This window comes from Pseudoalteromonas sp. GB56 (genome assembly GCF_054923835.1).
The window spans coordinates 1-205,000 of sequence record NZ_JBPCHK010000001.1; the positions used below are offsets into that span (position 1 = coordinate 1).

The following is a 205,000-nucleotide window of genomic DNA, read 5'->3' on the forward strand; positions in this document are numbered from 1 at the left end:
TTCTCCTTTTGAAAAGCGATTAATTTTTAGTACTGGCAGGCAGCTTTTTACTTTGTCGTACGATGGCATTGTAGAGCAAATTAATATTCCACTTGATGAGCCTATGGGAACCCCTGTTTTTCACCCTGATGGAAAGCAGATGCTGTCAATAAAGGGCTATTATGATAGTGATATAGCAACCTTGCCATTGGCACAGTTCAAGCTAAATGAGCGACCTCTAGGCCCTGAACAACTTGTATTCACTGTTGTGGAACGCTCGATCGCAAGCGAAGACGACGCCAAGCTGCAACCCAATGGTGACAAAGTTGCTCTGGTGTCTAACCGCTCAGACACTGAACAAATATGGATATCTCAAAATAACAAAGCACGCCAATTAAGCCACTTTCCCTTACAGACACCCTAATCTATGGATTTTCATGGGCAGCGGATGGAGAAAGCCTTCTTGTAAACGCTTCTATGGAGCTCAAACGTATTTATTTAGATGGTCGCGTAGAGGCTATTCATTATACGCCCCCTGTTACCCAACTCTTTGGCTGGGACAGTCAAAACCAAATAGCTTTTGCTACAGTGCGCCTTCAGGGTGTTTCGACCTTAGTGAAAATTGACTTAGCAGCGAATGAAACTCATGTTGTACATAACCAATCAATTCGATGGGCGCAGCAAAACAGCGATAGCACTGTGGTTTACATGGATAAACTAGACAGGTTTTGGCACCCCAATGGTCACGAAGATGAGCTCATCGCGTCTTTGAATGACCAAGGAAGCAACAAACGCTTTGTTATTCACCATGGGATTATTTACGGTATTAATGAGCAGACTCAACTGTGGTCTTATGATATTGCACGCAAACACTTTAGTGTACTTGCCCAATTACCTGACAAGGTCGACCACATCGCTGACATCAATGACAATCAGCTGCTATTAGCCTTGCGAATAACTGCAAGAAAGCAAGTTATTGAACTGTCGTTAAAGTAAAGCCATAAAAAAACCCAGCCGAAGCTGGGTTTTTGGAAGCTAGATAGCTTGGGGATGATTACATCATGCCTTCCAAATCTAACTGAACACCCTGTATACACTGGTTTTAAAGGGTTTGTGTTACCATTTGTCTCTACATCAGTGTCTACAAACGGATATACCCACCAATGGCAGAAGCCAGTAGTAACAAGTACCTCAAGAAACGTAAGAACCGTGATGTCTGGATGTTCCAGATTAGAATACCTAAGGAGATTAGATACTTATATGACGGTAAAGAGATTTACGTTCAGTCATTACAAACGAGTTGCGTAAAGACCGCCAGACTACGCAGAGACAGCCTGTTAGGGAAGATAGCAATCCAAAAGGAACAAGCTATTGATGGTGGTCGTAGTACCTTCCTCAGCTTTTATAACAACTTGAATCAGGCAAAGCGTGAAGCCAGAGGTAACAGACGAGAAGCCTACTATCAGCTTGAACACTCGCTTCTAGTCGGTACGGAAGAGCATCCAGAGATACGTCAGGAAGCAGCTAAAGCAGTTGAATCAGGAATTGTGCCCATTAAGTACACCTATTCCATGAGAGAAGCTCTCAATGACTGGTTAAATAAGAATAGACAGAGAAACCAAGACACCATAGTCAAGATGAAGTCCACAGCTGAGCGCTTTCTGAGGCATTTAAACATGCATGATACTCCGTTAATGAGTATTGAAAGAAAGCAAGTCATCAGCTTCACAGACCAGCTCATACAGGAAGTTTCAGTAAGCACAATCAAAGGCCACTTGAGCAGACTAAAGAGTATCTACGACCACGCTTGGAGAATTGCTGAGATAGACCAACGTGAGAACCCTTTTGACTCCCACATACTCACCCACTATGAACAAGATAAGGTTGTAGAGAAGAAACAACTATTTAGTCATGAGGAAATCAATACGATCATAAACTGGGCTGACTCAGAAAGTGACAGCATTAAAGCGCTCGTCTACTTAGGTCTTTATACGGGATGTCGTATCTCTGAGATTTGCGCTGTGACTCCTGCAGATGTATATATCGAAGGCAATCTAATGGCTTTGTACATAAGGAAAGGTAAGACGACAGCAGCTACCAGAACCGTACCTCTACCAACGGCTGTACATGAGATCGTTAGAAAACGCTTAGAGTCTGTTGATGCTGGGCAAAGCCTTATTGGCATGGATGGTAAAAAGGCCTCTAGAGTCTTCAGTAACTTTAAATCAGCTAAGGTGACCAAAGACAAGAGTCGAACATTTCACTCATTTAGGGTGCATATGAGTACGGCTTATCAACGCGCTAACGTAGATGAAAGTACCGCTGCATTTGCTCTAGGACATAAAGGGGGTAAGACAATGACTTACGGCTACTATTCAAAAGGTGAAGAGCTTAGAAAACTTTGTGAAAACGCTGAGAAAGCAGCTGAAGTAATTGAAAGAGATTGGCTGTGATCAGTAAATTCACACAGAGAGCTGAAACATCATGCAAAAGCTCTCTCTTAGAATACATCAATCACTATTCTTGTTATGGGGTGTCGGAACAACAAACAAAGGAAGTATTGGCTTGTCCAAACCAGCCCTTACAGCCATTCCGTATACGTGTTCTCGTAAATAGGGATAGAGTATTAATGGAGCGTTTTGGGTAGCAAAACTTTCAATATGGTCAACATTGAACTTACTTTCGTCGACTTTAAATAACCCAGCTAATTCAACAATAATCTTGTAATGGTCATCAGAGTCTTTAGGAGAAAACACTTCAGCTTTTACTTTGATACCAAAAAACTTCTCTTCTGAGTCGTAGTCGTTATATGCATGATAAAAATTAAAGCTTTCTAGATCTTCAGTCTCTAACTCTTCTTCACTAACACGCTCAAAAGACATACCAATTACATCCATTGAAGCTAGTTGGATAGGGTGAAAATCAAATCTTCCGTCTTTCATCACAGTAGCATCCATTTTTTGATTTCATTATGCAGCAATAGCATTAAGTTGTGTGTAGTCAGATGGCCCGAGAAGGGCTGCTCTATGAGCAGCTCCAAATTCATAAGCTTTTTTATACGCTTCAGCAAAATACTTTGAAGCTCTAGCCTCATCTTTTTTACTGGAGTAGCTAATCATTATGTTAAAGCTGCTACAGTATCCATCTTGAAGCTTAACTCCACGGTAATCACCAGATATATCCTCTAAAGATATAGCAATTGGTGATTCAGAGTGAGCTCTGACATTTTCTACGTATTCTTGAGGTGATTGAGCTTTAATAGTCTCAATCGCGGCTCTCATAGCTTCCAATAGTGTCAAATCTCTGTCCATTTTACACCTCCTCAATTATTAGGGTAGATAATCCACTCAATGGATTCCACCTATCAAAATCTTGTCTGTTGTTTTAACAACCAAACAAGTTGGGGACTCAACCCCTACAATGTATCTAGCAGGAAAGAACCTCCTGTCTACTACCTTAAATTCCACTCGAAACGCGTCGACGGTCTTCTTCCATTGCTTTTCAATTTCAGCGACAAAATTATCAAAGACACCTGACAGTTCTTTGTGGTCAACCTTTCCACTGTTCTTTGCGAACTTATCTTCAGAAATACGAATAAGCTCGCAAAGTAGTTTATGTTGTTCTGGTTCATGTCGTGTCGCATCGAGTACTACAGTACCCTCTTCGAAAGCGACATCAATAATCGACATGTGCTCATCAGGAGATAGCTCTTTTGAATACGTAGACATCCAGAAAGCTTCCGCCAACTCGAATGCATCCTGCTTAGATCGCTCGCAATTACCATCATAATCCCAGAAATAAGCTCCTGAGCCTCTACGCGACTCATTATCTCCCCGCTGGTATTTAAACCCTTGCTCAGCTATAGACCTAGCATTGTCACGAGTGGTTCCGTGAGTTCCCTTCATAAAAATCCCAAAAACCTGTAAACATCATCAGCTATGGATGGGCGCGCAATTATACACATCAATGATTAAAAATAAAACAAACGACAAGCAACTATTAAATAGTTCTACGATGCTAACTTACATTTAGAACAATAAGACATAGTTAGTTAAACTTCAATAAAAATAGATTCCATAACAATTACATAGAACTACCTATCAAAATTTTTAACCTGATTCTATCTATACCTCTTTGATTATACCCAAACGGGTATGGTCATAACGTGATCAAACAGTACCCATTAGGGTTTACTTTGAATTAAGACCACATTATTATCCGCCACCTCTTAGAATCAAATGAGTACAGGATGTGGCACATATAGCTTATGTTAGGGTTTCGACTACAGACCAAAACACGGAACGACAACTCGCTGAGGTAGAGGCTAGCTTTACTAAGAAGTTTGTTGATCAATGCAGTGGTGGTTCAACCCAACGACCTGCCTTAAGTGAGCTAAAGGAATACATCAGGGAAGGTGATACTGTCCATGTCCATAGTATTGATAGACTCGCTCGTAACCTCTCAGACCTTAAAGACCTCGTTACAGACTGGAACAACAACGGAATCAACGTAAAGTTCCACAAAGAAGGCCTATGCTTCAAAGCTGGTGGTTCTGACCCAATGTCTGAGTTAATGCTGAGTATGCTAGGAGCAGTTGCTCAATTCGAGTTATCCATGATTCAAGAGAGACGTCAGGAAGGCATTGAGAAAGCCAAGGCTGCGGGTAAGTACCGTGGTCGTCCTACCAACAAAGCCAACCACCAGCAAATCAAGCTATTACGCTCTCAGGGCGTGTCTTTACGCAAGATAGCCAAAGAGGTTGGTGTTTCCCTTTCCACAGTACAACGAGCCTTAGAAGCAACAGAGAAGCCTTAATGAAACAATACATGTCTGATAGCAGTTTTATAGACATAAGCCCAAGAGAAGTGATTCTAGACCCTGCTATGCAAGCAAGGGACACTGATTTAATCAAAAACAAGAACACTAGACGCGCACAAGAAGTCAAGCAAGAAAGTCAATCTAAGGAAATCCTTGATGACCTTCTTAATGGTGTAGGTATAAAACAACCTATCACCCTGTTTGAGGTTGAAGGAAAGAAGCTAGTCGTTGATGGATTCCACCGTGTGGGTGCATCCCTTGAATACATGAAGGAATCTAAACGTGATGATTTCAAGGTCAGAGCTATTCTAATCAAGAACAGGTCATACACTGACGCTTTCTTAGAAGCTCAAGAAGCTAATCAAAGTCATGGTGTGGGCGTTACCAAAGACGAAGTAAACCAGTCTAAGTTCAGAGGCCTATTGGTTTCTGGGGTATACGATTACAGCGTAAGTGAAATAGAAAAGCGTATGAGCTGTAGCCGTGGGCAGGCTAACCATGTGGCAAGAGCGCTTAAAGCATGCGGTGAGCTTATCAAAGGAAAGCTAGAAGACTATGAGTCACTAGATAGTTTCACTAGTAGGCTACAGCAGCAATTGGAACGCAAGTATCCTGAAGCAGCGACAAAATCCACTTGGGATTCCAAGGGTTTCCCCAAGATAAGAAGGCTCTCTGATATTGTTTCAGGCAAAGGCTACATGCCTAAAGATATGGACAATGAAGAATACAGGCAGCACCTGATAGAAGAAGCTTACGCAAAGATTGATAGCTTAATTGAGTCTGTTGGTGAGGATAACTTCAGGGAAGCCCTACGTAAAACAGCTAGGGGCTCTACCCTTGGTATCTCTATCACCAGAAGGGATAAATGGTTGGAGCAAGCAGGAACACTAGCGAGTGATGAAGTACCTGATAACTGGGATGGTTCTTCTGTCCCTGAAAGCTCATACGATGCCTTTTAGAGGCCATTGAATTAACCGCAAAGGCAAGCCACACGTAGTCTTTATGAACCTTCATAGGCTGGGTGTACACATGTGTACAGTGTGGCTTTCCTTGGTGTACACAACAGGTTTACAGTGACCATCATCAGGAAGTAACTTTAACTCTAAATTACTTTTTATCAGCGCTCCTCGCTAGCTGATTAAGTTTAGCTTCGAGTATCACTTCTTGTGCAGCCCAGACCTTAGGGGCTGCATAACCAGCAACTATCGACAAAGCTACTATCTTAGCTACTGTTGCTATATTAGGTTGAATCGACCCTAAGAAGTAAAGTGAAACAACTATCCCTAAAATGAATCCAAGTATACATCTTAACCCTAGCCAAATACTTCTTGTTTCCTGTAGTTGAGCAGATGCAATAACCGCTTTAGTTTCATCTTTAGGGGAGTTACTTGGGTCAATTGAATCCATGATTGCAAACGCAAAGCTTCCTATAACCCCACCAATTGGACATAAAATTAGTAACGCTAAATCAAAGTAAGTAATGCCTATTTGTTCCACTATACCTCCTTGTGAAAACGCTCAGATATCAAACGCATGAATGAGTAACCCTTGAAACGCAGCAAAATAAATTTCACCTTGGATCACTTAAACTTATATTTACAGTTCATCAACTGACCCATCTGGGAATAAGTACATACCGTCAGCCAAGTATACGGGTTCATCATCATGGACCGCTAAATCAGAATACAAATCCTTCAGATGTCTATCAACCATGTCGTTAGAATAGTGCCTGTACATTCTGTACGCTTCGACATCATAGCCAAGATGAATAAGGTCACTGTCGGTTCGACACTGCAATCTAGCTTTCAATGCCTCTAAATTATGAATCCATATCAATCGCTCTTTGATGTAGTACACACCACCGTACGCATTATCATCTTCAACAGCTCGATAACCCAGAGCAATTGCCAGTTCAACGCTTTTATCATAATCCATTTTCATAGCTATTCTCCTTAAAATCACTAAGTCAGAGATTACCCCCAGCACTGAAAAAATCCAACTTCTATAAAACACGTTTTATGTAAAGGTATTGAGTCGATGCAATCGCTAAGGAAGCCTATTACCTCCACCCCTCCCCCCTACGACTCAGTAGGAGCTTATTGAAGGCAGATATTAAGTAATGTGTGAGCAAAGGTATTAAGAGTTAGCTTGAAGAAGTAGTTTTATTTCTGAAAGAAGCTAATGAAAAGCGGGTAAGTGTATTCCTAGATATACAAAAGGGTTTACCCATGTCTCTACAGATGTCTCTACAGAGGATGAATAAACCCTTATAAATCAATAGGTAGGCTATTGGGCAATAATGTCGGGTAGCAGCAGTGCATTACTGCACCGCCGCCCCCTAAGAACCGTACGAGCGAGTTTCCCCGCATACGGCTCAAGCCTTTATAAGTCAGTACCAAAGTACAGACCAGCGACTGTTTGTGCCTATGGTTTACTTTTTGTCCTTTGGGGGACAAGGATCGTTACCATACGAGTCTTTATCTCTGATTTGACCATTAGCCCTGTGAATTACAACTTCACTTTTTTGGTTTTGCGCAATCTCTCGAGCAGCTTGTCGAGCTTGCTCTTGAGTTTTGTGGTGAGAGGTATCCTTAGAATTTCCCGCGCCACGTACCGCCCAACCTTCAGGACGTTTAACTACATGTTGGTTTTTCCCCATAGTGATTTCCTTTTAGCTTGTTTATCTTTCTTGTGGCAAACGCCACATAATAAAGATAGTACAAACCCCAAAAAGCACAATATATAGACAAAAGCAAAAAACATAACACTATATATGCAGTGTTTATTTAGACAGCCTGTCTATACACCCATGAGTTTATCAAACCAAAGTCAAACCTGATGTGTTAGCCGAATTATTTAGCATCTCTGACGGCAGATTCAGACTGCCTCACTTGACTTCGCTTGATAAGTATTAACCCACCAATTAGCGTCACTACAGTCAGTGTTAACATAACTAAACCAAAGATTTGAACATTGTTCATAACACACCTCTATATATAAGATTGCATATGCAATTGCCTATGACAATTAGGGTGCAACAACACCAAGTTATCCAGCTCATCTGAGCCGCCTTTTACCCTTTCCACAATATGATGGATATTCCATCCCGTTTCCTTGGTAATTTTATGGCGGCACATAGCGCAGCATTGCTGCTGCCTGAGCCAAAGCGTTAGCACTTTCCTTTTACCCTGCATTGATTCTTTCCAAGCTCGCTCGAGGCGCTGCTCGAAGTATTCCTCAAATGCCAAGTCATAAGGATTGGCTTCTGCCTTAATCTTGATATGTCGCTTTATCGCTGTATCGTTACATGAGTATAGGCGAAGCATTTTCAACTCTCCCATTCACCGGAAAACACCCAGTTGCGTTTCCCCACTGTTTTAAAGTATTTCGCCTTAACCCAGCGGAATCGACGGTTTTTATGCCGCCGTCTGCACCACTTCCAAAGTATTTTCCAAACCCGATAATCAACGTAATTAAAGGTTTCCTTAGCTACAACATGTCTATGATAGTTTGCCCATCCCCGTAAAACGGGGTTAAGCATCTGTATCAACAAACCAGCTGTCACCGTTTTGTTACCATTAACTAAGTCTCTAACTTTATGCAAGAAAGTCCGCAAACTCTTCCGGCTAGGCTTAATTAAAAGCTTACCTTTGTACTTACGTAAGTTCTGCCCTAAAAAGTCGAATCCTCTATCGATATGGGTTATCACCGTTTTCTCTGGCGATAGCGTCAACCCGCGCGCGGCCATAAAGGCTTCGACGAGTGGTTTTACTTCATTCTCTAGTAGCTCTTGCGAGATACCCGTAATAATGAAGTCATCTGCATATCGCACATAGTTGACCTTGGTCTTGTAGCTGGCTTTAGTGTTTTTCCTCCCGAAGTGGGATTCAAGCACTGCTTCCAAACCATCAAGTGCCATGTTAGCCAACACAGGAGAAATAATTCCCCCTTGTGGTGTTCCCGCATCTGTTGGATTCAGTTTACCAGATTCCATGTAACCAGCTTTCAGCCACTTTTTAAGTACTTGTTTATCCAATGGAACATTGGCAAGCAACCAATCATGACTGATGTTATCAAAGCACCCTTTGATATCTCCCTCTAACACCCATGTGGCAGAATGCTTGCGACTGAGATTCACAAAACATTGTTCAATCGCATCTGCCGTTGAGCGCATCGGGCGAAAGCCATAACTATTTCTGTCTGCGGTAGTTTCCGACACAGGCTCTAGCGCCAGCAGGTATAAAGCCTGCATAGCTCTGTCGAGCATGGTCGGTATTCCCAGCGGGCGGCGTTTGCCGTTCGCTTTAGGAATATACACTCGCCTTAACGGCTTGGGCTTATAGCCCTTACGCGTTAATCGAAACAGCGCAAGCCATTTACTCTCAGGTGTACTCCATAACTCCCCATCGACACCGGCAGTCCTTTTGCCTCGATTTTCAGTTACCCGTTTAACCGCCAATGCTTTGGCAGCAAACGAGCGCACCAACATGCGTTGCAAAGCTTTCACTTTACGCCACTGCTGTTGCTTCGTCGCCTTCGCGATCCGTACCTGTAGCCCTCTCACCTTGCGCTCAGCGAGATACCAATCAATGGTATGCCAACTGTTCGCTTGATGTGAGAAAGCAGGTACTTGGAACTTACATTCCGTACTCATCTTGCTTTTCTCCTTTGTAAACGCGGTTCAGCCCGCACTAAGAGAAAGCAACAATTTCCCACAAGGAGAAAAGTACTTTCTCCCAATGGGATGAACACAACAATTAAAGGCTTTACACGCCTTCACACGATTAAAGACCAGTCTGAATTTGGCACTCTTTCGAGTCGGGGCAAATTTTGAACCCCTATCCGAATCATTACAGTTCGGCCTTCGCTTGGTCAGACATCCTTTACCCGCTTATCCAACAGCGCTCCTTACGGATTGCCTGCCCGTGTCACTGTTGCCAGCAATCAGGCGAATAATCGGGCTTACCGAGTTCCACTTTGATGACACGATTGGGTTAGGTTCTGCCTATCCACCGGCGGCACTTTGTCAGCGTATTCCCAGATGTAAAAGGAATAACCGGCCACATACCTTTTGGTTTAAGCGTAACAATGACATTTCGCTTATTGCGGTTGACGGTGTTTATAGCAGTTCACGTACGTTAACCATACCAACCAGCCTAGCCCTGCTTCGGTTTGTCATTAGCCGAAACCATCTTATCTTCACAGATAAAGATGCTTGTTACAGAGGTACACTGTTAGGAAGCTCCGCACCATGCCGTTACCAGCATCGCACTATCCCTAGGCTACTGTTAGCTGAATAACAGGTCTGATCGCAGACGAAAACGTCAGACAATCATCAAAGCAGCTTACATCGCTGCGCTGTTATTGATAGCCAACACCTTGTGGTGTGACTAATTTTTGAAGTGGGCCAATCGCTACACATGGTGGATTGGCCTATTTTGAAGTTAGGTCTGTTGAGTCAGGTGGACCTGCTCAACTCGAACACCCATACCGGAGTATGTTGACCTTCGGTGTTCTAAGGGTCGCCCAATCCGGAGATTGGGCAAAGGGGGTTAAGAGCTTCGCCAACTCTCAACCAATGGCGTGAAAACTATTAATTATTTTATTAATCAATAATTTACACCAGCGCAAAGCGACTCTCGTCGCATTACATCATGCCGCCCATGCCGCCCATGCCGCTCATATCTGGAGCAGCTTCTTCTTTAGGAATTTCAGCAACCATTGCTTCTGTCGTGATCATAAGACCTGCAACTGATGCGGCAAACTGAAGTGCAGAACGCGTTACCTTAGTTGGGTCAAGGATACCCATTTCGATCATGTCATTGTATTCGCCGTTTGCAGCGTTGTAACCATAGTTACCGTCGCCCGCTTTAACTGCGTTAACAACCACAGACGCTTCATCACCTGCGTTTGAAACGATTTGACGAAGAGGCGCTTCCATCGCACGTAGTGCAACAGTAATACCGTGGTTTTGATCTTCGTTGTCAGCTGTTAGTGATGCAATCTTAGAAGCAACACGCACTAGCGCTACACCACCGCCAGGTACTACACCTTCTTCAACCGCAGCGCGAGTTGCATGCAATGCATCTTCTACGCGGTCTTTCTTCTCTTTCATTTCAACTTCAGTTGCTGCGCCAACTTTGATTACTGCAACACCGCCAGCTAGTTTAGCCATACGCTCTTGTAGTTTCTCTTTATCGTAGTCTGACGTTGCTTCTTCGATTTGTGCTTTGATTTGTGCAACACGGCCGTCGATTGCAGCTTGGTCACCTGCACCACCAATAATCGTCGTGTCGTCTTTAGTGATCACTACACGTTTAGCAGTACCTAGGTCTTCAACTGTCGCTTTTTCAAGCTCTAGACCGATTTCTTCTGAAATCACAGTACCACCTGAAAGGATCGCGATGTCTTGTAGCATTGCCTTACGACGGTCACCAAAACCAGGCGCTTTAACAGCGGCCACTTTCACGATACCGCGCATGTTGTTCACTACCAGTGTTGCCAGAGCTTCACCTTCTAGATCCTCTGCAATGATTAGTAGCGGCTTGCTTGTTTTCGCAACAGCTTCAAGCGTAGGAAGTAGTTCACGGATGTTTGATACTTTTTTATCAACAAGAAGAATGTGCGGATTATCTAGCTCAACAGCACCTTTCTCAGGGTTAGTGATGAAGTAAGGAGATAGGTAACCACGGTCGAACTGCATACCTTCAACAACATCTAGTTCGTTCTGTAGTGATTGACCTTCTTCAACAGTGATAACGCCTGATTCACGGCCTACTTTTTCCATTGCTTCGGCAATGATGTCACCGATTTCAGAATCAGAGTTTGCCGAAATAGTGCCAACCTGAGCGATTGCCTTGGTGTCTGAACATGGTACTGAAAGCGCTTTTAGCTCTTCCACAGCCGCGATAACCGCTTTGTCGATACCGCGCTTAAGATCCATTGGGTTCATACCCGCAGCTACTGCTTTAAGGCCTTCGTTTACGATAGCTTGAGCAAGTACTGTTGCAGTTGTTGTACCGTCACCGGCAGCGTCATTGGCTTTAGAAGCAACTTCTTTCACCATTTGCGCGCCCATGTTTTCAAACTTGTCTTCAAGCTCGATTTCTTTCGCTACAGAAACACCATCTTTAGTGATTGTAGGTGCACCGAATGACTTGTCTAAAACAACATTACGGCCTTTTGGACCTAAAGTAACTTTTACTGCATCAGCTAATACGTTCACACCTTTTAGCATTTTAACGCGAGCATCATTTGCAAAACGAACTTCTTTTGCTGCCATTATTCTTTCCTCTAAATTCTGTTTAATTCGGGTCTTGAGTCAACATCAGGGAGGCAGATTAGCCTACGATACCTAGGATGTTGTCTTCACGCATGATCAGGTACTCTTGACCTTCGATCTTTTCAGTTTTCTCTACATAAGAGCCGAAAAGTACTGTGTCACCTGCTTTAACTTCTAACGCGCGTACTTCGCCGTTATCCAATACACGGCCATTACCTACAGCAACTACTTCACCACGTGAAGATTTTTCTGCCGCAGAGCCAGTAAGCACGATGCCGCCAGCTGACTTAGTTTCTTCTTCAAGACGCTTAACGATCACGCGATCATGTAAAGGACGAATGTTCATGTGTTTAGTTCTCCTAACAGTTTCTGAACAACTACAGAAAAGTCTTTAAATAAGTTTTCTTCTCTTATGGGGGTGCGCTATTTAAAACCCAAGAGTCCCCATTAAAAAAATTTATTCTTTGCGCTCAAACTCACCTTCAATTGTGGCATTCGACTGGTTGCGTTCAGTGTGCACTGATTGCTGCGTTGAGCTGTGATGGTGTGAATGTGAACTTTGATAATGGGCGCTAAAACCACCGCCTTGAGAGACATGCACCTGAGCTTGTGAAGCAAATGCCGCCGCCATTCTCTTGCGCAATGCAGGGGTTAATAATAAAAAGCCGAAAACATCGGTCACGATCCCAGGTGTGAGTAATAAAACTCCCGCGATGATCACGCAAATTCCGGTAAACATTTGCTCCGCTGGCATTTGCCCTTGTGCCATTTGCACCTGGGCATCGCGCATAGCACTTACGCCTTGTTGCTTCACTAATTTTGCACCGATAATCGCCGTAACAATGATCAGAGCGATTGTCGCGAAACCGCCAATAACCTCACTGACTTGAATTAATAACGCGATTTCAATGATCGGGACGATGATAAAAAGTAAAAATAATGCTCTAAACATAGGGGGTCTCGTTTAAGTCGATGAAATAAATGTGCGGCTGACAAGGTCACTTTTCAAGTCTTCTGTCGACACTCTATAGGTTTTAACTTTGCTATCCGCTAGTATGGGGGTTAGAAAAAGGACACATAAAAAGGTTCATTATGACAACTCACTATCGACTGATATTCACGACATGCGCGAATAAAGAAGAAGCTAGAGCAATGGCAGAACAACTGGTGCAGCTAAAACTGGCAGCGTGCGTTAACATCCTTCCAGAAGTGGAGTCTATCTACGTATGGCAAGGGGAAGTAACTAACGCAACAGAAACCAAGTTGCTGATTAAAACTAAATCCGAAAAAATGAACCAAGTGATTCAAACCATTAAAAAGTTACACAGTTACGAAGTCCCTGAGATTCAAGTGATCGACGTAACAACCGGAAACTTGGCCTACTTTAATTGGATGGACGAGGTATTAAATTAATGCGATTGCTAATGCGCGTGCAGCTCTTACTACTTACGTTGGTGTTTAGCTCTGTGAGCTTTGCCAACAATTCCGTGTTAAATAGTTTATTGGAGCCGTCCCAAAAGACGTTTTTGCCGGTAGAAGAGGCATTTAAGCTCGACTTCGACCAACAAAACAATACGCTGTTTGTGGGGTTTGATATTGCCCCTGGCTATTATCTTTATAAGCACAAACTCGAATTTATCGCTAAAGGTGCGCAAATTGAGCCCCCGAAAGACATGCCCACAGGCGAGATTATTGAAGATGAGTTTTTTGGTCGCACCGAGGTCTACTTTGAGTCTTTAAGTACGGTTTCAAAATTAAGCAACATAACCGACGGCGCGATAGTAAAAGTGCGTTATCAAGGCTGCGCCGAAGCAGGGTTATGTTACCCACCGGAAGTGGTTGAAATTCCATTAACCGTATTAGCCAATGCGACTCCTCAGCGTGACAAGGCACCAACCATCAGCGAACAATCGCAGCAACAAGATGAGCCATCGCTAACTGAGCGTCTTGCGAGCCAAAGCCTATTTACCAATCTCGCATTCTTTTTTGTTGTTGGTATCGGTTTAGCATTCACGCCTTGTGTATTTCCAATGTTCCCTATTCTTTCGAGCCTTATTGCGGGGCAAAAGAACTTATCTACCAGCAAGGCGTTTAGCCTATCATTCGTGTACGTGCAAGGTATGGCAATTACCTACGCCATTTTAGGATTAGTGGTGGCGTACTTTGGCGGCCATATTCAGGGGTACTTACAGCACCCTTATGTACTCATCAGTTTTAGCTTGCTGTTTGTATTACTTGCCTTATCTATGTTCGGATTTTATGAAATCCGCCTGCCCGCAGGAATGATGGAGAAACTGACAAACGTCAGTAACAAACAAAAAGGCGGTAATTACGCAGGTGTATTCTTTATGGGTGTGCTATCTGGCCTAATTGCCTCACCGTGCACAACTGCCCCATTATCCGCTGCCCTGCTTTATGTTGCACAAAGCGGTGATTTTGTAGTTGGTGGCTTAACCTTGTACGCGCTCAGTTTAGGTATGGGTATTCCGCTGCTATTACTTGGGACGTCTGGAGGCAAGCTATTACCTAAAGCTGGCGGCTGGATGGAGCAAGTTAAAACCCTGTTCGGTTTCTTAATGTTGTTTGTACCACTCATTCTGCTAGAGCGTATTTTACCATTTGAGATAATCATGCTGTTGGCTGGTCTACTTGCAATCGCTACGGCTATCTACCTTCACTATTGGCAAAGTAGCCAGTCGCAAGGCGCAGGAAAAACGACTCTTTGGAGCATGGCTATGGTGTTGTTTGTCGGTGGCTTGCTGTTAATTCAAAATTACCTGTGGCCAAAACCTTCTATAGAGCAGGCAAACAGTGCAGCGCAAGACATTGCCAAAAAAGTATCGCAATCCACTGCTAGCAAGCTAATTACTGACAATCTCGATGCTTTAAACCAAGGCACAGGTTCTGCGCTTGTGACTAATACCAGTGAAGCGGACTCTCAGTTTATCCGTGTGGCTGATTTAAACGAGCTCAATGCATTACTGATGACCACAGATGGTTTGGTGATGGTCGATTTATACGCGGATTGGTGTGTCGCTTGTAAAGAGTTTGAACATTACACCTTCCCGAAAGAGCAAGTGCAAGAGCAGTTTAAGCACTTTACGTTGGTACAAATTGATCTAACCAAAACCAACGACACGACCATTGAGCTAATGGAAGAGTTTACAGTGTTTGGCTTACCCAGCATTCTGTTCTTTGATAGCAACGATCAAGAGCTATCGTCTCTACGTGTAACAGGCTTCTTGGGCGCAGATGATTTTGCCGCTCACCTACAGAAAGTGAGAGATAAAAGCGAATAAGCACCACAAAAAAGCAGAAAAAGCGCCAACTTTGGCGCTTTTTTTATATTGAGTGAAAGCCATCATCCTACACGTCACTTTTCTTTGACCAAATTGCGTCAAACCTCCTAACCAACCATTAAATTGTGGTTTTTTTAAACTTTCAGCTCACTAACCTGTCTATTGTGAAGACGTTTTTAAGCCCTATATCATTCTTTGTGGTGATATTGTAATTTTTGGGCACAAGGTGATTAGACCAGTATTTTGCTGCTATTTACCGCGAACTCACTATAATAGTTCGCTAAAGTGAGAAAAGTTTGCTATTCGCTACTTTTACCCTTAAGTTTATATCTGATATTCGTATAAACGCTTATAACTCACAAGATAAAGGATTTTAGTCGCATTATGACTGCAAAGTTTAAGATTTTAGTCATCAATGGTCCTAACTTAAACATGTTAGGCCGTCGAGAGCCGGATAAATACGGTTCGAAGACACTAATACAAATTACCGATGAACTAAATGATGCAGCTGCGGCGCTCAATGTTGAACTTGAGCATTTTCAAAGCAACAGTGAAGCTGCACTGATTGAGCGTATCCACGATGCATGGCAACAGGTCGATAGTATTATTATCAACCCTGCCGCATTCACGCACACCAGTGTTGCATTACGTGACGCCCTATTGAGCGTTGCAATTCCATTCTTTGAAGTGCACCTGAGCAACATTCATCAACGGGAGGCCTTCCGTCACCACTCTTATTTTTCAGATGTGGCGCAAGGTGTTATCTGTGGTTTTGGTGCAATGGGCTATCAATTCGCGCTACAAGCAGCGGTGAGCCGGTTGCAAGATTCGAATTAAAAACTAACTAACAGGCGGGTTTTTCATGGACATTCGCAAAATTAAAAAATTAATCGAACTTGTTGAAGAAACAGGTATTGCTGAACTAGAAATCACTGAAGGTGAAGAGTCGGTACGTATCAATCGTCATAGCCCAGCTCCAGTTGCTATGCCACAACAGTACTCGGTTCCTGCACCAGTAGCTGCTCCAGCTCCAGTAGCTGCTCCAGCAGCTGAAGCACCAACGGCAGCACCTGCACAGCCTACTGGCCACCAAGTTAAATCTCCAATGGTAGGTACTTTCTACACTGCATCTTCTCCTGAAGCACCTGCATACGTAGAAGTAGGTTCAAAAGTAAATGTTGGCGACACACTTTGTATCGTTGAAGCGATGAAAATGATGAACCAAATTGAAGCTGACAAAGCTGGTACTGTTAAAGCTATCTTGGTTGAAAATGGCGAGCCAGTTGAGTTCGATCAACCACTTTTCATCATCGAATAATCGCGCAACCCAAACAAGGCATCAACTATGTTAGATAAAGTTGTAATCGCAAACCGAGGTGAAATTGCACTTCGCGTGTTGCGCGCCTGTAAAGAGCTCGGCATTAAAACGGTTGCGGTACACTCTACCGCTGACCGCGACTTAAAACACGTGCTTCTTGCAGATGAGACTATTTGTATTGGTAAACCAGCGGCTTCTGAAAGCTACCTAGATATTCCTCGTATTATCGCAGCGGCTGAAGTAACTGACGCAGTAGCAATTCACCCTGGTTATGGCTTCCTTTCAGAAAACGCAGACTTTGCCGACCAAGTTGAGCAAAGTGGCTTCATCTTTATCGGCCCTAAAGGCGACACGATTCGCGTGATGGGTGATAAAGTGATGGCTATCGAAGCAATGCGTAAAGCTGGCGTACCATGTGTACCTGGTTCTGACGGCCCGCTTACTGAAGATAACGATCGCAACATGCAAATCGCTAAGCGCATCGGTTACCCAGTAATCATCAAAGCAGCTGGCGGCGGCGGTGGCCGTGGTATGCGCGTTGTTCGTAGCGAAAAAGAGCTGGTAGATTCAATCGCTCTTACACAGCAAGAAGCAAAGCAATTCTTCGGTAACGGCATGGTTTACATGGAAAAATTCCTTGAAAACCCACGTCACATCGAAGTGCAAGTACTTGCTGATGGCCAAGGTAATGCAATTCACCTAGGTGAGCGTGACTGTTCAATGCAGCGTCGTCACCAGAAAGTTGTGGAAGAAGCACCAGCGCCAGGTATTACTGCGGAAATGCGTAAGTACATCGGTGAGCGCTGTACGCGTGCTTGTCTTGAAATTGGCTATCGTGGTGCGGGTACGTTTGAATTCCTATATGAAAATGGCGAATTCTACTTCATCGAAATGAATACACGTATTCAGGTAGAGCACCCAGTAACTGAAATGGTTACCGGTATCGACCTTATCAAAGAGCAGCTGAAAATTGCTGCCGGTCAGCCTCTATCAATCACGCAGAACGATGTAGTGATCCGTGGTCATGCGATTGAATGCCGTATCAATGCGGAAGATCCTAAAACGTTTATCCCTTCACCGGGTAAAATTACTCGCTTCCACCCTGCAGGTGGTTTGGGTATTCGTTGGGATAGCCACATTTATGCGGACTACACAGTACCGCCTCACTATGACTCAATGATCGGTAAGTTGATCTGTTACGGTGAAAACCGTGACGTAGCGATCGCTCGTTCACGCAACGCTTTAAATGAACTTGTGATTGACGGTATCAAAACCAACACTGAGTTACACAAAATTATTTTGTCGGACGAGAACTTCCATAATGGTGGTACAAACATCCACTATCTTGAGAAGAAGCTTGGCCTATAAATAAAATGTTAAGCAAAGCCAAAAGCCGACGTTAGTCGGCTTTTTTTGTTTTTAAGCGCAAATTTCTCAGTTTTGGACAGATCGACCAATAAGTAAGCGATTGATTTATACAAACATAAATAATCGCCAGCTAGCTAGTGACAAGGCCTAGAAAACTTTTTATACTGCTCGGCGCTTACTTGAGGATATCTCCTATCCTTATAAATTACAGTAAGCACCAAAGATACAAAATGGCCCTATAGCTCAGTTGGTTAGAGCGCACGACTCATAATCGTTAGGTCCCTGGTTCGAGTCCAGGTGGGGCCACCATTTACTAAACCCTCATTTACCTTAGCATTCATTCGCGCCTATATACCTAACGTTGTTAATACCCTTCCAACAAGTTTAGTGCACCTTACTTTTAATAAACTCCTCGACTTGCAAGTCCAGTTTCGTTTTCCACTGTGTAGGTAGTTCACGTTCAACTTCCGCTAAAAACTGTGTTGCTTGTGCTGTTGGGTTCACATGATGTGCGGCTTTTGCCCATAGGTAGCTTTTTGCCAACAGGGCTGAGCCATCAGTAGCGCTAGATTGCAGCTTTTTCCAATACATCTTCGCTGTTGGTTCATAGGCTTTTTCCATAAAACGAGATGAAGCTAATTCCATCAAGAACAGCGCTCTATTCGCTGCGTCTTCCCCTCCTTGCTGCTGGCCAATAAGCCGCAGATAAATCTTTGCGAGCTTATATGCGGCTTCTCCAGAGTCATTATTTATTGCTTGGGTATACCAAAACTCTGCCTGCTCTATATTGAATACTTCGCTGTAGTTTGCGTATATGTCGCCCAATGTCACTTGCGCTTTAAGTGCACTTCGTCGCGCCGCTTGTACGCACCAATTTATGGCTAGTGGTAGATTTCGCTGTTGCCACTGAGTACCTAAATATAAACGGCCTATGTCACAAGCAGCTTCGTATACACCATCGTCATACGCTTTTTTAAACCATTCTTCAGGCCTGTCATTGTTATCAACACCATGGTTATGCACAATACAATAACCATATTCCTGTTGTGCGACCGGGATGCCATTTTTTGCGGCATACGAAAATAACTCGCACGCTCTTTTAGAGTTTGACTCTACTTGCCCCCAACCGTTTTTATAAAAGAGAGCTAATGAAAAATGAGCCTCTGTGGAGCCTTGATTGACGAGCGCTGAAAAGATTTCAAAAGACTGTTCATAGTTTTCTGCAGCGAGCGCCTCATACCCACTTGCAAGAGAGCCATTTGAACTCTCAGCATAACTTGAAGATAGGGGCATTAAGCTAGAAATGAGCAATAAGCACGCAAAATGACCCCTTGTTGATTTCCACAGCATTGAGTTAGTTTCTCGATGGGTAAATGCCTTGAAGTGCAATAGCCCAAGTTACCGCAACATATGGCATCCGATTCTCATGGGATAACCCGCCTCCCGTATCAGCGACAGCCGTCAAGGCCGTAAGGTTATTCTGTGCAACCAAACTAAATGAAATTGAGTCGGTATTCATCATGACATCCGGAGCATCGGACGCGTATCTCAACCCTCCCAGAGAGTTGCCCGCGGGACTTTTCGAATCTGCTTTACCGCTGAAGGCATACAGATCAACAACACCATCTATGTCTATATCACCTGAGATATCAGTTAGTGCGGTATGAGAGTGCGCTGGTATCTGCGCTGGTGACAGGGTAACTTGCTCAACCCCACCTCTTGCACCGAGTTGATAATTATTTAAACCCGGGCCATTACCCCAACCAATTAGAGCGCGACCACGGGTGTCTGGTAAAGCGAAGGTTGTACGTCCATCACCACCATATGTGGTGCCTACAATAGAAAACAACGCTGTATTCTGAGCAATAGATAATATCTGGCCATGAGCCAAGGCATATCCTCGTGGTGCGAAGTTTCCGGCAAATGCACACATACTTCCGAGGAGCTGTGTACCCTCTCCAGCACAGGCAAACGCGTTAGTACCAAACATGATTGTGGGTATCATACTCGCTGTCACTAGCAATTTTTTAGTGAATTTTTTCATATTCTAACTCCTTTACTAGATAAGTTAAGGAAGCAAAATTGTTGGCTTTACCGCTAGTGCCATGAATAACTTAGAGTTAGTCTTCAACAATGCATTTGTTAATTAATAATTAACTTTGAGAGTATAGGTTAGTTTTGGCCAGGTAAGTCGCAGTGTTTAACAACGATTAATTTGATCAGGATGTGCAGCAGGGTTCACCATGCTAAAAAGCGACTCGTAGTGAGGATATTATCAGTCTATGATTCAGCCCTAACGCTGAATGCGATGCCCAGTACAAACGCTGGACATCGAAATACATTAAAGTGCAATTAATCAAACTGAGTTAATGCACTTGCCAATGTGCCCTCGGGCTTTTCAATAACACGAGCGATCTCTTTGTCACCATCAAGAACGATGAAGGTTGGCGTGTATTTAAGCTCAAATTCTTTCGCAATACCCATATCATCCTCTTTTGAGTAATCCACAGCGACAAGCTTCAATTCAGCAAGGTCCACATTGGCTTTTGCAAGTAACTTTAGCAAACGCGGAACTTCTCGCTGACTATCATGGCACCATGTACCAAAGAGGACGACTATCGATTTCCCTTGTAGATTTTGCATCAGCAGTAGATCTTCATCAGAAGCATCGAAATCTTCATATTCCTCTGAAAAGTCGTCATATTTTTCAAGTAGTGTATGTGTGTCCATTTGGCCAACAAAGGGCTCTTCTGCCCAAGACGAGATAGCCAATGTCAGTGAAAAAATCATCACCAGAGTTTTAATAATTGTGTGCATAGCAGAATGAGCTTTGGTATGTTGAGAAACTTATTTTAGACGTTACAGCTGTTCGAAGCTTCTGTCTAATTAAAAACTACTTAATAGTTTTCATGAGTTTACTGATGCGCGTTTACATAATTGGGCTAAACTTAGCTTACTAACTCGGGGGAGACATGCAACGCATTGATGAGCAGCTGCTTGCACAGCTAGAAGCGGGTTTTAAGCTACCAGTAAAACCAACTGCTTTACATCTGTTACAAGAAGAATTAAACCGCCCTGAACCTTGCTTAGATACGGTAAGCGAGTTGGTTGCGGCAGATGTTGCTATGTCCGCTGCAATATTACGCGTTGTAAACTCACCAGGATTTGGCCAAAACCAAGAAATCGCTGATATTAAGTACGCGGTTATCTTGCTCGGTTTAAACACAATCAGCCACATTGCTTCTCGCTACCTACTCAAGCAGGTTTTTCGCCAAGAAGCATGCTGTATTTCGCTCGCACGCTTTTGGGATACAGCAACAGAAATCTCTCGTCTGTGCTCATACTTAGGCCAAGGCGTTCGCAATAAGAATATTCAAGTCGATAATTTACAAACTCTGGGGTTATTCCACGATATTGGCATTCCGATGATGGCCATGAACTTCCCTGACTATGTGCATGTGTTGAATGAAGCGAACGACAATATCAACGTGTCGCTGACGGAAATAGAAGACAAGCGTTATCCGTGTAACCACGCTATTTTAGGGTTTTACATGGCGCACTCGTGGCACTTACCCAATATTCTGTGCAACACCGTGCTTAGGCATCATGATATTGAGTTCCTCGACGAACAACGCACCGAAGAAGAAAGAATTTATTACAGCGTGCTCAAAGTCGCAGAAAATATTGCTCACTTCCACAAGCGTTTTCGCAACATAAACTACTGGAGCAGCCTGCAACCTAAAGTATTAGAAACACTGGGCTGGGAAGAAAACCAATATCAAAATTATCTTGAAGCGGGCGAATCTTTACTAATTTATGGCTCAAGCTAAGTGCCGGTTAAATTCACATCACACCACTAAAATCTGTAATGAGACATGGTACACTGCTGCACATTATTGAATGTCGATGAGTGATAGTCAGCAGCATGCAAAATAAGCGAATTACCCTTGTTGTTGGGTCTAAAAACCCCGTCAAAATTAACGCCGCAAAAACCACCTTAGCCACCTACTTTCCTGAATGTGAAATTGACTGCAGAGGCGTTGATGCCCCATCAGGCGTTTCCGATCAGCCCTTGGGTGAACATGATACCCTGCTTGGTGCACAAAATCGCGTGAGTCATTGCCAGGCTCATTACGACGCTGATTTTTATATGGCGATGGAAGGGGGAGCTGCAAGTTTTGAATACGGCGCTGCCACCTTTGCCTATGTGGTGATTAGCCACAGGGGTAGCCAAAGTGTGGGCCGCAGCTGCAATTTACCACTACCACAATCACTTTATGCCAAGCTAGAGCAAGGCGAAGAACTCGGTGATGTCATGGATGCCGCATTCAACACCACAAATATTAAACAACAAGGGGGTGCCATTGGCCTGCTCACACAGGGTCATGCCACACGCCAAAGCACCTATCAGCAAGCGCTAACGCTGGCGATGGCTCCTTTCATTCACCCTGACTTATTTAAGAGCTAACAATGCGCTATCCATGGATTTTATTCGACGCTGACGAAACGCTGTTCCACTTTGATGCGTTTGCAGGGCTACAACTACTTTTTTCTAAGCTCAATATCGAATTCACAAAAGAAGATTATCAGGAGTTTGACCGGGTAAATAAACCACTGTGGGTGCAGTATCAGAACAATGAAATCACGGCAAAGCAACTGCAAGAAAGGCGCTTTTCTAGCTGGGCTGAGCGCGTCGATATTGCACCTAGCCAACTCAATTTATTGTTTATGGAAGCCATGGCCAGCATCTGCGAGCCTTTACCCGGCGCGATAGAGTTACTGAATGCCCTCAGGGGCAAAGCCCGACTGGGCATTATTACCAATGGCTTCACTGAGCTGCAAAGTGCACGACTTGAGAAAACAGGCCTAAGAGGCACGTTTGACTGGTTGGTGATCTCTGAGCAAGTAGGCTATGCCAAGCCGCATATGGCCGTGTTCGAGCACGCCTTTGAATTAATGGGTAATCCACCCAAACGTGAAATTCTCATGGTTGGTGACACCTTAGAGTCTGACATCCAAGGTGGCATAAATGCGGGCATTGATACCTGCTGGTTGAACCGACTTGAAAAAATCGCCCCAGAACACCTGCGCCCGACAATAGAGGTAAAGTCTTTGTGCCAGTTGCGTTCACTCTTGCTAGAAGAATGACAAAAAAATGCCAGCTTAGCTGGCATTTACACGGGATTATTTTGAAAAATCTTTAAACTTCTATTGGCTTACTTCCAAGAAGTCATCTTGTGACCTTTCAAAGCATAGAAAAGAATGAACAGATAACAAGGTAACATCACAAGATAAGCACCTTGTTGACCTTGTGCGGTGCCTTCTGAGCCACTCGCAAGGCCCCAGAATACCGGACCAAACGCACCACCAGCAATACCCATAATTAATAGGCCTGAACCGACGCTCGTGAGCTTACCTAAGCCTGACAATGCCAACGGCCATACTGCTGGCCACACAATCGCATTGGCAAAACCTAACACCGCAATCAGTACCAGTGGGTCTGGCAGCGCTACACCGCCGAACGGCACCAAGATGGCATTCGCAATCATAGTCGATTGCGCATCACCAAAGACAATTGCTAGGGTCAGTAAACAACCCAAAACCGCGGAAACAGTCAGCGCCGTTTGTTGTGAGATAACGCGTGGAATAAGCACAATGCCTAGCGCATAACCAATAACCATGCACACCATAGTGTAAGACGTCATCACGCTGTATTTTTCAACGCCCAACGCCAGCGCAAAAGTACCAATGGTGTCGCCGGCAATAACTTCTACCGCAACATAAACAAAAAGCGCTAATACACCTAATGCTAGACTTGGACGCGCCAGCGCCGCTTTAACTTGGCCTTGCTCTTGGCTTTGCTCTTCATCATCAGCCAACTCTGGTAATGGCGAGAATTTCACCGCCAGTGCCAGAACACCAATGAACAACGCCATGCCAATGTATGGCATGATCAGGCTATTGGCCATGTCATTGATTTCTGCTTGTGATAACTCTTTACCCACAGAGCCGGTGAAGTTACTTAAGATAAGCGCAGTAAACACCATAGGTGCTAATACACCCGCGCCTTTATTCAGAATCCCCATCACACTCACGCGCGCAGCGGCTGACTCTTCAGGACCAATGCGAACAACATACGGGTTTACCGCAGTTTGCAGTAACGTTTGGCCAATACCCATGACCAACTGAGCAAACAAGAACAGTGCAAATACTTGCGTTTTCGCCGCAGGCACGTACAAGAAGCCTGCAAGCATCATCACTGCCATGCCCAGCGCCATACCATTTTTATAGCCAATCTTGCGAATGATCATTGCCGAAGGCACTGCGGTGAAAGTCACGGCGATGTAGAAAGAGAATAAAATTAATGACGCTTGAAAAGGCGTCAAATCAAGAATTTGCTTGAGGTACGGCATCAATGAGCCGTTTAACCACGTCGCAAAACCGAGGATAAAAAACAGGGTGGCAACAATGGCCATTGGCACAAAGTTGCTTTGTTTGTTCGTATTAGACACTGTTGCTTCCATAAAATCTTCTCGTTGTCGATTTATATACCATCAAAACGGCGGTATTCATAATCATGAACGTCTCGTTTTGACGAGCACGGCTAAGTTAAGTCGCCTTTTTACCAGACTTTCGCTGGTTAGCTATTATTGTTGTAGTCGCACCACATTCACGCCCCGTTAGATTACAACTAACAGTTAGTTTACAAAAATGACAGCGCTGCCATAAACTTTACGTCAAAAGCGATTACTTTACCAGCAAGAATTCAGAGACTGAAATAACAACTTAATAAACAGTTAGTTGGCATACTTTAATTACTTTTGAAAGGCAAGATTTATAAGGCTGTGAGCCAACATAAAGGGGGATCACAGCCTAATTAAATTACTCGACAACAACGCTCGTTGTGCGACTTGCTTGGCTATTCACGCGTGTTCGCAACGTGATTTTCGCCACGTTATTAACCACGATTGGAGCTGTGTAAATTTGCCACGTTTTGCCACCATCCGTGCTGAATTCTATTGGTAATCCAGCAAACGCGCTGTTGGCATACAGCTTACCATCTTGAATTTTGGCGCCTGGTACAGGTAAGTGGAGGTCAATACCATCACGGTCTAGCTTCTGCAATTCTTTGTAAGCTAAGGCAGCAGCGAAACCCTGCCAATCCAGTGCTTTTTGCTTCTCGTTGACCGTATCACCTTCCCATGGCGCTTTATTCCAAGCCCGCTCAGCAACGGCAAGAATACGCGGAAACACCATTTCTAACATTTGTTCTTCTGTACGAATTGTTTCTGACCACACCTGCCCTTGCATACCAAGGATGTTTTCTGGCTTTTCCAATTTAGGCATAGGTCGACCAACTAACGCCTCTAAGTTGTCGATTTTTTCGCGTGTACGTGTGTAATCAGCGTTGGCATACACATTATCTGGCATGTATCCAAATACCTTTTGAGTATCGGTATAACGTGTCGCCCAGTAGTAACCACGCTCAGCGGGATGCGCCTCATACGGGTGGTCAAAGTATAAGTGTGTGCCGTGTGAAAGCACCACTTGGTAACCATCATTGGCTAAACGATAGGCTCTGTCTGCAACACCCCATTCCCAGATATTATCCCACGCATTAGTGAAGAAGGTTTTGTTGGCATATTCATTACGATTAAAAGAGTTCACCTTGTCGTACATAATGCCATCTTCCCAGATGCCCGGCGCAATACCACGTTTGTGCAGAAGGTCAGCCACGCGCTTGGTGAAATACGGTTTTAAGTCAGCGACGCCCGCTACACCATTGTTCGGCTCTGCAAATAGCGCCTGACACGCTGGCGAGCCCAGCCACGAGCCTGCACCCACCTCATCACCGCCAATGTGCAAGTAATCGAGTTTAGTGCCCGCTTCACGGTACATCTGCTGTAGCTCATAGGTGACTTTGTCGATGAAGGCATAGGTTGAGTCCATACACACGTTCATGGAGTTGTCGGTGTAGTTCTGGACCGTGATATAACTCGAGGTGTCTTTTGGATCAGTGAGTAGGTACTGAGTCGCTTTCGACAAATCCGCCGTGGTGATCTCCTGCGGACCCAACTGCTGATTAGTAAGCGAGTTACGCGCCATACTTTGTGCATCGGCCTTAAGTTTACGGTAACGCGCTTCCATTGCTTTAATAGAGGCACGAGCGTGACCTGGACCTTCTATCTCTGGGATAATCTGCACATGGCGCTCACTAGCAAATTTCAGCAGTTCGATAAAATCATTGCGGCTCATAAAGCCATTGCCCGACCCTGATTTAAAAGGGCCTGTGCCTAGCTGAGTCAACAAACATTCATTTTCTTCTAAATCAAAACAACGATACGCGCCCACTTCGGTGAGTTCCGGTAATCCCGGGATTTCAAGGCGCCAGCCTTCGTCTTCAGAAAAGTGCCAGTGCAGGCGATTCATCTTGTAGCGCGCCATTTGCTCTACAAGTTTAAACATCGCCTCTTTACCGTGGAAGTTACGGCCGCTGTCGTAGTGCATTCCGCGCCATGAATAGCGAGGTGCATCGTTAATTTCAACATTTGCAAGCGTCGGGCTGCCATTTGCTGGTAAGAGTGCCAGCAGACTCTGCATCGCGTAAAACGCACCTGCGTTGTCCGCAGCGATGATGCGAATGCGCTCACCGTCGATGTCCAACTCATACCCTTCGGATTGGTTTATGCCAGAGTCCACTGAGACAGTAATTACTTTGGTTTTAGGCGCGCTAATGTGATCTGGCTGGGCATCAAGGTTAAGTTGATACTTGTTCTTAAGGCTTTGTTGAAACAAGGTCACTTCGGATTTAAGTTGGCCTGCAAAACGGATCTGCCAAGTATTATCTAGCATCGTGATACCACGATTGATGTCCACACTTTGCGGTTTAGGGATAATGCGTTGGTGCGCCGCTTCAGCATCGACCACGGCATTGCTTTGATTACGTTCAAAGCGCACATTAGCATCTATCAACACCGTTTTATCGAGCGGTTGATTGTAACGGCGTAACTGCTGCTCAGTGGTAAAAGGCGCCACAAAGTCGCTGAAATCTTCGGAGTCCGTGTTAGCGAAAATAGCTGGCTTAGTGCCTTTGGCAACCACAAATGCACGCGGCATAAAGTCACTGTAAGCAACAACCCACACGGCGGCTTCAAACGGGATAGTTAACTGTGCACCGCTTGCTAACCCGGGGAACTCAGCAGTTGGCGTTAAACGGTGTAAATCGCCATTAACATGCTCAATTTTAAGTCCTTGGCTGACGCCTTCGGTCATTTTGCGCACATTGTGCAAATAGATTTGCCAATCTTGTTTACCCGCGGGTAAATCAACATCAGAACGATTGGTTAGCGTTATTTCCCCCAAGAAGCTTTTATCTTGGTTATGAAAGTTGGTTTTTACTGAATACATCAACTCAGTATTGGCAGCAAAGGCATCTACTTGCTGTTGTGTTAACTGCGCAGTTGCAGCCAGTGGCATCATCAAGGCCGCAATTAAACTGGGTTTAAACATATTCACTCCTACCCTCGGACAATCGTTATAATTTTTGGTGCGATTGTTTACATCATATAAAATAAAAAATGACAGCGCTATCATTTGCGCTAAATTATGACCAATTGTCGACCTAAGTCCTATAAATAAAGCGGCCAGAAGCCGCCTTATCTGCATCAACAATTGGCTTAGTAACCCGCAGCTTGCCCATCTTTACGTGACTCAGATGCACCGTAATAAACTCCGTTTTGTGGGTCTTTTAAGATAGCTTGATAACCACCGTAAGGTCCTACAGCTTCTTGCAGGGTGTGGCCTTTTTTCATCAATTCACGACGCGTTTCCATACTAAAACCGCTCTCTAGTGAGACGTAACCGCCATCGGTCATGATTTCATCCGTAGGCTGAGTTGAACCTGAGTGCAAGATACGCGGGGCGTCGCCCGCTTCTTGTAAGTTCATACCAAAATCAATCATGTTGATAAGAATTTGCGCGTGCATTTGCGGCTGTGTTGCGCCGCCCATCACGCCATAGCTCATATACGGCTTGTTATCCTTGGTCACGAACGCAGGAATAATGGTGTGGAATGGGCGCTTACCCGGCTCATATTGATTGAAGTGACCTTCGGTTAACGAGAAAAGCTCACCACGGTTTTGCAATACAAAACCCAATTTCTCAGGCGTCATGCCCGAGCCCATGCCACGATAGTTACTTTGGATCAAAGAGACCATATTGCCGTGCTTATCAGCGGTTGTGAGATAAATGGTGTCACCCTCAATCGGCCCTGCGTGGTCACGTTTCGCCGCTTTGTTCGGGTCGATTAATTGACGGCGTTCATTGGCATAGTCTTTGGAAATCAAACGTTCGACGGGAATATCGTTGAACGCAGGGTCGGCGTAATATTTTGCGCGATCAGCGAAGGCGAGCTTTTTCGCTTCAACAAAAGTATGAATATACTCTGGGCTATCAAATCCCATCCCCGCGATATCATAGTCTTCGAGGATATTGAGGATTTGTTGCGCGGCAATACCTTGACCATTAGGTGGCAATTCCCACAATGTGTAACCACGGTACGTTGTTGCCACTGGTTTCACCCACTCACTGGTGTGATTGGCTAAATCTTCATAGGTGATATAGCCGCCGTTTTCTTTCATGTAGCTGTCTATCTCTTCGGCAATCTTGCCTTTGTAGAACGCATCACGGCCGCCCATCGCAAGCTGTTTGTAGGTATTGGCAAGTGCTGGGTTTTTGAAGATTTCACCTTTTTTCGGCATCTCACCATCTGGCATAAAGACTTCTTGGAAACCCGGATATTGACCACGCGCGGAGACACTGCGTTGCATGTAATAAGCAATCAGCTCACTCACAGGAAAGCCTTTCTCTGCGTATTCAATACTTGGCTTTAAGATTTGCGCCATGGGCAGTGAGCCGAACTTTTTATGCAGCTCAAACCAACCATCTACGGCACCAGGAACTGATACTGGAAGAGGGCCATAACTTGGGATCTTGCCTTCTTCTTTGGTAATTTTTTTCAGTTCTTCAAAACTCAACCCCAGAGGTGAACGACCCGAGGCATTTAATCCGTGGAGTTTGCCATCTTCAGCTGAGTAGACAATTGCAAAAAGGTCACCGCCGATACCACATCCTGTTGGCTCAACAAGACCCAACATCGCATTAGCCGCAATGGCTGCATCAATCGCATTACCGCCTTGGCGCAGGATATTAAGGGCTACTTGGGTGGCTAATGGTTGAGAAGTTGCGGCCATGGCTTCAGTGGCAATCACTTCAGAGCGAGTGGCAAACTCTTTGCCTGTGATACGGTCTTGTGCAAACGTCATTCCTGACGACAATAAGCTCAGCGAAATCCCTGCTAGGCATAATCCTTGTTTAATTCGCTTCATTATTATTCTCTACTCTTCGTTAGGGTAAACAATTACGTTAAACAACTAACTTAGTAGATAAATACGCTTGGACGCAATGGGGTTGCGTTAATAAGGGCGGGGAATGAGACAAAATTGTTATAAAACAAAGGCGCGGGCTATTAGTTAGGGTACAAACCCAAGACTAAAAACCTCACGCCTTAGCATCATTAGATGATATCAATTACCAGATTTTCACACGTGCTTCTGGCTTGATGTACATCTCATCACCTTCTTTAACATCAAATGCTTGATAGAATTCTGGCATATTTGGAAGTACACCAATTACACGATAGTGACTTGGTGAATGAGAATCCGTCATTAGGCGATTACGTAGCTCTTCATCACGGTATTTACGACGCCAGATTTGCGCCCACCCCATGAAGAAACGTTGATCACCCGTGTAACCATCGATCACTGGTGCATCTGTACCACCGAGTGATAACTGATACGCTTTGTACGCAACAGTTAAACCACCAAGGTCACCGATGTTTTCACCCAGCGTCAGCTCACCGTTAACGTTTGCATCTTCAAATGGTGCGTACTCATTGTACTGAGATACTAACTTCTGACCGCGCTCCTGGAACTGTGCCAAGTCTTGCTCACTCCACCAGTTACGTAGGTTACCGTCACCATCGTACTTCGCGCCTTGGTCATCAAAACCATGGCCTAGTTCGTGCCCAATAACCGCACCAATCGCACCGTAGTTTACAGCATCATCCGCTTCAAGATTGAAAAACGGAGGCTGTAGAATCGCCGCTGGAAACACGATTTCATTGTTTACTGGGTTGTAGTAAGCATTCACCGTTTGCGGTGTCATGAACCACTCGCTACGATCAACTGGTTGACCTAGCTTGTTACGCATTTCATCGTAAGACCACTCGCTGTGACGAATAAAGTTACCCGCTAAATCATCTGCTTTGATTTCAAGCGCAGAGTAATCTTTCCATTTGTCTGGGTAACCAATTTTTGGTGTGAACTTGTTCAGCTTTTCTTTCGCAGCCACTTTGGTTTCAGCGCTCATCCACTCAAGACCATCGATTGCTTGGTCAAAACCTTTAATTAAGTTAGCAACCAACTCTTCCATACGCGCTTTGGCTTGCGGTGGGAAGTTGTCTTTAACGTAGACCTTACCAAGCAATTCACCCAACACCGAGTTAGCTGAATCTACTGCTTTTTTCCAACGCGGTTGCTGCTCTTCAACACCACGTAACGTTGTACTATAGAATGCGAATTTACGGTCAACGAACTCTTTGCTTAGCTCATCTGAATAATTGCTAACAAAGTGGAACGTCAGGTAGTTTTGCCATGTTGCTAAGTCAGTCTTCGCGTAGATTTCACCCAGCTTTTCAAAGTATGAAGGTTGGCGAACAACCAGCTCTTCGGCATTTACTTTTGACTGTTTCAAGTACTGTGCAAAGTCGAACTCGCCCATTAATTCATTTACTTGTGCAACCGTCATCTTGTTGTACGCTTTAGTCGCATCACGGCTTTCAACGCGGCTCCATTGCGCAGTTGCTAGCTCAGTTTCAAGTGCGAGGATATCTGCAGCAACTTTATCCGCGTTTTCAATACCAGTTTTCGTTAAGATGTCAGTGATGTAGGCTACATACTCAGCACGAATGTTAGTGAATTTCTCATCGTCTTTTAGGTAGTAATCACGATCTGGAAGACCCAAACCTGATTGCGATACATACAAGGCATACTGGCTTGAGTTTTTCGCATCGTTATTTACCCACCAAGCAAATGGTGTTGTACCACCTTGAATACGGATACCTGCCATTAAGTTAACCAACGCACCTTTATCAGCAACCGCCGCGATGCTCTCTATGTATGGCTTTAATGGCGCAATACCTTTTTCTTCTAGCGCTTCAAGATCCATAAAGCTCGTGTAGAAAGCGCCTAACTTTTGCTCATCGCTACCAGCAGGTGCAGCTGTATTTTTAGCTGCTGCTTCAATAACTTCTTTCAACGCTGCTTGTGATTGGTCATAAAGTGCAGTGAATGAACCATAGTTTGATTTATCGCCTGGAATTTCCGTGCGCTCTAGCCATTTGCCATTGATGTGGTAGTAGAAATCATCTTGAGCACGTACCGCGCTATCGATGTTTGCCAACTCAATACCTGAACTTAGTTGTTGCTCTTTTTTTGTTTCTTTTTCTGCAACTTTTTGTGCTGGTTCAGCTTGTGTATTAGCGCTTTGCGGTTGATCGTTACAACCAGCAAGGCCCAAGGCAATGGCTGTTGCAGCCGCTGCTAATGTTACTTTATACATTTTATTATCCCGATTTTGTTTATGAAGGAGTGTTTCCTAGCATCCCCATATTAAACCCAAGGTGAAGATGCGAGAAACGCAGTTTGTAACAAATTATGAACACAATTTTTCTAGGATAGCCTGATTCGCTTCTGGGAAAGCGTACTGCGCTAGTTCATTGATCGCGACCCATTGTCCTTGCTGACCTTCAGCGCCTTTTGGCTCACCTGTAAAGTCACTCACTTTGTGGATATCCAAGCACACTTTTTTATCACCATAATCGTGCTCTATCACCATAAACGGTTCACTACTATGCACATCGATGGCAACTTCTTCTAATAGTTCACGAGCAAGTGCTTGGGTCGTGGTTTCACCCGATTCTATTTTACCGCCTGGGAATTCCCAAAGGCCGCCTTGGTGTTTCTCGTCTGGGCGCTTACAAATAAAGCTTTGCTGACCACGAAGAATGATCCCCACCGCTACATTGACTACTTTTTGACTCATTTTTTACTCCATAAAAAAAGCGGCTACAGCCGCTTTTTTAAATCACTCGAACGTTATTAGCTTAATTTGCCACAACATTGCTTATATTTTTGACCAGAACCACATGGACACGGAGAGTTACGACCTACTTTTGGTTCAGCGCGCGCTGACACAGGAGCAGGTGCTTCACCGCCAACATGCTCAGCTTCAGCATGCTGATATTGGCGAGGAGCCTCTTCCGACTTACGATGTTGCTCTTCAACTTTCTCAACGTCTTCTTCAGCACGTACTTGTACTTTGCTAAGAATATTTACTACGTCGATTTTTAGGTTCTCAAGCATCGCAGAGAATAGCTCGAAAGACTCGCGCTTGTACTCTTGCTTTGGATTCTTCTGAGCGTAACCACGTAAGTGAATACCTTGGCGTAGGTGATCCATTGCTGCAAGGTGGTCTTTCCAATGTTGATCCAAGCTCTGTAGCATAACCGCTTTTTCGAATTGACGAAGCACTTGTGGGCCCACCATTTCTTCTTTCGCTTTGTAGGCATTCATAGCTTCTTCAACGATACGGTCACGCAGCTTTTCTTCAAACAATTTATTGTCATCAGCTAGCCATTGCTGGATTGGTAAATCTAGCAAGTAATCGGCTTTCAAACGATCTTCTAGTGCCGGCACATCCCACATTTCTGCTAGAGATTGCGGTGGAATGTATTGGTCAATAACACCATTGATCACATCGCTGCGAATTGCATCGATGGTTTCTGAAATATCGCCTTCTTCAAGTAGCTCGTTACGCTGTGCGTACACAACACGACGCTGGTCGTTGGCCACGTCATCATACTCAAGTAATTGCTTACGAATATCGAAGTTACGAGCTTCAACTTTACGCTGAGCGTTTTCAATTGCACGGTTTACCCAAGGGTGTTCGATTGCTTCACCGCGTTGCATCCCCAGTTTACGCATCATGTTAGTCATGCGCTCACCTGCGAAAATACGCATTAATGCATCTTCCATAGATAGGTAGAAACGGCTTGAACCTGCATCGCCCTGACGACCAGAACGACCACGAAGCTGGTTATCAATACGGCGTGATTCATGACGCTCTGTACCGATGATATGAAGACCGCCCGCAGCGATTACATCATCATGACGTTTCTGCCATTGCTCTTTGATTTTCGCAATTTGCTCGTCAGTTGGATTTTCAAGCTTTTCAGCTTCGCTTTGCCAGTTACCACCTAGCATGATGTCGGTACCACGACCGGCCATGTTAGTGGCAATGGTTACTTTACCAGGAAGACCTGCATCAGCAACGATGTCAGCTTCCTGAGCATGGAATTTAGCGTTTAGTACGTTGTGTTGAATCTTTTCTTTACGTAAAAACTGAGAAAGGTACTCAGAGCTTTCGATTGAAATAGTACCCACAAGTACTGGCTGGCCGCGTTCTTGGCAATCTTTGATGTCTGCCAAAATCGCTTCGTATTTTTCTTCTTGAGTCAGGTAAACCAAGTCAGCACGGTCGTCACGGATCATTGGCTTATTGGTAGGAATCACTACAGTATCGAGTGCATAGATAGACTGGAATTCGAACGCTTCAGTGTCCGCGGTACCTGTCATACCTGCTAACTTGTCGTAGATACGGAAGTAATTCTGGAAAGTGATTGAAGCCAGAGTTTGGTTTTCGTTTTGAATTTTTACACCTTCTTTTGCTTCAACAGCTTGGTGTAAACCTTCAGACCAACGACGACCTTCCATCGTACGACCTGTGTGTTCATCAACGATGATAATTTCGTTGTCTTTAACAACGTAATCTACGTCTTTTTGATATAGCTTATGTGCACGAAGAGCAGCATAAACATGGCTTAACAGCGTAATGTTGCCAGCTGAATATAAAGAGTCACCCTCTTCTATCAAACCACGCGCCGTTAGCAACTCTTCAACTTTAACTTGGCCACGCTCAGTCAGGTGAACCTGCTTTCCTTTTTCGTCGATAGTGAAATCACCATCGCCTTCAACACCTTCTTCATCTTCTTTTTCTTGAAGCACAAGCTCAGGAACGATGGTGTTAATTTGCGCGTATAGTTGCGATGAATCTTCTGCAGGGCCAGAGATAATAAGCGGCGTACGCGCTTCATCGATAAGGATTGAATCCACCTCATCCACAACTGCAAAGTTCAGTGGGCGCTGCACGCGCTCATCAACACTGAATGCCATGTTGTCGCGCAGGTAGTCAAAGCCAAACTCGTTGTTGGTACCGTATGTGATATCTGCTGCGTATGCATCTTTCTTCTGCATAGGCATCATACCAGGCACGTTACAGCCAACGGTTAAACCAAGGAATTCAAATAATGGACGGTTTGTTTCAGCGTCACGTTTTGCTAGATAGTCATTCACCGTAATTACGTGAACACCTTTTCCTGAAATACCGTTGAGGTAAGCGGGCAGCGTCGCTGTTAGCGTTTTACCTTCACCGGTACGCATCTCTGCGATACGGCCTTGGTGCAATACCATGCCGCCAATTAGCTGTACGTCAAAGTGACGCATGCCGTATACACGTTTTGATGCTTCACGCACCACTGCGAATGCTTCTGGTAACAGATCATCTAAGCTTGTGCCGTTGTTATAACGTTCACGAAACTCAGCTGTTTTTGCTTTTAGTTCTTCGTCGCTGAGAGACTCTAGCTGACCTTCCAGTGCATTTATTAAAGCGACCGTTTTGCGTAAATTTTTAATTGTGCGGTCATTGCGACTACCAAATAACTTGGTAAATATTTTCGTGATCATGATTTAACCGTTACATTCTCATCTGCGTTAAGCGCTCTGGGTTCTTCTAGAAAGACCCTGATTCACTCGCGAACTATCTAATCCATTTTTACCGCGCTCAAATGACATAAGGGCGTTGGTTGTGGACCAATTGAGTGTGACTGCTTGAGCGGTGTACTTTTGAGCGACATCATAACAAACTCAATGAATTGCAGCACCTAATAATACCAATTACATTAGCCCCATCAGCAGCCCCACTGGTAACCTGCGTTTACAGTGTCTAGCCCATAAAAACTAATGGCATTGGTATTATCGCTGGCCTATCATAACGTTCAGAGAAATCTTTGCAAACTTCGAAATGGTAAGCGGGGTCCAAATACACACATTTGGCTCAAGCATCGTAATGAGAAGTGGTGACGATTTGGACAAATTCAAGAGGTAAATGCTGTTTATGGCAAAAGATCGTTATGCGCCAAAACAAATAAACGAAGTCTTAGGGAAGTTAAACCCTAAAATCGGCTCTCGCATAGCTGGCTATAGCGCAAAATCTGAATCATTAGCAGCACAACAAGTAACATTGCATCAGGCTGTGGGGGAAAACCTAGCCAAGAAGTGCAATGTAGCCAACATCCGTGAAGGCACACTCATTATCGAGGCCGCAACAGCCACTGTAGCGCTTAAGTTAAATTACATAAAAATGGATATTCTTTCTGCATTTAGGCAAAGCGGAATGGTCGATTTATGCCAAGTAAAAATCAATACTTCGCCAAACGCGGCACAACGAATACCAAAAACTATTGTCCAGCCCACGGTGGGTGAAGGCCAGAGCAGCAAACGAAAAATGAGCGCGCAAACAGCTGAGTATTTGGAGCACATTGCCGAATCTGCGCCACCGTCTCTGCAAGAGAAGTTAAAACGATTAGCTCAACACGGCAGACAAAAAAAAATGACGCTTTGAAGCGTCATTTTTTATCTAATTTACATCACATTAAGCTCTGTGTAGCTCAAGCGCAGGAGCAGGCATAGACACGGTGTCTTCAAATGTAGCCCATTCCCAAGCTGACTCTGTTGCCATAATCTTACGCAACAACTTGTTGTTCAAATCGTGACCTGACTTATACGCAGTCAGTTTGCCAAGAATATTGTGGCCGGTCATGAACATGTCGCCAACACAATCTAGAATTTTGTGTTTAACGAACTCATCAGCATAACGAAGACCATTTGGGTTCAGAACTTTGAACTCATCCAACACAACCGCGTTATCCATGCTGCCACCTAGTGCAAGGTTGTTGGCATGCATGTACTCGATATCCTTCATGAAGCCAAACGTACGCGCACGGCTGATCTCTTCAATGAAGTTCTGTGGGGTAATATCCAAACCAATACGTTGGCGGCTTTCGTTGATAGCTGGGTGATCAAACGCAATTTCAAAGTCAATGTGGAAGCCGTCGTACGGCTCAATTTCAGCCCACTTGTCGCCTTCTTCAACACGCACTTTTTCTTTGATACGAATGAAGCGCTTTGCAACGTTTTGCTCTTCGATTCCGCCTTTCTGAAGTAGATAGATGAAAGGTAGCGCACTACCATCCATGATCGGTACTTCACCGCTATCAAGTTCAACGATTAGGTTATCAATACCTAACGCCGCAACCGCAGCAATCAAATGCTCGGTTGTTGATAAGCGAACGCCGTCTTTATTAGTTAAACAGGTACACAATTGCGTATCGCCCACCGCTTCCGGGGTCGTTTCGAAATCCACAACCGGATCAAGGTCCACGCGACGAAATACTATCCCAGTATTCGCGCTCGCTGGTCGGAGAGTTAAGGAAACCTTCTCACCCTTGTGGAGACCAACACCCGTGGCTTTGACTACTTCTGCAATCGTACGCTGTTTGATCATAGGCTTTCGCTCACTTAATAACTAAAAATAGACGGCGGATTGTATCACATATCGCACCAGTTAACAAATTAGTTTATTTTTTACACTAATCAGCTTGTTTTCTCAGGAATGCTGGAATGTCGAAATAATCACCACCATCATCCTGCTTTTTGCTGCTTGGAGCCGACTTAGTTTCTTGGCTCGGAGCATTTGTTGCAGTTTGCGCTACAGAACCTGAAGCTGAGCTTACTGACTCTTCTGTCGGTTTTGACTCTTCAAAACTTGAAGAAGTTCCTTGCGTTGCGAAGCTTGGCACAAACATAGATGTATTATGCGTGCTTTGCGTGCTCTGAGCGTTCACATCTGAACCTGCCGCACGTTTAAAGCCGTTATCAACCACACCGAACTGAGGACGACGATCGCCACCTAGGCCTGTCGCAACGACAGTTACACGAAGTTCATCACTCATTTCCATATCAATAGCAGTACCCACGACAACCGTAGCGTTTTCAGACGCTAGCGCTTTTACGTGGTTACCAACGATTTCAAATTCTTCGATTGATAAGTCCATACCCGCTGTAATATTTACAAGGATACCCTTCGCACCGGTTAAATCGACATCTTCAAGCAGTGGGCTTGAGATAGCTGCTTCTGCAGCTTCTTGCGCACGGTCAGGACCTGATGCTGCTGCTGAACCCATCATTGCCGTACCCATTGCTGACATTACTGTACGTACGTCGGCGAAGTCCACGTTGATCAAACCTGCGCGCGTAATTAGCTCTGCAATACCTTGCACCGCGCCGTAAAGTACGTCGTTCGCTTTCGCAAACGCATCTAGAAGTGTTGTGCCTTTACCCAACACTTTTAATAACTTGTTATTTGGGATAGTGATCAATGAGTCAACGATTTCAGCTAATTCGCTGATACCTTGATCCGCTGCAGCAGCACGTTTTTTACCTTCGAAATCGAACGGACGTGTCACTACAGCAACTGTTAAGATACCCATCTCTTTTGCAATGCGCGCAACAACAGGCGCCGCCCCGGTACCTGTTCCGCCACCCATACCAGCAGCGATGAATACCATATCCGCGCCTTCTAATGCGCTTTTAATTGTTTCAGCGTCTTCTTCGGCACTCTTTTTACCGATTTCTGGGTTTGCGCCCGCACCTAGACCAGACGTGATTTGTGTGCCTAGTTGCACCGTGACATCTGCAGATGATTTACGTAGTGCCTGAGCATCAGTGTTAGCCGTGATAAATTTCACGCCTTCAATGTGCTGTTGCACCATGTGTTCAACGGCGTTACCGCCACCACCACCTACACCTATTACTTTGATAACAGCTTCTTCGCTGTGTTCTTCCATCATATCAAACATTTTTTACTCTCCGACTTGAGTACTAAAATTCGCCTTGGAACCATTTGGTAATACGGTTCCACCAGTTACCCTCGTCCGCTTTTGATTTTGTTGCGTTGATCGACTGCATGGTCCGACCATATTGTAACAAACCAACAGCGGTTGCAAACGAAGGATCGCTAACATAATCAGTTAATCCTGTTATCCCTAACGGACTACCGATTCGTACCGGCATTTGGAAAATGTCTTCAGCCACTTCCAACGCACCAGTCATTTTTGAACTACCACCGGTCACAACTAAACCAGCAGCAATTTGATCTTCAAAACCAGAACGGCGTATTTCCTCTAACGCCAATTCAAATAATTCTCTAAAGCGCGGCTCTACAACCTCTGACAGAGTGTGACGAGACATAATGCGCGAAGGGCGTCCGCCTACACTGGGCACTTCGATTTGGTCTTCATTACTTGCCATTTGGCTGCTTGCACACGCATGCTGTACTTTAATTGCCTCAGCGTGAGAAATGGGTGTGCGGAAAATTTTCGCGATATCACCCGTTACCTGATTACCCGCAACAGGGATAACCGCAGAGTGACGCAATGCACCATTTATGTAGATAGTGATATCCATTGTACCGCCACCGATATCGAGCACGGCCACACCGAGCTCTTTTTCATCCTCGGTTAAGACTGAGTAACACGATGCAAGGGCATTAAAGATAAGCTGATCGACTTGCAGACCACAGCGCTCAACACATTTTTCAATGTTTTTCGCCATGTCATTAGAGCAGGTAATGATGTGTGCTTTTGCTTCCATACGCACACCGCTCATGCCTAGAGGATTCTTAATGCCCTCTTGCATATCGATGCTGTATTCTTGCGGCAGCGCATGCAGCATTTTACGTTCTGCAGAAATAGGCACAGAACGAGCAATGTGAATAACATTGTCGATGTCTTCATCGGTGACTTCAGTATTATTAATAGCCACAACGCCCGTTTCATTTTGGCATTGGATGTGTTTGCCGGAAATGCCCAGATACACTGAGCTGATACGGCAATCAGCCATTAGTTCCGCTTCATCAATTGCGCGACGAATAGATTCTGAGACCAAGTTCAGATCATTGACTCCACCTTTATCCATACCATGGGATACTTGGCGGCCAACACCAACGATGCTGAGCTTATTGTCATCGGTGATTTCGCCTACTGTCGCCACTACTTTAGAAGTGCCGACATCTAAGCCGATAACAAGATTACGTTCTACTGACTTGGTCATACCTTACTCTTTTGTTCTTCTTCCGTTACTTCTAGCGGCTTAAACTGCACCGCTAGCCCGGTATCATATCGCAAATCAACAACATCTACCTGCACATCTTGACGTTTTTTCAAGTGCGGATAGACATCAATAAATCTCTGCACACGTTGTGCTTTATCATCACGCCCTAAATTTAAGCGGATGCCATTGTCTAACCATAACTGCCAAGCAAAACGCTCGGACAAGGCTAAACTTTTTAGTGTTAAACCATTAACCGCAAACAACTCATGAAAGCGTGAAAAGGTCTGCCATGCTTCAATTTCACTGCCTTCAGGACCAAACAACTCGGGTAACGCTGTACCTAGTTGCTCTTGTGGTGCTGAAAACACCTCGCCTTTACGGTTCAGCAACTGATCATCGTTCCAAAAAGCCACTGCTTCGTGCTCTACTACGTACACTTGCAGCGTATCTGGCCATTGCTTACGCACAGAAGCGCTCGCTACCCAGGGCAAATCAGTGACGAGTTTTTGTACCTGCTTTACATCTAGGTCAAAAAAGCTGTCTAAATCCGCTTGTTTAATCGCACCAATGATCGCCTGTTCTTGGGTGTATTTTGGCTCGCCCAATACTTGTAACTGTCTCAACTGTGCATCTTTGTCTCGCACCAACCAATCTGAAAAATTCAGTGTCAATTTGATAACTAAAAACAGAACAACCAGAAAAAAACTTACGCCGAATAACAACGACCAATTGGTTCGTTGCTTCACGCCACTTAGTTTTTCCCTTATATCAGCCATTTACAGGGTCTGCTCCAAAATTTTCACCACAAGCTGCGCAAAGCTCACATCGGTTGCCTTTGCTGCCATTGGCACCAAAGACTTTTCCGTCATGCCCGGAACGGTGTTCACTTCTAGCAAATAGAACTCACCATCCGCACCTTGCATCGCATCAACACGTCCCCAGCCTTGAGCGCCTACCAAGTTAAACGCTTTTTCCGCCATATCTTGTAGTTGGCTGGTTTGCTCAGCAGTCAAATCTGCTGGACAATAATATTCTGTCGTGCTGGATTGGTATTTTGCTTGGTAATCGTAAAACCCCGTTGGCGTGCGCATTTCGATAACAGGCAACGCTTTATCCGCCAAAATCGACACGGTAAATTCGCGGCCACTGATCCACTGTTCAACCAATACTTGATCATCAAACTTAAAGGCCGCTTGCAGCGCCGTCTCGAGTTCTTGCGCATTATGTGCTTCAGCCATACCAATACTGGAACCTTCGTGAGATGGCTTCACCATCACATGGCTAAGCTCAGCCATAATCGCGTCGCAGTCATAACCCGCTTTTTTATCCACGACCGCATAAGGTGCAGTGCGCAATCCCGCCACTTGGAATAGATGCTTGCAGCGAATTTTATCCATAGCCAAGGCTGAGCCCAGCACGCTTGAACCCGTGTAAGGCAAGCCCATAAACTCAAGTGCACCTTGTAACGTACCGTCTTCACCGCCACGACCATGCAGAGCGATAAACACGCGATCGTACTTACCTTCAAGTAATTCGTGCAGTGGGCGACTTGCAGGGTCAAATAAATGGGCATCGATACCGGATTCAACTAATGCACTGTGCACTGCTGCACCGGACTTAAGTGACACTTCGCGTTCAGCTGACGATCCACCGAGTAAAACTGCTACTTTGCCAAACTGCTGACTCATGATGACACCTGCTCTAATTTTTCAATTTGTAATTCTGTTGCTGCCAGCATTTTCACCAACTGACCAATATTGCCCGCACCTTGAGTGATGATCAGATCATCTTCACCTAATGTGGTGGCCAGCACATTGGCTAATTCATCATGATCAGCAACATGGATGGGCTCAACACCTCTTTTGCGCAAGCTGCGACACAGGCTCTTTGAGTCTGCTCCGACAATTGGCTCTTCGCCTGCAGCGTACACATCTAACAAAATTAATTGATCGACTTCCGCTAATACTTTGACGAAATCTTCGTATAAATCACGCGTACGGCTATAACGGTGTGGTTGATAAATCATGATCAAACGTTTTTGCGGCCAGCCGTCACGCGCCGCTTTGATAGTGACCGCAACTTCACTTGGGTGGTGACCATAATCATCCACCAACATGGCTTGACCACGCTCGTTGGTAAATTCGCCATAATGTTGGAAACGACGGCCAATGCCTTCAAATTTTTCCAACGCGCTCAAAATAGCGCTATCACTAATGCCTTCATCTTTCGCCACAGCAATGGCTGCAGTTGCGTTGAGCGCGTTATGCTTACCTGGCATGTTGAGCTTCACATCCAAGCGCTCACCTTGTTTTGAGATCACGCTGAACGTACAGGTGCTCGCATCTTGGCTGAAGTTTTCAAGGCGATAATCCGCATCAGCGCTTTCACCATAGGTTGTTACCTGACGAGAAAAACGCGGTACAAGTTCGCGTGCCACGGGCGAGTCAATGCACACCACCGCAAGACCATAGAAAGGCAAGTTGTGGATAAATTCCACGTAGGTGTCTTTCATTTTTTCTAGGCTACCTTCATAGGTATCCATATGATCTTCTTCAACATTGGTGATCACAGAAACCATCGGTTGAAGATGCAAAAACGACGCATCGCTCTCGTCTGCTTCAGCAATCAAGAACCGACTGGAACCCACACGGGCATTACTGCCAGCACTGTTAAGCAAACCACCGATGATAAACGTCGGATTTAAGTTCGCTTCAGCGAAAATACTGGCAACTAAACTTGTTGTTGTGGTTTTTCCATGTGTACCAGCAATAGCAATACCGTGGCGAAAACGCATCAACTCAGCCAGCATTTCTGCGCGGCGAACAATCGGGATACGTGCTTGTCGTGCTGCGATAATTTCAGGGTTTTGTTCGTTAATAGCTGTCGAGACCACGACCACTGACGCATCTTTTACGTTATTTTGGTCATGGCCAATAAACACTTCTGCGCCGGCTTTAATTAAGCGTTCTGTCATCGCGCTTTGAGCAATGTCTGAACCAGTAATGCGGTAACCTTCGTAGGCTAACACTTCTGCGATGCCGCCCATACCAGCGCCGCCAATACCGACAAAATGGATCGTTTCAACGCGGCGCATGGCAGGGCGTTGATGCTCGTCTCGTTGCTTGCCCTGATTTAGGGCTGTATTTGTTGTCAAAGTCATTAACTATACTGCTCACATTCTTTCGCAACTTGCTCTGTTGCATCGAGCTTGGCCAGTGCTTTCGCACGCTTGCCCATCTCGGTCATTAATTCAGTTTGTTGAAAATACGGCGCTAATAATTCGATGACCGACACGGCATTGAAATCACTTTGTTGCATACACAACCCCGCATCATTGTCAGTTAGATAGCTTGCATTGGCAGTTTGGTGATCATCAACGGCATGAGGAAAAGGCACAAATAAGGCCATTCTCCCAGCGGCTGCTATTTCGCTCACCGTTAACGCGCCTGCGCGACAAATAACAAGATCTGCCCAGCTATAGGCAGCGTCCATATCATCAATAAATTCAGTTACTTTGGCTTCAAGCGCTAACGCTTGATACTGCTCGCTCACAATATTTGAGCGACCTTTACCTGTTTGATGCCAAACAGATAAGGAATGTTGTTTTGCTAATTCTGCAAACGTCTCGGGCAGCGTGTCATTAAGCACCTGAGCACCAAGTGAACCACCAACCACCAGAATATTGATTGGCGAACTTACTTCTGCAGGTTCAATATCCATTAACGACTTACGCACAGGGTTACCGACTACTGAAAAGTCTTTTTGTGGTAGTGCGCCTGGGAAGGCCCCTAAACAGCTGCTGGCAATTTTTGCCAATAACTTGTTACTCATCCCTGCAACTGCGTTTTGTTCATGAATCACCAGCGGGATACCCAGACTTTTCGCGGCTAAACCTACAGGGCCCGTGACATATCCACCCATCGCTAATACAGCACTGGGGCGACGTGTTTTCAAAATTCGGCGTGCTTCCATGAACGCTTTACTCACCATCAAAGGCGCTTTTACTAAGCGTTTAACGCCATTTCCACGCACGCCTTGAGCGCGGATAAAATCGATTTCGATGCCATGTTTTGGTACGACATCTGCTTCCATACGATCATCAGTTCCAATCCATGATACTTGCCAGTCTTTGGCTTGTAAGTAGTGAGCCACTGCGATACCGGGGAAAATATGTCCCCCAGTGCCACCAGCAACAACGACTAAACGTTTACTCATGCAGCCTCCTGAACTACTGCTGCAGAATTTTGTGTACTACGACGCGTTGAACGAGTATTACCACGCGAGGTTGCCTGTTTCGTTGCCATTTTGGTTTCAAAATCAATGCGCAGCAAAACACCCGCAGCGATTGCCATCACCAAAAGGCTCGAGCCACCGTAAGAGATAAATGGCAACGTCAGACCTTTGGTTGGCAAAATACCGGCACTTGCCCCCACATTTACCATGCTCTGAAACGCAAACCAGATACCAATACCCAGTGCTAAATAGCCTTCGTATTCTTTATTGGCTTTCAATGCACGTTGACCAATTAACAGCGCTCTAAAGACTAAGGTTCCCAGTAAAACTAGTACGGTGAATACACCGACAAATCCGAGTTCTTCTGCAACTACAGCGAAAATGAAATCGTTGTGCGCGTGCGGCATGTATTGTAGTTTTTGCACGCTATTGCCTAGACCTTGGCCGAACCAGCCACCTTGGCCATACGCCATGAGTGACTGCACCAGTTGATAACCTTTGCCGAATGGATCATCCCAAGGTTCCAAGAAGCCAACGACACGTGCCCAACGATAAGGTTCAAACACAATCAGGGCGATTACTAGGCCAATGCCCGAAAGCATTAATGCGAAGAATTGCCACAACTTTGCACCCGCTAAAAACAGTAAGCCAACCGTAGTCACAAACATCACCACCACTGTGCCTAAATCAGGCTGCAATAGAATGAGACCGGCATACACAACAAATACACTAATCGGTTTCACAAAGCCTTTAAAATTCTCTTGCACTTCGTCACGCTTACGAACCAAATAACCAGCTAAGTAACTGAAAAAGAAAAGTTTTGCAACTTCAGAAGCCTGAATGTTGATAGGCCCGAACGGGATCCAGCGCTTCGAACCATTAATTTCGCTACCCACCACCAATACAGCGACAAGCAGACCAAAACCCATAAACAACAAATACGGATTGGCGACCTTCCACCACTGCATTGGCGCACTAATGGCAATCATAAAAAGAATAGCGCCCAGAACAATGAAGGCCGCTTGGCGATACATAATGTGGTAGGGGTTATCGAATAAACGCTCACCTTCTGGCATAGAGGCGCTCGTCACCATGACAAAGCCCACACCAATCAAACAAATTAGGCTATAAAGCAACGGTACATCGTACAATTGGCCTGAAGGTTTGAGTTGGAAAAGATCTTTGATTCTATCCCATGTCATAGCTCACCCTCCTGCACATTGCGTGCAAAGTCATTGCCGCGGACCATGTAATTGGCGTACATATCTAGGCTGGCGCAGGCCGGCGCCAATAATACGATGTCTTGTGGCTGTGCTAAAGATTTTGCTAATCGCACAGCTTCTACCATATCCATCACAATGTGGCTTCCAGCTTTAAGCGCAGCAATTGCACCACCGTCTTTACCTAGACAGATAAGTTCATCCACATACTGCGCTAGCGGTTCACGCAGTGGAGATAAATCAGCGCCTTTAGCATCGCCACCGGCAATCAATACTAAGCGACCGGGCTCTTCTGCAAGACCATTAATTGCCGCGATTGTTGCGCCCACATTGGTGGCTTTAGAATCATTGAAGTAACGTACGTCTTTGATGGTGTCAACGTACTGACAACGATGGTCTAAGCCCTTGAATTCAAGTAGCGCCCGTTCAAATACACCTGCGTCAAACTCAAAACTGTGGCACATAGCCATTACGGCGAGCACATTCAAGCGATTGTGACTGCCCGGCAATACCGTTTTGCTACAAGCCAAAATTGGCTGACCTTGGAATGCGAAGTACGCTTCGCCTTTGTGCAGCATAATGTGATAGTCAGCATTGTCTAATGCAAAACTCAGTGACTCAGCGCCATTCGTTGGCAAAGTGTCTTTGTCGCTGGCGTTGAAAATCGCCAGTTCACATCCTTGGTAAATACGTTGTTTAGCGTCAATATAACCCGACATGTCATCGTATCTGTCCATGTGGTCTTCGCACAGATTTAAAATACAGGCCGCTTTTGCCTTGAGGCTGCTTGTAGTTTCCAATTGGAAACTTGAGAGCTCTAATACGTAGGCATCTGCATCTTGGGCAAGCAAATCAAGTACTGCAGTGCCAATATTGCCACCGAGTCCGACATGTAAACCGCCGCATTCAAGCACATTAGCGAGTAGCGAAACGACGGTAGATTTACCATTTGAACCGGTTACAGCTAGCACTGGTTTAGTATTAATGCGAGCAAAGAGTTCAACGTCACCGATAACTTCTACGCCAGCTGATAGCGCCAGCTGTACTTCAGGAGTAGCCAAAGCCAGACCAGGACCAATTAAAATGACATCAAACGAGGGTAAATCGGCATTCGCAAGTGGACCGAAACGCTGCTCAAGGTGCGGAACATGTGAGTCTAACCAGATCTGGGTAGGCACTTGCTCACGCGAATCAACTAACACAGGTTGTAAATTATGAGCATGCAAAAAGCGTACAGTGCCCAGACCGGAAATACCCAGCCCAAGCACAGCGATACGTTTATCTTTTAGCGTTTCTAAATAGCCCATTTATCTGATCTTCAACGTTGCTAGTCCTGCTAGAACTAAAACAATAGAGATGATCCAAAAGCGCACGATGACGCGCGGCTCTGGCCAGCCTTTTAATTCATAATGGTGGTGAATAGGCGCCATTCTAAATATGCGTTCGCCACGCAATTTGTAGGATCCCACCTGTAGGATCACCGACAAAGCTTCCATAACGAACACACCGCCCATGATCACTAATACCAATTCTTGACGGACTAACACCGCGATGATGCCAAGTGCTCCACCTAGGGCAAGCGAACCTACATCACCCATAAAAACTTGCGCCGGATAGGTGTTAAACCAAAGGAACCCGAGACCGGCACCAACGATAGCGGTACACACCACAACCAGTTCACTCGTTAACGGTAGGTGCGGTAGATGTAAGTAACTAGAGAAGTTTGCGTTGCCTGATACATAAGCCATAATCGCCAGCGCTGAGGCCACTAAAATGGTTGGCACAATCGCTAAACCGTCAAGACCGTCAGTGAGGTTCACTGCGTTAGAAGTACCCACGATAACGAAATAGGTCATGACGATGTAGAACAGGCCAAGTTGTGGCATCACATCTTTGAAAAATGGCACGATTAGCGCAGTTTCTGCGGCTTGTTGTGAGCTTGCATACAACGCAAAAGCCACCACTAACGCTATCACTGATTGCCAGAAGTATTTCCACTTAGCAATTAGGCCTTTAGGGTCTTTGCGGATCACTTTACGGTAGTCATCAATAAAACCAACAATACCGAGCGAACCAATTACAAACAGGGTTGCCCACACATATTTGTTGCTCAAATCTGCCCACAGCAAGGTGCTGGTAAAAATTGAGCCCAAGATCAATAAGCCACCCATAGTCGGCGTGCCTGATTTACTTAAATGCGATTGCGGACCATCATCTCGAACAGTTTGACCAATCTGCATACGCTGCAATGCTGCAATCAGTTTTGGACCAAAGTACAAAGACAACATTAACGCAGTGAGAATGCCTAAGATGGCTCTCAGTGTTAAATATGAAAAAACATTAAACCCACTGTAAAACTGGGTCAGGTATTCAGCTAGCCAAACTAACATTACTTCTCTCCCTCGCTGGCTAACTTTTTGCCATGCACAACTAAATCTTCTACTAGGAGCTCCATGCGAGAACTGCGCGATCCCTTCACGACTACCGTAATTTTTTGTTGTGTCTGACCAAAGTCCTCTAGCATCTGCTCTAGGAGTTGTTCACGCCCCGAAAAGTGGCGCTCGGCTTGTTCATAGACATCACTGGCGTAACGGCTTAATACGCCCAGAGAATAAACGGCTTCAATACCTTGCTGTTTAGCATACTCACCCACTTGCTGATGGTACTCGCGCGCACCTTCACCAAGCTCGTTCATATCACCCAATGCCAACACACGATATCCTGGCACTTTGGCGAGCAAATCAATCGCAGCTTGTACCGATCTCACGTTAGCATTGTAAGTGTCATCAATGACTGTAAGCTGACTTGAAACTTCAATAAGATTAACGCGACCCTTAGCTTGAATCATGTTACCTAGGCCCTCGGCTACATCTTCTAAAGAGCAACCAAGACTGCTGGTTAACGCTGCAGCAATCATCACGTTCGTAACGTTGTGCTCACCCGGCATAGGTAAACTTATCTTCTTGCGCTCATCTACAGTGCAAAGGGTAAAGGTAGGACGTGCAAAGGCATCTAACGTCACATCTTCAGCCCACACGTCAAGGTGTTGTTTATCTGAAAACTGTTTGACCGTGCGTGTTCCTAGACTGTCTAACCACTGCTGCTTAAATTCACTGTCCGCATTGATCACAGCTACACCGTTATCTGGTAGGCCTTGAAAAATCTCGCCTTTAGCCGTGGCCACACCTTGCAGCGAGCCAAATCCTTCCAAGTGCGCTTCAGCCACATTACAAACGACCGCAACATCTGGCTTAGCAAGTGAAGTGGTATACGCTATTTCACCGATATGATTAGCGCCGAGTTCAATCACCGCGTATTCATGGTGTTCTTCTAAACGTAATAGCGTTAGAGGCACGCCAATGTCATTATTGAAGTTACCTTTTGTCGCAAGCACAGATCCCTTGGTTGCCAAAATTGCGGCACACATTTCTTTGACTGTGGTTTTGCCCACACTGCCGGTGATAGCAATCGTTTTTGGCGCAACTTGTTGCTTTACCGCCCCACCAATTTGGCCTAAGGCGATACGCGTATCTTTGACTACCAACTGCGGTAATGTGGTATCAACTTTATGATCAACAATCACCGCCACAGCACCTTGGTGCTGGGCAACTTCGATAAACTTGTGACCATCAAAATTAGGGCCTTTAAGCGCAAGAAATACTTCACCGCTACACAATGTGCGAGTGTCTGTATTGATATTGCTGACACTCACATTGTCGCCTTCGAAATTGATATTTAAGGCGTTTGCTAGCCAGTTTAAGTCCATCTTAATCATGCGTTTTCTCCTTGCGCTAATACCTGTTGCACAAGGGTGCGATCGCAAAATGCGATGGTTTCACTGCCAATAATTTGATAATCCTCGTGGCCTTTGCCCGCAATCAAGACAATATCGCCTTGTTGTGCTTCATTAATCGCAACGGTAATAGCTTTCGCTCTGTCCACTTCATAATGCACATCAACATTGGCGCTAAAGCCCGTCTTGATGTCATCGAGGATTGTTTGAGGGTCTTCGCTACGCGGATTATCACTAGTGACAACGATACGATGAGCGTATTTCTGCGCTGCTTTGGCCATCATCGGGCGCTTGCCTTTGTCTCGATCGCCACCACAGCCAAACACGCAGGTTACTTTGCCGTGTGCATGTTTGTGCAGTGCATCCAACGCCAACTCAAGGGCGTCAGGAGTGTGCGCATAATCAACCACACAGGTTGATTTGCCCTTTGCGGTGTACGCTTGCATACGCCCAGCAATCGGCTGTAAGGACTTTGCACCGTCAAGCAATGCTGCCAATGGGTAGCCTAACCCCAGCAGGGTTGCTATCGCGCCACAAGCATTATAAAGATTGAATTCGCCAAACAGAGGTAACTCAATTTCTCCGTCCCCCCAACTGCTGGTGATATAGGCTTTTAAGCCTTGGGGGAGATATTCAACATCCGAAAAATATACATATTTTCCATACTGAGGAGGCAAGGTTTCGCGACCATAGCAAATGAGATTATCGAAGGCATAGCGGTCAATCCAACCTTGGGCAACGCTGTCGTCTTGGTTGAGCACCACCATTTGCGCATCACAATCACGCATCAAAATCAGTTTGGCATCAGCATAGCTTTGCATATCGCCGTGGTAATCAAGGTGATCGCGCGATAAATTGGTAAACACAGCCGCTTTGAATTGGCTGTGAGATACGCGGCCCTGAATCAAGCCGTGCGATGACACTTCCATCGCGACTAAGTCTTTATGCTGTTGTTTTAACTGAGCAAAAATTTGCTGGAGCTCAACACTCGAAGGCGTAGTGTTTGCTAATTCATTCAGGTTATCTGCCTCACCCCAACCTAAGGTACCTATAATTGCACTACTTTTGTGGCAGTGTTTGGCCAAATTAGCGATCATCGCTGTAGTAGAAGACTTACCGTTAGTGCCAGTGACACCCACTAAATCAAAGCCATGGCTGGGCTGGCCGTAAAACTGTGCGGCAAGTTCACTTAAACGTAAACTCAAACGGTCAACGACAATGACACGTTCATCCTGAAAATTCAGCTCGCAACGGCTGTCTGCGATAACCGCACTGGCGCCACTTTCAATCGCTTGCTGTACGAACTGACCACCATCTAGCAGGTGGCCTTTTATCGCAACAAAAACATCGCCGCTTTGCACACGACGACTGTCTAGTTGTAACTCATTAACCAAGCCTATCTCGGTATCAATTCCCCAAGGGGCGAGTACTTCGCGAAGATTACGCATCTCCACCTCCTTTCTTTGCTAGGTTGGCAACGGGTTCTAAATCAGGCGCTACGTTGAGAATGCGCAGCGCATTAGACATAATTTCTGCGAATACAGGTCCAGCAGTGGCACCGCCGTAATAAACGTCGCCACCCGGTTCATTGACCATCACAACAACGGCCAAACGAGGGTCTGACACTGGGCCGACACCAGCAAAGTAACCAACGTATTCATCACCGTAGCCACCCGCTACGGCTTTTTTAGAGGTGCCTGTTTTACCCGCAACTCGGTAACCATCGACTTTCACTTTCGATGCCGTGCCGCCTTTTTCAAAGACACTTTCCATCATCTCAACAACCGATTTCACGTGCTGCTCTTGAAACACACGCTCACCTTGCATCGGTTGTTCTTGTTTAAGGATGGTTAACGGCCGCGAAATTCCGCCGGAGCCCAATGTGGCATAAAAGCGTGCCAGTTGTGCTGTACTTACGGAAATAGCATAACCAAATGATAGTGTTGCAATTTCAAAGTCATACCAACGGCGGTCAGGGGAAAATAAACCACTGCTTTCACCGACCATGCCCGTGCCGGTGTCGCTGCCAAAACCCACACGCTCGAACAGACCAACGAAGTAATCCTTTGGTAAGTCTTGGTGATTTTCGCCACTCCCATATTGCTTGAGACTTTGAGAATCTCGCGAAGAGTCATTTCACCGTGATTACGAGGGTCTTGAACTAGGCTGCCGCCCACGCGCATCCATCCAGGGTAAGTGTCGATGGTGTCAGTGGCTTTGATATTGCCATAATCCAAGCCCGCTAAAACCGACAGAGGCTTAATTGTTGAGCCTGGCTCAAATAAATCCGTGATAGCACGGTTACGGCGTTTATAAGGGGCCGCATTTTCTAGGTTATTTGGGTTGAATGATGGACTATTGACCATCGCCAAAATTTCGCCTGTTTTAACGTCCACCACCATGGCCGAGCCAGAAGTCGCTTTGTAGGTTAAAACCGCTGATTTAAGCGCTTTGTAAGCAATAACTTGAATACGCTGGTCAATCGAAAGTTGAATGTCTTCTGGCTCAACACGTTGACGCTCGTCCAACACCGCCACTTCACGACCACGCGCATCTTTACGAATAGTACGACGACCTTCGGTACCAGTAAGCGCGTCATCATAAAGCTTTTCAATACCTTCGATGCCGTGGCCATCGATATTGGTGAAACCCAATACGTGTGCCGTCACTTCACCCGCAGGATAATAACGCTTTGATTCGTCAAGCAGGTGTACCCCAGGTAAATTCAATTCGTCGATATAATTGGCTACAGCAGGTGTTACTTGGCGTTTAAGATAAACAAAGCGGCGATCTTTATCACCCACCAAACGAGTATCAACATTACCGCGCTCTAAACGCAATACGTCGGCCAGTTCTCGCCAACGCATGTCTTGTTTGTAAAACGCTTCTTTTAGCTCGGCGAGGTGCTCAGGCCTGTCCAATATGTCTTGGGGATCTTGGCCTTGTTTTTTGGCGCGTGCAGTGACTTTCTTTTGCAGATATTTATCGATTGCTTTGGGGTCTGCATACACGCTCACTACAGGTACACTGACCGCCAGCTCTTTACCTTGACGGTCAAAAATCATGCCGCGTTGTACATGAAGCTTTTCCACACGCACCGTGCGTTTAGCGTTTTCGCTGCGCGCTTTATCTGGCTCAATCACCTGCAAATACGCAGCACGTGCGACCAAGGTAACAAACACCATAAGCACAGCGCTGCACACGAGTACAAAGCGCCATGTAATTAGGTTATTTGATGCCTTTTTGCGTTTAGCTGCATTCATTGCACTATCACCACTTCTTCGTCTTCACTCGTAGGGCGCTTCATTTTCAATTGCTCAGTTGCAATCTCTTCAATACGCGCATGCTGCGAGTAAAATTCTTCTTCCACTAATAGGTAACGCCAATTCAAATCGAGTTCATCACGCTCTTGCAGTAATTTATCCTGCGCGATTAACTCAGCACGCGATAAATGCGTTACTTGCACGATGGCTAACGCAGTTACCAAGATAGAAAAAAGCAGCCCCAACGTGATTTTATTGTCAAACAATCCCCGTATAATCTCGACGATGAGATTTGGATGGCGTCTTGCTTGTTGTTGGCTCATCCCAATCTCTCGGCTACACGAAGGACGGAGCTGCGCGCACGGCTATTGCGAGCGATTTCTTCATCGCTCGGCTTAATGGCTTTGCCTACTGCCTTTAGCGTCAACTGTTGTTTTAGTTGTGCATCGGTTAACGGCAGACCTCTAGGCACAGCCTCTCCCTTGCTCTGCTTCTTAATAAACTGTTTTACAATTCTGTCTTCCAATGAGTGGAACGAAATAACCACCAATCGGCCACCCGGTTTCAACACTTCGAGCGACGCTTGCAACGCGGTTTGAATCTCTTCTAACTCACTGTTGATATAAATACGGATCGCTTGGAATGTGCGCGTTGCCGGGTGCTTATGTTTGTCTTTCACCGGTACCGCTTCATCAATCAGCTGCGCCAATTGCGCCGTTGATGTAATCGCTGTGTGCTCACGTGTTTCAATGATCTTGGTGGCAATACGACGAGCAAACTTTTCTTCGCCATATTTCTTAAACACAAACACCATGTCTTCTAATTCTGCTTCTTCAAGCCATTGGGCTGCGCTGCGGCCTTGCTCTGGATTCATACGCATATCCAGCGGACCGTCTTTCATAAAACTGAAACCACGTCCTGCGTCATCCAGCTGTGGTGAAGACACACCAATATCCAGCAAAATACCGTCTACTTTGCCAGTTAAGCCTTGCTCACGTGCCACTTCATCTAGTCGCGAAAAGCGGCTATGAGCAATACTAAAACGTGCGTCATCAGCAAAACGTTCAGCCGCTTTAATCGCTGTTGGATCTTGGTCAATTGCCTGAAGACGACCAGTGTCTCCTAGACGCGCAAGAATCTCTGCTGAGTGGCCGCCACGACCAAATGTACCATCGATGTATATGCCGTCTGGCTTAATAGCGAGTGCATCGATAGTTTCCGTCATCAGTACGGAGATGTGTTGAAATTCTTCGCTCATGCGTACCCTTTAGGTTTACCTATGGTTTGACCAATCGGTTTAGAATGAAAAATCGAGTAGATCTTCATCCTGTTCAAATTCTTGTCCTAGCTCGAGCGCGATGTCGTCCTGCATTTGTTTTTGCCACAGCGCTTCATCCCAAATTTCAAACTTGTTTAATTGACCCACCAGCACAACTTTCTTACCCAACTGGGCATAATCACGAAGATTCGGCGCTAACAGCACGCGGCCGTTTTTGTCTAGTTGGTAGTCCATAGCGTTACCGAGAACGAGACGCTGCATGCGTTTTGCTCTGGGTTTCATATTGGGCAGAGACGCCAGGCGTTGTTCAACAATTTGCCATTCGCTCAAGGGGTACAGCAATAAACACGGATCGCTGATATTGATTGTGCATATAATTTCGCCGCCATTGTCCGCAAGCAGCTGGTTACGATACTTGGTTGGTATCGCAAACCTGCCCTTGTCATCAAGGCTAAGTGTGCTCGTGCCGCGAAACATGCGTTAGTTGCCATCCGTTTTGTTGCTGTTATTTTTTGTGAGAAGTTGATCCACAATGATCCACTTATACCCACAATTTCCCACTGAACTACAGTCTAGGGCTTGACAAGGCTTTTTGTCAAGCAATGAAAATATCTAAAATAGCGCTCAACCCCAGATAAAATGCGGCTTTAAAGGAAGTTGCTGAATTAGGTGGAAAAAAGTGGATCAGATTCTTACCGAGTGCGCAAACGTTCACTTTTTATTCAGATGATGAATGAATTCAACTATTTTCTTGTAAAACAATAAGGAACAAACTCCATTATTTTGTACTAGGCTTTAAGGAGGAAAATCTTAAATTTGTAACTTACTGTTTTTATGGAAGTTGCATTATGATGAGACACGTTGAGTTTGATTACAGATGATTAAAAGGAAAAAGTCGTGAGTACAAAACCAAACAGCACTACAGAGCATCCTTCCCAAGCACCGACCACAGAGCAAGTTGCAAAGGCTGCACACGAAACCATTGATAAAATGGCGCATAAAGCTGCAGATGCCGAGCAATATGTACGAACCCATGCGCAACAATCCAAGGAATCTGTTGCGCAACAAAAAGAGCAACTAGAGCAAAGCTTGCAAGACTCAATTAACCGCACTAAGGCTTTCGCTAAAGAAAATCCTTTGCTGTGTGCAGGCTTAGCCTTTGTGGCGGGGATGATATTCACTTCACTAATGAGACGCCGCTGATGAGTGCAGAGCACGCCTCGGGGGAACAGCAAACCAGTCAAACCGACGCCTCACTCACTGGGGCCGCAGCACTGTTTCAACGCTTGATTTCTGATTACTTATCGCAAGCAAGCTGCGTCGGGGAGTTGGCCAAAACAGAAGCGAAACTCAGTGCTAAAGCATTGTTACTTACCGTCGGGTTGATTGTTGCTATCGCGATGAGCGCCATTGTCGTTTGGCTAAGCTTATTGGGAGCGAGTGCTTACTTACTCTACCTAATTTGGGACTCGGTGCTCATTAGTGCAGCTGTCATTATCATTCTACAAGGCCTACTCATTCGCTGGTTGCTGGGGCAACTTGGTCCGGCAATCGAGCGCATCGGCTTTTCCCGCACGCTTAACGTAATTTCTTCCACCACACAGCAGGAGCAAAGCGATGCTAGCGAAGCGACTTCTTAACTCACAAGAGCGCTATGCGCAGCTACTTGAAGAACAAGCACTCATTCGCAAACAGCTTATTGCTATTCAAAAGCAACAATTGCATGAACAAGGGGGAGAGTTGATATGTCAACCTAAGGGCGTATTGGCCGCATTTTCAGCTGGAGCACTAGCAGGGTGGATAAAAGGCACAATATCGTTTGATATTATCCGCATAGCGCGACTGTTTTTATAATTATATGAGCGCCAGCCACTTTAGCAGGCGCTCTTTTTCTTCTTTATTTCAAAAATACACGATTATGCGGCCGAGTGAAGTCGAGTTTAGGCCCCGCTGGTACAACTTGAGTGGGGTTTATCATCGTATGGCTAAAGTAATAATGACGCTTAATGTGCTCAAAATTGACTGTTTGCGCAACACCTGGAACTTGATATAAATCGCGTACGTACTGCGAAATATTTTCATAACTTTCCAACATACGCTGGTTACACTTAAAGTGGCCAAAATACACAGTATCAAAGCGGATCAAAGTAGTGAACAAACGCCAATCGGCTTCGGTGAGTTGCTCGCCGACGAGGTAACGCTGTTTGCTCAATCGCACTTCCAATTCATCCAATGCCGCAAATAAGCTGTGATATGCCTGTTCGTATGCTTTCTGCGTGGTGGCAAAGCCCGCTTTGTACACGCCATTATTGATTTTGTCGTACACAAACTCGTTAACGTCATCAATTTGGGAGCGTAAAGCTTGAGGGTAAAAGTTAAGCTGATTGTCCGTCAGGTGATTAAACGCGTCGTTAAACATGCGGATAATTTCCGCTGATTCGTTACTGACTATTCGTTGTTGTTGCTTGTCCCACAGAACTGGAACCGTCACGCGTCCGCTATATTGAGGATTGTTACGGGTATAAATTTGGTGCATAAACTCACTGTGATACAAATCATCACCCGAACTCCCAGAAGCTTTATCGAAAGTCCAACCCTGCTCCAACATATCCGGACTGACCACAGAAACGCTGATGTAATCCTGCAGACCTTTTAACGCACGAAAAATCAACGTACGGTGTGCCCATGGGCACGCCAACGAAACGTATAAATGATAGCGATCTTTCTCTGCTGCAAAGCCGCCCTCTCCACTTGGGCCTGGGCGACCATCGCTGGTCACCCAATTGCGCAACTGCGCGCCTTCTCGCTTGAACTGACCATTGCTGCTTTCGGTGTCATACCATTTGTCGTGCCATTTACCTTCAATGAGTAATCCCATAGTGTGTGCTCCTTATGCTATCGTGCCAAAGCGGCCTTGGCGGTAATCTTCAACGGCTTGATGAAGCTGCTCTTGCGTGTTCATTACAAAAGGACCCCAATGGGCAATCGGCTGTTGTAACGGCTGTCCTTTTAACATCAAAAATCCTGCTTGTTCATCGGCCTGAGCTTTAATCGGCTCTCGCGGGTCAACAATAAGTAGGGTGCCGCTGGTGTACTGCTTACCTTGCACAGTTAGAGAACCTGAGTGTATGTATACCAGTGCGGTCTCGCTTTGCATTGCTGGTAAATCTACTTGTGAGCCTGAATCAATAGACACATCGGCTATCGCGGCGCTTGCTGAAAGTCGCGTTAATGGCGATACCACTGTTTTATCACCTATCTGCCAGCTTCCCGCTAAGGCTTTGAGTGCAAGACCTTGACCGTTATCCTCAACTGGCAATCCTGACTCACTCGAATCTTGGTAAAGCGGTGGATTCATTTTGTCCGCGCTGTCCATATTGATCCAAATTTGGAAGCCATGGAGCCCTTCGCTATCAGCCAAGGGCATTTCACTATGCACAACACCTCGGCCAGTACTCATCCATTGCACATCACCACTGCGCACAGCCTTTTTGTTACCCATATGATCGCGGTGCTCAAAGCCACCTTTAATAATGTAGGTAAAGGTTTCTATACCGCGGTGAGGGTGAGCTGGGAAACCGCCGATGAAGTCCTGACGATCATCTGACTTCAACTCATCAATCATTAAAAACGGATCGAGGAAGCGACCATCGAAGCCAGGAATACGCTGAATGTTCACACCATCCCCATCTTGAGTTGGTTGCGCTTTAAATACATGTAGGATGTTCATAACACACCTCCAGATTGTCGATATCCCAGTGTAGTGTGCATTTTTGTGTAAAGTAATGGCAGGATTTAGCATTGTGGACGCTAAAAATTAGCATCTACTGAAAATAGTTTACCTTGTTACCCACTTCTTTTCGCCAAACATCACATTACAAGCAAGGGCATTAAAACGAAATTGTTTCCCCTAAAATGGGAATATGGGCATCTATGTTGTACTCCACTGCTAGCTTACTTGCCAGTGCAGCTAATGTATCTGATTCACCGTGAACTAATACAACCTGAGGAGCTGTTTTGAAGTGAGTTATCCATTCAATCAGTGCCGCTTGAGCGGCATGCGCAGAAAAACCCCCAAGAGTTTCAATATCTGCTTTTACGATAATATCATCGCCGAAAAGTTTAACGTGTTGTGCACCATCCACTAAAGTTCGGCCTAATGTACCATTCGCCTGATATCCCACGAAAATTAACGTATTACGACTGTCCCAAATACGATGTTTAAAATGATGTGTTATTCGCCCACCTGTACACATGCCGCTGCCTGCGATAATGAGCGCTCCTTTACTTATTTTATTTATCGCCATGGAATCTTCCGCTGCAACCATCAAATGCAGGGTCGATAAAAAGTTTTTTAACAGTGATTGTTCCCCTGTGCATAATGTTTTCACCCCTTCACAATCTAATGTTGGCAACCACTGGTCATACACACTGGTCACTTCAATGGCCATCGGACTATCCAAGAATACTTGCCAATTATCCAATTCACCCGCTAGCTGTAATTTGCCTAGATAAAGCAGTAACTCTTGTGTGCGCCCAACTGCAAATGCAGGGATTATCACATTTCCGCCCTTTTCAAAAGCAGTATGTAAGATATCTCTAAATTGACTTTGCGTATCTCCCACTGATTTATGCTCACGATCACCGTAGGTACCTTCCATAAGCACGATATCGGCCTCTTCGAGCATCGTAGGGTCATTCATCAATAAGGTGTCTTTGTTGCCAAGATCGCCGGAGAAAACGAGTGTTTTTGATGTGCCATTGTCTTCAAATGTTAGCTCCACAATGGCAGAACCAAGAATGTGCCCAGCGTCAAAAAAGGTGAGCGTTGCCCCCTTATGCAACTGTATTTTTTCCTTGTAGGCAAATGGCTTGACGCTTTCCAGAACATTTAAAACATCGTCTTTGCAATACTGTGCAGTGAGTCCAGACTTACCTTTTCTCGCCCGCTTACGATTTTCTCTGCGCAAATCACTTTCATACAAGCTAAGCGCATCAAACAACATGATAGACAGTAGCTGCGCCGTTGCCTGAGTACAATATATTGGCCCTGCAAAACCATCATGCACAAGCGAAGGGAGTCGCCCCGAGTGGTCTAAATGGGCATGAGAAAGAATCACCGCGTCAATCGCTGTTGGGTTGAAAGCAAATTGCTCTCTGGAGACTAAATTTTTAGCACGCGTACCTTGATGCATTCCACAATCAAGTAGCACATCGCCAAGCGACTGTGCGCTTACGAGGTGGCATGACCCTGTCACCTCTTGCGCTGCACCAAAAAATGTAATTGTTGCCATAGTGGTCAACCAACAATATTAAGTGGAAGAGACTGTTTTATAAGTCTAGTGGCAATAGGACGTAAGGTAAGTAATCGCGCCTAAATATTTCGCCGAGAGCGATATTGGCAGTGATACTGCCATAACAAAAAAGTGCTTGGTAGTCGTCTTTGAAGGTTTCCAAAACCGCCTGAAATTCAGGCGGCCAAGGAAATATGTGAGTCAGCCTGTAAGCCGGGTTCTGTCGTGGATAATCATTCGTCTAGACCTTGGATCGCTCCAAGGTTCAAGCAACCTACCCGGTTCCGATGTGGGCCACACCATAAGGAACCCTATTTGGTCTTGCTCCGGGTGGAGTTTACCTTGCAACCAACTGTTACCAGTGGCCCGGTGCGCTCTTACCGCACCCTTTCACCCTTACCAACCGAAGTTGGCGGTCTCCTCTCTGCTGCACTTGTCGTAGGCTTGCGCCCCCCAGCCGTTAGCTGGCACCCTGCCCTGTGGAGCCCGGACTTTCCTCCCCCTGATCATTTTCGTCACAGGCAGCGATTATCTAGCCGACTCAGCGCGGTATTATACTTATTTACTCGAAACTAGCCAGACGAAGTTGAAGCAAGCCATTAGATAGATTCAATTGTAGAGGCTATTCCTGCTCTAACATGCTTTTATAGAGTGCATTTTTCTTCAAGCCAAAATATTCAGCTGCCACACCACACGCTTTTTTGAGTGGCATATCAGCCTTTAACAACTCAATTAATCGCAGTGCTTCTGGGTTTATTTCACTGCTTTGATCAGGCTTGCCAGGCAACATCAAGACAATTTCACCTTTTTGACGCGCAGTGTCTTCTTCTAGAAATGCAATGAGTTCGATCACAGTGCCATTGAAAAAGGTTTCAAAGCTTTTGGTGAGTTCTTTGGCAAGCACCACCTGCTGCTCTGCACCAAGTGCCTCTTTTAAATCATTGAGGCTCGCCATGATACGGTGAGTGCTTTCGTACATAATACTGGTCATGCCGGTATCATACGCTGCAAGGTAAAATTCTTGCCTAGCTTTACTTTTTGCCGGTAAAAAGCCCACGAACTGGAACTTATCTGTTGGTAAACCTGAGCAGCTCACCGCAGCAATAGCGGCACAAGCTCCAGGTATTGGTGTAACGCTCGCACCTGTAGCACGGCATAAATTCACTAACGCATAACCTGGGTCGCTGATAAGCGGCGTACCAGCATCACTGACTAACGCAACATTAAGCCCTTCGTTTAGCCACTGGACAACCTGTTGCGCTTTTTGCTTTTCATTGTGGTCATGAAGAGCAAATGTACGCTTGCTAATACCTAAATGTGACAATAGTTTGGCTGTATGACGAGTGTCTTCAGCAGCGATTAAGTCGACGTCAGATAGGGTTTTGATTGCACGCTGGCTAATATCGTCTAGGTTACCAATTGGCGTTGCAACGACAAACAAAGTACCAGGGCTTGCTTGTTGACGTTCGGTTGAAATATCCGCATTGGACATTGAGCTCTCCTGCATCAGTCAGTAAGATAAGCGAATCACACCATGGCCAAATGGAACATTAAGACTGTGCGACTCAAAACTATTGCTTTAATGATGTTATTGTCGGGCTTATCAGCTTGCAGCACAACACAAAAGCCACAAGAAAATGAAATTAGGCCTATAAGCCTCAACGAACCGCAAGAGGTTGAATCATTTTCTGCACAACAAATTTACGCACAAGCCATTGAGCTCAGTTCTCAAGCCCGTGTTGATAAACTCTTAGAAGCTCAGTCAGCTGCAATTGATGAACAAGACTGGCCCACTTTGGAATTGGCAAGCTCAGCATTAATGCGTGTTGATCCACAACGCAACACTCTGTCTCAACTTATTATTGCCTATAGTCAGATTCAAAGAGGAAACGTCCAAAGTACACTCGGTGCCAGCACTAAATTGCAATCGCAATTAGGTACGACAGAAGAGTTTTATTGGCATCAATTGGTTCAAGGTGCTGCCTACGCAAAAATGGGGTTGCACACTCAAGCTGTTCCATTTCTTCTGCGTGCTTCAGATGCATCCGCAGAAGTGACAGTAGGAAATACAGAAGTAAACCCAATTTTGTGGCAAAGTTTACAATCACTTAGCCTAAATCAGTTAAGAGCTTTAGACCAAGGGACTAAATCGCAGAGAGGTTGGTCTCAACTTGCTCAGATTAAACAATTATATTTAGGTTCCCCCATCGAGCTGCATAGCGCAACTAACAACTGGCAAAAGCAATATCCTGCGCACCCTGCTAATTTCGCACTAGATGAAAATGTTGCGAAGCTTATGCAAGTGGAACCTTTTAAAGTCAAAAATTTAGGTGTGTTCCTCCCTCTAAGCGGCCCAAATAGAGCACTTGGAGAAGCAGTAAAAACAGGTGTAATGGCTGCGTTGGATAACCACCAATTTGAAAACGTCTATTTTGTAGATGCGAACAAAAGTGACGACGAAATTCGCGAAGTTATTTCAACTACCAGTATCGATTTTGCTGTGGGTCCATTGTTGAAATCCAACATTAATCGTTTTGAAGCGCAAGGCTTACTTGAAGGCATCGCAACTATTTACCTCAATAGAAGTGATAACCCGCGCCAATCAACAGAACATTTCTTTTTTGCTCTTGCGCCAGAGCATGAACTAGATTAAGCCCTTGAACACTTTATGGCTCAGGGATTTAAAAAACCTTTGTTACTGGCTACTGGAGACCGTTCTGGTTCACGATTAACACAGTACTTTACCCAACAGTGGTTAATTTATAACGAACAAGCACCACTTGTCGGATTGTTTGCTGATAACAAAGAGATGGAAACAGCCATAACTGCGCTATTAGAAGTGGGTAACAGTGAAGCTCGGATTGAATTAATTAAATCCCTTTTTAACCAAAAAGTGGAGAGTGAAACTCGTTCTAGACGCGATATTGATGTTATATACCTGTTAGCAGATGCGACGCAGACTCGTTTGTTAAAGCCTTATTTAGATGTCAATATCAGTACTTTTGTCGAGCGCATCCCTTTATATGCAAGTTCAAAAAGTCACAGCTCCCAGATAGATGCGTCGGATAAACGCGATTTAAATGGTTTGTACTTTACTGAGCTGCCGTGGATGCTTCCACCAACGGGCATGACCAATTTATCTAATCGTCAGCTCAAGGAGACAATTCAGAGTTTGTGGCCCAACAATGCTGATATGGAAATGCGGCTGTTTGCCATGGGCTATGATGCTATTTCTGTTATTCCAGAACTTCGCCAACTCAGCATGTTACCGGGTAAAGGCGTTGTTGGGTTGACCGGCACTCTGAGTGTTAACACTAACGGTGAATTAGTGAGGCAGTTAGCTTGGGCTCGATATGAATCTAGACAGATTACCCCTGTAAGATTAAATCATGTTAAGCCAGTGCCCTTGCAACGAAAGCAAGAAACTCAGGAGGAGTTATCAGATGTTTTGGCAACCGAAGACATGGCTCAACAGCAGACACAAGGGACAGCACTTTGAGCAAGTTGCGCAAGAGTATTTAGTCAGCAAAGGTCTTATACCTATAAGCTGTAACTATTCTTGCCGCTATGGTGAAATAGACCTGATCATGAAAGATGCCTCAACAATTGTTTTTATTGAAGTTAAGTTTCGTGAAACGGGTAAGTTTGGTGGCGCTATTAATGCGCTAACATACAAAAAGCAGCAGCGTTTACAAAAAGCAATCGCTCACTATGTTCAAAAACATAATTTGTCCCACTGCATGTTGCGCGTTGATTATGTAGCAATAGAAGGCAGTCAGACAAAAAGTTTTCACTGGATTAAAAACGTAATTTAAATGCAAGAACAAATAAAAGCGCTTTTTACAGAAAGCATACAAGCACAAATCGCAGCTGGGGAAGTACTGCCAGCTGCGCTAGAATCTGCGGCACTAAGAATTGCACAAGCTCTTATAAACGGCAACAAGCTATTATGCTGTGGCGCGTCTAGTTGTCATATGCTTAGTGAACACTTTGCTGGGTTATTGGTTAATCATTATGAGACTGAACGCCCCTGCTTACCGGCTATTGCACTGTCAGCGCAAGCGATGAATCTAAGTGCCCACAGTACCAGTACCAAAATTCGAGATATCTACGCTAGACAGATTCAGAGCGTTGGGTGAACAAGGCGATTTATTATTGGTGCTCGCAATTAATGGGAATGAGAAGTCGGTGATTAGTGCCGTTGAAGCAGCGTTGACCAAAGACATGACGGTGATTGCATTGGTCGGCGATGATGGCGGTGAACTCTCGGGGCTGTTAAATACCAATGATGTCGAAGTTCGCATACCAGCTAAACGCCCTAGTCGAATATTGGAATCTCATCTTATCAATTTACATTGTCTCAGCGAACTCATCGATATGACGCTATTTCCGCAGGGAGAAGACTAAATGAATAATAAACACCTAATTGGGGTCGTAGTTGCTAGCTTATTCTTGCAAGGCTGCGCAGCGGCTGTTGTAGCAGGAACTGCAGGGGCTGTTACAGCAGCCAACGACAGACGCACTATCGGCAGCCAAATAGATGATAACAATATTGAAGTTAAAACTACGTTAGCGATAAAAGACACACTGGGTGAACGTAAAGACGCAAATGTCACCGTGGTAAGCTATAACGGTATCGTATTACTTTTAGGGCAAGTTCCTAGCGAAGAGTTAAAGTCTCAATCTCAACGCGCTGCAGAGGGCGTAGATGGACTTCGTCGCCTTCATAACCAACTTCGTATTGGATCGCCGACGAGCATCACTACGCAAAGTCATGACACTTGGCTAACATCTAAAGTTAAAACACAATTGCTCGCAGCTGAAAGTGTCAGCGGTAACAACATCAAAGTCGTCACTGAAAACGGCGAAGTGTTTTTGATGGGCTTGGTAAGTAAAACAGAAGCAAATGATGCTGTGCAAATCGCGCGCAATATTTCTGGCGTTGAGAGAGTGATCAAGGTATTCGAATACCTCTAATGTATTCTTGCGTCTACGTAGACACCTATCTGCTCTACCTGATTCGTTAGAAAACAAAAAAGCCACTTTACAGTGGCTTTTTTAGTTTCTGATTTTGTCTCTGAAATTATAGCGAGCTATCAACCATGATCTTCGGAGTAACGAAGATAAGTAGTTCTTTCTTCTCATTACGCTCGCTGGTTGAGCGGAACAAAGCACCCATGTAAGGGATGTCGCCCAATAATGGAACCTTGCTTGCAGAGTTAATAATTTGCTGTTGGTAAATACCACCAAGTACGACCGTTTGGCCATTTTCTACTAGCACCTGAGTTTCAATACGCTGTGTGTCGATTGCAACTGCTGGACCGGTCGGAGTATCTACAGTATCACCACGAGTATCCTGGGTAATTGCCAAATCAAGGATCACTTTATTATCAGGAGTAATATGCGGTGTTACTTCTAAGCTCAATACTGCTTTTTTGAAAGTAACTGTAGTGGCCCCACTAGATGCTGCTTGTACATACGGAATTTCAGTACCTTGTTCGATACGTGCTTTCTTCTGGTTAGCAGTAGTGATACGCGGACTAGCTATGATCTCGCCTTTATTTTCCTGTTCTAAAGCTGATAATTCCAAATCTATCAACGTACCGTCAGCTAATTTCGCAACATGCATACCGATACTTCCAGCAGGATTAGCGACAGGAAGGTTCACATTTAGACGGTCACCAATGCTCGGAATAATTCCGTTCGCAATATCGTTTGCACCAACTAAATTGCCAGAGAAACCATCATTGCCCTGTTGGTCACTGAATCCCCAACGAATACCCAGATCCTCCTGAACATTGTCACGTACAGTAACCATGCGTGATTCGATTACTACTTGTTTCACTGCTACATCAAGGTTTTCAACCATGCGTCGCACATTTTCAATACTTTTAGCAGTATCTTTGATAAGTAATGTGTTTGTACGAGCATCTACTGAAACACTTCCTCTAGGCGATAGAATACTGTTTACGTCTGTTTGAAGTAGGTCAGCAAACTCTTGTGCTTTTGCATAGTTCAGTTGGATATATTCACTGTAAAGAGGCTCCAAATCCTCTACTTGTTGCTTAGCTTTCAACTCTTTTGCTTCACGAGCAGCCAGCTCTTCAGTCGGTGCTACCATTAAGATAGAGCCTTCCATACGTTTGTCTAAACCTTTCACTCGAAGAACGATATCAAGCGCTTGGTCCCAAGGAACACCATCTAAACGAAGCGTAATACTACCGGAGACCGAGTCACTTACAACTAGGTTAAAACCGTTATAGTCTGCAATGATTTGCAGCACCGCGCGAATAGAAATATCTTGGAAGTTCAAAGACATTGGGCGGCCTTGGTATTCTTTTCCATTACCTAAGAAGCTACGTTTTGATTCATCTTTTTCGAGCGTCAGTGTAAAAATGTTATCTAGCTGCTGATAGTTGTATTCAAATGCATCCGTTGTTTGGATTTCAATACGGCTGTTTGAGCCTTCTTTGAAGGTTTCAACCATATTAACAACAGTGCCGAAGTCCATTACATCTAGTTGGTACAACAGGTCATCAATAATGTCTGTGTTGTGGAACTCAACGACAACTTTTCCAGCTTGTTCTTGAACATCAATCGCGGCCATATTTTCCTGAAGGAACACGAGAACTCGCGCCTCACCCTTTTCACCGCGACGGAAATCTAAGGCTTGGATTCGGTTGATGTAATTTGCCCCTTCACTCTCAGATGCAATTGTTTGTGTTGCGTCCTGAGTTGGGTTGTCTGACACGTGTAGATAGAACAAGTTCTTATCAACACGTGTTTGGTAGATTTTAAGGTGATCAAGGTAAACGGTTACTTTAAACCCGTCGTTAACGAACTCACTTGTAACTTTTTCCACGCCAGCTTTGTTTATGAGTACTTCTTCAAGGTTTTGCTCGAAGTCGGCTTCATCAAAGAATAACTCAATACGTGCAGGCTCACTGAAAACTTGAATTTGTGGTTCAACATAAATCTCTTCGTCGAAAACAAATTCAACTTCCGTTTCACCTTCCAGTAGAGGGTTGTAACGTACGTCGTACAGCAATGGTACCGCTGTCGCAAAACTCGACATAAACAGCGTAGCTATTGCCAATACTAAAGAATAGATACGATTCATTTTGAATGCGTTAGTTTGCATTGTACTTTTACCTTGATAATTATGAACTGGAATCATCACCTGCCTCCAACATTTCTAGCTTGGTCAGGCGTTCTTTCCAACATCCTGCTCCATCAGGGATTAACTCTAATAATTCTATGTAGTTACTGCGTACTTGAGTTACTTTTCCGTGGTACAGGCCAACATAGTTGCCCTGCGAAATTCGGTGTAACGTTTCATCCGACGCCTTAACCAGTGCCCATGTTTGCGCACCGGCACCCAATGTGCCTTTCATTGATAGGTTATCTAAAGGATAACGTTCCAAAGGCTCCTTTTTACGTTGTGGATCTGGATGTAGGCAGTTTTGAACCTGAATCAGCTTATCCTGAATAACCTCAGGTCTTGGTGCTACAAACGGACTACGTAAATCTGATGCACTGTATGCAAAGTGCTCAAACTGTGCGATTTCCGGTATTGGTTCCACCTTAGGTTGAGTACTTGCCTTAACTTGGTTGATAAACTCTTTTTGCTCAGTAGTATCGTCAAAACAACCCGATACCAACAAAGAAATAGAGGCTATCGCGAGGAGTTTTTTCATTATTCATCCCCCTCATAACGGTATGTTTTCGCAACGACACTAAACATTAATTGGTCATCACCAGTGGCTTGAATCTCAAAATCATGAAGACTAATGATACGAGGTAATTGAGCTACCTTACCTACAAACTCACCAAACTCATGGTAACTACCTTCGACTTCAATTTTTATCGGAAGCTCGGTATAAAACTCCTTTTTAATTTCTGGCAACCAGCCGATCTTTATAAAGGTCAGACCGCTTGTAGTACCAACATAAGAAAGGTCATCCAATAATCCTGGCGTTTCATTTGACGTTGGTAGCTTTTTTAACAACTGAGAGAATTTTTCTTCCATCTCAGCCATTTGCTGTTTGTATATTTCCAAGCGACTCGCTTTGGCATACTTGACGCGGTAACTACCACGCAGTTCTTGCTCCTTATTTAAAGCAGACTCGTAGCCTGTGATTTTATCTTCGACTAAAAATTTGTAACCGAAAAACAAAACCAAAGCGGCTACCACAACACATACAATCCCTTTTACTAGTGCGGGCCACTCACCTACATTTTCTAACGTAAGGTCATTCCAATCGATGTCAGACAAGGATTTAAAATCTAGACTCATTTCTGCACCTCACCGATTTCATCAAAAGGTTTAACACTAAATTGCATGTTGAAATCACTCAGTAGCCTAGCGTTATCTTCACCTGCGACGATGCCTTGAAGTGACGCGCGTTCCAACAAGTAGGAACCTTCAACTTGACGAATCATAGTCGATAAGCGGTTATTAGACTCACTCTTACCGGTAATTTGGATAGCATTACCTCTGCGCTCTAACGTGGTAAAATACACGCCTGAAGGAACTATTTTTGCTACTTCATCCATGATGCGCGTACCCAGATTTCGGTTGCTTTGTAGCTCTTCAATTAAGCGCATGCGTTGCTGCAAGCTGGCTTTTTTCTTGTCGAGCTCTCGGATTTCCGCAATTCGCCTATCCAATACCTGAATTTCGCGAGCTAAAAAGTTATTGCGCACGTTTTGTCCGTCAATCATTGCACCGTAAACCCAGCTCAATGCAAACATTGAGCCAAAAGCAAGTACTACTACTACTACCACAATAGTAGCGAAATTTTGTTGTGCTTCCTTGCGCGCGGCTTCACGCCAAGGCAGTAGATTTATATGTGGCATTCTGAGAAGCTCCTCAATGCTAGCCCCGTCGCCACTGCAAATTGCGCTTTATGCTTTTGCAGTAATTCTTGGTCAACGCGTGGACCAATATCCATACTCGCAAATGGGTCAACAACAACAGTGTGGATACCTAATTCATCGATAAGTAAGCGATCAAGCCCTTCGATCATCGTTGTACCACCGGAAAGAACAATGTAATCAACTTGATCTTTGCCGCTTGTTGTCAGGAACATTTGGATTGCTCTTCGCACCTGTTGTAATAACGAGGTTTGAAATGGCGCTAACACTTCGAAGGTGTAGTTAGGAGGTAAATCGCCAGTACATTTAGCTCGTTCAGCGTCGTCGAAATTTTTATTGTAATAAGAAACTATCGTATTGGTGTACTGCTCACCACCGAATACTTGGTCCCTAGTGTAAATCGTCTCACCTTTTTGCACGACGCTAACCAAAGTCATCACCGCGCCTATATCAACAAGCGCGACCACTTTGTTTTTCGCGTCATCAGGCAAAGATGCATATGCGATATCCAAGCTACGGCTGAGCGCGTATGTTTCCACATCGACTACTTTAGTGCTGAAGCCTCCTGCTTCAACAGCACCAGAGCGAGCTTCAACACTCTCGGTTCGCGCTGCAGATAGCAATACGTTTACCTTCGATGGATCTGCTTCGTTAATATCCAGTTTCTCGAAATCGAGACTCACTTCATCCAATGGATACGGGATGAGGCTGTCCGCTTCTATTTCGATTCTGTGATTCCAATTCAGCATCACTTAATGACACATCCATAAAAATCATCTTAGTAATCACTGTTTGTCCCGAAACGGCAACAACAGCGTGACTAATAGACTTTGGAATGCGTCGTCTAAGTTTTGCGATTACGCGGCCAATCGCTTCGATGTCTTGAATGTTCCGCTCGGCCATAGCCCCTTTGGGCATTGGTTCGATTGCAACAGCATCAAGGCGATATCCCTGCTCATGCTGTGTTAACAACACAGCTTTAACAGAGTGCGAGCCGATGTCTATGCCTACCATGGCAGGCACTGACTTTTTAAGAAGTCGATTTAACATAAGAGCAACGTGAAACCTTTTTTTATAATTATAATAGACTTATAAATTATTGATGAAAAAATTTTATTCACTTTCTAATCAAGATATACTAGCAACGTCTGCGCTCAATTGGGAGTCCAATTAAGGAAATATCCGTGAAAATATTCAAAAAATTTTTACAAATCCTTTGCATATGTGTCCTCCTAGGCTGTATCACCCTAGTTGCTTTATACCTTTACGTGAAACCTGATATTCCCAGCGTAGCGGTATTAAAAGATGTAAAGTTACAAACGCCAATGCAAGTGTTTACAAGGGATGGAGCACTGATCAACCAGTTTGGCGAAAAGCGAAGAATCCCCGTAAAAATCAATGATGTTCCCGAACAAATGCGCTACGCATTTTTGGCAACCGAGGACAACCGTTTCTACGAACACTATGGTATTGACCCTATTGGTATCGTACGCAGTGCTTTAGTATTAATTTCTACCGGTGAGAAACGCCAAGGCGCTAGTACTATCACCATGCAGCTCGCTAGAAACTTTTTCTTAACACGCGAAAAAGCATATATCCGCAAGGTTAAAGAAATATTTATTGCATTGCATATCGAGCAATTATTAACCAAAGACGAAATATTTGAGCTCTACCTTAATAAAATTGAGTTAGGCAACCGCGCATTTGGTATTGGCGCTGCCGCCCAAGTCTATTATGGCAAATCTCTCAATGAATTAACTCTAGCACAAATGGCAATGATTGCAGGTTTACCTAAAGCACCATCAGCTTTAAACCCAATACGCAATCCACAACGTGCCAAAGCGCGCCGTAATGTCGTGCTCGGGCGCATGTTAGATGAAGGCTACATCACTAAATCAGAATATAATGAAGCAACTGCAGCACCAATCACAGCGAAATTCCATGGCGCAGAAATAGATTTGTATGCGCCTTACATTTCGGAAATGGCGCGAGCTGAGTTAGTGGCCATGTACGGCGAGGAGCAGGCATACAATTCAGGTATCAAAGTTTACACCTCGGTCGAATCAAAAGTACAAGCAGCGGCACAACAAGCGTTGCGAAAAAACGTATATGCCTACGACATGCGTCATGGCTACCGCGGACCAGATACATATTTATGGCAAGTGGATATCGAGCCAACACCTGATGCCGATTCCCTTGTCGCGAAACTGAAAGAGGTCAATGAATTAGCAGACCTACATGCAGCCGTTGTCCTAGAAGTCCAAGAGCAATCGGTCACAATCCTAAATAAAGAAGGTGAACAGCTTTCGATAGATTGGGAAGGGCTTAAGTGGGCTCGCAGCTACATTACCTCATCGCGACAAAGCTTTGCGCCTAAAACAGCTGCCGATATCCTGTCACCCGGTGCACAAATTTGGTATCGCTTTGATGAGCAGAGCCAAATCATGCTTGCTCAGATACCCGAAGCGTCAAGTGCATTAGTGTCACTGGATCCAAAAGACGGACGCATTAAGGCCGTTGTCGGTGGCTATAGTTTTGAACAAAGTCAATACAACAGAGTGGTTCAAGCGAAGCGTCAAGTTGGCTCTAACATCAAACCATTTATCTATTCAGCAGCATTAGAGCATGGGTATTCCCTCGCCAGCATTATCAATGACGCGCCTATAAACCATTGGGATAAGAGCCAAGGTGTTGCTTGGCGTCCCAAGAACAGTCCCGATAAGTATGTAGGTCCTATTCGAGTTCGACGTGCACTAGCACAGTCAAAAAATGTAGTGTCGGTAAGACTACTTCGTGGTGTTGGCGTTGAGCCAACTGCTGAGCACTTACTAAAATTTGGATTTTTGCCGCAAGATATTCCCAAAAATGAAACCTTAGCCTTGGGCAGCGCATCGTTAACACCACTAGAATTAGCCAGAGGTATGAGCACATTCGCGAATGGAGGTAACTTAATTGAACCTTATTTCATCACTGAAATTCGCAGTAATGAAGGCGAATTACTATTCAAAGCTCAGCCTGTTGTTGCGTGTAGTAACGAAGTACGTAGAAAAAATGAGGTGCTTGCTGAATTTGCTGAATTCGCTAAGTCAGATCAGTCAGTCACTGATGATTTCGAAGCACAAGCAAAAATTGATGATAACCTTTCAGAAGAGCCACCAAGGTGCGCACCTAGGGTCATTTCAGAGCAAAATGCTTTCCTTATTGCAGATGCAATGAACAGCGCGATTTGGGGCGGTGGCAACTGGCAGTATGGAAACGGTTGGAATGGTACAGGTTGGCGTGCAACCAAGTTAAAACGCCGCGATTTATCAGGAAAAACAGGCACAACCAACAGTTCAGTTGATACCTGGTTTAGCGGTTTTAACAAGAATGTGATGGCAACAGTTTGGGTTGGCTTTGATAACCCAGGGAACGCTCTGGGGCGTACAAGTTACAACAATAATCTTGATAAATCACAAATTTTTGGCGCTGAATCGGGCGCAAAAACGGCGCAACCTGCTTGGATTGACTTTATGGAAGTCGCACTTGCCGATGAGCCCTATGCCCCCATAGAGCCACCTGAAGGCTTAGAGTCTGTACGCATCGATTTGAAATCGGGATTATTGAGTCACAACAATGACTTCAGTAGCCGCTTTGAATACTTTATGAAAGGATTTGCCCCTACTCGTTTCGCCGAGAAAAAACGCGAAACTATTTTCGAGGCACAACCACAGGACGATAAAAAACAAGATGCGGATGAACTCTTTGAGAGTGAACTGTTTTAACCTTTTTCTTCAAGTAACAAAAAAGCCAGCAATTGCTGGCTTTTTTTTAATTTAGCTTCGTGGCTAACCAGTATAAATCAGAGTGCACTCCTGCAGCGGTAACTTCTTTCCCAGCGCCAGGACCTTGAATAACCAAGCTGTTGTCTTGATACCACTGGCTGTTAACAACAAATATATTGTCACCGGGGTTGAGCCCCGCTAGTGGATTGTCAGTGGTGACGGCCACCAAGCCAACCTGCGCTTTGATGCCGTGTGCCGTGATATGCAAATCAGCATTGTAACGCAATACTTTATTTTGCTTAGCAGCGTCACTCGCTTGTGTCGCAACAAAATCATCTAGAGCGCCTAGGTGCATTTGACATTGTTGCCATGAGCCTTCAGCGAGTTGCGCTGGCATAAGCGGCTCTAACTCGATATCTGCTAAATCAAGCGACAATCCTAATTCGCGCGCAAGAATTAACAACTTGCGCTGCACATCCCTGCCCGAAAGATCCTCTCGAGGATCAGGCTCGGTAAAACCAAGCCCTTGTGCTTCAAGCAGTAGCTGTGAAAACGGCACAGTTCCATCATATTTACTACAAAGCCAAGACAAGGTACCGGAAAACACCCCCTGTACACGGGTAATCACGTCACCACTTTGTTGTAAATCAGCCAGCGCAAAATTGATAGGCAAGCCTGCCCCCACACTGGTGTTATAACGCCATTGCAAATTGCGCTGAGCGAGGTCATCTTTAAGATTCTGATACCATTTTTTTGGGGCCGTCCCCGCATACTTATTGGCACTTATTAAATGGCATCCCGCTTTAACAAAGTGCGGATATAACTCACTGAATGATTCACTGGCGGTGATATCAATGACGACTTTATGTTCGTAATCGAGTTGCTGTAGTCTTTCCAATAGCTTTGTATCATCATATGAAACTGCTTCCGATAACCATCTTTGCTGCCAATTGGTAGGGTCAACGCCACAGGGGTCGAAAAGCAAAGTTTCACTGCGCAACAAGGCCACAAGTTTGACATCGATGTGTTGACCTAATCGCTGTAACTGTTGATTGAACTGCGATAAGAATACTTCTCCGACATTACCCAAACCAGCAACCACAACTGCCAGTTGGCGTTTTACTCCAATAAGCGCTTCGTGCAATATCGTTAAGCTGTCTGCATCAACTTCCTGATCAGTAAGCTGCAGAATATAGCCCTTATCACGATGTTGAAAACGACTATTGAAGTTTAACTGTGCTAACGCGTCGTTAATTTGTGTCTGCGCATCACCTAGCTCTTCTGCGGGAGTAATAACAGCAAAACCATATACATTAGATTCAACCAATTGGGCTCTTTGCGCAAAGTATCCTGAAACAAATGAAGAGACCTCTTGAGGAACAACTAAATGCATAATGCCTTGTTCAATAAACTCGATGATGTTCACCTGTAACTGCTGTTTTAAACGTGCTGTTTCGCCCGCGTCTAAGTGCGTCACTTTATACACATCGTGTTGCCCTAGCGTCGTAATAAAATGCTTGTGTTTACAGCACCCTTCTCGCACTACTTCAGTGGCGCTCGCATCGCTGTCATAGGAACTACGCACAGAAAGTTTAATATCAGTACCATGCAATGGAGATAAGGTTTTCGCATGCAATACAGGGTTGCCTAGGCAAGCTAAAAGCTGAGCTTGCGAGCGGCAAATTTTGTGGTACTTCACAGCTTCAGGAACTTTACGTGGGTCAGTACTGAAAATCCCTTGCGTATCAGTCCAAATACACACTTCTTCTGCGTTAAGGTAACGTGCAAACAAGGTGGCACTGTAATCACTGCCGTTTCGCCCTAGAGTCACTGTTTTACCTTGGTGATCTGAGGCAATAAAGCCAGTAATAACATTGATATGAGCCTTACTCACCTTAGATACACAAGTCTGTTCGTTCACTTTATGTAACAACTGCCCGTGTTGAGCTACAAGCAAATCTCGGGCATCTAAACTTTGTGCGTTCGCACCAATTTGCGTTAAATACGCGGCTAATAAGCGCGCTGACCAAAGTTCACCATGAGCCAGCAAAAACGCTTCGTCTAACTGCTCTGCTTCGAGTTCATTGCAAATATGCGCCAATTCTTGTGTCAGTGTGTCAGCTGCTGTTTTAGCATGTGTGGTATCGAGCAATTCATTTATTAGCTCTAACTGATGCGCTTTTACAACACTCAAGACGTCTGCACAAGCATGAGCATCCCCCTGTTGATAAGCCTGCCAAAGTTTTACTAAGGTATCCGTAGTCTTTCCCGCTGCGGACACGACAACCACGTCTCCCACTTGGGCATGTGCTAAGACAATGTTTGCAACTGCATGGTATCGCGCAGCGCTGCTTAGGCTAGAGCCGCCAAATTTATGTACTACTTGCGTCATTTCAACTCTCCAACTGCGCAAACGCGTGTGCTAAGTCAGCAATAAGATCATCTTTATCTTCAATACCTACAGAAATGCGGATCATGGTGTCCCCGACCCCGGCTTCTAATCGAGCTTGTGCATCCATGCCTGCATGCGTCATCGTTGCGGGATGACAAATGAGGCTTTCCACTCCGCCCAATGATTGAGCCAGAGTAAATTGTTTTACCGACGTCAGGAATTTTGCGCTGTCTTTGAGGCCACCTTTAATATCAAAGCTCACCATACCGCCGAATCCTGCTTGTTGCTGCTTTGCAAGTTCGTGCTGCGGATGTGATTTAAGACCAGGGTAATAAACGTGTTCAACACAGGGGTGTTGTTGCAAAAATTCAGCCACAGCCATGGCGTTTTCTTCATGCTGACGAAGACGTAGCTTTAACGTACGTATGCCACGAAGAGTTAGAAAGCTGTCAAATGGGGCGCCTGTGATACCGATATTGTTAGCCCACCATGCCAATTCTTCACCTAGCTCAGCGGTCTTAGTGATCAAGGCACCACCCACTACATCAGAATGGCCATTAATGTATTTTGTTGTGGAGTGCACCACGATATCACAGCCAAGCGCCAGTGGGCTTTGCAACGCTGGTGATAAGAAGGTGTTATCCGCTGCTACCAATGCACCAACTTGTTGAGCAGCCTCGCACACTTGGCGAATATCGGTTAAGCGTAAGATAGGATTGCTCGGTGTCTCAATCCACACGATTTTCGGCTGACTCTCGATGATCCCTTGAGAACACTCCGGGCGAGTCAAATCTAATACAACTAACTTAAATAATCCGCGCTTCGCCAATGAGGTGAAAAGACGATAACTGCCGCCATAACAATCGTGTGGGATCACTATGGTATCTTCAGGAGTCAGTAACTGGGTCACTAAATGCACTGCTGCCATGCCTGTTGCCGTAATTATGCCACGCTCACCACCTTCCAGCTGCGCCAATAGTTGCGCAAGCGTATCTCTATTAGGGTTGCCACTGCGGCCATAATCAAACTGGCGCTTAGTCGCAAAGTCAGCTAAAGAATAGGTGGTCGATAAATGAAGCGGAGGTACCACTGCACCATGATGTTGGTCAACTTCAATCCCGTGACGAACAGCAATAGTCTCATTTTTTAATTTAGTCATAGTGCCTCCAAACTGGCGCGGATGTTTAGACGTCTAAAAGGTTAAAATAACAAACATTGGAAGTCAAAACATTTATACGTCTAAATAGCTAAATGAGGAATATTTGACTATCCTTTCCAACACGATAAAATTTCGCCCTTATTGATGCCTAAGTGACCAAAAAATAAGACTCTAATTATGGCCAAGTGGAACGGTGAATACATTCACCCTTATGCGGAACACGGTAAAAAAGCCCAACAGGTAAAGAAAATTACCGTTTCGATCCCGCTCAATGTTTTAAAAGTATTAACTGATGAAAGAACACGACGTCAGGTGAACAACCTTCGTCATGCAACGAATAGTGAGTTGTTATGTGAGGCATTTCTTCATGCATTCACAGGGCAGCCTTTGCCTGATGATGAAGACCTTCGTAAAGATAACCCGGAGAAAGTGCCACAAGAGGTACGTAAAATAATGGAAGAGATGGGGTTAGAGGTACCTATTATTGGCGAAGACTAAGACACTGTACACCCACATTATTAACTGGGTATCCAAACAAAAAAAGCCCCAACTCTTGTTGGGGCTTTTTACTTTGCTACCAATAGATATGCTCTATTTATCAAAAAGGTACTGCGAAAGTGGATTACTTATCGTTCATGTAATCAGCCGCAAGTTCTACTTGAGCAACACCTGAATCCACAGCTGCTTGTGCTACCGCTTTTGCTACTCGAGGTAATAGACGAGGGTCCATTGGCTTGGGAATGATGTATTGTGGACCAAACTCAAGCTCTGTAACTCCCGATGCTTTCAGGACTTCAGCTGGGACTGGCTCTTTGGCAATGCTACGAATCGCTTCAACTGCCGCAATCTTCATCTCGTCATTAATTGCCGTTGCACGCACGTCCAGAGCTCCGCGGAAAATGAATGGGAAACACAGCACATTGTTCACCTGGTTTGGATAATCAGAGCGACCTGTCGCCATGATCAAAATCTGTACGCGCGCTGTGTGCCAATTCAGGCTTAATTTCAGGATCTGGGTTTGAACATGCGAATACAACTGGCTTATCTGCCATTAGTTTCAGACCTTCAGCTGACAACAAATCAGGACCAGATACACCAACAAATACATCTGCATCAGCAATAACATCTTGCAAAGTACGCTTGTCAGTGTTGTTCGCAAACAGTTGCTTATATTCGTTTAGGTCATCTCGACGTGTGTGAATCACGCCTTTGCGATCCAGCATGTAAATGTGCTCACGCTGTGCACCACACTTAATGAGCAGTTCCATACATGCAACAGCAGCTGCACCAGCACCTAAACATACAATGAGTGCATCACGAATGTCTTTACCTTGAATCTCAAGTGCGTTCAACATGCCCGCAGCAGTTACAATCGCAGTACCGTGTTGGTCATCATGGAATACAGGCACGTTACAACGTTCGATCAACGCTTTTTCAATTTCAAAGCACTCAGGCGCTTTGATGTCTTCTAGATTGATACCACCAAACGTGTCAGCGATATTCTCTACAGTATTAATGAAATCTTCGGTTGTACGGTGTTTTACTTCGATGTCGATTGAGTCAAGGCCAGCAAAGCGTTTGAATAACAGCGCTTTACCTTCCATAACAGGCTTAGAAGCTAGTGGACCTAAGTTTCCCAGTCCTAAAATCGCGGTACCATTGGAAATAACCGCAACCATATTACCTTTGGCTGTGTACTTATAAGCGTTATTTGGATCTGCCGCGATTTCGCGAACCGGCTCTGCAACACCGGGGCTGTAAGCTAGGGCGAGATCGTTGACTGTTTCTGCACTTTTAGTCAGCTCAATACTGATTTTACCAGGAACGGGATTAGCGTGATAATCGAGCGCTTTTTGACGAAAGTCTGACATGAATTAAATATCCTGCTAGAAATGTTTGTGAGAGTTCAGGTATACCGCAAACCATACTGCTTTTAGTCTCACATTCCAAGCAATATCAGGTCTATCCTGTTGCGCGAATTTAAACGTAGTTAGCACCAAGTTCACGGTTAATTATTTTAATTTCCCATAACGTAGTCGATAATTTTATCTACATCACGAGGCAAGATTGATTGTAAAAACTACATAAATGATACATAACGATATATAAAATTCAATTTATATAACCTGTAAGAATATCAATTGAACGGAAAAATCATTTCCCACACACTTCTGCAATATTGCTGCATTTAGAAGCTTTTAACTACACAATACTCAATTACAGTGTGACTTTATGGGAATTCAAAAGGAAGTTGGCGTGATAAATATCGAAAATGGATGAAACTGATAGGCACAAAAAAAGCACCCGAAGGTGCTTTTTTCTAATAAGCAGTGAATTACTTCTTGCTGCTAAGCGCACCGAAGCGCTTGTTGAAGCGGTCAACACGACCACCTGTGTCAAGAATCTTCTGCTTACCAGTGTAGAAAGGGTGACACTCTGAACATACGTCAAGGTGAATGTCTTTACACAAAGTAGAACGAGTTTCAAACTTGTTACCACAAGAGCACGTTGCTGTGATTGCTTCGTACTTAGGGTGGATACCTTCTTTCATGGGGATAACCTCTAAATAGGCCGTATCGCTCTCCAAACCCGGAGTTTGGCACCATACGCGTTAGTTTCAATGTGCTAAGACCAGTTAAATTATGCTCAGCACCCTTAAGGCCGCGTATTTTATTTAACTAGCGGTTAATGTTCAAGCATTAATTGCTGCTATTAACTAGGCGATGAATTTAGTACATTAGAGACACGTTCTTCAATGTGAGCTGACCTTTGTCATCCCAACCTAGCACTCAGTCAGATTTAGCTTTCTTATCAAGCACCTGCACCTACGTAGAGGTAGCAATAAAAGTGCCTCTTCACCGCAGTTTTGACTACAGCTTACCTGCGTCTGTAAACGCAGAGGACATCGCGGTGGGTATGCGTGTTCGCGTTCCGTTTGGCAATCGCCAGCTTAGTGCACTGATTGTAAAAATTAAAAACCAAAGTGAACTCGCCAGCGACAAAATAAAGCCGATTATTGAGGTGATCGACCGCGCACCTATTTTGGATGCATCGCACATTGAATTACTCAAATTTACCGCTCGTTACTACCACTATCCATTAGGTGAGACGATTTTCACCGCCTTACCCAAAGCGCTGCGGGTGGGTGAAGACATAGATAAAACCAGCATCAATTACCTGCAGTTGACTGAAAAAGGCAAAAAACTGCCCACGTTACGCGCAAAGAAGCAACAATCACTGCTGTCTCAGTTGGCTAAATCAGGCAAATCGCCGGTTACTGAAGTAAAAGCACTCGGATTCACCAAGGCCACTATCGATGCGATTATCGATAAACAGCTGGCTGAACTCACTATTGAGTTTTCTAGTGAATGGCGCGACAACCCGCTCACAGTGTCAACAAAACCCAAGCTTAACAATGAACAAGCGATTGCTTGCAGTAGCATCAATCAAAGCAGTGGTTATGCCAGTTTCTTATTGGAAGGAGTCACTGGTAGTGGCAAAACTGAAGTCTATTTGCAGTGCCTTGAAGAAGTCATTCGAAAAGGCCAGCAGGCTTTGGTATTAGTGCCAGAAATAGGCTTAACCCCGCAAACTGTTAACCGTTTTCGTCGCCGCTTTCCAGATACACCCATTATGCTTTGGCATTCGGCATTGACCGACAATGAACGTTTACAAACTTGGCGCTTTTGCCAAAAAGGCAGCTGCGCCATCGTTATTGGCACACGCTCGGCTATTTTCATGCCGTTTTTAAAACTGGGTATGATCATCGTTGATGAAGAGCACGACAGCTCATTCAAACAACAGGATAGCTTACGTTACCACGCTCGCGATCTCGGGGCATATCGCGCACAACAACATGGTATTCCACTGGTGTTAGGCACGGCCACACCCGCATTAGAAACATTGCACCGTGCACTTGAAGGTCGATATCACTTGCTGTCATTGACGCAACGGGCACAAACCTCCACCGACAACCACTATCAGCTGATTGATATCAAGGGCCAACACCTTGAATCAGGGCTTAGTCACGCAAGTATTGCTTACATAAAACGTGAGTTAGGCAGACAAAAACAAGTCATGGTATTTCTCAACCGCCGTGGCTTTTCGCCGTCGCTGATTTGCCATGAGTGTGGCTGGTTAAGCAACTGCCCTCGTTGCAGCACCAGTGCCACTTATCACAAATCAATGCGCCGCTTAGTGTGCCACCATTGCGGTGAACAAAGCGCACCGCCGATGCAATGCCCTGATTGTGGCAGCACCCAAATTCATCCCGTTGGATGCGGTACTGAACAACTAGAAGAAGCATTGAGCGAACAATTCCCTGATGTTGCTATCAGCCGCATCGATTGTGACTCCACACGTAAAAAAGGCAGTTTGGAGGAAGAACTTGAACGCATAAACCAAGGCGGGGCCCGCATACTCATAGGCACACAAATGCTGGCCAAAGGGCACCACTTCGCTGATGTCAGCTTAGTAATTATTTTAGATGTGGACGCAGGTCTGCATTCGTGTGATTTTCGCGCCACAGAGCATTTAGCGCAGCTAGTTACTCAAGTTGCTGGTCGAGCTGGCAGAAGTGGTGAACCTGGCACAGTGTTACTCCAAACGCACTTCCCTGAGCACCCGTTACTGCAAGATTTAGTGAACAACGGCTATCAACACTTTGCCCGGTATGCCCTGAGTGAACGCCAAGATACAGACTTACCACCTTACACACATCTTGCCCTGTTACGCGCAGAAGCACATGATTTATCGCTGGTTTTGCGTTTTTTATCGGATTTAGTTCCCGCAACACCCGTGCCTAAGATACAATTACTCGGGCCTATCCCTGCTCCCATGGAACGTGTGGCAGGCAAATTTAGATATCAGCTTCATATTCAAGGTGAAGACAGAGGCGCGCTACACGCATATATTGGACAGATGGTGACGTATCTGAGTAATAATAAATTAGCGCAAAAAGTTCGCTGGAACCTGGACGTAGATCCAATCGACATGATGTAGAGAGATAACACACTCGTATGGCGCAACACGACTACATAAATCGTAAAAGACCCCAACGCGGCGCGAAGAAAAAGGCGCCACCGAAAAAGCCCTTTCCAGTGTTTTTGGTCAGTGCAGCAGTGATTTTGTGTGCTGGATTTGGCTATGGTCTGTGGTACATAAAGAATAACGCAGATCCCGAAGTCGTTGAGCAAGTCAAAAAGCAGCCTGAGCCACAAAAGACGGTGATTCAAAAACCAACTACGCCTGAGTTCATCAACGAAATCAAAGAAGCTGAGATTGAAGTTGAAGTAAAAGAAATTGAGCAGCAAGGTCCGTGGGTTATGCAGTGTGGTTCTTTTAGAACATACGGACAAGCTGAAACACTCAAAGCTAAAATTGCATTTGCGGGGCTTGTTTCTGAAATTCGTCGCACCGAAGGCAGTAATGGTGTGTGGTACAAAGTGCGCCTTGGCCCCTACCCGACAAAACGCGGCGCAGAGAGTGATAAGAACAAACTAAAGCGCCAAGCCAAAATCATGGGCTGCGGAATCTGGCTGTGGACCTAAGCCCAACACATTAAACCCACCTAGAACAAAGGGGATTTCGTTTTTTACCTTGAAATCCCCTGTCAGAGCCCATATTACCCCGCTATCAGACTTAGAAAACGCCACCCATCGGGTGCAAAGGATTCTCATGACTACGATAGTTTCAGTTCGCCGTGAAGGTAAAGTCGTTATCGGCGGTGACGGCCAAGTGTCGCTTGGCAATACGGTAATGAAGGGTAATGCCCGCAAAGTACGCCGTCTGTATAATGGCAAAGTAATCGCTGGGTTCGCAGGCGGTACTGCAGATGCATTCACGCTGTTTGAGCGCTTTGAAAGCAAACTGGAGATGCACCAAGGCAATCTCACCAAAGCGGCTGTGGAAATGGCCAAAGATTGGCGCAGTGATAGAGCTCTGCGACGATTAGAGGCACTCTTAGCCGTAGCAGATGAAACTGCATCCTTGATCATCACGGGCAACGGTGACGTAGTACAACCAGAGCACGACCTTATCGCAATTGGTAGCGGTGGCAACTTCGCCCAATCTGCAGCCATTGCCCTGTTAGAGAATACCGAGCTATCAGCACGAGAAATCGTTGAAAAGAGCCTTAAGATAGCGGGTGATATTTGCGTATTCACTAACAATTTCCAAACCATTGAAGAATTGTAATTAAGGAGCCACCATGTCAGCAATGACTCCTAGAGAAATCGTCCACGAACTTGATCAGCACATTATCGGTCAAGGCAATGCAAAAAAAGCGGTGGCTATTGCCCTTAGAAACCGTTGGCGTCGCATGCAGCTTGATGAAAGCTTGCGCCAAGAAGTAACCCCAAAAAACATTTTGATGATTGGCCCAACAGGTGTCGGTAAAACAGAAATCGCTCGCCGTCTTGCTAAATTAGCAAACGCGCCTTTCCTCAAGGTTGAAGCAACTAAGTTCACCGAGGTTGGTTATGTTGGTAAAGAAGTCGAAACCATCATTCGCGACCTAGTTGAAATCGCATTTAAGATGGTGCGTGAGCAACAAGCGAAGAAACACCACTTCCGCGCAGAAGAAGCCGCAGAAGAGCGCGTGCTAGATGCATTACTGCCACCAGCGAAAGACGCGTGGGGTGAAGCTCAACCAAGTGAGAACTCATCGACTCGCCAGACTTTCCGTAAAAAACTACGAGAAGGCCAATTAGACGACAAAGAGATTGAAATCGATATCGCCGAGCAAGGGCCAAATGTCGAGATCATGTCTCCACCGGGTATGGAAGAAATGACCAGCCAACTGCAGAGCATGTTCCAAAATATGTCTGGTGGCAAAACCAAGAAGCGTAAGCTGAAAATCAAAGAAGCATTGAAGCTTTTAGTTGAAGAAGAAGCGGCCAAACTGGTTAACCCAGAAGACGTAAAAGAACTTGCTATTGAAGCAGTTGAGCAAAACGGCATCGTGTTCTTGGACGAAGTCGATAAAATTTGTAAGCGTGGCGAAAGCAGTGGTCCTGATGTTAGCCGCGAAGGTGTTCAACGTGACTTATTACCGCTTATCGAAGGTTCAACGGTGAGCACTAAGCACGGCATGGTAAAAACGGATCACATTCTGTTTATCGCCTCAGGCGCGTTCCAGATGGCGAAACCGTCGGACCTTATTCCTGAGCTACAAGGCCGTTTACCCATTCGCGTTGAGTTAGATGCTCTTAGCGCTGACGACTTTAAGCGCATTTTGACAGAGCCTCATGCTTCATTAACGGAACAGCAAATTGCGTTACTGAAAACCGAGGAAGTAGATGTAGAATTTACTGATGATGCGATTGAGCAACTTGCACAAGCCGCATGGCAGGTTAACGAAAAAACCGAGAACATCGGTGCCCGTCGTCTACACACCGTAATGGAGCGTTTGATGGAAGAGATTTCGTTCGACGCCAGCGACAAAGCAGGTACACGCTTAGTCGTAGACGGTGAATACGTGAATAAACATCTTGATATGCTGGTACAAGATGAAGACTTAAGTCGCTTTATTCTTTAATCTGAGGGCCTACGGGCCCTTTTTAGTTAGGACGCTATATGCTGGTTAATACCTTGCATTACCATCGCAAAACAAAAGTGCTAGACATTCATTTTGACTCAGGCGGAGTCTCCACACTCAGCGCCGAATTTTTGCGTGTGCATTCGCCATCGGCTGAAGTTCAGGGGCATCATTCAGGTCAGGCGACGTTAGTAACCAATAAAAAGGATGTAGCCATCACCTCAATCGAAGCTGTGGGTCATTATGCTGTGCGATTATTATTTGACGATGGCCATCAAAGTGGCTTGTACAGTTTCCGTTATCTTGCGCATTTGTGTCATGATGAGCAAAGTTTGTGGCAGACCTATTTAAAGCGCCTAAAACAAGCCAATGCACGGCGTGAATCGGGGATTGCTATTCGCGTCACCCCTTAACAAAAAAACGCCACAAAGGGCGTTTTTTTCATGTAGGGCTCGAGTGATTAAGTCTTATCTTGGTTTAACTGGGTTTTATACGCGATACTTTGCTACAGCCTCACGCAATACGCGGGCTTGCTCTGCCACTTCTTCACTCGTATGGGCGTTACTGCTGGCATGCGAGCTAGCTTGCTCTGCAATGTCGCGAATACGCACGACATTTTGATTAACTTCAGAAGCTACTTGTGACTGCTGCTCAATCGCCACCGCAATTTGAGTGCTCATCTCCATGATGGTCTCAATCTCTTGAGTTATGGAACTCAAAAGGTCCCCCGCACGCGATGCTTGGTCTGCACTTTCTCCACCTTGCTCTCGACAGCGCTGCATGATGGTTACGACCTCTTGAGTACGCTGTTGCAAAGCAGAAATGATGTTCTCAATTTCTTGCGTAGAATCTTGGGTTCGTTGTGCCAATGAACGCACTTCATCAGCAACTACCGCAAATCCGCGACCTTGCTCACCCGCACGCGCTGCTTCAATAGCCGCATTCAACGCGAGTAGGTTTGTTTGTTCAGCAATACCACGAATTACATCGAGGACCGAACCTATCGTGTCCGCATCCTTCTCCAACTGGCCAACGACGTCAGAAGCACCACCCAACGAATCTGACAACTGCGCAATACGTAGCACAGTAGAATCCACCTCCTGTCGTCCTTGTGCGGCATTTTCATTCGTAGCTTGTGCCCGACTCGCAGCTTGCTCGGTATTACCAGAAATATCATGAATCGTTGCCTGCATTTCAGTAGCTGCTGTAGCAACCATATCTGCCTCTTGCAGCTGCTCCTGAACTCCTGTGCTGGTTGCTGCAGTTGTTTGCGCTAGCTCTTCCGTTGCACTGTTCAGTGTTTCCAACGCATTATTCACGTTGTATATCAAACCTCTAAAATCAGACGTGAGTGTATTGATATTGTTTGTAAGTTGCGCTATTTCATCATTGCCATGAGTTTCAATTTGTACACTTAAATCATTATCTTGGCGAATTCTAGCAATGGCCGCCACAGCACGGTCAATAGGTTGAATGATAGCGCGGCTTGTCATTATTAATAGCGTAGTTACAACCACAGCTGCGATTACGAGTATGGTCATTGCAAGCAGTTGAGTCGCTTGCATCTGCTGTTCAATTTTGACTTTAGACGTTGCTAATACTTGTTGCGCGAACTGGTCACTTGTTTCTACCGAGCGGACTAACTCACCTAATGCACCCGAGCTCAAATTAACACCAAGCTTTTGCTGAGCTCTCACTAACGCCGTAAATTTGTCTCTGTATTGATTTAGCAAGGTATTCAGGCGAGTACGATAATCACTATCAAACCCTGATTGCTGAATATTCGAAGATAAACTGCTGTGGTACTCCTCGAATTTGTCTAAGTATTTCGCATCCAACCGCAGCATAAAATCTTTTTCTGCACGACGTAACTGCAACATTTCCGACAGCATTTCGTAGTTTTGCTGTTCTTTAAGTAAGGTTTCAACCTCATGCACTGCAGCTCGAAGCTCGCCATACAATGCATCCTTGGGGTGTAAGCCGATTATGCGTTGTAATTGGACTACTTGCTCAAAGTCATCCCGATAAACACGGGCATGCTTTGAAAACTCGTCGATAAGTTGGGTATCAGCGCCTAGCTCTATAAACTGCTCGCGTAGATTGGCTACTCTCGTTTCAAGCGCTTTGAATTCTTGATCGAATTTATCTAAATCCTCTTCATTTTTGTAAAAGAGGAAGTTCTTCTCAAATTTTCGCAAAGAAAGCTCATGCACATTGAGCTCTTCTGCATTTTCTAGGGTGGCATTAAGAAGGGTCATAACGCGTGCTTCGTAGATTACTACAGCAAAAAGTACAAGTAACGCCAACGCGACTACGGCACCATTCACCACAAGCCTACGCTTAATAGTGAGCTTCTTCATAAAATTCATGGCGTTTACCTTCTTACTACGGCGGTTATGTCCCTAAAAGTTTAGCTATCAACATGATTATCTTGCAATAATTTTTGTTGATAATTATTTAATTTAAGTCAAAAACCGCACTAAATAATTAGCTTTTTAATGTTAAAGCACTCCTTGCCACAGTTGTTCATTGAGACTCTGCCTCTCTTGCCACTGCCCAGCGAGCAGCCAAGAAATTAACACAGTTGGATCATGAGGATAGTTAATACGTTCCTTTTTTTCCATGTTTAGCCAATCATCTAATGCCCCTTGATCCAAATAATGCATTACTTGAGCCCGTTGCATTTTTTGCAATGTCAGTGCATTGGAATGTTGTTCAAATTGACCGGTCAACGGCTTCAGCAGTAGTTTCTTACCCAACGTTAACGCCTCACTAGAGAGTTCAAACCCTGCATTCGCAACAACGCCACTGGCACTGGCTAAATCTTTGAGGAACCCGGCGCGAGACGGTTTACGCAGATGAATATGTGCCATAGATTTATCTTGCGCTTGTGGGTGATAACAGTAGAACTCTTTTGCTGGAAAATCTTTCAAATAATCAATCACTTCATTGAGATCTTCAAAAGGTAAATAAACCAGAACTTTATTATCAACATACTCACTATCCACTGGTCCACCGTGCTCAATAAATGGTGGAATAATAGATTCATCGAACGGTTGCCAATGTACACCTAGATACACATCGGCTGGCGCGAAATGGCGAATCATCGTTTTGGTAAGAATGTTGTCGCCTGTAACTGGCACACTGTCAGATAAAAATGCGGCTTGGTGGCTCATGCCCACGACTGGCACTTTTTGTCTCTTGGCCGCCCAAGCACTGATGGGCTCAAAATCATTAAATACGAAATCGTAACCACGTAAATTAAGTGCACGAATGTCTTTTATAAATTCACACACCCCCGCATTTTTGAGTGTTTTAAAGCCGTTGACCCGCCCCCTTTCAGTAACAAAGGTGAGCCCCTGACGAGTTTGGTATTGACCAAAACCCTGCATATCGAAATATTGCTCAGGATCTCTTCCCGAAAAAAAGTAGTCGACTTCAACACCAGCTTCACTGAAAGCTTTCGCCATAACACGCGCACGCGTAGTGTGGCCGTTTCCCGTGCCTTGTACACCGTATAATATCTTCATAAAGTACCAGTAATGAGTAATGCAAAAAGGGCACAGCTGTATCCGAGTAATGAACCAAGCAGTACATCGAGTGGATAATGCACACCTAGAAATACACGCGAGCACGCCACTAACGATGCCCAAAGATATAAATAAGGCACCGCATTTGGGTAGAAATGACCAACAACCGCGGCAAACACCCATGCCCCAGCACTGTGACCGGACGGTAAACTGAATTTATCGCTGGGTATGATGTGAGCGTCTGGGGTCATAACATCACAGGGGCGCAGACGCTGAAATAAGTTCTTGGCGACATAATAGATAGGGCGTTCGATGACAAACGCAATGAGCAGCACAGTCAGCAATGACAACTGCTGTGGCGTACTGTATGTAAGCAAATACAAAGCGAATAAGGCATATAAGATCCCATCGCCTGTGTGCGACAACAATCTAATACTATGATGTTGCCAACGCTTGTAGCGCGTTCGAAATAATGCTTTGAACAACACTCTGTCAAATCGGTCCAGACGAGCAAGTATCATGCCCTTTCACCTGTAATGTGCATATTGATTTGACTATAGTCAGTGAAAATAACAGTTCCATGACGTTTTTTAGACAAATATATTTCCACGTACACAGTACTATTATTAATTGTTTCTAAAGCTCTTTATCTGCGTTTACCTTGCTTGCTAAGCCCCATAACCTAGGTATACTGGATACAACAAAGTCCCTAGGAGAGTCCGATGGAATATAGTACCTCTGAACTGTGTGATCATTTTGCTGATGTTGTTGATGTGCTCGAGCCAATGTTTATTAACTTTGGTGGGCGCAGTGGTTTTTGTGGTCGAATTAGAACCATTAAATGTTTTGAAAGTAGCCAGCTCATTCGCGAAGTGTTGCAACAAGATGGCACTAATTCGGTTCTTTTAGTGGATGGTGGTGGCTCAACGCGTCGCGCACTTATTGATATTGAACTCGCTGAACTAGCTGTAGAAAACAATTGGGAAGGAATTGTTGTTTACGGTGCCGTTCGCCACGTCGATGAACTAGAAGAACTAGAGTTGGGTATTCAAGCAATCGCGTCAATTCCTGTGGCCGCTGATGATATGGCGCCTGGCGAAGAGGGTACGCCTGTTAATTTCGCTGGGGTGTCGTTTTATGAAGATGATTACCTCTATGCCGACAGTACTGGGATTATTATTTCTGCAGAAGAGCTCGAGCTCGAATACGTAGAAGATGAAGAACTTGAGATTTCAGAAGAATAAGCCTTTGTCATGAACTATGCAGTAACTATTTATGACGAAAGCCATCTTGCGGGCTTAGTTGCTGCACGCAACGCAGAGCAACGTGTATTTCAATCACTTGCTCTGCTCGACACGCAAGTAGAGTTCACACAAGCACTTAAAGATGCACGGGACTTTGGTATTCGTTATGTCATCTTCGGTATACCTGAAGACATAGGCCCCCGTGCGAATTTAGGTAAAGGGGGTGCTGATGAAGGTTTCAGAGCATTCTTATCAAAATTTCTTAATTACCCCGTAAATGAATTTACACCTGTTCAAAATGTCTTACTGCTCGGCGAAGTGGATTGTTCTGATTTGCAGGCTCAAAGCCGCGATTTGGATAATAGCAATACCGCGGATTTAGAACAATTGCGTGAATTATGCGCACAAGTTGATGCACGTGTTGAGCCTATCATGGCAGCGGTGCTAGCAGCGGGATTAGTGCCAATCGTGATAGGTGGCGGGCACAATAACTGCTACCCGTTACTCAAAGCGAGTGCTACGCATCACGGCAGCGCTATCAATGCAATTAACCTTGACCCCCATGGTGACTTTAGAGCACTTGAAGGTCGCCACAGCGGTAATGGTTTCCATTACGCGGCGAGCGAAGGTTATTTAAAAAATTACCACGTCATTGGCCTTGATCAGCAAAAGAACAACAGCACTATCCTTGCGACCATGGCGCACTATGGCAATCACTATACTAGCTATCACGACCTTAAAGTAATCGCCGAGCACAGCATTGCGCAAAGCGTGAAAAATGCTAAAACTGCTTTTGTTCACAAAGCACCTCTTGCAGTTGAGCTGGATATCGATGCCATTACGTTGGCTCCGGCCAGCGCATTTAATTATCGAGGCTTTACGTTAAATGAAGCTGAGCAATACGTGTATAACGCAAGTAAGGACTCAGAGGTGGCATATTTGCACCTTTGTGAAGCCGCGCCAAGCCAAGATCCGAATGGTTACTACGCGGGAGCTAACGCTGCTGGACAGCTGCTGAGTGCATTGGTTATTGCATTCTTAAGAGCAAAAAATTAATTTTAGGCATTAAAAAAGGGCTCTCTTGAGCCCTTTTTTAATGCCTAAAATGAATAAATCAGTACGGAATTTCTTGGTTTTTAAGCTTATGATGCCACTGTCGAGTCCAACCTAGCAGGCCATCTGAGCGAAGTGGATGTGTGAAAATATATCCTTGCGCACCGTGAATGCTGAACTCTTTGATATAACTTAGTTGAGCTGGGCTCTCGATACCTTGGCAGATAACTTTTGCCTTTAAGTGACGATGCATATCAATAAGGCCGTTTAATAACGACTTATTACCACTGGTGTAATCTACTTCCGCCGTTAGTGATGGATTAACCTTTACATAATCCAAGTTGATTTTCGGTAATTTCGCGAGAAATAGCGGGGTTTCACCTAACCCATCCAAACATAAGTGCACACCCACTTGATGTAAACGGCGTAGCAATGACAAAGTGTCATCATCGAGTGACATCAATACAGGTAATGGACACTCGATAATTAAGTCACCCGGCAACAGCCTATGCTCAAGCAGCATGCGTTGTGCAAAATCAACAAATTCATCATGAATAATCTCTTCACCGAATAAATTGACACTCACAGGCATAGCTAAACCATCCATTTTTAGCGCCATTGCCATTTCTGCTGCACGTTCAAGTACATAAAATGCAAGTTTGTAACCACGCCCTACTTCGCGAAGATTATCAATAAACTCGCGCGCATCTAAAATTCCGCGCTCAGGATGGTTCCAGCGCAACAGAAGTTCCACATAAAGCAATTTGTTCTCAGGCAAACCAACAACTGGCTGGAAGTACAATTCAAAGTCTTGTTCAAAATCGACCGTTGTTAATTCCTTGAGTTGCGCTCGATGCGCCATCGCTTTTTGTTCAAGGCCAACGTCATAGACACCAATGCGTTGAACAGGGTTAAACTCCAGTGTCTTAAACGTTTGTCCTACGAGTTCATCCAGTGGAAGTTCTGACGCTCGCCCGCTAGTTAAGGCAATGCGAGGAGATAACTCAACCACACCTTGGCGGGAATTGAATGGCTTTTGAATAGCATCTGCAATATGTTGTGCCAGTTGCTCGTGACTGTGAGCTTCCTCATCCAAATCAATCAATAGCCCATAGCAAAGAGGGGCAACTTGGAACACTTGCGGCTGTAATTTAGTGTTGCGCTGCAGATTAATGACGCGTGACTGCAATTGTTCACCTAACTGATTAATTCGAGCGAGGCTTTGTGTAAGAATGAGTTCTGCAAACTCTTGTCCCAGCAAGCGGTTTAACTGTTCATAACCTTCAATTTGCACCAACAGCATAGCCACGTCGGTGCTGCGTTCTGCACGCCATGTATTATATTGGGTGACGGCATGTGACCACGATATTACAGGGAAGGTATGCTCTTGGAATTCACTGCGCGATTGCGTTGGCGAGAAGCCTTGAGCTTGAATTTCTTCATCTATCTCGCTCTCTAAGTCCATAAACGCCATTAGCTGTAAGACTAAAGGTATCAAAGTAAGCCAAGCAGATTGCAATGATACGCCATATGCAATCATAACGAACGCCAGCTGCACCGCAACCAGCCCAGATCTGATGTAGAAAGTCTTTTGCGCTTTGTAACGATAAACCAACCACCATCTAGCGGCAAAAGTAGCAATTAGCAGCGCGCTGGCAATCAGCCAGTTGCCACTTATAAATGCCAATCCTGACACAGAGTAAAACATCGCGCTGATGCCATCTTTGCGTTCACTGATCAATACAACACTGATGACGAGCGCCATCATGAATAAACCGCAAATAAATGCACCAAGCTGAAGACTGGTTATCATAGTTATTATCGTAGTTAATTTGTGCCTGTGGCCATTAGTATAGCCACAATTATTGCAGCCATATTGTTGTTAGCCGCCCATCATCAGAAAGCTTTACTTAATACTCCCTGAACCCAGAGTTTTTTCAGTGGACCTGTACCGAATTCATAACTAAGTTGCGACGGGTGTTCAATGTCCCACAACGCAATATCAGCCCTCATTCCTTGCGCCAATTGACCTCGATCTTCTAGCCCCAATGCCTTCGCTGCATGACGCGTAACCGCTTGCAAACTTTGACCCGGTGTTAGTTTAAATAATGTACACGCCATATTCATCATTAACAAGAGTGAACAAAGCGGAGAAGTACCTGGATTAAAGTCGGTAGCTATAGCGATAGGCACTTGATATTGATGTAATAATTCTAACGGCGGATATTTAGTTTCGCGTAAGTAGTAAAACGCACCGGGCAGCAAAACAGCGACCATTCCCGCGTCTTTCATTGCTTTCACGCCAGCTTCATCGAGGTATTCAAGATGGTCAGCTGACAAAGCTTGATAACGCGCAGCGAGTTCAGTGCCATGCATATTCGACAATTGCTCAGCATGTAGTTTTACATTGAAGCCCAGCTCTTTTGCGCGCTTAAACACGCGTTCTGTTTGCGCTTGGTTAAAACCAACGTTTTCACAAAATACATCAACCGCACTTGCAAGCTTGCGGTTTGCCACTTCAGGCAGCATCTGCTCGCACACTAAGTCAATGTACCCATCCGCGTCGTTTTTATATTCAGGAGGCAAAGCATGCGCACCTAAAAATGTACTTTGAATGTTTATCGGGTGGTGTTCGTCTAAAATAGCAGCCACTTCCAGCAGCTTCAGCTCACTTTCCAAATCTAAGCCGTAGCCCGATTTAGTTTCGACTGTGGTCACCCCTTCACGCAGTAACGCATCTAGACGCTGCTTTGCTTTGCTAAATAACGCCTCTCTATCCGCCTCGCGCGTTGCTCGCACCGTTGTGGCAATACCGCCCCCAGATTGAGCGATGCTTTGATAACTCTCTCCTTGCAAGCGACGTTCAAATTCTTGTGAACGGTTACCACCAAATACAATGTGGGTATGGCAGTCAATCAAACCTGGCGTGAGCCATGCGCCCTGAGCTGAGTAAACAGGAATAGACAACAAATCTAATTCTGGCATCTGCGCCATTGGACCAATCCACGCAATTTTGTCACCACTGAGCAAGACCGCTCCTTGCTCAATAATCCCATATTCGTCATTTGGTCCTGTTGGCACCATTGTCGCGATATTTGCATCGATTATGATTTGGTCGATGTCCATGATTGTGTCCATGAAAACTCCTAAACTTACCCAACTTGTATATACAAGAATAATGTGCCAATGTTTACACAAACAGCACAGCAGTGCAAAGGATAAGTATAGAGTCGGGAGTGAGTGTGGGCACAGCAAAATACAGTGAAATTAAAACCCATATTTTGACGCAAATTCGCAGTGGCCAGTGGCAAGAAAACCACCGTGTACCCTCAGAAAATCAACTTGCTCAGGAATTTGCGGTGAGCCGCATGACCGCTCGTAGAGCATTGAGTGAACTCACTGACGCAGGCATACTCACCCGCACCCAAGGTTTAGGCAGCTTTGTTGCCAGTTTTAAATCCCAATCTTCGTTGTTAGAAATTCGCAACATTGCGGACGAAGTCAAAGAGCGCAGGAGCAATTACAGCTGTGCAGCAGTGGTATTGGAGTCAATAGAAGCACTAGCACCGATTGCTATCGCCTTAGGTGTGGAACCCAGTACTCAGGTGTACCACAGCGTACTAGTGCATTATGAAAATGATGCACCGCTGCAAGTTGAAGAACGATTTGTAAATCCAATGCTAGTACCTGAATACTTACAACAAGATTTCACGGTGACTACCCCCCATGAGTATTTAACTCATGTCGCACCATTAACCGAAGCACGCCATACCGTGGAAGCAATCACACCAAACACGCAAATGTGTGCGTGGCTCAATCTCTACAATGAAGAGCCATGCCTGCAGGTCATCCGTCGTACTTGGTCCGAACACGGTATTGTAAGCTTTGCTCGCTTAGTATCTCCGGGCAGTAAATACCGCTTGGGTGGCCATTTGACCTTTGGTAAACGCAGCTAAACAACAACCATTTTCGGCATGACCCTAGCTGCTACTGAGCGACTAGATGTCATGTTGATAAGTAAAACCGAGTGATTCAATATTCGAGCCATCAATATAACGTTGCGTTGACTTTGTGACACTGTAAGTCGGCGCTTTTGTGCCCAACTTATGACAATGCTTGCGATAGTAATCACCTTTAGTCGGGTGTGAAGGATGCACTAGGTTGTACATATTGTCACTGTCGCTGTAACGCGCGCACAGCGCTAACAGTGCATTGATAACATCAGCACGATGAACCATATTCACAGTATCGTCTTCGTGGGAGGATAACTCTTTGCCACTAACAAAGCGTCCCGGCTCTCTATTAGGGCCCACAAGACCACCTAAGCGTATAACTTTTGCGCCAGCCTCCAAGGCAAGCAACTCAGCTTGATAGAGGCGCTGCTGGCGCGCACTACTCAGGGACAACGTACTGTGCTCATCATAGCAACCGGAGTCGTTGTCATACACGCCTGTGCTTGAGCATAATACAAAACCTTGCGCGTCCAAGTGCTTTGCCAGTATTAGTGTCTGTTCAAGCGTTTGCAAATAGTTACTTGGGCCTCGACGCTCACCTGGGCTCATGGCACACACCCAATACGCGCCAGTGAGCGACACGGTATGTGTTAACTCACCTACTTCATTAAGATTAAAAATGCGGTCGTAGTCTTGCTGGATATGATGTCGATGAGTCGCCTGAACCTCCCAGCCCTCTTGAATTGCTTGTTGAGCTAACGCATCACCTAACCAACCGGCACCAATAATCACCATTTTTTTATTCATTATTTAACCCTAAAAACTAACATTCGGACTACACTTTCTAGCACGTGCTTGAGATAGGACCCCAATGTATGTATCTGATTCGATTAATTTATGCGTCTCGTGTTAATGACTCACTTAATACTGAGGATGTTGCTCAGATATTAGATAGCTCACGCGCCAATAATAACAGAAGTCATATTACCGGTTTGCTGTGTTTTAATCACAAATACTTCTTACAGTGCTTGGAAGGTTCTCGTGCCAAAGTCAATGAGCTGTATCAGCGTATCCTCCACGACGAGCGCCATGCTGATGTATTGTTGTTGAGCTACGGCGAAGTAAGCGAGCGCCATTTTAGCAACTGGAGTATGGGTTATGTGCCAGCAACCAAAATCACCCAAGAGATAACACTGAAGTTTACCGGCAACGGTAAGTTTAATCCTTACGAAATGGCGGGTTCCAGTGCCGAAGCTCTGATGATTGAACTTGCACACAACACCCCTACATTAGAATAAACTCAACTACACCTTGCTTTAGATCAAATCGCTCGAAGCACATTTTTCCTAAACTAGCGCGCATACTGAATAAAATGAGTATGCGTCGTGATCAATCAAGTCCAATGGCAAAATGAGCTAATTAACAAATACAATGTATCTGGCCCAAGGTACACTTCCTACCCGACTGCTTTGCAGCTAGAAGCAGGGGCAAACACGCAAACGCTTGTGCACGCATTAGAGAGCTGCGAGACACATGCCCTATCTTTGTATATTCATATCCCATTTTGCCATCAGCTGTGTTACTACTGCGGCTGCAACAAGGTGGTGACGCGTCATCAGCATAAAGCCGATCTTTATCTAGATTACCTCGAAAAAGAAATGGCAATGTTAAGCACGCATTGTCAAACGTTCGACGTGCAACAGCTACATTTAGGTGGTGGCACTCCGACGTTTCTTGATACCGAGCAAATGGCGCGGTTAATCACACTGATTGAGCAACACTTTAGCGTTAATAGCAATGCTGAGCGCAGTATCGAAGTAGACCCTCGCGATCTTGCTCTTGAGCGCATCGATGAGCTCTACGCCTTAGGTTTCAACCGCATCTCATTCGGCGTACAAGACTTTAATGATGATGTACAAAACGCGGTGAATCGTCCGCAATGTGCAGATGAAGTAGAGGCGTTAGTTCGTCGCGCAAAAGCAGTGGGTTTTAAGTCAGTCAACGTTGATATGATTTATGGCTTGCCGCTGCAGACGCCAGAATCGTTTGCTGTATCCATTGAACGTCTCATCGACATAGGCCCAGATCGCGTATCGGTATTCAACTACGCTCATTTACCCAGCCGCTTTGCGGCGCAGCGTAAAATTAAAGATGCGGACTTACCTAGTGCAGATGCCAAGCTCACTATGTTTAAACAAACCCTAGAGCGTATGATTAAAGCTGACTATCAATTCATTGGCATGGATCACTTCGCGAAAAAGGATGATGAGTTGGCTATCGCCCAACGCGAAGGGCACCTGCACCGTAACTTCCAAGGCTATACATTAGGTGGCGACTTACCCCTTCTGGGCCTTGGTGTGTCGGCTATTTCACAAATTAATCGCCACATCATCCAAAATGAAAAAGAGCTCAAGCATTACTACCAAGCACTAGAGCAAAACCAGTTAAGCGCCTGCAAAGAAATCACACTTAGTGAGGAGGATGAGCTTCGTGCTGCGGTGATAAAACAACTCATTTGTCACTTTGAGCTCGACATGGATGTGTTTTCAGCACGTTTTGGATTCAACTTCAAACAACACTTTGCCCAGGAATTGGCGCGGTTAAAAAGCTTCGTGGACGATGAAATGCTGGAGTTAACCCAAAGCCAGATTCGTGTCACAGCCAAAGGCGTACTCTTCATTCGTATTATTTGCATGTCTTTTGATGAATACATGCAAAGCCAGATTAATCAGCAGCGCTTTTCGCGAGTGATATAAACACCAATGATGTGACACAAAAAAGCCACCGAGAAGGTGGCTTTCTATTTTGCATCAATTACATAAACACGTGTTTGGTACTGGGGTCAGCAGCAAATTCTTGTACCAGCTTGGCGCTATCTTTAAGAATTTGTTCCTCGAGCTCCTGCTCTTTACGCCAGCGCTCACTGTCTTGCTTGAAAATCTCTTTTTTCGAATATTTCTTGCGCGCTTCATGGGTCGGTAAATCTTTGACCGCTTCATACATAGCGAAGACGCCTGGATATTCAGACTCTAAAGTCACTTCTTGCTCGAACTGATACTGACTCATCAGTACCCATACACGCAAACAACCCTCAGAGTACTCACACTGACCTTCTTTCATTGCTTTGGCTATCAGGTTAATGCTGTCACTTAGTTTGGCATTACGTGCAGCGCGCTTTTGCGCATATTGCTCACGCTTTTTCTCCACCAGGCGGTTTTGCTCACGCACTTGCCACAACAAACGACCCGCGTAAAATGCTAAACCAGCAATTATTAACGTCCCGATAATTATCGCGATGAGCCAAACTGCACTCATTTTTCGTCCTCGTCATCGAGCCACTCGTCTGCCAACGAATCGTTCATAAAGCCATCCAACATGTCTTCATCGTCTTCGAAGTCGTCATCGTCCAAGCCTAAGATCTCACACAGTTTCTGGTGACGATCAACTTTCGCGTTGAAGTATTTCGCATCTTTACCTTGCAAAATTTCACCGTTGTCGTGACGCTCAATCAACGCAAGGAAACGCTCATCTGACTCCAATTGTTCGAGCTCTTGCTCTGGCGTCAGTTCTGGCTCTTTATAAGTTGAGAGCACAGCCTGAGGTTTCAGATCTTTGCGCACTTTTGGTTGCTGCACCGGTTTTGCTGCAACTGGCGTCAAATCAATAGGTGTTTTACTCCCCGTGCGTTTATCTGCACTGCTACGACTCGTGCTTTCAGTCGTCTCAACTTTTAACAACTGAGAATTACGGTTGCCCGCTTGAGCACCCTTTTTCTTTTTCTTCGTACGCTGTTCTTTAATAGCACGAAGTTCTCTTAACTTATCTTTGCTTAAGCGCGCAGTGCCATTGTTAATGACTTTGCGTGACTTTCTCTTTCTGGTCATGTTGTATCTCTACTGTGCGGACTTTGTTAAAAAGATGACATCGGCCGCAATAAATTCAAGGTCTAACCCAAAACGCTTTGCAATATAGGCAAAGGTTTCTTTGCTGTAAAAAGCAATATGGGTTGGGTCATTTTTATAGTGCCAAGTGGCGAAGCGTTGTACATCGATCACCAGTTTAGTCATTAACGCTAACGTTCCACCTGGGCGTAATAATTCTAGCCACAACTGCAACACCGGTTGCGGCTGTGCCAAGTGCTCTATGACTTCTGTACTGCTAACAAAATCATAGTCACGCTTTAAAACCTGCTCATCAGGATGATAGTACAAGTCGTACAAAGCCACATCGTGCCCCAATTCCCGCAACATAGTTGCAAGCATGGGCGCAGGCCCACATCCAAAGTCTAAGCCAACACTCGAGGCAGACAAACGAGCATTCAGGGGTTCACATACCCTGGAAAGAAAACGGCGATAACCTTCATCAGCAAGATCATTTTCATGCTGATCATAAATCGCTTTTTCCTCATCCCTATTCAAGTGTTGCTCTGCGGCAACAAAGACCAAAGCACATGCATTGCATTGCCAGTAATCTCGATTTTTGTCTTGATGATAATGACTGATTTTTGTGCAGTCGCACAAAGGGCAGGATTTTTCTTTCATGGCGCGCATTGTAACAGGACAAATAAAAAGGCGGTAGAGTAAACTCTACCGCCTGGTAACTCGAGCGCCAATTGATTGGACACTTCTCCCTTCGACTTTTTCAGTCTGTATTTATTATTTTTATTGTCACTTTCCGTATTGTTTTTATTTTCTTCCGTGCGGTGTTTTATTTTTATCGGTCTTCCTAACTCTTTGTTCTTCTTCCATGGCTTGCATCACTTGATGCTCCCCTAGCACACAAAGCCGCCGCAATTCCTTTGTTTCAATCCCTGTTGTTCTTGTTTTTCGCGACAGCATTAATTTACTCACTCACAATTTAGTTACAACTGATTTATAACTTTTTTATTACTTAGCCTAAATTAAAATATGATAAAAACAAATAATTTCATTAAGTTAGCATTAATCTTAATGAAATTTTGAATAATAACGCACAGCCAACTATGGTCAATGTCTCACAAATGAATAGGGCAATTGTCCTATTTGATTTTTAGACATAAAAAAAGCAGCTAATGCTGCTTTCTTAGATATTTTTTCAAAACTAATCCATTTATATGGTTTAGCTTAGTGGAGGCCACCAAGGTACTTTGACAATACTTCGATGTCTTTGTCTGTTAGTTTTTTCGCGATATCACGCATCATGCCATTGTGGTCATTTGCACGAACACCATCACGGAATTTCTCTAGCTGACTTTTAACATACTCAGGGTGTTGGAAAGACACTTTAGGGAAACCTGCAAGTGACGTACCGTTACCACGAGGACCGTGACACGCTGCACAAGCTGGAATGCCGCGCTCAGCATCACCTGCTTTATAAAGCATTTGGCCAACTTCAACCACTTCTTCAGGTGTAGACCCTTCAGACATATTCAGTGAAGAGAAGTATGCAGCCAAGTCTTTCATGTCTTGGTCGCTTAATGGCATCGCCATACCGCTCATAACTGGGTCCATACGACCTTCTTTGCCGCCAGACGTCATGCCAAGTTTGAATTCTTTCAATTGCTTGTAAATGTACTCTGCATGCTGACCAGCAATTTTAGGGTACATATTAACTGGGGCGTTACCATCTGCGCCGTGACAAGCAGCACAAGTAGCCGATTTGTCTTTACCAGCGTTAATGTCGCCATCGAATGCTGCTGCGTTGTTTGCACTCAACACACCAACTAGCAAAGTTAAAGATAGTGCTAATTTCTTCATGGTAAATTCTCTGTTCCAGACCCTGTATTTCAATACAATCGTTTCGATGCAATGCCACTATTCTACACGATAAAAATTTCTCTGGCACGTTTTCTACTCATATTAAACTTATAAAAAGCGGGGTTTTATACAAAAAAAGTAGTGCACAACAGATTTAAATCAATTTATTGTTGGATTGTAGAACCTTTAGGTTCAGCCAATTCTGATATAAAATGGCGATTAGATCAGTTAAGCGCCCCTCACTCAGGAGTCAATGTGGCCAAATCACGTGTCAACTACACCAAAGCGGAATTCATCACCAGTGCCCCGGATATTACAAAATTGCCGGAAGACACAGGGATTGAAATCGCGTTCGCTGGGCGCTCTAACGCCGGAAAATCAAGCTCATTAAATACCTTAACTGAGCAAAAGCTAGCACGTACGAGTAAAACGCCTGGTCGTACACAGCTAATTAATGCCTTTGCACTGGATGAAGGGCAACGCCTCATTGACTTACCTGGTTACGGTTTTGCCAAAGTACCTATCGAAATGAAAAAGAAATGGCAGAAATCGCTAGGCGAATACTTACAAAAGCGTCAAAGTCTAAAAGGTTTGGTTGTGCTGATGGATATTCGTCATCCACTAAAAGATCTCGACCGCCAGTTAATCGAATGGGCGTCAGGCAGCGGTATCCCTGTTCTTGCGCTGCTAACTAAAGCAGACAAGTACAAACAAGGTAAGCGAAAATCAGAAGTACTGCGTATTCGTCGAGAGCTTGCTGAAGTGTCTGAGGAAATTAAAGTCCATGCCTTTTCTTCATTAAAAGGCACAGGCTTAAATGAATTACAGAAGCAGTTAGATGAATGGTTCTTAGGCCCGCATCAAGCCCCTGCACCGAGCGAAAAAGAAGTCGCTCCGGAGTAAATTACAAAGCCTTCATGCGTGGTCTCGATCAGCTCTTGGGCCCACGCATAAAACACCGTTCGCGTAATCTTCGCCTCTACTCCATGAGGTAATGACAGATAAGGTACGTTTTGACCGTGCACATCTTCATGCACAATAAGCGGATGCTTTTGCCCTACGACAAACTCACGTCCCACATTATCGGTACAAATAAGGACTGCGTGGGCATCGTTTTTAGACGTGTCTTCCAAACGCCAATCAAGAATTAACAAAGGTGCATCCTCCACCTCAATAGCCATCTTTTCCACTGGGGTTTTTAGATAGTATTGATCATCTTCGCGACACAACACCTTAGCAAAGAGTTTTACTAATTTATGTCGTTTGATTGGACTGCCAGCATGGTGCCATACACCATCGCTTGAAATACGGATATCAATGGCGCCACAATTTTGTGGCGACCACGTATGCAAAGGCGCACTGGGCTCTTCTATTTGCTTGATCAACGCGCCAAGCGTATCCGAGCTGTTACTTGCCATTGAGTGTGAGCACAAATGACACTGGCACAGCACGTGTAATTGACTGCAGGCCTGCAATCTTTTGCAACTCATCAATGCCAGCCATCAAGGAGAAATCACTGGGGTTTACCAGTACCGGAGTCAGTGAGCTGACGACGATTTTGTTCTTTTTATCTAATGTCGCAATGAGATTAATGGTTTGCGTTTTTTCTTGACCGTGCAAAGCAAGTTGCGCTGCGACTTCAGCTTGCGCCCACCCTTTTGCTTTCACCTCATCCAATAACGCTTTTACATCCGCCGACACTGTCATAGTTGGAAATTCAACAGTATTAAATAAGAATTTTTGCATACGCTCGTTGCGAATAGGAATTTGTGTTTCAACGCTCGCCAAATCAATTTCCAACGAAAATTTGCCATCATCACTTAGCTCGCCGGCGATGCTTTTAAAATGATGGTTCTCCGCCACAGCGTTATTTTTTACCGATACGAAATTCACGCGGCTATGCTCATTTTCTACCTGCCACGCTGCAAACGCTTGCGTAGAAGAAATTAACATAGCTGGAACCAGTAAGGACTTGAGAGAAATATTAAACATGACGCATTCCTTATAATTTGTATGATTACTGCCAAGCATGATAGCAAGCATATCGCTGTTTTATCATTCTTGCTGGCTTAAATGTCGTTAAATTTAGTTAATTCTGTTTTAGCGGGCGCTAATGAACTAGGTATGTCCAATTACCAAAATTGCGAGATGAGATTGCAAATGTGTGATGCTTTACACCGGCGAGATAATAATAACTTTTGAGCGTTAGAAAGAAAAAGCCGGCTTGCGAAAACACAAGCCGGTTATAGCAATCTGGGGAGAAGCTATCAATACGCTGTACCATCGCAAAGCGAGTGGCACATCATCAACAGGATGTCCTACAGGATGAGGACGCGCGGACTGTAGCAAATCACCATAGAGAAATAAACGCTCAATACGGCTTTGCGCTCAGAATTAATTCTATATAAACCAAAAAAAACTAATTATTATACAAATTAACACTGTATTAACTGACGGTTTAATGGCCGTCAGTTAAGCACTTCCAGCTTTTTAAAAATATTTAGTTCCTAATAACCATCCAGCTTAGTGCGCTTGTTGCCAATTGTCGCCACTGTCGGCTTCTGCAATAAGTGGCACATCCAAGGCTGCGGCATTGGCCATTAACTCACAAATTTTCGCTGTGTATTGTTCTACAAATTGATTCTTGTATTTCGAATACCAATTCATCGTGTACTTGCATTAAGATCTTCACGCTGTCTTGCGGCTGTTGTTTCACCCACTGATGCACTGAGATCATGGCTTTTTTGATGATATCAGCCGCTGTGCCTTGCATCGGTGCATTGATTGCAGCGCGCTCCGCAGCTTTGCGACGTGCGCCATTACGAGCGTTGATTTCAGGTAACTGCAGACGACGACCAAACAATGTCTCTACATACCCTTTATCTGCAGCCGTTTCACGCGTGCGCTCCATGTACTCCAATACGCCAGGGAAGCGCTCGAAGTACTTATCCATATAATGCTGTGCCTCGTGACGCGGGATATCGAGCTGACGTGACAAGCCAAACGCCGACATACCATAAATCAAACCAAAGTTTACAGCTTTAGCTTTACGACGCATATCACTGGTCACTTCTTCAAGCGGCACAGAGAATACCTCACTTGCGGTGGCGCTGTGTACATCTAGGTCATTGGCAAAGGCATTAAGTAAGCCCTTGTCTTGCGACAAGTGCGCCATGATACGTAATTCGATTTGCGAATAGTCGGCAGCCACAATCTTACATCCCGGGCTGGCGACAAAAGCCTCACGAATACGGCGGCCTTCTTCAGAACGAATAGGAATATTCTGCAAGTTAGGGTCTGTTGAGCTCAAACGACCTGTTGCGGTTACCGCTTGGTGATAAGACGTGTGTACACGCTTGGTTTTGTCATTCACCATTAACGGCAATTTATCTGTGTAGGTTGATTTCAACTTAGACAGACCACGATGCTCGATGATCACTTTTGGTAGCGGGTAGTCATGTGCAAGCTCTTGCAACACTTCTTCCGCTGTTGACGGCGCCCCTTTTGGCGTTTTCTTAATAACAGGCAGTTCAAGCTTTTCAAACAAGATTGCTTGGAGTTGTTTTGGCGAGCCTAAATTGAATTCCTCACCAGCCATGTCATACGCTTCTTTTTCTAGCTCTTGCAAGCGTTCACCCAAACGTTGTGAGTGCTGAGTGAGCATGTGCGAATCAATGACTACACCGGTGCGTTCAATGTCTGAAAGCACCTCAACTAACGGCAATTCAATGTCTTCAAATACGGACTTAAGTTGAGAGTCTGCTTCAACTTTTGGCCACAGGTGCTGATGCAAACGCAGGGTAATATCAGCATCTTCAGCTGCGTAAGGAGCGGCTTGCTCTAACTCAATTTGATTAAATGTCAGCTGTTTTTTACCCTTACCTGCAATATCTTCAAAACTAATGTTCTTATGGCCTAGGTATTTCAGTGCAAGCGAATCCATATCATGGCGTGTACCCACACTGTTAAAAACGTAAGACTCGAGCATGGTGTCAAAAGCAATACCATTAAACTCAATTCCCGCATTGGCTAAAACGCTTTTGTCATATTTAAGGTTTTGACCCACTTTCGCTTTGTTGGCATCGCTAAGAATCGGCCCCAACTTTGCAAGGATCAAGTCCAAAGGTAGTTGATCCGGAGCACCCGGATAATCATGGCTAATAGGCAAGTAAGCCGCTTCGCCCGCTTCCACAGCAAAGCTCATACCGACTAGCTGCGCTTGCATGTAATCTACGCTGGTTGTTTCCGTATCGAAGGCAATTAACTCAGCTTTACTTAATTTCTCTACCCAAGTATCTAACTGTTGTTCTGTCAAAATCGTTTCATAGTGGGCGTCAACCTTCGGCACCTCTTGTGCTTCGGTTGGAATATCAAGGTGCGTTTGTGTATCAGTGCCTTTATCTAACAGCTCAGCCAGCCAACGGCGGAATTCGCACTCTCCATAAAGCTTAATAAGCTCGTCTGTATTAGGTTCAAGTAACTTGAGCTTTTCCAGATCTTGCTCCACTTCAACATCAAGTTTGATTGTCGCTAATTCATAACTCAACGGCAGGTGTGACAACGCATTGCGAAGCTTTTCACCAATTTTCCCTGACACTTCATCAGCATGGTCGATTACACCTTGCAATGATTCATATTTGTCGAGCCATTTTACGGCTGTTTTCGGACCACAACCCTCAACGCCAGGAATGTTATCGACCTTGTCACCCATTAGGGCAAGGTAATCAATGATGCGATCAGGACCTACACCAAACTTCTCTTTGACCGCATCAGGATCAGAAATACTGTCGGTCATGGTGTTGATCAAGGTGACGTGCTCATTAACAAGCTGCGCCATGTCTTTATCGCCGGTTGAGATAAGCACATGCCGTTTTTGCTCGCTGGCAATTCGCGCATAAGTACCAATAACATCATCGGCTTCAACACCCTCAATACTGATCAAAGGGAATCCCATAGCACGAATAATGTTATGCAGTGGCTCAATTTGCGTGCGCAGATCATCAGGCATCGGCGGTCGATTTGCCTTGTAGTCACTGTACATATCATTACGGAAGGTTTTTCCCTTGGCGTCGAAAATCACCACCATGTGTGAAGGATCATATTGCTTAACCAAGCTTTTTAACATGTTAACCACACCGTATATTGCACCGGTTGCTTCACCTTTCGAATTGGTAAGGTGCGGTGGAGCATGGTACGCACGGAATAAATAAGAAGAACCATCAACTAGGACAAGCGGATTTTCTGGGATTTGCGCCATTTTTCAGCACTCAAAGTCTATTTATTTTTAATAAACAAAGGATGCCATAAGGCGCTTAAGAAAACGAGTGAGATTTCAAAATCGTGAGCCTGAAACGACTCGCTAATACGCTTTAAAAAATTTAGCTTAGAAAATACTCACGACAGACTAGTCGTGATTATTTTTAATACTATGAAAGCAACAACAAGCTGTGGATAACTTTGTAGATAAAATACATGAGAAAACCTCCAAATACTTAAAAAAGAATTTAGAGTTAATTTAAGGTGCTGTTTTTATTAGAAAAAAGAAGAAACTCCGTATCTTATTTTCTTATTATTTTAATAATCCATTGTGGAAAGTGGTTATTAGTACAAAGCCATTAGAGCTTCCTATCTAATTAACCAGCTAAGCATTCTAGCACAATGGATCAAAGATCATAGCGATCCTTTATAACTTTTTTATCATAATGAAATAGTATGAAGGTATATATCAGGATTGACGGGAGCTGTCCGAGATCTGTACCTTTACATTTTAGTTTTTCTCAAAGGAATAAGGGTATGACCAAGGTAGCAATTATTCTCAGTGGCTGTGGTGTGTTTGACGGCGCAGAAATTCACGAATCGGTGCTCACGCTACTGTATCTCGAGCAAGCTGGAGCGCAATATCAATGCTTTGCTCCTAACATAGATCAGCTTCATGTGATCAATCACCTCACAGGGGAAGAGCAAGCGCAAACCCGAAATGTGCTCGTGGAAGCAGCTCGCATTGCCCGAGGAGAAGATCCTCGATCTCAAAGAACTCAATGTAGGTGATTATGATGCACTGGTATTACCTGGCGGCTTCGGTGCAGCGAAAAACTTATGCGATTTCGCACTAAAAGGCCCTGAAAGTGAACTAAATAGTGATGTTGAACGAGTTTGTCGTGAGTTCGCTCAGCAAACAAAGCCTGCAGCCTATATCTGTATTGCCCCGGCCATCATTGCTCATATATATCCGCAAGGGACTAAAGCAACGATAGGTAATGATGCCGATACCGCGGCGGCAATGGAAAGACTCGGCGCTCAGCACGTTGAATGTACTGTTGATGACATAGTGGTAGATGAGCAAGCAAAAGTCATATCAACGCCAGCATATATGTTGGCAGGCTCAGTGAAAGAAGCGGCAAGTGGCATCGAAAAAGCCATCAATAAACTGGTGAGTCTGATATAGAATTACCGTTTGCGGAGACTAGCGCAGCAAAAATATTGCGCTAAAACATAAAATGTCTACTTTTTAACACATTAATATTGGCTAGGCATTTTATAAATTGTTCGGCGAGGTTATAATTTGCCGATATTTCGTCACCAGGTCATCTTGACCATTAGCATCCGAATGAGCAAAGAAACATGAAGAAACTATCTGCCGTATTGTTATTGTTATCAACCGCTGTAAGCGCAGCGCCTTTTGACGGCGCGATGACTGATGAAGCGATCAAAGCGCGTCTTCAACCAATTGGTGAGGTTTATCTAGCTGGCCAAACAGCTGCTGCGGACGCAGTGCCTGCAGGTCCTCGCAGTGGCGAGCAAGTATATCAAGCTTCTTGTTTTGCTTGTCATGGTTCAGGTGCACTGGGTGCTCCTAAGACAGCTGCAGACTGGGAACCTCGTCTAGCGAAAGGCTTTGACACACTTTTAGATCATGCAATCAACGGCTTCAATGCAATGCCTCCACGTGGTACGTGTATGGATTGTTCTGATGATGAAATCAAAGCTGCCATTGAGTTCATGACTAAGTAAGTAGCAACTTACCTATAATATCTTGATAAAAAGGAGGCTTTGCCTCCTTTTTTCGTTCCCAGATTAGCGCTCGATAGTGCTTGACCAAAAATGAAAAAAATGGAATATTTGGCGGTTAATAATTAAACAAAAATAAAAAATGGCACGTTCAGTGGATGAGTGTTCGGAAATAAAATTGCGCAAGCGGAATAAACGCTTAAAGCAGTTGCTGCTCAAGTACAAGCAGCAGCATCATTTTCAGCACGCGCTAATTAGACTCTCTGAACAAGCCAGTACCCACCCAGATTTAAACTCGTTCTATCCGGCTATCCGTCAGTTACTCGCAGATTACGTTCCGAGTAAAAACTTCTATGTTGTTCTACAAGATGCAAACACTGGGCTATTAGAATTGTCCTATTTTGTTGATCAAAAGGACTCTACAAGTCACCCTGAATTAGCGGATCAACACTTTGAGCAAAGTGTGACAGGCTACGTGTTTCGTTCTAAAGCCACAGCGTACTTTAATAGTGAAACCATGGCTCAAAGTGCTGCTCAGGGTAAATTCAAATTGTTAGGTACTCCCTCCGAACATTGGTTGGGCGTACCCATCTATCAAGATACCGATGTTATCGGTGTCATGGTCTCGCAAAGTTATGACCTACACGAAGGGTATAGCCAAGAACAAATAGAGTTGTTTGAAGTGATTGCTTTGTACCTTGCGACCGCGATAGAACGTGTGAAAAAGCGTGAGCTTCTTGAAAGCCAAGTAAAACAACGTACGCATGCTCTGACACAAAGCAACAAAGCGCTCAACGACGAAATCGCGCAGCGGAAAAAAGCGTTAGAGCGTCAACAAACCCTGTTTCAAATTGCTGAGCTAGCCAGTCAATCTATCAATATTGATGATGTTTATTTTCATGTTCATCAAATCATGAAGTCCATCACGTACGCAGAAAATCTCTACATTGCCTTGTATGACAAAGAGAATAACTGGCTCACCTTCCCCTATTCTGTGGATGAATGTGGCGGAGACTTTGGCCTCTGTCCATTCGCAAAAGGCTACAGCGAATTTGTACTCACGACTAAGCAATGCCAGCTAATTAACCGCAAACGAGGTGAAGAACTCATTGCACAAGGCGCCGTTGAGCGCCGTGGTGATATGGATGAGTCGTGCCGCTGTAGCAGCTGGCTAGGGGCACCACTGAAGACTGCACAGGGTGTGATTGGCCTAATCGTGTGTCAGGCTTACGGCAATAAATATGAGTTTGTGAAAGAAGATGTTGAGCTAATCGGCTACGTCTCTAACCAAATTGCCAACGTCTTACAAAATCAATTAACACAACAAGCATTGCGCCAGAGTCATCAAGAATTGGAATTACGTGTAGCTGAGAAGACCAGAGAGCTTCGTCAAGCAAACATGCATTTGCAGTTACAAATTGATGAGCGCAGAAAAATAGAACAGCAGCTTTATCATGATGCGCACCACGACTCTCTTACGGGGTTACCGAACAGAAGTTTGTTTTATCTCTCAACTTGAGAGAACGATGCAACATTATCAGCGCTTTCCAGAGCAAGACTTTGCTGTATTGTTTATTGATCTGGATAAATTCAAAGATATCAACGACAAACTCGGCCATCAATTTGGGGACCAATTCCTCATTCAAGTGGCGAGTAAACTCAAACAGTGTATCCGTGAGCATGACCTGATTGCGCGATTAGGTGGTGATGAGTTCGTGGTACTCCTCTCTCAGCTCTCTGACCAGCAACAAGCACAAGATGTGGCTGAACGCATTATCGCTGTCATGCAACAACCATTTTGCCACCAAGGCACGTGTATCCAAAGTGGCGCGAGCATCGGAATTACATACAGTCATCAAGGCTATAGCCACACAGATGAAGTCATTCGTGACGCTGACGCAGCCATGTATTATGCCAAGCAAACAGGCAAAGGACGTTATGAATTCTATCATCCACTTTTGAGCTATGGTGGTGAAGAGTCCGTGCAAGAGATCAAACATCACCTTATGGACTTGCACACACATTTCCGCGTGAGTGAGATTGTCCATTTTGGTGAGCAGCAACCTCTGCAATTGCTCGATGCCTTTGGCGAACATCCCGTACTCGGCAGCACCAGTTTTGAACAGTTAAAACGCTTTGCTAACGATAATTATGAGTTAGCCGAAGTGGAATTAAAATTATTGAAGTATGGTTTCGAACAACATCACAACGACAGTTTATCTTTACTAAATTGCTCAACACTGCTGCTGGATGAAAAGCACTTCACCGAGCTCTATTCTTGGGCTAATAGCCTAACGAACAAAGAAGATTTGTGTTTGTTGTTCGACGAGTCTGATCTCAGATATTGCAGTATCCAACAATTACACAACCTTGAAGCCTTATTTAATAAGGGGCTCAACATTGGCTTAAATGATTTTGCCAAAGATAAATGCGATCTCGGCACCCTTACGCAGCTCCCCTTTTTCTGCGTGTTACTCAGCGCAACGTTTAGTCGCAGAGTTCTGCAAGACCCGCGTTACGACCAAATGCTGCAAGGGGTACTGGCCATCACCAAACTCAATAACTGCAAAGTGATTGCTAAAGGTCCGTGTATTTTAAACTACCGCGCCTTATTGGAAGAGCATGGAATTGTCCATTTCATTGGCCAACAGTCTGTTTTAGATGAACAAATGCCACTTAGCAATCTCAGCTTGGGGTAAGACTACTCTTTTTTCAGCATTGCGCGTAGATTTGCCACTCTTGCTTGCCCTTGTTGCATGCGCTGCTCTTGATTTTGTGGTGGTTTTCTCGCCTCAAAAGCTAAGTCTTGCTGCGGTAATTCTTCCACAAAACGACTTATTTCTGGGGTGATCATCTCACCAAATTGGCGCCTGTTTTTGGCGTAAGTCATGACCAGCTCTTGTTGCGCTCGGGTGATCCCCACGTAGGCAAGACGACGCTCTTCATCAACGTTATCCTCATCGATGCTGCTTTGGTGCGGTAATAAGCCCTCTTCCATTCCCACCATAAACACATAGGGGTATTCCAGACCTTTTGAAGCGTGTAATGTCAGTAATTGCACGGCATCACTTTCATCTTCGTCTTCGTTACGTTCCATCATGTCACGCAGTGTCAGCTTCATTACGACTTCTGGCAAAGTTAAGGCCGGATTGTCCGCATCCCCGGTAAGCATATCGGTGATCCAACGATACAGCTCAGATACATTTTTCATGCGCATCTCAGCAGCTTTGGCACTGGTCGATGTTTCGTATAAGTATGCCTCATAGTTTATTTGACGAACCAAATCTTTGACCGCTTCGAGAGTGTCACTACGTTGTGCGTTATCAGCTAATTCCACTACCCAACGGGCAAAGCCCATCAGGGCATTGTAACCACGACCTTGCAATCTTCCTGTTAATTCAGGTTCAAAGCACGCGGCAAATAAACTGATGTGTTTTTCATTTGCGAGCGAGCCCAACTTCTCAAGGGTTACTGGGCCGATTTCTCGTTTCGGTGTGTTCACGATACGCAAAAATGCATTATCGTCATCTTGATTCACCAGCAAACGCAAATACGCCATCATGTCTTTGATTTCTGCACGCGAGAAGAACGACATACCACCACTGATTTTGTAGGGAATACGGTTACTCATCAGCGCTTTTTCAAACACGCGTGCTTGGTGGTTGCCGCGATAGAGAATAGCGTAATCTTTAAAACTGGTACGTTTGGTAAACTTGTGAGAAATGATTTCAGCGACCACGCGCTCAGCTTCATGCTCTTCGTCGCGTGTAGCGATGACTTTAATCGGCTCGCCATAACCAAGCTCACTGAAGAGCTTTTTATCGAATACGTGAGGGTTGTTGGCGATAAGAATATTCGCCGCTTTCAATATACGCCCAGCACTGCGGTAGTTTTGCTCAAGCTTGATCAATCGCAACCCAGGAAAATCTTTACTCAGCAACACTAGGTTTTGTGGCTTCGCACCACGCCATGAGTAAATAGACTGGTCATCGTCTCCCACTACAGTAAAACGAGCACGCTGACCAACAAGCAATTTCACCAACTGATATTGGCTCGTATTGGTATCTTGATATTCATCCACCAGCAAATAGCGGAATCGGTCTTGCCAACGTTCACGCACATCGGCATTAGCACCCAATAACAGGGTTGGGATCATAATCAGATCGTCAAAATCGAGCGCGTTATAAGCGCGCAATTGTGTTTGATAGCGCGCATAAAGCTGTGCAAACACGACTTTTTGCTGTTCTCGCGCTGCGGCAATAGCTTGCTGTGGCAAGATCAGTTCATTCTTCCAATCGCTGATTTGTGTTTTTAGGGCGTTAAGTAAGTCTTTATCGCCTTTTAGCTCATCATCAGTTAATTCATTGAGAAGCTGATTCGTATCTTGGTCATCAAATAAAGAAAAACCCGCTTTAAAACCAAGGGTTTTCAATTCTTTTTTTATGATCTCCAATCCTAGAGTGTGAAACGTGGATACCCACAATCCTTTCGCTTCATGCTTACCTAAGGTTTGTGCAACACGCTCACGCATCTCCCGCGCAGCTTTGTTGGTAAAAGTCACCGCAGCAATATTTCGAGCTTGATACTGACAATTTTGCACTAAATGAGCAATTTTATTGGTAATAACACGCGTTTTACCAGAACCTGCGCCAGCCAGCACAAGGCATGGACCACTGATGTATTTTACCGCTTCATTTTGCTGTGGGTTGAGCTTCATAAACACTAATCTGAGACAGTTGGAACGGCGTAGTTTAACTTATCTGCTGATTTGTTTCAGCCGCTGACTCCAAACTAATTTCTAGGCATCTTGGATTACTCCGTCATACGTAGCACATAGCAAAAAAAGCGTAAAAACTTCACCCGCCGAACGAATTTCTTTTCCCGAGGTGACAGTAAATTAGTTACACTTAGGGCATACCAAGATAGGAGCCAATGATGATTAACCCTAGCAAGATTGAAGAAATCGCCCGCCAAATTGGCAATAACATGCCTAAAGGCATGCGTGACATCGCCGAAAATTTTGAATCGAAAACAAAGCAAGTGTTACAAAACAAGCTATCAGAAATGGACTTTGTAAGCCGTGAAGAGTTTGATATTCAAAGCCAAGTGTTGGTGCGTACCCGTGAAAAACTCACGGCGCTAGAACAAAAAGTCGCAGCACTCGAAGCGCTACTTGCTCAGCAAGAGCAAAACTCTGACGCTGAGTAATCAGACCCACTAAGGGTTGTCTACTTGGGCAGCCCTAGTCAATCTACTTAAAACACACGCCCGTACAAAGCATCTATTTTTTAGTGTCTGATTTTTAGACATATTTTTCACTTTGCCCTACACTTACATGGTACTAAATCAACAACCATCAGTAGGGATACACTATGTCTAAAACTCTCATCAGATCATCTGTTGCAAGTGTGCAGTCAGGGGTCGCTAAGGCAGATGGTACGCTCTCATTAACAGCCTCAGAATTGGCTTTCTCACCCTACAATAAACAATTAGGGTTGGGCCCCTATGTAATCAATAAGAATGATATTGTCAGTGCCGAAAAATGTACGGCTAAAGGCGGCGGGTTTATCCCCATTACACATGATGCCATGCGCATTACTCTAAAAAGTGAGCAACACTTCGAATTCATTGTATCCCAACCTCACGCTTGGATTGACGCCCTAAAAACAGCGCCAGTGAACTAATTAGAAAATAGAGAAAAACACTGATGTCGTTTAAAAATAGATTGGCGATAACACTGCTACTTGCCACGTTGAGTATGAGTGCATTTTACACGTTTGCGTGCTCTTGCCGAGATGTCACTGTACAAGAAGCAACTGAGTACGCAGATGCCGTGGTTATCGCCACCGCAGTGAACATTGAGCACGTCCTATCACCCAATGAGCGTTTTGATCCGCAAACTAAAAAAACATTTTTTACGGTGTTGGAAGTGTTTAAAGGACAGGAAATGAGCGAATTGCAGACACAAATTGATACTGTGTGCTGTATTTGTGGGATGTCTTTTACACAAGGCGAAACCTATCTTTTATACTTGCAAGGCCCAGATCAGGAAGGGTTTTATCATGCCAGCACGTGTTCACGAAGCAGAGGTATTAAATACGCTCAAGAAGATTTACAGATACTGAGAAAGTGACTTCGCTAATGCGCTACCTTTCACTCAACGTTGCAAGACTTTGCACTAAGTTTGCAACGGCCTGTGCGCCGTCATGAGACTGTTCATTTAACCCAGCGACGACTCCAACTTGATTTATTTGTGGCTGATTCTGACTAAGCTTCCACTGTCCTTCCAAATGAGTGACTTCAATTTTAATACCGACTAAAGCGGGTAACATTTTGTCGATATACTCTCGAGGCGCATCTGCAATCGACCAAGGCTGTAGCTGTGACTTTTCTTGCTCTGTAGTGAGTAAGTCTATGGTATTGAAAATCCACTCTGGCTCATGCACAAACTGCATCAGGCCTTTAGCGTGGACGGCAACGTAATTCCAAGTAGGAACCGCTTTGCCATTTTCCGCCTTAGTAGGGTAATAATTGGGAGAAATATAACTGTGCGGGCCATTAAATACGACTAGACACGGGTCACCATCGCATACGTTTTTCCAAAGTGGGTTGGCCTTCGCTATATGCGCGTTCAAATAAAGTTGATCGCCAATTTCACTCACGGCCATCGGTAAATGATGCACTTCGAGCCCCCCACTTCCTTGTACACACAAATTTGCAAACGAGTAGCTTTTCATCAAAGCAATTAACTCTTTGATATTCTCTTGCTTAAACTTCCGTGGAATGTGCACACTTTATCCTTTCTGAAAACTTTTGAGCAGGATGGTAAATATACAAAAAAGGGATGCTTATTGGCATCCCCTTTAGTCGCAAAAGATAGTCAATCAATTATTCAACGTGTTCACCACGAACACGTTTAGCAACATTTTCCAATGCTTCTTTGTAGCTTTCACCCAACTCTTGCTGACAACGTACGACTGCATCCATATCGTGAATATGACCATTTTCAAGACTGTAAACCCAACCATGAACTGTTAGATCTTGGCCTCTCGCCCACGCATCTTGGACGATATTAGTACGGCATACGTTGCGCACTTGCTCGATCACGTTAAGCTCGATTAAACGTGCTAAGCGCTCTTGCTCTGGTGCTTGGTCTAGTAATTCTAAGTGACGCTCTTTAATGTCACCTACATGGCGCAGCCAGTTGTCGATAAGACCAAATTTAGCTTCTTCTAATACCGCCTTGATACCACCGCAACCATAGTGACCAACGACCATGATGTGTTTTACTTTTAATACTTCAACAGCATATTGCATCACTGATAAACAGTTGTGGTCAGTATGCACAACGACGTTAGCTACATTGCGGTGCACGAACAGTTCGCCCGGCATCAAATCGACGATTTGGTTTGCTGGCACGCGAGAGTCAGAACAACCAATCCACAAGTACTCAGGGCTTTGTTGCTCAGAGAGTTTTTTAAAGAATTCAGGATCTTGTTCTGTGGTGCGTTTAGCCCACTGTTTATTGTTTTCAAAAAGATGGCGTAAATTTTTCACTGCAACTCTCTATTTAATTTTGCGTCAATTAAGATATTTCGCGGTGTGAGGCTCGGCTCACAAAATTCAAAAATATCCACCTGATAATTTGCTTGTTGCAAATATAAAGCACGATCAAGCACGAGCCAAACTTCTATGGCTCTTCTGAACACATGTCTTACCAGTTCGATACGGTCCGTCATGTGTTTTCTTTGTACACCACGTTTTAAATAATGTTCATAATCAATGCCTTCTGGCAATTCTAAGCCTTTCTTACGAGCAGCCCACTGGCAAAATTCTGAAAACTCACCGCTGAATACCTGTTTCCCAACTGAAGGGACAGGCGTGTAGTAGTCTCGAGAAAACGCATCTCTGACCAACTGATCAAAGCCGAGTCGCCACTGCACTTCAGTTTGCCTTAGCCTCTGTACTCGCTGGCCAGCGGTTACCGTTTGCTGTAATGCCAATTTCAAATCACTGCTTTTCATGTGTAACGAGCTTTGCTTTGCAGCATCACTCATCGGCTTATAATCATCGTGTTCCAAAAACAGATGATAACAACATGGAGAAATGGACAGCCTTTGCGTCCCTATAGCACTGGCTTGGCGCATTAGCGACTGGTGTAAACCACCGCATGCATGAAGCGCTACTGCGTGATCACACTTGGCTATCCAAGGGGCGCAATCATCTTGTAATACATTCGCTTCATTAAAGGTGATTGGTAAAGAAAATCGCTGTGCTAGGTGCTCCCCTTGAGCACATAAGTGTGGTTGAATTTCAACACTGTGCACCGTCACATCATACTGATGTGCTAGTAACCTTCCTAAATGGCCCTTCCCCGCACACCACTCGAGAACACTTTCTTTATGCTGATGCGGAGCTAGATGCTCAACAAATGCCTGCAACTGAGTTAATTTCCGACCCTTTATGCCATTCGTTAACCAAAAAGGCAGTTCATGGTTACTGCTTAAGTAGGCTTTAGGTAGTTGGCTTAACTCGTCAAGGCGCTGCAAATCGGGAATGTAAGTTTTGAAAAAATCGACCAGCTTAGCGGGATACTGATCCAACGCCGAAACTTGCTCATCATTCAGCTGCTCCAGTACAGGCGCTAATTCCTGCCACGGATAATGCTCACATGAGAAAGCAACACATTGCCAATATTGACGGGTTTGATGCAAAAATTGATCAAGTGCTTCGAACTGTGCGAGCAAAGAAGACATAAACAAAAGACATTGGAGCTAGTTGCTGCAAATTATATCAGAGTTAACGTCTTGAAGTGTTATGAATCGATTGCTGAAGATGTTTCACCACCAGAGTAAAACAAGCGCAAGTACGCGGGTATTGCCACAATCAAAATAGCGATAGCCAGGATAACCATCCACGACACTCGCCTTTTGGCCGTAGTTGGGGGTGGCCGGTAAATAAAGCCTTCAAAATGAGCTGCGAAATTATCAGAATTAAGTTCATACAGTTCAGTAATAACTCGCCATCTTGCATCCGACATCGCCCCAATAGAATTACCAGATTGCATCATTAAGGGCTTTAATTTGATCCGCTTCGAATGCGAGCTGTTCAAGACTTTTGTATGGAGCATAGCGTGTTTGCGTCAACGAAATTGCTTCATCTAAGTGCAATAGTGCATAGCGCCATCCTCGCAAACTCGCTTGATAAAACCGAGCAACGACGTCGGGGGAAGTATCTAATAACTGCTCGGAGGTAAAAAGCACATCACCATACACATTAAGGCCATACCGTTTTGGACAAACGGTACGATAATCTATACCCCGCTGGCTCAAAATATAGGGCTCGTTAGTAACATACACTTGCATCGCATCAATTTCGTTATCTAGCCACGCCTGTAAGTTTGTTTTGCTAGTGTGCGAGATCACCTTTACTTCAACATTACGATGGTCGAGCAAACTCATAAGCTCAGCGTTCTCGCCTTTACTTAAAATACTAATACGCTGGCCATTAAAGTCTTCTGGGGCATAGATTGACGAGTCTTTGCGTACCAACCAACAGTAAGGTGAGGATTGCAATAAAGCAGCAAGTGCCACTAAAGGCTGACCTTGGAGTCGCTGTTTAATAATGCCGGAATGGGTTATGCCAAAATCAGCTTTACCGCTGAGGACTTTGGACATGGTGTCGGTGTCACTCGGTGTGGCAGGTATGATATTCACGGCCAGACCAACGTCTTGATAATAACCAAGCTCTTTGGCTACGTAGTATCCCGCGAATTGAAATTGATGTTGCCACTTAAGCTGCAAGGTCACCGCAGTCGACTCGTTTGCACAAATCGCCTGCGATATCCAAAACAGTATTGAGGCCACACATGTTGAAAGAGCTGCCCGCCTGCTCACATGTCTTCCTTGAATTAATTGACTACTCCACTATATGCAAGCTTCCCTCATTTTGCCAGTTTCAACCCGAGTATCACCAGCTTGTCCATGTGCCAAAAATTGTTGGTAACAAGGATTCGCTGTTTCATCAATATATTGATATCCAAGCCGCTCCAGATGTTGACTAAATGCCGGCTCATCTTCTGCTGACACCTCAAAGGCTGCAAGCACATTTCCGGTTGCTGCACCGTGATTGCGATAGTGAAATAAACTAATATTCCATTTGCTTCCTAAGGTGTCCAAAAAGCGCGCTAAAGCGCCTGGATACTCGGGAAATTCGAAACGAAGTAATCGCTCTTGAAGCTGTTCACTCGGTTTACCGCCAACCATATAGCGCACGTGCAACTTAGCAAGCTCGTTATCTGACATGTCAACATACTCGTAGCCTTGCTGATCCAGCTCTGCGAGTAATTCTGTTAATTCGCTCGCTCCCTGACGTAGGCCAATACCAACAAAAATCTGAGCCTCACCTGGACCTGCATATCGGTAGTTGAATTCAGTAATAGCGCGACCACCCAAAGACTGGCAAAAACGCTTAAAGCTACCTTTCTCTTCTTTGATTGTCACCGCTAACAAGGCTTCATTTTTTTCACCGAGCGCAGTGCGCTCAGCAACATGACGCAAACGATCAAAATTAAGGTTGGCTCCTGACAATACAGCAGCCAAGTTTAGGCCCTTTTCGCCAGTTTGCTGCACCCACTTTTTCAAACCTGCTAGTGACAAGGCTCCCGAAGGCTCAGCCACCGCTCGGGTACTAATGAAGATGTCCTGCACAGCGGCACAGATTTCATCGCCACTGACCGTAATGACATCATCACAAAACTGCTGAGCTAGACGGAATGTTTCGGTGCCGATAATTTTCACGGCCACGCCATCGGCAAAGCTGCCTACACGCTCAAGTTCTACAGGCTTCCCTGCAGCAATCGCCGCTTGTAAGCATGCACTTTCCTCAGCTTCAACACCGATTACACGAATATCAGGGCGCAATGATTTAATATACACCGCCATACCGGCCAGCAATCCGCCGCCCCCAACGGGCACGAAAACAACATCCAACTCAGGCAATTGCTGCATTAATTCACGAGCGATGGTACCTTGGCCAACAATCACATCGGGGTCATCAAACGGTGGCACAAAGACAGCGTTTTGCTGCTCTGCCAACGTCAATGCATGCTCTTTTGCAGCATCAAAATGATGGCCATGCAGCACCACTTCCCCACCAAAATTACGTACCGCATCGACTTTAATTTGTGGCGTAGTAAGCGGCATAACAATGGTTGCTTGATGACCTAGCTCGGTTGCGCTCAAAGCAACGCCTTGAGCATGATTCCCAGCAGATGCGGTTATCACTTTTGAGCCTGTTGGCAGCTTGCTTAACTTGTTATAGGCGCCGCGTAATTTAAACGAATAGACCGGTTGTTGGTCTTCTCGTTTGAGCCAGATTTTTGAGCCAAGTTTAGCTTCCAAAGACGTTAGTTCACTGACTTCAGTGACCTTAACCAATGGCTCCATATTGGCTTGGATGATGGCCCGAAAATAATCAAGTTCGGTTGCTGCCATCAGCTTAATTCCTCTAGCTTTTGTAAGTCGCGCACTGCGCCTTTGTCCGCACTGGTAGCAAGTAGTGCATAAGCCTTAAGAGCAGGTGTCACTACGCGTTCACGATTTAGTGGTTTAAATGCAAATTTGCCTCGTGCTTGTTGCAACTCTTCACGTAGCGCAAGTTGCTCAGCGCTAAGTGATAAGTTAATACCACGATTAGGAATATCAATGATGATTTCATCACCGTCTTCAACAAGTGCAATCGCACCACCACTTGCTGCTTCCGGGGATACGTGACCGATTGATAGGCCTGATGTGCCTCCCGAGAATCGGCCGTCCGTGATCAAGGCACACTCTTTATCCAATGCCATAGACTTCAAGTAACTCGTTGGATAAAGCATCTCCTGCATGCCCGGTCCACCTTTAGGTCCTTCGTAGCGAATGATCACTACGTCCCCTTTTTGTACTTTACCTTCCAAAATGCCATCTACCGCATCATCTTGGGATTCGTATACTCGTGCAGTACCTTTGAACACCAACATGTCTTCAGATACGCCTGCACTTTTTACGATACAACCATTTGGTGCAAGGTTGCCATAGAGCACGGCAAGTCCGCCGTCTTGACTGAAGGCATGTTCAACGCTGCGAATACAACCTTGCTCACGGTCTAAATCAAGTTCAGGCCAGCGATAATCTTGGCTCATCGCTTTGGTTGTGCGAATCCCTGCGGGGCCAGCACGATAAAACTTCTGGGCATCGGCATTTTCAGGGTCCATCGCGTCATAACGAGCGATAACCTCACCAAGATTCTCGCCAGCCACGTGACCAACCGACAAATCGAGTTTATCGGCTTTTGCTAATTCATTTAGTATGGCCATAATGCCACCTGCACGATGCACATCTTCAATGTGATACTGCTGCGTAGCTGGCGCCACTTTGCATAGGAATGGCGTACTGCGAGACAGACGATCGATATCCTCCATATCAAAATCTACACCTGCTTCTTGGGCTGCTGCTAACAAATGCAAAACGGTGTTAGACGAGCCACCCATGGCAATATCAAGCGTCATTGAGTTCATGAATGCCGCTTGGTTGGCAATATTGCGAGGCAATACAGATTCGTCGTCTTCGCCATAGAATCGATTACATAAATCAACAATGCGTTGACCCGCTTCAACGTACAATTGCATCCGATCTTTATGGGTCGCAAGCGTGGTACCGTTACCTGGCAGCGCTAGGCCAAGCGCTTCTAACAAGCAATTCATTGAGTTCGCAGTAAACATACCTGAGCACGAACCACATGTTGGACACGCTGAGCGCTCAACCTGCTCTGAGTCTTCGTCACTGACTGTTGGGTCAGCGCCTTTAACCATGGCGTCAACTAAATCGAGTTTAATATCAATTTCTGCTAAGCGAGTTTTACCTGCTTCCATTGGACCACCCGATACAAAGATAACGGGGATGTTCAAACGCAATGCAGCCAGCATCATTCCTGGAGTAATTTTGTCGCAGTTCGAGATACACACCATCGCGTCTGCGCAGTGCGCGTTTACCATGTATTCTACCGAGTCAGCAATCAAATCTCGTGACGGCAGTGAGTAAAGCATGCCTCCATGCCCCATGGCGATACCATCATCGATGGCAATGGTGTTGAATTCTCGAGGCACACCACCCGCATCGCGAATAGTTTGTGCCATTAAGTCGCTCAATTGATTGAGATGCACATGCCCCGGTACAAATTGCGTATAGGAATTAACTACAGCGATAATTGGCTTTTTGAAATCGCTGTCTGTCATACCCGTTGCTCGCCAAAGTGCTCTCGCACCCGCTCGTTTACGTCCTTCAGTTGTTGTTGCACTACGTAGTTTAGCCATGTTTACCTCGATAATTTTGCGAACACCAATGTGTGTCGACTTTCCTCATTCCCAAAAAAAAGATGGCAGCGTCCATGCGCTGCCTTCACTATTAGTCGTTTACGTACTCTAACCAGCCACGCGTGTCTTCACTTTGGCCTTTAACCAAGTCAAAATACGCTTTTTGTAGCTCTTCAGTGATAGGTCCTCGCTCACCTTTCCCTACTTTAATTTGGTCGACGCTGCGTACCGGAACAACTTCAGCGGCGGTTCCCGTCATAAAAAATTCATCAGCCAGATAAAGTGCTTCGCGCGCGATAGGCTCTTCGCGTACTTCATAGCCACGCTCTTTAGCAAGAGTCATGATGGTGTCTCGCGTTAAACCAGGCAAGATACACGCTGTAGTTGGTGGTGTGAAAAGTACACCATTTTTGATAACAAAAAGGTTTTCACCTGCACCTTCGCTCAAATAGCCGTTGGTATCTAAGGCAATACCTTCCACATAACCATTGCGTTTCGCTTCACCTGAAATCAATTGAGAAGATAAGTAGTTACCACCCGCTTTTGCCGCAGTTGGCATGGTATTAGGCGCTAAGCGATTCCAGGATGAAATACATACATCTACACCTTGAGCAAGACTGTCATCACCAAGGTATGCTCCCCATTCCATCGCTGCAACAGTAACGTCAGCTAAGTGTGACTTCGGGTTTAACCCTAAGCCAACATGCCCCAAAAATGCAAAAGGACGTAGATAAGCGTTAGTAAAGCCATTTTGCTTAACGGCTTCCTTACAGGCCTGATTCAATTCTTCCAATGTGTAAGGTATTTCCATGCGATAAATTTTCGCTGAATCGAACAAGCGCTTCATGTGGTCGGTAAGACGGAAAATAGCCGGACCGTTTGGCGTGTCGTATGCGCGAATTCCCTCAAAGACCGAGCTGCCATAATGTAATGCGTGGCTTAAAACGTGGGTCGTGGCTTGCTGATAAGGGATCATTTCGCCATTGTGCCAAATCAGTTCAGATGTTTGTGTCATGTTATAATTACCTTCTTTAAATCCGTGTTGCTGCGTAAGTAATAAGGGCGTATATACTGCCAATATTAGCTCGCTTGTTGTTGTAGTTGTTGCATAGTGACACTGTGCACATCTACCAGCTTATTCAGTTGTTGAGTTAAAAGATAGATAGGCTTATCACTATCTACCGTGATGTTGACCGCAAATTGGTCATTATCACTGGCCAATTCCAGTGCTGTTAATTTGAAGCCACGATGACGAGCAACGCGCAAAAAGCGCTCTACGGCAACGGTTTGATTCGCTAAGTTTAGAGTTAGACGGTGTTTCATAGTTGCTCCTAAGGCTGTTTTGGCGTAGTTACTTGCGTTAACATTTGGTCGTTCGCAGCACCAGGTGGAACCAACGGCCATACATTGTCTTTGTCATCAATGCACACATGCAAAAGGTACGGTCCTTTGCTATTGAGCATCGCCTCTAAGGCATCATCAACTTGTGCATGGTGAGTTATGCACTGGCCGTCAATACCAAATACTTTAGCGAGAGCGACAAAGTCCGGGTTATCTGACAAATTAGTTTCGCTATAACGCTCTTCAAAGAACAGCTGCTGCCATTGACGCACCATGCCCAAACGTTGGTTGTCGATAACCACAATTTTCACATCAAGATTGTTACGGCGGATGGTGGCAAGCTCTTGAATATTCATCATGATTGAACCATCACCAGAAACGGTTAACACCATGTCATCAGGGCGCGCAATTTTTGCGCCTATCGCTGCGGGTAGACCAAAGCCCATCGTGCCTGCACCACCACTGCTTAAATGATTACTGGGGTGGGAAAACTGCATGTGCTGTGCCACCCACATTTGGTGTTGGCCCACGTCACAACATACAACCGCATTATCATCCAATCGCTGCGACAGCTTATTTAATAACGCTGGCGCATAAACTGTGTCTCCAGGATAGTCGTAACGCCATGCATGGGTATGCTTAAGCGCACTGATATGATCCGTCCACTGCGGCTCACACACGAAACAATGTAATTGTGGTAGCGATACTTTTAAGTCTGATACCAGCGACGCCGCAGCAGGTTTTCGTTTGCCCACTTCTGCAGGGTCGATATCAAGATGAACGACCTTGGCTTTTGGTGCGAACTTTGTCAGATGGCCAGTAACACGGTCATCAAATCGCGCACCTATACACAACAACAAGTCGCATTCTTGCACCGCTAAATTAGCAGCTTCACCACCATGCATACCAAGCATACCTAAGTTTAAATCGTAGTCAGGTGTCACACTGCCCAACGCCTTAAGTGTTTGTACTGCGGGCATGTTGGTTTTATACAGAAACTGCATCAGCTGAGATTGTGCGTCAGCAGATTGCACCCCTCCACCGACATACGCGATTGGACGCTGGCATTCGCTAAGTAGTTGATTGGCAATATTGACTTGCTCTGGGCAGGGTTGCGGACTTTCATCACTTTCAGCCAACCAAGGATGATAGCTGGCGGGTGCCATTTGAATATCTTTTGGGATATCCACTAACACAGGGCCGGGACGACCACTTTGCGCTAAGTGAATCGCTTGCTGTAAAACCGGTGCCAGATTTTCGCTGCGCTCAACCATAAAGCTATGCTTTGTGCATGACAGCGACATTCCCAAAATGTCGATTTCTTGAAACGCATCTGAACCGATTGCAGCTGTAGGTACTTGTCCGGTGATAGCCAACAAGGGCACAGAGTCCATCATTGCATCCGCAAGGGCAGTGATTAAGTTTGTCGCACCAGGACCACTGGTCGCAAAACACACTCCAAGCTTGGCGCTACTGCGTGCATAGCCGACGGCTGCGAACCCTGCACCTTGTTCGTGTCGAGTGAGATAGTGTTTTAAATCAGAGTCGTACAGAGCATCGTAAATCGGCATTATGGCACCACCTGGGTAACCAAATACCTCCTTTACGCCTTCTCTGGCGAGTATCTCCACAACTAATTCTGCGCCGGTCATTGTTCCTCATTCCTCAATGTGTTGGCCCTAAAACGAAAAAGCCCCCCGAACTTTTCAGTGCGGGGCTTAATACGTGTTAACTTTCTTAACGCACTACGAAGCCCCCGCGGTAATAATAATCACCACGACGTTAATAATTAGGACTAGGCTTAGTAGGCTGTTTAACATGAATTTCTTCGTTATAAGTTAATCTAAAAATCTTTATAGACGGCTATACCGTCGCTCTTTTTCTATTAGTACCCCGACAGAGCCCTCAAGTCAACCACAAAAACAATGCAAAATATCATTACTTTCTGCCATTAAAAGCATAAATAAACCAATAAAAAATAACTATTGAAGATTTATTATCAGATACAGATATATTGCAAATAACTTAGTCTCTGTACGATTTGACTCTAGCTGATTAATTTTTAGTAATTAATTTGGTTCCAATAGGCAACTTAAAGGTTCTTCGTTACACTCAAGAAAATTTGTATCAGGATGACACGATGAAAAAAGTACTTTCCCTGTGGCTATGGTGCATCGTAGCGCTCGCCACCTTTCCCTCTTTAGCGAAAATCACCCCTGCACTTTGGCAGATTGAAAAACAAGGTGTGACTTCCTATTTACTGGGCACGATGCACGTAGGTGATGAGAGTATGGGTACGCTCCCTGACATCATACACAAAGCAATCGATAGCAGTGAGGCGATTGTTGTTGAAGTGAACCTCGAAGCTATTCCCGCACTGCAAATGCAACAGCGCTCCTTGCCATTTTTACGTTTGGAAAATGGCCGTACGCTCAATACAGAACTGAGCGAAAAGAACTACAAGCAGCTGGGAAGCTATTTCGCCGACAAAGGCATCAATATCGAATTATTCTCTGCACTAAAGCCCTGGGCTGTGCTCATGACAGTGATGCAAATCGAAATGCAAAATGCTGGATTTTTGGAGCAAAATGGTATCGATAAGCAGGTTATTCAAACTGCCAACAGCCTCAACAAACCAATAATTGAGCTAGAATCTTTAGAGCAGCAACTTGAGATGTTCAGTGCCTTTGAAGAATACTCAGACCTCATGGTGGCCGATACATTTAGACAACTTGAAGACTTTGACCGCTATTTTTTAGGTATCGCAAAGTCATGGAAAACGGGTGATATGGCAGCATTCACAGAAATTTACCAAGACACATTTGACGACTCTGAATTTGGCCAACTAAACGAACACGTTTTGCTCATCGAGCGTAATCAAAATTGGGTAAAAAAATTAGCGAGTCCATTAACAGAGAAATCGTTATTTATAGCTGTTGGTGCCCTGCATTTACCAGAGCAAAATGGGTTAATTGCGCTATTGAAAAAACAAGGTTTCAAAGTCACCCGAATCTAAGGGACTTCCCCCAATAGCTGCACTTCTTCAAGTGCAGCTTTGATATGATCAATCTCAATAGGCTTGTGAATAGCGATGTTTGCTCCCGCGCGCAGCCCTTGCTTAATGCGTAATTCATCCTGGCTCGCCGTCACCAATAAAATGGGAGTGTCACATTTGAGCTGTGAACGGATCCGTTTGGTTGCCTCTATGCCATCCATGTTGGGCATGTTTATATCCATAAAAATGCAGTCGTAATGCTGTTGCCTCACGAGGTTCAAGGCTTCTTGGCCATCTCTGGCGCTGTCCACTGAAAAATCAAACATTTCTATGATGTTGCGTAACACCATCTGGTTGATGTCATTGTCATCCACAATCAATGCTTTTAGCTCCCGACTATGCCCATATTTTGATGTAGCACTTTCAAAATTGGCGTTAACCGCAGGCCAAACCAACTGCACTAATGTACCATTTTTAAGATGTTCAAAATGCAATTGCCCTTGCGCTAAACGCGTGATTGCAAACGCTAAAGACAGCCCTAACTTCACCCCTTTGAAGTCATGTACTTTCTGATTGTCGTAATGCAATGAGTTGCGCTGTGCAGCCTCAAGATCACGAGTATCAATACCATCGCCAAAATCTCTGACATCGACGCAAATGCATTCATCGATAGGATGATAGTGCGCTTCAATTATGACCTCCTTTTGTGTGTGTATCAGCGCATTGGTAATTACCTGATTTAAAACTTGAATTAGGCGCACATGATCCGTTGTTATTCGAACCCGATCGATATCGTCACAATGAAGCTTAATACGATGCGCAAAGTATGAATTTAGTCGGTGCGGGGCCAACGTTGATTTTATGGTCGTGTTTAGCGTTTGTGTAGATTTACCCAGTAGAAAGCGCCCTGATTTAAGTTGTTGCATATCCAACATTTCTTGCACAATAGAGCGCAAATTCTGTGTGCAATGAGTGATCACCTCAATATCGTGAGACGCCACTTTTGCGGGCGCTTTGAGAAGCCCCAAGATGCCGTTGATTGGCGTGAATAATTCATGACTGACGTTCGCTAGGAAATCATCTTTTACTCGACTGGCTCGTACAGCAATTCGCCTTTGCTCCCGCAGCTTTGACAGCATCTTAGAGACACGATGCGACAACGGTTTGAAGATTAAAAACCATTCACTCCAAATCGTTAACATCACGATTAGAATTAGCAGCGGCAATACACGCTGCAGGTATAACACCTTCTCTTGCGAACGTTGCTCTAATGCACTGACGACTAAATTCAACTCTTGCAACAAACTTGCAAGTGAACGCCCGGAAAATTGGGATAAATCCTCACCTGATAGCGCATTTTCTGCATACGCTCGGACACGTTTGTCCAGCGCACTGTTGTGTGCAAGCAACGGGCTCACTTCTGGATGCTTGACCATATCGCTGGCGAGCAGAAACTCATGATTCTCGATGAGCTTGTCTACTGCTACATTCAGTTGCACTTCTTCAAATGGTGTGGGAGCGTAACTAAGAAGTTGTCGATGCAGAGCAATTTTTTGTGACAGCATTCTCTGCATACCTGCAATATTTATAACTTTAGCATCACTTTCTTGCATTTTAGAGACATGAATTACATATCCGACAGATAACGAAATTGTCAGCAATAACACAGAAGCGGCCCACAAATAACGTTTTCTTAAATGATTTGTCAGATGGTACATTCCCTATTCTCATGCGCTTAGCTATCTACTAAGCGTTGCACAAAAAATCAGATTGTAAAATTTGTCCTCGAGTTATCGTTGACAGCATGGGGGCTAAAGTGTTTGAATAAAAAAGCACCCTATTCAGTCAGCCATCTAAACGGCTGCAAGGGCTAGAAGAGGTGCGTCATTCAGGTAGTTATGATGAGGAGAGCAAACTCCATTGATTCATAACGAGGGGAATGTACGCCGAGAGGTGAGGTAATTTGCTTAACACTCCCTCGGGCGCTCGGGTTGAATCCCAGCGACTGTCACCAATAGCAGGTAACGCTGCTATGAATTTGGTGGAGAGCTTCTGGTCTTAGAGTAACAGGCCATTAGGCCTCGTTATTTATAAGCCCATTCGCTCTTCGAATTTAACCTGTTCGAAATGGCGAATGCGGGATCACTTCTCCCCATACTCCAAGTCGAACTCGCACTAAGTTCGGATGAGATGACAACTACTCACTCGTTAACAGACACAGTTTTGTGGACTGCGCTGATCACGCCTATGCATGATGATGGCAGCATCGACTTTGACAGCCTAACTCGGCTCGCTCAACAGCAAGCTGCAGCTGGTAATGGCCTTTTAATCTTAGGCTCAACCGGTGAAGCATTGGCGTTGGACCTAGAAGACCAGCAGGCCATTGTTTCGCATATCTGTTCGTTGGCACTGAATACTCCCATCATGGTGGGAGTTGGTGGCTTTAATCTTGAAGCGCAATGCCAATGGATAGAATTTTGTAATACCCAAGCCATCGATGCCTATTTGCTAGGCGCGCCGCTGTATGCAAAGCCAGGCCCCAAAGGGCAACAGCAGTGGTTTCAAGCACTTCTTGACGCTAGCCGTGTGCCTTGCATGCTTTACAATGTTCCTGGTCGCGCAGGCGTTAGCCTGTCGGCTCAGGCTTTAGCTCAGCTGCAATCACACCCAAATTGTTGGGCACTCAAAGAAGCCAGTGGCGACATCAATTGCTTTGAACAATACCGTGTGGCCGCACCTGAGCTGGCTATTTACAGCGGCGACGACGCGCTTATCCCTTACTACGCGCAAGCCGGCGCAGCGGGCCTAGTGTCTGTTGCGGCCAATGTGTGGCCCGAGGCAACACAGCAATTTGTGCGTTTGAGTCTTCAAGGCCAAAGCCACAACGCTTTTATCCATTGGCGAGGCGCTGTTGCAGCCCTGTTTCATGTGAGCAATCCAATTCCAAGCAAGTGCTTGCTGCACGCACTTGGTCAAATTTCATCGCCAATCTTACGCGCTCCACTTACTCATACGGAAGTAGATGATCTACAACCACTTTTAAGCGCACACGACACAATTATTTCTTGGCATTCAACACAGGTTTAAAAATTTCCCATGAGCTGGTTAGAACTACTTAACAACTTAGAAACAGGCGCTGTTCGCGCAGCATCACAAGACGAAAATGGCCAATGGCATGCAAATGTTGAAGTAAAACAAGGCATTCTTGAAGCATTTAAAAATGGCGCTAACACTGAATTTCCAGGTGGCTTTGTTGATAAAGATAACCTTGCCCCTCGCGGTTTTAGTGCACAAGATAACGTGCGTATGGTACCAGGTGGTACATCAGTGCGTCGCGGTGCACACGTTGCGTCAGGCACTATCATCATGCCACCAGCATACGTAAACATTGGTGCCTTCGTTGATACTGGCACTATGGTTGATAGCCACGTGCTTGTAGGCTCATGCGCGCAAGTAGGTAAAAATGTTCACCTTAGCGCAGCGGTACAACTCGGTGGTGTACTTGAGCCTATTGGTGCTAACCCAGTGGTGGTTGAAGACGACGCGTTCATCGGCGCGGGTTGTATCATCGTTGAAGGCGTGGTGGTTAAAAAAGGTGCGGTACTAGCACCAGGCGTACGTTTGAGTGCAACGATCCCTGTTTATGACTGTGTGAATGAGCGCCAATTAGACAAGGGCGAGCCCATTCCTGAGTACGCAATTGTGATCCCTGGTTCACGCCCAAGCTCAAGCGCATGGGGCCGTGAGCAAGGACTTTCGATGAGCTGCGCACTTATCGTCAAATACCGTGACGAGCAAAGTGACGCATCTTTGGAACTCGAAGAGGTATTACGCTAATGCCCATTGCGAGTACCACGGCGCAACACCTTAACACGGTTGCTCAAGAGCAATTTGAACCTTGTTTTGTCTATGACTTGGATTTCTTACGCGACCATCTCAGCACCTTAATGGACCAAGATGTCGTTAAGTTATGGTATGCGGTAAAAGCAAACCCATTGTCAGCTATCGTTCGTACACTCGCCGAGACGGGTTTTCGTTTTGACGTGGCCAGTGAAGGTGAGTTGCAGCAAGTACTCGCACAAGAAGTTCCTGCATCACAGGTTCTTAACACAGGTCCGGCGAAATCACGCCGTCAGATCGACAAATTCATCGCTTTGGGCGTGCGCACTTTCGTCGCTGAAAGCTTGAATCAAGTACGTTGGCTAAATGAAGCTGCTCTTGCTCACGATGTACAACTTCAACTGTTGCTGCGCGTGCAATTACGCTGGCCTAAAGGTGAGAAGAATCCACTTGGCGGCGACTCCCTGACGCCATTTGGTCTGGATCCACAGCAATGGCGTGGGCTTTATTTAGCTGACTACCCTGCATTGCAATGCATTGGTGTACATATCTTCCAATGGGGCAACATGCTCAGCGCAGACAAACTGCTCTCATTGTGGCAGCAAATGCTGCCACCGTTAAAAGCGCTCAGTGAACAACTCGGATTCGCGATGCAAGTGCTTGATTTAGGTGGCGGTCTGGGTGTTCCCTATGATGACCAAAGCACACCTTTGGCGTGGCAAGACGTGCTTCATGCACTGGCACAAATCAAGCGCGAAAGCGGTGTGCAAGAATTGTGGATGGAGCTAGGTCGCTATGCGGTTGCTGAATGCGGCTACTACCTCAATCCAGTCGTCGAGCAAAAGGAAAACTATGGTGAGCATCAATTAATCGTCAGCGGGGGGATTAATCATATATTACGCCCCGCGGTTGCAGGCCAAGCGTTCCCATGCACCTTGTTGAGAGAAAGCCAAGCGCAACCTCGCCAGTTTACTATCCACGGCCCCTTGTGCACTGCGCTCGATAGCTTAGGCACGCATACCTTGGCGCAAGATGTGAATGAAACCGATTGGCTGGTGTTCTCGCAAACAGGCGCATACGGCTTCACTGAGAGCATGCCATTTTTCCTGTGCCACCCAATGGCTGCGGAATACATCATTGAAAATAACGCATTGCACTTATTGCGTGAAAGCGCGGCGCCAAACAGCTATTTGAGATAGGCAAAATGAACAAAATTGAGCAGCAGAATATTCAGGTTGGTGAAATTGCCAATGGCTTACCTCTGACCATTCCTGTATATCGCCTAAAAGGCGATGGCAGCGGCAAAAGTGTGTATATCCAAGCCAATATGCACGGCGCAGAAGTGCAAGGCAACGCAGTTATTTACCAATTATTAGAGCAATTGAAAGGCCTTGGGCTGCGCGGAGATATCACATTGGTACCATACGCAAACCCAATTGGTTGCAACCAAAAGTCTGGTGAATTCACGCTTGGACGTTTTGACCCCATTACAGGTGTCAATTGGAACCGCATGTATCACTACAATAGTGAGTTGATAAATCGATTCGCAGATCGCAGCCATACATTATCAGATGAGCAACTGACGACTGAATTCAAAGCAGCGCTGATTGACGATATTGAGCAAAAGCTCACTGGGCCTCAACACAGCCTATCTACAGGTAAACGTATCGCCCTAAATCTGCAACGCTTGGCGCATGAAGCCGATATCGTTTTGGATTTACATACAGGGCCTATTTCTGCGAAACATTTATATTGTGCGGAATACGCCCGAGAAAGTGCGAAGCATTTCAATATTGAACACGTGTTGCTAATTCCCAACGAGTTTGACGGAGCCATGGATGAAGCCTCCTTTTGTCCTTGGTGGCAACTGCACACTGAATTAAAGCAACAAGGGCGCACGTTTAGCATTCCTGTTGAGGCGTTCACAGTCGAGCTGGGCTCACAAGAACGTATCGACTTAACCGACGCATTGGAAGATGCCCAAAGTATATTGAGCTACTTAAATTACCAAGGCGTGTTCGTTGATGCGCCTTATCAGGCGAAAACCATGAAACGCCACGCTTGTATGCTTAAAGACTATGTCACTTATTATGCGCCAATGGGCGGCATGATTGAATACATGGCAGGTTTGGGAGAACACATAAAAGCAGGTGATGCTATTGCGAACGTGCTGCGAATGGAGCGCTACCTCAGTGAAAAACCGCTGCACACTCTTTATCTTGAGCAAGATGCTATCGCTATTTTGCACTTCGCATCAGCAAGTGTGAACCAAGGTACTGAACTCTATAAGTTCTTTACCAATACTTTCGATTTATAACCGATTGCGTGAGAGTCAGTGAGTCTAACTCACTGCGCATGGGCGGCCTAGCCGCCCATTTTTTCAGGCTAAATTCACCTAATTGCTGCTAAAAAGCGCCTTCATACGTATAATTCCTTGTACCTTAATTGAACTAACGAGTGGAAAGTAATGGATTGGCGATTTCTTACCTTTGGACTGGTAGCTAGCTCTCAAGCTTGGGCTGCAGAGCCACAAACACCCGAAACGAATGAGCAAAGTGATACGATTAACATCGTAAAGCAGTGTATTTTAAACGAAGCCATTGCTGGTGATGGCAATCAAACACTCGCAGAACTTCGAAAAAAATGCTCGGATCTTGAAGAAAGTAAAAAGCTAACAGCGATAGATAAACGCATTGCTCGGGAAAAGGTTACAGAGAAAAATCGTAATGTGATTACCCCGCACAACCGTAACTATATTCTGCCCGTCACCTACATGAAGCACCCAAATCAGGATCCTTTTGGCAGCTTAGATAAAATTTCAGAAGAGAGTGACGGTGAAAATCTAGATAACGTCGAAATTAAATATCAGTTATCGCTCAAAGTGCCTGTTTTCGACGATTTTAGCGATCAAGACCAGGCAATCTACTTCGCCGTAACTCTGCAATCATACTGGCAGTTTTACAATAATGATATTTCTTCACCTTTTCGTGAAACCAATTATGAGCCAGAAATCTTCTGGATTAACTACCTAGATGAAGAAAACGTTTGGTGGGGTGATGAGCTGGCCGTGGCGTTAGGTATTTCACACCAATCAAATGGTCGCAGCCAGCCATATTCGCGTTCTTGGAACCGTATTTACGCCAACTTCATTTGGGAACAAAACGGCTACGTATTTAGTTTTAAACCTTGGTACCGGATCCCTGAAGATGAGAAGGATGATGAACTGCAAGCCAAGGGCGACGATAACCCCGACATCTATAAATACATGGGTTACTTTGAGTTTACTGGCGTACGTCGATTTAATGAGCATGAAGTCAGCTTTATGTTCAGAAACAACCTCAACTCAGATAACCGAGGCGCTATTCAACTAGACTGGTCTTTTCCACTGTGGGGAAGATTGCGTGGCTATGCACAGTACTTCAATGGTTACGGTGAAAGCATGATTGATTACAACGCTGATATTGAACGCTTTGGCGTGGGTATTCTTTTAACTGATTTACTGTAATTTCATCACAGTGCAAAAAAGCCAGCATCATGCTGGCTTTTGTATTAATTGAATGCAATTTTATGAGTAACTAGTTGGCAACGACGACAAACCGTCCTTCGAATTCACCGACTAAGGTATCACCATCATAGATCTGTACAGGCACCTTGTAACTCGCTTTACCTTCTTCTTCGAGTTTATCAAAACAACCTTCACAGACGACTTGATTTACATGCGCACGGGGCTGAGATTTAATCGGCTTAGCATACTTGATTGTTGCATCAGCAAGAACAATATCCCCCTCTTTACCCGCTTCACGTAGCGCTAAATAAGTAGCCCCCCAACCAGCCAGTGTCGCCATAGAGTAAACTGAACCAGCGAACATGGTGTTGTGAACATTAATATTCGCTTCTAAGTCAGCTACAACACTGAATTCCCAATCCGTGTAAGACTCTACTTTAATACCCATTTTGTCACTAATGGGAATTGATTCACGCCACGTATTTTGCAAAACTTCCGTCCACGCCGGATGGCGAAACCAACCTGGCTCACTCGGGCGCTGCTTGACCATACGCCAATGCTGGACGTCACCAAATGCCAAATGCGCTTTTTCTTTTAATTCATAACCATGACGTTTATAGAAATCCAGTGCGCGCTCGCGAGCAAATAATACCAACTCGTTGGCATCTTGATTCCATGCTATTTTTTCCAATTCATGCAGCAAGCGACTACCTAAATGCTGGCCACGGTGCGCTTCTCCTACGGCCATATACCTTACTTGAGCTTGATCTGAATTATTGAAATGCAAACGAGCAACAGCAAGCACTTCACCCTCTTTGTTCTTGATAAAACGGTGTTCAGACTCTTGCTCTAAGTCATCTTGTTCACTGCCGCGCGGCTGATCCCAAGGAGCGCGCAAGACCTGCCAGCGCAACGCATAATAATCCTGCCAATCGTCACTACTTTGTGGGGTGGTAACTTGGAACATAGGTACTCCAATTATTTTTTCTTCACCTTACAAGATTTAACGATTCAGGCAAATAACACCAAAGAACAATAGGCATTTTTTCGTAAAAATATTTGCACAACTAGGAAAATCGCTATCCCGTGTCTATGCTGTTGATATGGAAACAGTCATTGAACACAGTGGCGCAGTATCCGAACACTTCGTTGCTGATTGTACGAAGATCGGACAACTTCTATATTGGCATCGCTTTGGCGGTAACAGTATTCAAGTTCGCCAACATAAACAGTTTCGCTGGTTGCTGATAAATCAGACTTTACAGTCCATTATCGAGCGCAGCCGGCCCAACCACCTATTGTTTCCACATTTACAAATTTTTGCTCAGTACTGGCAAACCCTTACTCCTCCAAAAAAAGTATTGGAGCTTGGTCTTGGGGGAGGCGCCATCCGCAACTATTTGCATCACACTTATCCCGACACAGAGCTGGTCTCTGTAGAACGTAATGCCGATATAATACACTGTTACAAACGTTACTTTGGCGGTGCGCACGACACCACGTTAAGATGCGCAGAAGCTGAGCAAGTGCTGTGTGAAAAAGAAAAATATGATTGGATAATTATTGATTTATTCAGTGAATTAGATGCCCCAATGTTTCTGTACAAGCACAGCTTTTATGACAAAGTTCGCAATGCACTAAATAAAGATGGCCATGTGTTCATTAACTTTTTGGCGCATCACGAATCACAATTGCAGCAGCTCACTCATTTGCTGATTACCTGTTTTGGTCGCACCCCCAATGTTGTTGATGTAAAGGGGTACGCCAACCGCCTAGTGTTTCTTTCACCTTAAACGCATAGATTAAAGGTCACTGGTCCATCGTTTACCAAGCTGACTTGCATATCCGCAGCAAATTGCCCAGTGGCAACGCTTAAACCAGATGCTTTCGCTTTCTCTACAAAAGACTCATACAGATTAGTCGCCTGCTGAGGCGTTGCAGCACTTGAGAAACTAGGTCGCATGCCCTTTTTTGTGTCTGCGGCCAAAGTAAATTGCGACACCACTAAAAGCTCACCGTTTATATCACGCAAACTTTGGTTCATTTTACCCTGTTCGTCGGTGAAAATACGGTAATTGCTGACTTTATGCAGTAGCTTGTCAACATGATCTTCAGTATCGGCTTTTTCGACGCCTAGGAGCAGCAATATGCCTTGTTTAATTTCCCCTACCACTTTGCCCTCTACCTCAACTTTCGCTTCACTTACTCGCTGTATTAGCCCTTGCACTGCAACCTCTTTAACTTCAGATACATATGGTCGGTGGCCCGACATTGAGCTTGGCAATATACCTCATTTGCCAATGAGTGACCAAGACCAGGAACGATATCAAGATGTGCATCCACGGCACAAGCAAACCGTTGTGCCCGTGCAAATACACTCACCAAATCATGACGGCCATGGACCATCCAAATAGGTACATTGGCAAGTTGGTGAGCATTCTCGAGTAGATAATTTTCCGGCAAAAAAAACTGATTATAAAGATAGTGAAGCTGTAATTGGGCACTGTTTATCAATGCCTCTGGGGTATGAAGTCGAGGGTTAACACCACCACCATCGCATAGCATTTCCTCCCATTGGCACCATGCTTTTGCCGCTTCAAGTTGTACTAGCTCACTGTTGGAAAATATGCGGCTATGATAAGACGCAATGAGGTCATCAATGTCACTATTTTTAGGATTAAAGCGTGCATATTGTTCAGGGTAAAACTGGGCTCCTGCCCCCCCACTTCCTAAATACCAATGATAATCCTCAGCGCTTGCTAAAAATGTCGCCCATAACATCAACGCCGCCACTTTTTCTGAATGCGCCAAGGCATAACACAGTACCAGCGCAGCACCAAATGACTCTCCGCACAGCACCCAGCGCGCGATCCCCAAATGTTGACGAATAGCTTCTAGGTCACTGATTAACAACTCAAGGGTATTGTTTTCACAACTGTGAGGAGTTGAATTACCGCAGCCACGTTGGCTATATAACAAGATTCGGTAATTCTTTGGATTAAAATGGGCACATTCAAACCGGCTTAATCCGGCACCGGGACCGCCATGACAAATAATGACTGGCAGTCCATCTGGATTTCCATGCTCTTCAAGCTCTAACTGATGTCCTTGGCCCACAGCAACGTGATGCACATTGTTTGGTTCAGTTATCGGGTAGCTTAAAGACATGATTACTCCTTATTGGCGAGTTCCTCTTTAACGATGTCGTCAATCGGCGGCCTGCTAACGCTGATACACACCGTAAATTCCGCGCCAAGCAACACCACTATCCAAGACAGGTATACCCACATAAATAAGATAGGTATAGTCGCCAACGCCCCATAAATGACTTCATATGAGGGAAAGTGGCTGATATACAATGCAAAGCCCTTCTTGGTTAATTCGAACAGCAACGCAGCAAAAATAGCACCCGGCAACGCTGCTCTTAGTGGCACGCGCGTGTTAGGTACTAAAGTATAGAGCATCCAAAAGCTCACTGTAGAAATTGCGTAGGGCAAAGATTTTAAAACAAAGCCACTAAAGCCGGGAATTCCTTCATCAGCGAATGAGACTAGTGACACTATGTATGAAGTCACACCGATGCTTAACCCAAGCAACACGGGGCCAAGACTTAACACCATCCAGTAGATAGCAAATGAAATAATACCTGGGCGCTTTTGTTTAATACGCCAAATTCGGTTAAGTGTGGCATCGATATTACGAATAAGAAACAGCGCAACAACTGCCAAAAAACTCACCCCGACCGCGGTCATCTTATTGGCATTACCTGTAAATGCCCCGATATGTTCTTCGAGCACCACTGACGTTGTCGGCAATAAATTAGTAAATAAGAAAGTCTCTATTTCTTGGCGCGTATCGGCAAATCCCGGAAAGGCGGAAAAAATAGCCACACCAACCGCAATCAACGGAATCAATGAAAGTAAGGTAACATAGGCGAGATAGCCCGCATTGACGGTAATTTGGTCTTCTAAGCAACGAGTAAAGAAATACCGCCACCAGCGTGGCTGTGCTTTGGCCCAAATCGTCAGCGTTGTTTTTATTTTCTCGCTATCCCACTTCATCATCTACTCAGAAATAAAAATCTTTTGCTTATCATAGCAATCAGCCACATAATTTACAGTATCAACTTTCGAGACAGGACATCATGATGATGAAAAAACTCGCCCTTGTGGCAGCGTTTGCATCGCTTACTGCATGCCAATCAGCTTATTACTCGGCAATGGAATCTGTGGGTGTGCACAAGCGCGATATTTTGGTCGACCGAGTTGAAGAGACCAAGGAATCGCAAGAGGAATCACAAGAAGAGTTTCAATCGGCATTGGAGCGATTAAGTACCCTCATTAATTTTGATGGTGGCGATCTACAAGATGCCTACGAGCAACTCAACGACGACTACGAATCCAGTTTAGCGGCTGCACAGGATGTATCAGCGAATATAGATGATGTAGAAGACGTGGCGGAAGCGCTTTTCGAGGAGTGGGCAGACGAGCTTGAGGAATATTCGAGCGCATCATTGAAACGTGAAAGTAGCAATAAACTACGCGCCACCCAACGCCAATTTGACCAGTTACTTCGCTCAATGCGCGCAAGTGAAGCGAAAATGCAACCGGTACTAGACTCCCTTCAAGACAATGTTTTGTATTTAAAACATAACCTTAATGCGCAAGCCATTGCAGCAATTAAGGGAGAATTTACCAACCTACAACGAGATATTAAGGTGTTAATCGACGACATGAATAAGTCGATTGCCGATTCAAACCGATTTATTGAACAGATGAATCAGGGCTAACATTCTTACTCAATAGACATGTCAAAAGGAGCGAATAGCTCCTTTTTCTTTTCCTGTACTTCAATAACTTAGTAGTTAGCGTGCGCTAATATGCGCGAGGTCAATTTACTCGATGCACATAAAGATGTATTTTATATACATCTTTAAAAAGCGCCTTATGTTATGAATATAACCCGTTTTACAGACTACTCATTACGCGTACTCATCTTTGCGGCATTGCACCACGACAAGCTCGTGACTATTGGGCAAATTGCTGAGCAGTACGGAATATCTAAGAATCACTTGATGAAAGTGGTGCATACACTCAGTGCTCAAGGTTACTTGGCTTCCTCGCGAGGCAAAAATGGTGGTATTCGCCTGCAACGCACAGCTGAGCACATTAATTTGGGGAAAGTTGTACGCCTAAACGAGCAAAACTCGGTGCTAGTCGAGTGTTTCGGTGACAATAATCAATGTGTGATAACACCCTCATGCCAACTTAAGAAAATATTGGCTGATGCCATGGAGTGCTTTTTTATACACCTAGATCAATTCACCTTGGCCGATCTCATTGGCAACTCACAAGGCAATGAATTGAAGCAGCTGTTAAACATAGAAAGTTCAGACGCTTAATCCCAAATAATAGAATCGAGGTTGTTATGGCGATACTACTTCCCAGCGGTCAAATAGCAGAACCCAGTGAACAAGCGCGCGGTTGGCCTTTTATGCGCTTAGCCTTTCGACCATTGTTTTGGTTCGGTGCCCTGTTTGCGATGCTGAGCATCCCTATCTGGGCTTTAACCAACACTGGAAAACTTGCTTTTAATCCCTTTGGCAGCGGTTATTTTTGGCATATACATGAAATGCTCTTTGGATTTGCAGTCGCTATAATTACTGGTTTTTTGCTCACAGCGGTACAGAATTGGTCTGGGTTAGCAAGTGTAAAAGGTAACTCACTCTTAGCCTTAGTATTGCTGTGGCTTTGCGCCCGAGTGCTATTGGCATTTCCAAATTTGGCGCCTACTTGGCTTATTATCGCTCTCGACCTAGCTTATTTGCCTCTTGCTGCTTTTTTCTTAGCATTACCGATCATCAAGGCGGTGCTTTGGCGCAACCTGTTCTTTATCCCTATTTTGCTAGCGATGTCAGGTGTTAATGCCCTCATGTACGCAGCACTGTATGGCCATTTAACTCTCTCCTTCATAGAGATTAGCCATATTATGGTGATGTTGATTTCTCTGGTGATGGTCATTATGGGCGGGCGAGTGTTTCCAATGTTTACCGCCAACGGTACAAACACACCCCGCGTTACGAATATTCCTTGGCTCGATAAAGCCTCCATCGCCAGTGTGATGTTGTGTATTGCCGTAACCGTTGTTGGCGCTAGTTTACCTAGGCAGCTCACAGGGTCACTCTTTTTAATCGCTGGTGTGCTCAACTTTATCCGTGCATTACGATGGCGTATTTGGGTTACCTTTAACACCGCTCTGGTATGGCCACTGCACATAAGTTATTGGGCGATCTGCTTAGGCTTGATGTTGATGGGTTTGTTTCATTTCGGTTGGCTCACCACCATTTCCGTACCCATCCATGCAATTACGGTAGGTGGCATGGGCCTGATGATATTGGCAATGATTTCGCGCGTATCACTTGGCCATACAGGTCGCATGATCAAAGCCAGTAAGCCAATGAACTGTGTGTTCTGGCTCATGGTCGTGACGCTCCTGATCCGATTGATTGCTCCACTCACCGACACGCATTATGCGTCATTAATTCTGCTCTCAGCCACACTTTGGGCTGTTTCATACGCCTTGTTCGTCATAGGCTATGCCAAAATAGTTTTTAGTGCTCGAATTGACGGACGCGATGGTTAATTGTGTAAACAGAGATTTAGCATGTGATATTCACATGCTAATGACCGATGTTAGTTAGTAGGTTTCTTTCTAGAGCGCAGCCAAGGAAAACTTCTCACAAGCAACAAACTGCCTATGACAAGTGCGAATATTGCGACAAAAGTAAGCACGCCATTGATCACCCTAGGGTGTTCGATATTGGTGTTGTAAACGTATATTCGACGACCTCCTTCCTCCTGTCGTTCGAACTGTAAGCCCAGCATGTCATAGCTGTAAATGTATTCTTTTTTGGTGCGCTGATGCATTTTCGCAACCAGCTCATCAAATATTTTTGTATCTGTGCTACTTAGTCGCCGTATTGAAAAGAAATTATCTGGCTCTGAATCTTTAATTACACCTTCTGATTCATAAACATATTGCCGCTCAGGAAATAACAAAGTCGTGTGAGCACAGTAAAAAAGCGCACACCCAAATGCAATAAGCACAATAGCGAATATCTGCAAGAGATTTTGACGTTGTTGCACCAAACGATGTTGCTGCCCTACATACCTTTTCGTTTGAGTAATTTGTAACAGCTGTGATGAATCAATGTGATGGCCAACAGACTCCATAAACTGCTCAACAGTTAAATCTAACGCGCTCAGTAAGCGCTCAAAGATATCCTCCGATGGCATCGATTTATCATTCTCAATTTTGGATAAATAACTTTGCTCAATACCTGCTCTTACTGCTAATTCAGGCTGACTTAACTGATAATTCTGACGCAAATTTTTAATAGCATTACCTAAACTCATTGTGACACTCCATGTTTATAGTCAGCTCAAGTTTTAAGAATTACTTGAAGAATATAAACATGAATAACAGAGAATAATTTGGAATATCAATGGTTAGCTGCGATTTTATTGCATGATTTTTCACACACCAACTTTAAAACTGTGCTCTAAACTCACTAGGCGACACTCCCATGTGTGCTTTAAAACGGCGCTAAACACTTCATGGCTTGCGTAACCACATTGCTGGGCCACTAACGAGATCGCAAAGTCCGTGCCGGTTAGCAGTGCCTTGGCTTTGTTGATTCTTAGTTGCTCCACATACACCATGGGCGCAACAGCAAATTGTTGTTTGAATAAGCGACGAAAATGGCGAGGGCTAACATTAATACTCGACGCCATGGTGTCGATGTTGATGGGTTTATGTAGATTATTAAGCAGAAAGTCGCTTAGCTTCAAGAAGCGTTCACTGCCTTTTTGTGAGGCTACTGGGCTGCTTCCTATCACCTTCATGTCATTCAGACACGTATTATAAATGAGGGCTTGTTGCGCCACACTGTGCGCAAATTCCCCACCAAAATCTTGCTCAAGCAAAGTTAGGGCGAGCTCAATGCTGGCAGTCATGCCTGCAGCTGAATACACATTGCCGTCTTCAATAAGACTGCGAGAGGCATCGATATGCACCCGCGTATTCACTTTTTGCAAATATTGAGCTGTTTGCCAGTCTGTGGTGACCGTTTTACCATTTAACACACCCGATGCTGACAATATTAGGCACCCTGCTCCAATAGAGACGAGACGACGCAACTTTGGCTGCATTTGTGCTAACCAGTGAATTACATTGCTTAATTCACTCACCCGTTGCGCCCCCGAACCACCGACCACTATCAGCGTATCCAGTTCAGGCGCCCGCGATAAATCATCGGCGATTTGCACAATTAAGCCATTGGTCGCTTCAATAGCGGCTTGTTCAGGAGCACACACATGCAACGTGTAAGGAAGCGGCTGCCCACGTTTTTGAGCCTGTACATTCGCTTCAGCAAAAATATCCATAGGCGCTGACAGATCTGTGGCTTTAAAACCTTCATATATAAAAAAGCCAATACGCCGCATATGCACCTCCTTTTACGTACCCAATTAGGGTATATCGCTACTCATTTTGCGAAAAGGTCTTGTGCTTGATTTATTCGGACATTTTTTGTTTTGAAACAAAAAAGCCCGCATCAATGTGCGGGCTTTTCGTCATGAACCGTAATTAGCTCTTTTTGCTTTCGCGTGAAGCGCGCTTACGTTCGTTTTCAGTAAGGAAACGCTTACGAATACGAATGCTTTCAGGCGTTACTTCTACTAATTCGTCATCATCGATGAACTCAAGCGCTTGCTCTAGTGTCATCTTGATAGGCGGTACAAGTGTTTGTGCTTCATCAGTACCTGATGCACGAACGTTCGTTAACTGCTTACCTTTTAGAGCGTTTACAGTTAGGTCATTGTCGCGGCTGTGGATACCGATAACCATACCTTCGTACACTTCAACACCGTGGCCGATAAATAGCTTACCACGCTCTTGTAGGTTGAATAGTGCGTTAGTTAACGCTTTACCTTGTGCATTTGCAATCAATACACCGTTTTTACGTTGACCAATTTTACCGCCTTTATGAGGACCGTAGTGATCGAATGTGTGATACATCAGACCTGAACCAGACGTCAACGTCATAAAGTCAGTTTGGAAACCGATTAGACCACGGCTAGGAACCATGAAATCCATACGGATACGGCCTTTGCCATCTGGAGCCATGTCGGTCATTTCTGCTTTACGCAAACCAAGCTGTTCCATGATTGAACCTTGGTGCTCTTCTTCACAGTCGATTGTTACTGTTTCATACGGTTCTTCAAGAACACCATCCACTTCACGAAGGATTACTTCAGGGCGTGAAACTGCAAGCTCGTAACCTTCACGACGCATATTTTCGATCAATACGCCTAAGTGAAGTTCACCACGACCTGATACACGGAAGCTATCTGGGTTGTCAGTGTCTTCTACACGTAGTGCAACGTTGTGAACAAGCTCAGCATCAAGACGCTCGCGGATATTACGTGAAGTCACGTATTTACCTTCTTGGCCAGCAAACGGTGACGTGTTTACTGAGAACGTCATGGTTACTGTCGGCTCGTCAACGCTCAATGCAGGAAGTGCTTCAACATTGTTTACGTCACAGATAGTGTCAGAGATTTTCAGCTCGCCAAGACCTGTGATAGCGATGATATCACCAGCAGTTGCTTCTTGTGCTTCGTGACGATCTAGGCCCAAGTACGTCAATACCTGACCTACTTTACCATTACGTGTTTTACCATCAGCACCGATAACAGTTACTTGTTGGTTCACTTTAACAGTACCGCGCTTGATACGACCAACACCGATTACACCTACGTATGAGTTGTAGTCAAGCTGAGAGATCTGCATCTGCAATGCACCCGCTGGATCTGCATCTGGCGCTTCAACTTCGTTAACGATCGCTTGGAACATAGGTTCCATGTTTTCTGAAGGCTCATCTAGATCGAGTGTTGCCCAACCGTTGATAGCTGACGCGTAGATAACTTTAAAGTCTAACTGTTCGTCAGTTGCACCTAGGTTATCGAATAGATCGAAAACTTGGTCCATAACCCAATCAGGACGAGCACCTGGCTTGTCGATTTTGTTAATAACCACGATCGGTTTCAAACCCTGTGCGAATGCTTTTTGCGTTACGAAACGCGTTTGCGGCATTGGACCTTCTTGAGCATCTACAAGAAGAAGTACTGAATCAGCCATCGAAAGAACGCGCTCTACTTCACCACCGAAGTCAGCGTGTCCAGGAGTATCTACGATGTTGATATGGTAATCGTTCCAGTTGATTGCCGTATTTTTAGCTAAGATGGTAATTCCACGCTCTTTTTCAATGTCGTTAGAATCCATCACTCGCTCTTCGTTACCACCACGAGTTTGTAGTGTGCCCGATTGCTCAAGCAATTTATCAACCAGAGTTGTTTTACCATGGTCAACGTGCGCGATGATCGCGATATTTCTTAACTTTTCGATGCTCATATATCTACTTAAGAGGCAAGCCTCATTGTTCCTAGATGATCCACGCTCGGCAACAGCTACCTGCGTTGGGTTTAAAAGGGCGCGTATTATCCCTTATAAAGTCACTAGATGAAAGTTTATCCAACATTATTTTTCTGTGACTGTGGTGCGATAACGACGCAAAATGTATTAAGCGATTAAAAAACAACCAATAAACATTGTGTATATTTTCGATAAAAAGGCAAAATATGATGACAACTCGCCGTAATAGCAATTTCACAAAGATGCACTAGAATGTAGCAAGTGCGCACCAATGAGGTGCAAAACACATGATATCAAGAATGTATTTTTAAAAAATTCATTTATAAATAACACGTTACGAAACTGGCACGATTTAAGCTTACCACTGCACAATTGCAGTAACATGCAGCACACATAAAATTCCACAGTTGGAGGACACATGTCACAATCGGTTTTAGATTTCATTAAAGAACATGACGTAAAATTCGTAGATTTACGTTTTACCGACACCAAAGGTAAAGAGCAGCACGTTTCTATCCCTCATCACCAAGCTGATGAAGACTTCTTTGAAGACGGTAAAATGTTCGATGGTTCTTCTATTGCAGGTTGGAAAGGCATTAACGAATCAGACATGGTGCTAATGCCAGATGCTGAAAGCGCTAAACTTGACCCATTCGCAGAAGAAACAACACTTATCGTTCGTTGTGACGTAGTTGAGCCTTCAACTTTACAAGGTTACGAGCGTGATCCACGTTCTGTAGCTAAGCGCGCTGAAGAGTACATGCGCTCTACTGGTATCGCTGACACCGTATTATTCGGTCCAGAACCAGAATTTTTCCTATTCGACGACGTGAAGTACAAATCAGACATGTCTGGTTCAATGTACAAAATTGATGCTGAAGAAGCATGTTGGAACTCTGATAAAGATTACGAAGGTGGTAACACAGGTCACCGCCCAGGCGTTAAAGGCGGTTACTTCCCGGTTGCTCCTGTTGATTCATCACAAGATTGGCGTAGCGCGACTTGTCTAGTTCTAGAAGAAATGGGTCAAGTTGTTGAAGCTCACCACCACGAAGTAGCAACTGCTGGTCAGAACGAAATCGCGACTCGCTTCAACACTATGGTATTGAAAGCAGACGAAATTCAAGAAATGAAGTATGTTATCCACAACATGGCGCACGCATACGGCAAAACAGCTACGTTCATGCCTAAGCCTATCGTTGGTGATAACGGTTCTGGTATGCACTGTCACCAGTCTCTAGCGAAAGACGGTAAAAACCTTTTCGCAGGTGACAAGTACGGCGGTCTTTCTGAAGAAGCTCTTTACTACATCGGTGGTATCATCAAGCACGCTAAAGCAATCAATGCATTCGCAAACGCATCGACTAACTCTTACAAGCGTCTAGTACCAGGTTTCGAAGCGCCGGTAATGCTTGCTTACTCAGCACGTAACCGTTCTGCATCTATCCGTATTCCAGTTGTTCCTTCAGAGAAAGCACGCCGTATCGAAGTGCGTTTCCCTGACCCAACAGCTAACCCATACCTTGCGTTCTCTGCAATGCTTATGGCTGGCCTTGACGGTATCAAGAACAAGATCCACCCTGGCGATGCAATGGACAAAGACTTATACGACCTACCTGCAGAAGAAGCTGCTGAAATCCCAACAGTTGCATCTTCGCTAGATGAAGCACTTGCATCTCTAGACGCAGACCGCGAGTTCTTAATCCAAGGTGGCGTATTCACAAACGACCTAATCGACGCTTATATCGCGCTGAAGTCTAAAGAAGTTGAAAAACTTAACATGACAACTCACCCAGTTGAGTTCGAAATGTACTACAGCGTATAACCTGATAACTATTTTTTAGTTATATCATGTGTGTTCTCAAAGCCTGCTCTGCAGGCTTTTTTTATGGTAAAAAAGTTGTAAATGAACTACAGTTAATGAAGGGTGCTTGAGCACTTCAATTGCGGCTAACTATAAGAATAACAAACTAAATTAGGAAAGCATGTGAACGTAAAGGTGATGATTTTAAGCGTGTTATTGGCGTTATTTATAACAACACCCGTATCCGCAGAGCCAAACAAAAACATCTATGTTTATAAGGATGAGAACGGCAATTTGGTGTTTTCCGATACACCTCGCAAAGGCGCGGAAAAAGTGACGCTGAACAAACCTGTGATGAACATGCCTTCCACTGATACCAGTATCTTCAACGAAGCAACCAATGATTTAGAGAAGGTTAAATTTTCTATCTCAATCAGTTCTCCTGCACAAGAAGAAACTATTCGCGACAACACCGGTTCTGTGCACGTGTCTGGCATAATCAAGCCACGCTTTTTACAAGGACATCAAGTCCAACTCTACCTTGACGGCAAGGCGTATGAAAAACCGCAAAAGTCACTGTTGTTTGTGATGCGTGACATTGACAGAGGGGAGCACAACATTGTTTTGAAGCTACTCGACTCTGAGGGCAAAGTATTGGCTAACTCGGAGCCAGTAGTCTTTTTCCTACACCGCCGCTCCATGATTACGGGACCTTAACGGATAATAATAATTATATCTCAGCAGTATGATGATAACCTGATAATATAAATGCACCACTATGGTGCAATTGATGACTTAAAATGAAACTCCACCTCGATTTCTTCCAACAGATGTGGGAAAACCTACATACTGCGATCCTAATTTTGGACAAAGATTTTAATCTTGTGTACGCCAACACAAGTTGCACTGAACTACTTGGTCAAGGACTAAAAAGAATCATTGGCCAACCTTTTGAATCCCTATTTAATTACCATTCAATTGAACTTGAACGTATTGCTAATTACACATTGAAGCAAGGGGTAGATTGCCACCAGCATAGAGCTGACGTGGTGTTCGTCGATACTCGCCATGCCAATCTTGCACTCAATAGTCGCAGAATTAATTATCAAAACGACGCCTATCTATTATTTGAAATTCGCCAAACCGACGAAGAAATTCGACTCGATCAGGCCTCAAATCAAATGCACCAGCATCAAGCAGCTCGTACCTTAATTCGCAACTTAGCCCATGAAATCAAAAACCCTTTAGGTGGAATTCGCGGAGCGGCGCAATTATTGCAGTATGAGGTTGATCAGCAGGAGCGCGATGAGTGTGCCCAGCTTATTATTCATGAAGCGGACCGATTGCGGCAGCTTGTTGATAGGTTATTGGGACCGAACCAACGCCTTCACAAACAAGCTACCAACATTCACCAAACGCTTGAGAATGTATTGAAGCTGTGCGTACTGGATAACAATAAAGCAATAACGCTCAACAAAGATTACGATCCGAGTATTCCGGATGTTGTGGTTGATGGCGATAAAATTCAGCAAGTACTTCTCAACATTGTGCGCAATGCTATGCAAGCGCTCAGTGAAGGAGGAGAAATTAGAGTGACTACGCGTGTGCGGTATCACGTGCGTCGCTATGACACTACGCTTAAAAAAGCCCTGCAGATTAAAATTTGTGATAATGGTCCGGGCATTGCTCCCGAAGTAAGAGAAACGCTGTTTTATCCTATGGTCACTAACAAAGAAGGTGGCACTGGGTTAGGGTTATCAATTGCGCAAACCCTGATAGATCAGCATCAAGGCTTTATCGAGTGTGATAGCTGGCCGGGCCATACTGAGTTTACATTATACTTGCCTTTGTAGGCCCCTAAGAGGTATACGATGAAATCTGTTTGGTTGGTAGATGATGATGCATCCATTCGCTTTGTACTGCAAAAAGCACTAACTCGCGGTGGTTATCACGTTGAGAGTTTTGACAACGCTCAGGACGTGCTCAGTGCGCTGACCTACTCTCAACCCGCAGTGTTACTCTCCGATGTGCGCATGCCAGGTATGGACGGCATGGCACTGCTAGAACAAATCAGCGAAGAAAATCCAAGCCTGCCCGTGATCATTATGACCGCGCACTCGGATCTTGACTCTGCAGTACAAGCTTTCCAAAAAGGTGCATTTGAGTACCTTGCCAAGCCGTTTGATTTAGAGGAAGCGGTTGGCGTTGTCGACCGTGCCGTGAGAGCGCACTCACAAAAGAAATCCAAAAAAACTGCCAGCGAACAAAAACGTTCTGTGATCATTGGTGAAGCACCAGCAATGCAGGAAGTATTTCGCGCCATTGGTAAACTGAGCGCTTCGAGTATGAGTGTTTTGATTAACGGTGAGTCGGGCACGGGTAAAGAGCTTGTTGCCAGCGCACTGCACCAACATAGCCCACGTAAAGATAATCCTTTTATTGCCCTGAATATGGCTGCCATTCCAAAAGATTTGGTGGAATCGGAACTGTTTGGCCACGAAAAGGGGGCATTTACCGGTGCGGACAGTGTGCGTAAAGGTCGCTTCGAACAAGCCAATGGCGGCACTCTGTTTTTAGATGAAATTGGCGATATGCCCCTTGATGTGCAAACACGCTTATTGCGTGTTTTAGCAGATGGCGAATTTTATCGTGTAGGTGGCCATCAGAGTATTAAGGTGGATGTACGAATTATCGCAGCAACACACCAAGATTTGGAGCGCCTAGCGCAGCAAGGCAAATTCCGCGAAGATTTATTCCACCGTCTAAATGTGGTCAGACTTAAACTACCGCCACTTCGTGAGCGCCCAGAAGATATTGAGCAACTTGCCGAATACTTCTTAAATAAAAGTGCTCAGGAACTGAAGATAGACACCAAGATCCTGAGCCCACAAGCATGTGATCAAATGAAATTATTCAATTGGCCTGGCAACGTTCGCCAATTGGAAAACACCTGTCGCTGGCTTACCGTGATGGCGCCAGGAGAATACGTGGCCGCTGAAGACTTACCACCAGAAATTATCGCGGCGCACCCACAAGATGTCGATGCCGACTGGCTGGATCTATTCCAACAATGGCTTAATAACGAATTCAAACAGGGTAAAGATAATGTCTGGCCTGATATTCAAGCACAACTGGAAACACGCTTGATCAAGTCGGCATTAGCAAGTTGTGGCGGCCACAAACAAGAGGCAGCGCTGCGTATAGGCTGGGGTCGAAATACACTCACTCGCAAGCTTAAAGAGCGAAACATAACTCCTTCTTAACTGAGTTATTAAATAGCCCCTTCACAAGGGGCTTTATTTCGATAAAAAAGCTGCCTTCCCATGAAACTGATGGCGTTTAAACATTAGCGTGTAGAAATTTACTCACTCGTCCTATAGCATCGAGAGTGGGCAGATAGCCCTGTTGGCCTTAAAAAATACAGGTGTATTTATCTTGATGAGATTACTGGAAAATATCGCGCTATTTAAACGCATGGAAATACTTAATCGTGTGCCCTTTTTTCAACACTTTGAGCTCGCAGAACGGCAAATGCTGCTCGAGTCATTTTCGTCTTTATATGCTATTAAACAGGGCCACTATGTCTTTAAGCAATATGAACAAAGTCATCACTTATACATTATTTTAAGTGGCGAACTCACAGTGTTTAGGCAACATGATAAAAAGCATTTAGGGCATATACATCCTGGGGAATTTGTCGGGGAAGGCGCATTTATCAGTCATCGTGAACGCAGCATCAACGCCAGAGCTGCAGCTGACACTATCCTGCTTGCGATAGCACCCAATGCACTTGTGAAATTACCTGTAGTGGTGCGGGAAAAAATTAAAGATCAGTTAATTATTGGTATGAGTGAGCGCATTGCCAAACTGAGTTCAGAAACTGAGATGGCTTAACGAAAAGCCATCCAAGACTCAACTAAGGCGATTAAGTCCTCCACTCCACATGCAGCTGCCAGCTCAGATTCATCCAACGACAAGTCATCTTCTGCATAGTCACTAAGATCATCTGCGTCATGATATAAACCATGGCTTTCAAATACTGCTTCTCCGTGGCCAAGTAAAATTCGCATTTCTTTACCTTGCAGTACTTGTTCTACGTCTTGGCCAAGAGCATGAATGAAACGCTGCAATAGGTCATCATTATCATACAGTTCGTCATTAAACCAACGGGCAATCAACTTGTGTTCGTCGGTTAGTTTAATACGCTTGCCCCACATTGGGTCTGAGTAAATCTGATATTCCATTGTATCTGCACCTGTCATTCTGGCCGCGCATGATATCAGTATAAGCACCACGTTTAAATCTCACTATTGCCTTACACACAACATGCTGGGCGATGTTAGAATAGTGATACTTTATCTTTTGCACTGAAGTTATGTTGGACACTTTCACACTCATCTTTCCCCTCATATTTATTGTTATGATTGGTTTTAGCTGCGCGCGCCTAAAGTTTTTAAATCAAGACAATTTGGCGGGTGTGAGTCGATTCATTTTCTATGTGTGCATTCCAGCGTTTTTGTTCCTTAATATGCAAGCCGCGGAACTAACAGAAGTTGTCAGTGCTGGGTTACTTGCGAGCTTTTATCTACCTGTAGTTAGCGTTTATCTTTGTGTGTTACTGGTATTTAGACTGATAAACAAGCAGTGGGCAAAAAGCGCTGTATTAGCTTTAGGAGCGAGTTATTCAAATACAGTACTCATTGGCCTTCCTATTGCGATTCAAGCACTTGGTAAGGAAGTCGCCGCCACAGTGTTTGTCATCATTACCTTTCACAGTGCCCTTCTATTTTTGCTAACTTATGCTTTTTGCGGAAAATCACAGAACTTGAATTGGCTCGCGACTGCTCGTCAATTAATTATCAACCCTGTCATTTTACCTATTAGTCTTGGTGTTGTGGCTAACGTGGTGGGGATCCGCTTATTCGCGCCTATAGAACACGGTTTACAACTTCTTGGCGAACCAGCTATAGCAGGGGCATTATTTGTGCTCGGTGCGAATTTACATCACTACCGAATTAAAACTGGGTTGAAGCTAGCGCTGGTTCTAACCGCAATCAAGATTTTAGTGCTTCCTGGCGTAGTATGGTTAGGCGCAACCTATGTATTTGAGTTAACACAAGAGCAAACTTTACTACTGGTACTCATTAGCTCAGCTCCCCTTGGCGTAAACGCCTATTTAGTCGCCAAAGAATTAAATACCCACAATGATATTCTTGCCAGCAGTGTCGTGCTCAGCACTGTATTCAGTATGCTAAGTTACATTTTATGGCTTAATTGGGTGTAAAAAAAGCGTGCTTAACTGCACGCTTTTTTACTAATCAAATCAATCATACGAGCGATATTTTGCAGCGTCGATTATTGCCCAAACGTAGGTAATAGCTGCGATGATCCCCGGAACGATTAACCACCAAAGTGCGGCGCCGCCGAAGAAGAAAATTGCAAATAGTAAGGCTGCAAGAATACGCCCTTGTACTAATTGCCCCAGTCCTGGGAAAAATACATTACATAATGCGGCGATAACATTACCGCCAGAGCCTTGTCCTGACATATAACCCTCGTTAGTCATTTACTTTTTGTTTCTTACTTCACTATCTACAATATCCAGGCCAATTTTTTATCATTAATTTTCAACAACTTAAATTTATGCCTGTTTTGTAATTCCGTTAACTTTAGCCTATCATGCTAAAGATTGGTGTTTTTAACATTACCTTATCTGTGTTAAGAAAATAATAGTTAATAATAAATAGTTGCTCGATATGCTCGCAAAAATCTCCAAACCCATCGCTCAATTGACCGATAAGTATATGCCCGACCCTTTGGTGATCGTATTCATACTTACACTATTGAGTTTTATCCTCGCGGGCTTCAGCACCGAACATTCGCCAATTACACTTATCTCCATGTGGGGGGATGGCCTGAGTAACTTATTCACATTTGCGATGCAAATGCTACTCGTCCTGGTATGCGGGTATTTACTCGCTACAACACCACTTGTGGAAAAAATTCTTAATACGCTAGCCAAACGATTAAATACACCAGGTAAAGCAATCATAGTCACCACTTTAGTTGCCTTGTTGTCTAGTTGGATCAATTTGGGGATTTGGACTGGTGGTTGGCGCGCTATTTGCCAAAGCAGTTGCTCGCCACTGTCGTGTAGATTACCGGGTACTTGTGGCCAGTGCTTACTCTGGGTTTATCATTTGGCACGGAGGGTTGTCCGGTTCGATACCTTTGACTATTGCGACCAAAGGTCATTTTGCCGAAGAACAAATCGGCATTATCGATACATCGCAAACGCTGTTCTCTGCGATGAATCTCACTTTAGTAATCGGTTTAGCAGTGTTGCTCCCTATCATTAACTATTGGTTGCTGCCAAAGCAACATGACGCTGTATATGTAAATAAAGAGGTACTCAATGAACAACAGCCGCTCACTGACGACATTCACAATAATTATCTCGAAAACAAACGATGGCCAACCCTAATTATTGGAGCTCTGGGTATTACGTATCTAAGTTACACATTCTACACGGGTCAACAGGGATTAAATCTTAATTCAATCATTGCCTTATTTTTATTCTTTGCCCTGCTGTTACAGCCTAATGCGGCAACCTTCATCACACAGTTAACTCGCGCCGTTAGCAACGGTAGTGGCATTATCATTCAATTTCCATTTTATGCTGGATTAATGGCTTTAATGAGTCAAAGCGGCCTTGCTCAACACATATCCAGTTTGTTTATTGATCTAGCCAATGCACAAACACTCCCCATATGGAGCTTTCTCAGCGCAGGGTTAGTGAATATTTTTGTCCCTTCAGGTGGTGGACAGTGGGCTGTTCAGGCACCGCTACTTCTTCCTGCAGCAAGCGCGTTGAGTGTGCAGACTGAAGTTGTTGCATTGGCGGTAGCTTGGGGAGATGCGTGGACAAATTTAATTCAGCCCTTTTGGGCAATTCCGGTGCTTGCAATTGCAGGGCTTAAAGCAAAAGACATTATGGGCTTTTGCTTACTACAGTTACTTATTAGTGGCCTATACATCATCATGGTGTTAGCCGCGTTCAGTCACTAGCACACTCACAAAACCAATAGTAAAGTATTAATATAAGCAAAAACTATTAGCTTTTTGCAGGTACAAGTTTGCATACTTTCCACAGCCATTCTAGATTTTAAATAGTCACAATGGAGGGAAGAATGAGTAACCAAAGGCATGGCAAAGTAACGGCAAAATATAGGGTAGTCACAGTCGATGACTCGCCCGCGGTTTCTATTGTTCTACAAGCAATGTTTAACCAATTAGGCATCAAAGATGTGTCACATTATGACGACGCGCTGAAAGCTTTTCAGGACATCGAAAAGTCGCCATGTCTATACGACCTCATTCTCACTGATTTGAACATGCCAGGTATGGATGGTATGGAGCTCATTCGTCGACTAGGTCGGATAAAGTACCCTGGTGTTGTCGTTATCGTTTCAGAAATGCAGCCTGAAGTTATCAATCTTGCTAGCCAACTAGCACGTCAGCATAATGTGCATTTACTCGGTAATATCCCCAAGCCAGTACATATGGAAGATGTACAACATTTACTGCACAAACTTGACTGTTTATGTTCGTTTGGTGATGACCCTCTAGCGAATATCTCAGAACTTTCTTTACTTGATGCGATCAGCCACAATCGCGTTACGCCATTGTATCAACCAAAAATTAGTGTGGCTTCAGGCAAGGTCAACAGTTTAGAGGTGATGTCTTATATCCTGCCACGAACGAGCATGGCACAAAATGATAACGGCTACTTTGTCGGCGTTGCCCGATCAAATGAATTACTCAACCTTCTTACTTTTCAATTAATCGAAAAATCATCAAAAGACTTGGTCTATTTCCGAAAAGCCTACTCCTCAAACTTAAAGCTTGCTATTAATCTGCATCCAACACAGTTGGCAGATCTTAATTGCCCAGACAAATTTTCTCTGATTTTGTCCTTAAACAATTTGACCCCCAGTGATGTACTAATAGAAATAAGTGAGCATCAACCTTTAAACGACAAACATGTACTTGAGACAATCAATCGATTGAAAATGAGAGGATTCGAATTGTCACTCGATGATTATGGCAGTGGTTTTACTGAAGGACAGCAATTGTATAGCCTTCCAGTGGATGAAATTAAAGTATGCGAACCTTTGGTTACAGAAATAGAACAGGACTATTTTTCTCAATCGGTATTACATTCACTTGATGATGTCGCCAATGACCGTGGGATAAAACTGGTTGCTGTTGGTGTAAGCAGGGCTGAAGAGTTGGAATATTTAGAATCTAGATTTCCTGCGATTCAAGCTCAGGGCTCATTTATCTGCCCTGCACTGAAGCGAGATGATATGATTTCCTGGCTAGAACAAAGACAAAAAGAACGCGTAACAAGCTAGGATAAGGTTTATATGGCTGCATCACTAAAACAGTAAACACGTTGATTTGATGCCCATGCTACATAAGGGTACATAATAATAATAGATATTTTGTACCTAATAATGAAATATCTAATTCTTTATCGTAGAATGCACACATTAACGCAATGCAAAGGTTTGCATTGCATGGAACTGGGTATAATTACACATTCAGTTAGATAGTATTTCTCTGGGTAAATCTTGCATGCCAATTAACGTGTTACTTGTTGAAGATGACGACTTGCTAGTCAAACGTATAAAAAACCACTTTGCTAATACTGAGTTTAGCTTTTGCGTTGATAGCACCGGCGCCGACGCTTTAGCAATGGTTCAGGCTTCTCAAGTAACTGCTAATGAAACGATTGAGCTGGCAGTAGTAGATATCGTATTACCTCAAAAAGACGGGCTTATGCTCGCAAAAGAACTTTCTACACTGACGGAAATCGGCGTCATTATGTTATCCAGTCGTGACTCCCAATCAGATAGAATCGCGGGGCTCGCACAAGGTGCGGATGACTACATATGCAAGCCTGTGGATTTACTTGAGTTAGAATTAAGAATGCGTGCAGTTTATAAGCGTATCCACAGTGCCTCTGTACAACATGACGACTCAACAGAGTATATCGAATACGCTGATTTTAAGCTCCACCCAGACAATAGAACCCTAATCACACCTGCTCAAGAAGAGATCAGACTGACTGAAGCTGAGCATAAGGTACTGATATGCTTGATCGCTAATGCTGGCAAGGCAACTTCAAGAGAAAAAGTATCAGAAGAAATAGGCCAACCCGACTGGAGCCCTACAGATCGGACTGTGGACGTGTTAATTGGCCGTTTACGTAAAAAGCTGGGCGACGAAAAAGAGCAAAAACGTATCGTTACCGTACGCGGTAAAGGTTATATGCTCTCTCTAGGTTAAAAAACCAATCTGCCGTCTTTATAAGCAGCAAGCGTTTGTCGCAAGGGTATTTGATCAAAAGCCTGATCGTCTGCTTCTTCGACCGCTTGTTGCTGATAGCTTACAGCCTCCTCAAAATTACCCAACTTCGCATGTGCAGCTGCTAAATAAGCGTCAGCCATTAGGATGCATCATTGGCGTCCGCCACTCGCTGAGCAAGCTCAATAAGCATAGTTAAGGTCTGCAGCATTAGTCAGAATCGATTTGCATACGAACCAGCCACTGGTCGCAGCAGCAATTCGATTATCCCGCGTCAGTGGCTGTTTGCGATGCAACCTTTTGCCCTTGTTAACCGTGTAAGATAGCTGACCCATTGGCCTGTCTAGTTCACATTTCCCTAATTGTAATTGCGCGCGATCATGTCAATTGTTGTGCCCAGCAATACCTGAGCAAACGCTAGTTACGATTGACACTCCCAGTTGGAAAAGAGTATCACTGTGTCCACCGACGGCTGCCTTGTACTGCCCAATAACGCCATTGCTGTTCAGGTTCTTTAGTGACTACAGGCTGCAAATCGTACGTATGCTGTGATGTCATGATTTAGATATTGAGGCTCTTGGCGATTTATTGTTGTAGAAGAACTGAGCATAATACCAATTATCGTCTCTAAACTTTGCGCCTTTCGCACTCAGTTGCCAGCTACGCATTACACTCTCAGCATGCTTAGTCAGCTCTGTGGGAATATCCATTGGCATGTTCGAATGCTTGCCATTGCTCTACTTTTCCTTCGCCGGTAATGTTAACCAACCGTAGCCGAATGACCTTGAAGAAGTTGCTCTCTGAGGTATCCTGCTTACTAAACTCTGGCTGTGCAATGGCTCGAAAAATTAACCTCAGGTGCTACGCCTACAATATTCATCAACTCTGAGCTAACCGAAAAGTGCTCAGATGCATCGTCAAGTAATCGCAGTAGTGTTGCTAATTCTGCCTGTGCTGAGACATCATCTCGCTGAGCTAGTTTTAGTAACTGCTGGGCACGAGCGTGCAGACGTTTGCTTACTTCACTGTCAGCTAGTCCAGCAAACACTCCTCGAATAATCCCATTCTTAAAGGGCTTTTCTGCGCTAATAAATCGTGTTTCTTGCAGCTTCTTTGAAATACTTTCTGCAAATTCAGGTGCGGGGTAAGAATTCAACAACATGATGTCACGGGGGATACCATTTTTGTCTATATCAAATACCAAACTCGCGACCCCTGGTGCGCCTTCACTTTGCAATGAAGCTGGGTACTCAGTGGGAGGATTAACTACTTTTTCTCGAGTAGGGTTATAGCTTAACGTGCGACTCAATTCATATTGAATACTTTGCGAGCCACTTGGCCCAAAACGGGAGATGAGCTGTTCAGCGAGCTCCTTCGCTTGGGTTAGTTGCGCCCCCTTAAGGCGACGCTCTACTGAGCGCCTCGCCTGCTCAGCCATTTTAAATTCATTGGCTATCGCAACGGTAAAATATGCATAAGCTTTTATTGGGTCAGCTGGCACTCCCTGTCCTCGTAAGTACTGAACAGCGAGATTGAATTGGCTGCGACCATCTCCCAACTCAGCAGTTTGCTGCAAAAAGCGTAAACGCTTCTTCATACTGTTGATCAAGATAAAGACTCATTGCATCACTGGCGTTTGCCAAACACAGTTGCGGAATGAGTGACGCTGCCAAAATCCACTTTTTCATTGAATACTCCCATAAAGCTTATCAAACAATGTTAACAGGTGGTAAATAAGCGTGCAATGTCTAATGCCCGAGTGTCGCGACCATACGCTCAAAGGCGCGATAACTTAGCGCCTCTTGGATAGATTCTCTCTGGATATTTGGGAGTTGAGATAAGTCAGCAATCGTACGAGCAACCTTAATAACTCGTTGATGAGAGCGTGGTGATAAGCATAGCTTCTCACTGGCAGTACATAGATATTGTTTACTTGCTTCATCTAACGCACAGTGAATATCTACCTCACTGGGCATCAGCTGAGCATTAACTTTGCCTTGGCGTGTAATTTGAGTGTCATAGGCTTGCAGTACACGACGTCGAATTTCATTACTCGATTCGGCCTTATGCGTACTCATCAATTGCTCACTGGATAAACGAGGAAGCTCAATCTGCAAATCGATTCGGTCAATAAAAGGGCCTGAGATCCGCGCTAAATACCTAAGCACTTGTTCAGGTGTAGCCCGCTTATCTGTGTGATGGCCTGTGGGGCTAGGATTTAATGCGGCGATCAATTGAAAGCGAGCTGGAAAATCGACTTGTTGAGCAGCTCGAGAAATAGTCACCACTCCTGTCTCCATCGGTTCACGCAAGCTATCAATGACTTTGCGTTTCGAACTCTGGAAGTTCATCTAGAAACAATACGCCATTGTGTGCCAGTGAAATTTCACCGGGCTTTGGCTTTGATGAACCACCTACAAGCGCAACTGCTGAACAGGTATGATGCGGGCTTCTAAAAGGTCGTGAACGCCAATGAGTGCCATCAACTGGCTTACCACATATTGAGTAAACGGCGGCAGTTTCTAAAGCTTGCTCAGTGGTGAGTGGAGGTAAAATGGTGGCGAACCGCTGCGCCAACATTGATTTACCTGTCCCTGGAGGGCCACTAAATAATACGTTGTGCCCGCCGGCTGCCGCAATTTCCAATACTCGTTTTGCAAGATGCTGCCCTTTCACATCGGCAAAATCTAAAAAACTACTGTGCTGCTGTTCATTTTGGCTCTCACCAACAGCAATTAAATCTAAACTTTGTTGCCCTGAAAGATCGTGCCATACCTCAACTAATGACTGTGCACATTTGACGTCGGCCTCATCGACGAGTTGCGCTTCTTTTCGATTATGGCCACTTAAGTAAATAACTCGCCTCATCGCGCTGTGCTGCAAGCACACTGGGAATCACACCTTTTATTGGTCGCAATCGACCATCAAGACCCAGCTCTGCTATTAACTCTACTTTATCAAGGCCTGAGAATTTTAACTGCTCTGAGGCGATTAGGATGCCAACCGCAATCGCCAAATCATACCGCCCCCCTCCTTGGGTAAGTCGGCTGGAGCAAGATTAACAACAATTCGTTGACTAGGAAAAATAAAGTGGCTGTTTCTCAATGGCACTGCGGCACACGGTCTTTAGCTTCTTTGACCGATGTTTCTGGAAGACCCACAATATTAAAGCTAGGCAGACCCGCACCTAAATAAACTTCGACACTCACTGACAAGCTTCTATCCCAACCTGCTCTCGAGTTATAACAGCGGCTAAAGGTCAACCCTTGTGTCTCGATGTGCCTATTACAATACATATATTCAGTTGGGATATCGAAATTCGAGCGTCCAAGCATCAGACGTCCCATCTGAGTAGCAATTGCGTCTCACTAGCATAGCGCGAAGCCTCCTTCTAGCCACATTACGCTGTGATGGCAGCAGTCAAGAGATTCACTAAAATTACCCCAGACAGCAGCAACTGATACACAGCCGATGATCTTCCGAGTAAGCATGCAACGGTGCATAGCAGGGAGACCTCGGCGTCGTCATCGGTACTTCCCTTTGCTGCACGTTCACGTTGCGGTTGCGCGCCGGGTTAAGCAACCTGTAAGTACCCGCATGATCACTGCCGTCATTGGTGGTACGCCAATATATAACGCTTTTTGTGCCCCCATAATTGCGAAGAATGCGATTCCCAAAGCATCGGCCAACTGTAATAAGTAATGTGGAAATCTTTGTGTGTAATTTAGCCAAATTATAGTGACCAACACGGTGACTATAATAGTAATAAAATAGCTTGTGTCATGAACCCAAAACACTGGTACATCTAAAATCATATCCCGTAGTGTACCACCACCAATGGCGGTCACAGCCGCCAAAACGATGACACCAAATCCATCCATCTTCTCTTTCATGAGCTAACAAAGTGCCTGAAATTGCAAATACCGCGACACCCAGTAAGTCGAACAAGTGATAGAGATCAAACATATATTTGCAACCTGATTCTTTTAATTACAATCGTTTGTTAGCCTGATACTACACGCAATAACCGCAAACCACCCACAAATCCAGAAATTTTAACTAGATTCAGAACGCATGTTACATCAGGTATGGGATTTGAACGGCAAATTTTGTAGGTCGGGGGTTACCATGACAGTGGCGTGAGTATGATGTATTTTGGGCCTTTATCGGCAATGTGCTCCTGCAGTGCGCTACTACCGTCTGTCATGTCGGCCTAAAGACCGACCTGCAGTTGCAGCAAGCTCGAGGTTATTCAATAGAGCTTAACCCCCAAACGCAAAAAACCCGCTGCATTGCTGCAACGGGTTTCTTTAATTAGGAGCCTGGTGATGACCTACTTTCACATGGCAAATGCCACACTATCATCGGCGCAGTTCCGTTTCACTTCTGAGTTCGGCATGGGGTCAGGTGGGTCCAGAACGCTATTATCACCAAGCAAAGTTGGTTACTAATCGCTATTGCAATCAGTATTAATTCGGAAAGCTTTATAAGTAAATCGTCTACTTCAGTCTTTAATCTCTAACTTCTAACTTAACAGTCTCACACCATTTTGGCGTTGTATGGTTAAGCCTCACGGGTAATTAGTACAGGTTAGCTTAACGCCTCACAGCGCTTCCACATCCTGCCTATCAACGTTGTAGTCTTCAACGGCCCTTTAGTGGAGTCGAACTCCAAGTGAGAACTCATCTCGAGGCTCGCTTCCCGCTTAGATGCTTTCAGCGGTTATCGATTCCGAACGTAGCTACCGGGCAGTGCCATTGGCATGACAACCCGAACACCAGCGGTTCGTCCACTCCGGTCCTCTCGTACTAGGAGCAGCCCCTCTCAATTCTCAAACGCCCACGGCAGATAGGGACCGAACTGTCTCACGACGTTCTAAACCCAGCTCGCGTACCACTTTAAATGGCGAACAGCCATACCCTTGGGACCGACTTCAGCCCCAGGATGTGATGAGCCGACATCGAGGTGCCAAACACCGCCGTCGATATGAACTCTTGGGCGGTATCAGCCTGTTATCCCCGGAGTACCTTTTATCCGTTGAGCGATGGCCCTTCCATTCAGAACCACCGGATCACTATGACCTACTTTCGTACCTGCTCGACGTGTCTGTCTCGCAGTTAAGCTGGCTTCTACCATTACACTAACCGTACGATGTCCGACCGTACTTAGCCAACCTTCGTGCTCCTCCGTTACTCTTTGGGAGGAGACCGCCCCAGTCAAACTACCCACCAGGCACTGTCCGCAACCCCGATTCAGGGGCCAACGTTAGAACATCAAACATACAAGGGTGGTATTTCAAGGATGGCTCCACGGTAACTGGCGTCACCGCTTCAAAGCCTCCCACCTATCCTACACATGTAGGCTCAATGTTCAGTGCCAAGCTGTAGTAAAGGTTCACGGGGTCTTTCCGTCTAGCCGCGGGTACACAGCATCTTCACTGCGATTTCAATTTCACTGAGTCTCGGGTGGAGACAGCGTGGCCATGGTTACACCATTCGTGCAGGTCGGAACTTACCCGACAAGGAATTTCGCTACCTTAGGACCGTTATAGTTACGGCCGCCGTTTACCGGGGCTTCGATCAAGAGCTTCGTCCGAAGACTAACCCCATCAATTAACCTTCCGGCACCGGGCAGGTGTCACACCGTATACGTCATCTCGCGATTTAGCACAGTGCTGTGTTTTTAATAAACAGTCCCAGCCACCTGGTCACTGCGACTCTCAAGTGCTTACGGAGCAAGTCCTTCACACTCAAGAGCGTACCTTCTCCCGAAGTTACGGTACTATTTTGCCTAGTTCCTTCACCCGAGTTCTCTCAAGCGCCTTAGTATTCTCTACCTGACCACCTGTGTCGGTTTGGGGTACGATTCGATATAAACTGAAGCTTAGAGGCTTTTCCTGGAAGTATGGCACCAACAGCTTCCACTCCGTAGAGTGTCGTCTCGTATCTCAGCCTTAAAGAATCCCGGATTTTCCTAAGATTCAAGCCTACATACTTTCACACGGACAACCAACGCCGTGCCTGCCTAGCCTTCTCCGTCCCCCCATCGCATTTATACCAAGTACGGGAATATTAACCCGTTTCCCATCGACTACGCCTTTCGGCCTCGCCTTAGGGGTCGACTCACCCTACCCTGATTAACATGGGATAGGAACCCTTGGTCTTCCGGCGTGCGGGTTTTTCACCCGCATTGTCGTTACTCATGTCAGCATTCGCACTTGTGATATGTCCAGCATGCCTCCCGGCACACCTTCAGCCACTTACACAACGCTCCCCTACCCCGCGAGCAAAGCTCGCAGCCGCAGCTTCGGTGGTATGTTTAGCCCCGTTACATCTTCCGCGCAGGCCGACTCGACTAGTGAGCTATTACGCTTTCTTTAAAGGGTGGCTGCTTCTAAGCCAACCTCCTAGCTGTTTTAGCCTTCCCACATCGTTTCCCACTTAACATACACTTTGGGACCTTAGCTGGCGGTCTGGGTTGTTTCCCTCTCCACGACGGACGTTAGCACCCGCCGTGTGTCTCCCGGATAGTACTCATTGGTATTCGGAGTTTGCATGGGGTTGGTAAGTCGGGATGACCCCCTAGCCCAAACAGTGCTCTACCCCCAATGGTATTCGTCCGAGGCTCTACCTAAATAGATTTCGGGGAGAACCAGCTATCTCCCGGTTTGATTAGCCTTTCACTCCTAGCCACAGGTCATCCCCTAACTTTTCAACGTTAGTGGGTTCGGTCCTCCAGTTGATGTTACTCAACCTTCAACCTGCCCATGGCTAGATCACCGGGTTTCGGGTCTATACCTTGCAACTCAACGCGCAGTTAACGCTCGCTTTCACTACGGCTACCCTAATCGGTTAACCTCGCTACAAAATATAAGTCGCTGACCCATTATACAAAAGGTACGCAGTCACCCTCGAAGGGCTCCTACTGCTTGTACGTACACGGTTTCAGGTTCTATTTCACTCCCCTCACAGGGGTTCTTTTCGCCTTTCCCTCACGGTACTGGTTCACTATCGGTCAGTTGGGAGTATTTAGCCTTGGAGGATGGTCCCCCCATATTCAGTCAAAGTTTCACGTGCTCCGACCTACTCGATTTCACTTATAAGACATTGTCGTGTACGGGACTATCACCCTGTATCGTGCCACTTTCCAGAGGCTTCCACTAACACCAAATAAGCTTAAGGGCTGGTCCGATTTCGCTCGCCGCTACTTTCGGAATCTCGGTTGATTTCTTTTCCTACGGGTACTTAGATGTTTCAGTTCTCCGCGTTCGCCTCTTACACCTATGTATTCAGTGCAAGATACCTGTAAACAGGTGGGTTTCCCCATTCGGAAATCCTGGCCTCAAGCGCTTTTTACTAGCTTGACCAGGCTTATCGCAAGTTAATACGTCCTTCATCGCCTCCAACTGCCAAGGCATCCACCGTGTACGCTTAGTCACTTAACCATACAACCCAAAAGGGTGTGTATTTCAAGGACTGTTTAACTTCGCCAGAAGTTAGAATACTAAAGTAGACGCACAATCAACTTTCGTTGACTGGCATATTTCTTTACTTATTGAGAACTCTAAATCATTCAAATTGAACAATTCAAAGTTTTTATCAGCTTTCCAAATTTTTAAAGAGCAAAATATTACCTACCGGCCTAGCCAGTAAGTAACAATCATCTGTGTGGACACTGCGAACAAATTAGTTCTAAATCGTATAAGGAGGTGATCCAGCCCCAGGTTCCCCTAGGGCTACCTTGTTACGACTTCACCCCAGTCATGAATCACTCCGTGGTGAACGTCCTCCCGAAGGTTAGACTATCCACTTCTGGAGCAACCCACTCCCATGGTGTGACGGGCGGTGTGTACAAGGCCCGGGAACGTATTCACCGCGACATTCTGATTCGCGATTACTAGCGATTCCGACTTCATGGAGTCGAGTTGCAGACTCCAATCCGGACTACGACGCACTTTAAGTGATTCGCTTACCCTCGCAGGTTCGCAGCACTCTGTATGCGCCATTGTAGCACGTGTGTAGCCCTACACGTAAGGGCCATGATGACTTGACGTCGTCCCCACCTTCCTCCGGTTTATCACCGGCAGTCTCCTTAGAGTTCCCGACCGAATCGCTGGCAACTAAGGATAGGGGTTGCGCTCGTTGCGGGACTTAACCCAACATCTCACAACACGAGCTGACGACAGCCATGCAGCACCTGTATCAGAGTTCCCGAAGGCACCAAACCATCTCTGGTAAGTTCTCTGTATGTCAAGTGTAGGTAAGGTTCTTCGCGTTGCATCGAATTAAACCACATGCTCCACCGCTTGTGCGGGCCCCCGTCAATTCATTTGAGTTTTAACCTTGCGGCCGTACTCCCCAGGCGGTCTACTTAATGCGTTAGCTTTGAAAAACAACTCCGAAAAGTCGAGCTTCTAGTAGACATCGTTTACGGCGTGGACTACCAGGGTATCTAATCCTGTTTGCTCCCCACGCTTTCGTACATGAGCGTCAGTGTTGACCCAGGTGGCTGCCTTCGCCATCGGTATTCCTTCAGATCTCTACGCATTTCACCGCTACACCTGAAATTCTACCACCCTCTATCACACTCTAGTTTGCCAGTTCGAAATGCAGTTCCCAGGTTAAGCCCGGGGCTTTCACATCTCGCTTAACAAACCGCCTGCGTACGCTTTACGCCCAGTAATTCCGATTAACGCTCGCACCCTCCGTATTACCGCGGCTGCTGGCACGGAGTTAGCCGGTGCTTCTTCTGTAAGTAACGTCACAGCTAGCAGGTATTAACTACTAACCTTTCCTCCTTACTGAAAGTGCTTTACAACCCGAAGGCCTTCTTCACACACGCGGCATGGCTGCATCAGGCTTGCGCCCATTGTGCAATATTCCCCACTGCTGCCTCCCGTAGGAGTCTGGACCGTGTCTCAGTTCCAGTGTGGCTGATCATCCTCTCAAACCAGCTAGGGATCGTCGCCTTGGTGAGCCATTACCTCACCAACTAGCTAATCCCACTTGGGCCAATCTAAAGGCGAGAGCCGAAGCCCCCTTTGGTCCGTAGACATTATGCGGTATTAGCCGTCGTTTCCAACGGTTGTCCCCCACCTCAAGGCATGTTCCCAAGCATTACTCACCCGTCCGCCGCTCGTCATCTTCTAGCAAGCTAGAAATGTTACCGCTCGACTTGCATGTGTTAGGCCTGCCGCCAGCGTTCAATCTGAGCCATGATCAAACTCTTCAATTAAAAGTTTTTTGAATCCGAAGATTCGGCGCTCATTGAATTCTGATTTTGATTCTTTCGAATCGAATTGACTGTGCTGAAACAAGTAAACTTGTTTCCGTTGGTCACTCAGTTCAATTGAGACTCTAAATTTGTTTGCGTCATCTAGCGAACTAGAATCTGCTGTTAGAACTCAACCTGTACGAGTGCCCACACAGATGATTGCTTCATATTTTTAAAGAACGTTTCGAGACTCTTTCGCGTCTCGAGGGCTGTGCATTCTACTCAACCCTGATTTGTTGTCAACACTTAATTTTGAGAATCTTTAAAGTTTTTCAAAACCCAGTTTTACTTGACTCAACCTTCACTCGTCGTATCGCTTGTTTGTAAGCAGTCCGCCGTGTCGGTGGATGCGCATTATAGGGAGATTCGATTTCGACGCAACCCCTTTTTTAAAGAAAATTGCTAAAAATGATTTGTTCGCGCAAAAAGCAGACGATAGATACACTTTTTTTGATGTTTTTTCGCTCAAAAATAGCGCTAGATCAACCAATATAAGCGAAGTTACATGCTTTATCTGTTGCTATGTGAAGGAATCTCGTTAAGATAAGACTTTGCATTTTGTTAACTTAATGTTTATTTCATGTATATCTGGTAGATCACAATGACATCACCCAATCTAAAAACAATTATAATTACAGTTTGTATCGCGGTATTAGGCTATTTAGTCTTAGCTTTCGCTTTGTCAGCTTCTGCTTTATCTTCTTCTCTTGCTTTCGCGTTAGGCGCGTTGATCACAGGGATCGCTCTAGTATTAACTAATAGCAATAATGCTGGCAGCAGTTCTTCTAGTGATACGGTCGATGCAGATACCAAAACGCTTTATGTAGGTAATTTACCTTACCGTGCAAATGAGCACATGGTAAAAGAACTATTTGAGCAGTATGGAACTGTTTTTAGTGTGCGCCTTCTAAAGGATAAGCACACAGGAAAACGTCGAGGTTTCGGTTTTGTTGAAGTCGCAATGAATGATGCGAATGCAATGATTTCTAAATTAAACGACAATGAATACCAAGAACGCACCCTGAAGGTGCGAGAAGCGAAGCAAAAGCAAGATAGCAATGACGAATAAAAAAGAGGGCTAACGCCCTCTTTTTTTTGCCTTTATACCTACACCTAGATGCCATCACCATCAATATGGAGTCCACACTCTCTACTTAAACCAAAGAAACGAGTTTCTTCTTCCGTCATCCCCGGCTCTAATTTTCTAGTCGTGTGTACATCGCCCATTGACACATAACCTTGCTCCCACAATGGATGGTAAGGTAAGTCGTGTTGAGTGAGGTATTGATATATATCACGGTTATGCCATTCGATTATTGGATATACCTTTACAGTACCTCGGCTCACTTCCACGATATTCTTGTCTTGACGAGTGCTTGATTGTTGCCTGCGCAAACCACTAAACCATGTGCCTACCTTCAATTCCCTTAGGGCCTCAGTCATCGGTTCAACTTTATTCATCTGGTTGTATAACTTAATGCCGCCTTCGCCTTGTTCCCACAACTTGCCATATTTAGCTTCTTGCCAAGCAGGACTGTACTTGGCTTTATACACCTTGAGATTAAGGTTTAACCTTTGAGTCATTTGCTCAATAAACTGGTAAGTTTCAGGGAACAAATAGCCAGTGTCGGTTAAAATCACCGGTGTATCTTTTTTCACGCTAGTAACCATATGCAGCATCACTGCTGATTGGATACCAAAACTTGAGGACAAGATATGGCTTCCCGGTAGGTGCTCCATGGCCCATTCAACACGTTCAACTGCTGATTTGTCTGCCAAAACCGCGTTTACATCAGCTAACTTTGCCTTCTGTGCATTGTCATCGAGCGTCAAAATATCTCTAAACTCGCTCATTAACCTGCCCTCTTCACTATTTATACGTGAAAGTCTGTTTTAGAGACTTTAACTTCTGCAACGATCCCCGACGGATCACATAATCTCCGAACCCTTCATCTTCATTGCGCTCTTTTGCCCAACGACCGATTAACTCATCAAGTGCTTCGAGGTAAACATCTTCACCCACGTTTTCTAGATATAGTTTCGGGATACGAGTACCCTCTCGGTTACCACCAAGATAAAGGTTGTATTTACCAGGGCCTTTGCCAACTAACCCTGCTTCAGCAAGCATTGCGCGACCACAACCATTCGGGCAACCTACAACACGCAAGATAATGTGTTCTTGTGCAACATCATGTTTCACTAATAGTGCTTCTGTTTTCTCAATGAGTTCTGGTAAGTAGCGTTCTGCTTCCGCCATTGCTAATGGGCATGTTGGCAGAGAAACACACGCCATAGACGCTTTTCGTTGTTCGGTATACGCGTCATCAATCAAGCCATGCTCACGAGCAAGTTGTTCAATGGTCCCTTTTTGGTCAGCAGGTACACCGGCGATGATCAAATTTTGGTTCGCTGTCATGCGGAAATCACCTTGGTGAATTTCAGCAATTTTGCGACAGCCCGTTTTTAATGATTTATCTGGGAAGTCTAGAATGCGGCCATTTTGAATGAAGACGGTAAGGTGATGCTTGCCATCAATACCTTCTACCCACCCAAAACGGTCACCGCGATGCGTGAACTCATAAGGACGACTGTCTTCGAAGGTAACGCCCGCACGCTTTTCTACTTCAGCTTTAAATGCATCGCTGCCGAAGGTATCAAGTGTATATTTAGTCTTCGCGTTCTTACGATTTACACGGTTACCCCAATCACGCTGCACAGAAACAACATGTTCAGCAATTGCCAATGTATGTTCTAGTGGCACAAAGCCAAAATCATCAGCTTTACGTGGGTAGGTATTGACGTCACCGTGTGTCATTGCCAAGCCGCCACCAACGAGTACGTTAAAACCAACAAGCTTGCCATTTTCAGCAATAGCGACAAAGTTAAGATCGTTGGCATGTACATCGACTTCATTATTAGGTGGAATAGTCACAGTCGTTTTGAACTTACGTGGCAAATAGGTCGAACCTAAAATTGGTTCTTCATCCGTTGTTTCAGACTTTTCACCGTTCAACCAAATCTCTGCATAGGCGCGCGTTTTTGGTAACAAGTGCTCCGAAATTTTTGCAGCCCATTCATATGCTTCTTGATGCAGCTCTGACTCAACAGGGTTCGTGGTACATAAAACATTTCGATTTACGTCACCTGCGGTCGCTATCGAATCGATGCCCACACTGTTTAGCATTTGGTGCATATCTTTAATATTTGGCTTTAACACCCCATGAAATTGGAAGGTTTGACGTGTAGTCAAACGAATTGATCCATACATGGTCTTCTCGTCAGCAAATTTATCAATCGCCAACCACTGTTCTGGCTTAATGATGCCGCCCGGCATACGTGCGCGGAGCATTACGTTATGCAGTGGCTCAAGTTTTTGTTTCGCTCGCTCAGGACGAATGTCACGGTCATCTTGTTGATACATACCGTGGAAACGAATTAACTGGAAGTTATCCGCAGTAAAGCCACCTGTGATTTGATCTTTCAAATCCGCTTCAATAGTACCGCGTAAAAAATTGCTCTGTGTTTTCAGACGCTCATTGTCAGCAAGTTTCGCTTGTGGATCGTGCTTGCTATTTGGCTTGTAATCGCTCATATCAATTCCTACATTAACTGCGCTGACGGGCGCTTAATAAACATCTTTTTGATAACGGTTTGCACTACGTAAATCTTTTAGGTATTGCTGTGCGCCTTCATCATCTTTATTGCCAAACTCTTTCACTACATCAACCAATGCTTGATGAACATCTTTGGCCATGTGATTCGCATCGCCACAGATATAAAAGTGTGCGCCTTGCTCTAACCATGCAAATACCTGTTCGCCTTGTTCACGGATACGATCTTGTACATACACTTTTTGTGCCTGATCACGACTCCACGCGACATCAACACGATTGAGTAAACCTGATTTCAGGTAACCCTGGATTTCTGTTTGATATAAGAAATCTTGAGTAAAGTGGGGATTACCAAAGAACAACCAGTTTTTACCTTCAGCTTCACGTGCATCACGCTCTTGCAAGAATGCTCTAAACGGTGCAATTCCCGTACCCGGACCGACCATAATAATGGGTGTATTGTCATTTACTGGTAAGCGGAAGTTATCATTGTGCTCAGTGAACACCTTGATCTGTGTTCCTTCTTCTGCAAATCGGCATAAATAACCCGAACAACCACCTAAGTGCTGCTCTCCAAAACTTTCGAATTCAACTACCCCAACTGTCAGGTGCACTTCTTCTTCCACTTCAGCTTGGCTTGACGCGATCGAATAAAGACGAGGTTGTACTTTGCGCAGGCTATCCACTAGCTCTTGGGCGCTTACTTTTGCAGGATTCTGTAAGATGACGTCGTAAGTTTGACGTGCTTCGATGTACTCACGCATCGCCGCTTTGTCATCCACTAAGGCTAACAGCTCTGGCGCTTGTGTTAATTGCGCGTATTTCTCTACAAAACCTGGGTAAGACTGAGTCAACTCAAGTTTTTCGATCAGTGCTTCGCGCAGGCTCAAGGTGTCATCGCCTAATTTGATTTGCGTCTCGCCATCCAGTGCCAGCGCACGCAATACACTATCAACTTTGCTTTCATCATTGAGGAAGTAAACACCCAATGAATCGCCTGGCTGATACTGAATATCAGAGCCTTCCAAAGAGATCTCAATGTGGCGTACGTCTTTAGTCGAATCACGGCCAGTAACCTTTTGTACCGTCGCCAGTTCAGCAGCGAACGGATTTTGCTTGTTAAATTGACTGTGACTGGCGCCACCCGTCGTCAATGGCATACTGACAACGTTCGCATCACTTTGTTGCGCTTTAAGGTCTGGTTCAAATGCATCCAACGCACCTGCGATCCATGCTTCGCTGTGATCTTCGTAATCCACATCAAGGTCAGCGCGCTGGTGAATCACTTCGGCACCCAGTTTCACTAAGCGCTCTTCAAAGTCCTTAGCTGTTTGGCAGAAGAATTCATAGCTAGAGTCACCTAAACCAAGTACGGCAATTTTTACGCCGTCCAGTTTCGGAGCTTTTTTAGTTGTTAAGAACTCATGCAAGGTTTCTGCATCTTCAGGCGGCTCACCTTCACCATAAGTTGAGACAACAATACTGATAAACTGCTCTTTTTTGAGTGCCGTAGGTTTGTAATCAGCCATGCTAACTAACTTCACGGCTAAACCACGTGATTGCGCTTGTTGTTGTAACTTGGTAGCAACACTTTTTGCATTCCCAGTTTGTGAACCGTATAGAATAGTCAAGGTCGCAGCTTCGCTCGCTTGCGCAGCAGTTGCTGTTGTTAAACCACCAGCAAGAGCTGCGGTATTTGCATTGGCAGCTAGGTAACCACTCACCCACGCTTGCTGAATTGGATTTAATTCGGCCACCAAACCTTGAAGCTTTTGCACCTGTTCGGGCGATAACGGACTGGCTGCCGCATTCAGCTGGTTTAACAACATCTTCTTTCCTCTAACCCATAGCTGTGTCGTTCGTCTCAACACAGTGAAAATAAATTCGTACCTAGGTCAGTGAAGAGTCACGACTAGGCTATTGTGAGCATGAAGAATACCTAGATGGCGCGTTATAAAAAAAGAATAGAATATGCTTTGATATTCCATTTGGTTATTAATTTGGATTTTTTCCAAATAAAACAGTTTATAGTCTATCGGCGGGAGAAAGGTTTGGAATAAGCACTGATGATAACAACGCCCATGGGCGCTGCATCAAACAGTGAGATAAGGTTGATAAGGGAATTAAGATTCTTGGACTGGGTAAATGGTGACTTCCATTCCCGCACCGATAGCTGAGATACGTAATAATGTGTCAGCATTGATGGCTTCATTGAAACACTTGGGAGAGTGACCTGAATTGAAACCCAAATCAAAGGTACGACGTGAACAACTGAGCCACTGTTTCAAGCCCGCTTTAGAGCAAGATTCAATGATTTCGCACAATTCATTAATTGCCTTGTCTGGGCTAATAGCATCACTTTGCGCTTCAATTCGCGCTAACTGACGCGTGTCATCTTTGTCGTAATGGAGCACTACAGCACGTTTATCTAAATCTGCCACCAGCGCGCTGATGTCATGTTTAGATTCTAACTCAAGATCAACATTAAGAAATTGAATATCTGCCATGTACGGTATTACTCCAATCAACGCAATTGCGTAAAAATTAATTAAGACTGCGCCATTGTGTCACATTGACCATGAATAACAAGGGCGCACCCACGTCTACTCACTCCAACACGAGAGAGCTAAGCACGAAAATGTTGTTTTAATAGTTGCGCAAAAGCCTGCACTTTCGCACTACGATGCATTTGATGATGGGTCACCAGCCAGATATCACTGCGCCAACTGAGCTCACTTTCCAAAATAGGATGCAACTCTGGATACAATTTAGCGGCCTCTTTTTGCATACCTCCGATACCCAAACCACTCGCTATTGCACGATTAGCGTCTGACGTTTCCGATACTCTTAGAGAAATTTGCGATGCAGGCATATGCTCATCAACCCACGCAAAATACGGCACGCGACTGTTATAACCCGAAACACCAGATATAAAGTGATGCTCACGTAATTCGGCCAACGATTTAGGCTCCCCCATTCTGGCAAGATAACGCTCATGAGCATAGAGACCCGCTTCATTGCTACATAAATGTTGTGCAATATAATCACCTTCGTCTGGGCGCGGACCTGCTCGTACAGCAATGTGTGCTTGTCCATGATCGAGACGTAAGCGCTTTTGATCGAGCAGTATCTCTAGCTGAACATTAGGATGCTGCTGCTGGAATTGTTCGCACACAGGCGCAAGCAAATCGATAAAGCCGCTGACCGTTGTCAGTAACAAGGAACCTGACAAGGTGGTATCCGCCGCCATTATGCTATTGTGCAAAGATTCGAGCTGCTCGTTAATTTGTTCAGCCGTACTAAATAACTTATGACCCGTTTCGGTGACAGTGTAACCACGGGCATGGCGATGAAATAACCGAGCATTGAGACTCTGTTCGAGATGATTGATACGCCGAAGCACCGTGCTATGGTGCACCCCTAATGCTTCAGCCGCAGAAGTAAGCGTTCCCCTGCGGGCGACTTCAAACGCCACTTTGATATCCTGCCAATCATTAAACTCAATCGCCATAACTTGCACCAATTGTGTGTATATGCACATAAGCTTTGCGTTTTTTGCGCTTTTTTGCAAGTGAGTTTTCTATTAAAGTTACTCATAAGCAAACAGTCATCATTGCATTGAATAAGGATCACTATCATGGCAAACGCAAAAATTATCGCCCTAGCAGGCAGCCTTCGTAAAAATAGTTTTAACCACGCTGTGATTGAACACGCAGCAGAGCTCGCAAAGCAACAAGGCGCAGAAGTTGAAATTCTGTCGCTGGCTGAACTTGACCTGCCAATGTTCAATGAAGACGTTGAAGCGCAAGGCGTACCTGCTAACGTACAAATATTCAAAGACAAACTGCGCAGTGCAGATGCTATTTTATTAGCAAGTCCAGAATACAACGGCTCTATCACTGCTGTTCTGAAAAACGCCATCGATTGGGCATCTCGAACAGAAGCCGGCGCTTTGCCTGCATTTCGCAACAAGGTTGTTGCACTTTTCGCAGCCTCACCTGGTGGCTTAGGTGGTTTACGTGGATTAAACCACGTTCGCGATATCTTAAGTGGTATTGGCGCACTGGTACTAGGTGATCAACTTGCAGTTCCTGCGATTCATACGTTACTCGATGAGAACGGTAAAATCAGCGACGCAGGTGCAAGCGAGAAAATTGGCGGCCTAACCAGCCAACTAGTTGAAGTAACCAAAAAGCTTAATAGCTAATTCACAAAGCGCTCGGAGAATAATCCCGGGCGCCTACTCTGGTTGGGCTGCGAGCTTCGCTCTGATGAAATCATTGTGGGTCACGTAGAGCAAATCAGCGACCTTTCTAATCACATGTTCTTCATACCTATCTAACTTGCCATCGGCATAGGCGAGTTGCCATAACAGCTCAAGTATCTCAATTCGTTGTTCGGCGCTGGTGTTGTCGTTTATTTGCTTGGAGAATCGATAATAGTCAATCGCTTCATCTAGGCTTGAACTAGCCTCAGCCACCAAAGTGTTCGCTTCGTCAACACTGAGTGCAAAATGCTTTTGTAGCAACGAGAGGATCATCTCCTGTTCTTGAGGCTGTAACTCACTGTCTGCACGCATGACTTCCACCAATAAGGCAGCAACAGCAGTTTTAAAGTCAGGAACTTCATTTTCAGAGATGGGATCATTAAAAGACTGAAATAGACGCTTTAAGTTCTGGAGCATGGAAGTGACCTCGTTAAGTGTTACAATCACTCTAAAGGATACACCGTTGGCATACAACTAGAGGAACGAACAATGCGCAATTCGAACTTGTTGCTCATCCCCTGCGTTTTCTTGGCTGCCTGCTCCTACACCGCTCCGCCCATTGGTGAGCAAGAAAAACTTTATGACTTCGACGAGCGTGTGAATTACTACCAAACCCAGTTATCAGCCACACAGTACCGGGTTGAAGTGGTTGAAGATGGTTACCAACACTTTCAAAAACAAAGCGTTTTTATACTGCGGCACGCCTATGAATTATGCAAAGGGAAAACCTTCACAATGAAGGTCATAAAAGGTGTGCAGGAGTACGACCGTTTCCCTACCACACCTCGTAAATACGAACCTAACCTACTAACCGAAATTACCTGCGACTAATCGCTGTAACCCCAAGGCGCAGTGGGTGGCGTAATGGGTTTAGTTAAATCAAAGTCCACGCGAAATTCGCGCCCTTCTCTGACCAAGCGATAGGTAAACTTCTCTGGGTAAATATACATTTGCCAGGTGTTGCCGATTGACTGCGGAATTCCTTGGCTTACAAATAACTCTTTCGAATATTGGTCTGCAGGAAATGATTGTACGTTAGCAAAGCCTGCATCGAGCGTGTGGCCACCATACATAGTCGATACATCATCACTGCCATCTTCATGACGATGGTCATGCTTCAAACTTAAACCGCTGCCTGTTTTAGTGATGATCCATGTGCGCGATGCATCGTCACCGACATGAAATGGGATTTGTAGCTCGCGGTCGTTACAACGGCGAACATGCATCACCAATTTAGCCTCGCTAAAACTGCTTGGTCCGGCATTATCAACCGTTACTTTACCCTCAAAGGCTTTGCCGCAATGTGTTTTGATGTTGTTAAAAAATGCATCGTGGCTGGGGATAGAAACTAAAGGTGCAGGACGTGCAAAAGCACTGGCGCTGAGGCATAGAAGCGCAACGCTGGTAGCAAAAACTAATTTCATGATGTTCATCCATAAAAAATAAAGCGCTATAGTAGCGCTTTATATATCAAATTTGCGAACAATTGCGATGAGGCCTGCAGACGCTATTGCCAAGGGCGCGCTTCGTTCAGTTGTTTTTCAAAGGCATCAATTTGCGGGTTGTACTGCTCAGTCACCCCAATAAAATCGAGACCACTTAACAAACGCTCTTTGATATCAGCACGCACATCGAAGCTAATCGGCTCGAACGCGTCGCTATGGAGCACTTGGTTTTGCAGGTCGATATCAATGTTTAACGGTGCATCCCCTTGTGCCAACGCAAACAATGCATCGAGTTGCTCACTAGATAACGCAATCGCCAACATTTGGTTATTGGCACAGTTATTAAAAAAGATATCGGCAAAACTTTCGGCTATGATGATGTCAAAACCGTATTGCTTTAGTGCCCAAGGTGCATGCTCACGTGATGAACCACAGCCAAAATTGTCGCGGCTGAGCAAAATCGTGGCACCTTGATAGCGCTCAAAGTTCAACACAAACTCTGGATTCGGTTCACCATTTTCAAGGTAACGCCAGTCGAAAAATAGTGCTTTATCAAAGCCATCACGACTGGTCGACGTTAAAAATTGTTTTGGAATAATTTGGTCTGTGTCGACATTGTTTTTATCCAATGGCGCCACTAAGCCGCTATGATAACTACTCATTAGGCTTCTCCTTGAATATCTACAAAACGACCTGCAATCGCTGCTGCTGCAGCCATAGCGGGGCTTACTAAGTGGGTGCGCCCACCTCGACCTTGGCGACCTTCAAAATTGCGGTTTGAAGTTGATGCGCAACGTTTACCTGGTTCTAGGCGGTCATCATTCATCGCCAAACACATAGAGCAACCCGGTTCACGCCATTCAAAACCCGCAGCTTTGAATATGTCTGCCAAACCTTCGTCTTCCGCTTGCTTCTTCACCAAGCCTGAGCCCGGCACGATTAAGGCTTCAATGCCTAAGGCGACATGTTTACCTTGAACAATGTGCGCCGCGGCACGCAAGTCTTCAATACGACTGTTGGTGCACGAACCAATAAACACAGTATCTACACTCACATCACTGATTCTTTGCCCAGGTTGCAAGTCCATGTATTTCAACGCGCTGCGAATCGCATCGGCTTTAATTAAGTCGCTTTCTTTATCAGGGTCTGGGATCACATCATTCACGCCAATGACCTGCTCAGGGCTAGTACCCCAAGTGATCTGCGGCTGGATTTCTGATGCATCTAGCTCAACTACTTTATCAAAGACCGCACCGTCATCGCTGCGCAAGGTTTGCCAGTAGGCAACTGCGTTAATAAAATCCTGACCTTTAGGCGCAAATGGACGCCCCTCTAGGTAGGCATAGGTTTTCTCATCCGGCGCGATAAGACCCGCTTTTGCCCCCATTTCAATGCTCATGTTGCACAGGGTCATGCGCGCTTCCATCGACAACGCCTCTATGCCCGTGCCACAGAACTCAGCAACATACCCCGTGCCGCCTGCCGTGCCCAACTTACCGATCACCGCCATAATAAGATCTTTAGCAGTAACAGTTGGACGTAACACACCATTGACTTGGATTTTTAACGACTTGGCTTTTTTCTGCTGCAATGTTTGCGTCGCAAGTACATGCTCCACTTCAGAGGTACCGATACCATGCGCTAACGCACCAAAAGCACCGTGCGTGGAGGTATGGCTGTCACCACACACGATTGTAGTGCCCGGTAAGGTGATCCCTTGCTCAGGGCCCATTACATGGACAATACCTTGATTAATCGAGTTTAAATCATATAAAACGATACCGAAGTCTTCACAGTTTTTCGCCAAGGCCATTAGCTGATTGCGTGAAACTTCACTGGCTGCATCCAGTGAGCGGCTTTTGGTAGAAACGTTATGGTCCATCGTCGCGAACGTTTTTTCTGGGCAACGCACTGGGCGATTCTTTTCACGTAAGCCCGCAAACGCTTGCGGAGAGGTCACCTCATGAACAAGGTGACGGTCAATATAAAGCAAGTCTGTCTGCTCATTGATTTTGGCAACCGTATGCGCATGCCAAATTTTGTCATATAGAGTATTTGCCACGACCCGCTCCTCTAAATACGCTCAACAATGGCATTAGCCACGTCACGCGTGGTATACCCTGCATTCGGGAAGATATCAGGCGTTCCTACACCCGCGGCTACCGCTTCGGCAACAGCCTTTTCAATACGTCTTGCTGCTTCATCTTGACCCAATGAGTAACGAAGCATCAGCGCGGCACTTAAGATCTGTGCGATTGGATTGGCCACTCCTTTGCCTGCGATGTCTGGCGCCGAGCCACCAGCTGGTTCATATAAACCAAAACCTGACTGATTAAGACTCGCCGATGGCAATAATCCCATTGAGCCGGTGATCATCGCACACTCATCAGAAAGTATGTCGCCGAACAAGTTGTCACATAGCAACACATCAAACTGGCTAGGCTGTTTCACTAGCTGCATCGCGGCATTATCGATGTAAATATGATCTAAGGTCACATCCGGATACTCTTTACTCACTTCATTCACAACTTCACGCCACAATACGCTGGTCGCCAGCACGTTTGCTTTATCAACCGAGGTAACGTGATTATGGCGTAAACGCGCGGCTTCAAAAGCGAAACGTGCGATGCGCTCGATTTCTTTACGTGAATACGTTTGCGTATCAAATGCTGTTTCTTGCTCACCCTCTCCACTGCGGCCTTTTTCACCGAAGTAGATACCGCCTGTTAATTCACGTACACACAGAATATCGAACCCATTCGCGCTGATATCTTGGCGCAGTGGTGATGAACTGCTTAACGCTGGTAATAATTGCGCAGGGCGCAAATTGCAGAACAATCCAAAATGTTTACGAAGCGGCAGTAAAGAGGCACGCTCAGGTTGTTGATCTGGTGGTAGGTTTTCCCACTTAGGGCCACCAACAGCACCAAACAAAATCGCGTCGGCTTGCTCGCAAGCCGCTAATGTTGTTGCTGGTAGCGCTTCACCAAACTCATCAATTGCACAACCGCCTACGCTATGGTGATGCAGACTCAAAGAAAAACCGAATTCTTTACTCGTTGCCGCTAATACTTGCTCTGCGGCTGCCATAACTTCTGGACCAATACCATCACCTGCTAGTACGGCGATGCTGTAATTCTTTTGACTCATCCTGCTTTCCTTTGTTGCTTTAAGCTAGACACCTGTTGTGCCCGATGAATAATGTTGTAAACGCGCACCATGGCATGAACAGATGCTTCGACGATGTCTGCTGCTAAACCTGCCCCGTGGTATGTGCGCCCTTGGTATTTGGCAATGATGTCAACTTGGCCGAGTGAGCTGGCACCCTGCCCTGTTGCATCAAGGTTATATTCAATCACTTCAACTTCCATCCCCGTTAACCGAGCCAAAGCAGCAAAAGAGGCTTCAACAGGGCCATTACCTGTTGCCGCTTCTTGTTTTTGCTCATCAGCGATACTTAAACCAATCGTGGCGCTCGCTACCGACTGGGAATTCGACGCAGAGTTAACAAAATTAAGTTGATAGTGGTCGTCTTTATCGCGGATTTGATTGAAGTAGATCATGGCTTCAAGGTCATAGTCATAGACTGTGCCTTTTTGGTCTGCCAACTCTAAGAAGCTCTCATACAGGCTATCCATATCATAGTCATCAGTTTGATAGCCTAGCTCTCTTAAACGGTGCTCAATAACGTGACGACCAGAGCGCGACGTCATATTTAATTGATTATTTGGAACACCCACACTTTCCGGCGACATAATTTCATAGGTGTTTTGCGCCTTAAGCACACCGTCTTGGTGAATACCCGAGCTGTGTGCGAAGGCATTCTCACCAACAATGGCTTTATTAGGCTGCACAGGCATATTACAAATCTTCGCTACTTGACGAGAAGCACGATAGATTTCTTCGCTACGAATATCGGTATGCACTTTTAGGTGGTCGTGGCGCATTTTCATAATCATCGCCACTTCTTCCAATGAACAGTTACCAGCGCGTTCACCGATGCCATTGACTGTACATTCAATTTGGCGCGCACCCGCTTGGACTGCAGCAATCGAGTTAGCTACCGCCAAACCCAAATCGTTGTGGCAATGCACACTTAAGCGTGCCTTATCAATATTTGGCACATTGTTCATTAAGTGATGAATCATCGCCGCATATTCGTCTGGCGTTACATAACCGACGGTGTCTGGTAAGTTGATGGTGCTCGCACCCGCATCAATCGCACGTTCAACAATGCGGCATAAGTCAGCATGAGGGGTTCGACCGGCATCTTCACAAGAGAATTCAACATCGTCTGTATAGTTGCGGGCTTGTTTAATCGCTTTAACCGCCATAGCCGTAGCATCGTCTAACGACATTCTTAATTTATGCTCTAGATGCAAAGGAGAAGTGGCAATAAAGGTATGAATGCGACCGCGTTCAGCGGGTTTAAGCGCTTCACCACACGCTTCAATATCTTTTGCAACCGCGCGAGCTAAACCACAAATGACTGGTTTGCGTACTTCGGTTGCAATTCGCTGCACCGCACGGAAATCAGCAGGACTGGAGACAGGAAAACCCACCTCCATGACATCCACATTCAGACGGCTAATTGCATGCGCGAGTTGCAGTTTGTCATCTTCCGTTAAACTGGCTTTTAACGCCTGCTCACCGTCTCGTAATGTGGTGTCGAAGATCCATACCTTGTCTTGCATTGTTTGTCCTCATTCTCAGTGCCAGATGCACAAATAAAAAAACCCCGCTCAGTGCGGGGTCTTATCGTTGTGTGTTTTTACACAGCTATAACACTACGCCCCGCGGTGATGCTCAATGAGCAGCAGGTTAAGTAGAAGTGTAATTAGCTGAGTAAAATGCATCATGTGTGTTCTTTATTTGTAAAGCTGGCTAATTTTTATCATTAACCCGAGCACACTGGCAAGCATAAAAATTCCCAACAAACGGTTAAAACAGGAATTTTGTAGGGCTTATAATTCCCAAATAAGAATGAATATGAATTTTTAATGCAGAACAAGCAAGCAAAACACAGAGACTAGCTCTGTGTTGATGGAAAATGGTGAAGACTATTTTATTTTCGAGCTAGCAACTAACTGTTGGTTTTTTGCGCGTAATGGTTGCCACCGAAGGAAATATAACGCAGTTGCCAAATCAAGCGTTCAACCAACTCTTCGCGGGAATGCCCCTCAATATCCAACGCTTCAGCACCGGATGTAAATACAATTGTCACCATCGCTTCTGCTTGCATGTAAGCATGATGACTGTCACAACCCGTTTCATTTTCTAGGTAGTGGGCAAGTTCGAGAATGAAGTGTTTAATTTCTCGGGCAACGGCTGAACGAAATGCTTTTGATGTGCCAGAGCGTTCACGCAGCAACAGCCTAAATTGGTTTGGTTGATTGTCGATGAACTCCATGAAGGTCAATACAGACGTCGAAATAACACTGCCCCCGCTGGCGATTCGTCTTCTCGCTTGGCGCATTAACTGGCGTAACGTTAAGCCTGCTTCATCAACCATAGTTAAACCCAACTCATTCATATCTTTGAAATGTCGATAAAAGGAAGTGGGTGCAATGCCAGCTTCGCGAGCGACTTCACGCAGACTCAAGTTTGAGAAGCTATGCTCAGCACTAAGCTGATTAAATGCCGCTTCGATCAAAGCTTGACGTGTTTTCAATTTTTGCTGGGCTCGAACTCCGGCCATGATTGCCACCTAAGCGATTAAAAACTCAAGTCTAATACTTGACGCTAAGAGATTGAACCTCTATTTTAGCGTACAGTTGTACGCTGAGATTAAATTATCATGAAAAAAGCTCCTATTTTATGGGTCAATGTGCTGTTCTTCAGCCTTTCTTTTTTGGCCGCTATCACCCTTGTTCCTTGGTATGGGATGACCTATGGATTCACTAGTTCGCATTGGATAGCATTTATTGCCTGTATGTTTTACGCGGGGCTTTCGATTACCGCAGGTTACCACCGTTTGTGGGCGCACAAGACTTATGAGGCACATCCTGCTATCGAAGTCATTTTTGCTCTGGGTGGTGCGTTTGCACTGCAAAATAGCGCACTGCATTGGAGTAGTGACCACCGCGTTCACCACGGCAAAGTCGATGACCCTATCGCCGATCCCTATGCCGCGACCCGAGGCTTTTGGTATAGCCACATTGGCTGGATGCTAAGAGACTATCAAGGTGAGAAATACAGTGATTACAGTAACGCCCGCGACTTACAAAAAAACAAGGTCGTCATGTGGCAACACCGTCACTATATGAAGCTTGTGGCGCTAATGAACATTGGCCTGCCACTAATATTAGGGATGATTTTCGGTGATGTTATCGGCATGTTGTTACTCGCGGGCTTATTGCGCCTAGTGCTTTCGCAACACTTCACTTTCTTTATCAACTCACTGGCGCATATTTGGGGCACTCGTCCATACACGGAAAAGAACACCGCTCGTGACAATGCATTTTTAGCCTTCTTAACTTACGGCGAGGGTTATCACAATTTCCACCACATTTTTGCGAGTGATTATCGTAATGGCATTCGTTGGTGGCACTACGATCCTACAAAGTGGATGATTCGCTCTTTTGCATTTTTTGGTCTTGCGAAAAAGCTGAAGCGCACACCCATTGAGCGCATTGAGCAAGCCAAAGCACAAACCTTGATGGCAAAAACACAAGTGAAGTTGGCTGCCATTGAAAGTGCGCAAGACAAACTTGCTCTTTTACAAAGCGAATATGATATGTTGCTGAAGAAGTTGCAACACTTCTGCTATGTACAAAAGCAGGTTATTGAAGCTAAAAAGAATTCAATGCTGCAACAATGTGAAAAATCCGCTTTAATGAAGCAATACCATGAATTAGAAAGTGCCTGGCAATTACAAAAGCAAGCTTGGTTAGAACTCAACTCGCGCTTGCGTAAGGCACATTGTTAATGCCCCAAGGAGTCACCGTGGCAAAGCAAAAAGCAAGCAAGCATGTCGAGCCTGAAGCGTCATACAACTACGACGCTATCATCATTGGTACGGGTCCTGGCGGTGAAGGTACCGCCATGAACCTAGCTAAAAGTAACAAGAAAGTCGCTGTTATTGAGCGTCAACGAGATGTAGGGGGCGGCTGCGTGCATTGGGGAACGATTCCGTCAAAAGCCCTGCGCCACTCCGTGAGTCGTTACATTGAGTACAAAGCAAACCCGTTGTTTCATATCAATGAGCGCCCAGGAAGACTAACATTTCCTGATATCTTGAAGCACAGTAGTGCTGTGATTTCTAAACAGTCGAGTTTGCGCAGTAGCTTTTATGAGCGTAATCGCATTGATCTATTCCAAGGTGATGCGAGCTTTGTCGATAAACACACGATTAATGTGCGCCATCAAGATGGTTCCTTTGAACAACTTACAGCACCAACCATAGTTATCGCTACCGGTTCACGTCCATACCGTCCAGCGGAAATTGACTTTACACACTCTCGTGTGTACGACAGCGACACCATATTAAACTTACAGCATGATCCGCAACGTATTCTTATTTATGGCGCGGGCGTCATCGGTTGTGAATATGCCTCCATTTTTAAAGGGTTAGGCACTAAAGTAGATTTGGTCAACACGCGTGACAAACTTCTGGCGTTTATGGATGATGAAATCTCCGATGCGTTGAGTTACCACTTTTGGAATAGCGGGATTTTTATTCGCCATAATGAAGAGTTTGAACGTGTTGAAACACGTGATGATGGCATCATCATGCATATGAAGTCAGGAAAGCGCGTCAAAGCTGATTGTTTGTTATTTGCTAACGGCCGCACAGGTAACACGGACACATTAAATCTTGATGCTGTTGGTTTGAAGTCTGATAGTCGTGGCCAACTGCGCGTTAACGAAAGTTATCAGACCGAAGTTGAGAACATTTACGCCGTGGGTGACGTTATTGGCTACCCGAGCCTAGCCAGCGCTGCCTTTGACCAAGGCCGTATTTGCGCCGACGCAATTGTTCATGGTCAATGCAGTGAAAAGCTGATCATTGATATTCCAGCCGGTATTTACACTATTCCGGAAATGAGTTCAGTGGGCAAAACCGAACAACAGCTTACCGCCGCAAGAATACCTTATGAAGTAGGTCGTGCTCAGTTTAAGCACCTTGCTCGCGCTCAAATTGCAGGTACAGACGTGGGAAGTCTGAAGATTTTGTTCCACAGTGAAACGAAAGAAGTGCTTGGCGTACATTGTTTTGGCGAACGCGCCTCTGAGATTGTTCACATCGGGCAAGCAATCATGGAACAAAAGAATGGCGGCAACAACGTTGAGTATTTTGTGAACACTACGTTCAATTACCCCACAATGGCCGAGGCGTACCGGGTTGCGGCACTTAACGGCCTAAATCGCCTTGTTTGATATAGATTAAATAACGAATTCATATACTTTAAAAAATGAGCTTATCGCTCATTTTTTATTATTCATCCCTTGTTCAACTGTAAAATTCTTGTAAACTCGGTGATATAAGAAGAAAAAGTAGGTAAAGGGAATGAAAATTCGTACTTTTGGTCTATGCGCAGCGCTTAGTCTAGCAAGTTTTGCCACATTAGCTGATTACTCCAGCGCGATGAAAGACTTAAATAAATCAGAATATGATCAAGCATTTTCTGAATTTAAAAAACTTGCCCACCAAGGTCATGCAGATGCTATGTATGAGCTAGCAAAGATGTATGAGCAAGGCTTAGGAACGGAACAAAATATTTACGATGCTTTTTCTTGGTACATGTTAGCGATCGACTATGGAAATGAAGCCGCTAAAGAAAACTATAAAACCATCCGTAGCCAAATCCCTTCTCGCAAAGACGGCAAAGATCGCTACAAAGCATTGGCGTTTGAATATGGCTATGACAAACATCAAAACTTGTTAGCGCCCGTGCGTGATAAATCAGGGCATGATGCTCGCTATATCACTGTAAAAAGTAAAGAAGCTCCTAGTTACGGTGAAAACTCTTCTTCTTTGAGTGCATGGTCAACAGTCAGTTTCGACGTAAATCAACAAGGCAAAGTAATTAACGCACGCGTGATTGCCTCATTCCCGAAAGACGTCATTGATGAAGCCGCTCTAGAAGCCATTGCACAATGGCAATTCAATGTGCCCAATGACTACAGCGGTGAACCGCAAGCTGTCTTTGATTTGACTCATACATTTGAGCACAAGGCGTCTAAGGGTAACTACCGTCGTGAATATGAAGATCAAAAGTTAGAATACGCTGGCAAACTAAAAGCTCTTGCAGACAAAGGCAATAACTACGCTCAAGCGCGTTATGCCATGATGCTAGAGGCTGACTTAATTGAAGGCAGTACTGAAGATTACCTAGATTGGTATTACCGTGCAGCGGTCAACGGCAACTATGATGCACAATTATGGTTAGTGCGTTGCTTTGAATACGGTACAGCCTGTAAGGCTGATAAGAAGAAGGCATTTAATTGGCTAGAAGTAGCGAGCGACAGTGGTAATGAGCGCGCGCAATACCAGCTAGCCAACAAGCTGCTTGACTATGAGACGGTTCACTACAACTTAGAAAAAGCCGCTGAGATCCTAAAAGCTGCAACGCACAATCAGTATCTTCCTGCAATGATTGCCTACGCAAAATTACTTGCCTTTGCTGACAAAGAATCGATTCGTGATTACGAAGAAGCAGTCAAATACGCAGAGTTAGCTCGTGCCGAAGCGCCGAACAACCCAGTGTTATTATCGGTATTAGGTGTTGCTTACAGCGAGCTCGGTCACATGCAACAAGGTGAAAAGTACCTTAAGCAAGCGTATGATGAAGCAAAGCGTCGTAACTGGCCAACGCAGAATTACTTAGAATTAATGGAAGGCCGCGCATCCATGATGGCCAATGGCACTAGCCTAATCTATTAAGAATTATATGATATTAAAAAAGCCCGCTGATGCGGGCTTTTTTATTTTTACTTGTGGTATTGAGCACTTAATTCGTGCACAGCGTTAATAAACGCACCAGCATGTTCAGGGTCTACATCAGGAGTTATACCATGGCCAAGGTTGAATACGTGGCCACTGCCGTTACCAAAACCCGCTAAGATTGATGCCACTTCTTCACGAATGCGTTCAGGCGAAGCGTGCAACATTGAAGGGTCCATATTGCCTTGTAACGCAACTTTATCGCCCACACGGCGTTTAGCGTCAGCAATATCGATAGTCCAATCTAGGCCGATTGCATCACAGCCAGTCGCTGCAATTTTCTCAATCCACTGACCACCACTCTTAGTGAATAAAGTCACAGGCACTTTACGGCCATCATTTTCACGAATTAAACCATCAACAATCTTATGCATGTAACGCAGCGAGAACTCTTCGTAATCGCGAGGGCTTAGTACCCCACCCCATGAGTCGAAGATCATCAATGATTGCGCACCCGCTTTCACTTGCGCGTTTAGATAGCTAGTAACTGAGTCAGCAAGTTTGTCGAGCAATAGGTGCAGAGTTTTTGGCTCAGCAAACGCCATCTTTTTAATCTTGCCAAAAGTCTTGCTGCTGCCGCCTTCAACCATATAAGTTGCTAGAGTCCAAGGAGAACCCGAAAAACCAATTAACGGCACTTCACCCTTAAGTTCGCGGCGAATCGTACGCACGGCGTTCATAACGTAACCGAGCTCATCTTCCGGATCTGGGATAGCAATTTTTGCTACGTCTTCATAGCTTGAAACAGGACGCTCAAATTTAGGGCCCTCACCCGTTTCAAAATATAAACCCAAGCCCATTGCATCTGGAATCGTTAATATGTCGCTAAACAAAATGGCTGCGTCTAGTGGATAACGACGCAAAGGTTGCAAGGTTACTTCACAGGCAAGTTCAGCGTTCTTACACAAACTCATAAAGTCACCAGCCTGGCTTCGTGTCGCACGATATTCAGGTAAATAACGCCCTGCTTGACGCATCATCCATACCGGTGTTTTATCAACTGGCTGCTTCGCTAAAGCGCGTAAGTAGAGATCATTTTTTAATTCGCTCATGGCGTAACTCTTCGATTCAAACTCAATTGTCGATAATTCTACCACAACCAAAGTTCACGATGATGAAATAAATCATTGAAATGTACATTCGCGAAATAAAAAAGACACACACATCGAGTATATATATCAAGCAAAGCACTTCGTATGGCGAAAATGCTCTGCAAAGCACGGAACAGCGGATATGAGAAATTGCTGGTCGCACTCATTTGTTAATATTTAACAACACCTTACATACAACTACCGAGAGCTTAAAAAACCAGTTATTACGGCCCTTACAGCCATTTTGAGCAGAACGACCACCTATTAATTATAAAAAAATGTAAATTTTTTTGTTAAAAAACTTGCAAGCCTTATACGACCTTGGTATAACTAATGCCGTTCTAGAGAATAACAATAAAAAGTTAGAACAAAAAAATAAAAAGAAGCTCGCTTGACGAGACTGCTAAAGAAATTCGGCCACCCATTGCGGTGGCTTTTTCTTTTTCTGATAACCGATCTCACCCCTGTTCCTATTAACATTACATGTTATCAATTGAAACAATTATTTAGCAAAAATAGGTTGACCTTTGAGCGATATTTCCTTTTTATAGGGGTATAGCCAACCGGGGGGTAGGAGAAAAAGATGTTATCACAGTTGGAACAGGCACAAGAAAAATGGGGCGGCAGCCACAGCGTCATAGACAAGTGGTTAGCGGATCGCCAAGAGCTACTCGTGCAATTTTGTGGCTTAGCGGGTACACCTCATAACACTAAGCATGATCAAGCACTACCAGAGCAAGCAAGCATCCAATGTTTTTGTCAGTTGCTAATGGATTACCTCTCAGCTGGGCATTTCGAAATTTACGATGACATTGTCAAACAATGCGAAAGTCGGGGCGAAGACAGCCTGAAATTAGCTCAATCTTTATACCCACAAATTTCAGCGACTACAGACATCGCTTTAGACTTTAATGATAGTTACGCGGAAACTAAGAGCGATGATTTGTTGGAGAATTTTGATAACGACCTATCTAAATTAGGTGAAGCGCTCAGCACTCGTTTTGAATTAGAGGATGAACTCATTCACAACCTCTATACAAATCACACATAATTCAATACGCACAAAAAAGCCCCGCTCACGAGCGGGGCTTTTTTTAACTACCGATTACTCAGAATCAGCAGCTTCAGTTTGCGGCTTAACGATTTCAAGCAACTCAACTTCAAAAACAAGCGTTGAATTTGCTGGAATCTTACCTAGATCACGCTCACCGTAAGCAAGAATCAGAAGGAATAGTAAACTTGTACTTAGCACCCACTGGCATTAACTGAAGACCTTCAGTCCAACCAGGGATAACACGGTTAAGTGGGAAGCTTGTAGGTTCGTTACGAGAGTATGAGCTGTCGAACTCAGAACCGTCTAGAAGCGTACCTTTGTAGTGTACTTTTACTGTATCAGTTTCAGCTGGCTTTTCACCTTCGCCTGCAGTTAGTACTTCGTATTGAAGGCCTGACTCAGTCACTGTAACGCCTTCTTTTTGCGCGTTTTCAGCTAGGAATTTTTCACCTTCTGCTTTGTTCTGTTCAGCGGCGGCTGTAGCAGCTTCTTGTTGCTTAGTACGAACAGATGCATCAAGTGCAGTTAGCACTTCACGGATTTTCTCTTCGTCCAGTTTGCTCTGGCCAGCTAGGGCATCTTGGAAGCCACGGATCATTAGCTCTTGGTCAAGTGCAATTCCTAGCTCTTTTTTGTCAGCCATATCTTGGTTAAGGTAAGTACCAACAGAGGCACCGATGCCGTATGCTTGCTGCTGTGCTTCAGTTTCTAGTTTTACTTCTTTTACTTCTTGCTTAGCAGCTTCTTGATTACACGCTGTTAGGGCCAACACTGAGGCCGCAACAAGCGATAGCTTGATTGTTTTCTTCATACTTATCTCCAGCAACAATAGGTTGCCAATTTTGGGTTACAAAACTAAATTTTGAATAACAGCATCAAAACAGATTTGAGCTAATATTCCAACTCCAGCATGAGGCTGTTTTTCTAATTACTTTAATGAAATAATTAGAAAAATATCCTTGATTCATTTGAATCACGACACCTAGTCTAACTGCTTGAGACGGCAGAGTTAAGGGACACCTGCAAATTTATGAGAATTATTCGCACACTGATCGTTACATCTTTGATAAGCCTCACAATTGCATGCCAGCCACAGCAGTCTGACGCCATAAAACAATACCCTCATGCCGCAAGCGGCGCGTATGATGCGGCACTTTCTAGCGATGGTCATTACAGCCTCGTGTCTACAGTAGAACATGGTGTCGCCGTGTGGGACAATCAAGTCAATGCACTAAAATTTCAATGGTATCTCAGCGAAGATGAACAGAATCTGGTTATTGCGCTGGATATCGCCCCTGACAGTAGCGCCGCTGTAACAGCAACCAAAGACCAATTTGCGGTTTGGGATTTGGCCAGTGGCGAAAATCGCGGTTATTACCAAATAGATAAATCCCACATTCGCGATATTGCCATCAGTAAAGAAGGCAGATACGTGCTGTATGGCCGTGCCGACGGCGTCGCCGTACACGTAGATTTAGAAACGGGTAGACGAATTGAGTTTTTAGGTCATCAAGAGAAAATAAACGCTGTTGCACTGTCCCCTAACGGATTTTATGCCCTCACAGGCGGCAACGACTACAGTGCTTATTTGTGGGATACCCGCACAGGCCAAGTTGTGTATCGCTTTAACCATGCCAGCCGTGTAACGCAAGTGGCCTTGGATCCACAAGCTCGCTTCGCATTCACTGCTGGGAGTAAGAAACAAGCCATTATTTGGGACCTTACAACAGGTGCGCAACACAGTAATTTGCAGTATATTGCCCGTCAGAAAATTTTCAGTGCCGTACGTTTTTCAGATGACGCCAAATGGCTTGCCACTGGATCGCCCAGCCGTGAGCTAGCATTGTGGAACATCGACACTGGCGAGCGTGTTTTAGACTACCTTGTAGCAGCAAGAGAACACAGCCAACCAAAGTCTGCGGTGGTGTTCGCTGTTGCGTTTGCAGGTAACAATCAGTTGATCACTGAAAGTTCAAGTGGTCTGTCTGAGTATTTTGAGATTAAGAGAAGCAAATGAATAACCTAGAAGCACGTATTGAGAGCCTTGAAGCTAAGGTGTCATTTCAAGATGAAACGATTGATATTCTTAATGACGAGCTCAAAGCACACCAACAACAAATGGCGAAAATGCGCCGTCAGATGGAATTACTAGGCGAAAAATTAAAAGAAGTGCAAGGTGGTTCATCATTGATGCCGCAGGAGCAAGAGCCGCCCCCACCGCATTATTGATACCTGTGGCTCATCACTCTGGCTTGAAGACGCCAATGACTTGCTCAAACTGGCGCGTTGAAGCTTGTACAGCGTTTTCTGGCTGAGTCATGATGTGACCACACTCAACACATTGCACTTTTTCCACATCATGTTCTTTATAAAGCATCATAGTATCCATTTGCTGACACTCAGGGCAGCTTGCCCCAGCGATAAAACGCTTTTTCTGTTTCATTTCATCAACCCCTACAGCCAACACAACATGGCTTATGAAAGCGCCAGTTTAACACAAAAACTTTCCCGCTTGGATGCCCACTCCATGTTATGATTATGGCCAATTTAAACTCTGTGCAGTAACTATGATTCAAATCAGTGACATCGAGCTATTACGTGGCCCCAAATGCCTATTAAAAAATGCCAATGCGACACTATTCCCGCAGCATAAAGTGGGCTTAGTTGGCAGTAATGGTTGTGGTAAGTCGAGCTTATTCGCATTACTCCAAGGCGAGCTTCAACTGGATGCCGGTGAAGCCAAAATACCTAAAGAGTGGTCGATTGCCTCTGTAAAGCAAGAAACTCCGGCTCTGGATATCAGCGCACTCGAATACGTGTTGCAAGGCCACCCTGAGTATTACGCGTTACGCACAGAGTTGAAAACTGCCGAACAACATGGTGATGGCGACACGCAAGCAAAAGTCCACCAGCAATTGGAGCTCATGAAAGGCTATAGCATTGAGGCCAAGGCAGGTGAGTTACTACATGGTCTCGGCTTTTCTAATGAGAAAATTGGCTTTGCTGTGAGCGACTTTTCTGGGGGGTGGCGAATGCGCCTGAACCTCGCTCAAGCGCTGATCCGTGACGCAGACTTACTGCTTCTGGATGAACCGACGAACCACCTAGATTTGGATGCGGTGTATTGGCTGGAAAGATTCTTGCGCGCATATCCAGGCACCTTGGTGTTAATCTCTCACGACCGCGAATTTCTTGACGCCGTAGTGGGTGAAATTTGGCACGTCGATAATCAGCTAATCAACGTATACAAAGGCAATTACTCGCAGTTTGAGCGCCAAAAAGCTGAGCGTTTAGCGCAGCACCAAGCCCAGTTTGAAAAGCAGCAAGAGCAAATTGCGCATTTAGAGAAGTTTATTACACGCTTTAAGGCCAAAGCCAGTAAAGCAAAGCAAGCACAAAGTCGTGTAAAGGCATTGGAGCGCATGGAAAAACTCGCGCCAGCTCATGTTGATTCACCGTTCGACTTTAACTTTGCTGAACCGGATGCACTGCCTAACCCACTGATTGCCTTAGATGGTGCACAGGCGGGTTACGGTGATATTACCATTTTACACAGCATCAAACTAAACCTAGTGCCCGGTAGCCGTATTGCTCTACTTGGCCGCAATGGTGCAGGTAAATCAACACTCATCAAGTTACTAGCACAAGACCTTCACCCACAAGCGGGCGAAGTGTTTTACCATCAAGGCCTCAAAGTCGGCTACTTTGCCCAGCACCAGCTGGAAGCTCTAGATCTTCAAGCAAGCCCAGTGACTCACCTGCAACGTATTAACCCGCAGGCAAGTGAACAATCGCTGCGCGACTTTCTAGGGGGCTTTGACTTCATCGGTGATAAAGCGCTTGAAGCGGTAGCGCCTTTCTCGGGCGGTGAAAAGGCCCGTTTAGTATTGGCAATGCTTGTATATCAGAAGCCAAACTTGCTGCTGTTAGATGAACCTACCAACCACTTAGACTTGGAGATGCGTCACGCACTTGTCATGGCATTGCAAGGATTTGAAGGTGCCATGGTGACGGTGTCGCACGATCGCCATTTACTAAAAAATACGGCAGATGAGTTTTACTTGGTTGATAACGGCGAAGTAAGCCAGTTTGGTTACGACTTGGACGCCTATTACCAATGGCTAGTTAAAGCAAACCAAAGTGAAAGGCCGGCGCAAAACAACGATGAAAAATCGCATTCAAGCGCTAACCGTAAAGAGCAAAAACGCAAGGAAGCTGAGTTTCGTAAATTGGTGCAGCCTTTGAAAAAAGACATCACCAAGCTCGAAAAGCAGCTTGATGTACTTACCCCTGAACTGGAAGACATAGAAAGTCAATTGGGGGATAACAGCTTGTACGACGATAGCAACAAAGAGAAATTAAAACAGTTATTGGCGAAACGAAGCGACCTTGCGCAAAAGCAGGAACAAGTGGAAGAACAACTCCTTGAACTCATGGCCGAACTAGAAGAGCAAGAGCAACTTTTTTATGAAGACCAAGATTAGCGCTGAGCAATTTTGGCAGTTTAGCCTGTCCATTTATGCCAATGAACAAGTGCAATCAAGCTTGCTTCATTGGCAAAATGAGCACGGTTTAAACGTGAATCTGTGCCTTTTACTTGCCTATTTAGATTGCCATAAGTTGGCAATCTCGCCTGCGGTACTTGCTGAGTTACAAACCTGTCTTGCTGACTTTGATAGTCAAGCTTTAAAACCTTTGCGGGACGTTCGTCGTTATTTGAAACAACATCAAACAGAGATTTCGCACTACCCTCAGTTACGCAGGCAAATGCTCGATTTAGAATTAGCCTTTGAGCAACAACAGCAACAGCAACTTATAGCCACATGCCAAACACTCTCACTCGCGTCAAATACACAACCAAATAACCTTCAGCTTTATCTTCCACAGAGTGAATTACCGTTAAAAGCTGATCTGGATCAAGCACTGCACACGATTCAATACTAACCCCATGACAACCTTGATCTAGGTCATATCTGCGATGGAACAACTGCCCTATCCTTAACGCATCAAAGGAACAGGAGACGCCATCATGCAAGTATTCTTTAGAGACTTTTTCTCAGACCCAGTACTGTTTTTATCATTCGGTATTCTCAGTGTGGTAGTTCTACTTTGCTTGTTTTATGTCGGCTTTTTCATCAAGAAAGTAATGGATGCTGAGGTTCCTGAAGGACAATAATTTTCAGTTGAAGCTGATAAATAGCAACAACCAACCAAATTAAGCACGACGCACAAAGCCTTCTCTAATCTCTGTATTAGCGAAGGCTTTATTTTTGTGCGATATAAATGAGCACACCGTTAAACTTTGTTACTATAGTGCGCGATGTATTCTGAACTTGTTGGTAAATTTTCAGTGAGTAACCACTTTACCCCAGCTTGGTGGATGCCAGGCCGTCACCTGCAAACCATTTTGCCGCGCTTTTTCCGTCCTGGATTCAAAGTTGCTGTTGAGCGCGAAATTATCGCCACAGAAGATGACGATTTTCTTGATTTAGCATGGGCTCAGCCAGCACAGCCAGATAAGCCACTCGTTATTATTTTGCATGGTTTAGAGGGGAATATTGATAGCTTCTATGCCAAAGGCATGATGAAAGCGCTGCAAAATGCAGGGCTTGATGCTGTACTCATGCATTTTCGCAACTGCTCTGGTGTACCAAACCGCCAAGCTCGCGCTTATCACAGTGGTGAAACGCAAGACCTTGGCTTTTTTGTTCGTTACCTTCAAAACAAGTTTCCCAATAGACCCCTTGCTGCAGTAGGCTTTTCTCTCGGTGGTAATGTACTGGCCAAATACCTCGGTGAGCAAGGTGAACAAAGTGGTCTAGTTGCTGCCAGCGTGGTCAGCGCGCCTCATGACTTATCAAGCTCATGCCAGGTGATTCGCAAGAGCCTTGGAAAGATTTATCAGCACTACCTACTCGGACGCATGAAAAAGTCCATGACGCGAAAATTGCCTCAGCTTGAAGGCGCGTTGGATATTACCGCGGAGCAACTAAACGCGATTGATGACCTATGGGAATTCGACAATCGTATCACCGCACCATTGCACGGTTTTGACGGTGCCGAAGATTACTATGCAAAAAGCAGTGCCAAGCCCTATTTAAAACATATCGCAACGCCCACTTTATTAATTCACGCAGAAGATGACCCCATGCTTGCCATACAAGCTGTGCCTCGCCCTGAAGATGTTTCGGATGCCGTGGAATTAAAAGTATCAAACAAAGGCGGCCACGTTGGCTTTATTAGCTGCAGTGGCTGGTTTAAGCCGGAGTTCTGGTTAGAAAAAACCATCCCACACTACTTTTCGGAGCAATTTGCAAAAGTATGATTATTCCTTACCAAGAGCTAAGTAAAGAAGCACTTACCAACCTTATCGAGCAGTTTATTCTGCGTGAAGGCACTGATTACGGTGAAAGTGAAATTGATAACACGACTAAAATTGAACAAGTGCTTGGGCAAATAAAACGTGGCGAAGCCGTGATCGTTTACTCAGAACTTCACGAAGAAGTGAATATCATGAGCGCGCAGCAATTCAAGCAAATGCAAGCCGAAGAAGGCGACTATCAAATCGATAGAGACGAATTTTAAAGAAAAGCCACGCAAGTGGCTTTTTTATTTCTGTGCCCTACAGACTGTTTATTGATATGCTCGTTAACACAACCTAGCGCACGTAAGGAAACACATGTCACTCATTGCACAAACACCTAACCCACCCTACTACAGCGTTATTTTCACTTCGCTGCGCTCAGACGTGGACGAAGGCTATGGCGATACAGCCACAAGTATGGTTGAGCTTGCCAAAGAACAACCCGGCTTTTTGGGCATTGAATCCGCTCGTGAAGAGGTTGGTATTACCGTGTCTTATTGGGCTGATTTAGCCGCAATAAAGAATTGGAAAGCGAACATGGAACATCTAGCAGCGCAAAAGCTTGGACGCGAAAAATGGTATGCCTCGTTTAAATTGCGGATCGCCAAAGTCGAGCGGGATTATGGGATGAATCTCTAGCCTCATTTCCAACCTTGTAACCATTTAGAGCCGTCCTTTAACTCAATCCAATTTATTGCATATTCATTGCGAGATAAAACAGCTTCCAAAGTACAACCGAGGACAGTGCCGTCCTCGTCGTATTCCACTTCGGTGACTAAAAAGTGCTTTTCTTTGTTACGAGGTTGGACTGCCGTCCATTTACTTTGCGATAGTTTCGCTGGGTTTATTTTGTTCATATATACACGCGGTGACATCAATGTGTTGAATCGATACAGAAGTTTTACGCATCAACAGCACCTAACGATTTGCTCGAATACAAACAAAGCACTATTTGAACTATTCATGATACTTACGGATCACCGCCACTTTATTACCTTCCATTTCGAGCACTTCCATCATGACCTGCGAGTATTCGATAGGCTGGTTGTTTTGGGGGTGAATCCCTTTTGCATGATTTTTGTAGCGAATGGCAATTGCAGAGTGGTTGAAAGTGAATACATCTAACAACTCTGCACTGTAATCAGTGTGTGCGCCTAAATAAAACGTCATACCTTTGCGCATTTCAGCTTTGCCTGATGGTGTACGCGAATCATCGGTGACCCAAGGTAAATGCGCATGACCCACGTCTTCGTTAAGCAACGAAAGGTATTCCTCCAGCTCTTTGACTGTCGCATCCGGTGCCTGCGTCGCCGTCATTTTTTCAAAATACAATTGTGCAAAGGCTTTTAAATCGATTTGTGCTTCTTGTGCCAATGCTGACATAGACAACAAAAGTGCAGTAATCCCGACTAAAATATTTTTCATGTAAACTCCGTTTTTCATCCAAGCTAAATGCTGTTATCAAAAGCGCAAAAAACAGTGCCCTTTCATTCCAAGATAAATCAATACGTTGCCGATAACAAATGCTGTTCCATTGCGGTCATTCATATTAATTTCCTTTAATCTCATATCCTTGTCTTACCCCTAAAATGCCGCCACAATGGGGGTCTAATTCGATAATAACAATGAGTGGCTACTATGAAATTCACCACCCTTGGTGCAGCACTGGCAATTGCACTCGGCAGCACAGGTGTTGCAGCGCAGGATGACTACCAAGCATCAGAAAAAGCAATCAAACTGGCAAAAGAGAACATCTTAATCGATACCCACATCGACGTCCCATATCGTATTCACAACAATTGGGACGATGTGAGTAAAGCGACTGAACGTGGTGACTTTGATTACCCTCGCGCCATTGAAGGGGGGTTGAATGCGCCGTTTATGTCTATTTATATCCCAGCTAACTTGGAATTTGAGGGCAAGGGTAAAAGCTACGAATTAGCCAACCAGTTAATTGATATGATGGAAGCCCTCGCCTACCGCGCTCCTGATAAATTTGCGATTGCGGACTCTGTGGCTGACGTCGAAAAACAATTCAACGATGGCATCATGTCGCTTGCGATGGGCATGGAGAATGGATCACCAATCGAAGGTGAAATCAAAAACCTACACCATTTCTTCGAACGCGGTGTGCGTTATATCACTCTTGCGCACTCTCAAAGCAACCATATTTCCGACTCAAGCTATGATGTGCGTCGCAAATGGAAAGGCCTAAGCCCGTTTGGTAAAGAGCTGGTTGTGGAAATGAACAACATTGGTATGCTGATCGATGTCTCACACATCTCTGACGCTGCATTCTATCAAGTGATGGAGCTATCAAAAGTACCTGTGATTGCGTCGCACTCGTCACTGCGCAAATACACGCCGGGCTTTGAGCGTAACATGGACGATGACATGTTACTGGCACTGAAGAAAAACGGTGGTGTAATTCAGATAAACTTTGGCTCGAGTTTTGTAACCAGCAGCGCGAACAACTGGTATACCCAACGTGATGAAGCTCAAGACAAAGCTAAAGAAGACGGAAAAGACACCACAGACTTTAAAGCCGCTTATTTGAAAAAGAACCCTTTCCCTTTTGCTAGCCTAGAGCAAGTGCTTGATCATATTTGATCATGTAGTAAAGCTCATCGGTATTGAACACGTGGGGATTGGCTCAGACTATGACGGTGTTGGCGACTCATTGCCATTAGGCCTAAAAGACGTATCAACATATCCAAACCTGGTTCAAGGCTTATTGGATCGCGGATACAGCGATGGCGACATCAAAAAAGTCCTAGGTGAAAACATGCTACGTGTTTGGCGCGAAGCAGAAGCCTACGCCAAAGCGAACTAAAGCACAGTATTTAGGAATACTAAAAAGCCCGAGCATGTCTCGGGCTTTATTCTTTCACACTGTTGGCAAGTTAGGTGCCGCAAAAGGTTTGGTAGTCTTCATCGTTTGAGGCTGGCGGCTGTTGCAAGTATCTATGCGCCTCGTCTAACTGATAAGGGTTGCGCAGCGCACTCAATAAAGGAGCTAATTTGTCGCTGTAGCCTTGTTGTTCAAAGTCTTCAATCACCGCTTCGACTTGATGATTGCGAGGGATCACTAAAGGGTTTGCTTCACACATCATCACCGCACTTTGTTCCAAATGATTATCGACCGCCGCCTGCCACTTCACCAACCACTCCACCAGCGGCGCTTGCACCTCAACGAGCGAGTCTTTACGACGCAGACAATAACCTGTGAGTTCCACAAAGGTATTAGTGAAATCAAGCTGCTGCTCTTGCATGGCTATGAGTAATTCGTTCACCAGTTCATCCGCGCTTTCATCGCTTGCCAACAAACCAAGCTTGCTCATCCACATGGTTTTGAGTTTGCCGTTAAACTTCTCTCCAAATAGATTCAGCTGTTCGGTGAGTAACTCAACTGCTTCATCTTGTTCAAAGGAGAAAAGAATCAATCAAGGTTTCAGCGAAACGCGCCAGATTCCAGCTGGCAATTTGCGCTTGGTTACCATAAGCGTAACGACCATGTCGGTCGATAGAGCTAAAAGCGCGATTGAAATCAAACTGATTCATCATCGCACACGGGCCATAGTCGATGGTCTCGCCACTTACGAGTGTGTTGTCTGTATTCATCACACCATGAATAAAACCAACGCGCATCCAGCTCACCACCAAATCAATTTGCTTATCCATAACCGCGTTAAAAAAGGCGATAAGCTGCTCATCACCATTGAGTGTCGCAAGCTCGGGATAATGACGAGCGATGGTTAAGCCCACCAACTGCTGCAACGCCTGCGTATCTTGCTGCGCCGCCAAAAACTGATAACTGCCAACGCGTATATGGCTACTCGCAACACGGCTGACGATAGCGCCCGCACTGGGTTTTTGTCGCATTACGGTGTCGCCACTCAACGCCACGCTCAAACAACGCGTGGTTGGAATGTTCAACCCTGCCAATGCTTCACTCATGATGAACTCTCGCACCGCAGGACCGATGCCGCACAAGCCATCGCCACCGCGTGAAAATTGCGTAGCGCCTGAGCCTTTTAATTGAATATCCCAGCTTTTCCCGTGTTCATCGGTTACTGCACCCAGTAAATGCGCGCGACCATCACCCAGTAATGGCACATAGTTACCGAATTGGTGCCCAGCATAGGCAAGTGCGTAAGCTTGCGGATGCGCTTGCCCCGTGGCGAGTTGCGCCTTGGTCTGCTCGTCGTCAGGCAATCCTAACTGCTGAGCGAGGACACCATTCCAAAGCAGTACTTTAGTGCCACTGAAATCTTGGACTTTTGCTTCGTGACTTAGTTGATTCACGCCTAGGTAGGGATTATCTAGCTTCATAGTTACCTTATTGGCCTTGGTTAGACTCAAAACCCACATAGTTATCACCTACACTGTAGGCAACTAGCTGACTCAGTTCTTGCAGCGAGCGTCCACTTTGCTGTTGCAAGTCGTTAAACATAGATTGAATTGCATCCAACGAACGTTTTGAGTGTAGCCCACCATCGATAATTTCATTAGCTCGGCAGTACGACTCGACATCGCGCGACAATACAAACGTATCTTTACCTAAAGCGCGTAGTGCAAACGAACCGGTATTGCCACCCAAACGTGCACCGTGTTTTTTCAAGTATAGCCACAAGCCAGTGATATCCTCACTCGGCCAATCGGCGACAAAGTCTTTAAAGCTGCCGTGTTGCTGCGCGGCTTCATGTATCATCAAACAGTTTTCAGGGATGGTTTGTACTTTTTTAAAGTTACGAACAATGCGCTCATCGCTGGCCTTTTGCTCCAGCATTTCAGGGGGCATCATGAGTAATTTTTCCACGCTAAAGTCCCAAAACACCTCTCGGAAACCAGGCCATTTGGCATTGATCACCGACCAGTAAAAACCACTTTGGAATATTTTTCGGGTAAATTCTTCAAGCCAATCATCGTCGCTGTATTGCTTGAGTTGGGACGTACTTAATGGTTTGCTAAGTAATGATTCAAGCTGCGTTTTAGAGCCCTTTCGCGCGAGCGCGCGTTCATAAATCGATTGATATTTTTCCATAAACTACTGTTGCGTCTTATTCGTGCGAGAAGCACATTAAACCACGCTTTGGGTGAGGACAAAAAGGGTTATACCTTGCTATCAGACGAGAGGATCACACTACAGCCCCATAAAGGTGCCATTGTTTTGCCGTGCCACCTCGCGCATCAAGGTCGAGAATTTCACCATATCAGGAGAGGCGCCCATATTGCGTTTAAAGGCAATCCCGTGAATACGGGCAATCAATGCTCCCGAAGATGCGCGATTGAGATTATTAATTTGTGCCAATGCCGAATCGTAACTACTGCCTGTGAAATCATCGCCAAACACATACAACGCCAAATTCCCTTGAGTGCGGCTATACGCACGCAGAGCTGCTTCAATACCTTCAACGGGAGAGCTATTCGAGCTGCCATTCCACCCTTGCAAACCACGTAACACGCCATTTCGCTGCGCCTTAGAATCTTTACGCCAGGTGCCCAATCGGCTTCCCCCTAACACATCTCCGTTGTCTGACAGCACCTGAAAACCTTCCACTTTAGGGTGGTTGTTAAGCACTTCATCCAGCGTTCTAAGCACGCGCGGCCACATGGTTTTCATTGAACCTGAGGTGTCGATGATAAACACCACATAATCACTGTCTACCGGGATGCCGCCAACTTCATCATCACGGGACAAGGCACTTCCAGCATTGATAGCGGCGCGCTCGCGCTCTATCAAGGTTTGCTCAAGCCCCGTGGCCGTATCTGTGAGTTGCTGTACGTTATCTTTAGCTCGGGCAACTTGCGTTTCTAATGCCTTTTCTTGATCGGCATTACTTGCCCCCAAGGCTTGCGCCGCTTTGAGTTGTTCTTGCGCCGCGCTAAGTGCTTGTTGTAAAACACTGACACTTTGCTCAGCCGAATTAACATCGCGAATTAAGGTCGCCACTTGGCTCGCATCTTGGTATTCACCTTGCTCACCATTTTTCGCCAGCAATATAAGCATCACCACCGCACCGAATGCGCATGAGATGATATCTAAAAACGATAAACTAAATATTTGGATAGGCTCCCTGCGCTTCATGGCCAACTCCTTGCGGGGCTGATCATGGTCCCACCTGTGTTATTGGCCCAATTCCAATAAAGCGCAGGCGATAACGGGTCGCCTTCTAGTGGCAGTAGCACGACATGGGTGGGGATTTTCGGTGCCATCTGCGCGATGCTAAATTGATGAATACGCGCCCGACAATCACCATCTATGGTTTTCATATTACCCGTAATCGGTTTGCAGGTCTTTGTTTCCCTAAAACCCTGAGCCCCCGTCATCATGGTCGGCAAGCCGTCGGTGATAATGTAGAGCGCATCCATATCAGCAAAGGTGTTACGCATTACCTGCAACGCCCCATATAAATCCGTGCCATTTTCCGGCACCAAGGCATCAATGTCTTTGACGATTGCTTGCAGGCTTGACTCTACTTTGGCTGAACTGATGGTGCGCGCGCCCAATACCTTGGCAGTGGAATTAAAACTTATCACACTGACTTGTGAGTTTTTCGGTAACCGTGCCAGCATCCATTTGGCAACCCGTTTAGTACGCAGCCATTTCGGGCCTTGTTGTTTTTGTGCCGTAGGACCTATTTTACGGCGGATTATCTGAATTAGTTGCTCATCAGTCATCGACGCGCTGGTATCAATCATGATACCAATACGCTGCCCTTCAACTTTGAGCCCTAGCAGGTAGTTTTCTTCCCCCGTACCTTGCAGTTGAATTGGATCATCCACTTGCTTCGGCGCCGCCGCAGCGACGGCGTTTTCTAACTCAGCGACGACAGCTTGCTCATCTTTTAACGCTTGTTGTGTAGCTTGCTGCACGAGTTCAAGCGCAGCGATTTTCTGCGCTATTTCGTTGTTTTGAGCATCAGCCTGAGTCACGGCTTGTTCAGTGCTTGTTACCTGCTGCTGCAGGTTTTGTGCTTGTTGCAAAGTGGCCGCGAGTTCTTGTTGCAGGCGTTCAATTTCATTACTGGGCACAGAAGTACTGGCTTGAAATTTCACCACGATAAGGATCAACAATACCGCGCCTAAGCCACAGGCCATGACGTCTAGAAATGATAAGTTAAAACCCTCTTCCGTGCGGCGCTTAAACATGCTTAATTACTTGTGCAAGTGCGTGAGTAGATGCGTTTCACAGTTGTTCTTGGTTTTCAGTACCATCTCATCTTGGCGATTATTGAGGTGAAACAACACATACATCAATAAGATAGAGAGCAGCAAAGAAACCAAGGTCGAATTAAACGCGACCCCGAGTTTATCAACCATACCGGCGATATCACCGGCTACCGCTTCTTCGGCTTTAGCCAGTGCAGAACCTATTCCTCTTACGGTACCCACGAAACCAATACTGGGAATGGCCCAAATAAAATAACGAATGGTGGCATTGCCTGCTTCAAGCTGCGCAGCGAGAGATTCCACGCTGTCACGTATGGCATCTGCTGCGTGCTGCACATTGTTGGTATTTTTGTATCGACGTAAGCAGTTGATCCACGTTGCAACCGAGCTATTTTTAGCACTTTCACCTTCTTCCAAATAAGCCAACGCGCCTTCAACATCTAAGGACTCATCTTTAGGGAATGATTTGAGGTAATCATAGGTAAAGACCGGCTCCTCTTTGGATACGATGCGATAATATTTGTAGCCCATCAGAATTAAACAAAACAAACCTAAAGTAACGCACGCTTGCTGCTCAGCATCTTTGAGGATCACCCATACATTGGCTGTAGCGCCAGCACCATAGGCAGCAATGGCGGCATCCGCAGCTGGGCGAATAAGACCTTGATAGATAAGGTGCACAATCACCACAGTGGCAATAAACACCCCTAGAGAAACTAAAGGTGGCAAGTTCATACGTGTATTATCAGTTGCCATTTACATCATCCTTAAATGTCGACTGGAAAGGTTGCAGGCGAGTCCAAACTGATTTTTGCAGCAATGGCAACCCCACCAATAGAGCAACCAATCACTACACAAGCAGCAATTAATAGATGTTTACGCCTCATATTTACCTCTCATAGCGAGCGATTCTAAACCCGATGGTTTCACTCGGCCCGTCAGATACTATTTTTAACGCAGAACGCAAGCTTTGCATTCTTCCCGATTGATAATTACTGCCTTTGGCCAATCGGCTACCGCCTTGAATTGGGCCTGTATAATCGTTGTGAACCACAGAAAGGTCTGGCGTGACATAAGAACTAACATCAAACACCCACTCACTGACGTTACCAGCAGAATCATAAAGCCCAGCTTTATCTGCACGGAAGCTGCCCACCGGCGCTTTGTCTGTGAAGCCATCTTTATAGTCATCAAAATAAAACGCTTGTTTGGACTTCAAAGTCTGGTCTGCAAAGTTACCTGCGTCACGTGGTATGCGCTCACTGTCACCCCATACATATTTAGTTGAACTTGCACGCTTGGCCTTTTTCGCAAGCCATTCCCATTCTGCTTCGCTCAGTAATCTATATCCTCTGGCTTGGGTGTTTACACCCACAAGCTGATCATTGTTGATGCGGTAGTAAGGCGTTAGCGCTTCTTGCTCACTCAGCCAGTTGCAATACTTGGCGGCTTCAATCCAGCTGATATTACTTACGGGCAACTGGGATTTCGCTACGCTATTGTCGAACGCGTGATATTGCGCTTGTGTTACCTCATGCTTGCCCACCCAAACTGGGCGCGTGAAATCCACAGACACTGCAAATTCGTTTCGCTGGCGACCAATTTCATTGGCAGGTGAGCCCATAGTGAATGCAGTCATATTGAATAACTGCATCTGCATCCCCAAGGTCGAGATAAACAAGGGGCGCCCTTCTTTGCGGCGTGCATCGAATTCAGTCAATAGCGTAACATCAACGGTTGAGGTGTGTTTGGCGCTCGGAATCAGCTTTTTCACCACACTGCGATAGCCCTGCTTCACCACTTTTACTTCTTGCTCCGTTGCAGGAAGTGTTTTTGTAAGCGGTGTTTTACCAACCAAATTGCCATTGATATAGACATCAGCTGCAATGTTACTTTTAACGGTTACCTTGCCTTGCTCTGGTTTAAGGGAAATCGGATACGCTTTGTGTTCTTTGGGTGGCAAAATCACCTTGGAATTAAAGCTGTAAAAGCCCGGCTTAACATAACGAACGGTATGAATGGCATTCGCATCTACAGATATCTGCCCTGGTTCCACTTGGTTGCCATCGATAAATAGGGAACCGCCAGCGGGAGAGGTTGTTATATCTAGATAAGCCTGTTGTGGCTTTAAGTTATATTGGCGCTGAGCATGTGCGTCAGCGTAAGTTATTTGCACCTGCTCGATGGTCGGTTCAAACCCCGCTTTGTGTAACTCCACCTTAAAGCTTCCCCCTAGGGATGCAAAGCTCACAGGAGTCTTCCCTTTGGCAGCACCATCGATATACACATCGGCGCCTTGAGGGTTAGAGTCCAGAGTCATATTGCCATTCACGGCGGTCAGTTCAGGCGCGAGTATCACTTCCTTATCGCGTTCAACAGTAAGGGGCAGTTGCACAGGTTCATAGTAAGGATTTTCAAGGCTCAGCTGATATGAACCGGCTTCTAGCGGCTCTTCAATTTGCGCCCCCTTAGCAAGCAAGCGACCATTGACAACCCACAGTGTGCTGTCGCCGTAAGCGTGGGCTACACTGCCTTTGAGGATCCCTGGTTTAGGCTTAAGTTCAACTTCAACAACACTGGCACTGGCATCAGTAATGAGCTTTTGCGATTCGAAATAGGTCGGTGCTGAGACTACAATCGTCACATCGCCACCAAAGCGATACACTACATCATCTGACACAAAGCCCACGCCACTTTGCACTTCAACGACCATGCTGTCTTGCAATGCTAAAGGCACCACTTTGATGGCGTGACCTTTCACTACGAACAAATAAACAATGATAATAAGCGCGACACTGATGGTTAACACAGCCCCTATAAGCAAAGGGAGTAACGAGTTTTTTTGTCGCTGTTTTAACTGCGAGTCTAAATCTGACATAGACACTAAATCCTTTGTGTACAGGCAATGGTTAACCTAGGTACATCACCATGGGCGCGCACGTCCAAAGTGAGTTTAACGCTCACGAAACCAGCTCTGCGCCCTTCAACTGTATACGTCCCTGGTAATAACTCAATTTGCTTTTGCGCAAATGGCTCGAGCTTTTCAACTCCGTAAATGTGTATCTGGGTCTGCTCATCTGATAGCAATGTAACAGTAATTGGTGTTGTAAATTGCTCGATGTAAGTCTCAAGATCGGTGACTGTTGCTGCCAAAGCACGCGAATACTGCTCGAGAGGTTTGGCTTTTGTAATTGCTTGTTGTGCTTGAGCTCGAATTCCTGAGTCGATTAACCGCTCTGGGCGAGCCTGAAAAGCACCCAAATTATTTTGCGCAGCTAAAATAGCGGTCGCTCGCTGTTGTAATTGTGTTATTGCAGTGTCGCCCGGCGCACTATTAAGGTACTGCTGCGTTAATGTGAGCACTTGTTGCCATTGCTGTTGCTCACTGGCAGCGAGAGCGAGTTCTCGTGTGCGCTCGGTACTCAACTGCCTGTGCTGTTTGCTGAGCTGTTGCTGTAAAAGCTTGATTGTTTCAGGGGCGGCTTGTAGCTGCTTAAGAGTGCTAATTGAAGAGTGTGCTTCGCCAAGATTTTGCTGTTGTAATGCCTGCTGAGCAAGCTCCACTGCTCGGCTAATGCTATTCTCCCTCAGCTGTGCCTGAGCGGCGCTTAGGTTGCGCTGCAATTCGCTGTTATCTGGGTTCAACACTACAAGTTGAGAAAGCAGGTCAATTTGCTTATCAAGATTGCGCTCAATCACCGCCGTATCGTAATCCTTGAGCAAGGTGCGCTGAGCGTCAAATTGAACAATACGCTGTTGTAAGGCATCAATACGCACATCCTGTTCATCAAGTGAGCGCATTCTGTCTAAGTACAATTGCGCTTCTTGTGGACGCTGCTGCATCATCGAGTCCAGCGCTTGCGTATACCAACTGTCTATCGCTTGGCGCCACTGACTTTGCGCATCATCAATGAGTTTCGCGCTGGATGTTAACTGCTGTTGCGCTGTCATAAAGTCACTTTGTGCGAACGCTTGTAAAGATGAATCATACGCAAACTTCGCTTGCTCAATCAGCTGTGGAGCAAAATATGACAACTGTTGATTATCCAGTAAGGCTTGATAACCCTGTTCAAATGCCAAGATAGCATCTTGAACTTGCTGGCGCGTGTGTTCGCTGGCTGTTTCAATGACAGGAGCGACCGTTGCGGCACTGTCATCCTTGGGTAAGGTCACCTCTTTGCTGGTAGAGAATAAAAAAGCTGCTGCAACGAGTAAAACAATAACGATAGCACCGCCAACAATAGCGACATGACTTACACGTGCTCCTTGATTCGCTTGTTGTTGCTTTAGCTGTTCATCCAATGATGCTTGTTTTTGTTCTGACACAACCTTGACCTACCTTGTCTATCCCATCAATGCTGATGCGGCTAGTTTGCGCTTGTTTCTAGTTGGTAAATCTTCTTCAAGTGCACTTTCCACTGCATATACTGCTCAGCAGCAGTGCCTGTTAACTCGACTTCTTGATCGTTGAATTCCATTACTTGTGGGCCAACAGTTAAATCCAAGCCTTGCCCCATCTCATCAATCACCGCTGATGCCATACGTAAGTTTTGATTAGCTTTATAAGCATCTTTGAGAAGCCATGCACTGCCAAGTGCACCAGCGGTTTTTGCAACCGATGTAGACGTGGAAGAACTGTTATTGCCAAGTGCAATCGCAGCAATAAGGCCAATGGTACCAATCACTGTTTTCGCATTACGTTCCATCTCGGCTTCCCGTGCGCGGATAACTTCTGGCAATGTTTCCTCTTGCCAATCGCGATAAGGGTTATCGGTCTGCTTTTGAAATGCATCAAACTGATCTTGTAAACGGTCGACGAATAACATCTCCTGATTACGCAACATTTCGACGCGCTGCAACATCGCATCATCTTGCGCTGGCAAACCCTCTAACTCGTATTTGTAAAAGCGAGTGCCATCTTTCTTATCGATTGACACTTTAAGGAATTCACCGAACGCTTCTGGTGAATAGTAGTTGGCATAACGAACTAAGGTTGTGTCTTTAATTTGTTGTTTTCGTTGCTCTGGCATAGTAGTTAGAAGGTTATATACATAGTCTGCAACCGCATCAAAGACAGGCTCATAGGGATCTTTCCCTGCATTCATAGAATCGCGAAAAAAGCTCTTAGACACCTGATGCTCAAACGTTTCTGTATCTAGAGGTTCACCGGTACTATCAACAACGGTTACTTCTAATCGAACCACTTCCGAGTCGGAATGTAGAATTGTGCCAAGGACATATAAATCAGCGCTGGTATTGGCATCTGGCACTGCAGACACAGAGCCAAAAGCTTTTGTTTGTGCAATTGCTCTTTTTGTTTCTACAGCAAAACGCTTCGCCTCAGCACGGCGTAGTTGTGGCCAAATATCCATTTCATCCAGCTCTTCGTAATCAACTTGGCCATTGCGTTTATTTATTGGAAATCCAGGATTAAAAACAGGCACAGCAACATCCAAATAGATCCCGCTATACTGCTTTTGCTTAGTCTGCTGTTCTCGAACCACAGTAGGACCGCTCATAGAAGGTCCAACCGCCAAAGGCTCATCACGCTGAGTCGTGGTTGATTTGCAGGCAGTGAGAGTAAGGAAAAGCACCACGATAAGGGTGACTAACTGGAGTGATTGCTTAAATTTCATCTCTGATTACCTCTGCCTACTTTGTGCACTTATAGTCTTTGTATTGCTGCACTAACGCTTCGCGCGTCGTTTCGTTGGTTTCTTTTTGAATCTCTTCATAGAGCATAGTGCAAATGATTGAGTCGTTGTCCTTGGGCTTCACAATTTGCTGCTCGCGGCCTCCACCCGCCTTATTCTTTTCTGTATCAGTTGTCACTTGTTCATCCATGGTAGACAGAGGAGTTTGCGAGTTTTGTTCCGTTGAGGAAGCAGTTTGCTGATTCGCGTTAGCATCACTTTGCTGCGCATTTTGAGCGTTGTCTCCTCCCGAACTAGCGCCTTGTGACTGGGATTGGGTCATACCTTTTTGGACTTTATCAAGGCACGTACTGTAACGGTTCACAGAATCCAATAATGCATTTTCCATCAACTTGATTTGCTCTGCTTTAGTCAACATAGCAGGATCAACTTCGGCGATTTCAACTCCCGTGCAGTCATAAGCCACACCCAAAGAGCCTTGAGGTGGTTGCTCGGCAAAGAGTGAAGCTGCAAAGAACAGCAAGAATCAGCGCAGTGGACGTTAGTTTCATATTCAGATAGACAACTCGAATTCGGTTCATAGCACATCCTAACTAATTACTAGTTGTACCTTTTCTTCAATAAGTATGGCAATAAAATGTTTGTAAGGTTTTGTTAGAAGTGGATTGCGCATCTAATTAAATTAGCTGCGTAATAGTGAAATCCAGCTTAATAAATAAACACTTGAATAGCAAAAGTGAAGGCGAAGTAAGATCGAAGCATCGCTTCGCAGCTTACTGAGGTGAGGTCATGGCTGAAAGTGGAATTAAGTGAGTGCACAGTTTCACTCATGCCACTTGAAGGTGACGAACTCTGCGAGGAGGGGACAACCGAGGTAACCAAACTGCAGGGACGTATTATTGAAACCACGTTTAATCAGGGACTTGATAAATCGGGTATGAGACTTTGAGCGTCATATTTGTAGGTTGGGGTTTACCCCGACAGTGGTTTGGCATGCAGTCATGTCGGCCTAAAGACCGACCTACAGGTGCAGCAAGCTCGAAGTTATTCAATCTACAACAAAGAGCTTAACCCCCAAACACAAAAAGCCCGTCGCATCGCTGCAACGGGTTTCTTTAATTCGGAGTCAGGGCGCCTAGTCGGGGGCGCCTAACCTGGTGATGATCCGGCTTACGGCCTGAGGCCGCCAGCGTTCAAGCGGATGAAGTAAAACTCTTTACTTCATTATTCCCGCTTTCTCCCTACTTTCTCGTAGGTCATCAAAGCCTTAAACGAAAAAACCCAGCAATAAGCTGGGTTCTTCGTATAATTAGGAGCCTGGTGATGACCTACTTTCACATGGCAAATGCCACACTATCATCGGCGCAGTTCCGTTTCACTTCTGAGTTCGGCATGGGGTCAGGTGGGTCCAGAACGCTATTATCACCAAGCAAAGTTGGTTACTAATCGCTATTGCAATCAGTATTAATTCGGAAAGCTTTATAAGTAATCGTCTACTTCAGTCTTTAATCTCTAACTTCTAACTTAACAGTCTCACACCATTTTGGCGTTGTATGGTTAAGCCTCACGGGTAATTAGTACAGGTTAGCTTAACGCCTCACAGCGCTTCCACATCCTGCCTATCAACGTTGTAGTCTTCAACGGCCCTTTAGTGGAGTCGAACTCCAAGTGAGAACTCATCTCGAGGCTCGCTTCCCGCTTAGATGCTTTCAGCGGTTATCGATTCCGAACGTAGCTACCGGGCAGTGCCATTGGCATGACAACCCGAACACCAGCGGTTCGTCCACTCCGGTCCTCTCGTACTAGGAGCAGCCCCTCTCAATTCTCAAACGCCCACGGCAGATAGGGACCGAACTGTCTCACGACGTTCTAAACCCAGCTCGCGTACCACTTTAAATGGCGAACAGCCATACCCTTGGGACCGACTTCAGCCCCAGGATGTGATGAGCCGACATCGAGGTGCCAAACACCGCCGTCGATATGAACTCTTGGGCGGTATCAGCCTGTTATCCCCGGAGTACCTTTTATCCGTTGAGCGATGGCCCTTCCATTCAGAACCACCGGATCACTATGACCTACTTTCGTACCTGCTCGACGTGTCTGTCTCGCAGTTAAGCTGGCTTCTACCATTACACTAACCGTACGATGTCCGACCGTACTTAGCCAACCTTCGTGCTCCTCCGTTACTCTTTGGGAGGAGACCGCCCCAGTCAAACTACCCACCAGGCACTGTCCGCAACCCCGATTCAGGGGCCAACGTTAGAACATCAAACATACAAGGGTGGTATTTCAAGGATGGCTCCACGGTAACTGGCGTCACCGCTTCAAAGCCTCCCACCTATCCTACACATGTAGGCTCAATGTTCAGTGCCAAGCTGTAGTAAAGGTTCACGGGGTCTTTCCGTCTAGCCGCGGGTACACAGCATCTTCACTGCGATTTCAATTTCACTGAGTCTCGGGTGGAGACAGCGTGGCCATGGTTACACCATTCGTGCAGGTCGGAACTTACCCGACAAGGAATTTCGCTACCTTAGGACCGTTATAGTTACGGCCGCCGTTTACCGGGGCTTCGATCAAGAGCTTCGTCCGAAGACTAACCCCATCAATTAACCTTCCGGCACCGGGCAGGTGTCACACCGTATACGTCATCTCGCGATTTAGCACAGTGCTGTGTTTTTAATAAACAGTCCCAGCCACCTGGTCACTGCGACTCTCAAGTGCTTACGGAGCAAGTCCTTCACACTCAAGAGCGTACCTTCTCCCGAAGTTACGGTACTATTTTGCCTAGTTCCTTCACCCGAGTTCTCTCAAGCGCCTTAGTATTCTCTACCTGACCACCTGTGTCGGTTTGGGGTACGATTCGGTATAAACTGAAGCTTAGAGGCTTTTCCTGGAAGTATGGCACCAACAGCTTCCACTCCGTAGAGTGTCGTCTCGTATCTCAGCCTTAAAGAATCCCGGATTTTCCTAAGATTCAAGCCTACATACTTTCACACGGACAACCAACGCCGTGCCTGCCTAGCCTTCTCCGTCCCCCCATCGCATTTATACCAAGTACGGGAATATTAACCCGTTTCCCATCGACTACGCCTTTCGGCCTCGCCTTAGGGGTCGACTCACCCTACCCTGATTAACATGGGATAGGAACCCTTGGTCTTCCGGCGTGCGGGTTTTTCACCCGCATTGTCGTTACTCATGTCAGCATTCGCACTTGTGATATGTCCAGCATGCCTCCCGGCACACCTTCAGCCACTTACACAACGCTCCCCTACCCCGCGAGCAAAGCTCGCAGCCGCAGCTTCGGTGGTATGTTTAGCCCCGTTACATCTTCCGCGCAGGCCGACTCGACTAGTGAGCTATTACGCTTTCTTTAAAGGGTGGCTGCTTCTAAGCCAACCTCCTAGCTGTTTTAGCCTTCCCACATCGTTTCCCACTTAACATACACTTTGGGACCTTAGCTGGCGGTCTGGGTTGTTTCCCTCTCCACGACGGACGTTAGCACCCGCCGTGTGTCTCCCGGATAGTACTCATTGGTATTCGGAGTTTGCATGGGGTTGGTAAGTCGGGATGACCCCCTAGCCCAAACAGTGCTCTACCCCCAATGGTATTCGTCCG

174 protein-coding genes, 1 tRNA gene, 5 rRNA genes, 1 other RNA gene, 14 pseudogenes and 1 riboswitch (1 of these 196 cut by a window edge) are annotated in these 205,000 nt (G+C 45.2%); of the genes and pseudogenes, 76 read left to right on the forward strand and 119 right to left on the reverse strand.

Annotated elements, in window-relative coordinates; translation table 11 throughout:
- The 3 genes from ACH19P_RS00005 to ACH19P_RS00015 all read left to right on the forward strand — a co-directional run.
- On the forward strand, nt 1-403 hold a 403-nt coding region (locus ACH19P_RS00005), incomplete at its 5' end, for a TolB-like translocation protein (RefSeq protein ID WP_462156510.1).
- A gap of 53 nt (nt 404-456) precedes the next feature.
- On the forward strand, nt 457-975 hold the full coding sequence (locus ACH19P_RS00010) for a hypothetical protein (RefSeq protein ID WP_462156511.1): 519 nt from the start codon (nt 457-459) through the stop codon (nt 973-975).
- Nucleotides 976-1,142: 167 nt separating this feature from the next.
- Nucleotides 1,143-2,432 carry a tyrosine-type recombinase/integrase gene (locus ACH19P_RS00015; protein ID WP_462156512.1) on the forward strand — a complete coding sequence of 430 codons (1,290 nt, stop codon included), beginning with the start codon at nt 1,143-1,145 and terminating at the stop codon, nt 2,430-2,432.
- A gap of 57 nt (nt 2,433-2,489) precedes the next feature.
- Here ACH19P_RS00015 and ACH19P_RS00020 read toward each other — a convergent pair whose 3' ends face one another.
- The 3 genes from ACH19P_RS00020 to ACH19P_RS00030 are packed head-to-tail and all read right to left on the reverse strand — an operon-like array spanning nt 2,490 to nt 3,884.
- Nucleotides 2,490-2,936 (reverse strand): protein-export chaperone SecB, encoded by a 447-nt coding sequence (locus ACH19P_RS00020; protein WP_462156513.1) that lies wholly within the window; start codon nt 2,934-2,936, stop codon nt 2,490-2,492.
- 12 nt (nt 2,937-2,948) lie between these two features.
- A complete protein-coding gene (locus ACH19P_RS00025) occupies nt 2,949-3,290 on the reverse strand; it encodes a hypothetical protein (protein ID WP_462156514.1) in 342 nt (113 codons plus the stop codon).
- A 36-nt stretch (nt 3,291-3,326) separates the two neighbouring features.
- Nucleotides 3,327-3,884 carry a hypothetical protein gene (locus tag ACH19P_RS00030; RefSeq protein ID WP_462156515.1) on the reverse strand — a complete coding sequence of 186 codons (558 nt, stop codon included), beginning with the start codon at nt 3,882-3,884 and terminating at the stop codon, nt 3,327-3,329.
- 346 nt (nt 3,885-4,230) lie between these two features.
- On the opposite strand from ACH19P_RS00030, the gene ACH19P_RS00035 reads away from it, so the two are divergent.
- Together ACH19P_RS00035 and ACH19P_RS00040 are read left to right on the forward strand one after the other, a co-directional pair.
- Nucleotides 4,231-4,794, forward strand: coding sequence for a recombinase family protein (locus tag ACH19P_RS00035; RefSeq protein ID WP_462156516.1), 564 nt, complete (start codon nt 4,231-4,233; stop codon nt 4,792-4,794).
- Between the two features lie 11 nt (nt 4,795-4,805).
- Entirely contained in the window at nt 4,806-5,756 is a 951-nt protein-coding gene (locus ACH19P_RS00040) for a hypothetical protein (RefSeq protein WP_462156517.1), read from the forward strand.
- Nucleotides 5,757-5,904: 148 nt separating this feature from the next.
- Here the strand turns inward: ACH19P_RS00040 and ACH19P_RS00045 are convergent, their stop codons facing one another.
- From ACH19P_RS00045 to ACH19P_RS00075, 7 genes and pseudogenes are all read right to left on the reverse strand, one after another.
- Nucleotides 5,905-6,294 carry a hypothetical protein gene (locus ACH19P_RS00045; RefSeq protein ID WP_462156518.1) on the reverse strand — a complete coding sequence of 130 codons (390 nt, stop codon included), beginning with the start codon at nt 6,292-6,294 and terminating at the stop codon, nt 5,905-5,907.
- A 99-nt stretch (nt 6,295-6,393) separates the two neighbouring features.
- Nucleotides 6,394-6,738, reverse strand: a complete 345-nt coding sequence (locus tag ACH19P_RS00050) for a hypothetical protein (protein ID WP_462156520.1) — start codon at nt 6,736-6,738, stop codon at nt 6,394-6,396.
- A gap of 490 nt (nt 6,739-7,228) precedes the next feature.
- The gene (locus tag ACH19P_RS00055; protein WP_462156521.1) at nt 7,229-7,456 is read right to left on the reverse strand and encodes a DUF2188 domain-containing protein; all 228 of its coding nucleotides are present in this window, start codon (nt 7,454-7,456) and stop codon (nt 7,229-7,231) included.
- Nucleotides 7,457-7,787: 331 nt separating this feature from the next.
- Nucleotides 7,788-9,451 (reverse strand): annotated as a pseudogene (gene ltrA / locus ACH19P_RS00060) (group II intron reverse transcriptase/maturase).
- Nucleotides 9,452-10,444: 993 nt separating this feature from the next.
- Nucleotides 10,445-12,079 carry a chaperonin GroEL gene (gene groL / locus ACH19P_RS00065; RefSeq protein ID WP_462156522.1) on the reverse strand — a complete coding sequence of 545 codons (1,635 nt, stop codon included), beginning with the start codon at nt 12,077-12,079 and terminating at the stop codon, nt 10,445-10,447.
- A 58-nt stretch (nt 12,080-12,137) separates the two neighbouring features.
- Nucleotides 12,138-12,425 (reverse strand): co-chaperone GroES, encoded by a 288-nt coding sequence (locus tag ACH19P_RS00070; protein WP_105188484.1) that lies wholly within the window; start codon nt 12,423-12,425, stop codon nt 12,138-12,140.
- A 111-nt stretch (nt 12,426-12,536) separates the two neighbouring features.
- A complete protein-coding gene (locus ACH19P_RS00075) occupies nt 12,537-13,031 on the reverse strand; it encodes an FxsA family protein (RefSeq protein ID WP_462156523.1) in 495 nt (164 codons plus the stop codon).
- Nucleotides 13,032-13,171: 140 nt separating this feature from the next.
- Between ACH19P_RS00075 and cutA the strand changes: the two genes are divergently transcribed.
- The 6 genes from cutA (at nt 13,172) to ACH19P_RS00105 (ending at nt 18,373) form a co-directional block, all read left to right on the forward strand.
- The gene (cutA, locus tag ACH19P_RS00080; protein ID WP_462156524.1) at nt 13,172-13,492 is read left to right on the forward strand and encodes a divalent-cation tolerance protein CutA; all 321 of its coding nucleotides are present in this window, start codon (nt 13,172-13,174) and stop codon (nt 13,490-13,492) included.
- 11 nt (nt 13,493-13,503) lie between these two features.
- On the forward strand, nt 13,504-15,378 hold the full coding sequence (locus tag ACH19P_RS00085; RefSeq protein WP_462156525.1) for a protein-disulfide reductase DsbD: 1,875 nt from the start codon (nt 13,504-13,506) through the stop codon (nt 15,376-15,378).
- A gap of 384 nt (nt 15,379-15,762) precedes the next feature.
- Nucleotides 15,763-16,215, forward strand: a complete 453-nt coding sequence (gene aroQ, locus ACH19P_RS00090) for a type II 3-dehydroquinate dehydratase (protein ID WP_347390243.1) — start codon at nt 15,763-15,765, stop codon at nt 16,213-16,215.
- Between the two features lie 25 nt (nt 16,216-16,240).
- Nucleotides 16,241-16,696 (forward strand): acetyl-CoA carboxylase biotin carboxyl carrier protein, encoded by a 456-nt coding sequence (accB, locus tag ACH19P_RS00095; RefSeq protein ID WP_462156526.1) that lies wholly within the window; start codon nt 16,241-16,243, stop codon nt 16,694-16,696.
- Between the two features lie 27 nt (nt 16,697-16,723).
- Nucleotides 16,724-18,064 carry an acetyl-CoA carboxylase biotin carboxylase subunit gene (gene accC / locus ACH19P_RS00100; protein ID WP_462156527.1) on the forward strand — a complete coding sequence of 447 codons (1,341 nt, stop codon included), beginning with the start codon at nt 16,724-16,726 and terminating at the stop codon, nt 18,062-18,064.
- A gap of 232 nt (nt 18,065-18,296) precedes the next feature.
- Nucleotides 18,297-18,373 (forward strand) — tRNA-Ile (locus ACH19P_RS00105).
- A gap of 75 nt (nt 18,374-18,448) precedes the next feature.
- Here ACH19P_RS00105 and ACH19P_RS00110 read toward each other — a convergent pair.
- The 3 genes from ACH19P_RS00110 to ACH19P_RS00120 all read right to left on the reverse strand — a co-directional run bounded on the left by ACH19P_RS00110 (nt 18,449) and on the right by ACH19P_RS00120 (nt 20,881).
- Nucleotides 18,449-19,357: a tetratricopeptide repeat protein gene (locus ACH19P_RS00110; RefSeq protein WP_462156528.1), complete on the reverse strand. Its 909-nt coding sequence runs from the start codon at nt 19,355-19,357 to the stop codon at nt 18,449-18,451.
- 61 nt (nt 19,358-19,418) lie between these two features.
- Entirely contained in the window at nt 19,419-20,108 is a 690-nt protein-coding gene (locus ACH19P_RS00115) for a phage tail protein (RefSeq protein WP_462156529.1), read from the reverse strand.
- Nucleotides 20,109-20,416: 308 nt separating this feature from the next.
- Nucleotides 20,417-20,881, reverse strand: coding sequence for a thioredoxin family protein (locus tag ACH19P_RS00120; RefSeq protein WP_462156530.1), 465 nt, complete (start codon nt 20,879-20,881; stop codon nt 20,417-20,419).
- A gap of 155 nt (nt 20,882-21,036) precedes the next feature.
- Here ACH19P_RS00120 and ACH19P_RS00125 point away from each other — a divergent pair, with 155 nt between their 5' ends.
- The 3 genes from ACH19P_RS00125 (at nt 21,037) to yjjG (ending at nt 23,212) form a co-directional block, all read left to right on the forward strand.
- Complete coding sequence (locus ACH19P_RS00125; RefSeq protein ID WP_462156531.1) at nt 21,037-21,894, forward strand: HDOD domain-containing protein; 858 nt, start codon at nt 21,037-21,039, stop codon at nt 21,892-21,894.
- Nucleotides 21,895-21,989: 95 nt separating this feature from the next.
- Entirely contained in the window at nt 21,990-22,532 is a 543-nt protein-coding gene (gene yjjX / locus ACH19P_RS00130) for an inosine/xanthosine triphosphatase (protein ID WP_462156532.1), read from the forward strand.
- Nucleotides 22,533-22,534: 2 nt separating this feature from the next.
- A complete protein-coding gene (gene yjjG, locus ACH19P_RS00135) occupies nt 22,535-23,212 on the forward strand; it encodes a pyrimidine 5'-nucleotidase (protein WP_462156533.1) in 678 nt (225 codons plus the stop codon).
- A gap of 68 nt (nt 23,213-23,280) precedes the next feature.
- On the opposite strand, the gene nagP is transcribed toward yjjG, so the two are convergent.
- The 6 genes from nagP to secA form a co-directional block, all read right to left on the reverse strand.
- Nucleotides 23,281-24,588, reverse strand: a complete 1,308-nt coding sequence (gene nagP / locus ACH19P_RS00140; protein WP_462156535.1) for an N-acetylglucosamine MFS transporter NagP — start codon at nt 24,586-24,588, stop codon at nt 23,281-23,283.
- A 358-nt stretch (nt 24,589-24,946) separates the two neighbouring features.
- Entirely contained in the window at nt 24,947-27,574 is a 2,628-nt protein-coding gene (locus tag ACH19P_RS00145; protein WP_462156536.1) for a family 20 glycosylhydrolase, read from the reverse strand.
- Nucleotides 27,575-27,741: 167 nt separating this feature from the next.
- The gene (gene ggt / locus ACH19P_RS00150) at nt 27,742-29,454 is read right to left on the reverse strand and encodes a gamma-glutamyltransferase (RefSeq protein ID WP_462159288.1); all 1,713 of its coding nucleotides are present in this window, start codon (nt 29,452-29,454) and stop codon (nt 27,742-27,744) included.
- A gap of 199 nt (nt 29,455-29,653) precedes the next feature.
- Entirely contained in the window at nt 29,654-31,744 is a 2,091-nt protein-coding gene (locus ACH19P_RS00155; protein ID WP_462156537.1) for a M13 family metallopeptidase, read from the reverse strand.
- Between the two features lie 93 nt (nt 31,745-31,837).
- Nucleotides 31,838-32,227, reverse strand: coding sequence for an 8-oxo-dGTP diphosphatase MutT (mutT, locus tag ACH19P_RS00160; RefSeq protein WP_462156538.1), 390 nt, complete (start codon nt 32,225-32,227; stop codon nt 31,838-31,840).
- A gap of 56 nt (nt 32,228-32,283) precedes the next feature.
- A complete protein-coding gene (gene secA / locus ACH19P_RS00165) occupies nt 32,284-34,986 on the reverse strand; it encodes a preprotein translocase subunit SecA (protein WP_462156539.1) in 2,703 nt (900 codons plus the stop codon).
- Between the two features lie 430 nt (nt 34,987-35,416).
- Here secA and ACH19P_RS00170 point away from each other — a divergent pair, with 430 nt between their 5' ends.
- Complete coding sequence (locus ACH19P_RS00170; RefSeq protein ID WP_462156540.1) at nt 35,417-35,923, forward strand: DciA family protein; 507 nt, start codon at nt 35,417-35,419, stop codon at nt 35,921-35,923.
- Between the two features lie 30 nt (nt 35,924-35,953).
- Here ACH19P_RS00170 and lpxC read toward each other — a convergent pair whose 3' ends face one another.
- The 16 genes and pseudogenes from lpxC to mraZ all read right to left on the reverse strand — a co-directional run bounded on the left by lpxC (nt 35,954) and on the right by mraZ (nt 53,736).
- A complete protein-coding gene (gene lpxC / locus ACH19P_RS00175; protein ID WP_462156541.1) occupies nt 35,954-36,865 on the reverse strand; it encodes a UDP-3-O-acyl-N-acetylglucosamine deacetylase in 912 nt (303 codons plus the stop codon).
- An 85-nt stretch (nt 36,866-36,950) separates the two neighbouring features.
- Nucleotides 36,951-38,219: a cell division protein FtsZ gene (gene ftsZ / locus ACH19P_RS00180; RefSeq protein WP_462156542.1), complete on the reverse strand. Its 1,269-nt coding sequence runs from the start codon at nt 38,217-38,219 to the stop codon at nt 36,951-36,953.
- Nucleotides 38,220-38,241: 22 nt separating this feature from the next.
- Nucleotides 38,242-39,471 carry a cell division protein FtsA gene (ftsA, locus tag ACH19P_RS00185; protein WP_347390207.1) on the reverse strand — a complete coding sequence of 410 codons (1,230 nt, stop codon included), beginning with the start codon at nt 39,469-39,471 and terminating at the stop codon, nt 38,242-38,244.
- Nucleotides 39,468-40,247, reverse strand: coding sequence for a cell division protein FtsQ/DivIB (locus ACH19P_RS00190; RefSeq protein ID WP_462156543.1), 780 nt, complete (start codon nt 40,245-40,247; stop codon nt 39,468-39,470). Before ACH19P_RS00190 ends, ftsA begins: the two co-directional genes overlap by 4 nt.
- Nucleotides 40,248-41,159 carry a D-alanine--D-alanine ligase gene (locus ACH19P_RS00195; protein ID WP_462156544.1) on the reverse strand — a complete coding sequence of 304 codons (912 nt, stop codon included), beginning with the start codon at nt 41,157-41,159 and terminating at the stop codon, nt 40,248-40,250.
- The gene (murC, locus tag ACH19P_RS00200) at nt 41,156-42,631 is read right to left on the reverse strand and encodes a UDP-N-acetylmuramate--L-alanine ligase (protein WP_462156545.1); all 1,476 of its coding nucleotides are present in this window, start codon (nt 42,629-42,631) and stop codon (nt 41,156-41,158) included. The genes ACH19P_RS00195 and murC overlap by 4 nt, the downstream gene beginning before the upstream one ends.
- The gene (gene murG, locus ACH19P_RS00205) at nt 42,631-43,686 is read right to left on the reverse strand and encodes an undecaprenyldiphospho-muramoylpentapeptide beta-N-acetylglucosaminyltransferase (protein WP_462156546.1); all 1,056 of its coding nucleotides are present in this window, start codon (nt 43,684-43,686) and stop codon (nt 42,631-42,633) included. Before murG ends, murC begins: the two co-directional genes overlap by 1 nt.
- Nucleotides 43,683-44,906 carry a cell division protein FtsW gene (ftsW, locus tag ACH19P_RS00210; RefSeq protein ID WP_462156547.1) on the reverse strand — a complete coding sequence of 408 codons (1,224 nt, stop codon included), beginning with the start codon at nt 44,904-44,906 and terminating at the stop codon, nt 43,683-43,685. The genes murG and ftsW overlap by 4 nt, the downstream gene beginning before the upstream one ends.
- Nucleotides 44,903-46,231: a UDP-N-acetylmuramoyl-L-alanine--D-glutamate ligase gene (gene murD, locus ACH19P_RS00215; protein WP_462156549.1), complete on the reverse strand. Its 1,329-nt coding sequence runs from the start codon at nt 46,229-46,231 to the stop codon at nt 44,903-44,905. Before murD ends, ftsW begins: the two co-directional genes overlap by 4 nt.
- Entirely contained in the window at nt 46,232-47,314 is a 1,083-nt protein-coding gene (gene mraY / locus ACH19P_RS00220) for a phospho-N-acetylmuramoyl-pentapeptide-transferase (RefSeq protein ID WP_462156550.1), read from the reverse strand.
- Entirely contained in the window at nt 47,314-48,699 is a 1,386-nt protein-coding gene (locus tag ACH19P_RS00225; protein ID WP_462156551.1) for a UDP-N-acetylmuramoyl-tripeptide--D-alanyl-D-alanine ligase, read from the reverse strand. Before ACH19P_RS00225 ends, mraY begins: the two co-directional genes overlap by 1 nt.
- A complete protein-coding gene (murE, locus tag ACH19P_RS00230) occupies nt 48,696-50,165 on the reverse strand; it encodes a UDP-N-acetylmuramoyl-L-alanyl-D-glutamate--2,6-diaminopimelate ligase (RefSeq protein ID WP_462156552.1) in 1,470 nt (489 codons plus the stop codon). The genes ACH19P_RS00225 and murE overlap by 4 nt, the downstream gene beginning before the upstream one ends.
- A pseudogene (locus ACH19P_RS00235) lies at nt 50,158-51,980 on the reverse strand (peptidoglycan D,D-transpeptidase FtsI family protein). Before ACH19P_RS00235 ends, murE begins: the two are co-directional and overlap by 8 nt.
- Complete coding sequence (ftsL, locus tag ACH19P_RS00240) at nt 51,977-52,303, reverse strand: cell division protein FtsL (protein WP_462156553.1); 327 nt, start codon at nt 52,301-52,303, stop codon at nt 51,977-51,979. Before ftsL ends, ACH19P_RS00235 begins: the two are co-directional and overlap by 4 nt.
- The gene (gene rsmH, locus ACH19P_RS00245; protein WP_462156554.1) at nt 52,300-53,238 is read right to left on the reverse strand and encodes a 16S rRNA (cytosine(1402)-N(4))-methyltransferase RsmH; all 939 of its coding nucleotides are present in this window, start codon (nt 53,236-53,238) and stop codon (nt 52,300-52,302) included. Before rsmH ends, ftsL begins: the two co-directional genes overlap by 4 nt.
- A gap of 39 nt (nt 53,239-53,277) precedes the next feature.
- A complete protein-coding gene (gene mraZ, locus ACH19P_RS00250) occupies nt 53,278-53,736 on the reverse strand; it encodes a division/cell wall cluster transcriptional repressor MraZ (protein ID WP_462156555.1) in 459 nt (152 codons plus the stop codon).
- A gap of 420 nt (nt 53,737-54,156) precedes the next feature.
- Between mraZ and ACH19P_RS00255 the strand changes: the two genes are divergently transcribed.
- The 3 genes from ACH19P_RS00255 to ACH19P_RS00265 are packed head-to-tail and all read left to right on the forward strand — an operon-like array spanning nt 54,157 to nt 55,113.
- The gene (locus ACH19P_RS00255) at nt 54,157-54,462 is read left to right on the forward strand and encodes a DUF883 domain-containing protein (RefSeq protein ID WP_462156556.1); all 306 of its coding nucleotides are present in this window, start codon (nt 54,157-54,159) and stop codon (nt 54,460-54,462) included.
- A complete protein-coding gene (locus tag ACH19P_RS00260) occupies nt 54,462-54,899 on the forward strand; it encodes a phage holin family protein (RefSeq protein ID WP_462156557.1) in 438 nt (145 codons plus the stop codon). Before ACH19P_RS00255 ends, ACH19P_RS00260 begins: the two co-directional genes overlap by 1 nt.
- Entirely contained in the window at nt 54,877-55,113 is a 237-nt protein-coding gene (locus ACH19P_RS00265) for a hypothetical protein (protein ID WP_462156558.1), read from the forward strand. The genes ACH19P_RS00260 and ACH19P_RS00265 overlap by 23 nt, the downstream gene beginning before the upstream one ends.
- A gap of 43 nt (nt 55,114-55,156) precedes the next feature.
- On the opposite strand, the gene ACH19P_RS00270 is transcribed toward ACH19P_RS00265, so the two are convergent.
- The 5 genes from ACH19P_RS00270 to rsmI form a co-directional block, all read right to left on the reverse strand.
- Nucleotides 55,157-56,137: a glutathione S-transferase family protein gene (locus ACH19P_RS00270; protein WP_462156559.1), complete on the reverse strand. Its 981-nt coding sequence runs from the start codon at nt 56,135-56,137 to the stop codon at nt 55,157-55,159.
- Between the two features lie 12 nt (nt 56,138-56,149).
- Entirely contained in the window at nt 56,150-56,989 is an 840-nt protein-coding gene (locus ACH19P_RS00275) for a pirin family protein (RefSeq protein WP_462156560.1), read from the reverse strand.
- A 160-nt stretch (nt 56,990-57,149) separates the two neighbouring features.
- A complete protein-coding gene (locus tag ACH19P_RS00280; protein ID WP_462156561.1) occupies nt 57,150-58,553 on the reverse strand; it encodes an MBL fold metallo-hydrolase RNA specificity domain-containing protein in 1,404 nt (467 codons plus the stop codon).
- Between the two features lie 193 nt (nt 58,554-58,746).
- Nucleotides 58,747-59,097, reverse strand: an RNA gene (rnpB, locus tag ACH19P_RS00285) — RNase P RNA component class A.
- A gap of 78 nt (nt 59,098-59,175) precedes the next feature.
- Nucleotides 59,176-60,030 (reverse strand): 16S rRNA (cytidine(1402)-2'-O)-methyltransferase, encoded by an 855-nt coding sequence (rsmI, locus tag ACH19P_RS00290; protein WP_462159289.1) that lies wholly within the window; start codon nt 60,028-60,030, stop codon nt 59,176-59,178.
- Nucleotides 60,031-60,546: 516 nt separating this feature from the next.
- On the opposite strand from rsmI, the pseudogene ACH19P_RS00295 reads away from it, so the two are divergent.
- The 4 genes and pseudogenes from ACH19P_RS00295 to dolP all read left to right on the forward strand — a co-directional run bounded on the left by ACH19P_RS00295 (nt 60,547) and on the right by dolP (nt 63,530).
- A pseudogene (locus tag ACH19P_RS00295) lies at nt 60,547-62,052 on the forward strand (penicillin-binding protein activator).
- A complete protein-coding gene (locus ACH19P_RS00300) occupies nt 61,997-62,368 on the forward strand; it encodes a YraN family protein (protein ID WP_462156563.1) in 372 nt (123 codons plus the stop codon). The pseudogene ACH19P_RS00295 and the gene ACH19P_RS00300 overlap by 56 nt, the downstream one beginning before the upstream one ends.
- Nucleotides 62,369-62,960: pseudogene (locus tag ACH19P_RS00305) on the forward strand (SIS domain-containing protein).
- Nucleotides 62,961-63,530, forward strand: coding sequence for a division/outer membrane stress-associated lipid-binding lipoprotein (gene dolP / locus ACH19P_RS00310; protein WP_462156564.1), 570 nt, complete (start codon nt 62,961-62,963; stop codon nt 63,528-63,530).
- Between the two features lie 106 nt (nt 63,531-63,636).
- On the opposite strand, the gene ACH19P_RS00315 is transcribed toward dolP, so the two are convergent.
- The 5 genes and pseudogenes from ACH19P_RS00315 to ACH19P_RS00335 all read right to left on the reverse strand — a co-directional run bounded on the left by ACH19P_RS00315 (nt 63,637) and on the right by ACH19P_RS00335 (nt 68,480).
- Nucleotides 63,637-65,730 carry a type IV pilus secretin PilQ gene (locus ACH19P_RS00315; RefSeq protein WP_462156565.1) on the reverse strand — a complete coding sequence of 698 codons (2,094 nt, stop codon included), beginning with the start codon at nt 65,728-65,730 and terminating at the stop codon, nt 63,637-63,639.
- Nucleotides 65,714-66,250 (reverse strand): pilus assembly protein PilP, encoded by a 537-nt coding sequence (locus ACH19P_RS00320; RefSeq protein WP_462156566.1) that lies wholly within the window; start codon nt 66,248-66,250, stop codon nt 65,714-65,716. The genes ACH19P_RS00315 and ACH19P_RS00320 overlap by 17 nt, the downstream gene beginning before the upstream one ends.
- Nucleotides 66,250-66,849: a type IV pilus inner membrane component PilO gene (locus tag ACH19P_RS00325; RefSeq protein WP_462156567.1), complete on the reverse strand. Its 600-nt coding sequence runs from the start codon at nt 66,847-66,849 to the stop codon at nt 66,250-66,252. The genes ACH19P_RS00320 and ACH19P_RS00325 overlap by 1 nt, the downstream gene beginning before the upstream one ends.
- Nucleotides 66,846-67,412, reverse strand: coding sequence for a PilN domain-containing protein (locus ACH19P_RS00330; RefSeq protein ID WP_462156568.1), 567 nt, complete (start codon nt 67,410-67,412; stop codon nt 66,846-66,848). Before ACH19P_RS00330 ends, ACH19P_RS00325 begins: the two co-directional genes overlap by 4 nt.
- Nucleotides 67,400-68,480 (reverse strand): annotated as a pseudogene (locus ACH19P_RS00335) (pilus assembly protein PilM). Before ACH19P_RS00335 ends, ACH19P_RS00330 begins: the two are co-directional and overlap by 13 nt.
- Before the next feature lie 134 nt (nt 68,481-68,614).
- Between ACH19P_RS00335 and ACH19P_RS00340 the strand changes: the two are divergent.
- On the forward strand, nt 68,615-71,194 hold the full coding sequence (locus ACH19P_RS00340; protein WP_462156569.1) for a penicillin-binding protein 1A: 2,580 nt from the start codon (nt 68,615-68,617) through the stop codon (nt 71,192-71,194).
- 46 nt (nt 71,195-71,240) lie between these two features.
- Here ACH19P_RS00340 and metL read toward each other — a convergent pair whose 3' ends face one another.
- Both metL and metB read right to left on the reverse strand, forming a co-directional pair.
- Nucleotides 71,241-73,586, reverse strand: coding sequence for a bifunctional aspartate kinase/homoserine dehydrogenase II (gene metL, locus ACH19P_RS00345; protein ID WP_462156570.1), 2,346 nt, complete (start codon nt 73,584-73,586; stop codon nt 71,241-71,243).
- A 1-nt stretch (nt 73,587) separates the two neighbouring features.
- Nucleotides 73,588-74,745, reverse strand: a complete 1,158-nt coding sequence (gene metB / locus ACH19P_RS00350) for a cystathionine gamma-synthase (RefSeq protein WP_462156571.1) — start codon at nt 74,743-74,745, stop codon at nt 73,588-73,590.
- Between the two features lie 177 nt (nt 74,746-74,922).
- On the opposite strand from metB, the gene metJ reads away from it, so the two are divergent.
- The gene (metJ, locus tag ACH19P_RS00355; RefSeq protein WP_347390176.1) at nt 74,923-75,243 is read left to right on the forward strand and encodes a met regulon transcriptional regulator MetJ; all 321 of its coding nucleotides are present in this window, start codon (nt 74,923-74,925) and stop codon (nt 75,241-75,243) included.
- Between the two features lie 124 nt (nt 75,244-75,367).
- Here metJ and ACH19P_RS00360 read toward each other — a convergent pair.
- Both ACH19P_RS00360 and rpmE read right to left on the reverse strand, forming a co-directional pair.
- Nucleotides 75,368-76,616: pseudogene (locus tag ACH19P_RS00360) on the reverse strand (malic enzyme-like NAD(P)-binding protein).
- Between the two features lie 464 nt (nt 76,617-77,080).
- Nucleotides 77,081-77,296: a 50S ribosomal protein L31 gene (gene rpmE / locus ACH19P_RS00365; protein ID WP_105253238.1), complete on the reverse strand. Its 216-nt coding sequence runs from the start codon at nt 77,294-77,296 to the stop codon at nt 77,081-77,083.
- Between the two features lie 218 nt (nt 77,297-77,514).
- Here rpmE and priA point away from each other — a divergent pair, with 218 nt between their 5' ends.
- From priA to ACH19P_RS00390, 5 genes are all read left to right on the forward strand, one after another.
- A complete protein-coding gene (priA, locus tag ACH19P_RS00370) occupies nt 77,515-79,746 on the forward strand; it encodes a primosomal protein N' (RefSeq protein ID WP_462156572.1) in 2,232 nt (743 codons plus the stop codon).
- A 17-nt stretch (nt 79,747-79,763) separates the two neighbouring features.
- The gene (locus tag ACH19P_RS00375; protein ID WP_462156573.1) at nt 79,764-80,294 is read left to right on the forward strand and encodes an SPOR domain-containing protein; all 531 of its coding nucleotides are present in this window, start codon (nt 79,764-79,766) and stop codon (nt 80,292-80,294) included.
- A 127-nt stretch (nt 80,295-80,421) separates the two neighbouring features.
- Nucleotides 80,422-80,940, forward strand: coding sequence for an ATP-dependent protease subunit HslV (gene hslV / locus ACH19P_RS00380; protein WP_347390173.1), 519 nt, complete (start codon nt 80,422-80,424; stop codon nt 80,938-80,940).
- Nucleotides 80,941-80,953: 13 nt separating this feature from the next.
- Nucleotides 80,954-82,282 (forward strand): HslU--HslV peptidase ATPase subunit, encoded by a 1,329-nt coding sequence (gene hslU / locus ACH19P_RS00385; protein WP_462156574.1) that lies wholly within the window; start codon nt 80,954-80,956, stop codon nt 82,280-82,282.
- A 38-nt stretch (nt 82,283-82,320) separates the two neighbouring features.
- On the forward strand, nt 82,321-82,695 hold the full coding sequence (locus ACH19P_RS00390; protein ID WP_462156575.1) for a gamma-butyrobetaine hydroxylase family protein: 375 nt from the start codon (nt 82,321-82,323) through the stop codon (nt 82,693-82,695).
- A 75-nt stretch (nt 82,696-82,770) separates the two neighbouring features.
- Here the strand turns inward: ACH19P_RS00390 and ACH19P_RS00395 are convergent, their stop codons facing one another.
- From ACH19P_RS00395 to ACH19P_RS00405, 3 genes are all read right to left on the reverse strand, one after another.
- Nucleotides 82,771-84,651, reverse strand: a complete 1,881-nt coding sequence (locus tag ACH19P_RS00395; RefSeq protein WP_462156577.1) for a methyl-accepting chemotaxis protein — start codon at nt 84,649-84,651, stop codon at nt 82,771-82,773.
- Nucleotides 84,652-84,783: 132 nt separating this feature from the next.
- Nucleotides 84,784-85,812 carry an MJ1255/VC2487 family glycosyltransferase gene (locus tag ACH19P_RS00400; RefSeq protein WP_462156578.1) on the reverse strand — a complete coding sequence of 343 codons (1,029 nt, stop codon included), beginning with the start codon at nt 85,810-85,812 and terminating at the stop codon, nt 84,784-84,786.
- A complete protein-coding gene (locus ACH19P_RS00405) occupies nt 85,809-86,333 on the reverse strand; it encodes a phosphatase PAP2 family protein (RefSeq protein ID WP_462156579.1) in 525 nt (174 codons plus the stop codon). Before ACH19P_RS00405 ends, ACH19P_RS00400 begins: the two co-directional genes overlap by 4 nt.
- A gap of 201 nt (nt 86,334-86,534) precedes the next feature.
- On the opposite strand from ACH19P_RS00405, the gene rraA reads away from it, so the two are divergent.
- Nucleotides 86,535-87,056 carry a ribonuclease E activity regulator RraA gene (gene rraA, locus ACH19P_RS00410; protein ID WP_462156580.1) on the forward strand — a complete coding sequence of 174 codons (522 nt, stop codon included), beginning with the start codon at nt 86,535-86,537 and terminating at the stop codon, nt 87,054-87,056.
- Between the two features lie 9 nt (nt 87,057-87,065).
- A complete protein-coding gene (locus ACH19P_RS00415; RefSeq protein ID WP_462156581.1) occupies nt 87,066-88,112 on the forward strand; it encodes a formimidoylglutamase in 1,047 nt (348 codons plus the stop codon).
- Between the two features lie 58 nt (nt 88,113-88,170).
- Here ACH19P_RS00415 and ACH19P_RS00420 read toward each other — a convergent pair whose 3' ends face one another.
- On the reverse strand, nt 88,171-89,922 hold the full coding sequence (locus tag ACH19P_RS00420) for an EAL domain-containing protein (protein ID WP_462156582.1): 1,752 nt from the start codon (nt 89,920-89,922) through the stop codon (nt 88,171-88,173).
- A gap of 83 nt (nt 89,923-90,005) precedes the next feature.
- On the reverse strand, nt 90,006-91,247 hold the full coding sequence (gene hutI / locus ACH19P_RS00425) for an imidazolonepropionase (protein ID WP_462156583.1): 1,242 nt from the start codon (nt 91,245-91,247) through the stop codon (nt 90,006-90,008).
- 104 nt (nt 91,248-91,351) lie between these two features.
- Between hutI and hutC the strand changes: the two genes are divergently transcribed.
- Complete coding sequence (gene hutC, locus ACH19P_RS00430) at nt 91,352-92,065, forward strand: histidine utilization repressor (RefSeq protein WP_462156584.1); 714 nt, start codon at nt 91,352-91,354, stop codon at nt 92,063-92,065.
- A gap of 42 nt (nt 92,066-92,107) precedes the next feature.
- On the opposite strand, the gene ACH19P_RS00435 is transcribed toward hutC, so the two are convergent.
- The gene (locus ACH19P_RS00435) at nt 92,108-92,869 is read right to left on the reverse strand and encodes a Rossmann-fold NAD(P)-binding domain-containing protein (RefSeq protein WP_462156585.1); all 762 of its coding nucleotides are present in this window, start codon (nt 92,867-92,869) and stop codon (nt 92,108-92,110) included.
- A 68-nt stretch (nt 92,870-92,937) separates the two neighbouring features.
- On the opposite strand from ACH19P_RS00435, the gene ACH19P_RS00440 reads away from it, so the two are divergent.
- On the forward strand, nt 92,938-93,360 hold the full coding sequence (locus ACH19P_RS00440; protein ID WP_462156586.1) for a BLUF domain-containing protein: 423 nt from the start codon (nt 92,938-92,940) through the stop codon (nt 93,358-93,360).
- A gap of 87 nt (nt 93,361-93,447) precedes the next feature.
- Nucleotides 93,448-94,818 carry an oxygen-independent coproporphyrinogen III oxidase gene (gene hemN, locus ACH19P_RS00445; protein ID WP_462156587.1) on the forward strand — a complete coding sequence of 457 codons (1,371 nt, stop codon included), beginning with the start codon at nt 93,448-93,450 and terminating at the stop codon, nt 94,816-94,818.
- A 58-nt stretch (nt 94,819-94,876) separates the two neighbouring features.
- On the opposite strand, the gene ACH19P_RS00450 is transcribed toward hemN, so the two are convergent.
- From ACH19P_RS00450 to ACH19P_RS00465, 4 genes are all read right to left on the reverse strand, one after another.
- On the reverse strand, nt 94,877-95,377 hold the full coding sequence (locus ACH19P_RS00450; RefSeq protein ID WP_462156588.1) for a DUF2489 domain-containing protein: 501 nt from the start codon (nt 95,375-95,377) through the stop codon (nt 94,877-94,879).
- Nucleotides 95,374-95,946, reverse strand: a complete 573-nt coding sequence (yihI, locus tag ACH19P_RS00455; RefSeq protein WP_462156589.1) for a Der GTPase-activating protein YihI — start codon at nt 95,944-95,946, stop codon at nt 95,374-95,376. Before yihI ends, ACH19P_RS00450 begins: the two co-directional genes overlap by 4 nt.
- A 9-nt stretch (nt 95,947-95,955) precedes the next feature.
- Complete coding sequence (locus ACH19P_RS00460; RefSeq protein WP_462156590.1) at nt 95,956-96,603, reverse strand: class I SAM-dependent methyltransferase; 648 nt, start codon at nt 96,601-96,603, stop codon at nt 95,956-95,958.
- Between the two features lie 561 nt (nt 96,604-97,164).
- On the reverse strand, nt 97,165-97,797 hold the full coding sequence (locus ACH19P_RS00465; RefSeq protein ID WP_462156591.1) for a c-type cytochrome: 633 nt from the start codon (nt 97,795-97,797) through the stop codon (nt 97,165-97,167).
- Nucleotides 97,798-98,052: 255 nt separating this feature from the next.
- Here ACH19P_RS00465 and yihA point away from each other — a divergent pair, with 255 nt between their 5' ends.
- Nucleotides 98,053-98,700, forward strand: a complete 648-nt coding sequence (gene yihA / locus ACH19P_RS00470; RefSeq protein ID WP_462156592.1) for a ribosome biogenesis GTP-binding protein YihA/YsxC — start codon at nt 98,053-98,055, stop codon at nt 98,698-98,700.
- On the opposite strand, the gene ACH19P_RS00475 is transcribed toward yihA, so the two are convergent.
- The 3 genes from ACH19P_RS00475 to polA form a co-directional block, all read right to left on the reverse strand.
- The gene (locus ACH19P_RS00475) at nt 98,658-99,215 is read right to left on the reverse strand and encodes a DUF1285 domain-containing protein (protein ID WP_462156593.1); all 558 of its coding nucleotides are present in this window, start codon (nt 99,213-99,215) and stop codon (nt 98,658-98,660) included. The two genes, yihA and ACH19P_RS00475, sit on opposite strands and share 43 nt — an antisense overlap.
- Nucleotides 99,205-99,789 (reverse strand): YceI family protein, encoded by a 585-nt coding sequence (locus tag ACH19P_RS00480; protein WP_462156595.1) that lies wholly within the window; start codon nt 99,787-99,789, stop codon nt 99,205-99,207. The genes ACH19P_RS00475 and ACH19P_RS00480 overlap by 11 nt, the downstream gene beginning before the upstream one ends.
- A 613-nt stretch (nt 99,790-100,402) precedes the next feature.
- Nucleotides 100,403-103,054, reverse strand: a complete 2,652-nt coding sequence (gene polA / locus ACH19P_RS00485) for a DNA polymerase I (RefSeq protein ID WP_462156596.1) — start codon at nt 103,052-103,054, stop codon at nt 100,403-100,405.
- Between the two features lie 536 nt (nt 103,055-103,590).
- On the opposite strand from polA, the pseudogene elbB reads away from it, so the two are divergent.
- The 3 genes and pseudogenes from elbB (at nt 103,591) to ACH19P_RS00500 (ending at nt 107,504) form a co-directional block, all read left to right on the forward strand.
- A pseudogene (elbB, locus tag ACH19P_RS00490) lies at nt 103,591-104,242 on the forward strand (isoprenoid biosynthesis glyoxalase ElbB).
- 176 nt (nt 104,243-104,418) lie between these two features.
- Nucleotides 104,419-104,808, forward strand: coding sequence for a c-type cytochrome (locus tag ACH19P_RS00495; protein WP_462156598.1), 390 nt, complete (start codon nt 104,419-104,421; stop codon nt 104,806-104,808).
- A gap of 139 nt (nt 104,809-104,947) precedes the next feature.
- Nucleotides 104,948-107,504, forward strand: a pseudogene (locus ACH19P_RS00500) (diguanylate cyclase domain-containing protein).
- 2 nt (nt 107,505-107,506) lie between these two features.
- Here ACH19P_RS00500 and rep read toward each other — a convergent pair.
- Nucleotides 107,507-109,522, reverse strand: a complete 2,016-nt coding sequence (gene rep / locus ACH19P_RS00505; protein WP_462156599.1) for a DNA helicase Rep — start codon at nt 109,520-109,522, stop codon at nt 107,507-107,509.
- A gap of 218 nt (nt 109,523-109,740) precedes the next feature.
- On the opposite strand from rep, the gene ubiK reads away from it, so the two are divergent.
- The 3 genes from ubiK (at nt 109,741) to ACH19P_RS00520 (ending at nt 110,938) form a co-directional block, all read left to right on the forward strand.
- Nucleotides 109,741-110,013 (forward strand): ubiquinone biosynthesis accessory factor UbiK, encoded by a 273-nt coding sequence (ubiK, locus tag ACH19P_RS00510; protein WP_462156600.1) that lies wholly within the window; start codon nt 109,741-109,743, stop codon nt 110,011-110,013.
- Between the two features lie 164 nt (nt 110,014-110,177).
- A complete protein-coding gene (locus ACH19P_RS00515; RefSeq protein WP_462156601.1) occupies nt 110,178-110,489 on the forward strand; it encodes a hypothetical protein in 312 nt (103 codons plus the stop codon).
- A 23-nt stretch (nt 110,490-110,512) separates the two neighbouring features.
- Nucleotides 110,513-110,938 carry a hypothetical protein gene (locus tag ACH19P_RS00520; RefSeq protein WP_462156602.1) on the forward strand — a complete coding sequence of 142 codons (426 nt, stop codon included), beginning with the start codon at nt 110,513-110,515 and terminating at the stop codon, nt 110,936-110,938.
- 13 nt (nt 110,939-110,951) lie between these two features.
- Here ACH19P_RS00520 and ACH19P_RS00525 read toward each other — a convergent pair whose 3' ends face one another.
- From ACH19P_RS00525 to ilvG, 9 genes are all read right to left on the reverse strand, one after another.
- On the reverse strand, nt 110,952-111,596 hold the full coding sequence (locus ACH19P_RS00525; protein ID WP_462156603.1) for an FMN-binding negative transcriptional regulator: 645 nt from the start codon (nt 111,594-111,596) through the stop codon (nt 110,952-110,954).
- Nucleotides 111,597-111,693: 97 nt separating this feature from the next.
- Entirely contained in the window at nt 111,694-112,362 is a 669-nt protein-coding gene (can, locus tag ACH19P_RS00530; protein WP_462156604.1) for a carbonate dehydratase, read from the reverse strand.
- On the reverse strand, nt 112,359-113,561 hold the full coding sequence (locus ACH19P_RS00535; protein ID WP_462156606.1) for a methyltransferase: 1,203 nt from the start codon (nt 113,559-113,561) through the stop codon (nt 112,359-112,361). Before ACH19P_RS00535 ends, can begins: the two co-directional genes overlap by 4 nt.
- Before the next feature lie 297 nt (nt 113,562-113,858).
- The gene (locus tag ACH19P_RS00540; protein ID WP_462156607.1) at nt 113,859-114,701 is read right to left on the reverse strand and encodes an ABC transporter substrate-binding protein; all 843 of its coding nucleotides are present in this window, start codon (nt 114,699-114,701) and stop codon (nt 113,859-113,861) included.
- A gap of 30 nt (nt 114,702-114,731) precedes the next feature.
- Nucleotides 114,732-116,300: a threonine ammonia-lyase, biosynthetic gene (ilvA, locus tag ACH19P_RS00545; protein ID WP_462156608.1), complete on the reverse strand. Its 1,569-nt coding sequence runs from the start codon at nt 116,298-116,300 to the stop codon at nt 114,732-114,734.
- Complete coding sequence (gene ilvD, locus ACH19P_RS00550; RefSeq protein WP_462156609.1) at nt 116,300-118,156, reverse strand: dihydroxy-acid dehydratase; 1,857 nt, start codon at nt 118,154-118,156, stop codon at nt 116,300-116,302. The genes ilvA and ilvD overlap by 1 nt, the downstream gene beginning before the upstream one ends.
- A gap of 91 nt (nt 118,157-118,247) precedes the next feature.
- Entirely contained in the window at nt 118,248-119,171 is a 924-nt protein-coding gene (locus tag ACH19P_RS00555) for a branched-chain amino acid transaminase (RefSeq protein WP_462156610.1), read from the reverse strand.
- 65 nt (nt 119,172-119,236) lie between these two features.
- A complete protein-coding gene (gene ilvM / locus ACH19P_RS00560; RefSeq protein WP_347390140.1) occupies nt 119,237-119,479 on the reverse strand; it encodes an acetolactate synthase 2 small subunit in 243 nt (80 codons plus the stop codon).
- An 8-nt stretch (nt 119,480-119,487) separates the two neighbouring features.
- Entirely contained in the window at nt 119,488-121,149 is a 1,662-nt protein-coding gene (gene ilvG / locus ACH19P_RS00565) for an acetolactate synthase 2 catalytic subunit (RefSeq protein ID WP_462156611.1), read from the reverse strand.
- 488 nt (nt 121,150-121,637) lie between these two features.
- On the opposite strand from ilvG, the gene ACH19P_RS00570 reads away from it, so the two are divergent.
- Entirely contained in the window at nt 121,638-122,513 is an 876-nt protein-coding gene (locus ACH19P_RS00570) for a TraB/GumN family protein (RefSeq protein WP_462156612.1), read from the forward strand.
- On the opposite strand, the gene ACH19P_RS00575 is transcribed toward ACH19P_RS00570, so the two are convergent.
- The gene (locus ACH19P_RS00575; RefSeq protein ID WP_462156613.1) at nt 122,510-124,210 is read right to left on the reverse strand and encodes a response regulator; all 1,701 of its coding nucleotides are present in this window, start codon (nt 124,208-124,210) and stop codon (nt 122,510-122,512) included. The two genes, ACH19P_RS00570 and ACH19P_RS00575, sit on opposite strands and share 4 nt — an antisense overlap.
- Before the next feature lie 148 nt (nt 124,211-124,358).
- Nucleotides 124,359-124,552, forward strand: a riboswitch (Lysine riboswitch).
- A 130-nt stretch (nt 124,553-124,682) separates the two neighbouring features.
- Between ACH19P_RS00575 and dapA the strand changes: the two genes are divergently transcribed.
- The 5 genes from dapA to ACH19P_RS00600 all read left to right on the forward strand — a co-directional run bounded on the left by dapA (nt 124,683) and on the right by ACH19P_RS00600 (nt 129,837).
- The gene (dapA, locus tag ACH19P_RS00580; protein ID WP_462156614.1) at nt 124,683-125,579 is read left to right on the forward strand and encodes a 4-hydroxy-tetrahydrodipicolinate synthase; all 897 of its coding nucleotides are present in this window, start codon (nt 124,683-124,685) and stop codon (nt 125,577-125,579) included.
- A 9-nt stretch (nt 125,580-125,588) separates the two neighbouring features.
- The gene (locus ACH19P_RS00585; RefSeq protein WP_462156615.1) at nt 125,589-126,329 is read left to right on the forward strand and encodes a 2,3,4,5-tetrahydropyridine-2,6-dicarboxylate N-succinyltransferase; all 741 of its coding nucleotides are present in this window, start codon (nt 125,589-125,591) and stop codon (nt 126,327-126,329) included.
- A complete protein-coding gene (locus tag ACH19P_RS00590) occupies nt 126,329-127,531 on the forward strand; it encodes a PLP-dependent decarboxylase (RefSeq protein ID WP_462156616.1) in 1,203 nt (400 codons plus the stop codon). Before ACH19P_RS00585 ends, ACH19P_RS00590 begins: the two co-directional genes overlap by 1 nt.
- Nucleotides 127,532-127,536: 5 nt before the next feature.
- Nucleotides 127,537-128,649 (forward strand): succinylglutamate desuccinylase/aspartoacylase family protein, encoded by a 1,113-nt coding sequence (locus tag ACH19P_RS00595; RefSeq protein ID WP_462156617.1) that lies wholly within the window; start codon nt 127,537-127,539, stop codon nt 128,647-128,649.
- A gap of 150 nt (nt 128,650-128,799) precedes the next feature.
- Nucleotides 128,800-129,837: a phospholipase A gene (locus ACH19P_RS00600; protein ID WP_462156619.1), complete on the forward strand. Its 1,038-nt coding sequence runs from the start codon at nt 128,800-128,802 to the stop codon at nt 129,835-129,837.
- A gap of 70 nt (nt 129,838-129,907) precedes the next feature.
- On the opposite strand, the gene ACH19P_RS00605 is transcribed toward ACH19P_RS00600, so the two are convergent.
- Nucleotides 129,908-130,804, reverse strand: coding sequence for a bifunctional GNAT family N-acetyltransferase/hotdog fold thioesterase (locus ACH19P_RS00605; RefSeq protein ID WP_462156621.1), 897 nt, complete (start codon nt 130,802-130,804; stop codon nt 129,908-129,910).
- Nucleotides 130,805-130,940: 136 nt separating this feature from the next.
- Between ACH19P_RS00605 and ACH19P_RS00610 the strand changes: the two genes are divergently transcribed.
- A complete protein-coding gene (locus ACH19P_RS00610; protein WP_462156622.1) occupies nt 130,941-131,630 on the forward strand; it encodes a spermidine synthase in 690 nt (229 codons plus the stop codon).
- Here the strand turns inward: ACH19P_RS00610 and dtd are convergent.
- Genes dtd through ACH19P_RS00625 form a run of 3 tightly spaced genes read right to left on the reverse strand, consistent with a single transcriptional unit; the run spans nt 131,627 to nt 133,898 of the window.
- Nucleotides 131,627-132,064 (reverse strand): D-aminoacyl-tRNA deacylase, encoded by a 438-nt coding sequence (gene dtd, locus ACH19P_RS00615; protein ID WP_462156623.1) that lies wholly within the window; start codon nt 132,062-132,064, stop codon nt 131,627-131,629. The genes ACH19P_RS00610 and dtd overlap by 4 nt on opposite strands.
- On the reverse strand, nt 132,052-133,005 hold the full coding sequence (locus tag ACH19P_RS00620; RefSeq protein WP_462156624.1) for an alpha/beta fold hydrolase: 954 nt from the start codon (nt 133,003-133,005) through the stop codon (nt 132,052-132,054). The genes dtd and ACH19P_RS00620 overlap by 13 nt, the downstream gene beginning before the upstream one ends.
- A gap of 2 nt (nt 133,006-133,007) precedes the next feature.
- On the reverse strand, nt 133,008-133,898 hold the full coding sequence (locus tag ACH19P_RS00625; RefSeq protein ID WP_462156625.1) for a virulence factor BrkB family protein: 891 nt from the start codon (nt 133,896-133,898) through the stop codon (nt 133,008-133,010).
- Between the two features lie 89 nt (nt 133,899-133,987).
- Between ACH19P_RS00625 and ACH19P_RS00630 the strand changes: the two genes are divergently transcribed.
- The 3 genes from ACH19P_RS00630 to ACH19P_RS00640 all read left to right on the forward strand — a co-directional run bounded on the left by ACH19P_RS00630 (nt 133,988) and on the right by ACH19P_RS00640 (nt 136,479).
- Nucleotides 133,988-134,626, forward strand: coding sequence for a DUF2959 domain-containing protein (locus ACH19P_RS00630; RefSeq protein ID WP_462159290.1), 639 nt, complete (start codon nt 133,988-133,990; stop codon nt 134,624-134,626).
- A gap of 162 nt (nt 134,627-134,788) precedes the next feature.
- The gene (locus ACH19P_RS00635) at nt 134,789-135,238 is read left to right on the forward strand and encodes an Rrf2 family transcriptional regulator (protein WP_462156627.1); all 450 of its coding nucleotides are present in this window, start codon (nt 134,789-134,791) and stop codon (nt 135,236-135,238) included.
- Between the two features lie 26 nt (nt 135,239-135,264).
- Entirely contained in the window at nt 135,265-136,479 is a 1,215-nt protein-coding gene (locus tag ACH19P_RS00640) for an NnrS family protein (protein WP_462156628.1), read from the forward strand.
- A gap of 50 nt (nt 136,480-136,529) precedes the next feature.
- Here the strand turns inward: ACH19P_RS00640 and ACH19P_RS00645 are convergent, their stop codons facing one another.
- From ACH19P_RS00645 to typA, 3 genes are all read right to left on the reverse strand, one after another.
- Nucleotides 136,530-137,252, reverse strand: coding sequence for a helix-turn-helix domain-containing protein (locus tag ACH19P_RS00645; RefSeq protein ID WP_462156629.1), 723 nt, complete (start codon nt 137,250-137,252; stop codon nt 136,530-136,532).
- A 120-nt stretch (nt 137,253-137,372) separates the two neighbouring features.
- A complete protein-coding gene (locus ACH19P_RS00650; protein WP_462156630.1) occupies nt 137,373-138,341 on the reverse strand; it encodes a GlxA family transcriptional regulator in 969 nt (322 codons plus the stop codon).
- Between the two features lie 142 nt (nt 138,342-138,483).
- Complete coding sequence (gene typA, locus ACH19P_RS00655) at nt 138,484-140,310, reverse strand: translational GTPase TypA (RefSeq protein ID WP_462156632.1); 1,827 nt, start codon at nt 140,308-140,310, stop codon at nt 138,484-138,486.
- Between the two features lie 439 nt (nt 140,311-140,749).
- Here typA and glnA point away from each other — a divergent pair, with 439 nt between their 5' ends.
- The 5 genes from glnA (at nt 140,750) to ACH19P_RS00680 (ending at nt 146,029) form a co-directional block, all read left to right on the forward strand.
- Nucleotides 140,750-142,156 carry a glutamate--ammonia ligase gene (gene glnA / locus ACH19P_RS00660; RefSeq protein ID WP_347390122.1) on the forward strand — a complete coding sequence of 469 codons (1,407 nt, stop codon included), beginning with the start codon at nt 140,750-140,752 and terminating at the stop codon, nt 142,154-142,156.
- A 162-nt stretch (nt 142,157-142,318) separates the two neighbouring features.
- Complete coding sequence (locus ACH19P_RS00665; protein WP_462156633.1) at nt 142,319-142,852, forward strand: DUF4124 domain-containing protein; 534 nt, start codon at nt 142,319-142,321, stop codon at nt 142,850-142,852.
- 83 nt (nt 142,853-142,935) lie between these two features.
- Entirely contained in the window at nt 142,936-143,988 is a 1,053-nt protein-coding gene (gene glnL / locus ACH19P_RS00670; RefSeq protein WP_462156634.1) for a nitrogen regulation protein NR(II), read from the forward strand.
- A gap of 18 nt (nt 143,989-144,006) precedes the next feature.
- On the forward strand, nt 144,007-145,398 hold the full coding sequence (ntrC, locus tag ACH19P_RS00675; RefSeq protein WP_462156635.1) for a nitrogen regulation protein NR(I): 1,392 nt from the start codon (nt 144,007-144,009) through the stop codon (nt 145,396-145,398).
- 175 nt (nt 145,399-145,573) lie between these two features.
- On the forward strand, nt 145,574-146,029 hold the full coding sequence (locus tag ACH19P_RS00680; protein WP_462156636.1) for a cyclic nucleotide-binding domain-containing protein: 456 nt from the start codon (nt 145,574-145,576) through the stop codon (nt 146,027-146,029).
- On the opposite strand, the gene ACH19P_RS00685 is transcribed toward ACH19P_RS00680, so the two are convergent.
- Nucleotides 146,026-146,379: a YacL family protein gene (locus ACH19P_RS00685; protein WP_462156637.1), complete on the reverse strand. Its 354-nt coding sequence runs from the start codon at nt 146,377-146,379 to the stop codon at nt 146,026-146,028. The two genes, ACH19P_RS00680 and ACH19P_RS00685, sit on opposite strands and share 4 nt — an antisense overlap.
- 131 nt (nt 146,380-146,510) lie before the next feature.
- Here ACH19P_RS00685 and ACH19P_RS00690 point away from each other — a divergent pair, with 131 nt between their 5' ends.
- Entirely contained in the window at nt 146,511-147,419 is a 909-nt protein-coding gene (locus ACH19P_RS00690) for an AEC family transporter (protein ID WP_462156638.1), read from the forward strand.
- 39 nt (nt 147,420-147,458) lie between these two features.
- Here ACH19P_RS00690 and ACH19P_RS00695 read toward each other — a convergent pair whose 3' ends face one another.
- Nucleotides 147,459-147,683, reverse strand: coding sequence for a hypothetical protein (locus ACH19P_RS00695; protein ID WP_462156639.1), 225 nt, complete (start codon nt 147,681-147,683; stop codon nt 147,459-147,461).
- A 208-nt stretch (nt 147,684-147,891) separates the two neighbouring features.
- Here ACH19P_RS00695 and ACH19P_RS00700 point away from each other — a divergent pair.
- From ACH19P_RS00700 to ACH19P_RS00710, 3 genes and pseudogenes are all read left to right on the forward strand, one after another.
- Nucleotides 147,892-149,203, forward strand: a pseudogene (locus tag ACH19P_RS00700) (short-chain fatty acid transporter).
- A 122-nt stretch (nt 149,204-149,325) separates the two neighbouring features.
- The gene (locus tag ACH19P_RS00705) at nt 149,326-150,552 is read left to right on the forward strand and encodes an EAL domain-containing response regulator (protein WP_462156640.1); all 1,227 of its coding nucleotides are present in this window, start codon (nt 149,326-149,328) and stop codon (nt 150,550-150,552) included.
- 223 nt (nt 150,553-150,775) lie between these two features.
- The gene (locus ACH19P_RS00710) at nt 150,776-151,489 is read left to right on the forward strand and encodes a response regulator transcription factor (RefSeq protein WP_462156641.1); all 714 of its coding nucleotides are present in this window, start codon (nt 150,776-150,778) and stop codon (nt 151,487-151,489) included.
- On the opposite strand, the gene ACH19P_RS00715 is transcribed toward ACH19P_RS00710, so the two are convergent.
- The 8 genes and pseudogenes from ACH19P_RS00715 to ACH19P_RS00750 all read right to left on the reverse strand — a co-directional run bounded on the left by ACH19P_RS00715 (nt 151,486) and on the right by ACH19P_RS00750 (nt 160,741).
- A complete protein-coding gene (locus ACH19P_RS00715; protein ID WP_462156642.1) occupies nt 151,486-151,650 on the reverse strand; it encodes a hypothetical protein in 165 nt (54 codons plus the stop codon). The two genes, ACH19P_RS00710 and ACH19P_RS00715, sit on opposite strands and share 4 nt — an antisense overlap.
- Before the next feature lie 674 nt (nt 151,651-152,324).
- Nucleotides 152,325-153,104 carry a hypothetical protein gene (locus ACH19P_RS00720; RefSeq protein ID WP_462156643.1) on the reverse strand — a complete coding sequence of 260 codons (780 nt, stop codon included), beginning with the start codon at nt 153,102-153,104 and terminating at the stop codon, nt 152,325-152,327.
- Nucleotides 153,067-153,195: a hypothetical protein gene (locus tag ACH19P_RS00725; protein WP_462156644.1), complete on the reverse strand. Its 129-nt coding sequence runs from the start codon at nt 153,193-153,195 to the stop codon at nt 153,067-153,069. Before ACH19P_RS00725 ends, ACH19P_RS00720 begins: the two co-directional genes overlap by 38 nt.
- A gap of 60 nt (nt 153,196-153,255) precedes the next feature.
- Nucleotides 153,256-154,751 (reverse strand): annotated as a pseudogene (locus ACH19P_RS00730) (YifB family Mg chelatase-like AAA ATPase).
- 334 nt (nt 154,752-155,085) lie between these two features.
- Nucleotides 155,086-155,473 (reverse strand): annotated as a pseudogene (locus ACH19P_RS00735) (trimeric intracellular cation channel family protein); the annotation flags it as partial.
- Between the two features lie 354 nt (nt 155,474-155,827).
- Nucleotides 155,828-155,942, reverse strand: a 5S ribosomal RNA gene (gene rrf, locus ACH19P_RS00740).
- A 124-nt stretch (nt 155,943-156,066) separates the two neighbouring features.
- Nucleotides 156,067-158,951: ribosomal RNA gene (locus tag ACH19P_RS00745) — 23S ribosomal RNA — on the reverse strand.
- Between the two features lie 257 nt (nt 158,952-159,208).
- Nucleotides 159,209-160,741: ribosomal RNA gene (locus ACH19P_RS00750) — 16S ribosomal RNA — on the reverse strand.
- The 16S, 23S and 5S rRNA genes sit together here, the layout of an rRNA operon.
- 640 nt (nt 160,742-161,381) lie before the next feature.
- Here ACH19P_RS00750 and ACH19P_RS00755 point away from each other — a divergent pair.
- Nucleotides 161,382-161,849, forward strand: coding sequence for an RNA recognition motif domain-containing protein (locus ACH19P_RS00755; RefSeq protein WP_462156646.1), 468 nt, complete (start codon nt 161,382-161,384; stop codon nt 161,847-161,849).
- Between the two features lie 44 nt (nt 161,850-161,893).
- On the opposite strand, the gene ACH19P_RS00760 is transcribed toward ACH19P_RS00755, so the two are convergent.
- The 5 genes and pseudogenes from ACH19P_RS00760 to ACH19P_RS00780 form a co-directional block, all read right to left on the reverse strand.
- Entirely contained in the window at nt 161,894-162,634 is a 741-nt protein-coding gene (locus ACH19P_RS00760) for a phosphoadenylyl-sulfate reductase (RefSeq protein ID WP_462156647.1), read from the reverse strand.
- Between the two features lie 20 nt (nt 162,635-162,654).
- Nucleotides 162,655-164,372: pseudogene (cysI, locus tag ACH19P_RS00765) on the reverse strand (assimilatory sulfite reductase (NADPH) hemoprotein subunit).
- A gap of 33 nt (nt 164,373-164,405) precedes the next feature.
- Nucleotides 164,406-166,220, reverse strand: coding sequence for an assimilatory sulfite reductase (NADPH) flavoprotein subunit (locus ACH19P_RS00770; RefSeq protein ID WP_462156648.1), 1,815 nt, complete (start codon nt 166,218-166,220; stop codon nt 164,406-164,408).
- 294 nt (nt 166,221-166,514) lie between these two features.
- Nucleotides 166,515-166,898 carry a hypothetical protein gene (locus tag ACH19P_RS00775; RefSeq protein ID WP_462156649.1) on the reverse strand — a complete coding sequence of 128 codons (384 nt, stop codon included), beginning with the start codon at nt 166,896-166,898 and terminating at the stop codon, nt 166,515-166,517.
- Between the two features lie 119 nt (nt 166,899-167,017).
- Complete coding sequence (locus tag ACH19P_RS00780; protein WP_462156650.1) at nt 167,018-167,902, reverse strand: LysR family transcriptional regulator; 885 nt, start codon at nt 167,900-167,902, stop codon at nt 167,018-167,020.
- A 126-nt stretch (nt 167,903-168,028) separates the two neighbouring features.
- Between ACH19P_RS00780 and ACH19P_RS00785 the strand changes: the two genes are divergently transcribed.
- Nucleotides 168,029-168,598, forward strand: a complete 570-nt coding sequence (locus tag ACH19P_RS00785) for an NADPH-dependent FMN reductase (RefSeq protein ID WP_462156651.1) — start codon at nt 168,029-168,031, stop codon at nt 168,596-168,598.
- 33 nt (nt 168,599-168,631) lie between these two features.
- Here ACH19P_RS00785 and ACH19P_RS00790 read toward each other — a convergent pair whose 3' ends face one another.
- On the reverse strand, nt 168,632-169,075 hold the full coding sequence (locus ACH19P_RS00790; protein WP_462156652.1) for a tellurite resistance TerB family protein: 444 nt from the start codon (nt 169,073-169,075) through the stop codon (nt 168,632-168,634).
- A gap of 72 nt (nt 169,076-169,147) precedes the next feature.
- On the opposite strand from ACH19P_RS00790, the gene ACH19P_RS00795 reads away from it, so the two are divergent.
- On the forward strand, nt 169,148-169,489 hold the full coding sequence (locus ACH19P_RS00795) for a hypothetical protein (RefSeq protein WP_462156653.1): 342 nt from the start codon (nt 169,148-169,150) through the stop codon (nt 169,487-169,489).
- Here ACH19P_RS00795 and ACH19P_RS00800 read toward each other — a convergent pair.
- From ACH19P_RS00800 to fabR, 6 genes are all read right to left on the reverse strand, one after another.
- Nucleotides 169,486-170,082: a hypothetical protein gene (locus ACH19P_RS00800; protein WP_462156654.1), complete on the reverse strand. Its 597-nt coding sequence runs from the start codon at nt 170,080-170,082 to the stop codon at nt 169,486-169,488. The two genes, ACH19P_RS00795 and ACH19P_RS00800, sit on opposite strands and share 4 nt — an antisense overlap.
- A gap of 83 nt (nt 170,083-170,165) precedes the next feature.
- Nucleotides 170,166-170,765 carry a 3-isopropylmalate dehydratase small subunit gene (leuD, locus tag ACH19P_RS00805; RefSeq protein WP_462156656.1) on the reverse strand — a complete coding sequence of 200 codons (600 nt, stop codon included), beginning with the start codon at nt 170,763-170,765 and terminating at the stop codon, nt 170,166-170,168.
- Nucleotides 170,765-172,165, reverse strand: a complete 1,401-nt coding sequence (gene leuC / locus ACH19P_RS00810; RefSeq protein ID WP_462156657.1) for a 3-isopropylmalate dehydratase large subunit — start codon at nt 172,163-172,165, stop codon at nt 170,765-170,767. Before leuC ends, leuD begins: the two co-directional genes overlap by 1 nt.
- An 11-nt stretch (nt 172,166-172,176) precedes the next feature.
- Complete coding sequence (gene leuB / locus ACH19P_RS00815) at nt 172,177-173,253, reverse strand: 3-isopropylmalate dehydrogenase (protein ID WP_462156659.1); 1,077 nt, start codon at nt 173,251-173,253, stop codon at nt 172,177-172,179.
- Nucleotides 173,250-174,797 carry a 2-isopropylmalate synthase gene (gene leuA / locus ACH19P_RS00820; RefSeq protein ID WP_462156660.1) on the reverse strand — a complete coding sequence of 516 codons (1,548 nt, stop codon included), beginning with the start codon at nt 174,795-174,797 and terminating at the stop codon, nt 173,250-173,252. The genes leuB and leuA overlap by 4 nt, the downstream gene beginning before the upstream one ends.
- Before the next feature lie 389 nt (nt 174,798-175,186).
- Nucleotides 175,187-175,801: an HTH-type transcriptional repressor FabR gene (gene fabR, locus ACH19P_RS00825; protein ID WP_462156661.1), complete on the reverse strand. Its 615-nt coding sequence runs from the start codon at nt 175,799-175,801 to the stop codon at nt 175,187-175,189.
- 99 nt (nt 175,802-175,900) lie between these two features.
- Between fabR and ACH19P_RS00830 the strand changes: the two genes are divergently transcribed.
- From ACH19P_RS00830 to ACH19P_RS00840, 3 genes are all read left to right on the forward strand, one after another.
- Nucleotides 175,901-177,031 carry an acyl-CoA desaturase gene (locus tag ACH19P_RS00830; RefSeq protein ID WP_462156662.1) on the forward strand — a complete coding sequence of 377 codons (1,131 nt, stop codon included), beginning with the start codon at nt 175,901-175,903 and terminating at the stop codon, nt 177,029-177,031.
- Between the two features lie 17 nt (nt 177,032-177,048).
- Nucleotides 177,049-178,482 (forward strand): Si-specific NAD(P)(+) transhydrogenase, encoded by a 1,434-nt coding sequence (gene sthA / locus ACH19P_RS00835; protein ID WP_462156663.1) that lies wholly within the window; start codon nt 177,049-177,051, stop codon nt 178,480-178,482.
- 130 nt (nt 178,483-178,612) lie between these two features.
- Entirely contained in the window at nt 178,613-179,989 is a 1,377-nt protein-coding gene (locus ACH19P_RS00840; RefSeq protein ID WP_462156664.1) for a TonB family protein, read from the forward strand.
- Between the two features lie 47 nt (nt 179,990-180,036).
- Here ACH19P_RS00840 and hemE read toward each other — a convergent pair whose 3' ends face one another.
- On the reverse strand, nt 180,037-181,101 hold the full coding sequence (gene hemE, locus ACH19P_RS00845) for a uroporphyrinogen decarboxylase (protein WP_462156665.1): 1,065 nt from the start codon (nt 181,099-181,101) through the stop codon (nt 180,037-180,039).
- A 622-nt stretch (nt 181,102-181,723) separates the two neighbouring features.
- On the opposite strand from hemE, the gene rsd reads away from it, so the two are divergent.
- Entirely contained in the window at nt 181,724-182,191 is a 468-nt protein-coding gene (rsd, locus tag ACH19P_RS00850; RefSeq protein ID WP_462156666.1) for a sigma D regulator, read from the forward strand.
- Nucleotides 182,192-182,245: 54 nt separating this feature from the next.
- Here the strand turns inward: rsd and fkpA are convergent.
- Nucleotides 182,246-183,005: pseudogene (fkpA, locus tag ACH19P_RS00855) on the reverse strand (FKBP-type peptidyl-prolyl cis-trans isomerase).
- Nucleotides 183,006-183,224: 219 nt separating this feature from the next.
- Here fkpA and ACH19P_RS00860 point away from each other — a divergent pair.
- Nucleotides 183,225-184,211, forward strand: a complete 987-nt coding sequence (locus ACH19P_RS00860) for a WD40 repeat domain-containing protein (RefSeq protein WP_462156667.1) — start codon at nt 183,225-183,227, stop codon at nt 184,209-184,211.
- Complete coding sequence (locus ACH19P_RS00865; protein ID WP_462156669.1) at nt 184,208-184,423, forward strand: SlyX family protein; 216 nt, start codon at nt 184,208-184,210, stop codon at nt 184,421-184,423. Before ACH19P_RS00860 ends, ACH19P_RS00865 begins: the two co-directional genes overlap by 4 nt.
- Before the next feature lie 13 nt (nt 184,424-184,436).
- Here the strand turns inward: ACH19P_RS00865 and ACH19P_RS00870 are convergent, their stop codons facing one another.
- On the reverse strand, nt 184,437-184,637 hold the full coding sequence (locus ACH19P_RS00870; RefSeq protein WP_105190300.1) for a YheV family putative zinc ribbon protein: 201 nt from the start codon (nt 184,635-184,637) through the stop codon (nt 184,437-184,439).
- Nucleotides 184,638-184,761: 124 nt separating this feature from the next.
- On the opposite strand from ACH19P_RS00870, the gene ACH19P_RS00875 reads away from it, so the two are divergent.
- The 6 genes from ACH19P_RS00875 to ACH19P_RS00900 all read left to right on the forward strand — a co-directional run bounded on the left by ACH19P_RS00875 (nt 184,762) and on the right by ACH19P_RS00900 (nt 189,197).
- Nucleotides 184,762-186,678: an ATP-binding cassette domain-containing protein gene (locus ACH19P_RS00875; protein ID WP_462156670.1), complete on the forward strand. Its 1,917-nt coding sequence runs from the start codon at nt 184,762-184,764 to the stop codon at nt 186,676-186,678.
- Nucleotides 186,662-187,138 (forward strand): TIGR02444 family protein, encoded by a 477-nt coding sequence (locus ACH19P_RS00880; protein WP_462156672.1) that lies wholly within the window; start codon nt 186,662-186,664, stop codon nt 187,136-187,138. The genes ACH19P_RS00875 and ACH19P_RS00880 overlap by 17 nt, the downstream gene beginning before the upstream one ends.
- Nucleotides 187,139-187,223: 85 nt before the next feature.
- A complete protein-coding gene (locus tag ACH19P_RS00885) occupies nt 187,224-187,370 on the forward strand; it encodes a hypothetical protein (RefSeq protein WP_347392068.1) in 147 nt (48 codons plus the stop codon).
- A gap of 174 nt (nt 187,371-187,544) precedes the next feature.
- Nucleotides 187,545-188,519, forward strand: a complete 975-nt coding sequence (locus ACH19P_RS00890) for a hydrolase (protein ID WP_462159291.1) — start codon at nt 187,545-187,547, stop codon at nt 188,517-188,519.
- On the forward strand, nt 188,516-188,779 hold the full coding sequence (locus ACH19P_RS00895) for a YheU family protein (protein ID WP_462156673.1): 264 nt from the start codon (nt 188,516-188,518) through the stop codon (nt 188,777-188,779). Before ACH19P_RS00890 ends, ACH19P_RS00895 begins: the two co-directional genes overlap by 4 nt.
- 94 nt (nt 188,780-188,873) lie before the next feature.
- The gene (locus tag ACH19P_RS00900; protein ID WP_462156674.1) at nt 188,874-189,197 is read left to right on the forward strand and encodes an antibiotic biosynthesis monooxygenase family protein; all 324 of its coding nucleotides are present in this window, start codon (nt 188,874-188,876) and stop codon (nt 189,195-189,197) included.
- Nucleotides 189,198-189,199: 2 nt separating this feature from the next.
- Here ACH19P_RS00900 and ACH19P_RS00905 read toward each other — a convergent pair whose 3' ends face one another.
- Together ACH19P_RS00905 and ACH19P_RS00910 are read right to left on the reverse strand one after the other, a co-directional pair.
- On the reverse strand, nt 189,200-189,415 hold the full coding sequence (locus ACH19P_RS00905; protein ID WP_462156675.1) for a TIGR02450 family Trp-rich protein: 216 nt from the start codon (nt 189,413-189,415) through the stop codon (nt 189,200-189,202).
- A gap of 100 nt (nt 189,416-189,515) precedes the next feature.
- Nucleotides 189,516-189,983, reverse strand: coding sequence for a nuclear transport factor 2 family protein (locus ACH19P_RS00910; protein WP_462156676.1), 468 nt, complete (start codon nt 189,981-189,983; stop codon nt 189,516-189,518).
- A gap of 213 nt (nt 189,984-190,196) precedes the next feature.
- Here ACH19P_RS00910 and ACH19P_RS00915 point away from each other — a divergent pair.
- Nucleotides 190,197-191,391: pseudogene (locus ACH19P_RS00915) on the forward strand (dipeptidase).
- A gap of 70 nt (nt 191,392-191,461) precedes the next feature.
- Here the strand turns inward: ACH19P_RS00915 and ACH19P_RS00920 are convergent.
- The 12 genes from ACH19P_RS00920 to ACH19P_RS00975 form a co-directional block, all read right to left on the reverse strand.
- Nucleotides 191,462-192,001 carry a protein adenylyltransferase SelO family protein gene (locus tag ACH19P_RS00920; RefSeq protein ID WP_462156677.1) on the reverse strand — a complete coding sequence of 180 codons (540 nt, stop codon included), beginning with the start codon at nt 191,999-192,001 and terminating at the stop codon, nt 191,462-191,464.
- Nucleotides 191,982-192,929 carry a protein adenylyltransferase SelO family protein gene (locus ACH19P_RS00925; RefSeq protein ID WP_462156678.1) on the reverse strand — a complete coding sequence of 316 codons (948 nt, stop codon included), beginning with the start codon at nt 192,927-192,929 and terminating at the stop codon, nt 191,982-191,984. The genes ACH19P_RS00920 and ACH19P_RS00925 overlap by 20 nt, the downstream gene beginning before the upstream one ends.
- Nucleotides 192,898-193,602 carry a DNA-3-methyladenine glycosylase I gene (locus ACH19P_RS00930; protein WP_462156679.1) on the reverse strand — a complete coding sequence of 235 codons (705 nt, stop codon included), beginning with the start codon at nt 193,600-193,602 and terminating at the stop codon, nt 192,898-192,900. The genes ACH19P_RS00925 and ACH19P_RS00930 overlap by 32 nt, the downstream gene beginning before the upstream one ends.
- A gap of 99 nt (nt 193,603-193,701) precedes the next feature.
- Nucleotides 193,702-194,646, reverse strand: coding sequence for a vWA domain-containing protein (locus tag ACH19P_RS00935; protein ID WP_462156680.1), 945 nt, complete (start codon nt 194,644-194,646; stop codon nt 193,702-193,704).
- Nucleotides 194,643-195,710, reverse strand: coding sequence for a vWA domain-containing protein (locus ACH19P_RS00940; RefSeq protein ID WP_462156681.1), 1,068 nt, complete (start codon nt 195,708-195,710; stop codon nt 194,643-194,645). Before ACH19P_RS00940 ends, ACH19P_RS00935 begins: the two co-directional genes overlap by 4 nt.
- A 6-nt stretch (nt 195,711-195,716) precedes the next feature.
- Entirely contained in the window at nt 195,717-196,487 is a 771-nt protein-coding gene (locus ACH19P_RS00945) for a MotA/TolQ/ExbB proton channel family protein (RefSeq protein WP_462156682.1), read from the reverse strand.
- A gap of 133 nt (nt 196,488-196,620) precedes the next feature.
- Nucleotides 196,621-198,609 carry a PEGA domain-containing protein gene (locus ACH19P_RS00950; RefSeq protein WP_462156683.1) on the reverse strand — a complete coding sequence of 663 codons (1,989 nt, stop codon included), beginning with the start codon at nt 198,607-198,609 and terminating at the stop codon, nt 196,621-196,623.
- Nucleotides 198,610-198,614: 5 nt separating this feature from the next.
- A complete protein-coding gene (locus ACH19P_RS00955; protein WP_462156684.1) occupies nt 198,615-200,057 on the reverse strand; it encodes a tetratricopeptide repeat protein in 1,443 nt (480 codons plus the stop codon).
- 41 nt (nt 200,058-200,098) lie between these two features.
- Nucleotides 200,099-201,367, reverse strand: a complete 1,269-nt coding sequence (locus ACH19P_RS00960; RefSeq protein ID WP_462156685.1) for a hypothetical protein — start codon at nt 201,365-201,367, stop codon at nt 200,099-200,101.
- A 16-nt stretch (nt 201,368-201,383) separates the two neighbouring features.
- Complete coding sequence (locus ACH19P_RS00965) at nt 201,384-201,908, reverse strand: hypothetical protein (protein ID WP_462156686.1); 525 nt, start codon at nt 201,906-201,908, stop codon at nt 201,384-201,386.
- Between the two features lie 792 nt (nt 201,909-202,700).
- Nucleotides 202,701-202,815, reverse strand: a 5S ribosomal RNA gene (gene rrf / locus ACH19P_RS00970).
- Between the two features lie 123 nt (nt 202,816-202,938).
- Nucleotides 202,939-205,000 (reverse strand): 23S ribosomal RNA (locus ACH19P_RS00975) (it continues 823 nt past the right edge of the window).

What these genes read in the sequence shown, in the direction of transcription:
- ACH19P_RS00010 (WP_462156511.1), top strand. Translation starts at nt 457, where the DNA reads ATGGAGCTCAAACGTATTTATTTAGATGGTCGCGTAGAGGCTATTCAT.
- ACH19P_RS00015 (WP_462156512.1), top strand. Translation starts at nt 1,143, where the DNA reads ATGGCAGAAGCCAGTAGTAACAAGTACCTCAAGAAACGTAAGAACCGT.
- ACH19P_RS00020 (WP_462156513.1), bottom strand. Translation starts at nt 2,936, where the DNA reads ATGGATGCTACTGTGATGAAAGACGGAAGATTTGATTTTCACCCTATC.
- ACH19P_RS00025 (WP_462156514.1), bottom strand. Translation starts at nt 3,290, where the DNA reads ATGGACAGAGATTTGACACTATTGGAAGCTATGAGAGCCGCGATTGAG.
- ACH19P_RS00030 (WP_462156515.1), bottom strand. Translation starts at nt 3,884, where the DNA reads ATGAAGGGAACTCACGGAACCACTCGTGACAATGCTAGGTCTATAGCT.
- ACH19P_RS00040 (WP_462156517.1), top strand. Translation starts at nt 4,806, where the DNA reads ATGTCTGATAGCAGTTTTATAGACATAAGCCCAAGAGAAGTGATTCTA.
- ACH19P_RS00050 (WP_462156520.1), bottom strand. Translation starts at nt 6,738, where the DNA reads ATGAAAATGGATTATGATAAAAGCGTTGAACTGGCAATTGCTCTGGGT.
- ACH19P_RS00055 (WP_462156521.1), bottom strand. Translation starts at nt 7,456, where the DNA reads ATGGGGAAAAACCAACATGTAGTTAAACGTCCTGAAGGTTGGGCGGTA.
- groL (WP_462156522.1), bottom strand. Translation starts at nt 12,079, where the DNA reads ATGGCAGCAAAAGAAGTTCGTTTTGCAAATGATGCTCGCGTTAAAATG.
- ACH19P_RS00070 (WP_105188484.1), bottom strand. Translation starts at nt 12,425, where the DNA reads ATGAACATTCGTCCTTTACATGATCGCGTGATCGTTAAGCGTCTTGAA.
- ACH19P_RS00075 (WP_462156523.1), bottom strand. Translation starts at nt 13,031, where the DNA reads ATGTTTAGAGCATTATTTTTACTTTTTATCATCGTCCCGATCATTGAA.
- cutA (WP_462156524.1), top strand. Translation starts at nt 13,172, where the DNA reads ATGACAACTCACTATCGACTGATATTCACGACATGCGCGAATAAAGAA.
- ACH19P_RS00085 (WP_462156525.1), top strand. Translation starts at nt 13,504, where the DNA reads ATGCGCGTGCAGCTCTTACTACTTACGTTGGTGTTTAGCTCTGTGAGC.
- aroQ (WP_347390243.1), top strand. Translation starts at nt 15,763, where the DNA reads ATGACTGCAAAGTTTAAGATTTTAGTCATCAATGGTCCTAACTTAAAC.
- accB (WP_462156526.1), top strand. Translation starts at nt 16,241, where the DNA reads ATGGACATTCGCAAAATTAAAAAATTAATCGAACTTGTTGAAGAAACA.
- accC (WP_462156527.1), top strand. Translation starts at nt 16,724, where the DNA reads ATGTTAGATAAAGTTGTAATCGCAAACCGAGGTGAAATTGCACTTCGC.
- ACH19P_RS00110 (WP_462156528.1), bottom strand. Translation starts at nt 19,357, where the DNA reads ATGCCCCTATCTTCAAGTTATGCTGAGAGTTCAAATGGCTCTCTTGCA.
- ACH19P_RS00115 (WP_462156529.1), bottom strand. Translation starts at nt 20,108, where the DNA reads ATGAAAAAATTCACTAAAAAATTGCTAGTGACAGCGAGTATGATACCC.
- ACH19P_RS00120 (WP_462156530.1), bottom strand. Translation starts at nt 20,881, where the DNA reads ATGCACACAATTATTAAAACTCTGGTGATGATTTTTTCACTGACATTG.
- ACH19P_RS00125 (WP_462156531.1), top strand. Translation starts at nt 21,037, where the DNA reads ATGCAACGCATTGATGAGCAGCTGCTTGCACAGCTAGAAGCGGGTTTT.
- yjjX (WP_462156532.1), top strand. Translation starts at nt 21,990, where the DNA reads ATGCAAAATAAGCGAATTACCCTTGTTGTTGGGTCTAAAAACCCCGTC.
- yjjG (WP_462156533.1), top strand. Translation starts at nt 22,535, where the DNA reads ATGCGCTATCCATGGATTTTATTCGACGCTGACGAAACGCTGTTCCAC.
- nagP (WP_462156535.1), bottom strand. Translation starts at nt 24,588, where the DNA reads ATGGAAGCAACAGTGTCTAATACGAACAAACAAAGCAACTTTGTGCCA.
- ACH19P_RS00145 (WP_462156536.1), bottom strand. Translation starts at nt 27,574, where the DNA reads ATGTTTAAACCCAGTTTAATTGCGGCCTTGATGATGCCACTGGCTGCA.
- ACH19P_RS00155 (WP_462156537.1), bottom strand. Translation starts at nt 31,744, where the DNA reads ATGTATAAAGTAACATTAGCAGCGGCTGCAACAGCCATTGCCTTGGGC.
- mutT (WP_462156538.1), bottom strand. Translation starts at nt 32,227, where the DNA reads ATGAGTCAAAAAGTAGTCAATGTAGCGGTGGGGATCATTCTTCGTGGT.
- secA (WP_462156539.1), bottom strand. Translation starts at nt 34,986, where the DNA reads ATGATCACGAAAATATTTACCAAGTTATTTGGTAGTCGCAATGACCGC.
- ACH19P_RS00170 (WP_462156540.1), top strand. Translation starts at nt 35,417, where the DNA reads ATGGCAAAAGATCGTTATGCGCCAAAACAAATAAACGAAGTCTTAGGG.
- lpxC (WP_462156541.1), bottom strand. Translation starts at nt 36,865, where the DNA reads ATGATCAAACAGCGTACGATTGCAGAAGTAGTCAAAGCCACGGGTGTT.
- ftsZ (WP_462156542.1), bottom strand. Translation starts at nt 38,219, where the DNA reads ATGTTTGATATGATGGAAGAACACAGCGAAGAAGCTGTTATCAAAGTA.
- ftsA (WP_347390207.1), bottom strand. Translation starts at nt 39,471, where the DNA reads ATGACCAAGTCAGTAGAACGTAATCTTGTTATCGGCTTAGATGTCGGC.
- ACH19P_RS00190 (WP_462156543.1), bottom strand. Translation starts at nt 40,247, where the DNA reads ATGGCTGATATAAGGGAAAAACTAAGTGGCGTGAAGCAACGAACCAAT.
- ACH19P_RS00195 (WP_462156544.1), bottom strand. Translation starts at nt 41,159, where the DNA reads ATGAGTCAGCAGTTTGGCAAAGTAGCAGTTTTACTCGGTGGATCGTCA.
- murC (WP_462156545.1), bottom strand. Translation starts at nt 42,631, where the DNA reads ATGACTTTGACAACAAATACAGCCCTAAATCAGGGCAAGCAACGAGAC.
- murG (WP_462156546.1), bottom strand. Translation starts at nt 43,686, where the DNA reads ATGAGTAAACGTTTAGTCGTTGTTGCTGGTGGCACTGGGGGACATATT.
- ftsW (WP_462156547.1), bottom strand. Translation starts at nt 44,906, where the DNA reads ATGACATGGGATAGAATCAAAGATCTTTTCCAACTCAAACCTTCAGGC.
- murD (WP_462156549.1), bottom strand. Translation starts at nt 46,231, where the DNA reads ATGGGCTATTTAGAAACGCTAAAAGATAAACGTATCGCTGTGCTTGGG.
- mraY (WP_462156550.1), bottom strand. Translation starts at nt 47,314, where the DNA reads ATGTTAGTTTGGCTAGCTGAATACCTGACCCAGTTTTACAGTGGGTTT.
- ACH19P_RS00225 (WP_462156551.1), bottom strand. Translation starts at nt 48,699, where the DNA reads ATGATTAAGATGGACTTAAACTGGCTAGCAAACGCCTTAAATATCAAT.
- murE (WP_462156552.1), bottom strand. Translation starts at nt 50,165, where the DNA reads ATGCGTAATCTTCGCGAAGTACTCGCCCCTTGGGGAATTGATACCGAG.
- ftsL (WP_462156553.1), bottom strand. Translation starts at nt 52,303, where the DNA reads ATGAGCCAACAACAAGCAAGACGCCATCCAAATCTCATCGTCGAGATT.
- rsmH (WP_462156554.1), bottom strand. Translation starts at nt 53,238, where the DNA reads ATGAGCGAAGAATTTCAACACATCTCCGTACTGATGACGGAAACTATC.
- mraZ (WP_462156555.1), bottom strand. Translation starts at nt 53,736, where the DNA reads ATGTTTCGCGGCACGAGCACACTTAGCCTTGATGACAAGGGCAGGTTT.
- ACH19P_RS00260 (WP_462156557.1), top strand. Translation starts at nt 54,462, where the DNA reads ATGAGTGCAGAGCACGCCTCGGGGGAACAGCAAACCAGTCAAACCGAC.
- ACH19P_RS00265 (WP_462156558.1), top strand. Translation starts at nt 54,877, where the DNA reads ATGCTAGCGAAGCGACTTCTTAACTCACAAGAGCGCTATGCGCAGCTA.
- ACH19P_RS00270 (WP_462156559.1), bottom strand. Translation starts at nt 56,137, where the DNA reads ATGGGATTACTCATTGAAGGTAAATGGCACGACAAATGGTATGACACC.
- ACH19P_RS00275 (WP_462156560.1), bottom strand. Translation starts at nt 56,989, where the DNA reads ATGAACATCCTACATGTATTTAAAGCGCAACCAACTCAAGATGGGGAT.
- ACH19P_RS00280 (WP_462156561.1), bottom strand. Translation starts at nt 58,553, where the DNA reads ATGGCAACAATTACATTTTTTGGTGCAGCGCAAGAGGTGACAGGGTCA.
- ACH19P_RS00300 (WP_462156563.1), top strand. Translation starts at nt 61,997, where the DNA reads ATGTTTTGGCAACCGAAGACATGGCTCAACAGCAGACACAAGGGACAG.
- dolP (WP_462156564.1), top strand. Translation starts at nt 62,961, where the DNA reads ATGAATAATAAACACCTAATTGGGGTCGTAGTTGCTAGCTTATTCTTG.
- ACH19P_RS00315 (WP_462156565.1), bottom strand. Translation starts at nt 65,730, where the DNA reads ATGATTCCAGTTCATAATTATCAAGGTAAAAGTACAATGCAAACTAAC.
- ACH19P_RS00320 (WP_462156566.1), bottom strand. Translation starts at nt 66,250, where the DNA reads ATGAAAAAACTCCTCGCGATAGCCTCTATTTCTTTGTTGGTATCGGGT.
- ACH19P_RS00325 (WP_462156567.1), bottom strand. Translation starts at nt 66,849, where the DNA reads ATGAGTCTAGATTTTAAATCCTTGTCTGACATCGATTGGAATGACCTT.
- ACH19P_RS00330 (WP_462156568.1), bottom strand. Translation starts at nt 67,412, where the DNA reads ATGCCACATATAAATCTACTGCCTTGGCGTGAAGCCGCGCGCAAGGAA.
- metL (WP_462156570.1), bottom strand. Translation starts at nt 73,586, where the DNA reads ATGACGCAAGTAGTACATAAATTTGGCGGCTCTAGCCTAAGCAGCGCT.
- metB (WP_462156571.1), bottom strand. Translation starts at nt 74,745, where the DNA reads ATGACTAAATTAAAAAATGAGACTATTGCTGTTCGTCACGGGATTGAA.
- metJ (WP_347390176.1), top strand. Translation starts at nt 74,923, where the DNA reads ATGGCCAAGTGGAACGGTGAATACATTCACCCTTATGCGGAACACGGT.
- rpmE (WP_105253238.1), bottom strand. Translation starts at nt 77,296, where the DNA reads ATGAAAGAAGGTATCCACCCTAAGTACGAAGCAATCACAGCAACGTGC.
- ACH19P_RS00375 (WP_462156573.1), top strand. Translation starts at nt 79,764, where the DNA reads ATGGCGCAACACGACTACATAAATCGTAAAAGACCCCAACGCGGCGCG.
- hslV (WP_347390173.1), top strand. Translation starts at nt 80,422, where the DNA reads ATGACTACGATAGTTTCAGTTCGCCGTGAAGGTAAAGTCGTTATCGGC.
- hslU (WP_462156574.1), top strand. Translation starts at nt 80,954, where the DNA reads ATGTCAGCAATGACTCCTAGAGAAATCGTCCACGAACTTGATCAGCAC.
- ACH19P_RS00390 (WP_462156575.1), top strand. Translation starts at nt 82,321, where the DNA reads ATGCTGGTTAATACCTTGCATTACCATCGCAAAACAAAAGTGCTAGAC.
- ACH19P_RS00395 (WP_462156577.1), bottom strand. Translation starts at nt 84,651, where the DNA reads ATGAATTTTATGAAGAAGCTCACTATTAAGCGTAGGCTTGTGGTGAAT.
- ACH19P_RS00400 (WP_462156578.1), bottom strand. Translation starts at nt 85,812, where the DNA reads ATGAAGATATTATACGGTGTACAAGGCACGGGAAACGGCCACACTACG.
- ACH19P_RS00405 (WP_462156579.1), bottom strand. Translation starts at nt 86,333, where the DNA reads ATGATACTTGCTCGTCTGGACCGATTTGACAGAGTGTTGTTCAAAGCA.
- rraA (WP_462156580.1), top strand. Translation starts at nt 86,535, where the DNA reads ATGGAATATAGTACCTCTGAACTGTGTGATCATTTTGCTGATGTTGTT.
- ACH19P_RS00415 (WP_462156581.1), top strand. Translation starts at nt 87,066, where the DNA reads ATGAACTATGCAGTAACTATTTATGACGAAAGCCATCTTGCGGGCTTA.
- ACH19P_RS00420 (WP_462156582.1), bottom strand. Translation starts at nt 89,922, where the DNA reads ATGATAACCAGTCTTCAGCTTGGTGCATTTATTTGCGGTTTATTCATG.
- hutI (WP_462156583.1), bottom strand. Translation starts at nt 91,247, where the DNA reads ATGGACACAATCATGGACATCGACCAAATCATAATCGATGCAAATATC.
- ACH19P_RS00435 (WP_462156585.1), bottom strand. Translation starts at nt 92,869, where the DNA reads ATGAATAAAAAAATGGTGATTATTGGTGCCGGTTGGTTAGGTGATGCG.
- ACH19P_RS00440 (WP_462156586.1), top strand. Translation starts at nt 92,938, where the DNA reads ATGTATCTGATTCGATTAATTTATGCGTCTCGTGTTAATGACTCACTT.
- ACH19P_RS00450 (WP_462156588.1), bottom strand. Translation starts at nt 95,377, where the DNA reads ATGAGTGCAGTTTGGCTCATCGCGATAATTATCGGGACGTTAATAATT.
- yihI (WP_462156589.1), bottom strand. Translation starts at nt 95,946, where the DNA reads ATGACCAGAAAGAGAAAGTCACGCAAAGTCATTAACAATGGCACTGCG.
- ACH19P_RS00460 (WP_462156590.1), bottom strand. Translation starts at nt 96,603, where the DNA reads ATGAAAGAAAAATCCTGCCCTTTGTGCGACTGCACAAAAATCAGTCAT.
- ACH19P_RS00465 (WP_462156591.1), bottom strand. Translation starts at nt 97,797, where the DNA reads ATGAAGAAATTAGCACTATCTTTAACTTTGCTAGTTGGTGTGTTGAGT.
- ACH19P_RS00475 (WP_462156593.1), bottom strand. Translation starts at nt 99,215, where the DNA reads ATGGCAAGTAACAGCTCGGATACGCTTGGCGCGTTGATCAAGCAAATA.
- ACH19P_RS00480 (WP_462156595.1), bottom strand. Translation starts at nt 99,789, where the DNA reads ATGTTTAATATTTCTCTCAAGTCCTTACTGGTTCCAGCTATGTTAATT.
- polA (WP_462156596.1), bottom strand. Translation starts at nt 103,054, where the DNA reads ATGGCGCAAATCCCAGAAAATCCGCTTGTCCTAGTTGATGGTTCTTCT.
- ACH19P_RS00495 (WP_462156598.1), top strand. Translation starts at nt 104,419, where the DNA reads ATGAAGAAACTATCTGCCGTATTGTTATTGTTATCAACCGCTGTAAGC.
- rep (WP_462156599.1), bottom strand. Translation starts at nt 109,522, where the DNA reads ATGAAGCTCAACCCACAGCAAAATGAAGCGGTAAAATACATCAGTGGT.
- ubiK (WP_462156600.1), top strand. Translation starts at nt 109,741, where the DNA reads ATGATTAACCCTAGCAAGATTGAAGAAATCGCCCGCCAAATTGGCAAT.
- ACH19P_RS00515 (WP_462156601.1), top strand. Translation starts at nt 110,178, where the DNA reads ATGTCTAAAACTCTCATCAGATCATCTGTTGCAAGTGTGCAGTCAGGG.
- ACH19P_RS00520 (WP_462156602.1), top strand. Translation starts at nt 110,513, where the DNA reads ATGTCGTTTAAAAATAGATTGGCGATAACACTGCTACTTGCCACGTTG.
- ACH19P_RS00535 (WP_462156606.1), bottom strand. Translation starts at nt 113,561, where the DNA reads ATGTCTTCTTTGCTCGCACAGTTCGAAGCACTTGATCAATTTTTGCAT.
- ilvA (WP_462156608.1), bottom strand. Translation starts at nt 116,300, where the DNA reads ATGGCAGCAACCGAACTTGATTATTTTCGGGCCATCATCCAAGCCAAT.
- ilvD (WP_462156609.1), bottom strand. Translation starts at nt 118,156, where the DNA reads ATGGCTAAACTACGTAGTGCAACAACAACTGAAGGACGTAAACGAGCG.
- ACH19P_RS00555 (WP_462156610.1), bottom strand. Translation starts at nt 119,171, where the DNA reads ATGACACAAACATCTGAACTGATTTGGCACAATGGCGAAATGATCCCT.
- ilvM (WP_347390140.1), bottom strand. Translation starts at nt 119,479, where the DNA reads ATGAAACACCGTCTAACTCTAAACTTAGCGAATCAAACCGTTGCCGTA.
- ilvG (WP_462156611.1), bottom strand. Translation starts at nt 121,149, where the DNA reads ATGACCGGCGCAGAATTAGTTGTGGAGATACTCGCCAGAGAAGGCGTA.
- ACH19P_RS00570 (WP_462156612.1), top strand. Translation starts at nt 121,638, where the DNA reads ATGAAAAAAGTACTTTCCCTGTGGCTATGGTGCATCGTAGCGCTCGCC.
- ACH19P_RS00575 (WP_462156613.1), bottom strand. Translation starts at nt 124,210, where the DNA reads ATGTACCATCTGACAAATCATTTAAGAAAACGTTATTTGTGGGCCGCT.
- dapA (WP_462156614.1), top strand. Translation starts at nt 124,683, where the DNA reads ATGACAACTACTCACTCGTTAACAGACACAGTTTTGTGGACTGCGCTG.
- ACH19P_RS00585 (WP_462156615.1), top strand. Translation starts at nt 125,589, where the DNA reads ATGAGCTGGTTAGAACTACTTAACAACTTAGAAACAGGCGCTGTTCGC.
- ACH19P_RS00590 (WP_462156616.1), top strand. Translation starts at nt 126,329, where the DNA reads ATGCCCATTGCGAGTACCACGGCGCAACACCTTAACACGGTTGCTCAA.
- ACH19P_RS00595 (WP_462156617.1), top strand. Translation starts at nt 127,537, where the DNA reads ATGAACAAAATTGAGCAGCAGAATATTCAGGTTGGTGAAATTGCCAAT.
- ACH19P_RS00600 (WP_462156619.1), top strand. Translation starts at nt 128,800, where the DNA reads ATGGATTGGCGATTTCTTACCTTTGGACTGGTAGCTAGCTCTCAAGCT.
- ACH19P_RS00605 (WP_462156621.1), bottom strand. Translation starts at nt 130,804, where the DNA reads ATGTTCCAAGTTACCACCCCACAAAGTAGTGACGATTGGCAGGATTAT.
- ACH19P_RS00610 (WP_462156622.1), top strand. Translation starts at nt 130,941, where the DNA reads ATGGAAACAGTCATTGAACACAGTGGCGCAGTATCCGAACACTTCGTT.
- ACH19P_RS00620 (WP_462156624.1), bottom strand. Translation starts at nt 133,005, where the DNA reads ATGTCTTTAAGCTACCCGATAACTGAACCAAACAATGTGCATCACGTT.
- ACH19P_RS00625 (WP_462156625.1), bottom strand. Translation starts at nt 133,898, where the DNA reads ATGAAGTGGGATAGCGAGAAAATAAAAACAACGCTGACGATTTGGGCC.
- ACH19P_RS00630 (WP_462159290.1), top strand. Translation starts at nt 133,988, where the DNA reads ATGAAAAAACTCGCCCTTGTGGCAGCGTTTGCATCGCTTACTGCATGC.
- ACH19P_RS00635 (WP_462156627.1), top strand. Translation starts at nt 134,789, where the DNA reads ATGAATATAACCCGTTTTACAGACTACTCATTACGCGTACTCATCTTT.
- ACH19P_RS00640 (WP_462156628.1), top strand. Translation starts at nt 135,265, where the DNA reads ATGGCGATACTACTTCCCAGCGGTCAAATAGCAGAACCCAGTGAACAA.
- ACH19P_RS00645 (WP_462156629.1), bottom strand. Translation starts at nt 137,252, where the DNA reads ATGAGTTTAGGTAATGCTATTAAAAATTTGCGTCAGAATTATCAGTTA.
- ACH19P_RS00650 (WP_462156630.1), bottom strand. Translation starts at nt 138,341, where the DNA reads ATGCGGCGTATTGGCTTTTTTATATATGAAGGTTTTAAAGCCACAGAT.
- typA (WP_462156632.1), bottom strand. Translation starts at nt 140,310, where the DNA reads ATGAGCATCGAAAAGTTAAGAAATATCGCGATCATCGCGCACGTTGAC.
- glnA (WP_347390122.1), top strand. Translation starts at nt 140,750, where the DNA reads ATGTCACAATCGGTTTTAGATTTCATTAAAGAACATGACGTAAAATTC.
- glnL (WP_462156634.1), top strand. Translation starts at nt 142,936, where the DNA reads ATGAAACTCCACCTCGATTTCTTCCAACAGATGTGGGAAAACCTACAT.
- ntrC (WP_462156635.1), top strand. Translation starts at nt 144,007, where the DNA reads ATGAAATCTGTTTGGTTGGTAGATGATGATGCATCCATTCGCTTTGTA.
- ACH19P_RS00680 (WP_462156636.1), top strand. Translation starts at nt 145,574, where the DNA reads ATGAGATTACTGGAAAATATCGCGCTATTTAAACGCATGGAAATACTT.
- ACH19P_RS00685 (WP_462156637.1), bottom strand. Translation starts at nt 146,379, where the DNA reads ATGGAATATCAGATTTACTCAGACCCAATGTGGGGCAAGCGTATTAAA.
- ACH19P_RS00690 (WP_462156638.1), top strand. Translation starts at nt 146,511, where the DNA reads ATGTTGGACACTTTCACACTCATCTTTCCCCTCATATTTATTGTTATG.
- ACH19P_RS00695 (WP_462156639.1), bottom strand. Translation starts at nt 147,683, where the DNA reads ATGTCAGGACAAGGCTCTGGCGGTAATGTTATCGCCGCATTATGTAAT.
- ACH19P_RS00705 (WP_462156640.1), top strand. Translation starts at nt 149,326, where the DNA reads ATGAGTAACCAAAGGCATGGCAAAGTAACGGCAAAATATAGGGTAGTC.
- ACH19P_RS00710 (WP_462156641.1), top strand. Translation starts at nt 150,776, where the DNA reads ATGCCAATTAACGTGTTACTTGTTGAAGATGACGACTTGCTAGTCAAA.
- ACH19P_RS00715 (WP_462156642.1), bottom strand. Translation starts at nt 151,650, where the DNA reads ATGGCTGACGCTTATTTAGCAGCTGCACATGCGAAGTTGGGTAATTTT.
- ACH19P_RS00720 (WP_462156643.1), bottom strand. Translation starts at nt 153,104, where the DNA reads ATGAAGAAGCGTTTACGCTTTTTGCAGCAAACTGCTGAGTTGGGAGAT.
- ACH19P_RS00725 (WP_462156644.1), bottom strand. Translation starts at nt 153,195, where the DNA reads ATGAAAAAGTGGATTTTGGCAGCGTCACTCATTCCGCAACTGTGTTTG.
- ACH19P_RS00755 (WP_462156646.1), top strand. Translation starts at nt 161,382, where the DNA reads ATGACATCACCCAATCTAAAAACAATTATAATTACAGTTTGTATCGCG.
- ACH19P_RS00760 (WP_462156647.1), bottom strand. Translation starts at nt 162,634, where the DNA reads ATGAGCGAGTTTAGAGATATTTTGACGCTCGATGACAATGCACAGAAG.
- ACH19P_RS00770 (WP_462156648.1), bottom strand. Translation starts at nt 166,220, where the DNA reads ATGTTGTTAAACCAGCTGAATGCGGCAGCCAGTCCGTTATCGCCCGAA.
- ACH19P_RS00775 (WP_462156649.1), bottom strand. Translation starts at nt 166,898, where the DNA reads ATGGCAGATATTCAATTTCTTAATGTTGATCTTGAGTTAGAATCTAAA.
- ACH19P_RS00780 (WP_462156650.1), bottom strand. Translation starts at nt 167,902, where the DNA reads ATGGCGATTGAGTTTAATGATTGGCAGGATATCAAAGTGGCGTTTGAA.
- ACH19P_RS00785 (WP_462156651.1), top strand. Translation starts at nt 168,029, where the DNA reads ATGGCAAACGCAAAAATTATCGCCCTAGCAGGCAGCCTTCGTAAAAAT.
- ACH19P_RS00790 (WP_462156652.1), bottom strand. Translation starts at nt 169,075, where the DNA reads ATGCTCCAGAACTTAAAGCGTCTATTTCAGTCTTTTAATGATCCCATC.
- ACH19P_RS00795 (WP_462156653.1), top strand. Translation starts at nt 169,148, where the DNA reads ATGCGCAATTCGAACTTGTTGCTCATCCCCTGCGTTTTCTTGGCTGCC.
- ACH19P_RS00800 (WP_462156654.1), bottom strand. Translation starts at nt 170,082, where the DNA reads ATGAAATTAGTTTTTGCTACCAGCGTTGCGCTTCTATGCCTCAGCGCC.
- leuD (WP_462156656.1), bottom strand. Translation starts at nt 170,765, where the DNA reads ATGAGTAGTTATCATAGCGGCTTAGTGGCGCCATTGGATAAAAACAAT.
- leuB (WP_462156659.1), bottom strand. Translation starts at nt 173,253, where the DNA reads ATGAGTCAAAAGAATTACAGCATCGCCGTACTAGCAGGTGATGGTATT.
- leuA (WP_462156660.1), bottom strand. Translation starts at nt 174,797, where the DNA reads ATGCAAGACAAGGTATGGATCTTCGACACCACATTACGAGACGGTGAG.
- fabR (WP_462156661.1), bottom strand. Translation starts at nt 175,801, where the DNA reads ATGGCCGGAGTTCGAGCCCAGCAAAAATTGAAAACACGTCAAGCTTTG.
- ACH19P_RS00830 (WP_462156662.1), top strand. Translation starts at nt 175,901, where the DNA reads ATGAAAAAAGCTCCTATTTTATGGGTCAATGTGCTGTTCTTCAGCCTT.
- ACH19P_RS00840 (WP_462156664.1), top strand. Translation starts at nt 178,613, where the DNA reads ATGAAAATTCGTACTTTTGGTCTATGCGCAGCGCTTAGTCTAGCAAGT.
- hemE (WP_462156665.1), bottom strand. Translation starts at nt 181,101, where the DNA reads ATGAGCGAATTAAAAAATGATCTCTACTTACGCGCTTTAGCGAAGCAG.
- rsd (WP_462156666.1), top strand. Translation starts at nt 181,724, where the DNA reads ATGTTATCACAGTTGGAACAGGCACAAGAAAAATGGGGCGGCAGCCAC.
- ACH19P_RS00860 (WP_462156667.1), top strand. Translation starts at nt 183,225, where the DNA reads ATGAGAATTATTCGCACACTGATCGTTACATCTTTGATAAGCCTCACA.
- ACH19P_RS00865 (WP_462156669.1), top strand. Translation starts at nt 184,208, where the DNA reads ATGAATAACCTAGAAGCACGTATTGAGAGCCTTGAAGCTAAGGTGTCA.
- ACH19P_RS00870 (WP_105190300.1), bottom strand. Translation starts at nt 184,637, where the DNA reads ATGAAACAGAAAAAGCGTTTTATCGCTGGGGCAAGCTGCCCTGAGTGT.
- ACH19P_RS00875 (WP_462156670.1), top strand. Translation starts at nt 184,762, where the DNA reads ATGATTCAAATCAGTGACATCGAGCTATTACGTGGCCCCAAATGCCTA.
- ACH19P_RS00880 (WP_462156672.1), top strand. Translation starts at nt 186,662, where the DNA reads ATGAAGACCAAGATTAGCGCTGAGCAATTTTGGCAGTTTAGCCTGTCC.
- ACH19P_RS00885 (WP_347392068.1), top strand. Translation starts at nt 187,224, where the DNA reads ATGCAAGTATTCTTTAGAGACTTTTTCTCAGACCCAGTACTGTTTTTA.
- ACH19P_RS00895 (WP_462156673.1), top strand. Translation starts at nt 188,516, where the DNA reads ATGATTATTCCTTACCAAGAGCTAAGTAAAGAAGCACTTACCAACCTT.
- ACH19P_RS00900 (WP_462156674.1), top strand. Translation starts at nt 188,874, where the DNA reads ATGTCACTCATTGCACAAACACCTAACCCACCCTACTACAGCGTTATT.
- ACH19P_RS00905 (WP_462156675.1), bottom strand. Translation starts at nt 189,415, where the DNA reads ATGAACAAAATAAACCCAGCGAAACTATCGCAAAGTAAATGGACGGCA.
- ACH19P_RS00910 (WP_462156676.1), bottom strand. Translation starts at nt 189,983, where the DNA reads ATGAAAAATATTTTAGTCGGGATTACTGCACTTTTGTTGTCTATGTCA.
- ACH19P_RS00925 (WP_462156678.1), bottom strand. Translation starts at nt 192,929, where the DNA reads ATGTGGGTTTTGAGTCTAACCAAGGCCAATAAGGTAACTATGAAGCTA.
- ACH19P_RS00930 (WP_462156679.1), bottom strand. Translation starts at nt 193,602, where the DNA reads ATGGAAAAATATCAATCGATTTATGAACGCGCGCTCGCGCGAAAGGGC.
- ACH19P_RS00935 (WP_462156680.1), bottom strand. Translation starts at nt 194,646, where the DNA reads ATGAAGCGCAGGGAGCCTATCCAAATATTTAGTTTATCGTTTTTAGAT.
- ACH19P_RS00940 (WP_462156681.1), bottom strand. Translation starts at nt 195,710, where the DNA reads ATGTTTAAGCGCCGCACGGAAGAGGGTTTTAACTTATCATTTCTAGAC.
- ACH19P_RS00945 (WP_462156682.1), bottom strand. Translation starts at nt 196,487, where the DNA reads ATGGCAACTGATAATACACGTATGAACTTGCCACCTTTAGTTTCTCTA.
- ACH19P_RS00950 (WP_462156683.1), bottom strand. Translation starts at nt 198,609, where the DNA reads ATGTCAGATTTAGACTCGCAGTTAAAACAGCGACAAAAAAACTCGTTA.
- ACH19P_RS00960 (WP_462156685.1), bottom strand. Translation starts at nt 201,367, where the DNA reads ATGAAATTTAAGCAATCACTCCAGTTAGTCACCCTTATCGTGGTGCTT.